The 224135-nt window shown below is 68.1% G+C and carries 215 protein-coding genes (2 of these 215 only partly in view); 116 read left to right on the top strand and 99 right to left on the bottom strand.

Going from position 1 to position 224135, the window contains the following annotated elements; genetic code table 11:
- From FGM06_RS05400 to FGM06_RS05370, 7 genes are all read left to right on the top strand, one after another.
- On the top strand, positions 1–735 hold the 3' portion of the coding sequence (locus FGM06_RS05400) for a tRNA-dihydrouridine synthase (protein ID WP_144798108.1). The gene continues 84 nt to the left of window position 1, outside the view; only the last 735 of its 819 coding nucleotides appear in the window; its start codon lies beyond the left edge, outside the window; its stop codon occupies positions 733–735.
- Positions 732–1709, top strand: coding sequence for a triphosphoribosyl-dephospho-CoA synthase (locus FGM06_RS05395; protein WP_144798107.1), 978 nt, complete (start codon positions 732–734; stop codon positions 1707–1709). The genes FGM06_RS05400 and FGM06_RS05395 overlap by 4 nt, the downstream gene beginning before the upstream one ends.
- Entirely contained in the window at positions 1706–2398 is a 693-nt protein-coding gene (locus tag FGM06_RS05390) for a DUF447 domain-containing protein (protein ID WP_394348609.1), read from the top strand. The genes FGM06_RS05395 and FGM06_RS05390 overlap by 4 nt, the downstream gene beginning before the upstream one ends.
- Before the next feature lie 94 nt (positions 2399–2492).
- Positions 2493–2687 (top strand): 30S ribosomal protein S17e, encoded by a 195-nt coding sequence (locus FGM06_RS05385; protein ID WP_008007028.1) that lies wholly within the window; start codon positions 2493–2495, stop codon positions 2685–2687.
- A gap of 105 nt (positions 2688–2792) precedes the next feature.
- Positions 2793–4028 (top strand): tripartite tricarboxylate transporter permease, encoded by a 1236-nt coding sequence (locus FGM06_RS05380; RefSeq protein ID WP_144798106.1) that lies wholly within the window; start codon positions 2793–2795, stop codon positions 4026–4028.
- Positions 4029–4162: 134 nt separating this feature from the next.
- The gene (locus FGM06_RS05375) at positions 4163–4342 is read left to right on the top strand and encodes an HVO_2753 family zinc finger protein (protein WP_092565370.1); all 180 of its coding nucleotides are present in this window, start codon (positions 4163–4165) and stop codon (positions 4340–4342) included.
- Between the two features lies 1 nt (position 4343).
- Entirely contained in the window at positions 4344–4610 is a 267-nt protein-coding gene (locus FGM06_RS05370; protein ID WP_092565372.1) for an elongation factor 1-beta, read from the top strand.
- Between the two features lie 104 nt (positions 4611–4714).
- Here the strand turns inward: FGM06_RS05370 and FGM06_RS05365 are convergent, their stop codons facing one another.
- The 7 genes from FGM06_RS05365 to FGM06_RS15995 all read right to left on the bottom strand — a co-directional run bounded on the left by FGM06_RS05365 (position 4715) and on the right by FGM06_RS15995 (position 9291).
- The gene (locus FGM06_RS05365; RefSeq protein WP_241662529.1) at positions 4715–5083 is read right to left on the bottom strand and encodes a thioredoxin family protein; all 369 of its coding nucleotides are present in this window, start codon (positions 5081–5083) and stop codon (positions 4715–4717) included.
- An 86-nt stretch (positions 5084–5169) separates the two neighbouring features.
- Complete coding sequence (locus FGM06_RS05360; protein ID WP_144798104.1) at positions 5170–6168, bottom strand: Gfo/Idh/MocA family protein; 999 nt, start codon at positions 6166–6168, stop codon at positions 5170–5172.
- Positions 6169–6266: 98 nt separating this feature from the next.
- Entirely contained in the window at positions 6267–6512 is a 246-nt protein-coding gene (locus FGM06_RS05355; protein ID WP_144798103.1) for a DUF7542 family protein, read from the bottom strand.
- An 81-nt stretch (positions 6513–6593) separates the two neighbouring features.
- Positions 6594–6809 (bottom strand): CbaC protein, encoded by a 216-nt coding sequence (locus tag FGM06_RS05350; RefSeq protein WP_144798102.1) that lies wholly within the window; start codon positions 6807–6809, stop codon positions 6594–6596.
- Complete coding sequence (locus FGM06_RS05345) at positions 6806–8599, bottom strand: b(o/a)3-type cytochrome-c oxidase subunit 1 (RefSeq protein ID WP_144798101.1); 1794 nt, start codon at positions 8597–8599, stop codon at positions 6806–6808. The genes FGM06_RS05350 and FGM06_RS05345 overlap by 4 nt, the downstream gene beginning before the upstream one ends.
- The gene (locus FGM06_RS05340) at positions 8596–9111 is read right to left on the bottom strand and encodes a cytochrome c oxidase subunit II (RefSeq protein ID WP_144798100.1); all 516 of its coding nucleotides are present in this window, start codon (positions 9109–9111) and stop codon (positions 8596–8598) included. The genes FGM06_RS05345 and FGM06_RS05340 overlap by 4 nt, the downstream gene beginning before the upstream one ends.
- Before the next feature lie 6 nt (positions 9112–9117).
- On the bottom strand, positions 9118–9291 hold the full coding sequence (locus tag FGM06_RS15995; RefSeq protein ID WP_186310972.1) for a hypothetical protein: 174 nt from the start codon (positions 9289–9291) through the stop codon (positions 9118–9120).
- Positions 9292–9389: 98 nt separating this feature from the next.
- On the opposite strand from FGM06_RS15995, the gene FGM06_RS05335 reads away from it, so the two are divergent.
- Together FGM06_RS05335 and FGM06_RS05330 are read left to right on the top strand one after the other, a co-directional pair.
- Positions 9390–9602 (top strand): hypothetical protein, encoded by a 213-nt coding sequence (locus FGM06_RS05335; protein WP_144798099.1) that lies wholly within the window; start codon positions 9390–9392, stop codon positions 9600–9602.
- A gap of 30 nt (positions 9603–9632) precedes the next feature.
- Positions 9633–12065, top strand: a complete 2433-nt coding sequence (locus FGM06_RS05330; RefSeq protein WP_144798098.1) for a heavy metal translocating P-type ATPase — start codon at positions 9633–9635, stop codon at positions 12063–12065.
- Positions 12066–12072: 7 nt separating this feature from the next.
- On the opposite strand, the gene FGM06_RS05325 is transcribed toward FGM06_RS05330, so the two are convergent.
- From FGM06_RS05325 to FGM06_RS05305, 5 genes are all read right to left on the bottom strand, one after another.
- Complete coding sequence (locus tag FGM06_RS05325) at positions 12073–12315, bottom strand: SelT/SelW/SelH family protein (RefSeq protein ID WP_144798097.1); 243 nt, start codon at positions 12313–12315, stop codon at positions 12073–12075.
- Positions 12316–12342: 27 nt separating this feature from the next.
- Complete coding sequence (locus FGM06_RS05320) at positions 12343–13476, bottom strand: sensor histidine kinase (protein WP_144798096.1); 1134 nt, start codon at positions 13474–13476, stop codon at positions 12343–12345.
- A 78-nt stretch (positions 13477–13554) separates the two neighbouring features.
- On the bottom strand, positions 13555–14958 hold the full coding sequence (locus FGM06_RS05315; protein WP_144798095.1) for a heme o synthase: 1404 nt from the start codon (positions 14956–14958) through the stop codon (positions 13555–13557).
- Between the two features lie 69 nt (positions 14959–15027).
- Positions 15028–15489 (bottom strand): adenylyltransferase/cytidyltransferase family protein, encoded by a 462-nt coding sequence (locus FGM06_RS05310; RefSeq protein ID WP_144798094.1) that lies wholly within the window; start codon positions 15487–15489, stop codon positions 15028–15030.
- A complete protein-coding gene (locus FGM06_RS05305; protein WP_144798093.1) occupies positions 15486–16007 on the bottom strand; it encodes a Mov34/MPN/PAD-1 family protein in 522 nt (173 codons plus the stop codon). Before FGM06_RS05305 ends, FGM06_RS05310 begins: the two co-directional genes overlap by 4 nt.
- A gap of 153 nt (positions 16008–16160) precedes the next feature.
- Here FGM06_RS05305 and FGM06_RS05300 point away from each other — a divergent pair, with 153 nt between their 5' ends.
- Entirely contained in the window at positions 16161–18107 is a 1947-nt protein-coding gene (locus FGM06_RS05300; protein WP_144798092.1) for a DHH family phosphoesterase, read from the top strand.
- Between the two features lie 27 nt (positions 18108–18134).
- On the opposite strand, the gene FGM06_RS05295 is transcribed toward FGM06_RS05300, so the two are convergent.
- Positions 18135–19916 carry a phospholipase D-like domain-containing protein gene (locus FGM06_RS05295; protein WP_394348608.1) on the bottom strand — a complete coding sequence of 594 codons (1782 nt, stop codon included), beginning with the start codon at positions 19914–19916 and terminating at the stop codon, positions 18135–18137.
- A gap of 54 nt (positions 19917–19970) precedes the next feature.
- Positions 19971–21446: a HEAT repeat domain-containing protein gene (locus tag FGM06_RS05290; protein WP_144798091.1), complete on the bottom strand. Its 1476-nt coding sequence runs from the start codon at positions 21444–21446 to the stop codon at positions 19971–19973.
- Positions 21447–21676: 230 nt separating this feature from the next.
- On the opposite strand from FGM06_RS05290, the gene dpsA reads away from it, so the two are divergent.
- Entirely contained in the window at positions 21677–22225 is a 549-nt protein-coding gene (gene dpsA / locus FGM06_RS05285; RefSeq protein WP_144798090.1) for a DNA starvation/stationary phase protection protein DpsA, read from the top strand.
- Between the two features lie 131 nt (positions 22226–22356).
- Here the strand turns inward: dpsA and FGM06_RS05280 are convergent, their stop codons facing one another.
- Entirely contained in the window at positions 22357–22770 is a 414-nt protein-coding gene (locus FGM06_RS05280) for an Lrp/AsnC family transcriptional regulator (protein ID WP_144798089.1), read from the bottom strand.
- A 96-nt stretch (positions 22771–22866) separates the two neighbouring features.
- Between FGM06_RS05280 and carA the strand changes: the two genes are divergently transcribed.
- Positions 22867–23928 (top strand): glutamine-hydrolyzing carbamoyl-phosphate synthase small subunit, encoded by a 1062-nt coding sequence (gene carA / locus FGM06_RS05275; RefSeq protein ID WP_144798088.1) that lies wholly within the window; start codon positions 22867–22869, stop codon positions 23926–23928.
- A 208-nt stretch (positions 23929–24136) separates the two neighbouring features.
- Entirely contained in the window at positions 24137–25045 is a 909-nt protein-coding gene (gene surE, locus FGM06_RS05270) for a 5'/3'-nucleotidase SurE (RefSeq protein ID WP_144798087.1), read from the top strand.
- Between the two features lie 34 nt (positions 25046–25079).
- On the opposite strand, the gene FGM06_RS05265 is transcribed toward surE, so the two are convergent.
- Positions 25080–25307 carry a hypothetical protein gene (locus tag FGM06_RS05265; RefSeq protein ID WP_144798086.1) on the bottom strand — a complete coding sequence of 76 codons (228 nt, stop codon included), beginning with the start codon at positions 25305–25307 and terminating at the stop codon, positions 25080–25082.
- Between the two features lie 321 nt (positions 25308–25628).
- On the opposite strand from FGM06_RS05265, the gene FGM06_RS05260 reads away from it, so the two are divergent.
- From FGM06_RS05260 to FGM06_RS05230, 7 genes are all read left to right on the top strand, one after another.
- Positions 25629–27389: a glutamate--tRNA ligase gene (locus FGM06_RS05260; RefSeq protein WP_144798085.1), complete on the top strand. Its 1761-nt coding sequence runs from the start codon at positions 25629–25631 to the stop codon at positions 27387–27389.
- Positions 27390–27540: 151 nt separating this feature from the next.
- Positions 27541–27870: a 4Fe-4S dicluster domain-containing protein gene (locus FGM06_RS05255; RefSeq protein ID WP_144798084.1), complete on the top strand. Its 330-nt coding sequence runs from the start codon at positions 27541–27543 to the stop codon at positions 27868–27870.
- Between the two features lie 235 nt (positions 27871–28105).
- Positions 28106–28981, top strand: coding sequence for an electron transfer flavoprotein subunit beta/FixA family protein (locus FGM06_RS05250; protein ID WP_144798083.1), 876 nt, complete (start codon positions 28106–28108; stop codon positions 28979–28981).
- Between the two features lie 2 nt (positions 28982–28983).
- Entirely contained in the window at positions 28984–30627 is a 1644-nt protein-coding gene (locus FGM06_RS05245; RefSeq protein WP_144798082.1) for an electron transfer flavoprotein subunit alpha/FixB family protein, read from the top strand.
- On the top strand, positions 30620–32359 hold the full coding sequence (locus FGM06_RS05240; RefSeq protein ID WP_144798081.1) for an FAD-dependent monooxygenase: 1740 nt from the start codon (positions 30620–30622) through the stop codon (positions 32357–32359). Before FGM06_RS05245 ends, FGM06_RS05240 begins: the two co-directional genes overlap by 8 nt.
- 1 nt (position 32360) lies before the next feature.
- On the top strand, positions 32361–32771 hold the full coding sequence (locus FGM06_RS05235; protein ID WP_144798080.1) for a hypothetical protein: 411 nt from the start codon (positions 32361–32363) through the stop codon (positions 32769–32771).
- A 123-nt stretch (positions 32772–32894) separates the two neighbouring features.
- The gene (locus FGM06_RS05230) at positions 32895–33626 is read left to right on the top strand and encodes a GNAT family N-acetyltransferase (protein ID WP_144798079.1); all 732 of its coding nucleotides are present in this window, start codon (positions 32895–32897) and stop codon (positions 33624–33626) included.
- Positions 33627–33642: 16 nt separating this feature from the next.
- Here the strand turns inward: FGM06_RS05230 and FGM06_RS05225 are convergent, their stop codons facing one another.
- Together FGM06_RS05225 and tmcA are read right to left on the bottom strand one after the other, a co-directional pair.
- Positions 33643–33828: a hypothetical protein gene (locus tag FGM06_RS05225; RefSeq protein WP_144798078.1), complete on the bottom strand. Its 186-nt coding sequence runs from the start codon at positions 33826–33828 to the stop codon at positions 33643–33645.
- Positions 33829–33887: 59 nt separating this feature from the next.
- Positions 33888–36197, bottom strand: coding sequence for a tRNA(Met) cytidine acetyltransferase TmcA (gene tmcA / locus FGM06_RS05220; protein ID WP_144798077.1), 2310 nt, complete (start codon positions 36195–36197; stop codon positions 33888–33890).
- 131 nt (positions 36198–36328) lie between these two features.
- Between tmcA and FGM06_RS05215 the strand changes: the two genes are divergently transcribed.
- Positions 36329–36778: a UPF0179 family protein gene (locus FGM06_RS05215; RefSeq protein WP_144798076.1), complete on the top strand. Its 450-nt coding sequence runs from the start codon at positions 36329–36331 to the stop codon at positions 36776–36778.
- Positions 36779–36795: 17 nt separating this feature from the next.
- On the opposite strand, the gene FGM06_RS05210 is transcribed toward FGM06_RS05215, so the two are convergent.
- Both FGM06_RS05210 and FGM06_RS05205 read right to left on the bottom strand, forming a co-directional pair.
- On the bottom strand, positions 36796–37521 hold the full coding sequence (locus FGM06_RS05210) for a nucleoside phosphorylase (protein ID WP_144798075.1): 726 nt from the start codon (positions 37519–37521) through the stop codon (positions 36796–36798).
- A gap of 333 nt (positions 37522–37854) precedes the next feature.
- On the bottom strand, positions 37855–38115 hold the full coding sequence (locus FGM06_RS05205; protein WP_144798074.1) for a hypothetical protein: 261 nt from the start codon (positions 38113–38115) through the stop codon (positions 37855–37857).
- A 440-nt stretch (positions 38116–38555) separates the two neighbouring features.
- Between FGM06_RS05205 and FGM06_RS05200 the strand changes: the two genes are divergently transcribed.
- Positions 38556–38780 (top strand): hypothetical protein, encoded by a 225-nt coding sequence (locus FGM06_RS05200; RefSeq protein ID WP_144798073.1) that lies wholly within the window; start codon positions 38556–38558, stop codon positions 38778–38780.
- Positions 38781–39158: 378 nt separating this feature from the next.
- Here FGM06_RS05200 and FGM06_RS05195 read toward each other — a convergent pair whose 3' ends face one another.
- Entirely contained in the window at positions 39159–39707 is a 549-nt protein-coding gene (locus FGM06_RS05195) for a hypothetical protein (RefSeq protein WP_144798072.1), read from the bottom strand.
- Positions 39708–39926: 219 nt separating this feature from the next.
- Here FGM06_RS05195 and FGM06_RS05190 point away from each other — a divergent pair, with 219 nt between their 5' ends.
- Together FGM06_RS05190 and FGM06_RS05185 are read left to right on the top strand one after the other, a co-directional pair.
- Positions 39927–40364, top strand: a complete 438-nt coding sequence (locus tag FGM06_RS05190; RefSeq protein WP_144798071.1) for a hypothetical protein — start codon at positions 39927–39929, stop codon at positions 40362–40364.
- Positions 40365–40486: 122 nt separating this feature from the next.
- Positions 40487–40783, top strand: a complete 297-nt coding sequence (locus tag FGM06_RS05185) for a hypothetical protein (protein ID WP_206668669.1) — start codon at positions 40487–40489, stop codon at positions 40781–40783.
- Between the two features lie 130 nt (positions 40784–40913).
- Here FGM06_RS05185 and FGM06_RS05180 read toward each other — a convergent pair whose 3' ends face one another.
- The gene (locus tag FGM06_RS05180; protein WP_144798069.1) at positions 40914–41354 is read right to left on the bottom strand and encodes a hypothetical protein; all 441 of its coding nucleotides are present in this window, start codon (positions 41352–41354) and stop codon (positions 40914–40916) included.
- Positions 41355–41736: 382 nt separating this feature from the next.
- Here FGM06_RS05180 and FGM06_RS05175 point away from each other — a divergent pair, with 382 nt between their 5' ends.
- From FGM06_RS05175 to FGM06_RS05155, 4 genes are all read left to right on the top strand, one after another.
- Complete coding sequence (locus FGM06_RS05175) at positions 41737–42741, top strand: Cdc6/Cdc18 family protein (RefSeq protein WP_144798068.1); 1005 nt, start codon at positions 41737–41739, stop codon at positions 42739–42741.
- 549 nt (positions 42742–43290) lie between these two features.
- Complete coding sequence (locus FGM06_RS05170) at positions 43291–44034, top strand: hypothetical protein (protein ID WP_144798067.1); 744 nt, start codon at positions 43291–43293, stop codon at positions 44032–44034.
- Between the two features lie 163 nt (positions 44035–44197).
- The gene (locus FGM06_RS05165; protein ID WP_144798066.1) at positions 44198–44563 is read left to right on the top strand and encodes a hypothetical protein; all 366 of its coding nucleotides are present in this window, start codon (positions 44198–44200) and stop codon (positions 44561–44563) included.
- Between the two features lie 1134 nt (positions 44564–45697).
- Positions 45698–46690, top strand: a complete 993-nt coding sequence (locus FGM06_RS05155; protein WP_144798065.1) for a transposase — start codon at positions 45698–45700, stop codon at positions 46688–46690.
- Between the two features lie 8 nt (positions 46691–46698).
- Here FGM06_RS05155 and FGM06_RS05150 read toward each other — a convergent pair whose 3' ends face one another.
- Positions 46699–46896: a hypothetical protein gene (locus tag FGM06_RS05150; RefSeq protein WP_144798064.1), complete on the bottom strand. Its 198-nt coding sequence runs from the start codon at positions 46894–46896 to the stop codon at positions 46699–46701.
- A 341-nt stretch (positions 46897–47237) separates the two neighbouring features.
- Here FGM06_RS05150 and FGM06_RS05145 point away from each other — a divergent pair, with 341 nt between their 5' ends.
- On the top strand, positions 47238–47546 hold the full coding sequence (locus FGM06_RS05145) for a hypothetical protein (RefSeq protein ID WP_144798063.1): 309 nt from the start codon (positions 47238–47240) through the stop codon (positions 47544–47546).
- A gap of 1 nt (position 47547) precedes the next feature.
- Here FGM06_RS05145 and FGM06_RS15990 read toward each other — a convergent pair whose 3' ends face one another.
- On the bottom strand, positions 47548–47721 hold the full coding sequence (locus FGM06_RS15990) for a hypothetical protein (RefSeq protein ID WP_186310971.1): 174 nt from the start codon (positions 47719–47721) through the stop codon (positions 47548–47550).
- Between the two features lie 14 nt (positions 47722–47735).
- A complete protein-coding gene (locus FGM06_RS05140; protein ID WP_144798062.1) occupies positions 47736–48539 on the bottom strand; it encodes a winged helix-turn-helix domain-containing protein in 804 nt (267 codons plus the stop codon).
- Between the two features lie 249 nt (positions 48540–48788).
- Here FGM06_RS05140 and FGM06_RS05135 point away from each other — a divergent pair, with 249 nt between their 5' ends.
- The 5 genes from FGM06_RS05135 to FGM06_RS05115 all read left to right on the top strand — a co-directional run bounded on the left by FGM06_RS05135 (position 48789) and on the right by FGM06_RS05115 (position 54499).
- Entirely contained in the window at positions 48789–50561 is a 1773-nt protein-coding gene (locus FGM06_RS05135) for a transposase (protein ID WP_206668668.1), read from the top strand.
- Between the two features lie 322 nt (positions 50562–50883).
- Positions 50884–51066, top strand: a complete 183-nt coding sequence (locus FGM06_RS05130) for a hypothetical protein (RefSeq protein WP_144798061.1) — start codon at positions 50884–50886, stop codon at positions 51064–51066.
- Positions 51067–51148: 82 nt separating this feature from the next.
- Positions 51149–52483 (top strand): hypothetical protein, encoded by a 1335-nt coding sequence (locus FGM06_RS05125; RefSeq protein ID WP_144798060.1) that lies wholly within the window; start codon positions 51149–51151, stop codon positions 52481–52483.
- A gap of 82 nt (positions 52484–52565) precedes the next feature.
- Positions 52566–53909, top strand: coding sequence for a hydroxymethylglutaryl-CoA synthase (gene hmgB, locus FGM06_RS05120; RefSeq protein ID WP_144798059.1), 1344 nt, complete (start codon positions 52566–52568; stop codon positions 53907–53909).
- A 134-nt stretch (positions 53910–54043) separates the two neighbouring features.
- Positions 54044–54499 (top strand): 30S ribosomal protein S19e, encoded by a 456-nt coding sequence (locus FGM06_RS05115; RefSeq protein WP_144798058.1) that lies wholly within the window; start codon positions 54044–54046, stop codon positions 54497–54499.
- A 285-nt stretch (positions 54500–54784) separates the two neighbouring features.
- On the opposite strand, the gene ppc is transcribed toward FGM06_RS05115, so the two are convergent.
- Complete coding sequence (gene ppc / locus FGM06_RS05110) at positions 54785–57487, bottom strand: phosphoenolpyruvate carboxylase (RefSeq protein ID WP_144798057.1); 2703 nt, start codon at positions 57485–57487, stop codon at positions 54785–54787.
- Positions 57488–58369: 882 nt separating this feature from the next.
- On the opposite strand from ppc, the gene FGM06_RS05105 reads away from it, so the two are divergent.
- Positions 58370–59818, top strand: coding sequence for a cytochrome ubiquinol oxidase subunit I (locus tag FGM06_RS05105; protein WP_144798056.1), 1449 nt, complete (start codon positions 58370–58372; stop codon positions 59816–59818).
- Positions 59811–60812 (top strand): cytochrome d ubiquinol oxidase subunit II, encoded by a 1002-nt coding sequence (locus tag FGM06_RS05100; protein ID WP_144798055.1) that lies wholly within the window; start codon positions 59811–59813, stop codon positions 60810–60812. Before FGM06_RS05105 ends, FGM06_RS05100 begins: the two co-directional genes overlap by 8 nt.
- Positions 60813–60837: 25 nt before the next feature.
- Here the strand turns inward: FGM06_RS05100 and FGM06_RS16190 are convergent, their stop codons facing one another.
- Entirely contained in the window at positions 60838–61257 is a 420-nt protein-coding gene (locus FGM06_RS16190; protein WP_206668667.1) for a hypothetical protein, read from the bottom strand.
- Entirely contained in the window at positions 61254–62072 is an 819-nt protein-coding gene (locus FGM06_RS05090) for a M99 family carboxypeptidase catalytic domain-containing protein (protein WP_144798054.1), read from the bottom strand. The genes FGM06_RS16190 and FGM06_RS05090 overlap by 4 nt, the downstream gene beginning before the upstream one ends.
- A gap of 382 nt (positions 62073–62454) precedes the next feature.
- Between FGM06_RS05090 and FGM06_RS05085 the strand changes: the two genes are divergently transcribed.
- Together FGM06_RS05085 and FGM06_RS05080 are read left to right on the top strand one after the other, a co-directional pair.
- Complete coding sequence (locus FGM06_RS05085; protein WP_241662528.1) at positions 62455–63339, top strand: winged helix-turn-helix transcriptional regulator; 885 nt, start codon at positions 62455–62457, stop codon at positions 63337–63339.
- 27 nt (positions 63340–63366) lie between these two features.
- Positions 63367–64488, top strand: a complete 1122-nt coding sequence (locus FGM06_RS05080) for a hybrid sensor histidine kinase/response regulator (protein WP_144798053.1) — start codon at positions 63367–63369, stop codon at positions 64486–64488.
- 206 nt (positions 64489–64694) lie between these two features.
- On the opposite strand, the gene FGM06_RS15985 is transcribed toward FGM06_RS05080, so the two are convergent.
- Positions 64695–65177 carry a hypothetical protein gene (locus tag FGM06_RS15985; protein WP_186310970.1) on the bottom strand — a complete coding sequence of 161 codons (483 nt, stop codon included), beginning with the start codon at positions 65175–65177 and terminating at the stop codon, positions 64695–64697.
- A 975-nt stretch (positions 65178–66152) separates the two neighbouring features.
- Between FGM06_RS15985 and FGM06_RS15980 the strand changes: the two genes are divergently transcribed.
- On the top strand, positions 66153–66812 hold the full coding sequence (locus FGM06_RS15980; protein ID WP_186310969.1) for a DUF7344 domain-containing protein: 660 nt from the start codon (positions 66153–66155) through the stop codon (positions 66810–66812).
- A gap of 172 nt (positions 66813–66984) precedes the next feature.
- Here the strand turns inward: FGM06_RS15980 and FGM06_RS05065 are convergent, their stop codons facing one another.
- A complete protein-coding gene (locus FGM06_RS05065; protein WP_144798052.1) occupies positions 66985–67290 on the bottom strand; it encodes a GYD domain-containing protein in 306 nt (101 codons plus the stop codon).
- Between the two features lie 711 nt (positions 67291–68001).
- Between FGM06_RS05065 and FGM06_RS05060 the strand changes: the two genes are divergently transcribed.
- Complete coding sequence (locus FGM06_RS05060; protein ID WP_144798051.1) at positions 68002–69195, top strand: helix-turn-helix transcriptional regulator; 1194 nt, start codon at positions 68002–68004, stop codon at positions 69193–69195.
- A 166-nt stretch (positions 69196–69361) separates the two neighbouring features.
- Here FGM06_RS05060 and FGM06_RS05055 read toward each other — a convergent pair whose 3' ends face one another.
- A complete protein-coding gene (locus FGM06_RS05055; protein ID WP_144798050.1) occupies positions 69362–69550 on the bottom strand; it encodes a DUF7511 domain-containing protein in 189 nt (62 codons plus the stop codon).
- A gap of 230 nt (positions 69551–69780) precedes the next feature.
- On the opposite strand from FGM06_RS05055, the gene FGM06_RS05050 reads away from it, so the two are divergent.
- Positions 69781–70659 carry a hypothetical protein gene (locus FGM06_RS05050; protein ID WP_144798049.1) on the top strand — a complete coding sequence of 293 codons (879 nt, stop codon included), beginning with the start codon at positions 69781–69783 and terminating at the stop codon, positions 70657–70659.
- A 573-nt stretch (positions 70660–71232) separates the two neighbouring features.
- Here FGM06_RS05050 and FGM06_RS05045 read toward each other — a convergent pair.
- Together FGM06_RS05045 and FGM06_RS05040 are read right to left on the bottom strand one after the other, a co-directional pair.
- Positions 71233–71418, bottom strand: coding sequence for a DUF1328 family protein (locus FGM06_RS05045; RefSeq protein WP_144798048.1), 186 nt, complete (start codon positions 71416–71418; stop codon positions 71233–71235).
- Between the two features lie 412 nt (positions 71419–71830).
- Positions 71831–73033 (bottom strand): alpha-D-ribose 1-methylphosphonate 5-triphosphate diphosphatase, encoded by a 1203-nt coding sequence (locus FGM06_RS05040; protein ID WP_144798047.1) that lies wholly within the window; start codon positions 73031–73033, stop codon positions 71831–71833.
- Positions 73034–74186: 1153 nt separating this feature from the next.
- Between FGM06_RS05040 and FGM06_RS05035 the strand changes: the two genes are divergently transcribed.
- Complete coding sequence (locus FGM06_RS05035; RefSeq protein ID WP_144798046.1) at positions 74187–75029, top strand: ubiquinol-cytochrome c reductase iron-sulfur subunit; 843 nt, start codon at positions 74187–74189, stop codon at positions 75027–75029.
- 116 nt (positions 75030–75145) lie between these two features.
- Entirely contained in the window at positions 75146–75520 is a 375-nt protein-coding gene (locus tag FGM06_RS05030; protein ID WP_241662527.1) for a hypothetical protein, read from the top strand.
- Positions 75521–75557: 37 nt separating this feature from the next.
- Here FGM06_RS05030 and FGM06_RS05025 read toward each other — a convergent pair whose 3' ends face one another.
- The 4 genes from FGM06_RS05025 to FGM06_RS05010 all read right to left on the bottom strand — a co-directional run bounded on the left by FGM06_RS05025 (position 75558) and on the right by FGM06_RS05010 (position 78867).
- Complete coding sequence (locus FGM06_RS05025; protein WP_394348607.1) at positions 75558–76022, bottom strand: hypothetical protein; 465 nt, start codon at positions 76020–76022, stop codon at positions 75558–75560.
- Complete coding sequence (locus FGM06_RS05020) at positions 76019–77032, bottom strand: DUF7490 domain-containing protein (RefSeq protein ID WP_144798045.1); 1014 nt, start codon at positions 77030–77032, stop codon at positions 76019–76021. The genes FGM06_RS05025 and FGM06_RS05020 overlap by 4 nt, the downstream gene beginning before the upstream one ends.
- 84 nt (positions 77033–77116) lie before the next feature.
- Complete coding sequence (locus FGM06_RS05015) at positions 77117–77647, bottom strand: DUF5817 domain-containing protein (protein WP_144798044.1); 531 nt, start codon at positions 77645–77647, stop codon at positions 77117–77119.
- Positions 77648–78069: 422 nt separating this feature from the next.
- Positions 78070–78867: an inositol monophosphatase family protein gene (locus FGM06_RS05010; protein ID WP_144798043.1), complete on the bottom strand. Its 798-nt coding sequence runs from the start codon at positions 78865–78867 to the stop codon at positions 78070–78072.
- A gap of 148 nt (positions 78868–79015) precedes the next feature.
- On the opposite strand from FGM06_RS05010, the gene FGM06_RS05005 reads away from it, so the two are divergent.
- Positions 79016–79273 (top strand): hypothetical protein, encoded by a 258-nt coding sequence (locus FGM06_RS05005; protein WP_144798042.1) that lies wholly within the window; start codon positions 79016–79018, stop codon positions 79271–79273.
- 41 nt (positions 79274–79314) lie between these two features.
- On the opposite strand, the gene FGM06_RS05000 is transcribed toward FGM06_RS05005, so the two are convergent.
- Positions 79315–79950, bottom strand: coding sequence for a DUF1102 domain-containing protein (locus FGM06_RS05000; protein ID WP_144798041.1), 636 nt, complete (start codon positions 79948–79950; stop codon positions 79315–79317).
- Positions 79951–80400: 450 nt separating this feature from the next.
- On the opposite strand from FGM06_RS05000, the gene FGM06_RS04995 reads away from it, so the two are divergent.
- Together FGM06_RS04995 and FGM06_RS04990 are read left to right on the top strand one after the other, a co-directional pair.
- Positions 80401–80988 carry a DUF7344 domain-containing protein gene (locus tag FGM06_RS04995; RefSeq protein ID WP_144798040.1) on the top strand — a complete coding sequence of 196 codons (588 nt, stop codon included), beginning with the start codon at positions 80401–80403 and terminating at the stop codon, positions 80986–80988.
- Complete coding sequence (locus FGM06_RS04990) at positions 80985–81851, top strand: hypothetical protein (protein ID WP_144798039.1); 867 nt, start codon at positions 80985–80987, stop codon at positions 81849–81851. The genes FGM06_RS04995 and FGM06_RS04990 overlap by 4 nt, the downstream gene beginning before the upstream one ends.
- 6 nt (positions 81852–81857) lie before the next feature.
- Here FGM06_RS04990 and FGM06_RS04985 read toward each other — a convergent pair whose 3' ends face one another.
- The 3 genes from FGM06_RS04985 to priS all read right to left on the bottom strand — a co-directional run bounded on the left by FGM06_RS04985 (position 81858) and on the right by priS (position 85348).
- Complete coding sequence (locus tag FGM06_RS04985; RefSeq protein WP_144798038.1) at positions 81858–83102, bottom strand: MBL fold metallo-hydrolase; 1245 nt, start codon at positions 83100–83102, stop codon at positions 81858–81860.
- A gap of 66 nt (positions 83103–83168) precedes the next feature.
- Positions 83169–84188 (bottom strand): DNA replication complex GINS family protein, encoded by a 1020-nt coding sequence (locus FGM06_RS04980; protein WP_144798037.1) that lies wholly within the window; start codon positions 84186–84188, stop codon positions 83169–83171.
- Positions 84185–85348, bottom strand: coding sequence for a DNA primase small subunit PriS (priS, locus tag FGM06_RS04975; protein WP_144798036.1), 1164 nt, complete (start codon positions 85346–85348; stop codon positions 84185–84187). Before priS ends, FGM06_RS04980 begins: the two co-directional genes overlap by 4 nt.
- Positions 85349–85825: 477 nt before the next feature.
- Between priS and FGM06_RS15975 the strand changes: the two genes are divergently transcribed.
- The 3 genes from FGM06_RS15975 (at position 85826) to FGM06_RS04965 (ending at position 88284) form a co-directional block, all read left to right on the top strand.
- Positions 85826–85972, top strand: a complete 147-nt coding sequence (locus FGM06_RS15975) for a hypothetical protein (RefSeq protein ID WP_186310968.1) — start codon at positions 85826–85828, stop codon at positions 85970–85972.
- 566 nt (positions 85973–86538) lie between these two features.
- The gene (locus FGM06_RS04970; protein WP_123113152.1) at positions 86539–86814 is read left to right on the top strand and encodes a PadR family transcriptional regulator; all 276 of its coding nucleotides are present in this window, start codon (positions 86539–86541) and stop codon (positions 86812–86814) included.
- Positions 86815–86943: 129 nt separating this feature from the next.
- Positions 86944–88284 carry an aminotransferase class III-fold pyridoxal phosphate-dependent enzyme gene (locus tag FGM06_RS04965; RefSeq protein ID WP_144798035.1) on the top strand — a complete coding sequence of 447 codons (1341 nt, stop codon included), beginning with the start codon at positions 86944–86946 and terminating at the stop codon, positions 88282–88284.
- A gap of 21 nt (positions 88285–88305) precedes the next feature.
- On the opposite strand, the gene FGM06_RS04960 is transcribed toward FGM06_RS04965, so the two are convergent.
- Positions 88306–88995: a non-canonical purine NTP pyrophosphatase gene (locus tag FGM06_RS04960; RefSeq protein ID WP_144798034.1), complete on the bottom strand. Its 690-nt coding sequence runs from the start codon at positions 88993–88995 to the stop codon at positions 88306–88308.
- Positions 88996–89112: 117 nt separating this feature from the next.
- On the opposite strand from FGM06_RS04960, the gene FGM06_RS04955 reads away from it, so the two are divergent.
- The 3 genes from FGM06_RS04955 to FGM06_RS04945 all read left to right on the top strand — a co-directional run bounded on the left by FGM06_RS04955 (position 89113) and on the right by FGM06_RS04945 (position 92183).
- Positions 89113–89529: an SHOCT domain-containing protein gene (locus tag FGM06_RS04955; RefSeq protein ID WP_144798033.1), complete on the top strand. Its 417-nt coding sequence runs from the start codon at positions 89113–89115 to the stop codon at positions 89527–89529.
- Positions 89530–89643: 114 nt separating this feature from the next.
- Positions 89644–90969: a 5'-deoxyadenosine deaminase gene (locus FGM06_RS04950; RefSeq protein WP_144798032.1), complete on the top strand. Its 1326-nt coding sequence runs from the start codon at positions 89644–89646 to the stop codon at positions 90967–90969.
- Positions 90970–91100: 131 nt separating this feature from the next.
- Positions 91101–92183: a DUF4382 domain-containing protein gene (locus tag FGM06_RS04945; RefSeq protein WP_144798031.1), complete on the top strand. Its 1083-nt coding sequence runs from the start codon at positions 91101–91103 to the stop codon at positions 92181–92183.
- Here the strand turns inward: FGM06_RS04945 and FGM06_RS04940 are convergent, their stop codons facing one another.
- The 4 genes from FGM06_RS04940 to hemC all read right to left on the bottom strand — a co-directional run bounded on the left by FGM06_RS04940 (position 92184) and on the right by hemC (position 95513).
- Positions 92184–92585, bottom strand: a complete 402-nt coding sequence (locus FGM06_RS04940) for a hypothetical protein (RefSeq protein ID WP_144798030.1) — start codon at positions 92583–92585, stop codon at positions 92184–92186. It abuts the gene before it with no gap.
- A gap of 162 nt (positions 92586–92747) precedes the next feature.
- Positions 92748–93533 (bottom strand): uroporphyrinogen-III synthase, encoded by a 786-nt coding sequence (locus FGM06_RS04935; RefSeq protein WP_144798029.1) that lies wholly within the window; start codon positions 93531–93533, stop codon positions 92748–92750.
- Entirely contained in the window at positions 93530–94345 is an 816-nt protein-coding gene (gene cobA, locus FGM06_RS04930) for a uroporphyrinogen-III C-methyltransferase (RefSeq protein ID WP_144798028.1), read from the bottom strand. Before cobA ends, FGM06_RS04935 begins: the two co-directional genes overlap by 4 nt.
- Positions 94338–95513 (bottom strand): hydroxymethylbilane synthase, encoded by a 1176-nt coding sequence (hemC, locus tag FGM06_RS04925; RefSeq protein WP_144798027.1) that lies wholly within the window; start codon positions 95511–95513, stop codon positions 94338–94340. Before hemC ends, cobA begins: the two co-directional genes overlap by 8 nt.
- Positions 95514–96004: 491 nt before the next feature.
- Between hemC and FGM06_RS04920 the strand changes: the two genes are divergently transcribed.
- The 4 genes from FGM06_RS04920 (at position 96005) to FGM06_RS04905 (ending at position 99461) form a co-directional block, all read left to right on the top strand.
- Complete coding sequence (locus FGM06_RS04920; protein WP_144798026.1) at positions 96005–97282, top strand: aminotransferase class V-fold PLP-dependent enzyme; 1278 nt, start codon at positions 96005–96007, stop codon at positions 97280–97282.
- A 411-nt stretch (positions 97283–97693) separates the two neighbouring features.
- Positions 97694–98233 carry a response regulator gene (locus FGM06_RS04915; RefSeq protein WP_144798025.1) on the top strand — a complete coding sequence of 180 codons (540 nt, stop codon included), beginning with the start codon at positions 97694–97696 and terminating at the stop codon, positions 98231–98233.
- Positions 98234–98294: 61 nt separating this feature from the next.
- Positions 98295–98717, top strand: coding sequence for a Fe-S cluster assembly sulfur transfer protein SufU (sufU, locus tag FGM06_RS04910; RefSeq protein ID WP_144798024.1), 423 nt, complete (start codon positions 98295–98297; stop codon positions 98715–98717).
- 105 nt (positions 98718–98822) lie between these two features.
- A complete protein-coding gene (locus FGM06_RS04905) occupies positions 98823–99461 on the top strand; it encodes an Sjogren's syndrome/scleroderma autoantigen 1 family protein (RefSeq protein ID WP_144798023.1) in 639 nt (212 codons plus the stop codon).
- 125 nt (positions 99462–99586) lie between these two features.
- Here FGM06_RS04905 and FGM06_RS04900 read toward each other — a convergent pair whose 3' ends face one another.
- Both FGM06_RS04900 and glmM read right to left on the bottom strand, forming a co-directional pair.
- Complete coding sequence (locus FGM06_RS04900; RefSeq protein WP_144798022.1) at positions 99587–99877, bottom strand: hypothetical protein; 291 nt, start codon at positions 99875–99877, stop codon at positions 99587–99589.
- 199 nt (positions 99878–100076) lie between these two features.
- Entirely contained in the window at positions 100077–101438 is a 1362-nt protein-coding gene (glmM, locus tag FGM06_RS04895) for a phosphoglucosamine mutase (RefSeq protein ID WP_144798021.1), read from the bottom strand.
- Positions 101439–101579: 141 nt separating this feature from the next.
- On the opposite strand from glmM, the gene FGM06_RS04890 reads away from it, so the two are divergent.
- On the top strand, positions 101580–102182 hold the full coding sequence (locus FGM06_RS04890) for a hypothetical protein (RefSeq protein WP_144798020.1): 603 nt from the start codon (positions 101580–101582) through the stop codon (positions 102180–102182).
- Between the two features lie 82 nt (positions 102183–102264).
- Here FGM06_RS04890 and FGM06_RS04885 read toward each other — a convergent pair whose 3' ends face one another.
- From FGM06_RS04885 to FGM06_RS04870, 4 genes are all read right to left on the bottom strand, one after another.
- Entirely contained in the window at positions 102265–102873 is a 609-nt protein-coding gene (locus tag FGM06_RS04885) for a DUF7504 family protein (protein WP_144798019.1), read from the bottom strand.
- Positions 102874–102916: 43 nt separating this feature from the next.
- Entirely contained in the window at positions 102917–103303 is a 387-nt protein-coding gene (locus tag FGM06_RS04880; protein WP_144798018.1) for a hypothetical protein, read from the bottom strand.
- On the bottom strand, positions 103303–103998 hold the full coding sequence (locus FGM06_RS04875) for an RAD55 family ATPase (RefSeq protein WP_144798017.1): 696 nt from the start codon (positions 103996–103998) through the stop codon (positions 103303–103305). Before FGM06_RS04875 ends, FGM06_RS04880 begins: the two co-directional genes overlap by 1 nt.
- Positions 103999–104106: 108 nt before the next feature.
- Positions 104107–104586, bottom strand: coding sequence for a chemotaxis protein CheW (locus tag FGM06_RS04870; RefSeq protein ID WP_144798016.1), 480 nt, complete (start codon positions 104584–104586; stop codon positions 104107–104109).
- 102 nt (positions 104587–104688) lie between these two features.
- Between FGM06_RS04870 and cheB the strand changes: the two genes are divergently transcribed.
- The 9 genes from cheB (at position 104689) to FGM06_RS04825 (ending at position 114697) form a co-directional block, all read left to right on the top strand.
- Positions 104689–105822: a chemotaxis-specific protein-glutamate methyltransferase CheB gene (gene cheB / locus FGM06_RS04865; protein WP_186310967.1), complete on the top strand. Its 1134-nt coding sequence runs from the start codon at positions 104689–104691 to the stop codon at positions 105820–105822.
- Positions 105822–108026, top strand: a complete 2205-nt coding sequence (locus FGM06_RS04860; protein WP_144798014.1) for a chemotaxis protein CheA — start codon at positions 105822–105824, stop codon at positions 108024–108026. The genes cheB and FGM06_RS04860 overlap by 1 nt, the downstream gene beginning before the upstream one ends.
- Entirely contained in the window at positions 108023–108826 is an 804-nt protein-coding gene (locus FGM06_RS04855) for a CheR family methyltransferase (protein WP_144798013.1), read from the top strand. Before FGM06_RS04860 ends, FGM06_RS04855 begins: the two co-directional genes overlap by 4 nt.
- A complete protein-coding gene (locus FGM06_RS04850) occupies positions 108826–110037 on the top strand; it encodes a HEAT repeat domain-containing protein (protein ID WP_144798012.1) in 1212 nt (403 codons plus the stop codon). The genes FGM06_RS04855 and FGM06_RS04850 overlap by 1 nt, the downstream gene beginning before the upstream one ends.
- The gene (locus tag FGM06_RS04845) at positions 110038–110910 is read left to right on the top strand and encodes a CheF family chemotaxis protein (RefSeq protein ID WP_144798011.1); all 873 of its coding nucleotides are present in this window, start codon (positions 110038–110040) and stop codon (positions 110908–110910) included.
- Between the two features lie 203 nt (positions 110911–111113).
- Positions 111114–111827: an HAD family hydrolase gene (locus FGM06_RS04840; protein WP_144798010.1), complete on the top strand. Its 714-nt coding sequence runs from the start codon at positions 111114–111116 to the stop codon at positions 111825–111827.
- Positions 111824–112504 carry a class II aldolase/adducin family protein gene (locus FGM06_RS04835; protein WP_144798009.1) on the top strand — a complete coding sequence of 227 codons (681 nt, stop codon included), beginning with the start codon at positions 111824–111826 and terminating at the stop codon, positions 112502–112504. The genes FGM06_RS04840 and FGM06_RS04835 overlap by 4 nt, the downstream gene beginning before the upstream one ends.
- A 73-nt stretch (positions 112505–112577) precedes the next feature.
- Positions 112578–113549 carry a ribose 1,5-bisphosphate isomerase gene (locus FGM06_RS04830; protein WP_144798008.1) on the top strand — a complete coding sequence of 324 codons (972 nt, stop codon included), beginning with the start codon at positions 112578–112580 and terminating at the stop codon, positions 113547–113549.
- Positions 113546–114697 (top strand): carbohydrate kinase family protein, encoded by a 1152-nt coding sequence (locus FGM06_RS04825; RefSeq protein ID WP_144798007.1) that lies wholly within the window; start codon positions 113546–113548, stop codon positions 114695–114697. The genes FGM06_RS04830 and FGM06_RS04825 overlap by 4 nt, the downstream gene beginning before the upstream one ends.
- Positions 114698–114733: 36 nt before the next feature.
- Here FGM06_RS04825 and FGM06_RS04820 read toward each other — a convergent pair whose 3' ends face one another.
- Complete coding sequence (locus FGM06_RS04820) at positions 114734–115903, bottom strand: hypothetical protein (RefSeq protein ID WP_144798006.1); 1170 nt, start codon at positions 115901–115903, stop codon at positions 114734–114736.
- 59 nt (positions 115904–115962) lie between these two features.
- The gene (locus FGM06_RS04815; RefSeq protein WP_144798005.1) at positions 115963–117060 is read right to left on the bottom strand and encodes an asparaginase; all 1098 of its coding nucleotides are present in this window, start codon (positions 117058–117060) and stop codon (positions 115963–115965) included.
- A 249-nt stretch (positions 117061–117309) separates the two neighbouring features.
- On the opposite strand from FGM06_RS04815, the gene FGM06_RS04810 reads away from it, so the two are divergent.
- From FGM06_RS04810 to FGM06_RS04800, 3 genes are all read left to right on the top strand, one after another.
- A complete protein-coding gene (locus FGM06_RS04810) occupies positions 117310–117531 on the top strand; it encodes a hypothetical protein (RefSeq protein WP_144798004.1) in 222 nt (73 codons plus the stop codon).
- 136 nt (positions 117532–117667) lie between these two features.
- Positions 117668–119326, top strand: a complete 1659-nt coding sequence (locus FGM06_RS04805; protein ID WP_144798003.1) for a DUF255 domain-containing protein — start codon at positions 117668–117670, stop codon at positions 119324–119326.
- A 143-nt stretch (positions 119327–119469) separates the two neighbouring features.
- Positions 119470–120276: a TrmB family transcriptional regulator gene (locus FGM06_RS04800; protein WP_144798002.1), complete on the top strand. Its 807-nt coding sequence runs from the start codon at positions 119470–119472 to the stop codon at positions 120274–120276.
- A gap of 34 nt (positions 120277–120310) precedes the next feature.
- Here the strand turns inward: FGM06_RS04800 and mptA are convergent, their stop codons facing one another.
- Complete coding sequence (gene mptA, locus FGM06_RS04795) at positions 120311–121240, bottom strand: GTP cyclohydrolase MptA (RefSeq protein WP_144798001.1); 930 nt, start codon at positions 121238–121240, stop codon at positions 120311–120313.
- A 244-nt stretch (positions 121241–121484) separates the two neighbouring features.
- On the opposite strand from mptA, the gene FGM06_RS04790 reads away from it, so the two are divergent.
- From FGM06_RS04790 to FGM06_RS04770, 5 genes are all read left to right on the top strand, one after another.
- Positions 121485–121778, top strand: a complete 294-nt coding sequence (locus tag FGM06_RS04790) for a 50S ribosomal protein L21e (RefSeq protein WP_092564854.1) — start codon at positions 121485–121487, stop codon at positions 121776–121778.
- A gap of 1 nt (position 121779) precedes the next feature.
- Positions 121780–122136: an RNA polymerase Rpb4 family protein gene (locus FGM06_RS04785; protein WP_144798000.1), complete on the top strand. Its 357-nt coding sequence runs from the start codon at positions 121780–121782 to the stop codon at positions 122134–122136.
- 574 nt (positions 122137–122710) lie between these two features.
- Positions 122711–123553 (top strand): translation initiation factor eIF-2B, encoded by an 843-nt coding sequence (locus FGM06_RS04780; protein ID WP_144797999.1) that lies wholly within the window; start codon positions 122711–122713, stop codon positions 123551–123553.
- 202 nt (positions 123554–123755) lie between these two features.
- Entirely contained in the window at positions 123756–124709 is a 954-nt protein-coding gene (locus tag FGM06_RS04775) for a DUF7260 family protein (RefSeq protein WP_144797998.1), read from the top strand.
- A gap of 199 nt (positions 124710–124908) precedes the next feature.
- Positions 124909–125154 carry a HalOD1 output domain-containing protein gene (locus tag FGM06_RS04770; RefSeq protein ID WP_144797997.1) on the top strand — a complete coding sequence of 82 codons (246 nt, stop codon included), beginning with the start codon at positions 124909–124911 and terminating at the stop codon, positions 125152–125154.
- A 30-nt stretch (positions 125155–125184) separates the two neighbouring features.
- Here the strand turns inward: FGM06_RS04770 and wecB (FGM06_RS04765) are convergent, their stop codons facing one another.
- Together wecB (FGM06_RS04765) and FGM06_RS04760 are read right to left on the bottom strand one after the other, a co-directional pair.
- On the bottom strand, positions 125185–126288 hold the full coding sequence (gene wecB, locus FGM06_RS04765) for a non-hydrolyzing UDP-N-acetylglucosamine 2-epimerase (RefSeq protein WP_144797996.1): 1104 nt from the start codon (positions 126286–126288) through the stop codon (positions 125185–125187).
- Positions 126285–127394 (bottom strand): glycosyltransferase family 2 protein, encoded by a 1110-nt coding sequence (locus FGM06_RS04760; protein WP_144797995.1) that lies wholly within the window; start codon positions 127392–127394, stop codon positions 126285–126287. The genes wecB (FGM06_RS04765) and FGM06_RS04760 overlap by 4 nt, the downstream gene beginning before the upstream one ends.
- A 603-nt stretch (positions 127395–127997) precedes the next feature.
- Here FGM06_RS04760 and FGM06_RS04755 point away from each other — a divergent pair.
- Positions 127998–128510 (top strand): DUF7344 domain-containing protein, encoded by a 513-nt coding sequence (locus tag FGM06_RS04755; protein ID WP_144797994.1) that lies wholly within the window; start codon positions 127998–128000, stop codon positions 128508–128510.
- 12 nt (positions 128511–128522) lie between these two features.
- Here the strand turns inward: FGM06_RS04755 and FGM06_RS04750 are convergent, their stop codons facing one another.
- From FGM06_RS04750 to FGM06_RS04735, 5 genes are all read right to left on the bottom strand, one after another.
- Complete coding sequence (locus FGM06_RS04750; protein WP_144797993.1) at positions 128523–129143, bottom strand: DUF7344 domain-containing protein; 621 nt, start codon at positions 129141–129143, stop codon at positions 128523–128525.
- Positions 129144–129457: 314 nt separating this feature from the next.
- A complete protein-coding gene (glmS, locus tag FGM06_RS04745; protein WP_144797992.1) occupies positions 129458–131269 on the bottom strand; it encodes a glutamine--fructose-6-phosphate transaminase (isomerizing) in 1812 nt (603 codons plus the stop codon).
- On the bottom strand, positions 131269–132447 hold the full coding sequence (locus FGM06_RS04740) for a sugar phosphate nucleotidyltransferase (RefSeq protein ID WP_144797991.1): 1179 nt from the start codon (positions 132445–132447) through the stop codon (positions 131269–131271). Before FGM06_RS04740 ends, glmS begins: the two co-directional genes overlap by 1 nt.
- A complete protein-coding gene (locus tag FGM06_RS16345) occupies positions 132444–132569 on the bottom strand; it encodes a hypothetical protein (RefSeq protein ID WP_277752398.1) in 126 nt (41 codons plus the stop codon). The genes FGM06_RS04740 and FGM06_RS16345 overlap by 4 nt, the downstream gene beginning before the upstream one ends.
- A 216-nt stretch (positions 132570–132785) precedes the next feature.
- Positions 132786–133079 carry a HalOD1 output domain-containing protein gene (locus tag FGM06_RS04735; protein ID WP_186310966.1) on the bottom strand — a complete coding sequence of 98 codons (294 nt, stop codon included), beginning with the start codon at positions 133077–133079 and terminating at the stop codon, positions 132786–132788.
- 622 nt (positions 133080–133701) lie between these two features.
- Between FGM06_RS04735 and glmU the strand changes: the two genes are divergently transcribed.
- The gene (glmU, locus tag FGM06_RS04730) at positions 133702–134928 is read left to right on the top strand and encodes a bifunctional sugar-1-phosphate nucleotidylyltransferase/acetyltransferase (RefSeq protein WP_144797990.1); all 1227 of its coding nucleotides are present in this window, start codon (positions 133702–133704) and stop codon (positions 134926–134928) included.
- A gap of 54 nt (positions 134929–134982) precedes the next feature.
- Here the strand turns inward: glmU and FGM06_RS16470 are convergent, their stop codons facing one another.
- Positions 134983–135186, bottom strand: coding sequence for a DUF7563 family protein (locus tag FGM06_RS16470; RefSeq protein WP_449405041.1), 204 nt, complete (start codon positions 135184–135186; stop codon positions 134983–134985).
- Positions 135187–135349: 163 nt separating this feature from the next.
- Entirely contained in the window at positions 135350–136528 is a 1179-nt protein-coding gene (locus FGM06_RS04725) for an alpha-D-ribose 1-methylphosphonate 5-triphosphate diphosphatase (RefSeq protein WP_144797989.1), read from the bottom strand.
- A 296-nt stretch (positions 136529–136824) separates the two neighbouring features.
- Here FGM06_RS04725 and FGM06_RS04720 point away from each other — a divergent pair, with 296 nt between their 5' ends.
- Positions 136825–137175, top strand: a complete 351-nt coding sequence (locus tag FGM06_RS04720) for a DUF7344 domain-containing protein (protein ID WP_144797988.1) — start codon at positions 136825–136827, stop codon at positions 137173–137175.
- Positions 137176–137216: 41 nt separating this feature from the next.
- Here the strand turns inward: FGM06_RS04720 and FGM06_RS04715 are convergent, their stop codons facing one another.
- Positions 137217–137441: a DUF7511 domain-containing protein gene (locus tag FGM06_RS04715; protein WP_144797987.1), complete on the bottom strand. Its 225-nt coding sequence runs from the start codon at positions 137439–137441 to the stop codon at positions 137217–137219.
- A gap of 281 nt (positions 137442–137722) precedes the next feature.
- Here FGM06_RS04715 and aglF point away from each other — a divergent pair, with 281 nt between their 5' ends.
- Positions 137723–138487: a UTP--glucose-1-phosphate uridylyltransferase AglF gene (gene aglF, locus FGM06_RS04710; RefSeq protein ID WP_144797986.1), complete on the top strand. Its 765-nt coding sequence runs from the start codon at positions 137723–137725 to the stop codon at positions 138485–138487.
- Positions 138488–138556: 69 nt separating this feature from the next.
- Here the strand turns inward: aglF and FGM06_RS04705 are convergent, their stop codons facing one another.
- Positions 138557–139312, bottom strand: coding sequence for a hypothetical protein (locus FGM06_RS04705; RefSeq protein WP_241662525.1), 756 nt, complete (start codon positions 139310–139312; stop codon positions 138557–138559).
- A 629-nt stretch (positions 139313–139941) separates the two neighbouring features.
- On the opposite strand from FGM06_RS04705, the gene FGM06_RS04700 reads away from it, so the two are divergent.
- Positions 139942–142392, top strand: coding sequence for a bacterio-opsin activator domain-containing protein (locus FGM06_RS04700; protein WP_144797985.1), 2451 nt, complete (start codon positions 139942–139944; stop codon positions 142390–142392).
- Positions 142393–142488: 96 nt separating this feature from the next.
- Here FGM06_RS04700 and FGM06_RS04695 read toward each other — a convergent pair whose 3' ends face one another.
- The 3 genes from FGM06_RS04695 to FGM06_RS04685 form a co-directional block, all read right to left on the bottom strand.
- A complete protein-coding gene (locus FGM06_RS04695) occupies positions 142489–142785 on the bottom strand; it encodes a PadR family transcriptional regulator (RefSeq protein ID WP_144797984.1) in 297 nt (98 codons plus the stop codon).
- 143 nt (positions 142786–142928) lie between these two features.
- Entirely contained in the window at positions 142929–143483 is a 555-nt protein-coding gene (locus tag FGM06_RS04690; protein ID WP_241662524.1) for a DUF7344 domain-containing protein, read from the bottom strand.
- Between the two features lie 150 nt (positions 143484–143633).
- Positions 143634–143879 carry a HalOD1 output domain-containing protein gene (locus tag FGM06_RS04685; protein WP_144797982.1) on the bottom strand — a complete coding sequence of 82 codons (246 nt, stop codon included), beginning with the start codon at positions 143877–143879 and terminating at the stop codon, positions 143634–143636.
- A gap of 266 nt (positions 143880–144145) precedes the next feature.
- Between FGM06_RS04685 and FGM06_RS04680 the strand changes: the two genes are divergently transcribed.
- Entirely contained in the window at positions 144146–145117 is a 972-nt protein-coding gene (locus tag FGM06_RS04680; RefSeq protein ID WP_144797981.1) for a phosphoadenosine phosphosulfate reductase family protein, read from the top strand.
- Between the two features lie 79 nt (positions 145118–145196).
- Here FGM06_RS04680 and FGM06_RS04675 read toward each other — a convergent pair whose 3' ends face one another.
- Positions 145197–146057, bottom strand: coding sequence for a polysaccharide deacetylase family protein (locus FGM06_RS04675; RefSeq protein ID WP_144797980.1), 861 nt, complete (start codon positions 146055–146057; stop codon positions 145197–145199).
- 229 nt (positions 146058–146286) lie between these two features.
- Between FGM06_RS04675 and FGM06_RS04670 the strand changes: the two genes are divergently transcribed.
- Genes FGM06_RS04670 through FGM06_RS04660 form a run of 3 tightly spaced genes read left to right on the top strand, consistent with a single transcriptional unit; the run spans position 146287 to position 150397 of the window.
- A complete protein-coding gene (locus tag FGM06_RS04670; protein WP_186310965.1) occupies positions 146287–147366 on the top strand; it encodes a DUF1616 domain-containing protein in 1080 nt (359 codons plus the stop codon).
- On the top strand, positions 147366–149279 hold the full coding sequence (locus FGM06_RS04665) for a DUF6541 family protein (RefSeq protein WP_144797978.1): 1914 nt from the start codon (positions 147366–147368) through the stop codon (positions 149277–149279). The genes FGM06_RS04670 and FGM06_RS04665 overlap by 1 nt, the downstream gene beginning before the upstream one ends.
- Positions 149276–150397 (top strand): glycosyltransferase family 4 protein, encoded by a 1122-nt coding sequence (locus FGM06_RS04660; protein WP_144797977.1) that lies wholly within the window; start codon positions 149276–149278, stop codon positions 150395–150397. The genes FGM06_RS04665 and FGM06_RS04660 overlap by 4 nt, the downstream gene beginning before the upstream one ends.
- On the opposite strand, the gene FGM06_RS04655 is transcribed toward FGM06_RS04660, so the two are convergent.
- A complete protein-coding gene (locus tag FGM06_RS04655) occupies positions 150382–150603 on the bottom strand; it encodes a CopG family transcriptional regulator (RefSeq protein WP_144797976.1) in 222 nt (73 codons plus the stop codon). The genes FGM06_RS04660 and FGM06_RS04655 overlap by 16 nt on opposite strands.
- A gap of 245 nt (positions 150604–150848) precedes the next feature.
- Between FGM06_RS04655 and FGM06_RS04650 the strand changes: the two genes are divergently transcribed.
- A complete protein-coding gene (locus tag FGM06_RS04650; protein WP_144797975.1) occupies positions 150849–152057 on the top strand; it encodes a sulfatase in 1209 nt (402 codons plus the stop codon).
- 60 nt (positions 152058–152117) lie between these two features.
- On the opposite strand, the gene FGM06_RS04645 is transcribed toward FGM06_RS04650, so the two are convergent.
- Positions 152118–153047 (bottom strand): glycosyltransferase family 2 protein, encoded by a 930-nt coding sequence (locus tag FGM06_RS04645; protein WP_144797974.1) that lies wholly within the window; start codon positions 153045–153047, stop codon positions 152118–152120.
- A 341-nt stretch (positions 153048–153388) separates the two neighbouring features.
- Here FGM06_RS04645 and FGM06_RS04640 point away from each other — a divergent pair, with 341 nt between their 5' ends.
- Both FGM06_RS04640 and FGM06_RS04635 read left to right on the top strand, forming a co-directional pair.
- The gene (locus FGM06_RS04640; RefSeq protein ID WP_144797973.1) at positions 153389–154789 is read left to right on the top strand and encodes a sulfatase; all 1401 of its coding nucleotides are present in this window, start codon (positions 153389–153391) and stop codon (positions 154787–154789) included.
- A gap of 287 nt (positions 154790–155076) precedes the next feature.
- Entirely contained in the window at positions 155077–156723 is a 1647-nt protein-coding gene (locus tag FGM06_RS04635; RefSeq protein ID WP_144797972.1) for an alkaline phosphatase family protein, read from the top strand.
- Positions 156724–156792: 69 nt separating this feature from the next.
- Here the strand turns inward: FGM06_RS04635 and FGM06_RS04630 are convergent, their stop codons facing one another.
- Positions 156793–157539 (bottom strand): glycosyltransferase family 2 protein, encoded by a 747-nt coding sequence (locus FGM06_RS04630; RefSeq protein ID WP_144797971.1) that lies wholly within the window; start codon positions 157537–157539, stop codon positions 156793–156795.
- Positions 157540–157916: 377 nt separating this feature from the next.
- Between FGM06_RS04630 and FGM06_RS04625 the strand changes: the two genes are divergently transcribed.
- Entirely contained in the window at positions 157917–159053 is a 1137-nt protein-coding gene (locus tag FGM06_RS04625; RefSeq protein WP_144797970.1) for a hypothetical protein, read from the top strand.
- 80 nt (positions 159054–159133) lie between these two features.
- On the opposite strand, the gene FGM06_RS04620 is transcribed toward FGM06_RS04625, so the two are convergent.
- Entirely contained in the window at positions 159134–160810 is a 1677-nt protein-coding gene (locus FGM06_RS04620) for a cohesin domain-containing protein (RefSeq protein WP_144797969.1), read from the bottom strand.
- Entirely contained in the window at positions 160807–162696 is a 1890-nt protein-coding gene (locus tag FGM06_RS04615; protein WP_206668666.1) for a DNRLRE domain-containing protein, read from the bottom strand. Before FGM06_RS04615 ends, FGM06_RS04620 begins: the two co-directional genes overlap by 4 nt.
- Before the next feature lie 309 nt (positions 162697–163005).
- Between FGM06_RS04615 and FGM06_RS04610 the strand changes: the two genes are divergently transcribed.
- The 6 genes from FGM06_RS04610 to FGM06_RS04585 all read left to right on the top strand — a co-directional run bounded on the left by FGM06_RS04610 (position 163006) and on the right by FGM06_RS04585 (position 169564).
- Entirely contained in the window at positions 163006–164214 is a 1209-nt protein-coding gene (locus tag FGM06_RS04610; protein WP_321167640.1) for a Gfo/Idh/MocA family protein, read from the top strand.
- A gap of 140 nt (positions 164215–164354) precedes the next feature.
- A complete protein-coding gene (locus FGM06_RS04605; RefSeq protein WP_144797967.1) occupies positions 164355–164990 on the top strand; it encodes an acyltransferase in 636 nt (211 codons plus the stop codon).
- A complete protein-coding gene (locus tag FGM06_RS04600) occupies positions 164987–166066 on the top strand; it encodes a DegT/DnrJ/EryC1/StrS family aminotransferase (protein WP_144797966.1) in 1080 nt (359 codons plus the stop codon). The genes FGM06_RS04605 and FGM06_RS04600 overlap by 4 nt, the downstream gene beginning before the upstream one ends.
- The gene (locus tag FGM06_RS04595; RefSeq protein ID WP_144797965.1) at positions 166063–167076 is read left to right on the top strand and encodes a Gfo/Idh/MocA family protein; all 1014 of its coding nucleotides are present in this window, start codon (positions 166063–166065) and stop codon (positions 167074–167076) included. The genes FGM06_RS04600 and FGM06_RS04595 overlap by 4 nt, the downstream gene beginning before the upstream one ends.
- Entirely contained in the window at positions 167073–168440 is a 1368-nt protein-coding gene (locus FGM06_RS04590; protein ID WP_144797964.1) for a nucleotide sugar dehydrogenase, read from the top strand. The genes FGM06_RS04595 and FGM06_RS04590 overlap by 4 nt, the downstream gene beginning before the upstream one ends.
- Positions 168441–168583: 143 nt before the next feature.
- Entirely contained in the window at positions 168584–169564 is a 981-nt protein-coding gene (locus FGM06_RS04585) for a phosphoribosyltransferase family protein (RefSeq protein WP_144797963.1), read from the top strand.
- Positions 169565–169628: 64 nt separating this feature from the next.
- Here the strand turns inward: FGM06_RS04585 and FGM06_RS04580 are convergent, their stop codons facing one another.
- The gene (locus FGM06_RS04580; RefSeq protein WP_186310964.1) at positions 169629–171044 is read right to left on the bottom strand and encodes a sulfatase; all 1416 of its coding nucleotides are present in this window, start codon (positions 171042–171044) and stop codon (positions 169629–169631) included.
- 231 nt (positions 171045–171275) lie between these two features.
- On the bottom strand, positions 171276–171830 hold the full coding sequence (locus tag FGM06_RS04575; protein WP_144797961.1) for a metal-dependent hydrolase: 555 nt from the start codon (positions 171828–171830) through the stop codon (positions 171276–171278).
- Positions 171831–172114: 284 nt separating this feature from the next.
- Here FGM06_RS04575 and FGM06_RS04570 point away from each other — a divergent pair, with 284 nt between their 5' ends.
- Entirely contained in the window at positions 172115–172363 is a 249-nt protein-coding gene (locus tag FGM06_RS04570) for a hypothetical protein (RefSeq protein WP_144797960.1), read from the top strand.
- 42 nt (positions 172364–172405) lie between these two features.
- Here the strand turns inward: FGM06_RS04570 and FGM06_RS04565 are convergent, their stop codons facing one another.
- Both FGM06_RS04565 and FGM06_RS04560 read right to left on the bottom strand, forming a co-directional pair.
- The gene (locus FGM06_RS04565; protein ID WP_144797959.1) at positions 172406–173494 is read right to left on the bottom strand and encodes an FG-GAP repeat domain-containing protein; all 1089 of its coding nucleotides are present in this window, start codon (positions 173492–173494) and stop codon (positions 172406–172408) included.
- A 174-nt stretch (positions 173495–173668) separates the two neighbouring features.
- The gene (locus tag FGM06_RS04560) at positions 173669–175180 is read right to left on the bottom strand and encodes a lipopolysaccharide biosynthesis protein (RefSeq protein ID WP_144797958.1); all 1512 of its coding nucleotides are present in this window, start codon (positions 175178–175180) and stop codon (positions 173669–173671) included.
- Positions 175181–175614: 434 nt separating this feature from the next.
- Between FGM06_RS04560 and wecB (FGM06_RS04555) the strand changes: the two genes are divergently transcribed.
- Entirely contained in the window at positions 175615–176700 is a 1086-nt protein-coding gene (wecB, locus tag FGM06_RS04555) for a non-hydrolyzing UDP-N-acetylglucosamine 2-epimerase (protein ID WP_144797957.1), read from the top strand.
- Positions 176701–176744: 44 nt separating this feature from the next.
- Here the strand turns inward: wecB (FGM06_RS04555) and FGM06_RS04550 are convergent, their stop codons facing one another.
- From FGM06_RS04550 to FGM06_RS04525, 6 genes are all read right to left on the bottom strand, one after another.
- Positions 176745–177953, bottom strand: a complete 1209-nt coding sequence (locus FGM06_RS04550) for a glycoside hydrolase family protein (RefSeq protein ID WP_144797956.1) — start codon at positions 177951–177953, stop codon at positions 176745–176747.
- Positions 177950–179479, bottom strand: coding sequence for an alkaline phosphatase family protein (locus FGM06_RS04545; protein WP_144797955.1), 1530 nt, complete (start codon positions 179477–179479; stop codon positions 177950–177952). The genes FGM06_RS04550 and FGM06_RS04545 overlap by 4 nt, the downstream gene beginning before the upstream one ends.
- Positions 179480–180496: a GNAT family N-acetyltransferase gene (locus FGM06_RS04540; RefSeq protein WP_144797954.1), complete on the bottom strand. Its 1017-nt coding sequence runs from the start codon at positions 180494–180496 to the stop codon at positions 179480–179482.
- 272 nt (positions 180497–180768) lie between these two features.
- The gene (locus tag FGM06_RS04535) at positions 180769–181689 is read right to left on the bottom strand and encodes a polysaccharide deacetylase family protein (protein WP_144797953.1); all 921 of its coding nucleotides are present in this window, start codon (positions 181687–181689) and stop codon (positions 180769–180771) included.
- Between the two features lie 213 nt (positions 181690–181902).
- Positions 181903–185127, bottom strand: a complete 3225-nt coding sequence (locus FGM06_RS04530; RefSeq protein ID WP_144797952.1) for a hypothetical protein — start codon at positions 185125–185127, stop codon at positions 181903–181905.
- Positions 185128–185437: 310 nt separating this feature from the next.
- Positions 185438–187012: a hypothetical protein gene (locus tag FGM06_RS04525; RefSeq protein WP_144797951.1), complete on the bottom strand. Its 1575-nt coding sequence runs from the start codon at positions 187010–187012 to the stop codon at positions 185438–185440.
- Between the two features lie 233 nt (positions 187013–187245).
- Between FGM06_RS04525 and FGM06_RS04520 the strand changes: the two genes are divergently transcribed.
- The 4 genes from FGM06_RS04520 (at position 187246) to FGM06_RS04505 (ending at position 191579) form a co-directional block, all read left to right on the top strand.
- Complete coding sequence (locus FGM06_RS04520) at positions 187246–188355, top strand: hypothetical protein (protein WP_144797950.1); 1110 nt, start codon at positions 187246–187248, stop codon at positions 188353–188355.
- Positions 188356–188671: 316 nt separating this feature from the next.
- On the top strand, positions 188672–189730 hold the full coding sequence (locus FGM06_RS04515) for a Gfo/Idh/MocA family protein (protein ID WP_144797949.1): 1059 nt from the start codon (positions 188672–188674) through the stop codon (positions 189728–189730).
- The gene (locus FGM06_RS04510) at positions 189727–190596 is read left to right on the top strand and encodes a DUF362 domain-containing protein (protein ID WP_144797948.1); all 870 of its coding nucleotides are present in this window, start codon (positions 189727–189729) and stop codon (positions 190594–190596) included. Before FGM06_RS04515 ends, FGM06_RS04510 begins: the two co-directional genes overlap by 4 nt.
- Positions 190593–191579 carry an NAD-dependent epimerase/dehydratase family protein gene (locus tag FGM06_RS04505; protein WP_144797947.1) on the top strand — a complete coding sequence of 329 codons (987 nt, stop codon included), beginning with the start codon at positions 190593–190595 and terminating at the stop codon, positions 191577–191579. The genes FGM06_RS04510 and FGM06_RS04505 overlap by 4 nt, the downstream gene beginning before the upstream one ends.
- A gap of 46 nt (positions 191580–191625) precedes the next feature.
- Here FGM06_RS04505 and FGM06_RS04500 read toward each other — a convergent pair whose 3' ends face one another.
- The gene (locus tag FGM06_RS04500) at positions 191626–192831 is read right to left on the bottom strand and encodes a GNAT family N-acetyltransferase (protein WP_144797946.1); all 1206 of its coding nucleotides are present in this window, start codon (positions 192829–192831) and stop codon (positions 191626–191628) included.
- Between the two features lie 282 nt (positions 192832–193113).
- Between FGM06_RS04500 and FGM06_RS04495 the strand changes: the two genes are divergently transcribed.
- Positions 193114–194379, top strand: coding sequence for a right-handed parallel beta-helix repeat-containing protein (locus FGM06_RS04495; protein WP_144797945.1), 1266 nt, complete (start codon positions 193114–193116; stop codon positions 194377–194379).
- The gene (locus FGM06_RS04490; protein ID WP_144797944.1) at positions 194376–196343 is read left to right on the top strand and encodes an autotransporter outer membrane beta-barrel domain-containing protein; all 1968 of its coding nucleotides are present in this window, start codon (positions 194376–194378) and stop codon (positions 196341–196343) included. The genes FGM06_RS04495 and FGM06_RS04490 overlap by 4 nt, the downstream gene beginning before the upstream one ends.
- A 284-nt stretch (positions 196344–196627) precedes the next feature.
- Here FGM06_RS04490 and FGM06_RS04485 read toward each other — a convergent pair whose 3' ends face one another.
- Entirely contained in the window at positions 196628–197701 is a 1074-nt protein-coding gene (locus FGM06_RS04485; protein ID WP_144797943.1) for an aldo/keto reductase, read from the bottom strand.
- Positions 197702–197867: 166 nt separating this feature from the next.
- Here FGM06_RS04485 and FGM06_RS04480 point away from each other — a divergent pair, with 166 nt between their 5' ends.
- The 9 genes from FGM06_RS04480 to FGM06_RS04440 all read left to right on the top strand — a co-directional run bounded on the left by FGM06_RS04480 (position 197868) and on the right by FGM06_RS04440 (position 205548).
- Positions 197868–198770 carry an acyltransferase gene (locus FGM06_RS04480; RefSeq protein WP_144797942.1) on the top strand — a complete coding sequence of 301 codons (903 nt, stop codon included), beginning with the start codon at positions 197868–197870 and terminating at the stop codon, positions 198768–198770.
- Between the two features lie 201 nt (positions 198771–198971).
- A complete protein-coding gene (locus FGM06_RS04475) occupies positions 198972–199565 on the top strand; it encodes a DJ-1/PfpI family protein (RefSeq protein ID WP_144797941.1) in 594 nt (197 codons plus the stop codon).
- Between the two features lie 22 nt (positions 199566–199587).
- Positions 199588–200418 (top strand): Nmad3 family putative nucleotide modification protein, encoded by an 831-nt coding sequence (locus FGM06_RS04470; protein ID WP_144797940.1) that lies wholly within the window; start codon positions 199588–199590, stop codon positions 200416–200418.
- A gap of 245 nt (positions 200419–200663) precedes the next feature.
- Positions 200664–201617, top strand: a complete 954-nt coding sequence (locus FGM06_RS04465; protein WP_144797939.1) for an ABC transporter substrate-binding protein — start codon at positions 200664–200666, stop codon at positions 201615–201617.
- A gap of 3 nt (positions 201618–201620) precedes the next feature.
- Entirely contained in the window at positions 201621–202460 is an 840-nt protein-coding gene (locus tag FGM06_RS04460; RefSeq protein WP_144797938.1) for an ABC transporter ATP-binding protein, read from the top strand.
- Positions 202457–203770, top strand: coding sequence for an ABC transporter substrate-binding protein (locus FGM06_RS04455; protein ID WP_144797937.1), 1314 nt, complete (start codon positions 202457–202459; stop codon positions 203768–203770). Before FGM06_RS04460 ends, FGM06_RS04455 begins: the two co-directional genes overlap by 4 nt.
- The gene (locus FGM06_RS04450; protein WP_144797936.1) at positions 203736–204515 is read left to right on the top strand and encodes an ABC transporter permease; all 780 of its coding nucleotides are present in this window, start codon (positions 203736–203738) and stop codon (positions 204513–204515) included. Before FGM06_RS04455 ends, FGM06_RS04450 begins: the two co-directional genes overlap by 35 nt.
- Before the next feature lie 99 nt (positions 204516–204614).
- Entirely contained in the window at positions 204615–205019 is a 405-nt protein-coding gene (locus FGM06_RS04445; protein ID WP_144797935.1) for a DoxX family protein, read from the top strand.
- Positions 205020–205212: 193 nt separating this feature from the next.
- A complete protein-coding gene (locus tag FGM06_RS04440) occupies positions 205213–205548 on the top strand; it encodes a DUF7344 domain-containing protein (RefSeq protein WP_144797934.1) in 336 nt (111 codons plus the stop codon).
- Positions 205549–205652: 104 nt separating this feature from the next.
- On the opposite strand, the gene FGM06_RS04435 is transcribed toward FGM06_RS04440, so the two are convergent.
- The 3 genes from FGM06_RS04435 to FGM06_RS04425 form a co-directional block, all read right to left on the bottom strand.
- Positions 205653–206729, bottom strand: coding sequence for a CNNM domain-containing protein (locus FGM06_RS04435; RefSeq protein ID WP_144797933.1), 1077 nt, complete (start codon positions 206727–206729; stop codon positions 205653–205655).
- Between the two features lie 91 nt (positions 206730–206820).
- Positions 206821–208143 (bottom strand): histidine--tRNA ligase, encoded by a 1323-nt coding sequence (gene hisS, locus FGM06_RS04430; RefSeq protein WP_144797932.1) that lies wholly within the window; start codon positions 208141–208143, stop codon positions 206821–206823.
- Positions 208144–208251: 108 nt separating this feature from the next.
- On the bottom strand, positions 208252–209238 hold the full coding sequence (locus FGM06_RS04425; protein WP_144797931.1) for an NOG1 family protein: 987 nt from the start codon (positions 209236–209238) through the stop codon (positions 208252–208254).
- 204 nt (positions 209239–209442) lie between these two features.
- Here FGM06_RS04425 and arcD point away from each other — a divergent pair, with 204 nt between their 5' ends.
- Positions 209443–210909, top strand: a complete 1467-nt coding sequence (gene arcD / locus FGM06_RS04420; protein WP_144797930.1) for an arginine/ornithine antiporter ArcD — start codon at positions 209443–209445, stop codon at positions 210907–210909.
- Between the two features lie 179 nt (positions 210910–211088).
- Here arcD and FGM06_RS04415 read toward each other — a convergent pair whose 3' ends face one another.
- Both FGM06_RS04415 and FGM06_RS04410 read right to left on the bottom strand, forming a co-directional pair.
- Positions 211089–211460: a rhodanese-like domain-containing protein gene (locus tag FGM06_RS04415; protein WP_206668665.1), complete on the bottom strand. Its 372-nt coding sequence runs from the start codon at positions 211458–211460 to the stop codon at positions 211089–211091.
- Between the two features lie 225 nt (positions 211461–211685).
- Positions 211686–212351: an SdpI family protein gene (locus tag FGM06_RS04410; RefSeq protein WP_144797928.1), complete on the bottom strand. Its 666-nt coding sequence runs from the start codon at positions 212349–212351 to the stop codon at positions 211686–211688.
- 343 nt (positions 212352–212694) lie between these two features.
- Between FGM06_RS04410 and FGM06_RS04405 the strand changes: the two genes are divergently transcribed.
- On the top strand, positions 212695–213411 hold the full coding sequence (locus FGM06_RS04405; RefSeq protein ID WP_144797926.1) for a hypothetical protein: 717 nt from the start codon (positions 212695–212697) through the stop codon (positions 213409–213411).
- A gap of 292 nt (positions 213412–213703) precedes the next feature.
- Here the strand turns inward: FGM06_RS04405 and FGM06_RS04400 are convergent, their stop codons facing one another.
- Positions 213704–214486, bottom strand: a complete 783-nt coding sequence (locus tag FGM06_RS04400) for a class I SAM-dependent methyltransferase (protein WP_144797924.1) — start codon at positions 214484–214486, stop codon at positions 213704–213706.
- Positions 214487–214494: 8 nt separating this feature from the next.
- Positions 214495–215379 carry an aldo/keto reductase gene (locus FGM06_RS04395; RefSeq protein ID WP_144797922.1) on the bottom strand — a complete coding sequence of 295 codons (885 nt, stop codon included), beginning with the start codon at positions 215377–215379 and terminating at the stop codon, positions 214495–214497.
- Between the two features lie 133 nt (positions 215380–215512).
- On the opposite strand from FGM06_RS04395, the gene FGM06_RS04390 reads away from it, so the two are divergent.
- Entirely contained in the window at positions 215513–216028 is a 516-nt protein-coding gene (locus FGM06_RS04390) for a DUF2240 family protein (RefSeq protein WP_144797920.1), read from the top strand.
- On the top strand, positions 216028–216471 hold the full coding sequence (locus FGM06_RS04385; RefSeq protein WP_144797918.1) for a hypothetical protein: 444 nt from the start codon (positions 216028–216030) through the stop codon (positions 216469–216471). Before FGM06_RS04390 ends, FGM06_RS04385 begins: the two co-directional genes overlap by 1 nt.
- A gap of 34 nt (positions 216472–216505) precedes the next feature.
- Here FGM06_RS04385 and FGM06_RS04380 read toward each other — a convergent pair whose 3' ends face one another.
- Positions 216506–218419: a methyl-accepting chemotaxis protein gene (locus FGM06_RS04380; RefSeq protein WP_144797916.1), complete on the bottom strand. Its 1914-nt coding sequence runs from the start codon at positions 218417–218419 to the stop codon at positions 216506–216508.
- 229 nt (positions 218420–218648) lie between these two features.
- Between FGM06_RS04380 and FGM06_RS04375 the strand changes: the two genes are divergently transcribed.
- Positions 218649–218900 (top strand): hypothetical protein, encoded by a 252-nt coding sequence (locus FGM06_RS04375; protein WP_241662523.1) that lies wholly within the window; start codon positions 218649–218651, stop codon positions 218898–218900.
- A gap of 92 nt (positions 218901–218992) precedes the next feature.
- On the top strand, positions 218993–220300 hold the full coding sequence (locus tag FGM06_RS04370; RefSeq protein WP_144797912.1) for a DNA double-strand break repair nuclease NurA: 1308 nt from the start codon (positions 218993–218995) through the stop codon (positions 220298–220300).
- Between the two features lie 350 nt (positions 220301–220650).
- On the opposite strand, the gene FGM06_RS04365 is transcribed toward FGM06_RS04370, so the two are convergent.
- The 4 genes from FGM06_RS04365 to FGM06_RS04350 form a co-directional block, all read right to left on the bottom strand.
- Positions 220651–221379, bottom strand: a complete 729-nt coding sequence (locus FGM06_RS04365; protein WP_144797910.1) for a CPBP family intramembrane glutamic endopeptidase — start codon at positions 221377–221379, stop codon at positions 220651–220653.
- 96 nt (positions 221380–221475) lie between these two features.
- Positions 221476–222765: a glucose-6-phosphate isomerase gene (locus FGM06_RS04360; protein ID WP_144797908.1), complete on the bottom strand. Its 1290-nt coding sequence runs from the start codon at positions 222763–222765 to the stop codon at positions 221476–221478.
- Between the two features lie 81 nt (positions 222766–222846).
- Positions 222847–223947 (bottom strand): DoxX family protein, encoded by a 1101-nt coding sequence (locus FGM06_RS04355; protein ID WP_144797906.1) that lies wholly within the window; start codon positions 223945–223947, stop codon positions 222847–222849.
- A 97-nt stretch (positions 223948–224044) separates the two neighbouring features.
- On the bottom strand, positions 224045–224135 hold the final stretch of the coding sequence (locus tag FGM06_RS04350; RefSeq protein ID WP_144797904.1) for a class I SAM-dependent methyltransferase. 470 nt of this gene lie beyond the right edge of the window; only the last 91 of its 561 coding nucleotides appear in the window; its start codon lies off the right edge, out of view; the stop codon is at positions 224045–224047.

Raw genomic sequence — 224135 nt, 5'->3', positions numbered from 1 at the left:
GCCGCGGCCCCGCACGTCGACGCGGCGATGCTCGGCGGGATCGCCCTCGACCCCGCGAGCCGGGCGGCCGCGCGCGACCTCGTCGCCCGCGGGCGCTCCGAGTTTCTCCCCGACGACCCGCTCGCGTGGATCGACCGGCAGCTCGCCGCGATCGCCGACGCGCCGGTCCGTCCGGGCGTCAACCTCCGGAGCGCGCTCGTCGGGCCGGTGCGCGAGGCGGCCGCCGTCTGCGCCGACCGCGGTGCGGTCTGTGAAATCAACGCTCACTGCCGGCAGCCCGAACTGCGCGCGGTCGGTTGCGGCGAGTCCCTGCTTCGCGATCCCGACCGTCTGGCCGGCTACGTCGCCGCGGCGGCCGAGACCGGCGCGACGACGAGCGTGAAGGTCCGCGCCGAGGTCCCCGGCGTCGACCTCGTCGCCGTCGCGGACGCGGTCGCCGAGGCGGGGGCCGACTGGCTCCACGTCGACGCGATGGACTCGGAGTCGGTCGTCGCCGACCTGACCGCGGACGAGGGGAGACCGCCCCGTGCCGACCTCACCGTGATCGCCAACAACGGCGTCCGGGGGCGGCGGACGGTCGCCGAGTACGCCGCGCACGGGGCCGACGCCGTCAGCGTCGGGCGCCCGACCGAGCGCCCCGACGAGCTCGCGCGCGTCGCCGAGGCCGTGCGCGCGTGGCGCGACGGAGAGCTACCGGGAGACGAGGCGGACTCCCGCCGGGAGGCGTCGCCGTGACGCGTGCCGATCGCGCGGGAGGCGACAGCGACCCGGTCGACGACGCGACCCTCGCGCTCCTGATCGAGGTCGCCGGCACGCCCAAGCCCGGCAACGTCGACCGCCGCCGGGACCTGGAGGGCCTCCGCTTCGAGTCGTTCCTCGGCGGGGCGGTCGGTGCCCGAGAGGGGCTGGAGCTGGCCGCGAACGACGAGGCGTCGGTCGGCGACGCCTTCGAGCGCGCGGTCGCGGGGATGGCCGACCGGGCGGGGACGAACACCCAGTTCGGCTGTCTGCTGCTGCTCGTTCCGCTGCTTCGTGCGACCGTCGCGGGCGGGGACGCGTCCGCGGGCGACCTCGGACCCGACGCCGTCGACCGCGTGACCCGCGACACGACCGTCGCCGACGCGGTCGCGTTCTACCGCGCGTTCGAGCGCGTCGACGTCGCGGTCGCTGACCCGCCCGCGGACGCGACCGGCTTGGACGTGCGTCGCGGGAGCGACGCGGCGCCGACGCTCCGCGACCGTGGGCTGACGCTGCGCGACGTGCTGGCGCTCTCGGCCGCCCCCGACGATCCGGACCGCGTCCCCGACCGCAACGCGCGGGAGTGGGTCGAGGGGTTCCCGCGGACGTTCCGCGCCGCCGAGTGGATCCGGACGGACGAGGGGCCGCTGACCGACCGGGCCGCGCGCGCCTTCCTGGGACTGCTCGCGGCCGAGCCCGACACGCTGGTCGCCGCGACTCACGGGCCCGAGACGGCGCGGGAGGCGAGCGCCCGGGCGGCCGCGCTGCTCGACGGGGCTGACGGGGTCGGCTCGGGCGCCGCCGGCGTCGGCGGTATCGGTGCCGACGCGGTCCACGGCGCCGACCTCGACGCCGCCGAGGGGTTGGCGACGGCGTTCGTCGACGAGGGGATCAACCCCGGAACGACCGCGGACCTCACCTGCGCGGCGCTGTACGTCGCGCTCCGACGGGGTGCGGAGGTGGCGCCGTGAGCGGGGACGACCTCGACGGGAACCGCGGAGCGTCGGCGGAGGGCGACGACGCCGTCACGCCGGCCGGCTGGCCGATCGCGCTCCGCGGCGTCACCGAGTCGGTCGTGACGACGCTCGGCCCGAACGACCGGTGGAACGTCGCGGCGCTCGGGCTCCACGCGCCGGACGACCCCGCCGACCCCGTCACCGCGCGGACCTACGGCCGCACCCGGACGTGGCGGAACTTCGCCGAGCGCGGCGGCGGCGTCGTCCAGTTCACGTCCGACCCGCGGACGTTCGTCGACGCCGCGCTCACCGTCCGCGAGGTCGACGAGCCCGTCCTCGAAACGGCCGACGCCTGGGTCGAGGTGACCGCCGCGGCGGTCGGGAGCGAGACCGAGGGCGACACGACGATCCGGACGTGGGCGCTCGATCCGGTCGAGAGCGCGGTGCTCCAGGAGCGCGTACCGACGGTCAACCGCGGGTTCGGCGCGCTCGTCGACGCGACGGTCGCGGCCTCGCGGCTCGACGTGCCCGGATTCGACACGGCCGAACTGCTCGACCGGCTGGCGTACTTCGCGGACGTGGTCGACCGCTGCGGCGGACCGGCCGAGCGCGAGGCGTTCGCCCGCATCGACGAGGCGACCGGATGGCGGGGGCTCGCCGGAAACGAGCAGGAGTCCGGCGGCGAGCGCGACGGCGACGCGTGAGTGTTCGATCGCGCCACGGACCGCCGTGATACCGCCTCGCGACCGCTCGCGGCGGAACGAACCCTTTTAGTTCGGCCCGGCGGTATCGCTCGGTATGGCCATCAAACCCAAGTACATCAAGCAGCTCGGGAACGTCCTGCTTGAGCGGTACCCCGACTCGTTCAACACGGACTTCGAGACGAACAAGGAGAGCGTCACCGCCCTCACCACCGTCGAGTCGAAGGGCGTCCGCAACCGGATCGCCGGCTACGTCACCCAGAAGAAGGCGCAGGCGGCCCAGAAGGCGTAAGCGGGTTCGAGTTTTCGACCGTTCGCTTCGACTCTCCCGAGCCTCGTTGATCGCTCCGTCGACGGTCCCACCGTTTATCACCGAAGCCGCGGCCACCTCGCCGCGATGGACGCCCTCGTCCGCCCGGTCGTCGATCCGACGTTCGCGGCCGCCGCGCTCGCGTTCCTCTGCGGGGGCGTCGCGCTCGGCACCCTGAGCGGGCTCGTCCCGGGCCTCCACGCGAACAACTTCGCGCTGCTGCTCGCGGGGTTCGCGCCCGCCGTCTCCGCCGACCCGCTGCTCGTCGGGGTCGCGATGCTCGGCGCGGGCGTAGTCCACTCCTTCCTCGACATCGTCCCCGCGCTCGCGCTCGGCGTGCCCGACGCGGCGACGGCGGTCGCGGCGCTGCCAGGCCACAGGCTCGTGATCGCCGGGCGGGGCCGCGAGGCGATCCGGCTCTCGGCGGTCGGTTCCGGGCTCGCGGTCGCGCTCGCGGTGCCCCTCGCCGTGCCGATCACGTGGGCGATGGTCCGCGGCTATCCGGCGGTGCGGGCGCACCTCCCGCTCCTGCTGGCCGGTGTCGTCGCCTTCCTCGTGTTCACCGAGTCGTCGAAGCGGGCCGCGGTCGGCGGGCTCCTCGCGTTCCTCGCGAGCGCCGCGCTCGGGTTCGCGACCCTCGACGTCGACCCCGCCGCGCCGCTCGACGCCGGCGGCGTCCTCGCGCCGCTGTTCGCCGGGCTGTTCGGCGCGCCCGTGCTCGTCGACGCGCTCGGCGGCGAGGGCGTCCCGCCGCAGGCCGACGCGCGGATCACATTGGCGCCCCGCGACCTCGGGGTGAGCGCCGGCGCCGGGTCGCTCGCGGGCGCGGTCGTCGGCTACGTTCCCGGCGTCTCCGCGGCGATCGCCGCCGTCGCCGCCCTGCCCGCGGTCCCACGCTCCGAGAGCGACCGCGGCTTCGTCGTCGCCACCAGCGGCGCCAACACGGCGAACACCATTTTCGCGCTGTTCGCGCTCGTCGCGCTCGGCACGCCGCGAACGGGCGTCACGGTCGCGATCGACCGGGCCGAAGTCCCGTTCGCGCTCCCGGTCCTCCTCGTCGCCGCGGCGACGGCGGCGGCCTGCGGGTTCGCGCTCGCCCTCCTCGTCGGCGACGCCTACCTCCGCGTCGTCGGGAACGCGGACTACACCCGCCTGTCGATCGGTGTTTTGGGACTCCTCACGGTCGTCTCGTTCCTGTTCGCCGGCCCGTTCGGCGTCGGGATCTTCGCCGTCGCCGCCGTCTTGGGACTCGTCCCGCCGCGGGTCGGCGCCCGGAGGGTCCACCTGATGGGCGTGCTGATCGGCCCGCTGATCGTCGGTTGACGGAGGACCGCCGATCGCCCGTGCCGTCGTCGACAGCGCTCGGACCCGCGCGCCGCGGTATCGCGTCTCGAGCCGCGGTCCGCCGCCGACCGCAAAGAACAACGGTTAAAAGTCGCGCGGTGGTGGTTCAGTGTATGAGCGAGAGTGAAACGCAGGGCACCCGTCAGTGTGTCTCCTGTGGTATCCAGGTGGCCGGCATGAACGCCGCGCGGTTCTCCTGCCCCGACTGCGGGGCGACGATCCACCGGTGCGCGAAGTGCCGGAAGCAGAGCAACCTCTACGAGTGCCACGACTGCGGCTTCCGAGGGCCCTAGTATGGGAGACGTCGCCGCCAAGATCAAGGTCATGCCGAACAGCCCCGAGGTCGACCTCGACGACCTGCAGGACCGGCTGGAGGAGTCGCTCCCGCAGGGCGCGAAGATCCGCGGCTTCCAGCGCGACGACGTCGCGTTCGGCCTCGTCGCCCTCCTACCGACCGTCATCGTTCCCGACGGCGCGGGCGGCACCGAGGCGGTCGAGGAGGCGTTCGCGGACGTCGACGGCGTCGAGTCCGTCGCCGTCGAGAACGTCGGCCGGCTGTAGCGCTGACGCTGCCGGGCTCCGCCCGGACCTCGGACGTACTTTTCGTTCCGTTCCGCTTCGCTCGTGTGGCTAGCGGCGAGCGCGTCCCGTGCCGCCGCGACCGGTCACTCGGCGTGCTCGCGGACCCAGTCGGCGAGCTCCTCGCCGGGAATGAACCCCTCCGCGCGGCGGGCGACGGGCTCGCCGTCGACGAACAGCACGAACAGCGGGACGCTCCGCACGTCGAACCGCTCGACGAGCGGGGGATCGTCGCGGGGATTTATCAGGGCGACGTCGACGTCGAGCGCGCGAGCGACGTTCCCGAGGACGGGCTCCATGCTCGCACAGATGCCGCACCCGTCGGTGTAGAACTCGACGAGCGCGGCGTCCGCGTCGTCGACGAAGGCGTCGAGCGCGTCCGCGTCCGCGAGCGACGTCGGGCGGCGGGCGCCCTCGTCGGCGTCCGGCTCGGTATCGGCAGCGGTATTGGTCATTATATACATTATTGGTGTCGCGCGAGTATAAACCCTCGCCCGAAGCGACGAGGCCCGTCAGACGGGTCGGCGCGGGCCCGCTCAGTTCAGGAGACGTCGACCGCGCCGCCCTCGGCGGCGCTCTCGGCGAGCGCGTCGATGACTCGCATGTTCGCGACCGCCTCCGTGCCGTCGGTCAGCGGGTTCGCGCCGTCGGCGACGCGGTCGGCGAAGTGCTCCACCTGCAGCCGGTACTGGTCCACCGGGTCGAACGTCTCGACGCCGCGCCGGCCGTCGACCTCGTAGGTCAGCTCCACCGGCTCGTCGTCGGGCGCGTCGAACGCTCGCTCGACCTCGATCCAGCCGTTCGTCGCGTCGATCCGGTACCGCTGGACGAGCCGCGTGTCGAAGCCGGAGGCGACCTGTGCCGACCGACCGTCCGCGTACTCCAACACGCCCGCGAGCTCCGTGTCGACGCCGGCGTCTCGGGTGTCGTTCGCGTGCGCGTACGCCCGGTCAGGCTCGCCGAGGACCGTCCTGGCGAGCGAGACGGGGTAACAGCCGACGTCCATCAGCGACCCGCCGGCGAGCGCCGGGTCGAGGCGCACGTCGCCCGGTCGGTCGTACAGCGGGAACCGGAACGTCGAGCTCACCGTACGCACGTCGTGGAGCTCCCGGTCGACCAGTTCGAGGACCCGCTCGGTGCGGGGGTGGTACCGGTACATGAATCCCTCCATCAGCGTGACGCCGCGGTCCTCGCAGTGGTCGACCACCTCGCGCGCCTCCGCCGCGTCGGCCGCGAGCGGCTTCTCGCAGAGCACGTGGAGCCCGGCGTCGGCCGCGCGCGTCGTCCACTCGGCGTGGAGCCCGTTCGGGAGCGGGACGTAGACCGCGTCGATCTCGTCGTCTTCGAGCAGCGCCTCGTAGGAGCCGTAGCTCCGCGCGATCGACTGCGACTCGGCGAACGCCGCCGCCCGGTCGCCGTCGCGCGAGGCGACCGCGCCGACCGCGTGATCGCTCGCCGCGATCGCCGGGATCACCGCCTTCCGCGCGATCCCCGCCGTCCCGAGCACGCCGAAGGTGAGCGGACCGTTTCGTGTTGACATACGCGACCACCGACGGTGCGGATTACAAAAGGGTCGGTGACTCCGTCCCGCCTCGCCCGGCGTTCGTCCGTGTCGCGCTACCGATCGGCCGCGTCGAGCTACCGATCGGCCGGCTCGGGATTCACGAGCGGCGAGTCCTCGTTGGCGCACTCGGGACGGCCGCAGACGCCGGCGTCGTCGCCCGCGCGAGAGACTCCCTCGGCGAGCGACTCGATCTCCCACGTCACCTCGTGGCCGGTCGCCGACTCGTGGTCGTCGAGCGCGGTCCGCGCCGCCGGGAGCCCGTCGTACTCCGTCTCGAACGAGCAGTCGACACATCGGACCGCCACGCGCGTCCGTTCCATGGTTGGTATTGGTCAGACGGTACAAAACCCTCGCGGTGCGAGGGTCGCAGGAAGGCGGTCCGACCCGGGCGATCTGCGCCGCTACGCCGGTCCGTCTTCCTCGGGTTCGGTCCGCCACCCGCCGGTCAGCGTGACGACCCACAGGAGCACGCTGGCGAGCACGAAGACTGCCGCCATGTACGGGAGGAGCGGCAGTTCGATCCCGACGAAGTCCAGCACCGTTCGGAACTCGTAGACGATCACGCCGAACACCGCGAACGCGACGAGGAGCCCGCCGCGGGTCACGTCGACGCTCACCCGACCACCTCGACGAGCGAGCCCGCGGCGCCGCCGACGGCACCGAGTATCGGCGTCACCGCTCCCGCGAGCGCGTCGAGCATCGGAGCGACCAGCGCCGGATACGTCCCCACGCCCGGGCCGAGCAGTCCGCCGCGACTGACGATCGCCGCCAGCGGGAGCGCGTACGCGAGGACGACGAGCGTCAGCGCGATCCCCACCCAGAGCCGGAGGTTATCGAGCACTCGCGGGGCGTCGTCGGGGCCGGACAGCGCCGGCGGCAGCGACTCGGCGAGTCCGGACACCTTCGGGTTCCCCATCGTGAGCACGAGGTTCCCGATGAACAGCACCGTCGAGACGAACAGCAGCGTCCCGCCGATGGCGATCTGGACGTTGAGCTCCTCGAACCCGCCGAACATCGTCGGGTAGTCGAAGCCGCTGTACTCGGGCTCCGCGGTGCGTCGCGGCACGCCCATGATCCCCTGCGCGTGCATCGCGTTCGACATCAGCGCCATCCCGATGAACCAGAGGACGACCTGAAATAGCCCGATCGACCGGCTGTATATCGGCTTGTTGGATATCTGCGGCCAGATCCAGTAGGTCGCCGCCATGAACGTGAGCGCGACGGCGGTGCCGACGGTGAGGTGGAAGTGGCCCGGCACCCAGATCGTGTTGTGGATCATGTAGTTGATGTTCATCCCGGCGTTCACCATGCCGGAGAAGCCGCCGGCGGCGAACATCAGGCCGGCGAGCATCATGCCGGTGAACGCGGGGTCGCGCCACGGGAGGTCGGTGAGCCAGCCGAGGAGCCCGGTCCCGCCGCGCTGGCGGGCGCCGTACTCCACGCTCGCGACGACCGTGAACGCGGTGAGCAGGCTCGGCAACAGCAGGAACATCGTGTTCGTCATCGAGATGAACTTGAACCCCTCCGCGATCCCCGGGTCCAAGTACTGGTGGTGGATCCCGACCGGAGTGGAGAGGAGGAGGAACAGCACGAACACGACGCGCGCGAGCGGGTCGCTGAACAGCCGTCCTCCGGCGATCTTCGGGAGGACGGTGTACCACAGCAGGTACGCGGGCATCAGCCAGAAGTACACGACCGGGTGCCCGAAGAACCAGAACAGCGTCCGGGTCAGCGTGGGGTTCACCGAGTCGATGAAGCCGAGCGACCACGGGAGCAGGAAGATGAGCACGGACGCGGCCACGGCGGAGGAGGCGATGTACCACATGGCCATCGTCGTCAGCACCATGAACGTCTGTAGCGGGATCCGCTCGTCGGGGTGCTCGCGCTTCCACGCGAGGAACGTCCGGAACCAGTCGGCGCCGGCGATCCAGGAGCCGACGATGAAGACGGCGAGCCCCGCGTAGAACATGGGGTACGCCTGCAGCGGCGCGTAGAAGGTGAACAGGACGTCCGCGCTCATGTCGAGCGCGGGGACGAAGCCGGCGAGGATGGAGACGCCGGTCATGGTCATGCCGACCGCCATGATCGCGTACCACGTCCACGTGATCCTGATGTCGATCAGCGGCCGGTCGAGGCTTCGAGTCACCGCCCACGTGAAGAGTCCAACGAGGAAGAACGTGGTGAAGCTGATCGCCAGGAACACGCCGTGTGCGGTGAGCGACGTGTAGTAGTCGGTCGAGGAAATGAGTCCCCGGAAGACCCCGGTCCGATGGAGCGTCTGAATGATCCCGAAGATCGCCCCGAGCGCCAGCGCGAGGAAGGAACTGAGCAGCGCGGCGCGGACGACCCGCGCCTCTTGGGGGAACTCGTCGACGAAGGAGCGCTCGGCCTCGATGGCCTCGCTCACGCGTCGTCACCCCCCTCGTTCCGCTCGTCGAACTCCGCTTGACTGACGACGTTGACCTTCCCCTCCATCACGTGATGGCCCGCGCCGCAGTACTCGTTACAGAGGAGGCCGTACTCCTGTGGCCCCTCGACCTCGACGGTGAGCTCCGACACCTCGCCGGGGACGACCATCGTGTTCGCGTTCGTGCCGACGACCTCGAACCCGTGGATCACGTCCCGAGAGGTGACGTAGAACGTCACCGTACTGTTCTCGGGGACGACGATCGGACTGGGTTCGAAGCCGAACTGGTAGGCGACGACGTACGCCGCGTACTCGTTCTCGCCGACCTGCTCGACGCGGGGTTCGGAGAAGCGGTCGTCCTCGTCGAGCGCCTGCGCGTCGATCGGCGGCTCGCTGTCGGACACCATGGCGACGCCGGGTCCGACGGCGCCGTAGGTGACCGAGCCGATGAGCAGCAGTATCAGGAGGATCGACGCCGCGAGCCAGAGCTTCTCGTAGGCGTGAATGTGCATCCGTGATCACCCCACGACGACCAGGTCGCGGCCGAGGAACTCGACGTAGTAGATGTACACCCACGCGAGCAACAGGATGACGAAGTAGATACCGATGAGCGTGAGCGTTCCGATCGGATCGAACTCCTCCTCGCCGCCCGCCTCGTCGGGTCCGCCGCGAGCGGTCTCGGTTTGAGCCATGGGACGCGGTTGTTCACACCCGGATATATACGATCGAATCGTTCTCACGCCGTGAGAATCTTGCCGTTACCTATGACGAGAGCGACCCACCTCGACGCATGGACCTCTCGCTCCAGCGAGCCCTGCTCCTCGTGTTGGGCGGCCTCGTGCCGGCGGCGGTGTTCATCGCCGACCGCGCGGCGATCGTCGTCGGGATCGCGCTGATCAACGTCCTGATCATCTGGGGGAGCCTCCGGATCGCCACCGGCGGCTCTCGCCGGTTCGGTCCCGACGCGAGCGCCCCCGATACGAGCGAGCCCGACGAGGCGTGACGGCGCCGCGCTCGGCGGCCAATCTCACCCATGTCGAACTGTACCCTCTGTGACCTTCCGACGGGAGACGACCCCCACACCGCCCCCGACGTCGACGGCGACTTCTGCTGTCGCGGCTGCCTCGCGGTCGCCCGCTCTCTGGACGACGTCGACGACGTCGACGAGCGCCGCCCCGAGACGGAGCCCGGCGAGGCGTTCGACGGGGAAACGACGTTCCTCCGCGTCGACGGGATGCACTGTGCGACGTGCGAGTCCTTCCTGGAGCTGACGGCCGGCGAGCAGGACGGCGTCGCCGCCGCCGAGGCGAGCTACGCCACCGACACGATCCGCGTCGACTACGACCCCGACGCGGTGAGTGCCGACGAGCTCCCCAAGCGGCTCTCCGTCGCGGGGTACACCGCGAGCGACCGAGCGGACCCGGAGCCGGACCGCGACGACGACGTCGTCCGCTTCCTGATCGGCGGCGGCCTCTTCGGGATGATGGCGATGCTGTGGTACGTCCTCTTCCTCTACCCGACCTACTTCGGGTACGAGCCGATCCTCGACCTCGGCGGCGTCTCGGGCACCTACCTGTTCGCGCAGGTGTGGGTGTTCGCCTCGATCGTCCTCTTTTACACCGGCTACCCGATCCTGCGGGGCGCGTACGTGAGCCTCAGGGCCCGGCAACCGAACATGGACCTCCTCGTGTCGCTCGCGGCGGGGAGTTCGTACGCGTACAGCACGCTCGCGCTACTCGTGGGCCGGACCGACCTCTACTTCGACGTGACGATCGCCGTGATCCTAGTCGTCACCGCCGGAAACCACTACGAGTCGCTCATCAAACGGCGCGCGACCGGCATGCTCTCCGACCTCACGACGGCCGGCGACCGGACGGTCCGCACCGAGTCCGGCGAGACCGTCGCGGCCGAGACGGTCGACCCCGGCGATCGGCTCCTCGTGCGCCCCGGCGAGCGGGTCCCCTTCGACGGGACCGTGGCCGAGGGGACCGCCGCCGTCGACGAGGCGCTCGTCACGGGCGAGTCGCTCCCGGCGACGAAGCGGGAGGGCGACGAGGTCCGCGGCGGGACGGTCGTCACCGACGCGCCGGTCGTCGTCGCGGTCGGCGAGGACGCGACGAGCACCCTCGACACCCTCGTCCGGCTGCTGTGGGAGCTCCAGAGCTCGCGGTCGGGGGTCCAGCGGCTCGTCGACCGGCTCGCGACCGCGTTCGTCCCGCTCGTCGTCGCGGTCGCCGCCCTCGGCGGGGCGGCGACCTTCGCGCTCGGATCGGCGCCCGTGGACGCCGCGCTCGTCGGGCTCACGGTGCTCATCGTCTCCTGTCCGTGCGCGCTCGGGCTCGCGACCCCGCTCGCGGTCGCCGCCGGGATCCGCGACGCAGCCCGCCGCGGCATCGTGATCGTCTCGGACGCTGTCTTCGAGGAGGCGGCGGGCATCGACACCGTCGTGCTGGACAAGACGGGGACGCTCACCGACGGGGAGATGCGGCTGCTCGACACCGTCAGCGACGGCGCGTCGCCGGAGGAGGTTCGTCGCCGGGCCGCGGCGGTCGAGCGCGCCTCGGCTCACCCGGTCGCCGAGGCGATCGTCGACGCGGTCGCGGGCGACGACGGGGGATCCGCGCGCGACGACACGAGCGACGCGTCGGCAGCGGCGACCGACGGCGGCGTGACCGCCGACGACGAGGGTGGGGAGAAGCGACCTGCCGACGACGCCGCCGGCACGTCGACCGCCGCGGTGACCGTCTCGGACCGCGGCGTCACGGGGCGGATCGACGGCGACGAGGTCGTCGTCGGACACCGGTCGCTGTTCGAGGGAACGGAGTGGACCGTGCCGGCGTCGCTCGAATCGGCCGGCGAGGCGGCCCGCGAAGACGGGCGGGTCCCCGTCTTCGTCGGTTGGGAGGGGTCGGTCGTCGGCGTTCTCGTCGTCGGCGACGAAGTCCGCGAGGGGTGGGAAGCGGTCGTCACCGGCCTCGCCGACGGGGGGCGACGCGTCGTGGTGCTCACGGGCGACTCCCCCGAGGCGACCCGGCGGTTCGCGGACCACCCCGCGATCGACGAGACGTTCGCGGAGGTGCCGCCGGAGGCGAAGGCCGAGACCGTGCGGCGGCTCGCGGCGACCGAGCGCGTCGCCGTGGTCGGCGACGGGAGCAACGACGCGCCAGCGCTCGCCGCTGCGGACCTCGGCGTCTCGGTCGCGAGCGGGACGGACCTCGCGGCCGACGCCGCGGACGCCGTCCTCCTGGAGGACCGCCTCTCCGCGGTCCCCGAGCTGTTCGCGGTCACCCGGGGGACGAACCGGCGGCTCAAGCAGAACCTCGGCTGGGCGTTCGTCTACAACGCGGTGGCGATCCCGATGGCGATCGCGGGCGTTCTCAATCCGCTCCTCGCGGCGCTCGCGATGGCGACGAGTAGCCTCCTCGTGGTGACGAACTCCGCGCGCACAGTTTATAACGGGGAGTAACGAGCCCTCACGCCGCCGCGCCGACGTACGGCCTGACGGCGCGCACGATGGCGTCCACGTCGTACTCGTCTTCGGTCTTGTCGAAGACGACCTCGTCGTCCGCGCGGACGACGAACACGCCGCTGTCGCCCGTGACCAGGGCGACCTCGTCGAGCTCCTCGCCGAACTGCTTGAGCAGCGCCTCCGAGACGTCCTGAGCGCGGTTCAAGAACCCGCACGGCACGCAGAACTCGATCTCGACTCGGGTCATACGTCTTCCTTTTCGGGTCGAACGGACTTAACGATGGGGCGCGCGGTCGGCCCCTTCGGCGGCGCTCGCTCGCGTCGCCTCCTCCGACCGCTCGACGCCGCGGATCTCGAACCGCACGCCGCCGTCGTCCCCCTCGGCGATCCGCAGTTCCCACCCGTGGGCGTCGACGATCCGGTCGACGATCGCCAGTCCGAACCCGGTTCCGTCGGCGGACGACGTGAACCCCGTCTCGCGCACCCGATCGACCTGGTCCGCCGGGATTCCGACCCCGTCGTCTTCGACGAAGAAGCCGTCGCCTCCGTCGAGTACCCCCACGCGAACGGTCACGTCGCGGCCGCCGTGTTCCACGCTGTTCCGAAAGAGGTTCTCGAAGACGTGCGACAGCCGGTCGCGGTCGGCCCGTACCGTCGCCGATCCGTCCACGCGGAGCGCCGCGTCCGGCGCGTCCACGCGCGACCAGCACTCGCGCGCGCACTCGGCGAGGTCGACGTCGTCGACGCCGTCCACGCTCTTTCCCTCGCGGGCGAGCGCGAGCGTCTCCCCGATGATCTCGTCCATCCGATCGAGCGCGGGCTCGGCCGCCTCGAGGTGTTCGTCCTCGGGGTGGGCGCGCCTGGCGAGGTCGATGCGGCCGCGGACGACGTTGAGCGGGTTCCGGAGGTCGTGCGAGACGACGCTCGCGAACTCCTCGAGCCGGTCGCGCTCGCTGCGGAGCTCGGCCTGTCGGAGGCGGCTCCGCTCCGCCGCGACCTCGCGTTCGATCGCTCTCGCCTCGAACAGCCCGATGACCAGCCCGACGCCGCCGCCGAAGCCGATCGCCCATCGACCCCAGCCGAACACCTGAAACGCCGTCTCGGTCGGCAGCGTCGCCATGAACCCGACGTTGACGAGGAGGAATCCCGACGCGCCCGCGATCCACCAGCGGTTGAGCCGCGGGTACCGGGCGGGCGAGATGTCCGACCTCGGCATCACGTAGACGGCGTACCCGACCCCGACGACGACCAGTATCGTCGAGGCGTACCCCACCCAGTAGCCGCCGGGAGCGGGAGCGACCCCAACGGAGAGTGCGGCGGCTTCCGCGAGGAGCGAGAGGACGAGCACGGCGCCGAGCCCCCAGACGGGCCACAGCGAGCGGGCGACGGCTCTCGGCGAGGCGTCCATTCGATTGCCGCGACTTTCTCGCGGAGCTATATAAACCACGCCGGTCCGGCCGTCTCCGATACGCCGACGCCGACTCCCTCAGACCACGAGGGCGTCGAACACGACGGCGAATAACAGTAGGCCGAGGTAGGCGTTCGAGGCGTGGAACGCGCGGAACGCCGCCGCCTCCGTCTGCTCGTAGTGGAGCCGGACGACGGCCCACAGGAACACCGCGCCGAGGGCGACGCCGACCGCGGCGTAGAGCGCACCGAGCGGCTCGGCGGCGGCCGCGAGCGCGACGGCGGCCACGAGCGTCGCGCCGAGGTACCAGACGATGTGGCGGCGCGTCGCCGTCTCGCCGCGGACGACGGGCATCATCGGGAAGCCGCCGCGCTCGTAGTCGTCCTTGTACGCCAGCGCGAGGTTGTAGAAGTGCGCGGGCGTCCACAGGAAGATGACGAGCGCGAGCAGCAGCCCGCCGCCGCCGACCTCGCCGGTCACCGCCGCCCAGCCGATGAGCGCCGGGAGCGCGCCGGCCGCGCCGCCGATGACGGTGTTCTGGACCGTGTTCGGCTTCAACACGAGCGTGTAGACGACGCTGTAAAACACGATGGCGACCAGCCCGAGCGCCGCCGTGAGCGGGTTCACCGTCCAGAAGAGGCCGAGGGAGACGGCCGCCAACAGCAGTCCGAACGCGAGCGCGTTGCGCACCGGCACGAGGTCGGTCGCCAGCGGGCGGTCGTTGGTCCGCTGCATCCGCCTGTCGATGTCGCGCTCGAACACGTGGTTGAACGTCCCGGACGCGCCGATCGAGAGCGCGCCGCCGGCCAGCGTCGCGCCGACGACGTACGGGGTGAACCCCGGGCCGCCGGCGAGCGCCATCGCCGCGGCGGCGACGAGGCAGAGCAGCCACATCAGGCGGGGCTTCATCAGCCGGAAGTAGGCGGCCGCGGTCGCCTTCAGCCGGGGGACCGTCGCCGTCGGGATCTCGGGCTCCGGCGCCTCCTCGACCGGCGGGAGGTCGTCGGTCCCGGGCCGGAAGTCGACCGGCGCGTCGTCGGGGGCGCCGGTCTCCGCCTCCAGCCACCACGCGAGCGCGGCGAGGACGGCGCCGAAGATCGTCACGCCCAGCAGCAGGTGGACGGGGGCGAGCGAGGCGGGGAGCCCGCCGACGGCGACGAGCGCGCCGACGCCGGACTGGGCCGGGAACAGCAGGAGCGCGGCCGCGAGCGCCGCGCGGACGCGGCGACTCGCCCCGTCGAGCCACGCGAGCGCGACCGAGAGCGCCACGAGGACGCCGACGACGGCGGCGATCGCGCGGTGACCGAGCGCGATCCAGCCGGCGCGCTCCGTGGGGAGCGCGGCGCCGCCGCCGCAGAGCGGCCAGCCCGAGCAGGCGGCCGCCGCCTCGGTGAGCGAGGTCGTGGCGCCGACGACGAGCAGGAGGTACACGCCCATCGCCGTCGCCGCGAGGACCGCGGGGAATCGGTCGGGTATCGTCACTTGTCCGAGTTTGGGAACGGACCCATATATGTCCCGCGCTTCTGCGGATCCGCGCCGAGCGCGGCTATCTCACCGCCGCCCGCCGTCCTCGGGCCCGCCGGACTCCCCCCGTCGCCGGAGGACGCGATCGACGATGTCGCCGCTGGAGAGGAGTTCGTCCTCGTACCGTGGCTCCCGTCCCGACGCCCGTTCGACCCGGCAGTCGATGTCGCGGGCCGCCAGCGCCTCGGCGATGCCCGCCTCGTCGTGGTGCTGGTCGTAGCCCAACACGATAACGTCGGGATCGAGTCGCTCGATGGGGACGAACACGTCCTCCGGGTCGCCGAGGTGGGCCTCGTCGACCGCGCCGAGGGCGGCGACCATGTCGCGCCGCTGCCGGGCGCAGAGGACCGGCTCGGGCTTGTGGGTGACGTTGGCGCGGCGGGCGACGATGGCGTGGAGCTCGTCGCCGTACGTCGCCGCGTCCTCGAGGTAGTGGACGTGGCCGGGGTGGAGCAGGTCGAAGGTCCCCTGCGCGACGACCCGCGTCATCGGAACCACGAGAGGAAGCCGCCGTCGTCGCGGCGCTCCTCGACGAGCTCGCTGTCGATGTCCTCCTGCGTGAAGTCGAAGAAGTGCTCGTCGGGGACCTCCACGTCGAGCACCTCGAGGGTCGTCTGGTTCCCCTCGTTGTCGAACGCCTTCCAGTCGCCCCATCCGTAGGGGGCGCCGACGATGACGTGCACCTCTCCCTGTCCGAACGTGGCGAGGTCGGCCGCGCTCGGTCGGAGCGCCCCGTTCGGGTGCGAGTGGACCGACCCGACGGCGCGCATGTCGTTCGGCTTCATGTGCGTGCGCACGCTTGCGCTCGTGGGATTCGACTCCGTGCCCGGGATGACGAGCACGTCGGTGATCACCTGTCCGTCTCGGTCGATATCGAGCTTCCGAGCGTCGTCCGCGCGGAGGAACCCCATGTACTCGTTGGGGTGCGTCTCCTCGCTCGCCTCGAGGACGAACTCCATCGTCTCTCGGGCGATCCCGAGGAGCTCGTCCGAGCGGAACAGTCGCATACGCGAGCGAAGGCGCCGTCGCCCCATAGGGGTTCCGGACCGGACGACGGCGGGCTCTCTCCGCCGCCGCGGCCGGCGGCGTCGGCTCGGACGTCGGGAGCGGCGGAGACGCGAGAGAACAGGCTTAACACCGCCCGTTCCCGAAGGCCTTCCATGAGCGAGAACACCGCCGGGGATTCCGGCACGCGGGGCGATTCGAGCCCCGAACCCGACGCCGCCGCGGCGGAGGGGACGGCCGACGACCGGCCGACCGTCTACGACCTGTCGCCCGACTGCACCCTCGAGGACGCCGCGGTCGACGCGCTGTACCACGCCGAGGTCAACGGCGTCGTCGACTACGGCGTCTTCGTCGACGTCTCCGACGCCCTCTCGGGGCTCGTCCACGAGTCGAACCTCGACGGCGACTACGGCGTCGGCGACCGGCTGATCGTCCGGCTGACCGAGGTGAAGGAGAACGGCGACGTCGCGTTCGACGACGAGGACATCGACGACTACCGCACGGAGACGGTCGCCCACGAGCCGACGATCTCCCGCGTCCGCGGGCTCTCCCCGGGCGACGAGGTCACCGTCGAGGGCGAGGTCGTCCAGGCGAAACAGACCGGCGGCCCGACGATCTTCGCCGTCGCCGACGCCTCGGGCGTCGTCTCCTGCGCCGCCTTCGAGGAGGCCGGCGTCCGCGCGTACCCCGAGGTCGCGGTCGGCGACATGGTCCACGTCGGCGGGACGGTCGAGACCCGCGAGAACGCCCTCCAGCTGGAGGTCGACTCCCTGCGGCGGCTCCCCGACGAGCGGGCCGCGGAGGCCCGCGAGCGGTTCGAGGCCGCGCTCGACGAGCGCGCCGAGCCCGCCGACGTCGACCCCCTCGTCGAGTGGGAGGCGTTCGAGCCGATCCACGAGGAGCTCCGCGAGCTGGCCCGGCTCCTCCGCCGGACCGCGCTCTCGGGGCGCCCGCTCCGCGTCCGCCACCACGCCGACGGCGACGGGATGTGCGCGGCGATCCCAGTCCAGCTCGCTTTAGAGAACTTCGTCACCGACGTCCACGAGGACCCCGACGCGGCGCGGCACCTGTTCAAGCGGCTCCCGAGCAAGGCGCCGTACTACGAGATGGAGGACGTCACCCGCGACCTGAACTTCGCGCTGGAGGGGCGCGCCCGCCACGGCCAGAAGCTCCCGTTCCTGCTGATGCTCGACAACGGATCGACCGAGGAGGACGTCCCCGCCTACGAGAACCTCGCGCACTACGACATCCCAATCGCGGTCGTCGACCACCACCACCCCGACCCCGGGGCGGTCGAGCCGCTGCTCGACGCCCACGTCAACCCGTACCTCCACGGCGAGGACTACCGGGTCACCACGGGGATGATGTGCGTCGAGCTCGCGCGGCTGATCGACCCGTCTATTTCGGAGGAGCTCGAACACGTCCCCGCGGTCGCCGGGCTCTCCGACCGCTCGAAGGCGGAGGCGATGGACGACTACGTCGCGCTCGCCGCGGACGCCGGCTACGACGAGTCCGACCTGCTCGACATCGGCGAGGCCCTCGACTACGCCGCCCACTGGCTGCGCTACTCCGAGGGGAAGACCCTCGTCAACGACGCGCTGAACGTCGGGTGCGAGGACGAACAGCGCCACGAGGAGCTGGTCGAGTTCCTCTCCGAGCGCGCCGAGCGCGACGTCGACCGGCAGCTCGACGCGCTCGACGACCACGTCGAACACGAGCGGCTCGCCTCCGGCGCGCACCTCTACCGGATCGACTTAGACGAGTACGCCCACCGGTTCACCTACCCGGCGCCCGGGAAGACGACCGGCGAGCTCCACGACACCCGCGTGCGGGAGACGGGCGACCCCGTCATCACGATCGGCTACGGCCCGGACTTCTGCGTGCTCCGGTCCGACGGGGTCCGCCTGGACATCCCGAACATGGTGACCGAGCTGAACGAGGAGCTCCCGGAGGCTGGCGTCTCCGGCGGCGGCCACCTCGTCGTCGGCTCGATCAAGTTCGTGAAGGGCCGCCGGAGCGCCGTCATCGAGACGCTCGTCGAGAAGATGGCCGAGGCGGAGATCGACGAGGCGCTCTCGTCGACCGCCGCGCTCGACGACTGACTCCCGGCGACCGATTTTCAGCGAGCGTCACGCGAACGTCACCTCCCGGCGTGCGACGGCGCCGGCGCCCGCGACCACGACGCCCAGTCCCCCGACTAGCCCGACCGGCAGGTGAACCCCGCCGCCGCGCCAGTCGGCCGCGTACGCCCGGGCGTAGAAGTCGGCGACCGCCTCGTCCTCGACCGCGAGCAGCACCTCTCTGTTCTCCGTCGCGGCGCCCGCGTTCCAGTTGAGGCTCCCGACGACCGCGGTGTCGTCGATCACGACACCCTTCGCGTGGACCTTCCCGTACCGGCCGCGCGGCTCCGCGACGGCGACCTCGACCGGCTCGTCCGCGAGCGCCTCGACGAGCGCACGGTTCTCCTCCCGGTCGTACCACGCGTTCGACAGCAGCAGGTGGACGTCGACGCCGCGCTCGGCGGCCCGCCGGAGCGCCCGGACGAGGCGGTTATCCAGGCCCCCGGTTCGCGGGACGAGCGCCAGCACCCGGTCGTCCGCGGCGTCGATCCGCTCGACCAACCGGCCGGCACCGTTCCCGGGCGCCGTCAGGAGTTCGACGTCCGCCGCCGTCGGCGCGGGCGCCTCGAACCGCGTCGGGTAGCTTCCGTTCGCCGCGCCGCCCTCGTGGAACTCCGTATCCGCGCGGAACGCCTCCCACGACCGGGCGTCGGGGGCCGCGGCGTCCGCGCGGAACAGGGCGGCGAGGTCGTCCGCGGCCGTCTCGCCGGCGGCCGCCGACCGTGGCGTCCCGGTGACGACGCCCCATCCCCTGTTGGTCCGACCGCCGGTGCCGGACGGCTTCCAGTTCTCCGTGAGGACGACCGCGCGGTCGTCGGCGACGGCGTACTTCGCGTGGTGGAAGCGGAACCGCTCGGGATCGCCGTCGAGGACGCGCACCTCGACGCCGGCGGCGGCGACCCGGTCGAGGAGCCGCGCGCTCCGCGCGGAGAACCCGCCGACCGGCGACCCCTCGACGAGGACGCGCACGTCGACGCCGCGCTCGGCGGCGGCGACGAGCAGGTCGGCGACGCGCTCGGACCCCAGCGTGTAGCCGGCGAGCAGTAGCCGGTCCTCCGCGCCGCGCAGCGGCTCGACCGGCATCCCGGGGGTGTCCGGCAGCACGAACGGCCGCACGGTCGCGTTCGCGGTTCCGGTCGCGGACCGCGCATCGTACCCCCTCGGTCGCCACTCGCCCCAGTCAGCTCGCCAGCGGTGGCCCTCCGGCGCGCTCTCGTAGTCGACCACGGCGACCGCCGTCCCGTTCCGGCGGAGCTCGACCCGATCGCCGGACGCGGCGAGAGGGAAGTGGTCGTCGAGGGCGCGAAGTTCGGGGGTGCCGGCGCCGTCGTCGTGAGCGCCGTGGGCGCCGACCGCGGTCTCGTCGTCGAGCAGGGGGGTCGCGTTCGCGGGGTCCATCGAGAGCGCGACGACGCCGCTCGCGTTCGCCGGGATCGCCGCCTCGTGGTAGCCGTCGGAGAGCGACCAATTCCCGCGCTCGGGGAGCCGGACGACGAGGTACTCGCCGCGGTTCTCCGCCGCCGTCGGGTTCGGGAACAGCTCGAGGATCCGCGGCTGCTCCGCTACGAGCGTCCGGTTCTCCGGCTCGTCGCTCGACTGCGCGACGACGCCGTTCCGGTCAGAGCCGCCGACCGCCGCGCCGGTTCCGGCGTCGCCCGCCGCCGCGACCGGCGCGGCGGCTGCCAAAACGAGCAGTCCGAGCGCGACGGCGGCGACGCTCGCGGCCGAGGCGCGCGCGATCGGTTCGCTCGCGCCCGGGGCGGTCTCGGGACGAGAGGGTGCGGGCGACACGAGGGGTCTGCCCCCGGCATCCGATAAAAGGAGTCGGCCGAACGGCGATCGTCGTCAGGCGGGCGCCGACGCCGCGTCGAGCGAGCGCCGCGCCTTCTCGGCTTCGGTCGAAACGATGAACGAGCGCTCGTCGGCGTACTCGGCGACGGTCTCGAGGGCCTCGCGGGTGCCGATCTGGCGGAGCGCCCAGGCGGCCGCGGCGCGGGTGTCGTCGGTGCCGTCGCCGGCGAGCACGTCGGCGAGCGGGTCGACCGCGCGGGTGTCACCGACGAGTCCGAGCGCGCGCGCCGCGTGCGGGCGGACGAGCTCCTCGGTGTCGTCGTCGACAAGCGCGTCCGCGAGCGGCTGGACCGCCTCGCTCGCGCCGATCTCGCCGAGCGCCTTGAACGTCGCCTTCTGGAGCTGCGGGTTCGACTCCTCCGGGACGTACTCCACGAGGGTCTCCGTCGCCTCGTCGGTGGCCATCTTCCCGAGGATGCGGATCGCGAACTGGTCGCGCTTCTCCGCGCGGCCGAGCAGCTCCTCGACGGCGGCGTCGGTCTTCCCGCGCTTGCCCATGCGCTCGAGCGCCTCGAGGCAGTGGCGCTCCATGAAGTCGGAGGTGAGCGAGTCGAGCGCGAGCAGGATCATGTCCACGTTGCCGCGCGTCTCGTGCTCTTTCAGCGCCGACCACTCGACCGGGTAGTCCTTGTAGTGGCCGAGCACGTCGTAGTACCCCTGCGCGCGGAGCTGCTCGTGGGTCTCGAGGTCGTCCCACTCCTCGGCGTCCTCGAGCCCGGCTTCGAGCGCGTCGGTCGCCTCGACGAGGGCGGCGATCGTCTCCGCGTCGTCGTCGGGGTCGAGGTTCGCGTCCGCGACGCCCGCCGCGACGGCGTCGAGGGCGGCGACGAGGGCGTCGATGCGGTCGTTCTCGTCGGAACCGTCTTCGCCGGTCTCGTCCTCAGCGGTCCCGTCCTCGCCGGTCTCCTCGCCGGCCGGCGCGTCGTCCACGGCGTCCGGATCCGTCTCGATCGCGTCCGCGTCGACCTCGTCGTCGACGGCGTCCGCGGCCGCCTCCACGAAGGCCGTCACCGCGTCGGCGGCGTCGTCGCGGCCGGCGGCGGTCCACTCGGTCTCCTCGAGCGTCGCCTCGGCGCTCTCGATCGCGTCGACGACGTCCTCCGCGTAGGGGCCGCGGGCGTCCTCGACGCCCTCGCGGAGCTCCGCGACGCGGTCCTCGAGGTCGCCGCGCGGGTCGTCGGCGTCCTCGTCGTCCTCGTCGGGCTCGGGGAGGCCGGCCTCCTCGATCCCCACCTCGGCGTCGTCGAGGAGAGCGTCGACGTCGTCGAGGTCCGCCTCGGTCTCGGCGTCGTCGAGGAGCGCCGCGATCTCGTCGAGGTACTCGTTCAGCGAGTCCTCGGTCGCTTCGTCCGGAAGCGTCGGCGCGGCGGCCGCGTCCGTCGACTCGCCGGCGCCCCCCGCCTCCTCCGCGTCGTCCGCGGCGTCGGCCTCCTCGGAGGCGTCGGCCGGGTCGTCGTCGCCGTTGCTCATACACCACGAACTGCGCGCGTAGTCCATTAAGACGTTTCCCTTCGCGGGCGAATCCGAATCGGGCCGAGACGAGCGGGACCCGAGCGCGCCCCTCGGGTGGAGAGCGTCCCGCTGACCCCCACGACTCTGTCGCGGATGTGAATAACCAGAAAAATAATTTTCTATATCTTGAACTCTGATTACATTCGTGAAAACAGTTAAGTGACCCCCGCGCGTACGTAGAGGTAGACATGAGTACCCAGAAAGAGGCCCGTCAACGCTACGGCGACGTTCACGAGAGCGAGGCCCTCCGCGTCCCCGAGGAGAAGGCGGAGCAGCTCGTCGACGCGCTCAACACCGACCTCGCGGCGACGTACGTGCTGTATCACCAGATCAAGAAGCACCACTGGCTCGTCGAGGGCGCCGAGTTCCACGACATCCACGTCTACCTCGGCGAGGTCGCCGCCGACCTCGAGGAGGGCGCCGACGTGATCGCCGAGCGCGCGCAGGCGCTCGGCGGCGTGCCGCTCTCGGGCGGCGCGAACTACGAGGAGCACGCGCCGGTGAGTCCCGAGGACGCCGACGCCTACGACATCCGGACGTCGCTGGAGAACGACCTGGAGATGTTCGGCGACATCATCGAACAGCTCCGCGAGCACATCCAGCTCGCCAACAACCTCGGCGACTACAACACGGAGGAACAGCTCCGCGAGGTCCTCATGGACGTCGAGGAGCACGGCCACCACATCGAGCACTACCTGGAGGACGACACCCTCGTCAGCCAGGGCACGCTCGAATAGACGCGTTTCGTCCGTCGCTTCCAGACGGATTTCGTCGGTCGTTTCCGGCCGACGAGGTGCGAGGCGTCGCTCGTCCGAATTCTCCCGTTTTTCCACCCATCAGTAACGGCTCCGGCGGGCGCTGAGCCGACTCAGCCGAGCCGCTCGTCCAGGATCAGCCGCGTCTTCGTCGACTTCACCTCGTCCATCTCACGGGCCTGCGAGATCAGCTCGTTGACGGCGCGCGTGTCGACGGCGTCGACGACGAGCACGACGTCGTCCTCGCCGGACACCTGCCAGACGAAGTCCACCTCCTCCCACTCGACCATGCGGTCGCCGACGGCGGCGGTGTCGACGTTCATCTCCACCGAGATCTCGATCATCGCCTTCACGTTGCCGGTGCGGGTCGTGACGGTGAACCGCTCGATGATCCCCTCGTCTGTCATGCGGTCGACGCGGTTTCGCACGGTCCCCTCCGAGGTGCCGACTCGGTCGGCGATCTCCGTGTACGGGGTCCGCGCGTCCCGGCGCAGGATCGAGAGGATCCGGCGGTCGAGGTCGTCCATACCCGACCCACTCTCCCCGTCGACTTACTCGTTACGAATATCGTAACGAATCTACGAACGACGCATTTATTACCATCTGCGCGTACGTTTCTCGTAATGTCGGACGCCTACATCGCGCTGGCCGACGGACGCGTGCTCGAAGCGCGCGCCCGTGCGCCGGGGCGCACCCGTGGCGAACTGGTGTTCACGACCGCGTACACCGGCTACGAGGAGTCGCTCACCGACCCCTCCTACGCCGAACAGATCCTCACCTTCTCGTACCCCCTGATCGGGAACTACGGCGTCCGAACCGAGCGGTTCGAGTCCGAGTCGGTCCAGCCCCGCGCGGCGATCGCCCGCGAGCTGACCGAGGACGTCGCCGAGTGGCTCGCCGGCGAGGAGATCCCGGCCGTCGACCACGTCGACACCCGCGAAATCGTCACGACCGTCCGCGAGGAGGGCGCGATGGCCTGCGGGATCGCCGCCGGGCCGGACGCGACCCCCGAGGACGCGGTCGCGGAGATGGAGGCGTGCGAGCCGATGAGCGACCACGTCGACATCGGCGCGCAGGTGTCCGTGACGGAGCCGACCGTCCACGAGGGCGGCGGCGCCGCCACGGTCGCGATGCTCGACTGCGGCGCGAAGGGGTCGATCATCTCCTCGCTCACCGAGCGCGGCGCGGACGTCCACGTCCTCCCGTACGACGCGACCTCCGAGGACGTCGCCGCGGTCGACCCCGACGTCCTCTTCGTCTCGAACGGCCCGGGCGACCCGGAGAACTTCGTCGCCGCCCAGGGGGTCGTCGACGCCTTCGCGGGCGACCTGCCGATGGCCGGTATCTGCCTCGGCCAGCAGGTGATCACGAGCGCGCTCGGCGGCTCCACCGAGAAGATGATGTTCGGCCACCGCGGCGTCAACCAGCCCGTCAAGGACCTCCGCACCGACAAGGTCGTGATGACGACGCAGAACCACGGCTACACGGTCGACGACACCGGCCCGCTGGAGGTGACGCAGGTGAACGTCAACGACGACACCGTCGAGGGGCTCGACAGCGAGGAGCTCGACGTCATCACCCGCCAGTACCACCCCGAGGCGAACCCCGGCCCGCACGACTCGCTCGGCTTCTTCGACGAGGTGCTGGACCTGGCGCAGTCGACGCCGCACGTGGCCGCCGACTGACCGCCGCCGCGCTCGCCGCCTCGGGAGCGCCGACTCCCCCGCCCGCGGAGCCCTTCAGCTGACCACCCCGGAGTACCACCCGCCCGACGCCTGTCGGTTCCCGCGTCGGACACCCTCGTCACCTTTCGCCGCTTCCGCTTCCGTCTCTCGGCCGCCGCGTCCGTCCGCTACCGGCGGCGTTTTGTCTCGGCCCCCCGCAGTGGCCTCCATGACCCGCGAGATCCTCCTCACCAACGACGACGGGATCGACGCCGTCGGGATCCGGGCGCTCTCGGACGCGCTCTCGCGCGAGCACGACGTGACGGTCGTCGCGCCGAAGCGGAACCAGTCCGGGGTCGGCGGCGCCCGGTCCTGGTGGGACACCACCGTGGAGTACACGGAGACGGACGCCGGCTACGCGGTGGAGGGGACCCCCGCCGACTGCGTCGCCGTCGCCGAGGTGGCGCTCGGGCTCGACCCCGACGTCGTCGTCTCGGGCTGCAACCACGGGCCGAACATCGGCGCGCACATCCTCGGGCAGTCCGGGACGGTCGGCGCCGCGATGGAGGCCGCCTTCCTCGGTACACCGGCGATCGCCGTCTCGCTGTACGACCGGGGGAACCTCCCCGTCCCGCCGACGCTCGACGCCGCCGACTTCGCGCTCGCCGCCGAGGCCGTGCTCGACCTGCTCGACCGCGCCGAGGACCGGGGCGGGGAAGGCGCCGGGGACGGGGGATCGGTGGCCCTCCCCTTCGGCGCCGACGTGCTGAACGTCAACGCGCCGGCCGCGGACGACGAGGCCGCCCCGGACCCGACCTACCGGCTGACGGAGCCCGCGCGCGGCTTCGACGTGATCGAGTTCCGACCGGGCGAGGAGGGGCCGGAGGACGAGAACGTCCCCGAGGGGTGGGAGTTCGGCGAGCGGCGCGGCGAGATGGGGATGGAGCTCCGCGACCGCTTCTGGCGGGAGTTCCTCCGCGGCGACGTCGCCGACGACCCGGGATCCGACCGGCTCGCGGCGGTCGAGGGCGAGGTGAGCGTCTCGCCGCTGTCGTCGTCGCGGTCCGTCGCCGGCGACCGCGCGGGGGAGGTCGTCGCCGTCGGCGCCGAACCGTCCCCGCGACCGGACGGGGACTGAGGTCCGACGCGGCCTCGGGGAGACCGGACCGCGCCTACCGGCGCCGCCTCGGTCGCCGCGAGCCGCCGGTGAACTCGTCGGCGAGCCGGCCGAGGTACCACACGAGCAGCGCCCCCAACAGGATCCCGACGCCGAGCGCCGCGAGCAGCTCCAGCGGCGTCGCGTTCCACTGGAGGGCGATGAGCGGCGGCGAGACCGCCACGAGCAGCAGGAAGCCGACCTTGATCTTGCGGTTCCCCGCGTCGCGCTCCGCGTCCGACATGGGTCTTACCACGCCGACCCCTCCGCCGGTCGGAGGGCGCGTCGAGTCGCTCCCGTGTTCATGCCCCACCCAGGGCGCGACGCGATATCAAGCCGGCGAACCGCGGCGATCGGCGGCCGCAGATCGGACACGTAACCCGTCGTTCCTGATAAGCTTCTCGACCGTTCACGGGCGTTTCGGCCGCTCTCATCGGCCTCTCGCCGTGAACGGTCTCGGTCGTTTAAGTCCGTCCGCGCGCTGGTAGCAGGTGCCCCTACCCGCGCTGACTCCTCCCTCCGCGGTTCCGCGGCGCTTTTGAGCCGACCCCGACAACCGACGGGCATGGACGACGAACTCCGCGAGCGCGTCGAGGCGGCCGGCGAGGCCGCCGCGCTGTTCAACGCGCTCAAACACGACAGCGACCCGGACGTGGGCGCCATCATGGGCCCGCTCATGGGCGAGAACCCCGACTTCAGACCGCACGGCGACGAGATCCCCGGGGTCGTCGCGCCGGTCGTGAACCGGGTCGCCGGCATGGACGAGGCCGAGCGCCGCGAGCGGCTGGGCGAGCTCGCGCCGGACAAGCTCGCGGAGCTGGAGGCCGAAGACGAGGAGGACGAGTACGTCCTCCCCGAGCTCCCGAACGCCGAGGACGGCGAGGTCGTGATGCGCGCCGCGCCGAACCCCAACGGCCCGTGGCACGTCGGCCACGCCCGGATGCCCGCCGTGATCGGGACGTACAAGGAGCGGTACGACGGCGAGTTCATCTGCCGGTTCGACGACACCGACCCGGAGACGAAGCGGCCCGACCTCGACGCGTACGACGCCATCCTCGAGGACATCGCGTACCTCGGCTTCGAGGCCGACCGCGTGCTGAAGGCGTCCGACCGGCTGGAGACCTACTACGAGCACGCCCGCGACCTGATCGACGCCGGCGGCGCCTACACCTGCTCGTGTTCCGGCGAGACGTTCTCCGCGCTGAAGAACGACGCCGAGGCGTGCCCGCACCGCGAGAAGGACGCCGAGACGGTCCGCGCGGAGTTCGACGCCATGGTCGACGGCGACTACTCGGCCGGCGAGATGGTGCTCCGCGTGCGGACCGACATCGAGCACAAGAACCCCGCGCTTCGCGACTGGGTCGCGTTCCGGATGATCGACACGCCGCACCCGCGCGAAGAAGCGGCGGAGTACCGCTGCTGGCCCATGCTCGACTTCCAGTCCGGCGTCGACGACCACCTCACGGGCGTCACCCACATCATCCGCGGCATCGACCTCCAGGACTCCGCGAAGCGCCAGCGGTTCGTCTACGACTACTTCGGCTGGGAGTACCCCGAGGTGCTCCACTGGGGCCACGTGCAGGTCGACGAGTACGACGTGACGCTCTCCACGTCGACGATCAAGGCGCTGATCGAGGCGGGCGAGCTGACCGGGTGGGACGACCCGCGCGCGCCGACGATCCGCTCGATGCGCCGCCGCGGCATCCGGGGACAGGCGCTCGTCGACTCGATGACGGAGCTGGGGATGTCCACCTCCGACGTCGATCTCGCGATGTCGTCGGTGTACGCGAACAACCGCGACCTGGTCGACGACGACGCGAACCGGTACTTCCTCGTGCGCGACCGCGACGACGACCCGGCCGTCGCGCTCGACGTGGCCGGCGGTCCCGACGCCGGACACCCGCCGCTGCACCCGGACCACGAGGACCGCGGCACTCGCGCGGTCCCCGCCGGACGCGTGCTGATCGAGGAGTCCGATCTCCCCGCCCGCGGCGACCGCGTCTGGCTCAAGGGGTTCGGCTGCGTCCGGTACACCCGGAACGCGTTCGAGTACGTCGGCGACGACATCGAGGTCGTCCGCGAGGGCGACGTCGACGTGGTCCACTGGGTCCCCGCGGACGAGGGTCTGGAGACGCTCGTGCGTGCGGTCGAGGGCGACGTGCGCGGGGTCGCCGAGCCCGCGGTCGCGGACGCCGCCGTCGACGACCTGGTCCAGTTCGAGCGCGTCGGGTTCGCCCGCATCGACGACTTCGACCCCGAGCCGACCGACGAGGCCGACGGACCGACCGGCGAGGAGGACCTCGTCGCCTACTACGCGCACCCGTGAGCCGCCTCCGGTCCGCCCGCTGAGCGGATCGGCAGTCCGGCCCCCGTCGCGCCGTTCCGCCCGCTCTGATCGAAACCGCTGTCACCCGTTCGCCGGCGTCTCTCCACCTGCCGCCGAATTTATGTACCGAGGGCGGGACGATCACCTACGTATGGCCATCGACCCGAACTTCGAGGAGAACCGCGAACAGGTCGGTGAGGAGAACGGCGTGGCGGTGTGGGGCCCCGTCGAACCGCCCGAGAAGCAGGGGATCCGCGGCACCCACGTCGCCGTCGACTTCGACATCTGTCTGGCCGACGGGGCGTGTCTGGAGGACTGCCCGGTCGACGTGTTCGAGTGGGTGGACACGCCCGGCCACCCCGAAAGCGAGATCAAGGCGAACCCCACCAACGAGGACCAGTGTATCGACTGTATGCTCTGCGTCGACGTGTGTCCGGTCGACGCGATCGACGTCGACCCCGGCCGAACCGGTCGGATCTGAGGGCGGGTCGTACCGCCGTCGCCCTGGGGTCGCCCACCGTCGCCCTGGGGTCGCCCACCGCCGCGGTTCTCCTCCTGTTCCTTTCGACGACTAGCCACGACCGCTCGGGATCGACGCTTTCCGCCGGTCCGATCGTGGCTCCGACGCCGTTCGCCTCGGCTCTCGCCGAAACGTGTCGTTTCACGCAAAAGACTATTAGGAATCGTGACAATCACCGCCCGAGGAAAAGGTAACTATGCACACAGTTGTTCTGACCAAAGGCGTGCCGGACTTCCGCGAGGGGAAGGTGGCGTTCGACGAGGACGGCCACTTGGAGCGCGGGAAGACCCCCACGGTGATGAATCCGAACGACAAGGTCGCGCTGCGGGCGGCGCTTCAGGAGAAGGTGCGCCACGGCGGGACCGTCTCCCTGCTGAGCATGGGGCCGCCGGGGTACGAGGAGGTCCTCCGGGAGGGAATGCGAGAGGTGTACGCCGACGACCTCTATCTCCTCTCCGATCGGGAGATGGCCGCGGCCGACACGTGGGCCACCTCGATCACCGTCGCGACGGGGCTCTCGAAGCTCGATCCCGAGCCGGAGCTGGTCGTCGCGGGCTTCAAGACGGCCGACGGGGAGACGGGCCACACCGGGCCGCAGACGACCTGGTGTCACCACATGAACGACGAGCTGCCCGACCGGTCGCTCGTCACCCACGCGATCGCGATCGACGTCGACCCGGACGCCGGGACGCTCCGCGCGAAGCGGCTGGTCAAAGGCGACGTGGCGGAGATCGAGACCGTCGAGGCCGATCTCCCGGCGATGGTCGTCACCGATCCGGAGTTCGAGCCGAGCTACCGGAAGGCCGCCCATCGGCTCCGGCACAAGGACCTCCGCGAGGAGACGACCGAGCGCGCCGAGGCGTACGAGGACCACCTCACGACGTGGAACCACGCCGACCTCAACCTCGACCCGGACTTCATCGGACTCGACGGCTCGCCGACGATCGTCGCGGGCGTGGACCCGATCCCGAAGGAGCCGTCGGAGCGCGAGGCGACGATGGTCTCCCCGGACGACGCCGACGGGATGGGCGCGGTCGTGGACGAGCTGGCGCCGTTCGCGGGGGGTGACTGACGGTGGTCGACGTCGATCCCACCGACCACGAGATCGCGGACCTCGGCCCGAAGGTCAACGGCGTGGACGACCTCGGCGAGCTGGAGGCGATGCTGGAACTGGAGCGCGAGGGGCCCGACCGCGACCCCGTGAGGACGCTGATCGAGAGCCGGATCGAGAAACTGGAGTCCGAGGCGGAAGGCGGCGACGAGGCAGTCGACCCCGCCGCGGTCGACCCCGGGGAGCTGTCGATCGCGGAGGTCGCCAACATGGTCCGCGGGGTCGACGACCCCGACGTCCTCCGGGACCTGCTCGACCGCGAACGGGACGGCGAGGACCGCGACGGCGCGGTCACGCGGATCGAGAGCCGCATCGAGGCGATCGAGGGGACCGAGAAGGGGGACGACGAGGGCGAGGCCGAGTACGTGCCGCCGGAGGAGAAACACCCGGACCTCGACCACCCGACCGCCGACAAGACGTACGTCGAGGGGGTCTCCGGCGAGACGTACCGCGATATGTGGGTGTACTGCGAGACCCAGCGGGGCGAGCTCGTCGACGCCTCGAAGGAGATCCTCGGCAAGGCCGACGAGCTGATGGACGGCTACGCCGAGCGGTACGGCGACGAGGAGGACGTGATCGCGGTCCTGATCGGGGACGACGTCGCCGACCTCGCCGAGGAGGCGATCGCCTGCGGCGCGGACCGCGCGGTGTACCACGAGGACGACCGGCTCGACCGGTTCCGGCACAAGCCGTACGCGGAGCTGTTCGTGCACATGTGCCGCGACTTCGAGGCCGAGTGGCGCGACTACCACGAGCCCCGCTACAACGTGTTCCCGGCGACGCACAACGGCCGCGACCTCTCCGCGCTCGTCCAGGCCGAGCTCGACTCCGGGCTCGCCTCCGACTGCTCGGACCTGTACATCGAGGAGGCGATGATCTCCAACCCCGCGAAGACGGGGTCGGCGGGGGACAGCGAGGAGTTCGAGCGCGTCCTCCACATGCCCCGCCCGGACTTCTCCGGGTTCGAGTACTCGACGATCCTCTGTATCGACAAGCCGCACCGCGACTTCCACCCGCAGGGCGCCAGCGTCATCCCGGGGACCTTCGACCTCCCCGACCCGGACCCGGAACGCGAGGGCGAGGTCGTCGAACACGACCTCGACCTCCCGGACGACTGGTTCCAGGTCGACGTGCTGGACCACGACCGGCTGGAGGAGGGGGTCGACCTCACCGGCCACGACGTGATCGTCGCGCTCGGTCGGGGGATCGGCGACGACCCCACGGGGGGGATCGAGCTCGGCTTGGACCTCGTCGACGCGTTCGACGACGCCGCCCTCGGGCTCTCGCGGGGCGTCATCACCGCCTCCTACGAGTTCGCGGGCCACGTCGAGGACTACGTGGGCGAGGAGCGGCAGATCGGCGAGTCCGGTCAGGTCGTCGAGCCCGCGGTGTACGTCGCGGCCGGCATCTCCGGCGCGATCCAGCACAAGGTCGGCATGGACGAGTCCGACACGATCGTCGCGGTCAACGAGGACCCCGAGGCCGACATCCGGGAGTTCTCGGACTACTTCGTCGAGGGCGACCTCTTCGAGGTGTTGCCCCGGCTGACGGCGGCGGTCGAGGGCGACGGTTCCGTCGCGACGATGGAGGGGGTGGCCGATGACTGACACCGACGCGGTCGACGCGGTCGACGCCGGCGGCGCGGCCGACCACGAGCACTACGAGGCGGTCGTCGTCGGGGCGGGCCCCGGCGGCGCGGCGACGGCCGCGGCGCTGGCCAAGCAGGGCGTCGAGACGCTCGTCTTAGAGCGGGGCGTCGAGGCCGGCTCGAAGAACGTCTCCGGGGGGCTGATCTACGCCGAGGAGTCCGCGCCCTACACGATCGACGGGCTGTTCCCCGACTTCCGCGAGGCGGCGTCCGAGCGCCCGGTCGACGACTACTACATGCACAACGTCGCCGGCGACCGCGTGAAGACGTTCGACCTCGACCGGGTCCACCACCGCGACACCGACTGGTGCGACGCGGTGTTGCGCCGCCGGATGGACTCGTGGCTCGCGGAGCGCGTCCACGAGCTGACCCGCGAGACCGGCGGCGGACTGCTCACGGAGGTGCGGGTCAACGGCCTGCTCCGCGAGGACGGCGAGATCGTCGGCGTCACCTGCGACGAGATCGACCCGATCCGCGCGGACCTGATCGTCGCCGCCGACGGCGTCAACTCCGAGCTGGCGCGCGACGCCGGGCTCATGGACTGGGACGACCCCGGAGACTGGTTCCAGGGCGTGAAGGCGGTCGTCGACATGGAGCCGGACGTCATCGACGAGCGGTTCGGCGTCGAGCCGGACGGGGGCGCGGCCCACCTGTTCTCGGGCGACCTGTTCGACGGCGTCCGCGGGGGCGGCTTCCTGTACACCAACGAGGACTCGCTGTCGATCGGGACGGTGTTCCACCTCGACTCGCTGACCGCGGAGCGCGCGGAGCCGCACGAGCTGCTCGACGGGCTCCTCACTCACCCGCTGCTCGACCGCTGGTTCCGCGGGGAGTACGAGGAGCGCGAGTACTCGGCGAAGCTCGTCCCCGACTCGAAGAAGGTCGCGCACCCCTCGCCGCACCGCGGTCGGCTCCTGCTCGTCGGCGACGCCGCCGGCCAGATGCAGGCGCAGGGGCCGATCATCAAGGGGATGAACCACGCCGTGACCGCGGGGGGGCTCGCCGCTGAGGCCTTCGTCGAGGCCCGGACGCGCGGGGACGCCTCGAAGGCGGGCGAGCTCTACGAGCGGAAGCTCCGCGACGAGGGCGTGATGGAGAAGCTCCGTCCCCGGCGCTACCGGGCGACGCGAGCCGTCTCCGAGCACGACGCCGTCAACCGGCTCGGGAGCGCCCTGATCGACTCGCCGCTGGGCGCGGCCGGCCTGCGGGCGTTCGACGGGCTCGCGGAGCGCGCGTTCAACTCCCCGCTGCTGCTCGGGATGGTGCCGGACACCCGCTTCTCGTACGTCGACGTGCCGACGCGGATCGCGGAGGTCCTCGGCGAGCCGATCGAGGAGCGCTCGTCCGCCGACTCGGGCGCCGCCGACGCGGACGACGGGACCGGCGTCCGCCCGCCGGACCTCGCGGACCGGATCGGCGACCTCACCTACGACGTCGGCGATCCCCACATCGAGCTCCGCGACGAGAGCTACGAGGCGAGCGGGGCGGCCGTGACCGCCTGCCCGGTGAGCGCCGAGGCGTTCGGCGGCGGCTGCTACCGCGACGAAACGGTCCGAACGAACGGCGAGGAGAAGCGCGTCGTCAGCCTCGACACGCAGCCGTGCGTCGAGTGCGGTACCTGCGCCGTCGTCGCCGACACGGAGTGGAAACACCCCGCCGGCGGCAAGGGCGTCGAGTTCGAGGAGGGGTGACGTGACGGAGACGCGTTCTCGGTACGCCGACCGGATCGCGTCGCTCGCGGCGGACGCCCGCGCCGCGCGCGAGCGGTTTGCGGGGACCGAACTGACCGGGATCGAGCTCGCGGGAACCGAGGTCTCAGACCCCGAGGAGGCGGCGCTCGTCGCGGCGCGAGACGGGCTCGGCCCGGTCGTCGGCGCGTACGTGGAGGCGCGCACGGCCGACGAGCCGGTCCGGCTCTCCGGGCGGGAGCTCGACCGCCTCCACGCGGCGACGAGCGACTGGCTGGCGGTGTACGCCCGGTGTCGGGGGGTCGACGCCGACCCGGACGCGACCGTCCGCGAGGCCGCCGAACTGCTGGTCGACACGCACGACGTCACCGACGTGGCGGCGCTGCTCACGGGGACGCACCGCGACGCTCCGTGAGGCGTGGACTCGCGCGAGCCGCGGTATCACCCGAGCCGCGACGTCACGCGAACGACCCGACGCACCGTCCCTCACGATCGTTCGTGGGGAATGCTTATCTACTGTTACGTGTTACCGCAAGCCATGGAGCTCGCGCAACGCGTTTCGATCGAGAACCGTGACCGAAAGGACATCTACGAGTACGTGGAGCGGCGCGGGTCGATCTCGGCGGAGGCGGTGCGTCGCGAGCTGGGGTTCGACGAGGAGGCGTTCGGGCACCACCTCGCCGTGTTACGACGCGACGGCTACGTGCGAGAGGACGACGGCGACCTGGAGATCGCGTTCGACACCGACACCGGGACCGTCCACGAGCTCGACGACGGCCGATTCACGATCCGGACCGCGCGACAGGCGGACCTCTCGGGGCTCGTCGGCATCATCCGACAGGTGGCGAACGACGGGTCGTACATCGAGGCGGAGACGGTCGCCGACCTGATCGACTACGAGGAGATCCTGTTGCGGAACAACAGCGCCGAGTCCCGGATGTTCTTCGTGGCCACGGTGGAAGACCAGGTTGTCGGCTGGGTCCACCTCGACCTCCCCGAGACCGAGAAGCTCCGCCACACGGCGAAGCTCACGCTCGGCGTCCTCGACGAGTACCGCGGGCGCGGCATCGGCACGACGCTGCTGGAGAAGGGATACGCCTGGGCGCGCGAGAACGACTTCGAGAAGCTGTACAACAGCGTCCCCGCGACCAACGACGAGGCCCGGTCGTTCCTGGAGGCGCACGGGTGGCACACGGAGGCGACCCGCGAGGACCACTACCGGATCGACGGCGACTACGTCGACGAAGTGATGATGGCACGGTCGCTGTAGCCGGGTCGCGACCCGGCTACGGCCACGCGTCCTCGCGACCGGGAAGCGGCTCCGCGACGACGCCGTCCCGCTGGACCAGTCCCCGCGCGCAGGCCGGACAGACGGCCCGATCCGCCTCCCACGGAACGCGCAGGGTGACGGCCGCTCGCCGGTCGCAGTCCGACTCCGCGCAGGTCGGGGGCTCGTCCGCGTCGGCCGTCATACTCGATCCCCCGTCCGCGACCGCCTTCGGTGTTTGCCCCGAGCGCCGCGGCCGCGAGGTCACTCGCCGGTGAATCGCTCCCGCTCCGCGAGCGCGAACGCCGTCCCGTACCGCTCGACGAGCGGCTCGTACGCGTCGCCGAGCGCGCGCATGCAGGCGGCCGTCGAGACGTAGCCGAGCTCGTCGGCGACCGACTCCCACGGGCGGCCCTGTAACACCTTCCGGACGAGGAGCCGTCGCTCGCGGTCGTCGAGGGCGGGGCTCTCGGTGTCTCCCTCCCCCCCGACCAGCGTCGCCATCGCGAGGTCCCGGAACGCGCCGGGCGCGCTGTCGTACATCCCGGGGCCGAACGACGCGCCGACGACGGAGCGCCACTCGGTCTCGGTGAGGTCGAGGGGGACCGGCGCCGGGCAGGCGCAGAGCGCGCCGGCGACGACGTCCGGGTCGACGTCGCGGTGGGCGTCCGAGAGCCCGTCGCGCTCGCGGTCTCGGAAGGCGACGGCGTGGCGGGCGAGCAGGTCGCGGCCGGCCTCGGTCTCCGGCCGCAGCATGATCGCCGAGTGCTCGCCGGAGGCGTCGTTGCGCGAGGTCGAGAGGTGGACGGTCCGGTAGCCCGCCCGCCGCCAGAACCGGAGCAGGCGCGGCGTCGCGCCGTAGCCGACCGAGAAGTAGTCGGTTTTCGCTCCGAACTCGGCGTGGACCTCCTCCAGCAGCCGGGAGCCGAATCCCGAATCTCTGACCGCGTGATGGGTCGCGATCCGGACGGTCCGAACCCCGTGCGGCTCGGCGGCCGCCTCGTCGCGGAGCTGGCTCGTGAGCACGTCCGGCACCATGTTTCCGCGGACGCGCTCGCCCTCGTACATCGCCCGGCGCGTCTCGGCGTCGAGCCCGCCCTCGCGCGCGAGCAGCGCGACGGCGACGACCCGCCCCTCGGCGACGAGCGCGCGCGCCGAGAGGTTCGGGGCGTCGAGCAGCCGCGCGAGGTCGTTCGGCTCGGTGCGGTAGTGGGCGGCGACGAGCAGCCCGAACGCCTCGCCGAGCAGCGCCTCGTCCGCGAGCAGGTCGTCGGGGGCGAGCGCGCGGTACGTCGCCTCCTCGACCGCGGTCCCCGCGACAGCCTCGTCGACGGCCGGCCGCGCGTCGAGCAGGAGCGCCCGCGACGCCCACGCCTCGACCGGGTCGTTCCGCGCGTACCGGATCGGCTCGTCGAGGCGGAGGTCCCGGACCGCGAGGGGGCTATCGAGCAGCCGCTCGCGGAATCGGATCGCGAACCCGCGGCCCGCGCCCTCGTAGCCGTGGACCGTCGTACAGAACGCGACCGACAGCGACTCGTCGAGGAACCCCTCCAACAGCCGTACCGGGAGCGCGGCCGCCTCGTCGACGACGACCGCGTCCGGGTCGTCGGGCAGTTCCGCGGCCTCGGCCGGCGGCAGGTACCGCACGCGCCCGCCGCCCGGCGCGCCGACCCGGCGCGTCCCGTCCCCCGCGGCGGCCTCGCCGCCGTCGACGCCTTCCGACCCGATCAGCTCTCTCGCCCGCGCGAACACCTCCGCGGCGTTGCGGAAGGCGGGCGCCGTGACGAGCACGTCGTCGCCGGCGAGCGCGAGCGCGCCGGCCGCGAGTCCCGCCGCGCTCGACTTCCCCCGCCCTCGGTCGGCCTCGACCACGACCGCGTTACCGGGCGTCGCGAGCGACTCGAACGCCCGAACGGTCCGGGCCTGATCGGCCGTGAGACACGCCTCGTACGCCGCGGCGGGGAACGTCGCGTTCGGCGGGGCGGTCGGCTTTCCTCTCTCGTCTCTCCCCGCCGTCGCTCCCACTCCGCCCCCCCGCTCTCCCGTCAGCCCGTCGCGCTCGACGACGTCGCCCTCGGGCCCCTCCGCGCAGAGCGAGAGGATCGCGATCCCCGGGTGCGCGCGGAGCGTGTCGACGAACCGCTCGCGGAACCGGCCGGTCACGTCGCCGACCTCGTACGGCGGAACCGCCAGCGAGTCGTCGAAGCGGTCGCGAATCGCCGGCCAGTCGTCGAGCGCCGGCGTCAGGAGGACCAGGAGCCCGCCGCCGTCGACCGCGCCGACGCACCGCCCGAGCGCGTTCGGGACGAACCGCTCGTGGCAGTCGAGGACGACGATCTCCCGGGTGCCCCCGAGCAGCTCGTCCGCGTTCCGGGGCCGATGCTCCTCGAACCGGAACCCCTCGCGGGTCGAGACGACGGCGGTCGACGTGCCTTTCCTTCCGCCGTCGACCGCCTCGATCGCGGTGTAGGCCGCGTCGATCCCGCGGTCGCGGTCGCCGGCGAGGACGAGGATGCGCCGCTCGTTCGCCGCCTCGGCCTCCCGTTTCGCGTCCCGCGCGAGTCCCGCGATCATTCGTTCGGTCGTCGTTGCCGGGGACCGGGGATGTGTCTTGCCCTCCGGGTCGTCGCCCGGCGGTGCTTCCGAATCACCGAGCTCCGCTCCGAGGCGGGAGGCTTACGGCGGCGCGGAGCCTCGTGTCCCCCATGACCACGGTCACGCTCATCGGCACGCGGCTCGCGGACACGGGGCGCGAGTTCGTCTACGAGGGGGAGTCGCCCGACTGCGAGGGGTGCCCCTACCGGAGCCAGTGTCTCAACCTCTCGGAGGGGACCCGGTACCGCGTGACGGGGATCCGCGAGAACGCGCAAACGCTCGACTGCGCCGTCCACGACGCCGGCGTCCGGGCGGTCGAGGTCGAGCCCGCACCCGTCCCCGCGAACGTCCCGTCGAAGCAGGCGTACGCCGGCAGCCGCGTCTCGCTCGCCGGCCCCTGTCCGCACACCGAGTGCCCGAGCCACGGCTACTGCGTGCCCGACGGCGCCGGCTTCGACGACGAGCGCGTCATCGACCAGGTGCTCGGCGAGCCGCCGCACGACACCTGTGCGCTCGACCGGGAGCTGACGCTGGTGGAGTTCCGGGCGGAAGACGAGTAGGAACAGCGGCGGGGCCCTTACAGCGCCGTGACCGCGTTCAGCGTGATCCGGATCGCGCGCTCGACGTTGTCCTTGGCCTTCTCCGGCAGCTCGTCGTCCGAGTCCGCGCCCTTCTGCGTGCCCGCGACGAGGTTGCCGTCGACGGTGCAGATCGCGCCGGCTCGAAGCCCCTTCCGGCGCGCCAGCGAGAAGACGGTCGCGGCCTCCATCTCGATCGCGAGCAGGTTCGCGTCGTTCCAGTCGTCGACGTACTCGTCGCTCTCGTTGTAGAACGCGTCGTCGGAGACGATCGGACCGACGTGGACGTCCTCGCCGTTGTCCTCGGCGGCGCCGACGAGTTCGGTGAGCGCGTCGTAGTCCGGAACGGCGGGGTAGTTCGCCGACTCGTAGCGCTTGCTCGTCCCCTCCTCCTTGGCGGCGCCGGTCGCGACGACCATGTCGCCGACCTCCATGTCGGCCTGCAGCGCCCCGCAGGTGCCGCATCGGAGGAACGTCTCGACGCCGACCCGAGAGAGCTCCTCGACGGCGATCGCGGCCGACGGGCAGCCGATCCCGGTCGAGCAGATCGTGAGATCAGTCCCCTCGTAGCTCGCGTTGACGATCTTGTACTCGCGGTTCTGCGCGACGAGCTCGCTGTCGTCACAGAGGTCCGCGATCCGGTCGACGCGGCCCGGGTCGCCCGGGATGACCGCGATCTCGTGCACGTCGCCCTCCTCGACCAGCAGGTGCGGCTGTTTCGCCATACGCGCCGGGACAGCCGCCGCGCGCAAAAACGGACCGGTCGGAAGGCGGGGTGGGAGCCGCGAAGCGCTGTAGTTGCGGATGCCAAGATTGCTGTACGGGATTCAATCTAGACGATCTCCACCGAAACCACCCGTCAGAAAATGTTGGCTATGTTTAAATACTCTTCCTCAGACATACTTACCTCCGAAACAGCCGGTCGCTGAAGAGTGCGTGCTGACCGCACGTCTATCTGGTAGATTCGTATGGTGAACTGCGAGCGTACTAGATACGGGGACCGATTTAGTATCTACCACTCTCGCTTAGACAAAAACCAGCAGTCAGTACAATACGCGTTACTCCACTTTTGGGGAGAATTTCTTGAGTACGCGTTCTGCGACTTTTCCGGCGACTGAGATGCCGATCAAAAAGGCTACTGCCAGCAGGAGTATTTGCCACAACAAAGCAGCACCGAGGTTCAGGTTAAGCAGAATGGCTGTATCTACGAAAAACCAATACATAACATACATCAATGGAAGCCCGACTAGGAGAACAGATCCGAAGTAAGTCAGGCCGGCTATTGCCAACGGACGACGGCTTTGCGTGGAGGTGCTCATCACGTAATATGATGTACCTTCAACATAAAGCCTTTCGGGCGAATAGCCCCAGATATGCTCTCTTACTCATAGAATGACTAGCTGATTACACAAGAAAGTATGAAGCCGACAATAACCGACTGCTGACTACACCATCTGTACTGACCGCAACTGGGTCAAAATATATCACTTGCTGAGGATTTCAACAGAGCCCTTTGAGTTCAATTTTGGATATCACGAGTCATCGGACAATGACCTTGATGTACAGTCTCCATAGTACGCATGGTGGGAGGGAACAAGCTTTGCGACACTACAGATGTCGGGAGAACCGTACTGATTGCGGCGTCTAACCCGAGAGACAAAGCGAGTCCTCCGGTCGTCCGTAACCGGTGTTCCGGCCCCACCGCACAAGTATTATCGGTCCGAGATACTGAACTCGATATCTGCGGTAAGAAATAAACATGGAACGAGCTGATCTCAGCCTTGATGCGACGTCGCTGGTCCGGATCGGTGGAGTCGTGATAGCGGTCACGGCATTTGTGGTCCTCGTGCTGCTCCCCGGTGAGTTTCTCCTCGATCCTGGGCCGCTCACCGGCAGCCCGGCCGCAGTTGCCGGCGTCGTCTCCGGGTTCGTTCTCTCAATCCTCGGTCCCTCTCTTCTCGCACGAATCCGCGGGTCGGAGTAGCTGGGCACGAGGCATAGCATCTCGTTCGGGAAGTGTCTGACCTACTTCCCAGATTTGGGCTCTATTGAAATCCTCTTCTTCAGACAGATTCTCGCCTGAAACAGCTGGTCGATGAGAGCTGCGAACTGAGCGGACTGAGTGATTTAGAAGAGACCAATAATCCATATTAAGGATGAGACGACAAATCCACTAATAAATGCCAACAACAGGAAGATAGCGGCCCATCGTCGTGCGTTATCTGGGAGATACGGTATCTCACTCGGATAAATTGGGGCAAACGTCCCTTTTCATCAGAACCGCTTCCATCTATATAAGATATTAGAAGACCTACACTATCATTACTGCTGCTATAGAGTAAAGACCTAACTTTGAGAGTGATTACTCAGAGTATTCCATTCTATTAGTCACAACATGAGTATCGTCATCTTCAGTGGGGTCGAAATGATTTTCAACTATTTCTACTCTACTTGGAAGACTCGATTCCAATTCTAAAGTAACAAAATATGGCTTATGATCCAAATCATCAGTACATGAACCGGTGAACAATCCTGACTTATTCCCCTCCTCTATCCAACCAACCCCAATATGTAATTCATTCTTTACATCCTCAAAATCAAGATTCCTAATTGTTATCGCATTACATGTACTTGAACCATAAGTTAGAATACCTTCGATATATACTTCGTTTTCTTCACTGTCGAAGTTTATCATGGGTTTCTCAGATGGGGGTATGTTTTCGTCGGTTTTATGTGTGAGAGTCTCACCCCAACCAAACTCCACTGAGTCTATTTCTTCCGGGAGGTTATCTAATGGATCCTGATCTGACCGCAAAAACAACCACCAAGAACCAAATCCGGAAATTGAGGCAGCAACCCCAATTTTCATTAATCTGCGCTTTGTAATTTTTTGATCTTTATTGGTACTCATATTACTAATCGAGGAACACCTCACAAATACGGAGGGCCATATGTACCACCTATGAGTTATTGGATTATAAGCATTTACATGGTTCCATCAGTAGCGCCAAATAATCGGTGTCTCACCTGTACTGAACGATTCGTGAGTCTCCTGCATTGCTCACAGGAGAGAGCGAAGATTCGTAATCTCGCCGAAAGGTTAATGAGAAATGTAATCAAATGACACTATATGGAAGAGAGTCAGAACCGAATTGGAGCGTTCCTCGTCGGTGATGATCTCGGTTTGACTAAACGGTGGGGAGTACTAGCTGCTAGCCTCTTCATCGTCATCTTCACCTTCTATCTGTTCGACTACTACCAGACGGTTTATGCGCTCATTCCGGGGCGAGTGATTGTCTACGGGGCCGTAGGAATACTAGTTCTGTTGTCTGCGTGGCAGGCGTATCAGAATCGTAGCCTCGTAGCGAGTCTCTTGCTATGTATCGCCCCCGTGACTGCGCTCTTCATCCACATTATTGGAGAGGGTCAAACCGTCGATCCGGGGGTTGGTGAAACACTCCTACTCGGCACCGGATGGGGGCTAGCCTTTGGTGTTCCACTTGGTGTTCTTGGCTTCATCCTCGGATACGCAGGTCAGAGATACATCGACTCAGAGATTCCAACATAACCACGCACCTCCGTTTATTATTCTGTTGAAACCCGATTTCGAATCTGTCTTCAGCCTCAAAAAGAAATAACAGTTAGTAATCTATACGTTGACGTACCTTGCCATTCCCGCCCTCACATCTGTTGGTCATTTCCTTCCTTGATATCGGATCACTGCCCCTCATTATCCTGCCATTGTTCGTCGAACTTCTGGTACTTATCCGCGGAGTATACACCCGTGAGCCAACCGACATCGTGCTCGCTACCGTCTCGGTGCCCTGCCTTCTCGTTTCGATGTGGGCCATCATGGAGAGATTGAACTCGTCAGGTGGCGTCTACTGGGGTGAATTGTTCTCGGCAGCCGCCGGTGGGCTTCTGATGTTCCTCGTCGTTATGGATGCCGCCATTGGATTCGCCGTTCAGACACGCTCGACGGAGTGACGATCTTCTGTCGGTACGAAACGTCGACAGAAGTATGTGTACTGATTGTTGGATATATCCTCTCTACTGACCCCAACCGGGTTAAGACGTCTCACCTACTGAGAATTTCAACAGAGCCAGCCAAACCAAACTAATTAGAGATCGAGTTTATTAGTTCCTTAGAAGCAGTTTTGAAGCGTTCTGTTCGTACGATTGTGTGGAGAAAAACTCCGATAGCAAGGAGAATCCCTGCGATAATGGTGAAGAATCCAATGAAGAATACCCCACCAGATTCGACTGCGTACAACGTGTATAAGCTCGCTGCACCGAGTAGGAACGTTAGCCCTCCGAAGATAGCAAGGAAGACTGACGCAATGCTGAATTTCTCTACCAATGCTTCAATTACGACAACGACACCGAGTAGTGCCGGAACGACGAGTTCAGGACTAACTGGTATTGATCCAATGGCTGGCCACGTAGAGTATGGTTGCGGAAGATAATTGAACGTCATTGCGGCAACGAGAAGAACTGCTCCGGCGAACAGTAACTTGGTGGCTTGGAGGGCCGTTCGTGTCGGGGTATTCGCAGGCATACAACCATGTTAATTGTTCACCAGCATATAATTATGGGATTGGTTGAATTATTTAACTTAATAAGAGAAAAGAGACTATCCGGTGAGTAGAGAGCGCGTATTGACCACTAAGATTCCTCCCAGTCCGAAGTGATGTATCGATAGCGGTACAAGATACAGGCCGCAGATACGGTAAGGGATTGCCTGTACTGGGCGATTCGTGAGTCCTCTGTACTGATCGGAACCGGGCAGAAATGTGCTCCCACTAAGAATTTCAACAAAGCCCAGCCGATTCTTCTGCTGAGAGACAGTGAACTCACAGTTTCAGAACGCCAGGACATATTCGGAAGATTCGGAAACACCACACTTCCATTTATTAGCCTCGCCTCTCGTGTCGACAGCCATGATCACGGACGCTCGGGTACTCCAACCGGAGTTCATCCCACGGGAGGTGACGCACCGAGACGCCGAAGTCAACACGCTCTCAAGCGTCCTACAGCCCATTCTTGATGGAAACTCTACTGACCCCGCATTCCTCCACGGCCCATCCGGCGTCGGGAAAACCTGCATCGCACAGTTCACCGTTGAACGACTCCGCGAGAACGTCGTTGACCTCAACCACCAGTACGTCAACTGCTGGGAGGACTACAGCCGCTTCAAAACGCTCTACACTCTCCTAGAGGGCATCAACAAAACAATCGATATTCACCGACAGTCAACCCCGCGAGACCAGCTCCTCGACCGTCTCCGCGACTACGACGGCCCACCCTACGTCGTCATCCTCGATGAAGTAGACCAGCTAGAAGACAAGAGTCTCCTGTACGATCTGTACCGGATTCGCGGCCTCACAATGATCCTCATCGCAAACAATGAACAGGGAGTCTTCGCAGATGTTGATGACCGGATCAATAGTCGTCTCGCCAACGCCACTCGCATCCATTTCAGACAATACCACCACGATGAATTGGTTGCTATCCTCCAAGATCGTGTCCGATGGGGGCTTAATCCCGATGTTATCGACAAAAAGAAACTCGAATCGATTGCGAATAACGCGGCTGGTGATGCTCGCGTAGCAATTGGAATCCTTCGGCAAGCTGCTCGCACTGCTAACGCTCAACAGATGAATGAAATCCCCGATGACGTTATTCGGAAAGTGACTCCGGAAGCGAAATCGGAAATCAAGCAGAAAACCGTTGATCGTCTCACTACCCACCAGGAAGTCCTATACGAGACCATCACCGAGTACGGCGAAATCCCACCGAATGAATTGTACGAGGAGTATTGTAATCGCGTGGGTGATCCGAAGACGCAACGCATGGTCCGGAACTACTTATCGAAGCTTGAGCACTACAATCTAATCGAGGCAGAAGGCAACACACGGGGACGAACCTACCGCACAGTCGAGTAAGTGAGCCCTGTGGACGTCCTCATGTTTAGACAGATTCTTGCCCGAAACAGTTGACCGCTGAAGACTGCGAATTGACCGATTACTTGTTCACCACTCGTTTTTTATAAATAAGATATGCTAACGGACTCATTAGAAGATAAATGAGAGCAGTCATTCCCAAAAATAGCTCGCTAGAATCTATTGCTAAACTGTAAAATAAACCGAGTCCAACAAGAACGTACGCTGCTGCGAGTGCCCAAATTATTGGCCTTGTTGAAATCCTCAGAGAGTGATATATCTGAACTGGGTTCTGTCCGTACAGGTGAAGGACAGATAGCTCAGTACACACCCTCAACGACCAACTGTCTCGGTTTGAAATCCGTTTGAAAGCATAGAACTCCCCACAAGACCTTTTATAATAAGGCGGAACGGGTGAATATGTACCGACGGACTCTCCTTGCTGGTCTCTCGGCCACTTTCGGCGGGCTCGCTGGTTGCAATACGCCGGGAACTGGGTCTACTAATTCAACGAACTCAACTGGGCCAGAATCTGACTCAGAATTCTCTGGTATGTCGATCCCTGACCTTCCCGGTGAGGGTGGCGTTACTTGGTACCACAAAGCTGATGAAACAACACAGGCGTTCGTCCGCCCAAGCACCGAACGAGCGGAATTACCCACTCAAATTGAATTTACGTTTTTCAATCGGTCACAGGAATCCACCAGCTGCGGCGGCTGGGATTTATACAAATTACAGGAAGATCAATGGTTTCACATCGGCCCGTACGCCCACGACGGCATCTGTGAAAACCTCCCGGCGGGTGAAAGTGAATCGTGGACAATAGAGGTAGCGGCTGATGAGATGGATAGCAACCATGAGGATCACTTTCCGTACCTCGGTGGAGGCCACTACGCCGCCGTGGCGGGGTACGGGCACACAACATCAGAGAGTGCCGCTCTCGTCAAGTTCGACGCACCGACGATCTCGGTCGTACCAACGGACGATGTAACAAGCGAGTCAGACGGAGACACAGTGACCGTCACCGTCGAGGAGTGGCAGACAGAGTCCGATGATGGGGATCGAGGCATAGTCACACTTGAACGAGCACAGACGGCCGACCGCAAAATGATCGCTGAACAGGTGATGCAAAATCGCGGATACCGCAACCTGCTCGCGCATATGAGTTCGGACGTTGAACGGGTGGTTCTCCGCACAAACAAACGAACAGCCGACGAGATTGTTGGCTTTGACGCCGAGACACGCCGATTTCAATACGCCAACCAAGCGTACCGCGTTCGGAGAAACGAGCCGTAATTACGTGGATCGAGAGGGCTGAATCTCAGAGCTTGGTTGAATCTCTCAGCAGCTGACCACATCCTGACACAGCTACGGTCAATACAGGAAACTCGCAGATCGCTTAGACCATCTCGGTTTGACCCACAAGGCACATACGTAATGTAGGACAATTTGAATGTATATGATTTTGAACAAGCGAACAAGTGAGATTTTAGCGGCTACAGCCGCCTTTCTCTTTGTTCTTGGGACGTTGACTGGGTTGCGGGTCTGGGACTTGGAGCCCTCGACTTCAGTACAATCGGCTATAGTCTGGGTGGGTGCGCTCCTTATTACCGCCATCGTTGTCTTCCGGGCGTTTCAGGGCGCAGATCTCGTTGGGAATTGGATACTCGCATTCGGCCCATGTTTTGGTTTCACACTCAATCTGTTCATCCCGATCATGGCGGGGCCGGGCGCTTTCATATTCCCAGTTGGAAGCGGAGCAATCATCTCTGGCGTGATTACAGTAGTTGGGTACTTGATCGGACGGGGTTTCAGCGAGGTTTGAGATGAACAGGACGCGTAACCGGATTCAATAAGCACTCTTCGTCGACCGGCTGTTTCAGCCGATAATATGTCTGAAGAATAGGATTTCAACAGAGCCAAATTATTCTTGTCATACATAATGGTGGTTGCCTGACGAAATAATGATTGTGGGCCTTTGGTCTGTACTGAGCGGTTTGTGAGTGATCTGAATTAAAAGAGAAGGACCGGTACAACTCATCATCTGTCTGCATTTTATTGGATTCGGGTTTTATAATAATAGGTTGCAAGTGCTACAATTCCCGGAATGATAAGCAACAGCAGAATAGCAACTGTTAGTGCGACCACAGACGGATATTTGAATCCCTGTTCTCTTGAGTCAAAGAGAATCCAAATTGTAGCGACACCGATAAACGGGACCCATAGAACTGCTGCGAGTGGACCAAGGAGCCCTACCCGCGAGGATACAAGTCCAATCGCCAACCCAGCAACCGCTAGGATTGTTATCTCCCACCGGGAGAGGTCTTGAATTCGCCCGGTGACACGTGCAATCGAATTCATTTTCTTATTTAAATAATTCTTTGGCAATCACTTAGTATTTTGGCAATTATTTCGTATGAGTTCACCAAACTAGCGGCTCAGAAGTCCGGGGGTACAGCAGAGCCGAATAGCGAGTCTCGTACGAAGTAGCGGATCTTTGCCCTGCAGAATCTTTAGGTATGTTCTCTTCTGAAACAGTTGGTTGCTGAAGGGTACGTACTGACAGATCTGTGCGTATCTCACTTGTACTGAGCGATTTGTGAGTCTCCTGTACTGACCGCAACTGGGTCAGAAAATATCACTTGCTGAGGGTTTCAACAGAGTCTTATTAGTCTGTATCAGCCGTAACGGCGTAGAAGTTTACCCGACTATACTTTCAACAGATCGTCAAAGTTCTACGTTATTCTACGGGTGTGATTCTCCTAATTGCCTCTAATGATGTACCTAGAGAAACAGTTAGGGCAAGTACAATCAACCCAATCACTAACTGATCACGTAGCTCCAAGTATTGACCTAACTCCTCAATTCCAAGCGGAGCGATATAACCTGCAATAAGCGCCCCAACGAGGGTGTCATAGAACGAGTAGCACACCAAAGAGCAGGGTGAATGCTGAGGTGGATGAGCTCAGCGACCCTGCAAGATGATCCTTCGATAGATTCGTTCTTCAATGCCGTGGAAACCGAGACGCTAGCGCTGTTTGAGCACCTTTCATTCGAGTTTCTCGAAGAGTTCGATGTGTTCGCCCCGGCGAAGACGGGGCGAACACGAGAACACAACCCACCAGAGCTGATGCGTGGCTTTCTCCACTGCTACTACAAGGACATCTACGGCATTCGTCCCGTTGAACGAGAGCTTCGGAACACGGTCATTTGGCTGAGCTGTGGGTTCGATCGACCGCCGTCGAGAGACGCGGTCGATCGCTTTCTCACCGACCTCGAACACGTCGTTGACGAGGTCTTTGACCGGCTCGTCGAGCAGGCCGCCTGCCGCGGCCTGCTCGACTTGACCTACTGTATCGATTCAACCGATGTGAGGGCGATGCCCGCCGATCAAGACGCGTCGAAGTGCTACGATCCAACCGACGACGAATACTACTACGGCTACGGTTGTACGATCGTCTCGACCGGGCAAAAGATCCCGATTGCAGCCGAGTTCACCGAGAGTAAGCAAGCGCCAGAGGAGACGGCGATGCGCGTCACACGTGACGCGCTCGCCGTCGCCACACCGATCTGGATGGTCGGTGACAGCGCCTACGACACGCTCGACTGGCACGACCACCTGCTGGCCGCAGGGGTCGTGCCAGTCGCTCCATACAACGCTCGAAACACTGACGACCCGAAAGACATCGAGTACAGGGTCGAAGACCGCATCGACCAACACAGCGAGGACGTTCAGCTGAAGCAGTCCACGTTGGACGAGACGTACAACCGCCGTACTGGAGTCGAACGAACCAACGAATCAGTGAAGGACTGCGGCCTCGGGCGAACGCACGCCCGAGGCCGCGTCCACGCACGAGCGCAGGTGTTTCTTGCGCTGTGCCTTCGCCTCGTCATCGCTATCACCAACTACGAACGCGGAGACAATCCGGGAAGTACGATCATTACGGTGTGAGAACTCTTCTATGACACCCTCGCCCCAACAATAGCGATTGTCACCACTACTATTCTCTTATCTTCTGGGACAGGCTTAAAGACAAACCAACCAGCACCGACAGTGGGAATTAATACAATCCCCGCTATAAATGAACCTCCCGTAGCTATCAGGAATAAAACCATTGTGACAGCCGCACACCAAAGGGCTATTTTTCGAAGTTTCATACAAATAAGTTCATAATAGCGCCACTTATACATTTGTGTTACATATTATTCCGACCTCTCTATTATCGAACTGGGTAAATGCTAACTCTTCTGTACTGTAGTGAGCGATTCGTGAGTCCCCTGTATTGACCGTAACGGGAGTAACACGTATCACCTACTGAGGACTTCAATAGAGCTGGCTCTGTTGAAATCCTATTCTTCAGACACAATATTAGGTGAAACAGCCAATCGGTGAGAACTGCGCAGGCCCCAACAAGTTCTAATAGATTCGTTGTCTATCGACGGGATTTGAATTCCAATCAACCGAATATATTTATGTCATACTGAAAATTAATGAACCGATGGTGGACAGCGAATCTCTAAAAAAGTACGTCTTCAACAAGGAGGTGGCAGCAGTTTGGGCATTGGCTTGGCTGTACCCATGGTACAGTCCCATCTTCACTCAAACCAGCAGCCAGAACATCAACCTCGCATTCAGTTACTTGCTTTCACCACTAGAGTTCATCATATACGGTTTGCCAATAACGCTTGGTGGGGGTGTCGTGACTATGATATTCCACATCGCTTTTGCCGTAACCATAGTATTCCTGATCAAACTTGTCGTTGGTAAGATGACTAACCGCTCTCATTCAGAAAACAGAGCCCATTAGGTCACAGTGCTTCGACGATTGCGAGAATTTCAGGCATTCGATAGATCTTCCCGCGTTCCTTTACAGTAATTCCATCGACGATCTCATAGTCGGAGAGCATATCGATAGTGTTGTAAACTGTATTGACCGCAGGGGGACAGAACCTATCATATTTTGAGGATTTCAACAGAGCCATAGAGCTGTAACCCCCTACGAATCAGTGTCGTCCTCTTCGTTCGGCGGATATTTCTCATAGGATACTTCTCCGAGTTTTTCTTGTCCCAATTCCTCTGAGTCTGCTGATTGATCGGAATCGGGAGCACGCTCTGATCCGGAAGCAGACCCACTCGATGCATCATCGGTGGTTCCCCCGCCATCGTCCGTCTCTGTATCGCTGGTTTCTGAATCAGAATCTTGGATTGGTGTCAGATCTACAGGTAACTCCTCTTCAGGTGGGAAGTTTTCTCCCTCACTCGGCCGTTCAGGTGGCTCAGTTTCTGGGTCATCCAAGTTGCTTGTGTACTTGTCAGCGTCAGGTGCTTCCTCACGTTCATTCGGTGATGGGGAAGATTGTGTACTTGTCTCACCGTCTGAATTCCCCTTCATCTCATCTCTGCTGATAACAGTTCCATCGTCAGCAGTCTCAAACTGTAGAAGCTGCGACGGATTCTCTTTCATCCACTGTGTGATGCTTTCTGTCTGCTCGTCCAACACCTGCTGTAGCGTCCGCATTTTTCGATAGTTGCTGAGGATTCCCTCCCGTGCCATCTTGTCCGTCAGGAATTCACCCATATCCGTCAGGGTGTACACTTTCTTCGTCCCGACTTCTCCTCTTCCGAGAGAGACATCTATCAGACCTAGTTTCGCAGCTTCATCACGCCGTGTAACAATCGTCGACGAGGTCACTTCGATTTCCGGTTCAATTTCCGAATACGTCATCGGGCGCTCGTGAAGGAGCGTTAGGATTCCAATTGCGCCTTTCCGCTGTAGAAACTCCTCAAGAGTTACATCCATCAAGTTCGGTTTCAAGACCGAGTCATTTAGAAATACAGTCTAACTCCAATTTGGAATTTTTTGAGATGCCAAGAAATCGGTGAACAGCCGACAATAGGCCTTATACAACCGTTTTTAACCCTCTATTCGGAAACTACACCCGCATACATATGCTCCATATTCGAGTTTCTGTCTCTATGGTTGACGCAATCGCATTCTGTCGTATCCCACGGACGCATTGCGCGCGTTCACGCGTGTACGGGTGGCTTGATGAGTGATCCGTCTACTGTCGATGAGCTCGGTGCAGATCCTGCTTTGAATATGATCTCAAAGCAAGCTGACGAGGTCATAGAGCATGGTACTGATTGGGCGGAGCTCGGTCAGGAACTTGATGTCTCAATGTACCAGCGTGATGACTCGTACCCTGAGTGGCACGCTGAAACAACCGCTTTCGAGCCGATGTTCTTGGCAATGTTGTGGGCAAAAACCGAGGATGAATCCGTTACTGGGCTGTCCGACCGTCTCAAATCGAACCCAGAGATCGCTGAAGCGTTCGGATTCAACGAGGAGGAAATCCCGCACGGAGACACGTTCGCTCGTGCATGGCGAGAACGATTCGAGTCTCTACAGGAGACTATCGAACCGACAGCGAAAACAATCGACGAGATCGCCACGGAACGCGACAGTCCAATCGGCGGACACACCGGGCTAAAAATCGAAGAAACAGATGGGAAATCGAAACGCACAGAGCAACGTCTCCTTCGGAAGAAAACGAAAGAAGTGCTAGACGAAATGGCTGGTGTCGTGTTTCCCGAGCTTGATATCCCTCGTCCTGAGCATGCCATTTACGACCAAGACGATTTTCTAGAGTTGATGGCCGTCATGGGAATGGAGGGTGAAGCCGCGAATGGCGGTGCGGACATCCACGGCGATAAACTCGCGGAGAACAAAGATATTCACCCGACTGAAGACCCGTTCTATGAGGACGGAATGAGAGGAGAAACGCTGTTGAACGCAATTCACCAACTTTCCGTTCAGGGAATCACCGATATGGTGAATAACGCAGCGCGCCGTGCGTTGACCCGCATCAAACCGTACGCTGACTTCCCAGACCCCGTTTTCATGGCGATTGATATCACATACGTCGCGTACTATGGTGAACGCGACGGACTAGAATGGGTGACCGGCACACCCGATCATAAGCAGTACAAGTGGTGTCATAAATTCGCTACTGCAACACTCGTTGGAGACGGCGTCCACATGGTCGTCGGGATGCTGCCGGTCGGCAACCCAGACTTCACCGACAATCAAGCGTACCCAGGTAATAAAGAGAAATCGTACGTAATTGGGGATGTCGTTCGAGAACTCCTCTCCATGACGAAACACTACGTGACACCGCGATGCGTGTACGCTGACCGAGAGTTCGCATCCGCAGATACAATTTCAGCGTTTGAACAGCACAACATGAGGTACTTGATGCCAGCTCCACGGAATGACCGAACAAAACGCTGGCTCAATAGGAACGTGGACATGGAGCGCGGAATCGTGTCCGTCGAGCAAGAATGGGCATTACGTGGCGCGGTGAAACACGGCGTGTCGAACGAGCGCGTCACGACAACGCTCATCGGATTACCCGGTGACCCTGACGACGACCAGTACGGGTACGGTGAGACAGCTGATGAGGGCGAAGAACTCATTCCTGAAGAGGATCAGGCTGCGGTTCCGTTCTATACGAACACGCACGCAGAGGATGAAATCGCGCTTGACCGCAGACAGACGAAGCGGAAGGTCGAGCAGTACAATCGTCGTGGTGGGATTGAAACGGCGTACAAGAAGATCAAGGAGTTCACCGCGTGGACGACGTCGAAGGATTTCAGCGTCCGACTGTTCCATTTCGGATTCGCAGTCCTCCTGTACAACGCCTGGTTGATGGTCGATTTTCTCGTTCAGGCTGGGCTTGACGTGGATTTCCGGTCGAAGCCGCGGATAACTGCACAGCGATTCATTGCGTTTATCGATCGGCAGCTGACCGGGCTGATATAGCCGCTCTCTGACTTTCGCATTCGCCCGTTCGCGTAGAGCCATCAGTACGCTGTTCTTCAAATTTACCGGATTTTGTGTGTAGATGACTTTTTGATAGTTATGTAGCGGGCTTTTCCCCGAGATTAGCAGATGAAGCGTGATTAATTTGCCCAAAAACTGGGAATCCCGTACAGCAAATACCCGGTATTAGCAACTACAGGAAGCGAATTTAGTATCGCGATATATGATTTACAAGCCGACGCGGGCTCGTTCCCGCGTCTCGACCGCCACGCCACGCCTGGCGGATCGGCCGCTTTATCGCCGGGGCGCGGCAGATCCGGGTTTGACCGATTCCATCGCTCCGATTATCGGCTCCGTCGTGATCGCGTTCGCGCTCGTCACGCTGGTCGCGGGGTTCTTCCTCGGAGCCAACTGGACGCAGGCCGTGCTGGTCGGCGGATTCGCGAGCGTCGTGGCCGCCGCATCGGCGTGGTTCACGGAGCGGCGCGGAGCGGGCGAGGACTGAGTCCTCCCGCGCGGTCACGAGGTTATCGCGACTGAGACGGCGGGCGGAGGCTTTTATACGCGTCCGGGTTCGATATCTCGTAATGCGATTCAGTCGCGACCGTCGGGGCCAGTCGGTCGTGATCGGGACCGTGATCCTGTTCGGGTTCCTGATCTTGGCGCTCTCGCTGTATCAGGTGCAGGTGGTCCCGCAGCAGAACGGACAGGTCGAGTTCCAGCATTTCGAGGAGGTCCGGAACGACCTCGTTGAGCTTCGTAACGCGATTTCCTCTGCGGGACAGTCGGAACGGCCACAGTTCGTCGACGTGAGACTCGGGACGAACTATCAGACTAGGTTGTTTGCGATTAATCCGCCTGATCCAGCGGGAACACTACAAACAAGTCAACCGTATAATATTACAATCGATGACGGGACCAACGAACCGGTAAACATCTCGACGCGATTCGTTCGCTATCGACCGGGATACAACGAACTTCACGTAGGGTCGATCTGGTACGATAACTCTGTCCTGTACCTCGACGAACGGGATTCAGGAAGTCGTGCAGTGATCATCGAGGATCAGAACCTCGTGGTTGATAACGACACGCTCAGAATAACTGCTCTCCAGAACGAATTCCAAGCCTCTGGAACGCGTCGCGTCGCACTTGAATTGTACCCAACAGACGACGCGGCCAATCTGTCACAGCTTGAGGGTGAACTCAACGTCTCGATACCTACTAGACTGGACGCAGACGACGGATACTGGAAGGAGTCGATCGAAAACAGTTCTTCGGTCAGGTATGTTGGCATTGACGATAATGAATACCGCTCTTCTGACGATGTTTCTGCGCTACGTCTGGAGGTTGAGAGCTCTGATAACATCATTGTCAACTCGGTCGGAATTCAGTCGGAGCCTTCAGAGGGCGCAGTGAGCAATAGCGGCCAGGAAACGGATAGTGACGATAATAGCGGTAGTAATCCAACTCAAGCATCTGGAATCAATTCAGATGGTGACGCAAACACGTTCTGGGGCTCCAGTGGTGTACAATTTAATATTACGAACAATGGTGACGGGCCTGCGCAAATAGAATCTATTTCGGTTGATTCGACGACATCCGCCGAAGCAGAGGTGCTCAAAGAGAGAAATGGGGGTTCTGGACCAGGGCTAAACGAAATCTTCGTTGAGTCCTCATCAAATAGTGGTTTCTACGAGGCAGGTGATGGGGGATCCAGCAGTTATTCATTTGGACCGCAGGTTGACTTATCGTCGACTGTTAGCATTAATACTGGACGTAGTGCCACAATCACATTGACATTCTTCCAGGGTGGGCCTGGTGGGTCTACCAGCCGCGTAGATATGACTGGTGAAAAAATCAATTTGACTTTCTATCTCGGTGATGGGAGTCAAAAATCGCTTACCATTTCGGTTCCAAATTAACATATTCTCTACACAGTTATTTCCACAATCGACGTAAACACCCATCGACAAAGCCAAATGCCGGCCCAATGAACGACCGTGTATGACCGAAGTCGGCATCGACGCCGTCGAGATCTGGACCGGAAAGCTCAAGCTCGACTTGCCGGGCACGTTCGCGCCGGAGAAGGGCGACGACCCGGAGAAGTACACGAAGGGGCTCGGGCTCAACAACTCCTCGTTCCCGGACGTCTACGAGGACATCGTCACGATGGGCGCGAACGCCGCGAAGGGCTTGATGGACCGCAAGGGGCTCGAACCCGCGGACATCGGCCGGATCGACGTCGCCACCGAGTCGGCGTTCGACCACTCGAAGCCGGTGTCGACGTACATCGCGGGTTGTCTGGAGCAGGTGTACGACGGCGACTTCACCCACGCCAACAAGGGCGAGCGCAAGTTCGCCTGTCTGGCGGGGACGCAGGCGATAGACGACGCGTACAACTGGATCCGCGCCGGCCGGAACCGTGACCGGCCCGCGCTCGTCATCACGACTGACACCGCGCTGTACGCCCGCGGCGACCCCGGCGAGGCGACGCAGGGCGCCGGCGCCGTCGCGATGCTGATCGACGAGGACCCCTCCATCGTCGCGCTCTCGACCGATCAGGGGTACGGATCGAAGGACGAGACGGACTTCCTGAAGCCGAACCAGCAGTTCCCGAGCGTCGACGGGAAACGCTCCGTGCAGGTGTACCTCGCCCGGATGCGGGAGGCGCTGGAAGACTACGAGTCAGTCACCGACGACATCGAGCTCGACGACTTCGCGTACGCCCCGTTCCACACGCCGTTCCCGGGGATGGTCCGGAAGGCGGCCCTGCTCGCGTACCGGCACGTCATCCGCGACACGGAGTACGAGGACGAGCTCGCCGAAGAGATCGGCCGCCAGCCCCGCGAGGGCGACTTCGCGGACCGCGAGGCGTACGAGGAGGCGATCAGCGACTACATGGACGAGCTGAAGACGACGGAGCAGTACCAGACGTGGTACGACACCGCCGTGGAGCCGACGCTGGGGCTCTCCCGGGAGGTCGGCAACTGGTACACGAGCTCGGTCCACATCGCCCGCGTCAGCGCGCTGCGCGACGCCCTGACGCGCGATACGTCGTTCGTCGACGAGACGCTGCTCGTCGCGTCGTACGGCTCCGGCGCGCAGGCGGAGATCCACGCGGAGACGATCCGCGAGGGATGGCGCGAGGAGATCGAGGGGCTCGACATCGACGACCAGCTCGCGGCCCGCTACGACCTCTCGTGGGACGAGTACGAGGACGTCCACGACGTCCACGAGTACGACATGGACGTCGAACGCGAGATCGAGGAGTTCACGCAGCCGGACGGGGAGTTCGTCTTCACCGGCTGGGGCCGGATGAACGAGCGCAAGTACGAGTACGTCGAGTAGCCGTTCGTCCGCGGTCGGCGGCGAGATCAGGCTTCTCGATCCCCTCTCTGTGGCTCCGCTACCCGTGAAAACGGGTCACACGACGCCTCTCGAATACGATGGGTTTAAACGACGTTAGGCTGAAATTCACCTCAATGGTAACCATCTACGACGTGCCGGCGGACGCCCTCATCGAGGAGGTCGCCGCGCGACTCGAGGACCGGATCGACGAGCCCGACTGGGTCGAGTTCGCCAAGAGCGGCTCCGGCAAGGAGCTCCCGCCGGAACAGGAGGACTTCTGGTACGTGCGATCCGCGAGCCTCCTCCGGAAGGTCGCCCAGAACGAGCCGATCGGCATCGAGCGGCTCGCCACCGAGTACGGTTCGAAGAAGCGCGGCTCGAACCGGTACATCGTCCGACCGGGCCGCCACTCCGCCGGCTCCCGCAAGCTGATCCGCTCGTCGCTCCAGGCCCTCGAAGAGGAAGGGCTCGTCACGACCGCCGCCGGCGAGGGCCGCCGCGTCTCCGACGAGGGCGAGGCGTTCCTCTCCGAGGTCGCCGCCGACGTCTTCGAGGACCTCGACCACCCGGAACTCGAACGCTACGCGTAGATCGCCGTTCGCTTTTCTCGTTCCGCCCGTCCGGCGAGCGGCGGCTCTCGCGTACACTCGCCGTTCAGGCCTCTATTTCCGGCCGTAGAGCGCCCGCAACCGCGTGTCGACGCTCGATGCTGTTCTCCGCGCATTCGAGGTGTATATTGAATAACGCTATACGAAATGTCTACCCATCGGCGAGATTATCTTCTCGGAGTCGTCGCGACCTGTTCGCCGAAGCGGCGGCTATCGGACTGAACTGACAAAAAGGGTGGAAAGCTAGTCGGACGCGTCGGCGACGCGCTATCCGGTGTTCTTCATCCCGGCGGCGATGCCGTTGACCGTGAGCCGGAGCGTGCGCTCCTCCTCCTCGGTGCGGTGGGTGCGTCCGAGCAGGTTCGCCTGCAGCAGGTTCAGCGGGTCGACGTAGGGATTCCGTCGGTCGAGGCTCTCTTCGAGCCACTCGCGTCGGAGGAGCCCGTCGCGGCCGCTAATCGAGAGGACGAGTTCGCGGCCGCGCTCGTACTCCCCGATCAGCTCGGGGAAGAAGCGGTCGCGGAGCTCGTCGTCGGCGAGGTCGGCGTACTCGGCGGCGATCTCCGGCTCCGTCCGGGCGAGCGCGAGCCCGGCGTTGTCGAGGGTGGTGCGGAAGAACGGCCACTCCTCGTACATCTCGCGGAGCGTTTCGAGCCCCTCGTCCTCGCCGACCTCGTCGAGGTAAGCGTCGATGCCGGAGGCGAGCGAGTACCAGCCGGGGAGGATGAGCCGCGTCTGAGTCCACGAGAACACCCACGGGATGGCGCGCAGGTCCTCGACGGTGCGCTCGCCGGAGCGGGAGGCGGGCCGCGAGCCGAGGTTGAGGTCCTCGACAACGGAGATGGGCGTCGCCTGCCCGAAGTAGTCGACGAACCCATCGGTGTTCAGGAGGTCGCGGTACGTCTCGCGGGCGGCGGGCGCCATCGTCTCCATCGCGTCGACCCACGCGTCGGGGACGCGCTCGGTGGGCTCCTCGTGGGTCTCGTGGCGGGCGCGGATCTGCGCGTCGAGCATCTGCTCCAGCTCGCGCTCGGCTATCCGGGGGTTGGCGTACTTCTCGGCGATCGCCTCGCCCTGCTCGGTGAACTTCACCTGTCCGGTGACGGTCTCGTTCGGCAGCGCGAGCAGCGCCTCGTTCATCGGGCCGCCGCCGCGCGAGATGGAGCCGCCGCGGCCGTGGAACAGCCGGAGAGTGACGTCCTCCTCGCGGCAGAACCGCGCGATCCGGCGCTGGTTCTCGTAGAGGTCCCAGTTCGCGGCGAGGAAGCCGTTCTCCTTGTTGGAGTCGGAGTAGCCTAACATTACTTCCTGCACGTCGCCGCGCACCGCCAGCGCGGTCGCGTACGCCTCGTTGTCGAACAGCGTCCCGAGGATGCGCTCGGCGCCGTTGAGCGCGGACTCGGTCTCCAGCAGCGGGACGACGTCGAGCCCGCAGTGGTCCGGCAGCGATACCGCGCCGACCTGGTCGGCCAAAAAGAGCACCTCGAGCACGTGGCTCGGCTCCTCGGTCATCGAGATGCAGTAGGTGTCGATCGCCTGCTGGCCGTACTCCTCCTGCCACTCGGCGAGCTCGCTGAACCGCTCCAGCACGCGCTCGGTCGTGTCGGAGACGTCGCCCGGGTCGTCGGCGTCGACGACGGGGTCGTCCTGGAGGATGGCCCGGGTGAGGAACTCCTCGCGCGACTCCTCGTCCATCTCGCGGTAGTCGACGCCCTCGCTCGCGACCGCCTCGGCGACGGCCTCGGTGTGGTTCTCGCGGTGGTCGCGGAGGTCGAGCGACGCGAGCGTGAACCCGAACGTGTCCACCTGTCGGCGGAGCGGTTCGACGAACGACTCGCGGACGGCGTCCTGGCCGTCGGCCCGGAGCGACTCGGCGATCACGTCGAGGTCGGCGAGGAACGCGTCGCCGTCGGGGTACTCGCCGGGGCGCACGTCGTCCACGCGGTCGAGCCGCTCGCGCATCAGCCGGAGCTTCTGACGGTACGGCTCGTCGGGGTAGCGCTCCCGCGCCTCCTCGACGACGGTCGGGAAGCGCTCGGCGTCGGCCGCGAGCGACTCCGTGAGTCGGTCGTCGATCGCGTACCGCTCGCCGTCCTGGCTCAACACGGCCGAGAGCCGCTTACACCGGTCGCGGTACTTCTCGATGGCGACCGCCCGCTGGCGCTCGAGCGTCTCGTCGGTGACCTCGGGCGTGACGAACGGGTTGCCGTCGCGGTCCGACCCGGCCCACGAGCGGAACTCGAACAGCTTCGGGCAGTCGACGTCGTCGTACTCGCCGGAGATGGTCTCCTCGAACTCCTCGTAGGCGTCGCCGACGACGTCGAAGAGGGTGTTCTCTAAGTACCAGCCGACGTTTCGCGCCTCGTCTTCCGGCTCCGGGCGGCGCTGGCGCACCTGTCGGGTGCCCCAGAGGCTCGTCACCTCGGCGGTGACGTCGCGCCAGATCGCGTTGCGCTCGCGCTCGGTTAGGTTGCGCTCGTCGAGCTCCTCCAGGTGGTTGGCGATCGACCGCAGCTTCGCCTTCACCGTCGCCCGGCGGGCCTCGGTCGGGTGGGCGGTGAACGTCGGCTCGATGAGCACGTCCTCCAACAGCTCGCGCAGCTCGTCCGGCCCGACGCCCTGCTCGGCGAACTCCGCGATCGTCGCCTCGAAGGAGTCGTGGAGGGCGCCCTCGTCGTCCGCGTTCCGGATGGCGCGGACGCGCTCGCGCTCCTCGGCGAGGTTGATCAGCTCGAAGTAGGTGGTGAACGCGCGGGCGACGATCTCCTCGCGGTTCGACGAGAGGTCGCCGACGGTCTCCTGGAGCCGGTCGCGGCTCTCCGCGTCGCCGCGGCGGTACCGGATCGCCGCGTTCCGTAGGTCTTCCACCGTCTCGTACGCCTCCGTGGAGGCCTGCGCGGCGAGGACGTCGCCCACGAGCGCGCCGAGCTCCCTGACGTCCGTCCGCACGTCTCGATTGTGCAACTCCATGACACAGTCACACCCGTCGCGGCGGGTTAAAAGCGATGTCCGAACGAATGTTTGCCTCGGTTCCGAGTGAATATCCCGATCGATCGTGCGTCGCGGGAGGCGATCGCTCGTCCGTCTCACCGATCGAGGAGATCGAATCTCCGTTTCGAACGTACTCGCGAAGCGGTACGTTTCTCGTTTTTACCGTTTGATAACACGTTCATCGCCGTTCCGACTTCCGCCCGTTTCGCGTCGGGATCGGAGCCCGTGACGGCGGCGTGGGCCCGTGGCTCCCCATCGCGAGGGAGGTCGCGACGTCCGGCCCCCGTTTCGCGCGGAGCTCGGTGAACCGGTTCCGTGGGAGACAGCGATATCGACGTCAAGAGGCCAGTTGGAGACGGTTCATCGATCACAGATCGACGGGCGCGTCCGGACGATCGCGCCGATCGACGTTCCGACTCGCGGTTTTCTCGGGTACGACGTGATGCGGATCGCTTCCGTCTGCGGGCTGTAGGTCGCCTCTTCGGGCCCGACTACGAGCCGTCGGACGACCGCGTTCAACACCGGATTCGTACTGAGAAGTGACTGTATAAGAAAGTGATACTTGTCGCGCGCGGACGGATACCGGGCCTCGGTAGCCCGTGCGCACGGTCTCCTCTCGCTCCGCGAGGTCCCGCACGACCCTCTCGCTCCGCGGGAGCTCTCGTGACTCAGTCGCAGCCGCCGGCGAGGCTGTCGATTCGAGGCCGGATACGCGGAAATCCCGTCGCCTCGTCGGTCGACCGTAACCCGGACGGTGTCCATTCAGAGCTACGGCTTGACACTGATAAGTTGTTGCAGTGCGGTCCTCGAAACGGGGAGTCGGGTTAATCTTCTTTAGTGCTCCGAGCCAAAAGAGGCGCAATGTCGCCGAGCACGCTATTCAGCGGCGTCGATCCGGGGTGGGTCGCGCTCCTCTCCCCGGAGCTCGCGAGCCGTGCACAGTTCGGTTGGACGATCTCCGTTCACATCCTCTTCGCGTCTCTCTCGATCGGTCTCGCGCCGTTTATCATCTACTTCACCTGGAAGGACGTGCGAACGGACGACGAGCGGTTCGCGCGACTGCGCTCGTTCTGGGTGACGGTGTTCGCCGTCGGCTTCGTCATGGGGACGGTCACCGGGATCCCGATGAGCTTTCAGTTCGGGACGAACTTCCCGCAGTTCTCGGCGGTGGCCGGCGAGCTCATCGGCGGTCCGCTGGCCTTCGAGGCGAAGATGGCCTTCTTCCTCGAGGCCGTCTTCCTCGGCGTGCTGCTGTACGGACGAGAGCGCGTCCGGGATCGAACCTACGTCCTCTCGTCGGTGCTCGTCGGCGTCGGCGCGTGGCTGTCGGGGTTCTGGATCCTGATCGTCAACGCGTGGATGCAGACGCCGAGGGGATACGAGATGGTCGCCCGCGACGGGATGGAGGTCGCCCGGCTCACCGACCCGAGCGCCGCGTTCCTCAGCCCGCGAATGCCCTGGATGTACGTCCACATGATCAACGCGTCGGTGATCGCGGTCGCGCTGTTGGTCGCGGGCGTCTCGGCGTACATCGTCTGGAAGTCCCGCGAGACGGAGGCGTGGAACACCGCGTTGAAGCTCGCCGTGGTGATCCTCCTCGTCACCGCGCCGATGCAGGCCGTCCACGGCGACGCCTACGCCCGCCACGTCCAAGACACCCAGCCGCAGAAGTTCGCGGCCATGGAAGCCCACTACGAGACGGACGAAGCCGACTTACATCTGCTCGCGTTCCCGAGAGACGTCGACGCGCTCAACGATCCCCGCGCCGAGAACCTCGTTACGGTGAGCCTGCCACGAGTCGGGTCGTTCCTCGCCAGCGGGGGCGACTTCGACGCCGAGGTGATCGGGTTGAACGAGTACGAGGAGAACCCGCCCGTCGCCCTCGTGTTCTGGTCGTTCCGCGTGATGGTCGGGCTCGGCTTCCTGTTCATCGCGCTGGCGCTGTGGGGCGGCTATCTCACCTACGACGGGCGGCTCTCCGACAGCGACCGCTATCTGAAAACGATGGTCGCGGCGTCGCCGCTCGGATACGCCGCCCTGCTCACGGGGTGGTACGTCACCGAGATCGGTCGCCAGCCGTGGGTCATTCAGGGGGAGCTCAGAACCAGTGAGGCGGTCTCCCCGACGCTGACCGGGGCGGAGGCGACCCTATCGCTGATCGGGTTCGTCGGGGTCTACGTCGGGCTGGTGGTAACGGCGCTGTACGTCCTGAAATGGTTGGTCCGAGACGAACTCCGGACGCTCGGCGCAGACGAGTCGGTCGACGACAGTTGGCGCGGCCCGCTCCCCGAGGTGAGCGGCGATGACTGAGTCGTTGCTGCCCGTCGACGCCTATCTCGTCTCCTCGCTGCCGGAGATCTGGTTCGGCGCCGTCGTGTTCGCGCTGGGGACGTACGTCGTCCTCGACGGGTTCGACTTCGGGATCGGGATGCTGTACGCGACCCGGACGACCGAACACGAGCGAGAGACGTTCCTGTCGGCGTTCGGTCCGGTCTGGGACGCCAACGAGGTGTGGCTGATCGCCTTCGGGACGATGCTGCTGGCGGCGTTCCCCCGGGTGTACTCCAGCCTGTTTGCGGATCACTACCTGCTCGTGTTTGGGTTCGTGTTCGCGCTGCTGTTCCGCGGGGTCGGTCCGGAGCTCCGCGAACAGCGCGACGACGAGCGGTGGAAGCGGTACTGCGACTACTCCTTCGTCGGCGGCAGCGCACTCGCACCGCTGCTGTTCGGGGTGCTCGCGGGTCGCTGGGCGTTCGACGCGGCGACGCTGTCGCTTCCGGCGCTCCTCACCGGCGTCTGCCTGACCGCGGTCTCGGTCGCCACGGGAGCGGCGTTCCTCGCGGCGAAAAGCGAACCGGACCTGGCGTCGGACCTGCGCCGGTACGGCGTCGCCGCGACGCTGGCGTACCTCGTCGGGACGGTCGCGCTGCTGGCGTCCGCCGTCGCGACCGACGCGGCCGGTGCCGCCGAGACGGTCCTCTCGCTGCCCGCGGCGGCGGTCGTCGCTCTCTCGATCGCCGCGGGGCTGGGAGGGATCGTTCTGGCCAGACGCGGCCGGTACCGCGCCTGGCTGGCGAGCGCGCTGGCGCTCCCCGCGCTGTTGAGCGTGCTGCTCGCGCTCTTGCTGTACCCGACGATCTACCCGCCGACCGGGCTGACCGTCAGGGCGGCAGTCGTTTCGCCGCTGGCGCTGAATCTCGTGACCGTCCTCGGGTTCCCCGTCCTGCTGCTGGTGCTGTGGTATTTCAAGTACCTCTACGGCGTGTTCAGCGGCCCGGTCGACGCCGAGGGGTACGGGGGGTAACCCCGTCGCGTCGCGCACCGCGGTCTCACTCGCGGGCGGCGCCGTGGAGCCGGTCCAAGCCGCGCAGGCAGGCGCGACCGACGCCGGCCCCCGCGACGGCGACCCCGTAACTGCAGAGGAGGAACGGAGGCCAGTAGAGCCGGAACAGGAACTGGGGGACGACGCGCTCCCCGACGACCGTGAGCGCGACGAACAGCGCGTATCCCGGCACGGCGAGCGGTGAGTGCAACCGCGCGTCGAGCGTCCCGAGGACCGGGGGCACCGTGAGCAGTGAAAAGAGGCACACCACGCCGGGTCCCGCGACGGCGACCCACCACGCGTCGCGGTCAGCCATCGTGCCGCCCCGGTCCGCGAACGTGTCGTCACGGTCCGCAATCGCGTCGTCACGGTCCGCTCCCGGCCCTCCGTCGCTCTCGCTCGTCACGTCGTCGCCTGCAGTCGTCATAACGCCGACCCCCGTCGTTCGATACCGTGCCGGGACAGCAACCGCTCGGCGATCAGCTCCGTCCACCGGACCTGCGTGTCGACGTCGAGGTAGAACTCCGTGAGCTCGACGAGCACGCCGGCGGTGTCGAGGTCCGCGCTCACCTTGTGAATCAACATGGGAGACGTCCCCCTCAGCGTGTTACCGCGCCGGAACCGGTGAGCCCACATCGACGCCGGGACCGCCGCCTCGTTCACGCGGTCGGCGACGGCGTCCGCGTCGCTCGTCGCGTCGCCGGCCGCGGTCGGAAACAGCGCCTGCCCGACCCACCGACCGTGCGTCCCGTAGATGCCCCGCGACCGGTGGAGGTCGACGACGACGTCCGGGTCCGCGGCGGCGACGAGTTCCCAGAGGCTCCGCGCGAGCGGCGTCTCGGGCTCCCCGCCGATCGAGAACTGTCGGTTGAGGTCGCCGTCCGGACCTTCGCGCTCGTTCCGGCGAACGGCGACGACGTTCGCCCACGGCACGACGACGACGGACCCGTCCGTCACCTGCCACTCCGCGATCCGTTCCGCGGCCCGGTAGCCGCTCACCTCGTTTCCGTGGACCCCGCCGACGACGACCGCCGTCGGCCCGTCGTCGCCGGAGCCGACCTCGAAGTAGGGGGTCTCCCGTCTCGTCCCCGGGCGCAGCGCTCCCGTCTCGATCGTCGTCTCCGCCGCCGGCGACGGCTGGCGCGGCCCGGGATCGCCGCCGGCCGTCGCGCCGAGCGTCGCGCCGGCCATCACGGAGCCCGCTACCGTCGCGCCCGCGGCGAGGACGGCCCGTCGTTTCATGTCCGGTTCACGATCCACAGACACGTTATTACGGCGATGGTAACCCCGGCGCGGCGGATCCGAACGGCCAGAGGAGGGGATCGACGACGAGTTCGCCGCTCCGAACGCTCACCGGTAGCAGATCGCCGAGCAGGTGAGACGCGTATCCGACCGCGAAGCCGTTTCCCGCCGCGGAGCGGTCCGCGCTCCTCGCGACCGCGACGACGCCGGCGAGGGGCGGAACCGCGAGGAAGACCGAACGCCCGAGCGCGTATCCCGTGGCGAACACGTCGAACCGGTAATCCCGTTCCGAGCGGCGAGGCCGGAGATCCTCCCGGAGAGGGCGGATGGTCGGCCGTTTATCATCCGTATAATAAGACCGGTTACGGGGGAATCACCCGGCGTGACGGGAGACGGAACCGAACGGGACGTCGAGCGGCTCACGGTGGCGATGAACGTCATCTCCAAGAAGTGGCACCCGGTCATCGTCCAGCGGCTGTTCGCCGACGGGCCGTTACGGTTCAGCGAGCTCCAAGAGCGCCTCGACGGGATCTCCTCGAAGGTGCTCACCGAGAGCCTCGAGGAGTTGGTCGACAACGGGCTCCTCGACAGGACCGTCGTGAGCGAATCCCCGAAGCGGGTCGAGTACGCCCTGACCGACGACGGGCGAGATCTGCAGTCGATCCTCTCCTCGCTGGCCGCGTGGGGGGAACGGTACCTCGACCCCGATCCGACCGTCCTCCTCGTCGACGACGACCCGCGTCTCGTGAACATGTACGCCGGCTGGCTCGAGGAGGAGTACGAGGTCGTGCGGGCGTATCACGGAGAGAGCGCCCTCTCGAAGCTGTCCGAAGACGTCGACGTCGTGCTGCTCGACCGACGGATGCCGGGGATGCCCGGGGAGGAGGTCCTCGAACAGATACGCGACTGGGGGTTCGACACGCGGGTGATCATGCTCACCGCGATCATCCCCGACTTGGACATCCTCGACATGCCCTTCGACGCGTACCTCACGAAACCGGGGACGAAAGAACAGCTCACGCAGCTGGTCACGGACGTGTTGACGAGGGACTCCTACGACGACCGGACGCAGGAGTATCTGGTGTTGAACGCGAAGCGCGCGCTGCTCGAAAGCAAGTTCGCGGCGGTAGAGCTGGCGCGCGACGACCGATACGAACAGCTGCTCGCCCGGCTGGCGACGCTCGAGTCGGAGATCGACGATCCGGCCGAGGGGCACGACGGCCCGGACCAGCTGGTCACGGCCCTGGAGCCGGACGGCGACTCATGACGCGGTTTCACCGTCTCACAACAACGTATGACTGACGAAACGGTTATGTCCGTGCTGCTGATCGAGGACAATTCCGCGGACGCGCGGATCCTCCGGGAGCAGTACAAAACGGCGAAGCGGACGGGGCTTTTCGAACGCATACTCGACAGGAGCGGCTTCGAGAGCGTCGAGTTCACCCACGAGGAGACCGTCGACGGGGGAACGGCACGCCTCCGCGAGGGGACGTACGACGTCGTCCTCCTCGACCTCCAGCTTCCCGACAGCGAAGGCGCCGAAACGGTCGACGCCGTCGTCGACGTCGACCCGAACGTTCCGATCGTGGTCTTGACGGGGATGCCCGAACAGCGACTCGGCGGGGAAGCGGTCGCGAGGGGGGCGCAGGATTATCTGGTGAAAGGGGAGCTGACGCCCGAGATGGTGCTTCTGACCGTCCAGTACGCCATCAAACGGAAGAAGACGGAACGGACGCTCAGGAGACGCACGAACCAGCTCGCGATCCTGAACCGTCTCACCCGTCACGACGTTCGAAACGACGTCAGCCTCATCCTCGGTCGGGCTTCGGAGCTGACCGACCACGTCGACCCGCGCGGACAGTCGATCCTCGAGGAGATCAGACAGTCGGGCACCCACGTCCTCGAGCTGACGGACATGATCGGCGAGGCCCTGGACGCGATGGCCGACGATCGGGACTCGCTCGGCGACGTGGACCTCGAGGAGATCCTCAGGGACGAAGTCGAGAAGGCGACCCGCCTGTACGGGGGCGCGGAGGTGACGCTCGGGTCCGTCCCCGAGACGTCCGTCAAGGCGAACAAGCTGCTCTCGTCGGTCGTCGCGAACCTGATCAACAACGGGGTGCTGTACAACGACAAGGAGACGCCGACCGTTCACGTCGACGCGGTGGCCGACGGCGACACCGTCACGATCAGGGTCGCCGACAACGGGACGGGGATCCCGAAACACCATCGCGAGGCCGTCTTCGCCGAAAACACGAAGGGGGCCGAAAGCACCGGGCTCGGCGTGGGGCTGACGCTCGCCCACCGACTCGTCACGCAGTTCGGCGGCGAGATATCCATCGAGGACAACGACCCCGAGGGAACGGTGTTCCTCGTTTCGCTGCGGCGGACCACGGACTCGTCCGGGGCCGTGTGAACGGGCCCGAGGCGTATCGAGGGGCCCGCCGCGATCTGACTCTCCGTCGACGAGGTTGCTCTCCGATCGGTGGCGGCGTGGGGGTATCCGACCCGCTATCGGCGGAGACGTGACGAGGTCGCTGAATTCACATCCGTCTACGAGAAGCGAGCTCGATTCTTCGAAAAATACCGAGGGTTCCAGGCGGGTCCACGCCGTCGCGTCGGTTACCCGCTCGTCTCGCCGTCGGTTTCGTTGCCCGCTTCGCTGTCCGTTTCGTTGCCCGTCTCGCCGTCGGTTTCGTTGCCCGCTTCGCTGTCCGTTTCGTTGCCCGTCTCGCCGTCGGTTCCGTCGGTACCGCCATCTGTTCCGTCATCGGTGCCACCGTCGGTCCCGTCGGTGCCACCGTCAGTTCCGTCCTCGGTACCGCCGTCAGTCCCGTCGGTACCACCGTCAGTTCCGTCATCGGTGCCACCGTCAGTCCCGTCGGTTCCGGTGCCACCGTCAGTCCCGTCGGTTCCGGTGCCACCGTCAGTCCCGTCGGTTCCGGTACCGCCATCTGTTCCGTCGGTTCCGGTGCCGCCATCGGAGCCGCTTCCCGTCCCGTTCGAAGGCCCTTCCGGCTCGTCTGAACAGCCGGCGAGACCGATTATTCCGGCCGCACCGACGATGCTAACGAACTTCCGGCGGTCGAGCTCTTTGCGTACCATGGGTTGTACCCCATCGAACCCTCCGTGCTCCGTCCACATTGCTACGAGCCAGATAAGGGAATAACCGAACTGTTAATCCGAAATGGCGCCGTGAAACCCGGTGTAACTGCGTGATACGACGATTGAAACGGTCGATACTCAGAGAACGACGAGAGAGTCACGGGGCGTCAGTGCTTCCGAACGACGCGTCGCGGGCGTCGCCCCAATTAGCGTTGCCGTACGTCGGCGGCCGGCCGCACGGGCGCTGTTTCCCTCGTCTTACCGCGAGGTAACCGAACGAGTCACACGCGCGTTGTCAGAGATATATATCGGTGGTCGCCTCGGTTCCTCGTACAGATGCGCCACAGCCGGATCCCGTCCGGACGTCCGCAGGCACAGTCCCCCGTCGAGCGCTCGGTCTCCACAGAGCCGTCAGAGGGCCGCTCGGGTCGGTCCACCGGAGGCCGGGCACGCCCGACGGCGAGCCGCGGCCGATCGCGTGTCCGGTCGGTTCGCCGTTCTCAACGGCGACAACGTGTACGACGCCGAGGGCCGGCGGTCTCGGTTCGCTTCGCGACGCGCGCCTCGACGGGGCGAGCGTCGGTTCGCACGGGTCCCGGCGCGCGTGGAGCCCGCACGCGACGCGAGTTCGATCCCGTCCGAGAGTCTATGACCGGTCTCTCACCGGTCCGGGACGCGAGCCGACGCTCGTGCTCTTAGGTCGATCCAAACCGAGCGATCCGCCGTGGGATTACACCGATACTACTGTAATGGCGTCTCCTCTGACTGTCACGGTGAAACCACGAGACGGAGCGGCCTCGTCCGGTCTCACCAACGTCTCTTCGCGTATGCGTTCGCGAGACGAATCAGAGACGCAACCATACCGAGTTGACTGAAACTCGGTGAAAGGGTGAGAAATATGGTGTAATCACCCGAAATTGTATCTCCCATTTATCTATCTGTGGATGGTTGCGTCCACTCGAGGGTGAGCCACAGATGCAAGCAGCATCCAAATCCGAAGGAGACGAACCGACGGGATCGGAACCGGAGGCCGGCGACGTGTCCGCCGAGTCGCTTCCGGGTATCGAGAAGGCTGACTCCGACGCCGAATCGCTCGAACTGGACGACGTGTTCCACGTCTTACAGAACGAGCGACGGCGAAACGTCCTCCGCTACCTGGACGACGTCGACGATGACGTCGTCGAGATGCGCGACATGGCCGTACAGATCGCCGCGTGGGAGAACGACACGACGGTACAGAAGCTGCACTCGGACCAGCGCCAGCGCGTGTACATCGCGCTGTATCAGTCCCACCTGCCGAAGCTGGACAGCTTGGGGCTCATCGACTACAACAAACCGCGCGGCTACGTCGAGCCCCGACCCCGGCTCGATCGGGTCCAGCGGTACTTGAACCTGGAACCGCCCGGAGAGAGTCCACCGGAGGGGGGGTCCGCGTCCGCGGAGGAAAGCGAGCGGCACAAGACGGTCCTCGGGGCCGCGGGCGGCGCCGCGCTCGCGGTGGCCGCCGGCTGGGTCGGCGTGCTGATGACCTTCCCCTCGGGGATCGCCGTCGCGACGGGCGTGCTCGCGATGTTCGTCGCCGCGACGGCGTACACGTACCGCTCCGCACTCGTGCCGTCGCCCGCCGAGAACTGAACGGCGACCGACACCCGCCGAGAACCGAACGGCGACCGACGCCCGTCGAGAACCGAACGGCGACCGACACCCGCCGAGCGACGACGACTCTTTGTTTCGGGAGCGATCTGACACGGAGAGGGTCGAACGGCGGTATCCGATGCGGTAGTCCGGGGCCGGTCGCCGCCCCGACTCAGAGGTCCTCGACGAGCTTGCCGAACGCCTCGGTCGGGACCACCTCCATCGACTGGACGTCGAGGCCGTGCCGCTCCATGATCAGCGAGGCCTTGAAACAGACGTCCCGGCTCGGTGCGTCCAGCAGGACGAGGAAGTCGTGTTCGCCGAGGACCGCGTACGAGTCCGTGACCTCGGCACCGGCCTCCGTACACTCCTTCCGTATCGGTCCCCAGATCGCGGCGAGCTCCTGGGGGTTCTGCACGTCCGCCGTCCGGATGTCCGCGAGGAGCGCGTACTCCGTGAACTCGTTCTGCTGTGGCATCACCCCATCTCGACGGTCCCGAGAGTAAGTTATGAGTTTGTTAATTCGCCGACGGTCGTCCCGACCCGGACGACCGCATCCGCCGCTCTCGCGTCGCGGCCGCGTCCCGGAGCGCCGAGCGCCAGATCGGGGTCCGACGCGTTCGGGCCCCCGATGTCCCGTCCGCGGAACTCCGGGCCGTTACGTCAGACGTAACCGACCGCCGGGCCGCCTCCCGAGTCGCCCACGGCCGCCTGAGGTGAGTCATAATAATACGAACGGGAGACGATTCCCGCCCAGATGGGACGTTCCGAAACGAACGAGGTCCGCGATTCACTCGGAGGCGACGTCGCCTCCGTTCTCGTCTCTGCCCCCCCTCCGGTGTTCCCGGCATCCCGCGTCTCTCCGGGCGCGTTCAGTGACGATCCGCGGACGGCGGTCGGTTCCGTCGTCGGTCGAGCCGTACCGCGACAGCGCGCGACGGCGCCGGGGGAAACATTAATTTAGGCACAACGACCTACTCAGAACGGATCAAAACGTTTGTGGTAGAGCCCGCTCAAACCGATCTCACTGGTCACACGTGAACACGCATCATCCCCGAACACGCAGCATCCCCGCTCTGTCCCGCACTCGGGTTGCTTTCCGGCGCCCCGTGGCAAAGAGCACCTCTCATCGGTCGAGCGCGCGAGAACCGACGTCGATCGTCCGCCGCGTGCCGCGAGGTCTGAGACCATGAGCGGGGCCCGTGAACTCGGGCGATCCGCCGTCGTTTCCCTCCTTCTCGTCGCGGTCGTGTGTTCCGGCGCGGCGGCCGGCATCGGGCAGGCGTCGCTGGCGGGAGGCGCGACCTCGGGAACTGCCCAGGACGTGACTTCGGGGACCGCCCAGGTCGACTCGGGCGGCGCCGCGATCCAGAACGTGACGCTCGAGGGCCCCGGTTACAACGAGTCGCAGTACGAGATGATCGACGACCACCCCGGCCCCGCGTTCGTCTGGCAGGAGGAGGAGCTCCGCTTGAACGTCACCGTCGCGTCTCACAACGACAGCGGGTCGTACGACCTCTGTGGACGGGGCTTCAGCGAGAGCCAGAACTCGTCGGTCTCGTTCGACTGCGAGGCTGTCGAGCTCTCCGCCGACTCCACCCGGACCGTCGTCCTCTCTACCGGTTCCTGGCCGGACAACGCGACCGGGAACCACACCGTCCTCCTGGAGCTGTCCGACCCGGGCCTCAGCGACGACCAAGTCGTCGACCAAACGACCTTTCAGGTGAGAGTGATCGAGAAGGAGGGCGATCTCACCGGAGACGGGCTCACGAACGCGGAGGAGTTCGAGCACGGAACGGACATCACGACACCCGACACGGACGGTGACGGACTGACCGACTGGGAGGAGGTGAAAACGTACGGAACGAACCCGCTGGTGCGCGACACGACGGGCGACGGCGTCAACGACGCGACGCTCGTTCGGTTGGGACTCGATCCGACCGAGCCGTACCTCCTCCACCGATACGTGGCCGCGGCGCTCCTCGCCCTGATCGCGATCGCCTGGGCGGGCGTGCTGACGGTCCGCAGATACAGGGGCGAGGAGGCGAGCGCGGGATCCGACGCGCCGGACGCCGACGGCGCCGACGGCGCCGGGGCGGATCAGCCCTCGACCGACGGGGAGGCCGGGGAGGAGCGGCCGCCGATCGACGAGTCGATCCTGACGAACGAGGAGGTCGTCTGCCGGCTGCTCGACCGAAACGAGGGGCGAATGCGACAGAGCGAGATAATCGAGTCGACGGAGTGGTCGAAGGCGAAGGTGAGCCGCGTGCTGTCGGACCTGGAGGAAGAGGGGGTCGTCAGCCGAGTCCGGATCGGTCGCGAAAACGTCGTGGACCTGCAATCCGAAGACGACGACGTCGAGCTCTCGAACCGCCGGGAGTAGCGAGCAAACCGGCATCGACGAACCGGACGACCGCCGGAACGGACACCCGACGGAACGGTCGCCGATTCGGACACCGCGACCCCGCGAATCGGTGGGCGACCTCGCCGAACTCGGCCGGCGGGCGGTCGCGCCCGCACCGAGCGGTCGCGCCGCGGTCTGCGCCGGGTCACCGCACCTCGTCGAGCGGGACGAACCAGTCGCCCCGAGCGGAGACCCACGCCGTTCCCTCGTCCCCGTCCGCCTCAGAGCGGGGACGGAAGATGATGCACTCGTCCGGCTCGTCGTCGTGCTCCAGGATCTCGGCGACGGTATCGGTCGCCGCGTACTCCGTCGTCGGACTCGGTCGGTGGACCATCACGTCCCGACGATCGGCTCGGGAGCCATTAACTATCGACGGGCTATCCGCGACGAAACAGTACTAAGCGTCAACATAAAACACGGGATATCTCAGGCGCGTCGTGTCGGCGGGGACCGACGGCTCTCTCACCGTGCGTCCGCCCGCTTAATCGGCGGTAATCGCCCCGGTTACTGTCCTGTTAGTGATTGCTTTTGTAGTCGGGGGGCGTCCGTCGATGCGAGAACACGATGGCGGACCAACCCTACCCCGAAGGCGAGACGGAGAGTCGGTCGCGGCGGTCGGCGCTCCGCTCTCTCGGGGGCGTCGGCGCGGCCCTGATCGGCGGCGTCGGGAGCGCGGTCGCCGGCGGCGTCGGAACGTACCGACGCGACCGGTCGTCCGAGAACGGCGGCGGCGACGGGATCCCGGACGAGCTGAAGCGGTCGGAGGCGTTTCACGACCGGCTCGTCGACCGCTTCGGTGCCGACTCGTTCGAGGGGCTGGAGGTCGGCCGGGCGGACTTCCTCGTCGACGCGAGATACGTCGGGAACGCGACGGTGGACGAGTCCGTCAAGCGGCGTCTGGAGACGCTGTTCCGCGACAACGGCATCCACATGCAGTGGCTCGACCACCCGAACCGGATCGACGAAGGGCGTTTCCTCGAGACGTACGGGAACGACGTGCACAGCATTCTCTGGGCCAGGGAGAGCTTCTACGCCCGCGAGGTCGAGGCCGATCTGAAAAACGTCGCCTTCCAGCTCGTCGTCGTTCCGGGGCGGCGCGAACCGCCGCACGTGGGCCGCGTCTACTGCCACCTCTCCGACGGTTTGCGCGATCGGTGGAACAACGGGTGGGTCAACGGGATGAACGCCGGGAACAGGGCCGTCGTCGGTCACCGCGAGTCGCCCCGCGAACAGGCGCGGCTCGCCCTCCACGAGATCGCTCACCTCGTTCTCTGCCACGACGACGACCCGGCGAACACCGGGGAGATGGGAACTCAGCGGCGGCTCGACCTCACCGACGACGAGTGGGCGGCGCTGCGGAACGGTCTCGACGCGGTCCGGGACACCACGGGCTACGACGTCGCCTTCCGCCGGTGCTCGTGGACGGAGTACGCGCCCGCGTAGCCGCCGACGCGCTTCCGATTGTCCGCCGTTGGACCCCGCCGCCGCGACTCTCGTTTCGGGTCGCCGGCGGGGACCGCGGTCGAAGGCGCGAGACGATAGGGTATCGGACGCGTGGAGTCGACGGGATTTTCGAGCAAAAAGCAGGAGGGTGGCGGTGGCGGCGGTTTGCGCGGATCCTGTGACTCTTCCCCCCTTTCGGAGCGGCAGGGTACTCAACTCCGATCGGCCGTGCCGGAAGTGTCGTCCACTTCGGCATCAAACGCTACGCCCGTCACCAGTATTATTATCGGTGTGGTAAACGCCGGAGCCACGGGCTCCGCTCCGGGAGTCGGGAGCTCGCGACCGAAGCCGCGGGGTTCCGCCCGCGAGTCGGCGAACGCGCGGCTCACCGGTGACAGCGCGGACCGGCCTGAGCGGCGAGTCGAGGGCACGCGCGAGTCGGACGCGACCGAGTCGGGCCGGTCGTCCGCTCGCGGCGACGACCGTCACTGCACGACAGCCGTGTGGTCTCGTGGGAACCGGTCCCTCGACCACTCGAGTGAAGAAGGGGTTCGCGCGGCCGCGAGGGGGATATCAGAGGAGCAGCGAAACGACGAAGAGAACGAGGAACACCAGCACGAGGATCTTCGCGATGCGCATCGATACCCCCGCCACGCCTCGCAGTCCGACCACCGCGGCCAGGACGGCGAGAACGAAGAAGACCAGCGCGATCTCGAGGAACCCGCCCGTCTGTAACGTCACGAGGTCGGCGTAGCGCATCAGCGGACCGACCTCCGCGTTCGATCGACGCTCGGATCCCTCGGTTCGCTCTCCGTCAGTGGTTGGCGCATGGCTCCGAATTGCGCCGGTGACCCTTGTTTATCAGTCAGGTAATCCGCCCCGCGTTGCGGGACGCTCCGCCGGACGACTTCGCTCCCGGTCTGCCGGAGCTCCTGGCGCACGCGGTTCGGACCGGAACCGAACGGCGGACGGTGGTCTCGGAGGACCCCTCGTCGCGATCGGTCACGGTCCGTCCGATCGACGAGGACCGGTACCTGCTGTTCGAAGAGCCCCACGAACCCGACGTCGAGCCTCGGTTCGGTCATGGGGTCACTGGCGTTCAGAGGCGGATATTATCGGGAGGGTAAACGGACCCGCCCTCCCTCCGCGGCTCGCGCGCCGGAAACTCCTCTCAGGCGGTCGGGACGCGCTCGCGGGCGGTGTCGGGGCGGGTCGTTCGCATCGCCTCCCGCCCGGCGACGTACACGCGTTCGACGGTGGGAGTCGGGTCGGGGTCGACGACGAGCACGTCGGCGCGGGCGCCCTTCCGGAGGCGACCGCGGTCGTAGAGCCCGACGGCCTCCGCGGGATTGACCGTGACTCGGGCGACTCGCTCCGCCAGCGGTTCGCCGGTGTCGACAAAGGGGGCCTTCAGCAGCGACCGCGGGTGGTAGTCCGTACAGAGGGCGTCGACGACGCCGGCGTCGACGGCGTCCCGGGCACTCAGGTTGTCCCAGAGGCTCCCGCCGCGCACGAGGTTCGGGGCGCCCATCGTCGTCGCGATCCCGTGTTCCGACGCGGCTCGCTCCGCGGCCGCCAGCGTCACCGGGAACTCGCTGATCGACGCGCCCATCGCGGCCATTCTGTCGACCGCTTCGGGCGAGTCGTCGTCGTGGGACGCGAGCGGCACGCTCCGATCGCGGGCGATGGCCGCCACCCGATCGGCGTACGCGGCGCGCTGCCGCGTCGACGTGTTCCGGCGCCGGACCGCGAGCGCCGCGGCCGCCTCCCGCGTGCAGTCCCGCTGTTCGACGTAGTGATCGCTGAACTCCTCCTCGTCGAACTGCGCGCCGTCCGGGACGTGATGCATCACGGAGACGAGGTCGACGGGGACCTCTTCGAGGAGCGATTCGACGGCCCCGACGCTCTCCTCCGAGAGCTCGCACCGCGCGTGGATCCGGTTGTCGCCCAGCGTCTCCCCCGCGTCGGCGAGCGCCCGACACAGGGCGGTCGCGTCGGCGATCGAGCGGTCCTCCGACGGCGTCTCCTCGAACGCGATCGCGTGGAACTTCGTCGTGATCCCGGCCGAGACGTTCCCGCGGTCGGCGGCGATCACGGCCTCTCGCGCGTCGACGCGCGCGCCAGAACGCGGATACAGTTCGTCCTCGACGTCGTCTCCGTGGAGGTCGATGAGCCCGGGCATCACCACGTTCCCGTCGGCGTCGACCGTCGTCGCGTTCCCGTCGGCGTCGACCGTCGTCGCCCCGGAGACCGGTTCCGTCCCGGCGCGGCCCACCTCGGCGATGCGACGGTCCGCGAGGACGACGCGCCCGCCCTCGACGACGCCGTGCGGGGTCACGATCCGGCCGTTCCGGATCTCGACGAGTTCGGTCATCGGCTCCCCCCGGCCGTCGGCGCGTCAGCCCGGTTCGTTCGTCGGTACATATCCCGACCTTGGATCGGCACTCTCTTTATTAATCACTCACTCAGCCGCGTGAAAGTTGGCGCAATTCAGCGATCGGAGCGACTAAGACGCGGTTCACGCGGTCGTAACTGAACCCTCCGAGAGAAATCCACGGTCGCTTCGGTCCGCACATCCGATTCGCTCGGTGCGGTTTACGCGCGTCGAAACTCCCGAATCCGACGGAAACGCGTCGTCTACACGCGACCTGTTCGTCGAACGGTTCGCGGCCGGCGGGCCGCTCGACCGGTTAGGATTGCGATACACTCGCACGGATCAGCTGGCAACCCCTCTCGAACTCGCCGCCGCCGACGGCGTCGTCGTTCGGACCGGTCGATGATCGACGGGACGGTCGTTCGGACCGGCCGATGATCGACGAGTCGGTCGATCGGAACCGCGCTTCGACGGTTGCCGGATCGCCGCCTTAGAACTATTTTATATCTGTCATTTCATACTTTTTAGTTTTTTATATACATATCTGACGGCGAGGCCGTCTCCGGCTATCCGGTGTCGGAAGCGAGTTCCGTGACGGTGACCCGTCGCGTGGCGTCACGGAGCCTCACGGACGGAGGGGAGCGTCTCGTCTATCCACCGTTTTCAGGGAGTCCATACGAAACGCCTCAAAGAGAGCCGTTCTTCGACGCGTACCTCGGCCGGGATCGATTAGCGGCGTACCGACGGCGGCGCACTGACGGTGGCGCACTGACGGCGGTGCCGATCGTCGATCTGGATCGCAGCGTCATCGACCGCGACGTTATCCGGACGCCGTCCGCCTGTGGGCTGGCGGCCGACGTCCCGAAGTCGCCTGTGAACGGTCGATCGATCCGGTTGGGCGCCGTACGTATCGAAAATAATCATTATAACAAAAATTGATATTTCTGTCGCGCAGAGACGGGTTCCGCGCTTCGTCGACCCGCGCGGCGTCTCCTCGCTCCGTGACTCCGACCGCGTTCGATCCCCGTCTCCGCGGGCGGCTGACTTCGGGGTCGGCGTTCGGAGGCCCCGCCGTCTCGTTTTTCGATCCCCACCCGGACAGCGGCGTGGGCGGTTCGTCACCCTTTTTACCGATCCATCCCGAACCACGCGTATGAGTAAGTCCGACAAGTATCCGGCCGAGTCCGGTCGGCGGCGCTTCGTCAAGGGCGTCGTCGGGGGCGCGGCCCTCGCGGGCGTCGGGGCAATGGGGTCGGCGACCGTGAACACGCTGACGACCGCCGGTGGGGTCGGCGGCGGGGCGACGGTCGCGACGACGATCGCGCAGACCGGCGGTCCGGCGCCGCGCGGGCTCCCGCAGATCCCCTTGCAGGTGACGGACGACGGCTACATCGAGGGCATCTGGCCCGAGACGACGACGGTCACGCAGGAGGGACAGGAGATCCAGGTCGCACAGCAGGACCTCGGCGGGAAGACGTACTCCGGCGAGTGGTTCCAGTACTGCGGCGTCGAGTCGCAGGCGAACATCGCGCCCGACTTCGAGTCGGACAACCTGTTCCGCGCCGCGCCCGGGAAGTACGACTGGCAGGACGAGACGTACGACGCGGGCGAACGGATCCACGTCGACGACTTCTCGAACTACGACACGTGGGGGAACGGGATCGGCGACGAGGGCGTCGGGAAGCCGGCCTCGGTCACGTGGCGGTCCGAGGACGCCGACACCAACCTGAACGCGATCGTCATCCGCTCGCCGCGGATCGAGGAGGCCGTCGCGAACTCGAACGACGAGTGGCTCGAAGCGTCCACCGACCAGGGGTTCATCGCGTACCTCAACGTCTGTACGCACTTCTGCTGTATCCCCGACTACAAGGTGTTAGAGGAGTCCGCCCGCTACGACGCCGAGAACGGGACCTACTGCGTCTGCCACCAGTCGACGTACGACCCGTTCACGCTCGAGGAGGCGCTGTTCATCGCCCGCCCGCGCCCGAGCGAGTAACCCGCCGTTCGACCGCCGATCGCTCCGCGGCTTCGTCGGTTCCCGCGTTGCGGTTCTCCCCTTCTGTCGTCCGAGCGAACGCCGCGCTTTTGACTCGGCTCCGCGTACGGTCGTTCATGAGCGACGACGACGGGACGGCCGCCGACGAATCTCCTTCCAACGACGGCGAGTCCATCGCCGGCGAGACCCCCGACGAGGGGGCGTTCGCCGTCAAACTCGCCCGCGCCCGAGACCTGCTCGATAGCGACGATATCGAGGCGGTGCACGTCGGCATCATCCGCGACGGTGAGGTCGACACGACGTTCGCACAGCGGGCGGAAGACGAGCCCGAGGGCGAGGGGCTCCGTGCGATCGCACTGCTCGCGGCGCACGTCCGGCTGGTCTCGAACGTGGCCGGCGTCGAGCCTTCCACGGTCGCCGGCGACGCGGCGACGCTCGCCGGGGAGGTGGAGCGGATCCCCGCCAGCACGGACGACCTCCCGGAGGAGTGAGGCGTCGCGGCGGCGCGCATTCGACCCGCCGTCCCGACTACTCGTTCGCCCGGATGCGCGAGAGCTGGTGGGCGACGCCGGCGAGCGCGACGAAGAGGATCGCGAGGTTGAACGCCGCGAGCGCGATCGGCTGGTAGGCCGGATCGAGCCACGTCCGGATCGCGGCGCCGGTCTGGCTGTAGAACCCCCACCCGGCGATCAGCGCGAGCAGGACCAGCGCCGCGAGGCCGACCCTGTCGAGGATCCCGCGCAGTCGGTCGGTCGGAAGTCGGCCGATCCCGCCGTCGGCCGATCGGTCAGGGCGGGTCGACCGATCGGTCCCCTCCGGGGCGGGTCGGTCGTCGTCCGTCGGTTCGGCGGCCGCTCCGGCGGCCGCGGTCGGTTCGCCCGTCTCGGTCGCGTCGTCGTCGGTGTCGGTCATGGGTTGGGTCGCGGATCGGTCGTCGTCGCGGTCGGTGTTCGGTCCCGTCTCGTCCGGCGCGGGTCGGTCCTCGCCCGTCACGGTCGCCTCCGAGCGTACAGCGCCGCGGCGAGGAGCGCGGCGAGCGCGACGACCGGGCCGAAGCCGGGCGTGCCGTCGTCGGTGCTCCCGTCGTCGCGGGGCCTCTCGCCGTCGGCCCCGTCGGCACCGTCGCCACCGCCGCCCGCGAAGTCCTCGACGGAGAACTCCACCTCCTCGACGCTCTCGTCGGCGGAGATCGTCTCGCGGGGGTTCAGGTTGGCGACGCCCTGCGTCTCGTCGATGAGGACGTCGTCGCTCCACAGCGCCGCGTCGACGTAGTAGTTGTAGTTCGCGGGCACCTCGACGGTCACCGTCACCGTGTCGGTCCGGCCAGGCCGGACCGACCCGACGGTCTCGCGGGCCTCGTCGGCGATCACGTTGGACTCGGCCTGTCGCATCAGCAGGCGGAGGTCGAGGGGGTCCGAGGCCGTGTCACCGCGGTTGGTCACGGAGACCGAGACCGACAGCGTCGCGGTCGCGTTGTCGGCCTCCCGCACGCTCACCGCGACCGTCGGCCAGACGTTCCCCTCGGTGAAGCCGACTCGCGTGTCGGCGTAGTCGGGCGTGAGCGCCGCCACACCGCCGACGCGGGTCGTCCGCGTTTCGACGCGCTCGCCGTCGACGAAGACGGCGGTCTCGATCCGGTAGCCGCCCGCGCGCTCCACGTCGACGGAGCCGTTGATCGTCCGCTCGCCGCCGCCGTCGACGTCGCCGACGTCGACCGTCGTCTCGTCGACGAGCAGCCCCGAGTCGGCGCCGATCGCCCGGTGGCGCACGGTGACGTTCTCGACGGTCGACCCCCGATGCCGGAGGTCGACTCCGAGCCGAAGCTCGGCCGTCTCGCCGCGCACCTCGCCCGGCGACACGACGATGCCGGCGATACGGATGTCGCCGGGACGCTCGAGCTCTTCGCGGGGGTCGTCGAACGCGTCCGGCGCGGCGACGACCCCGACCGCGCTCACGACGAGCACCGCGGCCGCGGCCGCCAGGAGGGCAGTTCGCGTGTCCATACGTCGCACGTCAAACCGGCGATATAAGTGCTTTGTCGAGTTCGGGGTCGCCGGACGGCGACGCCGAACGCCCCCGCGGCCGGCTCACAGCACCCTGTACCGCCCCCGCGACTCGGAGAGCTCGCCCCGCCGCGTCAGCCTCGTCAGGATCTCGCGGGCCTTCTCGGCGGGGACGCCGCGCTCGCTCGCGTGCGCGACGACGTTCCCCTCGGTCGGCTCCTCGACCGCCTCGACCGCGTCGCGGACGATCTCGGTCCGGGTCCGCGAGGCCGACCCGCCGCCCTCGGCGCGGGCGCCGGCCTCGTCGACGGCGTCGGCGTCGATCCCGCTCGCCTCGAGGTACTCCCGGTCGTCGACCCCGGCGTCGTCGACGGCGCGTTCGAGCTCCGAGACGTGGTCGATCTCGGCGAACGCCGCGCTCTCGTCGCGCTTCTTCGCGAGCAGCGCGGCCCGGGCCTCACGGGCAGCCGCCCGGTCCTCGGACTCGTAAAAGCGCTTGAGCTTCGCCGTCCGATGCGTCTTCCCGCAGCGCGGGCAGGTCGCGCTGTCGCTGGTCCGGGGGTCCGAGAGGAGCCACATGGCCGCGCACTCGTTGCAGCCGACGACCGCGTACATGTCTCCGGGTTCGTCGGGACCGGATTTGAACCCTCGGCTGTACTCGTGTGTTACCGTTTTTCACGGCGGTTCGGATGCTTTCGGCGTCGACGTCGGCTACTTATAACTGAGATTCGTTACGGAAGGAGCGACGGTGAACACCTCCAAAGCCCCAACCACGCTCGGCTCCCACAGCTCGCTGCGGTCCTCAGTCGCTCACTTCGTTCGCTCCCTGCGGTCCTTGCGTCGCTGGGGTTCGCCGAGCGCGGTTGCCCCTTTGAGTCCCACCCGGCAGCACCGCAACCGCACCTCACACCTCCCCAGCCTCGTCGCTGGCGGCGGCAGCTACCGCCGCCAGCGACTCCCTCGCACGCGCTCCTCGCGGGCCATCGGCCCGCTCGGAGGCGCGCGCCACCGCTTCGATTGTTTATAAGCAACCGGCTTCAGTCCAAATCCTCAATCTCACGCGCGGCGGCGAGCACCTCGTCGTGGAGGGTCCCGTTCGAGGCGACGAGCCCGGTCGAGTCGTGTCGCCAGCGGTTCCCCTCCAGGTCGGTGACGCGCCCGCCGGCCTGTCGGATCATGAAAACGCCGCCGACGGAGTCCCACGGGTTCGCCCGCAGGTTCGAGACGACGCCTTCGAGGCCGCCCGCGGCGACGGTGGGGAGGACGACCTGCGCGGCGCCGAACCGGCGCATGTCGCTGAACCGCCGGACGATCGCCTCGCAGGCGGCGGCGTACTCGTCGCGGGCGTCGAACCCCCACCACAGCGTCGGGTCGACGGCGGCCCGGTGCGGGTCCGAGACGTCGTTGACCGCGATCGGGTCGCCGTTGCGGTACGCCCCGTCGCCGTCGGCGGTGTACACGTCGCCGAGCGCGGGGCAGACCGTGGCGGCCGCGACCGGTTCGCCGTCGACGACCGCCGCGACCGCGGTGCCCCACACGCGGATGTCCCGGACGTAGTTGTGGGTGCCGTCGATCGGGTCGATCACCCACGCCGCGCCATCCTCGGGGACCGTCTTCCGCTCGTCCTCCTCCTCGCCGACGATCGCGTCGTCCGGGAACGACTCGCGGATCGACTCGATCACGGTGCGCTGGGCGGCCCGGTCGGCCTCCGTCACCACGTCGTCCTCGCCCTTGCTCTCGACGGCGATGTCGCTCCGGAAGTGGTCGTGCGCCACGCGGCCGCCCGCCCGCGCCGCGCGCTCGGCGACGGCCGCGCGCTCGTCTGCGTCGGTCATGGGCGTTGTGCGCCGTCCCGACGCGTATAAACGTCGATCCGGCTCCGGATTCCGCGGCTCTCCCCCGCGGAAGCGCGACCGTCGCGAGAGTATTAACTCAATTCCGAATCCGAGTACACTTAAGTACGACGGACGCGATCACCCGTGTATGGAACCAGCAGAAGCGGTTCGTCAGCTTGAGTACGCGATCGACGCCTCCCTCGACGAGACGGGACAGCGCGCGGCCGCCGGCTACCGGCCGACGTTCGAGCGCGTCGCCGAGCGCGCCGACGGCTCCGCGGTGTACGCGCTCGCGAGCGAACTCGCCGACGAGGTCGTCGCCGGCGACCGTCCCAACCCGGCCGAGGCGAACGCGACCGCCGAGCGCGTGCTCGACGACTGGGCGTACACCGACGGCGGCGAATAATTTTTCAGATTTAAAATAAGTATAACTCAGCGTATATCTACTTACAACCCGTTACCCTGCTCTTCGGCAACGACTTGGAAGCTTTCATCAACGTCGTCGCCACTCAGATCGCTTTGATCGATCTTGACACCGACCCCAACTGCCTGACCGGGACTCAGCTGTTTCGCATTTGCTTTATTCAGTCTCGTTCTATTTCCGGGAGAACTACCGGTGTAAAAAGTAACTCCATCTATGCTCTCATTGATCCACACATCAACTTCACCAACGCCACTTCCGGAGTTGTTCGACAGGTTCATGATGTCAAACGTCCCGTCGAACCAGTACGTTGAATCCGGATTGACACCATCGCCCCCGAGCGAGTTCCCTTGTTCGGGATCTCCACTACGCGCACTTGTGGGGTTATCGCTGGTGAAATCGAGAGTCAGCTTATCACCGTCGTACTCAACGAAATTCCCGTTTCGCGTGTCTCCATTATCACTGAGGCCCCCATTAGGATCCTCATCTCCGGTATCAATTGAGGGCCGCTGCAGGGCGATGTATGCGGAGGCGTCACCAACTGTCTCAATTTCAATTGCTCGATCGCCTGAATTAAATTGAGACATTGCCCCCGTACCCGTCGCGGCTGCTGCTCCCGAAGCCAATGCACCCAGACCGATCACGAATTTGCGTCGTTCCATGTCGTATCTCACCTGTGTTCACGCACCCCCGCAACCCGGACGTCCGGGCCGGGAGCGCTCGGATAACCCATACGGGGGATGGTACTTCGTTATGATATTCTCGACATGTTCGCGTGCGCTCCTCGTTGCGTGACGTGCGCGCCTCGATACGCCGCGGGATCTCCTCGTCGCCCGCATCGTGGCAACCCTGAGACACCGATAAAGAGCCCCTAATTCGCTTCAGGGAGTGGTTTAGGTGTTCAACGACTCCCTGAAGATCCGGTCGGAGATACGTACCGGATTCGGTTTTCTCTCGCCTGACCGACGATCTGCCCCTGTTCGTGACAGGAAAATTTCATTGATAGGTTAACTATCCTACCTATTTATGGTAGTGTCACTCACACGCTACAAGCGAAAGCCGCCGGTTCGAGGAGGGGGATCCGCCGGCGTCGAACGAGGGTGTTCACATCGATGCTATCTACCGCTGCCACGACGAACGGATCGAGCCGAAACGGGGGTGAACTGTCCGAGGACGAGATATTCGAAGTGCTGTCGAACAGGCGGCGTCGCTTCGTCATCCACGCGCTCAAGCACACCGAGGAGCCGCTCCACGTCTCCGAGCTCTCCACGCACGTCACCGCGTGGGAGCGCGACGTCGACCCGGAGGAGGTCCGGTACGAGGACCGCCGGAACGTGTACAGCACGCTCCGGCGCACGCACCTCCCGAAGTTAGAGGAGAAGAACGTGGTGACGGTCGACGAGGAGGAGAACCTCGTCGAGCCGACGTCCGAGCTGGAGGCGCTCGACATCTACGTCGAGGTGCTTCGCAGCAGGGAGATCCCGTGGAGCCTCTACTACGTCGGGCTCGCGGGCGTCGCCGTCTCGCTCCTGATCGCCGTCGCCGCGGGGGCGCCTGGGTTCGCCGGGCTCGAAACGCTCGACGTGGGGGCGTTCACCGCGACCGCCTTCGGTATCTCCGCCGCCGCCCACCACGTCGTCGGCCGCCGAGCGCGCCTCGGCGACACGGAGAAACCGCCCGAGCTCCGCACCCGAGAATGAGCACTGCCAGTCTGTCACCGACGCGACGCGTGAGCGCCCTCCGCACGCTGAGCCTCGTGCTCGCGTTCACCGCGGCGGTCGGGCTCGTCTTCGGCACCGCGGGGTTCACCGCGATGGAGGCCGACCGCGGGCTCGCGGTCAACGTGACCGACGACGCGAGCGCGTACCTCGGCTACGCACCGCTCGCCGACGAGGTCAGCGACGGGGAACCCGCTCCCGTCGTCGAGTACCGCAACCGGTTCGGCACCGACCTCGACGAGTTCGACGTCGACGTCTCGATCGCGGACCCCGGAGCGACGGACGCGACGATCGAGTCGGTCGACCCGCCCTCGTCTCTCGATCGGGGGAGCGCGGCCGCGGTCGACGTCACGCTGCGCTGCTCCGATCGAGAGACCGTCCCGCTGGCGTTCGAGGTCGACGGGAGCGGCGGCGGCGTCGGCGTCTCGCTGAACCGCACCCACGCCGTGACCTGCGTGCCGACGGGGCCGACGGTGGCGGGTGTCACGTACAGCGGCGTGGGGAACGCACACGTCGAGACGAACGGAACGGACGGGACCGTCGAGGCGATCGTGTGGCTCACGGCGGCGAATCCGGGGAACGGCGGCCCCGAGGGAGCGATCCGCTCCGTGACGGTCGAGAACCTGAACACCTCGAACCCCGTGCGGCCGCAGCTCCCCGACGTATCGAACGAGCGCGTGGCGGCCGTCGAGTTCCGGGATCGGGGCGTCGCCTACTTCCACCCCGGGTGGGACGGGGGGAAACACGCCGCTCCGAGCGCGGGCGCCGGGGTCGAATTCACTGGGGGTCCCCTGGACGCCGAGACCGTGTCGAACGCCTCCGTCGTCGACGAGGGTGACGACTGAACGCTTCTACAGTTCGACCCGCTCTCCGATCGCGGGCGCGCTCGCGTCGACCCCGTCCGCGCGGAGGTCTCCGGCGAACGCCTCGCAGCGGTCGCCGTGGTTCACCAGCACCCGCGCGTCGCGGTACGAGTCGAGGAACGATTCCAACCCCTCGCGGTCGGCGTGCGCGGAGAAGTCGTACGACTCCACCCGGGCGCTGACCGGGCGCACCTGACCGTTTATCGCCAGCCGCCCGCGCTCTTGGAGCTCGCGGCCCGGCGTCCCCTCGACCTGATACCCCGTCAGCGTCACGAGATTCGTCGGGCTCCCCCGGATCTCCGGGAGGTACGAGTGGACCGGACCGCCCGCGAGCATCCCCGAGGTGGTGATTATCAGCTCGTTGTCGGCGGCGATCCGCTCGCGCTGGCCGTCGCGGCCGGTGACGAAGCGCGCGGCGCCCGCCGCCCGGCGGAGCGCCTCGGCGTCGCGCAGGAACTCGGGGTGCCGGCGGACGATCCGCGTCACCTCGGTCCCCATCCCGTCGACGTAGGGGGTGAGGTCGTTCGCCTCGGCGACGAGCATCAGCTCTTGGGTCCGCCCGATCGCGAACGCGGGCGCGACGACGGTCCCGCCCTCCCAGATCGTCGTCCGCACGCTCTCGGCCCAGCGGTCCTCCACCGCGCGGCGGTCCTCGTGGGTCACGTCCGCGTACGTCGACTCGCAGATCACGGCGTCGGCGTCGGGCCGCGCCGTCGTCCCCGACACGAGCCGCTGGTCGTCGGTGTGGAAGTCGCCGGTGTACAGCAGGCGGGTGTGCCCGTCGTCGACGAGGACGTGCGCAGACCCCGGGATGTGCCCGGCATCGAACAGCGTCACCTCGTACTCGGTCCCGCCGGCCTCGACGACGAACGGCTCCCGGTAGCCGTGTCGATCCTCGACCTCGCCGAGCCGCGCGACGTGCTCCTCCGAGAAAGGACAGAGCGGGCTGTTGCCGTGCAGCTTGAGTGTGTCGCGCGCGAGCGTCCGCGTCAAGTCGGCGGTCGGCGGCGTCCAGTGGACCGCGGGCCGACGGTCGCCCTTCAGCAGCGCCGGCACCGCGCCCGCGTGGTCGAGGTGGCCGTGCGAGACGACGACCGCGTCGGGCTCGGGGTTGCGGACCGGGTACCGCGGCGGGTCCGCGGTCAACAGGCCGTAGTCCAAGAGCAGCGCGTCGTCGACGAGGACCGCGCTCCGACCGACCTCGCGGGCGCCGCCGAGGAACTCGACCTCCATTGCCGACCGCTAACCGCCCGCGGCGTTAGTGTTCGTCGGTCGCGGCGTCGGCGTCCGTCGACGGGCTCAGTCGAGCCGCTCCGCGGCGTCCCGCTGGACGAGGGGCTCCGCGTTCTCGACGGGGAGGGTCACGACGTCCTCGCTCGCGAGGTCGTACTCCCGCTCGTCGACGCCGAAGATGGCGCCGACGTCGCGGGTGATCCGGACGGTCGCGCGGTCGTCGACGGTCGGGTCGGTTTCGGAGGAGGCGCCGGCGACGCCGTCAGTCGAGTCTGACGAGTCGGCCTCGCCCGCGTCCCCCGGGTCGTCGACCCCCGGTGCGCCGGGCGGTGCGGGCTCGGGCGGGACCACGGTCGGGCCGCCGTCGGTGGTGGCGCCCTCGGATGCGGCGTCGACGGCGCCGTCGCTCGCGCTGTGCTCCGGCGCGTCGGTCGGCGGCGGTTCGGACGCCCCTCCCGTCTCGCCGGGGGTCGCGTCGAGGGCGTCCGCGACCTCGTCGTCCGCGCCGCCCATGGCGCCGGCGAGCGCGTCGGCGACCTCGTCGTCCGCGCCGCTGTCGGTCGAGTCCGTCCGCCCGGTCGGATCCGCCGGATCCGGAGAATCGGGGTCCGGCGCGGGTACGGACTCGGGATCGGACGCGGAAGCGGACGCCGACGCGGAAGCGGCCGTCGACCCGGACGCTGACTCGTCTACCGACACCTCGCCGGAGAGCACGTCGAGCACGCTGGACTTGTTCGCCTCGATCCGCTCGACGAGGTCGTCGAACAGCTCCCGCTCCTCGGTCGTCATGCCGTCGGCGTCGACCGGCATGTCGGCCGCCGCGAACGACGCGAGCTTGACGACCTTGCCGACGCGGCGCTCGTACAGCGCCTCGGCGACCTCCTCTGCCGTCTCCACCTCGTCCGAGAGGCGCCGGACGTCGTCGTCGGAGAACGGCTTGTCGACCTGCTCGGCGCGGCGGTCGCGGGCCGCGCGCAGGTCGGCGACGTAGGCGGCCACGTCGTCGTAGAAGGAGTCCCGCAGGTGCTGGAGGCTGTCCTTGCGGCGTTCCTTCGCCTGGGCCGATCTGAGCTCGTCGAGGTTCATTGTTCGGATGCCTTCCGCGCCTCGCCGCGGGCCATGAGGAAGACCCCGGCGAACTCGGGCACGGTGTTTCTACCAGGTTCAACTCTGACGCGCTCACCGTTTAATTCTACCGTCCGATCGGCGTCGGTCTCGATCCGGATCTCGCGGCCGACGAACCGGTCCGGCACCGCGTCCCGCAGCGGGTCGAAGTCGGCGAGGTCGCCGCGGTCGATCGGCGTGACGACGAGCCCGGAGCCGCCGTGAAGCGTGCCCGGAAGCCGGATGAGCCGCCGCGTGTCGGTGGTCACCGGCTCGTCGATCGGCGCGGTGTCGGTCGCGGCCACGCGCGCGGCGAGCGCGGAGACCAGCCGGCGGACGCCCGGGCCGCCAGCCTCCACGTTGCCCTCGCGGACCGCGGTCGGGTTCCGGTCGAACGCGCCGAGGATCGTCTCCGCGCGCCCCTCGCCGATCCCGTCCAGCTCCATCAGGCGCTCGCGGGCCGCGTCCTCGTCCATGTCGCGGAGGTCGTCGGCGTACGCGACGAGGGCCTCGTGGACGCGGGCGCCCCAGCCGCCCTCGGTCCGGAGCACGCGCTTCGTCGTGCCGCGCTCGGAGACGGTGCGGATCAGCCCCTCGGTGTCGAGGTCGATCGCGCGCACGTAGTCGACGATCTCCCGGCGCGCCTCGCTGTCTAGCCCCCGCACGCTCTCGTCGCGGACGTGGACGTGGTAGCCGCGCCCGCCGGAGAAGACGACGGTGAGGTCCTCGAAGGCGAAATCGTCGTCGAGGAAGTCCAGCAGCCGCAGGAGCGCCGCCTTGCACTCCGCGAGCATCTCAGGGTACGAGGTGGTCTCGGGGTCGACGCCGGGGAGGTGGTCGGCGTCGAGGTCGAAGATGAGGTCGGCGGAGCGCCACCCTTTCTTCGACATCGTCGAGGCGCCGGGGTCGTCGTAGCGCGCGGCCGAGAAGTAGGCGTGCCGGGGCGCGTTGTCCGCGAAGAACGTGTCGACGTCGCCCAGGTCGAACAGCGACTGGTGGCGGACCATCGTCGTCCCGGAGCCGGGCGTCCACGGGATGTGGCCCCACTCGCGGAGGTTCGCGTCCGGCGGGAGCGACGGCGAGGCGCGGCGGTAGTAGTCGCCGAACCGCCCCTTCAGGTACTCGCGCGTCCGGTCGTCCATCGTCTCACCGAGTACCGGCGGTCGACGTATCAACGTATCGTTCGCGCGGCGACCGACGGCGACCATTTATAAATGGAACTGCAGTGGCTGCGTCGGCGCGCGCCTGCGAGCGGCCGCCCCGCGGCCGCGAGTCAGCGCGTGCGAGGGAGTCGCTGGCGCCGGCGGCGCCAGCGACGAGGCTGGGGAGGCGTGAGGTGCTGTGCTGTCGCGGTGCGGGCGGGACTCAAAGGGGCAGCCGTGAGGTGCGCGGAGGCGACGCAAGCACCGCAGGAACGAGCGGAGCGAGTGACGAGGAGCGCAGCGAGCGTGCGCGCACCTCACGGCTGGGGCTTTGGATGTGTTCGCTGTCGATCCACAGTCGATCATCTATGCACGAGCGACTGGGACTTTGGAGGTGTTCGCCGTCGACCCGCGTCGCAACTCGTGCACGTCGTCTTCGGCCACAACACTATCCGGTCACGAACCGTAGCCGCGCCCATGCGCTCCGAAGACGAAGTTCGCGAGCAGTACGAGTTCCTTCGCGAGCAGCTCGACGACGAGGAGATGTCGCACCGCGGCGTCGAGCAGCTGTTCACCCACTACAAGCGCGCGCTCGGCTGGGTGCTAGAGGAGGAGCACATGTGACCCGGGCCGCCCGGCGCGGACCCGCCCACCCGTCTCGACCTCGGTAACGTGTTACGGAGGCTACACCAACAGCGGGCCCTCGTTAGCTTTATCAATTCGAACCCTGTATCATCTGGTGACGCTTCGTCTGGAGGGCCGAAGCGTCAGCGGGGACCAATCGGCCGCTCGACGCGGCTTTTTTCCGCGTCGGGCGCGCCGGCTTTCTGCGTACTCGGACACCGCCACGCTGAGAGCGGTGCGACTGCCGCCTTCCGAGTCCAGCGCCCGCCGACCACCGAATCCAGCGCCCGCCGACCACCGAATCCAGCGCCCGCCGACCACCGAATCCAGCGCCCGCCGACCCCGGATCCCAGCGACCGTCCCGATCTCCCGTCGTTCCGGGCCGATCTATCATCTCCCGTGCATTCGATCGAGGGCGCAGTTCGGCCCCGGACCGGCGCACCGTAGTTGCTCGACTGACACGACGGAACCGCAGGTATCGAGTGACTCCGCGGGTCGGAGCGCGGATCGACGTTGTTTATAACGGTATGTTTATTTATTTGGAATAGGAATGTACTGACAGTTGCATGTACGATCTCACGGGTTTTCAGCGTGACTTGCTCTACGTGATCGCCGGTCTGGACGAGCCACACGGACTCGCGATCAAAGAGGAGCTCGAGGACTACTACGAGAAGGAGATCCACCACGGCCGGCTCTACCCCAACCTCGACACGCTCGTCGAGAAGGGTCTCGTCGAGAAGGGCCAGCGGGACCGGCGCACGAACTACTACACGCTGACCCGCCGCGGGCGCCGCGAGATCGAGGCCCGGACCGAGTGGGAGACGCAGTACGTCGACCACTGACCGGTCGGGTTCGGCCACGCGGACCCTTCTCTCGTCCGTGTCACTCAGCTTCGGGAGCCGCGGTTGGACGTTTCTCCAACGCCAGCCGGATCGCCCCGCATTTATTCCGCCCGCGTGCGTCGCGTCACCATGGATCGCCACACGGCCACCCCTGACGTCACGGACCTCCCGGGCGAGCATGCGCGGGAGTGGGTCGACTACCACCACGAGTCGGCCGCGCCGAGCACGTACGTCTACGAGTTCGTCTGGGACCGCACCGCCCCGGCCGAGGGCCCGTTCTGCACCGACGTCGACGGCAACGTCCTCATGGACTTCACGAGCCACGTCGCCGCCGCGCCGCTCGGGTACAACAACCCGAAGATCATGGAGCCGCTCGCGGAGTTCGACCTGGTCGACCCGCTGAAGGTCGCGGGCCAGGACTTCTACGTCGCCGGCGGCGAGTCGCCCGGTGACGGGCTTCCCGGCTCCTCCGGGCTGATGGAGCGACTCACCGAGGTCACCGCCCACTACGACATGGACACCGTCTTCCTCTCGAACTCCGGGGCGGAGGCGGTCGAGAACGCGATCAAGATCGCGTACGACGGCTCCGGCGGCGCCAAGCACGCGATCACGTTCGACGGCGCGTTCCACGGGCGGACGCTCGGCGCGCTCTCGCTCAACCGCTCCAAGGCCGTCTACCGCCGGGAGTTCCCGGAGATCAGCGGCGTCCACGACGCCCCGTTCTGCGACGACCGCAACTGCACCCCTGAGACCTGCTCGTGCGGCTTCTTCGCCGGCGGCGTCTCCCGGCTCCGCGAGAAGCTCGACCCCGATCGCGGGCACGTCGACCCCGACGACGTGGCGTACCTCATCCTGGAGCCGATCCAGGGCGAGGGCGGCTACCGGTTCCCCTCCGAGGCGTTCACCGACGAAGTCGCCGCCCTCGTCGACGAGCACGACATCACGCTGATCGCCGACGAGATCCAGTCCGGCGTCGGGCGGACCGGCGAGCTGTGGGGATCGGACCACTACGCGCTCGAACCGGACGTGATCTCCAGCGCGAAGGGGCTCCGCGTCGGCGCGACGATCTCGCGGGCGGACGTGTTCCCCGAGGAGAAGGGCCGGCTCTCGTCGACGTGGGGCGCCGGCGACGTGATCGCCTCCGCGCAGGGCGCGCTCACGCTCGACGCGATCCGCGAGCACGACCTGATGGACAACGCAACGGTTCGGGGCCGACAGTTCAAAGAGACGATGCGCGACGCCGACCTCTCGGGCGTCGTCGACGTCCGCGGGAAGGGCCTCATGCTCGCCCTGCAGTTCGACTCCAAGGAGCGCCGCGACGCGGTCCTAGAGAACGCGTTCTCCCGCGGCCTGCTCACGCTGGCGTGCGGCCACGACGTGCTCCGGGTCCTCCCGCCGCTCGACGTCACCGAGCGCGAGATCGAACTCGGCTGCGACCTGCTGACCGCCGCTATCGCCGAGGCCGCCTGAGGCGCCGCCCGAGCGGCCGTCTCACCGGTCCGCGTACCACTCCGCGAACTTCTCTAAGGCGCGGCCGCGGTGCGACACCGCGTTCTTCCGGTCAGTGTCCATCTCGGCGAACGTCTCGCCGTCGTGTTCGAAGATCGGGTCGTAGCCGAAGCCGCCGTCGCCGCGCGGCGCCACGATCCGTCCGGGAACGTACCCCTCGAACAGCTTGACCGGGAGCGCGTCGGCCGCGCCGTCGCCGTCTCCCGCGCCGTCACCGTCTCCCGCATCACCGTCCTGTTCTCCGCCGTCCGGCCCCTCGCCGTCCGGTCCGGCAGCGGCGGCCGCGTCTCGGTCCCCCCGATCGACGGGATCTGGGCTCGCGGCGAATCCCTCGCCGTCGCAGTAGCCGAGGGTGCAGCGGAACGCGGCCCGGCCGTCGTCGAGGCCGGCGGCGATCTCGTGGACGCGCTCGATTCCGAGCGTCTCCTCCACGTACGAGGAGTACGGGCCCGGGAACCCGTCGAGTCCCTCGACGAACAGGCCGGCGTCGTCGACGAGCACCGGCCCGTCGGCGTGACGGTACGCCTCGCGCGCGCCGCGGGCGGCGATCGGCCCCAGCTCGTCGGCCTGGATCTCCGTGTAGTCGAAGTCGAGCCGCTCCACCGAGCCGTCCGGGAGGTAGCGCTCCGCCTCGCGCACCTTCCCGGGATTCGTCGTCACGTATCTGAGCACGGATCCGGCTGGGGGCGGCCGGAACGAATAGCCGTCGGTCGCGGTCGCCGCCGCGGTCGACCCGCCCGACGGACCGGCGGCAGTACGTTTTTGTTGATTCGTCGAAACCTCCCGCGTATGTCCCTCCCGACGTTCGAGAAGAAGCGGCTGATCGGGCTTCTCGCGATCCTGTCGTTCGGGTTCACGTCGCTGTTCGCCGTCCTCCTCCCGGAGGTGCTGTCGGCGCTGATTCCCGCCACGTTCATCCTCGGCTTCTTCGTGCTCATCCCGTTGGTGCTGGTGCTCGGCGAGGACTTCCCGCTCGTCGAGTCCGAGGGGGCCGACGGGGAGTCGGGGTCGACGACCGCGACGACCGACGATCCGCTGGCGACGCTCCGCGAGCGGTACGCGACCGGGGAGATCGGCGAGGCAGAGTTCGAGCGCCGGCTCGACCGGCTGCTGGAGACCGAGGAGTTGGAAGGCCGGATCGACGCAGACGCGGCGGAGCGGCGCGAGCCCAGCACGCGTCGCGAGCGCGAGACGGAACCGGAGTAGCGGGCGGTGGAGCGGGTCGCATCGGCGTCCGCGTCGGGCGCCGTCGATCCGCAACGACGCCACCGACCCGCGAGGAACACGCTCTTAAGAGACGACCGTCAGGAACGGACGGACATGCTGATCGCCGGAACCGTCATCGCCGACCCCGAGACCGTTATCGCCGACGGCGCGGTCGTCGTCGAGGGCGCGACGATCGCCGCGGTCGGCGACGCCGCCGCCCTCCGCGAGGAGTACCCCGACCATGAGCGCCGCGAGGTCGACATCGTCGCGCCCGGGCTGATCGGGGGTCACGTGCACTCGGTCCAGTCGCTCGGTCGGGGGATAGCCGACGACGACGCCCTCCTCGACTGGCTGTTCGACGCCGTGCTCCCGATGGAGGCCGCCATGGACGCCGAGGCGACCCGCGCCGCCGCCGAGCTGGGGTACCTCGAGTGCCTCGAGAGCGGGACGACGACCGTCGTCGACCACCTCTCCGTCAACCACGCGGAGCAGGCGTTCGAGGCCGCGATCGACACGGGGATCCGCGCCCGGCTCGGGAAGGTGCTGATGGACCGGGACTCCCCCGACGGCCTGCTGGAGGACACCGACGCCGCGCTCGCCGAGAGCGAGGCCCTGATCGAGGAGTACCACGGCGCCGCCGACGGCCGGGTCCGGTACGCGGTCACCCCCCGGTTCGCCGTCACCTGCAGCGAGGCGTGCCTGCGGGGCTGCCGCGAGCTCGCCGACCGCCACGACGGCGTGACGATCCACACCCACGCCAGCGAGAACGAAGAGGAGATCGCGACCGTGGAGGCCGACACGGGGAAGCGGAACGTCCTGTGGCTCGACGAGGTCGGGCTCACGGGGTCGGACGTGACCCTCGCGCACTGCGTGCACACGGACGAGCGCGAGCGCGAGGTCCTCGCCGAGACCGACACGGTCGTCACTCACTGCCCCTCCTCGAACATGAAGCTCGCCTCCGGGGTCGCCCCGGTCCACGACTACCTCGACCGGGGGATCTCGGTCGCGCTCGGCAACGACGGCCCGCCCTGCAACAACACGCTCGACCCCTTCACCGAGATGCGCCAGGCGAGCCTCCTCGGGAAGGTCGACGCCCGCGACCCGACGCGGCTCCCGGCCGAGACCGTGGTGGAGATGGCGACGACGAACGGCGCGCGCGCCGCCGGCTTCGACCGGCTCGGCACGCTCCGCGAGGGCCGGCGCGCCGACGTGATCGGGCTCACCACCGATCGCACGCGCGCCACTCCGGTTCACGACCCGCTCTCGCACCTGGTGTACGCCGCCCACGGCGACGACGTGGTGTTCGCGATGGTCGACGGTGAGGTCCGGTACGCCGACGGCGAGCACGTCGGGACCGACGCCGACGCGGTCCGCGAGCGCGCCGCCCGGGAGGCGAAGCGCGTGGTCGAGGAGGCCGGAATCGAAACGGCCGCGCCGTAACCCGTCGTTCAGGCGGCCGTCATCGGGGTCTTCCCGGGAGTTCCCGACCGATGAAAACGGGTTTGATCCGTATTAATTCGGACTGAGGATCTCCGTTATATACCCGTCCGGGGCCCGTTGATCGACTCACCATGACGGACCGACCGCAGACGACTGGCGGCGACAGCTCGCAGGACACCCCGACCGACGGCTTCCGGCGCCGGGAGTTCGTGGCGCTCGGCGCGGGCGCGAGCGCGACGCTGCTCGCCGGCTGTGCCGGCGACGGTGCGCTCCCCTCGTCGGGCGGGTCGGACGGGTCGGACGGGTCGGACGGGTCGGACGGCTCCGACGGATCGGAGACGCTCACCGGCAACTTCCGACTCCTCATCAGCGACGCGCCGGCCGACATCGCCGACTTCGACCGACTGGACGTCACGCTCAGCGAGGCTCGTATCTTCGAGGCGAGCGAGGGAGGGGACGAAGACGACGGAGACGAGGACGGCGAGGACGACGCGGAGGAGTCCGACGACGAAGGCGACGAGACGAACCAGACCGGCAACGAAACCGAGTCCGAGACCGATTCCCCGAACGGAACCGCCGAGGAGGAGGGCGGAGAGGAGGAAGACGGCGGAGACGACGAGAGCGAGGAGGGCGCCGACGAAGACGACGATGACGGGGACGGGGACGACGAGAGCGAGGAAGACCGCGGCTTCACCGTCGTCGACCTCGACGGCGCGACGGTCGACCTCACGCGGGTGATCGAGGAGGACGCGACGGCCGTGTTCGACGGCGAGATCCCGGCGGGGAGCTACGAGAAGATCGAGCTCTCCGTCTCCGCCGTCGAGGGGATCGTCGACGGCGAAGCGGTCGACGTGAAGCTCCCGAGCGAGAAGCTCCAGATCACGAACGGGTTCGAGGTCACCCCGGACGAGGCCGTCAGCTTCGTCTTCGACATCAACGTCGTCAAGCGCGGTCCGAACAATGGCTACATCCTCAAGCCCGTGATCTCGGGGAGCGGGGTCGCGGGCCGGGACGTCGACGTCAACGAGATCGACGACGAAGACGACGATGGCGGGGACGATGACGGGGACGACGAGGACGACGAGGGCGAAAACGGAGATGAAGCCGACGGATCGGACGGCGAAGACGGCGGAGCCGCCGGAAACGAGACCGACGACGGCGAAAACGAAACCGACGACGCCGAAAACGGGACCGCGGCCGGAGACGACAGCTAGCTACGACGACGTCTCGACGGAGGGGACGGTCGCCGACTGACGCTTCGCCCAGCGTAGCGCCGGGGCGGTGTCGTTGAACGCCTCGGTGTCGACCCCTTCGACGTCGATGGTCCGTTTGAGGTACCGGCGCTTCGAGCGCTCGCCGACGACCGCGAACCGGTCCACGCCGCGGGCGACGGCGATCTGCGCGGACTCGCGCAGCGCGCGCCGGCCGGCGTCCGAGCAGGGTCGGCTCGTCCGCACCACGAGGACGACGGCGTCGACCACGCGGTCGGCGGTGACGCTCCGCCACCGGTCGAGCAGCGCCTCGCCGTCGGCGGGGCTGAGTCCCGTCCCGTGCGGGAACTCGACGACTAACACCTCGTCGTCGGTCCGCAGCGCCCAGCGCTCGCTCGGTTGCATGTCACTAATCCGTACCTGTCGGATGATAAATGCACGGACCTAGTTATCTCGTCTGATAAATCGGTTGCCAGTACGGTCGGCTCGAAACGCCGCGAGGGGTCTCGAAACACCTCTCGAAGATCGGATACCGTTCTGTCAGGAGTCGACTCTCGTCGCTGAGAACTAACGGCTCGATGAGGTGTCGTCGGTCGTCTCGGCGTCCGTGGTCCCCTGGCCGTCCGTCGCCGCCTCGACCACCGCCTCGGCGAGGGCCGCGAAGTCGGCGTCGTCCGGGACGACGTCGACGTCGATCCCGTGCTCCGCTGCCGTCTCCGCCGTCGGCGGGCCGATCGCGCCCACGACCGCGTCGGCGAGGCCCGCGATCGCCCCGCCGCGGACGCCCCGCTCTTCGGCGGCGTCGAGGAAGTGCGTCACCGTGAGCGACGAGGTGAACGCGGCGGCGTCGAGGTCGCCCGCGGCGGCGAGCGCGGCGGACTCGCCCGCCGCCTCCGGCCGGGTCAGATGGTACAGCACCGTCTCGTTCACCGTCGCGCCGGCCGCGCGGAGGCCCTCCAAGAGCACGTCGCTGCCGTGGTCCGAGCGCGCCACCTCGACGCGTTCGCCGTCGACGCGGTCGGCGAGCGCCTCGACGAGCCCCGCCGAGGTGTACTCGTCCGGGACCACGTCGACGGCCCAGCCGGCCTCGCGCGCCGCGGCGGCTGTCGCGGGGCCGATGGCGGCGAGCGTCGCGTCGCCCGGCGCCCAGCCCGCCTCGGCCGCGAGCTCGACGCCGGTCTTGCTCGTGAGTACGACCCAGGGGGCCGCGGCGGGAACCGCGCCGGTCGGCTCGACCGCGAGCATCGGGTCGGCGACCGGATCGGCGCCGAGCGACTCCAACAGCGCCGCGGCGTCGTCGATCCGCTCGTCGGCCGGGCGGAAGACGGCGACGCGGGGGGCGTCGTCGCTCACGCGTCGCTCCCCCGCTCGCGGTCGTTCCGGAGGAACTCGACGACGCGCTCCCGGGTCGCGGCCACGTCGCCGATGACGGTGACCGCGGGCGGCTCGATCCCCGCCTCGTCGCGGACGTCGACGATGGTGTCGAGGGTGCCGGTCGCGACGCGCATGTCGGGCCACGTCGCGCGCTCGACCAGCGCGACCGGGGTGTCGCCGGCGAGCCCGGCGTCGCGGAGCTCGGCGGCGTACGCGGGCAGCTTGCCGACGCCCATCAGCACGACGATCGTCCCGCCGGTCGCGGCGAGCGCGTCCCAGTCGACCGCCGACTCCGCCTTCGTCGGGTCCTCGTGGCCCGTGACGAAGGAGACGGAGGAGGCGTGGTCGCGGTGCGTCACCGGGATCCCGGCGACCGCGGGGCCCGCGATCGCCGAGGTGACGCCGGGGACGACCTCGAAAGGGACTCCTGCGTCGGCGAGGTGTTCGGCCTCCTCGCCGCCCCGGCCGAAGACGAACGGGTCGCCGCCCTTGAGCCGGACGACCGACTTCCCCTCGCGCGCCAGTTCGACGAGGCGCCGGTTCGTGTACTCCTGCGGGGTCCACTCGCCGCCGGCGCGCTTGCCGACGTCCTCGCGCTTCTCCGCCGGGATCTCTCCGAGGATCTCCGGGCCGGGGAGCTTGTCGTGGAGGACCACGTCGGCCGACTCGATCAGCCGGGCGGCCTTCACGGTCATGAGGTCCGGGTCGCCCGGGCCGGAGCCGACGAGGTGGACGGTGCCGAGGTCGTCGCCGGCCCGCTCCTCGGTCGGCGTCGCCGCCTCCTCACTCATCGTCCGCCTCCTGTCGGGTCCCCTCGTCGACCTCGGCCTCCTCGCGGGCGGCCGCGATCAGGTCGTCGGCGCCCCGGTCCGCCAGGTCCGCCGCGAACGACTCGGCCGCCTTCGCGTGCGACCGGATCGGGAGGTCGCGCGTGTCGGCCACCTCCTCGGTGCCGTCCGTCGAGAGCACGCGGACGCGCGTGTGGACGTGTTCGCCCTGCACGAGCGCCGAGACGCCGATCGGGGCGACGCAGCCCCCGTTGAGCTCGCCGAGGATCGTCCGCTCGACGGTGACCGCCACCCGGGTCCGAGGGTGGTCGACGGCGGAGCGCACGTCCTCGATCACGTCGGGGTCGGTCGCGGTCACCGCGATGGCGCCCTGGCCCGCCGCGGGGACGAACTCCTCGCGCGGGAGCCGGGTCGTCGGAACTTCGCGGTACAGGTCGGAGCGCCGGAGGCCGGCCTCCGCGAGGACGATCGCGTCGTACTCCGTCTCGACCTTCCGCTCCATCGCCGAGCGCTCCAGGTCGGAGAGGGAGTCGAACCACTCCTCGACGGTGCGGTCGAACTCCTCGTCGACCTCGGGATCGTCGCCTTCGGCGTCCACAGAGCCGTTTTCGGATCCCGCCCCGCCCTCCTCGGCGGTCATCGCGCTCGCCTCGCCCGAGGCGATCAGCCGGCGCTCGTGTTCCGCCTGCAGGCCGGGCGCGAGCAGCTTCTCGATCCGGGTGTCGACGTTGCCGCGCAGCGGCTCGACGACGAGGTCCGGCCGCGTGGCCTTGATCTGGGCGGTCCGCCGGAGCGAGCCGGTGCCGACCACCGCGCCGGAGGGGAGGTCCTCGATGCCGAGCCCGTCCGGGTGAACGAGCACGTCGCCGGAGGGGGCGCGCTCGGGGACGCCGGCGATCACCACGTCGTCCATCCCCTCGGTCGGCACGTCCTTCAGCGAGTGGACGGCGAGGTCGGCGTCGCCGGCGAGCACCTCCTCGTCGAGCGAGCGGACGAAGGCGCCGGTCTTCCCGAGCCGGTGGATCAGCTCGTCGGGGATCTGGTCGCCGCGGGTCTCGACGCGGCGGATCTCCACGTCGCGTCGGCGGCTCGACAGGGCGTCGCGGACGGTCCCGGCCTGCCGGAGGGCCAGGTCCGACCCGCGCGTGGCGAGCCTGAGGGTCTCGGTCATACCCGACCGGAGGGTCCCCGCGTTCAAAAGGGCATTAGTTCGGCCGTCGCGCCGGAACGCGGAGAAGGAGGTACCTCGACGCGACCGTTTATAAATAAAGCCGGCGTGCGCCGGTGAGCGGCCCGCAGGGCCGCGAACCGCACGCGCGAGGGAGTCGCTCGCCCGCGGCGAGCGACGAGGCTGGGGAGGCGTGAGGCTGCGGTTCCGTGCGGCCGGGTGGAACTCAAAGGAGCACAACGAGGCCCCCGAGCCGTCGCGGCTGGGGCTTTGGAGGTGTTGACGATGACGTAATCGCTCACGTATCGCCGAGTGGCTGGGGCTTTGGAGGTGTTGACCGCACCGTCAGCAGCGACAGTATATAAGCAGGTAGACGGGATCGTTGAACGATTCACCGGGAACGTAACGAGAAACGGGTACTCATTTCGCTCCGAGCTATCAGCAACACCTACCGAACCGAAGACGTGTTAGTCCTCGGGGCCCAACTCGGCATAATGGGAGTTCAGGAGCAGTACCCGTTCGACGTGGAGGCGCTCCGGGCCGACTTCCCCGTCCTCGACCGGAAGGTCGGCGGGGACCCGGAGTCGCCGGGGGAGGGACCGGGCGACGACACGCCGCTCGTCTACCTCGACAACGCGGCGACGTCGCACACGCCCGACCCGGTCGTCGACGCGATTTCCGACTACTACCGGAGCTACAACTCCAACGTCCACCGCGGGATCCACCAGCTGAGCCAGGAGGCGTCGGTCGCCTACGAGGAGGCCCACGACACGGTCGCCGACTTCGTCGGCGCCGCGGGCCGCGAGGAGATCGTCTTCACGAAGAACACGACCGAGGCGATGAACCTCGTCGCGTACGCGTGGGGCCTCGAGGAGCTCGGCCCCGGCGACAACGTCGTCCTCACCGAGATGGAGCACCACGCCTCGCTCGTCACCTGGCAGCAGATCGGCAAGCGGACCGGCGCCGACGTGCGGTTCATCGACGTGACCGACGAGGGCCGGCTCGACATGGACGACGCCCGGGAGCTCGTCGACGACGACACGGAGATGGTGTCGGCCGTCCACGTCTCGAACACGCTCGGCACGATCAACCCGATCGCCGACCTCGCGGACCTCGCGCACGATAACGACGCGTACGTCTTCGCCGACGGCGCGCAGTCGGTGCCGAACCGCGCGGTCGACGTGAAAGAGCTCGGCGTCGACTTCTTCGCCTTCTCCGCGCACAAGATGTGCGGCCCGACCGGGATCGGCGCGCTGTACGGCCGCGAGGAGCTCCTCGATTCCATGCAGCCGTACCTCTACGGCGGCGACATGATCCGGCGGGTCTCCTTCGAGGACTCCACGTGGGAGGACCTGCCGTGGAAGTTCGAGGCCGGGACGCCCTCGATCGCGCAGGGGATCGGCTTCGCGGCCGCGATCGAGTACTTAGAGGAGATCGGCATGGACCGGGTCGAGGCCCACGAGGACCTGCTCGCGGAGTACGCCTACGACGAGCTGACCGACCTCGGCGGCGTGGAGATCTACGGCCCGGCGGGCGACGACCGCGGCGGGCTCGTCGCGTTCAACGTCGAGGGCGTCCACGCGCACGACCTCTCCAGCATCCTCAACGACTACGGGATCGCGATCCGCGCCGGCGACCACTGCACGCAGCCGCTCCACGACGAGATGGGCGTCGCCGCCACGGCGCGCGCCTCCTTCTACCTTTACAACACCGTGGAGGAGATCGACGCCCTCGTCGAGGCCGTCGGCGAGGCGCGCGACCTGTTCGCCTGACGCCGGCCTCGCGCGCCGGAGATCGAAGTCCGCGCCGCGTGTTCCCCGCTCCACGTCTCCAGAGCCATCGCGCCGAAACCGTCTGTCCGGAGCGCGTTCGACCGTCCGCCACCCCGTCGCCGGAATGATCGCGGGAGCGGTCGGTGACCGGTTATAAACGAACGCGACACGCGACGATAAAACGGGATTAATCCGGGACAATCCGGACTGAGCGTCTTCCGGTTATACGTGTACGGGGCGCGTTCGCCGAGTCACCATGGCGGACCGAACGCGGGCGACGGGAGACGACCGCTCTCGGGACGCCCTCGCCGACGGCTTCCGACGTCGGGGGTTCGCGGCGCTCGCCGAGGGCCCGGCCGCGACGAGGTCCGTCACGAACGGCCGACCACGTCTCGTCGATATGTCCTACTCATGACAGATTCCACACGATCTCCGACGGCGTCCGACGCCCGGACAGACACGCACACCACCAACGGCGGCGACCCGTCCGAAGGCGGGGGCCCCGTCGTCCTGCTTCACGTCGAACCGGACGCGCACTCCGCGGAGCTGCTGGCGGCGTTCGCGGAGCGGTTCGCCGACGGGTTCGCGGTCCGGTCGGTCGAGGGGATGGGGGCGGCGCTGGAAGCGCTCGACGCGGCCGACTGCGTCGTGACCGAGCAGCGGCTCCCGGACGGCTCCGGCGTCGAACTGGTCGAGCGGCTCCGGGAGCGGGACGGCGGCGTGCCGGTCGCGTTTCACACCACCTGCCGCGAGAGCGAGACGGAAGCGCGGGCGCTCGGGGCCGGCGCGGACGCCTACTTCTCGAAGCGGTCGGAACGCGGCCAGTACGACCGCCTCCTCGAGCGACTCCGCGGACTCGTCGGCGGCGACGCCCGGAGCCCCCGCACGGCGACGACGGTCTCACCGGACGGACCAGGGGCGGCCGCAGGAGCGCCTCCCTCGGAGGAGTAGCCGGTCGTTCGTCGCGACCGACGGAACCCTTTTGACCCGCACCGGCCTACCACAGACCGATATGGGACTGGGCTCGGACATGTATCGGCAGCAGATCCTCGACCACTACAAGAACCCGCGAAACTACGGGGAGCTCGAGGAGCCGGACTTCACGCACGTCGGCGAGAACCCCTCCTGCGGCGACACGATCCGGATGGACGTCGACCTCGACGAGGCGGGCGAGACGATCGAGGCGGTGCGCTTCACCGGCGACGGCTGCGCCATCTCAATGGCCTCCGCGAGCATGCTCTCGGAGCGGCTCCACGGGATGGCGGTCGAGGAGCTCCACGAGATGGACACCGACGACGTCACCGAGATGCTCGGCGTCGACATCTCCCCGATGCGGGTGAAGTGCGCGGTGCTCGGCCGGCAGGTCGCGCAGGACGGCTCGAAGATCCACCGCGGCGAGCTCGACCCCGACGACCGCACGATCACCGAGGAGTAGCCGTCGCGCCGCGACGGGACCGCAACGCCGCGGCGGCGGTCGTCGCCCGGCCGCGGCCGTCCCGAGCCCACCGGACTTTTGCTCGTCAACCACGTTCGTCCGCGTATGAGCGACGGGTTCGACAAGGAGGCCGAACGGGAGAAGCTCCGCGAGAAGCTCGCGGACGACGAGGAGAAGCGCGAGCACACCCAGCGGATGTCGGAGCTCCTCCTGCAGGGAGCGACGATGACGAACCGCCACTGCGACGACTGCGGCGACCCGATCTTCCGAAAGGACGGACAGGAGTTCTGTCCGACCTGCCACACGGTCGACGCCGCGGACGTCGAGGGAGACGACTCGGCCGCGGGCAACTCGGCCGCAAACAACTCGACCGAGAGCGCGTCCGGGGACGCCCGCGCGAACGCGGTCGACCGATCGCCGACACCGCCGACGGACGGAGCGCAGTCCCCGGCGACCGGCGCGAACGGGGCGGCCGAGCCGCGGCGGCCCGACCGGGAGTCGGCCGGGACGCCCCCGGAGCCGTCGACCGAGGCGTCCGCTCCGACCGCCGGCGCGTCCGAGGGGGCTTCCGCGGCGACGACGGCCGCCGGGTCCGGGAGCGTCGCCGACGCGCGCGAGTCGCTGACGCGGACGCTCTACCGGTTCGCCGCTGCGGCCGAGGAGACGGACGACCCCCGACGGGCGCGCGATCACCTGCAGGCGGCCCGCGAGGCGGCCGAGGCGCTCGCGGCGCTCGACCGGTAGCGGACGACGCGAGAGAACGGCGCGGTCCGACCGAACGGACGAGAGAAAACGGGCGAAAAAGCGGACGAGAAAAGCCGCCGAGAGATCCGCAAGACCGCAGATAACCGATTATCTCGGGCTCGGAGTCAGGCGCCCGTCGCCCGCCCGGCCGGCTCCATCTCCTCCCAGCTCGGGCGCCGGTCGCTCAACAGGGACCGGACGATCCGGACGACGGCGTCGGTCCCGCCGCAGCAGTCGACCTCGCCGCGCTCGACGCTCCGGACGAACCGGTCCAGGTCCTCCAGCGTTACCGCTCCGGACGCGACGGCGCCGGTGATCGTCTCCGTTTCGCTCTCCATCGTCCGCACCAGATCGGTCGGTACGGTCGAACCGTGTTGGTCGACGCGCGATGCGACAACGGACTTCTTTGCGGCCATGTCGATTATTACTACAGGACGAGTTAATATATTACTACCGGTAGCTACCGTATTTCTGTCATGTCGAATATCTAGGTTATCAGTCGTCGCACCGCTCACCGGATTTCGGTCGCATCGCTCCTCGGACTCCTTACGCATCGCTTCCCGGGCTCCTGATGCGTCGCTCATCGTGCTTCCGGCGTGGCGCCCCCGTCGCCGACTACCGCCCGCTCTCGACGGCCACCAGCATGTCGGCCGCGAGCTGCTCGGCGCGGTCCGCGTCGGCGGACTCGGCGTAGACGCGGATCTTCGGCTCCGTCCCGGAGGGGCGCACGAGCACCCACGCGTCGCCGTAGTCGAGGCGGTAGCCGTCCGTGGTGTTCGGCTTCGCGTCGGCGGTCTCGACGTACGCCCGCGCCGCGGAGAGCATCTCGTCGCGCTCGTCGGCGTCGGCGTACTCCACGTTCCGGCGCACGAAGCGGTAGTCGGCGTAGGGGGCGACGACCTCGCTGGCGGGGTCGCCCGCGTCCGCGAGCAGTTCGAGGAAGCGGGCGCCGATGTACGCGCCGTCCCGCGAGAGCCGGTACGGCGGAAAGAACAGCCCGCCGTTCCCCTCCCCGGCGACGGGGACGTACCGCCCCTCCTCGCGGAGCTCGCGCGTCCGAGTGATGATGTTCGTCGCGCCGATGGGCGTCAGCTCCAGGTCGGCGTCGTTCGCGTCGCAGACGTCGACGAGCCGCTGGGAGACGTTGACGGCGCTGACGACGGTGTCGCCGGGGTCCAGACAGGCGTCGGCCAGCGCCGCGAAGGAGGTGTCGCCGTCGACGAAGCCGCCGTCCTCGTCGACGAAGACGGCGCGGTCCGCGTCGCCGTCGTGGGCGATCCCCACGTCGGCGTCGGAGGTCGCGACGAGCCGGGAGAGCGCCTCCAGGTTCTCCGGGACCGGCTCCGAGTCGCGGCCGGGGAAGTGGCCGTCCGGCGTCGCGTTCACCGTCAGCACCTCACACCCCAGCTCGCGGTAGATCCGCGGCGACGACACCGACGCCGCCCCGTGGCCGGGATCGACCGCGACCGTCAGGCCGGCGTCGGCGATCGCCTCGCGGTCGACCGCGTCGAGCAGCTGGTCGACGTAGTCGTCGACCGCGCCCTCGACGGCGGTCGTCGCGCCGGCGTCCCGCCAGTCGGCGAGATCGTACTCGTCGTCGAGGACGCGGCGCTCGACCCGTTCGAGCACGTCGACCGAGAGCTCGACGCCATCGTCGCCGACGAGCTTGATCCCGTTGAACTCCGGCGGGTTGTGCGAGGCCGTGACGAGCACCGCCGGGATCCCGGCCGACTCGCAGTAGCTGCCGACCGCGGGCGTCGGCACGACGCCGAGCCGGTCGACGTCGCAGCCGACCGCGGCCAGTCCGCTCGCGGCGGCGTTGGCGAACAGCTCGCCGGTGGTGCGGGTGTCGCGGGCGACGGCGACCCGGTCGGCGTCCCACACCGATCCGGCCGCCTTCGCGATGTCGAGGACGAGCTCCGGCGTGAGGTACCGCAGCGCGACCCCGCGGATGCCGCTGGATCCGAACAGCTCCATGGGCGGTCATGCGCCGGCCGACGGGAAAGCGGTTCCGAACCCCGGACGCGCCGAGCCGGTACGGCCGGTCCGGGGGAGAGTCGGTCGGCGTCGGCCGCCCGAACGCGTGCCCTTGAAACCGGTCCCGCCCCTACGGTTCGTATGGAGCGCACGCGACGCGACCTGTTGGCGCGGACCGCGGGGACGCTGGCCGCCGCGGGGGCGGCCGGCGTCGCCGGCTGCCTCGATTTCGCCGCCGGTGACGGGCCGCAGGGGCCGGCGGGGACCCCGGAGACGCTGACCTGCGAAGACGACGAGTTCGTCCGGCTCGCGCAGCCGTTCGAGGGCGCGGTCGAGGGGACGCTCGTCGAGGCGGGCGAGACGACGGTCGAGCTCTCTGCCGAGGGGAACTCGGAGACGTACGGCCAGTCGCTCCGGTTGGTGCTGCGGAACACGGGGGACGAGCCCGCGACCGCGCTCGGGAAACACGCCTACTCGATCCAACGGGAGACCGCGTCGGGCTGGCTCGACGTCCGCGGTTCGACGACCGGTGAGGCCGTCGAACTCCCCCGCTCCGAGGAGACGTTCGGCTCGACCGGGGCGTACAGCTGGTCGATCGACCTCGACGAGGAGGCGATCGCCTCGGCGGTTCCCGACCTCGATCTGGCCGTCTGCCCGCCGCTCGGTCCCGGAACGTACCGGTTCGTCTACTGGGGGATCGTCGACGCGCCGCCGCTCGGGGCGCAGTTCGAGCTGATCGGGTAGGAGAGCGTCCGCGTCGTCGCGTCGGTTCGGTCGGGCTGCCGTCGTCGCGTCCGTCCGGTCGCCCGGGCGCCGTCGCCTCCGGCTAGAACCCGGTCCAGTCGGAGGGACCGCCGACCCGCCCGCGGACGCGGAACTCGCGGTCGTCGCCCTCGACGCGCGTCTCGACGACGACCTCGAACGGCTCGTGGAGCGTGTGGACCACCTGCTCGTCGTGCGCCGTCGACCCGACGACGCCGACGAACGGCCACCCCTCGCCCGAGGTCTGGGAGGTCATGACGCGGGTGAACCGGTAGATCCGCTCGGGGTCCCAGTACATCAGCAGCTGGGAGAGCGAGTAGACGCCGACCGCGCGGTCGCGGCCGGCCGACGACTCGACGACGTCTGTGAACTTGATCCCGATGTCGGTGAGGTTCCCGGCGCTGCCGACGTACTTGGTCGTCGGCGTGTCCTCGCGCTTGTCGCCCTGCTCGTGGGTGACGCAGTCGATGACGGTCACGTCGGCGCCGTCCCGCCCCGTGATCGTCTCGTAGTCGTCGCGCACCTTCTCCGCGGTGCGGCCGGTCGAGATGACGACCGGCTCGTCGGTCCACTCGGCGAGCAGCCGGTTGAACAGGTCGTACTTCCCGCTCATCGGGGGGCCGCTGACGAGCACGCTGTCGGCGCCGCGGACAGCGTCGGGAAGCACGGTCATGTGTCTGGATTGAGGGGGTATCGCGTAAAACCCTTCCGAGGGATCACTTCCGCAGCATCGAGGGGAAATTAAGTGACGACGGGGGGCCCTCTCGAGGGGGTTCCGTCAGTGTCAGATCCGTTATCGCTCCGGGGAGCGCGGCCCGCACGGGCTGCTCGCGGGGCGTCCCGGCGCCGTCGACGAGCGCGTCCCAGACCTCCTTCGGGTCGTCCGCGTCGTCCGCGGCGACGAGCGCCTTGGTCCGCCCCTCGTCGTACGCCAGCTCGACGAGGCTCCGGTCGTACGCGCTCGGGAACGCCTCCATCACGCGGTCGAGCTCGGCCGGTCGCCTGTTCCCGACGCCCTCGGCGACGCCGAGGGCGAACGCCCGCCGGACCGCCTCCTCGCGGGTGAGCTCGTCCCACTCCGTGCCGAAGGTCCGGTCGTACATCAGTGGGTCACCGTCGCGGCGGCGCCGACGCGGAGCCCGCCGTCCGTGAACTCGACGCCCTGGATGTCGGTGTCCACGTCGGTCCCGCGCATCTTCAGCACCTGGACCCCGCGCTGCATTCCGTCGTCTTCGAGGTAGTTGTGCATGAAGACGACGCCGTGCGCGAGGTAGTGCTCCTCCGAGTAGGCGCTCGGGTCGGTCATCTCGGAGATGAGCAGCGTCGTCGCGTCCGTCCGCTTCAGCGAGGAGAGCAGCTGGATCATCGTGTCCTCGTCGTCGTCGAGGAGGAACCGCAACAGCATGGTGGAGTCGAAGACGACGCGGTCGATGTCGCGGGAGTTGATGAAGCCGGTGAGCCGGTTCGTCACGCCGGAGTGGTCCCGGCGCTCGCCGGGGAGCCCGAAGAACCGGCGGCCGTCCGAGGAGAAGGAGTCGAGGAAGGTGACTCGGTCCGTGTCGAGCGCGCGGTCGAACCCGAACTCGTACCCGCTCATGTCGCGGCGAATCCCCTCCTTGGTCTCGTGCATGCTGATGTACAGCACGTCCTCGCCGTTGCGGGCCCCCTGCGCGGCGAACTGCGAGCAGAACGTCGTTTTCCCGCTGCCGGGAGGGCCGCTGACAACGTATAAGCGATTCTCCGGGAAGCCGCCGTCGACGAGGTCGTCGAACCCGGGAACGCCGCTTGTGGCGCGCATACGAAGCCACTCGTCGGTCGGCGCATAAGGGTTGGCTCCCGTTTCTCAGGGGTGAGAACGGTCGCGGGCGCGTCGCCGCCGCTTTTCGGCCGCCCGCTCAGGCCCTCGCTACGGCTCGGACTCCTCGGAGACGACGTCGGCGGCGTCGATATCGGTGATCTCCTCCACGTCCGGCGAGACCCACACGACGAAGCGGTCGTCCGACTTGACGATCCCGCGGATCCCCTCGTCGTCCACGGTCGTCCCCCGGTCGACGTCGCCGGGAGCGACGTCGCGGACCTGGAACACCTCGTCGACCATCCAGCCGACGGTGCCGCCCTCGTCGATCTCGTCGTCGTCGAACACGACGATGCGCTCGCGGGGGCCCTCTGCCTCGATGTCGAACAGCGTCTTCGGGTCGACGATCGTCGTCGTCCGCCCGCGGAGGTCCATCACGCCCTCGACGTGGTCCGGCGAGTTGGGGATGCGCGTCAGCTCGCCGGCGTCGACGATCTCGTCGATGACGCCGATGTCCAGACAGTACGTCCCGTCGCCCAGCCCGAACTCCAACACCTTCGTGGGTTCGGCCTCCGTCTCGGTGGCTGCCATGGGCGGACCTGCGGCGAAGCGACCAATAACCGTGTCCCCTGAATTATCAGGGGTGATTACTGGGTCCGTGGGTTTATGCCGATTCTGGCTCCGCTTCCGCACATGAGTAGGACGACGGATCGGCGGGGCGGTCGCGACGACTCCTTGCGGGTGGTTGTCGTCGACGACTCGCCGTTCATGCGGGGGCTGATCGCCGATCTCCTGACGGATGCCGGGGTGGCGGTGGTCGGCGAGGCCGGCGACGGCGCGGAGGCGCTGTCGGTGGTCGCCGAGACGCGTCCGGACGTGGTGACGATGGACGTCGAGATGCCGGGGATGGGCGGATTGGAGGCCGTCGAGCGGCTGATGGACGAGACGCCGACGCCCGTCCTGATGCTGTCCGCGCACACCGCGGCGGGCGCGGAGGTCACCTTCGAGGCGCTCGAACGCGGCGCGGTCGACTTCTTTTCGAAGCCGGGCGGCGAGGTGTCCACCGGCGTCTCCCGCGAGTCGGACCGGCTCGTCGAGGCGGTCAGGTCGGTCGCGGACGCCGACCTCGACGCGGCGACGCGCGACCGGCGCGAGCGCGACCTCGCCGGCGGCGGACCGGGCGGCTCGGCGACCGGTTCGACGGGCCCGACCGGCGCGAGCACGGGCATCTCGCCGACCGCGACGGCTGTCGACCTCGACGCGCCGCTGACGGTCGTGATCGGCGCGTCGACCGGCGGGCCGAACGCGGTCGAGCGCGTGCTGTCGGCGCTGCCGATGGCGGACTGCCGGGTCGTCGTCGTCCAGCACATGCCGGAGGCGTTCACCTCGCGGTTCGCCGACCGGCTCGACGAGGCCTCCGCGTACGACGTGCGCGAGGCGAGCGACGGGGCCCGGATCGGGGCCGGCGAGGCGGTCGTCGCCCGCGGCGGGAGCCACACGCGGATCGACGGCTACCGCGCCGGGCGGCTCCGCGTCAAGCTCGACGAGGACGACTCGCAGTCGGTGACGCCGGCCGCCGACGTGACGATGCGCTCGGCGGCCGCGGTCGTCGACGACCCGCTCGTCGGCGTCGTGCTGACCGGGATGGGGTCGGACGCCGCGGAGGGGATCCGCGCGATGGCCGACGCCGGCGCCCGCACGATCGCCCAGAGCGAGGACACCTGCGTCATCTACGGGATGCCCAAGCGCGCGGTGCAGACGGGGGGTGTCGACGAGATCCACGACCTCGACGACGTCGCCGGCGCGATCGTGGGAGGTGCGGCCTGATGGACTCCCACCGCGCCGCGTTCGTCGCCGAGGCGGAGGACGGGATCACCGACCTCAACAACGCCCTGCTCGCGCTGGAGGCCGACCCCGAGGACGCCGAGGCGATGGACGACGTGTTCCGCGTCGCCCACACGCTGAAGGGGAACGCCGCGGCGATGGGGTACGACGGCGTCTCCGACTTCGGACACGCCCTCGAGGACCTCCTGGACGCGGTCCGGCAGGGCGAGCGCGAGGTGACGCCCGAGCTGATGGACCTCCTCTTCGAGGGGGTCGACGCCGTCGAGGCGATGGTCGCGGAGATCGCCGATTCGGGCGAGGTGTCGACGGATCCCTCCGACCTGGAGCGCCGCCTCCGCGAGATGGAGGAGCGTGGAACCGTCGGCGGCGATTCGGCCGACGACGGCGACTCGGCGGGCGACGCCGATCGCAGTGCGGAAGGCGACGCGACGAGAGACGACGCCGCTGCCGACGGCGACACCGCCGACGGCGACGACGCCTCCGAGGTCTCCGTCCCGAAGCTCCCCGCGGCCGCCGCGGCGCTCGACGCCCCGGTCGTGTACGCCGACGTGACGGTCGGCGAGACGGCGATGGCCGGGGTCGACGCCGCGCTCGTTCTGCAGGCGCTCGACGGGCAGTTCGACGGCCACGTCACCGTACCGGACCCGGACGCGCTGGAGGACGGCGAGTACGACGAGGGGTTCGACGCGTTCGTCTCCGGCGCCGATCCCGACGTGGTCGCCGAGGGGCTCGACGCGCTCACGCAGGTCGAGTCGGTCGCGACGGCGCTCGTCGACGGGGCGGCCGATGCCGCCGACGGCGACGGCGACGAGTGGGAGCCGGCCGAACCGGAGGCGCCCTCCGCGGACGAGGTGCCGGAAGCGGGCTCCGCGGACGGCACCGATCCGGGGGACGTCGGTGCCGACGAGCGCCCGGACTCCGCGTCCGGAAAGGCCGACCGCGACGAGATCAAGTCGATCCGCGTCGACGTCGACCAGGTCGACGAGCTGTACGGGCTCGTCGAGCAGCTGGTGACGAGCCGGATCAAGCTCCGGCGCGAGCTGGAGGCGGCGGACGCCGAGTCGGACACGTTAGACGAGCTCGACAAGCTCGCCTCCAGCCTGCAGGACACCGCGATGGACATGCGGCTCATCCCGTTCTCGCAGGTGTCGGACTCGTTCCCGCGGCTCGTCCGAGACGTCTCGCGGGACCTCGACAAGCGGATCGACTTCGAGATCGAGGGCGACGACGTCGAGCTCGACCGGACGATCCTCACGGAGATGCGCGACCCGCTCGTCCACGTCCTGCGGAACGCGGTCGACCACGGGATCGAGCCCCCGGAGGAGCGCGAGGCCGCCGGGAAGGACCCGACCGGGCACGTGCGGCTCACGGCCGAGCGGGAGCGCGACCACGTGATCATCGAGGTCGCCGACGACGGCGGCGGGCTCGACCCGGACCAGCTCCGCGAGAAGGCGGTCGACGAGGGCGTCAAGAGCCGCGAGGCGGTCGAGGCGATGGCGGACGACGAGGTCTACGACCTCGTCTTCCACCCCGGCTTCTCCACCGCGGAGGAGGTCACGGACGTCTCCGGGCGCGGCGTCGGGATGGACGTCGTCCGGACCACCGCCCGCGACCTCGACGGCTCCGTCGCGGTCGAGAGCGACCCCGGCGAGGGGACTACGGTCCGCTTCCGACTCCCGGTCACCGTCGCCATCGTGAAGGTGATGTTCGTCGACGTCGGCGGCACGGAGTACGGCATCCCGATCAAGTCGATCGCGGAGGTCGCCCGTGCGGACGACGTGGAGGAGGTCCACGGTGACGAGATCGTCCGCCACGAGGACGACCTCTACCCCGTGATCCGGCTGAACGAGCGCCTCGCGGAGAGCGGCGCCGCGGCCGCCGGGTCGGGGGTGGGCGGCGGTCCCGGCGGTGGCGGTCCCGGCGGCGACGACCTCGCGGACGGCGACGCTACGGGCGGCGATCCCGGGACTGCGACGACCGACGGCGGCGTCGCCGACGAGGGGATGCTCGTGCGGATCCGCGAGGAGACGCGCCAGGTCGCGCTCCACTGCGACGGCGTGCTCGATCAGGAGGAAGTGGTGGTGAAACCGCTCGACGGCCCGCTGTCGGGGACGCCGGGGCTCAGCGGTACGGCGGTCCTCGGCGACGGCGACGTCGTGGCCGTCCTCGACGTGGTGAGCCTATGACCGGCGAGACCGCCTTCGAGGGCGTCCTCCGCCAGATCGACGACACCGTCCCGTTCGAGCCCGGCTACTACAACGAGTCGTACCTCGACCGGCGGATCACGGCGCGGATGCGTCGCCGCGACACGGAGTCGCACGCGGAGTACGAGCGCCTGCTCCGCGAGGACGACGACGAGCGGGAGGCGCTGATGGACGCGCTCACGATCAACGTGACGGAGTTCTTCCGCAACCCCGATATGTGGGACGTGCTCCGCGGCGTGCTCCGCGAGCGGACGAGCGAGCAGCGGCGGGTCCGCGTCTGGTCGGCCCCCTCGGCGGACGGCCGGGAGCCGTACTCGGTCGCGATGCTGGCCTGCGACGACTCCGAGATCGACGAATCGCGGATCGAGGTGCTCGGCTCCGACATCAGCGAGGAGGCGCTCGACAACGCCCGCGAGGGCATCTATCACACGACCCGGACGACGGACATCGCGGAGGAGCTGGCACCGCTCTCGGACCCCGACAGCTACGTCGAGCGCGACGGCGACACCTTCCGGGTCCGACCGGCGGTCAGGCGGCTCGTCGACTTCGAGACGCACGACCTGATCCGCGACGGCGCGCGCGACCCCTTCGACGTCGTGTTGTGCCGTAACCTGCTGATCTATATCGACGTCGACCACAAGGGGGCGCTGTTCGACACGCTGGAGGCGTCGCTCGCCGACGACGGCGTGCTCGTGCTCGGAATGACCGAGAGCGTCCCGCCGGACCGGTCCGACAGGTACGAGCCGGTCGACAAGCGCCGACGGGTGTTCGGGAGGGTCTGATGTCGCTGTACCAGTACGCTCGAGACGGGAACGCGGAGCGGCTCAGGGACGCGCTGAGCAGCGACAGCGCCGCGGTCCGGCGGCGGGCGGCCGAGTTCCTCGGCGAGGTCGGCGACGTCGACGACCAGGCATCGGTCGACGGGCTCCTCCGCGCGGCGACGAGCGACGAGGACGCGGAGGTCCGCGGGGCCGCCGTCGACGCGCTCGACGAGCTCGGACAGGCGGCGCTCGAACAGCTGCTCGAAGAGCTCACCGGCATCGGCGGCTCCGAGGCGGAGTGGGTCACCGCCCGCAAGTTCGCGCGCGCGCTCAAGGCCGACCGCCCGGAGCTCCGGATGGCGGCCGCGAACGCGCTCGGCGGACTCGACGACGCGAGCGGGCTCCGACACCTCGTCGAGGCCCTCGACGACGAGGACTCGCGGGTCAGGCTGCGCGCCTGTCAGGCCTGCGGGACGTTCGCGGACCCGCGGTCGGTCCCGGCGCTGACCAAGCGCCTGGACGACGGCGATCCGCGGGTCAGGCGGGCCGCGGCGAACGCGCTCGGAAACGTCGGGACGGACCGGGCGCTCTCGCCGCTGCTCGACCTCCTCGACGACGGCGACGAGTCGCTCCGACGGATCGCGGCCGGCGCGCTCGGGAAGGCGAACAACCCCGAGCCAGTGGAGCCGCTGGCGCGGGCGCTCGGCGACGAGAGCGCGGTCGTCCGCAACGCCGCGGTGTACTCGGTCATCGAGCTGCTGTCGAACGTGCCGACCCAGCAGAGCCACGCGGTGCGGGACCGCGTCGTCTCCGAGCTGAAGTCGGCGGACGACGCCACGGTCGTCGAGCCGCTCGTCGAGATCCTCACGGACGGCCAGCAGGACCGCCAGCGGCGGAACGCGGCGTGGATCCTCGGCCGCGTCGCGGAGCCGGAGTCGGCGGACGCGGTCGAGGCGCTCGCGGGCGCGCTCGCCGACGAGGACCCGCAGACCGCTCAGTTCGCGGCCACGAGCCTCAAGAGCCTCGGCGGGCCGATCGTCGAGGACCGGCTGCTCGACAGACTCGGCACCGAGCACCCGGAGGACGCCCGAGCAAAGGCGGTGTTCGTGCTCGGGCAGGTCGGCGGGCAGGAGACGCTGAACCGGCTCGAAGAGCTAACCGACGACGAGAGCTCCGCGGTCCGGCAGCGGGTGTTCTCCGCGGTGTCCAAGCTCCGGGCGGGGGGTCCATAAATGTCCGACGGCGGCGGCGAGTACAAGGTGACGGACACCCAGGGGCGCTTCGCGGTCGCCGTCCGCGAGGGACGGAAGGTGAGCGACGTCTCGTGGACGCCGGGGCGAGTGCTCCTCTCGAACCGGCGGCTGATCTTGGCCGGCAACGACGGGAAGCGAACGATCCCCCTCTCGGAGCTCCGGGGGCTGGGCGGGCGCCACGACGCCAACCAGTCGGTCGCGCGCGTCTCCAACTACGTGAGCTTCGACCTCGGCGACCAGGTGCTGTTGGTCGCCGCGTCGGACCACGAGTCGTTCGAGCGCGACGTCTACCGGGCCCTGCTCGACCAGCGAACGGTGACCGCCAAACACCCCGCGATCGAGGGCGGCGTCGTCCAGGAGACCGAGTGGGAGCAGGCCCGCGTGAAGATCGACGAGAACGGGCTCAACGCCGCCTTGGAAAGCGGCGCGTTCGTGGAGTTCGACCTCGACGACATCAGCGGCCTCGACGCCGCCAAACGCACGGTCAACGGCGAGAAGAAGCCCGTCATCGAGGTGTCCCACACCGACGACGAGGGCACCAGCATCGAGACGCACGTCGCCGGCGATCCCAACCGGATGCGGTTCGTCGAGGCGTGGCTCCGGAAGGGCGAGGAGCGCAGTTCGACGAACGTCGACCTCTCCAGCCGCGACCGGGAGGTGTTGATGGCGCTGTACTCCGGCGTCTCGCCGTTCGAGATCCCCTCGTTCCTCGGGATGGACGTCGACGCGGTCGAGGAGACGTTCGAACGGCTCGTCGACCTCGACGTGGTCGAGGAGGTGCGGGTGCGCCGCGAGGTGGCGCTCAACTCCCGCGGCCGGAACATCGCCAGCGAGGCGATGAACGAGCAGTAGGCGGGCCGTCGCGGTCGCCCGCGGCTGCGGAGCGTGGCGAACAGCCGGCGCGATCGCAATCCCGCGGCGGTGCGCCGGGCTCCCGCCTCGGCCGCCGCGGACGGTCGGTCAGTTCACGGGCCCGATGGCCGCGGTATCGGTTATAAAACGACGGAGCGCCCGCGCCGAACCACGCTTAAGTCGCCGCCGGGTCGAGTGAGGGCATGAGCTACGAGGCGGTGTGTTTCGACCTCGACGACACCCTCTACCCGTACCCCCCCTGCAACGAGGCCGGCAAGCGGGCGGCGCTCGCGGCGTTCCGCGAGCGCGGGTACGACATGGACCGCGGGACGTTCGACGAGCTGTACGCGACCGCGCGGCGGGCGGCGAAGCGCGAGACCGCCGGCACCGCCGCCTCCCACGACCGGCACATCTACTTCAAGCGCGCGCTCCGGCGCCACGCGGGCGAGCGAGACGCCGCGACCGCGCTCGCGCTCGGCGACGCCTACTGGGAGGGGTACGCGACCGAGATGGAGCTGTGCGACGGCGTCGAGTCGGTCTTCGACGCGCTCGCGGCGGCGGGGGTCGACGTCGCCGTCGTGACCAACCTCACCACTCGGGTCCAGCTGCAGAAGCTCGCGCGGCTCGGGATCGACGACCGGATCGACCGGCTCGTCACCTCCGAGGAGGTGGGCCGCGAGAAGCCGAGCGCGCTCCCCTTCACGACCGCGCTCGCGGGGTTCGACTGCCGGCCGAGCGAGGCGCTGATGGTCGGCGACAACGTCGAGGCCGACGTCGTCGGCGCGAACGCGGTCGGGATGGACACGGCGCTGTTCGTCGCCGGCGGCGACGCGCCGAGCGACGACGAACTCCGGGGACCGCGGCGTCCGGACCACCGCCTCGACGTCTTCGCCGACCTGACGGAGGTGGCGCTGTGAGTTGGGACGCGACCGATCCCGACCCGGATCTGCTCCGCGACGCCCGGGAGTCGGTCGTCGAGTACGCGCCGGCGCTCGCCGAGCTGACGCCCGGCCGGACCGGGAACCTCAGCGTCCGCGACGGCGACGCGGTCGCGGTGACACCGACGGGCGTTCCGTACGACTCCTTCGACGCCGACGACGTGCCGGTGGTCTCGCTCGACGGGGAGCGGCTGGCGGGCCGGATGGCGCCGTCGAGCGAGGTGCCGATGCACACGGGAATCTACAAACACGACCGCCCGGGCGCGATCGTCCACACCCACTCGCCGTGGGCGACGACGATGGCGACGCTCGGCCGGAAGCTGCCGCCGGTCCACTACATGATCGTCTCGGTGGGCCGGGAGGTGCCGCTCGCCGACTACGCGCCGTACGGGACCGAGGAGTTGGCCGCGAACGCCGTCGCCGCGATGGCCGAGGCCGGCTCCGACGCGGCGATCCTCGCGAACCACGGCCTCGTGGTGACCGGGCCGGACATCGAGACCGCCGTGGAGAACACGCACCACGTCGAGGACCTCTGCCGGCTCTACCTCCGGGCGTCGGCGGTCGGCGAGCCCACCGTCCTCACCGACGACCAGCTGGCGACCGTCGAGGAGCGGTTCGAGAGCTACGGGCAGCAGCCGGCCGCGGACGGGGAGTAGCCGCGGCCGCCCGCCTCGCCGGTCGCTCCGGTCGCCCGGTTATATAAATATCCGGACGGGCTACCGGATCGGTATGACCGAGCACGAGCCGGCGGCCGCGGTGCGCGAGACCGCCGAGGCGATCGCGACGATGGAGATCCGCGGGGCGGCGACCATCGCCTCGGCCGCGGCGGAGGCGCTCGCCGAGCAGGCGCGCGCGGCCGCGGCGAGCGGGCCGACCGCGAGCGACCCGGCGGCGTTCCGCGCGTCGATGCGTTCCGCGGCCCGGACCCTCCGCGAGACGCGCCCCACGGCCGTCTCGCTGCCGAACGCCCTCCGATACGTCCTCCAGCGGATGGAGGGCGACGACGTCGATCGGCTCCGCCGGAGCGTGGTCGACGCGAGCGAGGCGTTCGTCGACCAGCTCGACCGCGCGCAGGAGGACCTCGGGCGGGTGGGCGCGAACCGCCTCGCCGACGGCGACACGGTGATGACCCACTGCCACTCGACGGACGCGCTCGCGTGCATCGAGGCCGCCGTCGAACAGGGGAAGTCGATCTCGGCGGTCGTCAAGGAGACGCGCCCGCGCCAGCAGGGCCACATCACCGCGGAACAGCTCCGCGACGCCGGCGTCCCGGTGACCCTCATCGTCGACTCCGCGGCCCGGCGCTACCTCGACGAGGTCGACCACGTCGTCGTCGGGGCCGACTCGATCGCGGCCGACGGCGGCGTGATCAACAAGATCGGCACGTCGGGGCTCGCGGTCAACGCCCGCGAGCGCGGTGTCCCGATCATGACCGCGGCCCAGACGATCAAGCTCCACCCGGAGACGCTGACGGGCCACACCGTCGAGATCGAGATGCGCGACGAGGCGGAGGTGATCGACCCCGCGGCCCGCGAGGAGATCGGCGAGATCGACGTCGAGAACCCCGCCTTCGACGTGACGCCGCCGCGGTACATGGACGCGATCGTCACCGAGCAGGGGCAGTTCCCGCCCGAGAGCATCGTGACGCTGATGCGGGAGCTGTTCGGCGAGGGCGCCGCGGAGCCGTGGGCGGAGCCATGAGCGGGGACGGGAGGGACAGAGACCGGGAGACGGACGGGGACGGAGCAACGATCGGGGACGGGACCGAGGACTGGGAGGAGGAGGTCGCGGAGTGGGACGAGGAGGTGTCCGAGTGGGAGTCGGCGGATACCGAATCCGCCGACGCCTCCGAGCCCGTCGACGAGGACCCCGACCTCTCGCCCGAGGAGTCGAGCCGCGCGCCGAAGGTGGTCACCGCGGGCCACATCAACTGGGACGTGACGATCCACGTCGACCGGCTGCCGGAGCCCGACGGCGAGACGCGGATCGAGCGGCTCGAGCAGTCCGGCGGCGGCAGCGCCGCGAACGTCGCGGTCGGCCTCGTCGACCTCGGCGGCCAGTCCGTCGTCTACGGGAGCGTCGGCGGCGACGAGTCGGGCGCGCTCGCGCTCCGCGAGCTCGCGAGCGCCGGTGTCGACCCCGGGCAGGTGCTCGTCGACGCCGACGAGCCCACCTCGGTGAAGTACGTCATCGTCGACGGCGGCGGCGAGCTCCTGATGTTGGCGAACGACGGCGCCAACGAGTCGTTCACCGCGGCCGGCCTCGACCGCGACACCCTCGCGGCGGCCGATCACCTCCACCTCACGGGCCAGCAGCCGGCGACCGCGGCCGCGCTGGCGACCGCCGCGGGCGAGGCGGGCGCGACCCGCAGCTTCGACCCCGGCCGGCGCGTCGGGGACCGGGAGTTCGAGGCCGCGCTCCACGCGGCCGACGTGCTCTTCTTAAACGCCCGCGAGGCCGACGCGCTGGCCGACTCGACCGACATCGACCCGTGGGAGCCGGACGACCGCGTCGTCGCGATCAAGCTCGGGGACGAGGGCGCGACGATTCGGACTCCCCACGGTGACGTCTCTCACCCCGGCTTCGACGTCGACCCGGTCGACACGGCCGGCGCGGGCGACGCCTTCGCGGCCGGGTTCCTCGGCGCGGCCCTCCGCGAGCCCGAGGTCGTCGACGGCGGGTTCTCGCACGACCCGCGCGACTACCAGGTGCCGCTGCTCGTCGGCAACGCCTGCGGCGCCATCGCGGCCGAGACGGTGACCGCCCGCGCGAACCTCTCGTGGGACCGGGTGCGCGAGGCGATGGGCGAGTCGCCCGAGTCGGACCTCCTGATAGAAGTGCGCGTCTAGACGGTCGCGGGCGCTCGCGAGCGCGGCGACGCCGAACTACCCCACGTAGTCGAACGCGACCGCGAGGTCGTCGGCGCCGAAGAAGACGAACCGGTAGCGACCCGGTACCAGATCGGGACAGACGTGGAGGTCGTCGGCGTGGGGGCCACCCTCGACGAGTCCCTCCTCGGTCATCTCGAACTCCCACGCGAGCGTCTCGCCCGGCCGGACCGCGATCGCCTCGTCGGTGTATTCGAAGGTAGCGTCCTCGTCGCCGCCGCGGATCTCGGTCCACCCGGCCTCGGTCAGTATTTCGAGGTTGTACTTCCCCCGATTGCCGACGTGGACCTCGCGTCCCGAGACGTTCGTCAGCTCGATCCGGAAGGCGGTCCCGCGGCCGACCGACAGCGGCTCCGAGGCGGGGTCGTCGTCGCCGGGTATCACGGCTCGGAGCGCGAGCGGCCCCCTGTCACCGGTCCCGGTATCTCCGCCGTCGTCCCCGCCGACGCCACCGCCGCCGCCCCAGTCGACCTCGCCGTCGTACGCCTGCGGGTGGCGCTCGAACCCCTCGCGCTCGCACTCGAACGACGCGGGGAGCGCCTCGGGGTCCCCGTCGGGGCGCACGCCGCCGGGCAGCGCCTCGGGGTCGCGGACCCCGTCCTCGCCCGTCACCTCGCTCGTCTCGCCCCAGCCGTCCGTGACCGACACCCGGATCGACTCGGGACGGGAGTCGGTCGTGACCCGAAGGAAGGCGCCGGAGAAGGTGATCGCCTGCCCGCAGGCGACGGTCTCGTCGCCGGGCCCCTCGACTTTTGCGCTCGCGACGAGCGTCCCGTCCTCGACCGCGACGTCGGCGAACGAGACGGCGTCGTGACAGGTCGTCGGCCCGACCGACTCGACGTACGCGAGCACCGACTCGTCGAAGTCGGTCGCCTCGACGAACGCGACCGTCTCCGCGGGCGCCTCTCGGAGCAGCCACGCCGCGTCGCTCTCCTCGGTGATCAGCGCGCAGAGGCCGCGGCGCTCCTCGCGTCTCCACGCCGGGCCGGAGAGCGGTCCGCCGACCTGATGGACCGCGGTCTCGGGGTCGGGATCGCTGTTGTCGCCGTCGCCACCGTCGCTCCCGCCGCCGGTTCCGGGATCGCCCTCGCTCGTGCAGCCGGCGAGCGCGGCGACGCCCCCGGCACCGAGGCCGCACAGGACCGCCCGCCGCGTGCGTCGGATCATGGCCGCGGCTACGCGGGGCGCGCATAAGGGCTTCCCGTAGGCGCAAACGGCTCCCTGTGTTATCTCGGGCTCTCAATCCCTCCCGGAGCCCGGAACAGGGCGGCGAGGGCGTCGCCCTCGGCGTCTCCCTCGTCGCGGTCGAGGCCGGCAGCGAGCCCGAGCGCGAGCGCGACCCGCGCCTTCGACGCCGGGAGCGGGCCGGCGAACGTCGCCCCGTGCTCCGCCAGCGTGACCGCGCCGCCGGGCGTGCCGTACACCGGCTCGGTCGGGCCCGCCGGGGGCCGTCCGGCGACGACGACGGGCGTTTCCGGGAGGGCGTCGGCCACCGCGTCGCCGATCGCGGCGGTCGCGTTGCCGAGGCCGGTCCCCTCGATCACGAGTCCGCCGACGCCGGCGTCCACGGCGCGCTCGACCGCGCCCGCGCCGACGCCGGTCCCGGAGTGGACCACGGGCACCTCCGGGACCCGCTCCGCGCCCTCGATCGCGTCCGCGAGCGGGTCGACGTCGACCCCGCGCCGCGGCTCGCGGACGAGCCGCGACCCGGCGCGGGTGAACGTCGCGACCGGGCCGGTCCCCGGCGAGGCCATCGTCGAGAGCGCGTTGCTGTGGCCCTTGACGGCGTCGCGGGCGGCGTGGAGCTCGTCGTCGAACGCGACGTGGACCCCCGGCGCGAACCGGTCGTCCGCGGCGGCCCGGACCGCGAGCGTCAGGTTCGCCGGCGCGTCGCTGGAGGCCTCGTCGAGCCGGCGCTGGGCCCCCGTGACGACGACCGGCGCGTCGAGATCGGTGAGCAGATCGAGTGCGAACGCGGTGTCGGCCAGCGTGTCGGTGCCGTGGGTGACGACGACGCCGTCGGCCCCCTCGGCGACCGCGTCGCGCGCCGCGGCGGCGGTCGCGAGCACGTCGCGCCACCGCACGTCGAACCCGGGCTGCGAGCAGACCTCGCGGGCGCTCACGGTCGCGTACCGCTCGACGCCCGGGACCGCCGCGACGAGGTCGTCGCCGGTCTTCGCCGGCGCCGCGCCGCCGTCGTCCGGCTCGGACGCGATGGTACCGCCGCAGGCGACGACGGCGACGCGCGGTTTCGCCCCGCCGTCGGTCGCGGTCCGTTTCCCGTCGCGCGCCCCGCGCTCCGTCGTCGGCTCGGTGTTCGTCATACCCCTCGGTACTCCCGGAGGACCAAAGCGGTTGGTCCCGCGGCAGCCGCGTCCCCGCCGCACCGGCGGGGTGGCCTCGGCGACCGGGTCGACTGCCGATCACGGCCGAAAAAGGATGAGAGCGGGCTATAAACAATTAAAACGTTTCTGAGGGCGTATTAAAACGTCGCTACCCCCCGAGAAACGTGGTGAAATTCCCCGAACCCTCTGTTGGATATATGAGGTCCCCGAACATACACGAAACTGTCAATGTCAATCCCCGCTCCCACGCGCCTCGCCTCCGGCCGACAGGTCGCCGGGCTGATGACCGGGACCCTGAAGGCGGCCGCCTTCTGGGCCGCGATCGCCATCCCGGCGACGTACCCCGTCCTGCTGTACATGGGCCTCGACGGCGGCACCGGGCAGCTGTTCGTCGCATTGCTGTTCGCGAACGCGCTGGCGCTCGCGCTCGGCCACGACTACAAGCGCTGACCGCGGACCCGAGGCGCCGCCCTCCGGACGCACCGCACCGTTCGAACACGACCCTCCCGGTCCTCTCGCCCTCCGGTCTTCTCTCCTTCCCGCCCCGTCTCGAAGCGCTTACCCACGGCCCGGTCCGACTTCCGGTATGACCGACGAGACGCACGTCGAGTGGCGCGACTGGGGGCCCGAGGCGTTCGCCGAGGCCGACGAGCGGGAGTGCCCGGTGCTCCTCTCTCTGTCCGCCACGTGGTGCGAGGGCTGTCACGAGATGGACGCCGTCACGTACGCCGAGCCCCGGATCGCCGCCAACGTCAACGAGGGGTTCGTCCCGGTCCGCGTCGACGTCGACCGCCGCCCGCGCGTGCGGGAACGGTACAACATGGGCGGGTTCCCGACCACGGCGTTCCTCACGCCCGACGGCGAGCTGCTCACCGGCGCGGGCTACCTCGACGTCGACGGGATGCGACAGGTGCTCGAGTCCGTCCGCCAGATGTGGGCCGACAAGGGGCGCTCGGCCGGGCGGGTCCCCCGCGCGCTCGACGCGGACCTCCCGCCGCGCGGGGAGCTGACCGACGCGATCGAGAGCCATCTCGCCGGGCAGATCGAGGTCAAGTACGACGAGGAGCACGCCGGCTGGGGGAATGACGCGAAGTTCCCGCTCCCCCGCACCGTCGAGTTCGCGCTGAAGCGCGACCGCGACCGCGCACTCCGGACGCTCGACGCGGTGCGCGACCACCTCGCCGACGACGTCGCCGGCGGCTTCTTCCGGTTCGCGGGGACCCGCGACTGGGGCGACGTCGCCTACGAGAAGCCGATCGACACGAACGCGGCGGTCACCCGCGCGTTCGCGAACGCCTACCTCTACACCGGCGACGAGGCGTACCTGACGCCCGCGACCGACGCGGTCGCGTTCCTCACCGACGACCTCTGGACCGGATACGGCGTCGGCGGCAGCCTCGGCCCCGGACTGGGACGGGCCTACTACGCCGCGCCCGCCGACGACCGCGCGGAGCTCGACCCGCCCCGCCGCGACCTCACCGTCTTCGCGGGCGGGAACGCGCTCGCGGCCGACGCGCTGCTCGCGGTCGCCGCCTACACCGACGACGAGCGCGCCCGCGAGTACGCCGACCGGATCCTCGACGGCCTCGAACGCGACCTGATCGACGCCGACTCCGGCGAGGTGACTCGCTACCGCGGCAGCGACGAGGTCGGCGAGTCGGACCTGCTCGACGACGTCGCCCGCGTCGTGAGCGCGTACGTGCGGGCCGCCGGCGTCCTCGGCGAGGGCGCCGAGATCGCCCGCGCGGTCGCGGACCGGGCGATCGACCGGCTCCACGTCGACGGCTCCTTCGTGGACGGGCCGCGATCGGGGTCGGGACTGCTCGACCGCCCGTTCCGCCCGCTCGACGGCAACGTCGAGATGGCGACGGCGCTGCTCGACCTGGCGGCGCTGACCGGCGAGGACCGCTACCGCGAGGTCGCCCGCGAGACCGCGGCGTCGTTCGCGGGCGCCACGGAGCGGCTCGGCGTGCAGGTCGCCGGCTACGGGAGCCTCGTCGGGCGGCTCCTCCGCGGCACCACCGTCGTCGCGGTCGGCGACGAGCTGGGCAGCGACCTCCACCGCGCGGCGTGGCGGGTCGCGGACCATGAAAAGGTCGTCGCCCCGAACGCCCATGCGGAGGGGTCGCCGGCGCCGCGGTCGGTCCCCGCCGGGTCGGCGGTCGTGATCGCCGGCGACGCGGTCTCCGAGCCCGCGGAAACGCCGGACGAGTTGATGCGGCGGGTCGCCGAGACCGCGGAGTAGAGCGCCGCGTCCGGCACGGTCGTCCGTCACCGGTCGTCTGCGGCGGTTCGGTCGGTCCTCCTTCGGCGGGGATCCGCCTCTCACCACTGCACCCGCGTGTAAACGGGCGACGTGTTTATGCCGATGCCGCGCGATCGACGCGTATGGCATCTCTCCGGGACCTGGGGCTCTCCGAGTACGAGGCGCGCGCCTACCGCGCGCTGCTGCGCACCGGGCCGACGACGGCGAAGGACCTCTCGCGAGCCAGCGAGGTCCCCATGGGACGGGTGTACGACGTGCTCAACAGCTTGGAGCAGCACAACCTCGTCCGGAGCCAGGCCGCCAGCCGGCCGAAGAAGTACGCGGCGGTCGAGCCCGACGCCGCGCTCGACCGCCTGCTCGACGAGAAGAAGCGGGAGCTGGAGACGCAGGCGGAGCAGTACGAGGAGGTGGTCGCCGACCTCTCGACGGAGCTCGACGCGGGGGAGCCGGTGGACGGTCAGTTCTGGACCGCGGCGGTCGGCGCGGAGGAGGCGACGGACCTCCTCTTGGAGCGGATCGCGGCCGCCGAGCGCCGGATGGTCGTCGTCGTCGGCGCGCCCGCCACCGGCTTCGACCTCGGCACGATCGGCGAACAGGTGGCCGCCGAGCTGGAGTCGGCGCTGGAGCGCGGCGTCGAGATCCGGGTGTTGCTGTCGCCGGAGACGGTCGACGCGCTGCCGCGGAGCGTCGGCCGGCGCTACACCGCGGAGCTGTCGAACATGGAGGGGTTCGAGGTCCGAACGACCGCGGGCGTCGACGGGACGTTCAACGTGTTCGACGGGATCGAGGTGTGCATCGAGGTGCCGCACCCGCTCTCCGGCGACGAGCCGTTCGCGATGATCGACGTGAAGGACGCGGAGTTCGCGACGAGCGTGAGCGAGGAGTTCGAGCCGCGGTGGGACGAGGCGGAGCCGCTGTCGTTCGGGTGAGGTCGCGGCAAGGAGGGCCGGCGGCGGGGCCGGTCTACCGCGCGTTCAGCTCCGCCCGCAGGTCGCCCATCGTGACTTCCCGCTCGGCGTGGGCGTTGTGCTGGTGGATCGACTCGTCGTTCGACTGCTTCATGTGGATCACGGCGTCTTCCGGCAGGTGGTCGAACTCCTCGACCGTGCCCTCGGCGAGCGCGCGGACGCAGTCCTCGACGAACTTCGCGTCGGCGTGGGCCTCGTAGGTCATGTGGTCCTCGTCCGGTCGCTTCGCCATGTTGTAGATTCGGGCGCTCATCGAGTCGCGGGCGACGTCGATGAGGTCGCGCAGGTCGAGGTCGGGGTGGCCGTCGGTGGTGACGGTGAGCGTCGCGTGGCCGCGCTGGGAGTGCCCCGGCTGCGGGACGGCGTCGAGGAACTCCTCGGTCGTCTCCTCGTCGACGCCGAGGTCGGCGAGCTTCTCGCGCGCGCGGGACTCGCTCATCCCCTGCGAGCAGGGGCAGACGGTCATCCCGGTGACCTCCGCGCCGATCTCCTCGCGGGTGCCCTCCTCGGTCGCGGTCGCGCTGGCGATGATCGTCGACGTGCTCTGCGTCTCGATCCCGGACGCCGGCGTGTCCTCGCGGGTGACCAGCTCCGCGGTCATCGACACCTCGGCGGTGGTGGTGTAGTCGTGCTTCTCTAAGAGCCGCTCGGCTGCGTCCCCGCAGACCTCCTCGACGCGGTACGCCTCCTCGCGGGTGATCTCCTCTAAGATCTCGTCGATCGTCGCGAGGTTCCGCGACATGTCGATCCCCTTGCGACCGCTCGGGAGGTCGACGAACACCTCGAACTCGGCCATGAGGACGATGGGGCGCTTGTCCCCGCGGGCGAGCTTGACGAGCTTCTCCACGCCGGTGACGCCGACCTGCGAGAGGCCGACGGTGACGTCGGGCGCCGACGCCTGTACGTCCGGCAGCTGATGGCTCATTACGAACACGGTAGGGAACTGCCGGGATTAGCACTTTCGATAGGGGGTCTCCCATAGGGTAGTTCTCGCGCCCGTCGCGAGGGGTTTCGAGCCGTGCTTGGCCGCGTGATCGAGGGTCGCCGCCGCGCGCTCCCCGACTCGCGGCGACGCGTCTACGGTGGTGTCCCGCGGTGTGGTACCCGCTCTCGGGCGACGCCCGTAACGCACCATTTATACCTGCGGCAGCGGAACGTAGCCCAAGACCATGCCGAGTTCCAATGGGCCCCAGAAGGCGACCCGCGACAAGCTCTCGAACAAACCGCGCGACCGCGGCACGTCGCCGCCGCAGCGAGCCATCCAGGAGTTCGAGGCGGGCTCGCAGGTCCACCTCAAGATCGACCCCAGCGTGCAGGAGGGTCGCTTCCACCCCCGCTTCGACGGCCGGACCGGCACCGTCGTCGGCAAGCAGGGCGCCGCGTTCAAAGTCGAGATTCCGGACGGCGGGAAGACGAAGACGCTCATCGTCCGCGCCGCCCACATGAGCGCCCAGCAGAACTGAGATGACGATCTTCAAAGAGAAGGTCGACGAGGAGTACGTCACCATCTCCGAGGCGAAGGAGATCCTCGTGGACATCGAGGCGGAGCGCGCCGAGGACGAGGACCGCGACCTCCGCTACGAGCTCGCCCGCGCGATCGAGCACGTCAACCGGTTCGCCCGACTCGACGCCGATGAGTCCCGCGAGCTCGTCGAGGAGCTGACGGAGTTAGAGCAGATCGACGTCCCCACCGCGGTGAAGATCGCCGACCTGCTCCCCGAGGACCGCACGGAGCTGCGCTCGGTGTTCGCCCAAGAGCGGTACTCGCTCGACGGCGACGAGCTCGACGACGTGCTCGACATCGTCGCGAAGTACGCCTGATACCTCACGGAGCGCGTCTTTTCGGCTGCGACTCTCTTCGATCGTCGGAACTTCTTCGAAGCTTCAGCCGTTCGCTTATAAGTGGCCGTCGGTACTCCGACTCTGAACGCCTCCGAAGCCCCAGTCGCGACGACTCGCGCGGCTCGCTGCGGTCCTCAGTCACTCGCTCCGCTCGTTCCCTGTGGTCCTTGCATCGTCATCAGAACGCGAAGCGTTCTGATTGGCTCACGAGAGCGAAGCTCTCGTGAACGCCGTGCTTCGTCCTCGCGACTGCCCCTTCGAGTCCCCCCCGACCGCTCCGCACGCACCTCACTCCTCCCCAGCCTCGTCGGTCGCCCGGAGCGAAGCGGAGGGCGACCGACTCCAGCGAGGGACCGGAGGTCCCTCTGGCAGCCGGCGCTACGCGCCGGCGACCTCGCGCGTGCTGACTCGGCGCCCTTCCGGGCGCTCGCAGGCACGCGCCACCGCGTCGCACGAGGGAGCACGCCGATCCCGCCGTCGATCGGATCCGCTCGCTCGGATCGACCGACGAAACCCCGGAACCCCTTTGAACGGCGGCGACGACGGTATCGGTATGATCGACGAGACCGTCGCCGAGATCCGGGCGATGCGGACCCACAGCACGTCGGCGGTGGCCGTGAAGGCGACGCGCGCGCTCGCGGAGCTGCTCGACCGCGAGTACGTGGCGGTCGACGAGTTCGAGCGCGACCTCGAACACAACGCGGGCGTGCTGCGCCGGTCGAACCCCTCGCACGCCGCGCTTCACAACGCGATGCGCGACGTCGAGCGCTCCATCATCGGCGAGCCGACGAGCGTCGAGGACGCCAAACAGCTGCTGCAGGAGACCATCGACCGCGTCGCCGACGACATCGAGACGGCGAAGGGGGAGGCCGCCGCCAACGCGGCCGAGCGCATCGAAGACGGCGACACGCTGCTGGTCCACGACTACTCCACGACGGTGCTGGAGTCCATTGAGACCGCCGCCCGCGACGGCGCGCACCTGACCGTCTACGTCACGGAGGCGCGCCCGCGCACCCTGGGCCGGAAGACGGCGCGCGTGCTCGCCGGGATGTCCCGCGTCGACACTCGGATGGTCGTCGACAGCGCGATGGGGTACGCCCTGCGCGACTGCGACCGCGTCCTCCTCGGGATCACCTGCATCACCGGCGGCACCTACTACAACCGGGTCGGGACCTTCCCGGTCGTCGTCACCGCTCGCGAGCTCGGCGTCCCGGTGACCGCGGTCGGCTCGGGCGCGAAGACGATCGAGGAGTTCCGCTTCGAGAACGAGTTTCGCGACGCCGTCGAGGTGATGCGCGAGCCGGTCGAGGACGTCGAGATCGAGAACCCGAGCTACGACGCCACCCCGATCGGCATGGTCGACACCGTGATCACCGACGACGGCGTCGTCGAGTAGCCGGGCCGTCCGCTTCTTCGACCCGACTGCCGGCCGATCTCACCCGCTACGTGAGGCCGATCAGCAGCGGCGCGAACTGCGCCGTCCCGACCGCCGTCGCTCCGACCGTCGCGGAGCCGCTCTCACCGCGGTGCGAGGAATCTTTCTTTACGCCGGAAAACGGACGTAAATGCTTTGTGTGTGCACCGTGTTAACGGATACAATGAGTGTGTATTCGGGCTCCGCCAACGCCTTTCGGATCCCCGGTTCGGACCCGGCGGCGATGGAGGAGTGTACGAGCTTCTCGTGTGAGGTCGGCGCGGCGGCGAGCGAGCCGACCGTCGTCGTCGCGGCGGTCGTCGTCGGGCTCGCGGCGTTCCTCGCGTTCGCGTACGTCCGCGAGGCGGTCGACGCCGGCCAGCACGAGCGGCGGCGCGTCCTCGCCGAGCGCGACGCGTTCGAGGAGTTCGCGGACCGCATCGACGCGCTCGATCCGGCGCCGGCCGAGTCGACGGCGTCGAGGTTCGACGGGCCGATGGCGACGGTCCGCACGGTCGACCGCACCGGCGGCGACGTCAGGCTCAGGCGCGTGTTGGCGGCGTACCGCGACACGGTGATGTCGGTGCCGCACTACAGGGAGGAGTACGACGAGACGGTCCCGGAGAGCCTCGCCGCGGAGCTGGGTCCCGACACGGCGACCGCGCTGGCGTCGAACGGCACCCTGTCCGACGCGGCGCAGTCGGCGCTCGTCGGTCGGAGCCGACGGGCGGCCGAGGCGCGCTCCTCGCTCGCCGAGGCGATCGGCGAGGAGATCGACGCGCTGCGAGCGTTCGAGGACGACCTCTCCTGCGTCGACCGTCGTCGTCGTCGGCTCCTCGAACACCTCGACGGCGTCTCCGGGGCCGGGACCGACGCGGCGATCGACGTCTGGGAGCGGCTCGAGGACCTCGAACGCGAGTGCGACGGGATCGCCGCCGAGCGACAGGAGGCGATCACCGACCCGCCGATGACGCCGGACTCCGCGGTCGACGTCGACGGGGACCACGCCTTCTACGAGTACCTGTACGGGCCGACCGACGGGCCCCTCTACCCCGTGTTGGCGCAGGTCTCCGAACTCGCGGAGCGGATACGCACGGACCGTGACGGCGTCGCGAGCCGGTTGGCGGGCGGTCAGTAGTCCGAGCGGGGCGGACGGTACGCGGGGCCGACTGGGGGTACGCCAGGCCGACGGAAGGTACGCCGTGACCGACGGTCGTCTCTCCGACGCCGCGCAACCGCCTGACGTGATACTACGTGTGTAGTGCCCGCTCGATTGACATGCCATACACGTCGTCACAACCGAGATGCCCCCGTAGCCGTTGGATACATCCACGCACATGACACCGGACCTCGCCGACACTCTCTGCTGGGACGTCGTCACGGCCGTCGCGGACGAACGCGGGATCGAACCCGACCGGATCGACGACCGACTCTACGACGTGGTCGACGTCGAATCGCTGGCGCGCCTCGTCGAACAGGCCCAACGCGCCGACTCGATGGAGCTCTCTGTCTCGTTTCGGATGGCCGGCTGCTTCGTCACCGTGACCGGGGACCGGACCGTCCGAGCGAGCGCTCCGAACTAGCCCCCGACCGGAACCGAACGCGGACCGTCCTCACCGCACCACCTCCTCGCGCTCCGCGCTCACCGGGAGCGCGTCGAGGATCCGATCCGCGGCCCCGCCGGTCCCGTAGGGGTTCCGCCACTCCCCGTCCGCGTCGAGCGCCTCGGTCACCGAACGGCAGACGCCGTCGGGATCGCACGGACTGAGTCGGTTCGCGCCGACCTCGGTCGTCTCCGACCGCTCGGTTTCGCTCCGCACGGTCACGCAGGGGGTCCCGAGGATGCACGCCTCCTCCTGCACGCGGCTCGAGTCGGTGACGACGGCTGCCGAAGCCGACAGGAGCCGCACGAACGTCGCGTACTCCCGCGAGTCGACGGTCCGAACCGGAACCGGTCCGTCGGGACCCGGCCCCTCCGAGCGGTCGCGAGCGCCCGGACCGACCGGACGGACGACCTCCAGGCCGCGTGCGCTCCCGGCGCGGGCGGCGCCCTCCAGAAGCGAGCGGAAGCGCTCCGGGTCGTCGACGCTCTCCCGTCGGTGGACGTCCACGAGGAGGAATCCGCCCGCTCGGAGGCCGAACTCGCCGAGCACCTCGCTCTCCGGGGGCGAACGGTCACGGACGCTCTCGAGGGCGTCGACCGCCGTGCTCCCGGTGACGGTGATCCGCAGCTCCGTGATCCCCTCGCGGACGAGATACCACCGGGCCTTCTCCGTCGTGGCGAACAGGTGATCGACGACGTGATCAACGACCACTCTGTTCGTCTCTTCCGGCGCCGACCGGTCGAAGCTCCTGATCCCGGCCTCGAGGTGAACGACCTCCGGGCGCATCTTGCTCGCCGCGACCGCGCCGGCGAGGGCGCTGTTCGTCCCTCCGTGTACGACCGCGACCGCCGGGTCGGTCTCCGCGAGCGCCCGCTCGACCCCGGCCAACATCATCCCCGTCTGCTTCCCGTGGGACCCCGGGCCGACGTCGAGGGTGATGTCGGGGGCCGACAGGTCGAACCGGTCGAACGCCGCCCGCTCGAGCGTTTCCGCGCGGTGTTCTCCCGTGTGTATCACCGCGTGGCCCACGCCGCGCCGCTCGCACGCCCGGATCACGGGCGCGAGCCTGACCGCCTCGGCCTCGGTGCCGAGCACGAACGCGACCTCCGTCATCGACCGTCCGCCTCCGGGTCGTCGCCGGTCGTTCCGCCGTCGTGAGCCATGTCCAGTCCCCAGTCGTCGTAGACGGCTCCGACGCGAGCGCTCCCGTCGATTCCGAGCGGGCCGATGTCGTGAACCAGCCCCTCGTTCTCCACGACGTCGAGCCACGTCCCGAACAGCATCAGCAGGAGTCCGAGCGTCGCGACGACGAACGACGTCATGCCGCCGAGGAACGTGTCGACGCCGGCGCTCCACAGCGAGTAGCCGCCGGCGGCGACGCCGGCGAGCAGGACGACGCCGCCGAGCGCGTAACACGCCGCCAGCGGGTGGAACCGCCGGAGCACGTACGACCGGCCGATCCGTTTGAGGAAGTTCCGCGCGATCAGCGCCGAGAGCCGCGGCACGAACGTCGAGTACCGGATGGTGCTCCGCTCGTCGCCGTACCGCGCCGGGTGGGCGACGTCGGCGATCGGCTGTCGGTTCACGTTCAGCGCGAACAGGAGGTCGTTGAGGAACCCGTACCGGTCGTACAGCCGGTCGAAGCGGACGATCTGGAGCCCCTCGTTGGAGATCGCCGTGAACCCGTTCTGCGGGTCGGACAGCTCCCAGTAACCGCTCGAGACGCGCGTCAGCATGGTGAGGAGGAGGTTCCCGAACAGGCGCCAGCGCGACATCGTGGCGTAGTCGCGACTGGACCGGAGCCGGTTCCCCTTCGCGTACGTCACCTCGCCGGCCGCGACCGGCTCGATGACCCGTTCGAGGTGTGCGGGATCCATCTGGCCGTCGCCGTCCATGACGGCGACCACGTCGATTCCGTCGTCGAGCGCGCGGGCGTAGCCCGTCTTCACCGCCGCGCCCGCCCCGCGGTTTCGCTCGTGTCTGATCGGCACCACGCTGGCCGTCTCCCCCGCCGTTCCGCCGGCTCCGTTCCGAGCCGTCGTCCGTTCGTTCCGACGCCGCGCGTGTTCGCGTATCTCCGGCCACGTCTCGTCGGTCGACGCGTCGTCGACCGCGTATATCCGGTCGACGTAGGAGGGAATCGTCTCGATCACCTCGCCGACGTGACCGGCCTCGTTGTACGCCGGGACGACGACGCCGACGGTCTCGCCGTCGTACATCGTCAGTACCGGTCCCCGCCGCGGACCCCGCGTCCGTCCGTTTCGAGTCGGGGAGGCAGGGGCCGTCGGTTCCGCTTCGTTCGGCGCGTGCTAGTGGTCATGTCGGAGGCTCCGTGTTGGTCCCCCCGGGCCGAGTCCGCGCTCGGACCCGCCCGGCGGAGCATACTACGACAACGCATTGACACGGCTTTTGTTATACACTGCCTCACCCGTTGACATCGTTCGATCTCCGCTTCGTCCCGGGGGCGAAACCGGCCCTCGCGACCCCTGCAGACGGTCGGCGACCGTTCGCCTCGCTCCCGTCGCGGTCGTCGAATATCCGTGCGAACCCGCGCCGCGAGCGGACCCGTCGCGCACGGCGTCCGCCGGGCGGGCGCTCGACTCGCTCCGTCGCTCGCCCGTCACCGTCTCGCGTCGTTCCGGAGCCGGGGACGCCCGCATCGACCGATCGCCGTCCCGGTCCGGACGCGGGCAATCAGGGAGTGAATAGCGCCGATATGGGGGTGATAACAAACTGAGTATGGGTTGATCGGGTACCCGTTCACCCAAGTCGACCGCAGGAACGGTGGCCGTCGTCTGCGCGCGAAGCGGAGATCTGAACCCATGGAGGAAATCACGAAAGACGAGGTGTTCGAGGTGCTGAGTAGTTCGCGGCGACGGCTGATCCTGTACCATCTCCACCGACGCGGTGGCAGGGCGGTGTTACGGGATCTCGCAAAGGACACGGCGAAGGCCGAGAGCGACGGCGAGGTCGACGACGACATCGTCAAGCGGTTCTACATCTCGCTGTACCAGACCCACGTTCCGAAGCTGGAGGAGGTCGGTCTGGTCCGGTACGACAGCGACACGAAGGCGGTGTCGCTGACGGACCGGATCGAGGAGGTCGAAGCGATCTTGGAGTCCGAATCGGAGCCGCGCCGCCGATGGCCGGTGTACTACGGAGCCCTCGCGGTCGTCGGCAGCGCGCTCGCCGTCGTCCAGCTTATCGGGCTCGCTCCGCCGGTGACGAGCGTCGCGTTCGCCGCCGCGCTGCTGTCTCTCGCGGCGTTTCAGTACTACGAGACGGAGCTCAAGCAGCGGGAGTACCACTTCCTCGAGCAGCTCGTCAGCGACTGAGCCCCTTCGCGGTCAGGTCGCCGACTGCAGGGCGACGATCACGAAGATGCCGACGACGCTGAGGAGCGTCCACGTGACCGCGGGCACCGCGGCGAGCGGGCCGAGGCCGAGGGCGCCGGCCGTGACGACGGCGACGACGCCGCCCGCGACGGCGGGGATCGCCCACGCCCTCTCGGTCCCCTCCACCGTCTCCCCGTCGTCCTCGTCGAGGTCCATGTACTCCAGCAGCTGCGCGACGGACGCCTGCAGCTCGATCGTCCCGCGGTTCTTGTCGTAATCGATCACCCCGAGCGAGTCCATCTTCGGGAGGTGACACTGGTAGAGCCCGATGTAGACGCGTTTCCGCTGGTCGGAGGAGAGCTGTCGGACGGTGGTGTCGTTCTCCTTCGCGGCGATGTGCTCCGCGAGGTCGTTCAGCACCGCCTCTCCGTCGTTCTCCCGTAAGTACCGAATAACCGTCCGCCGCCGCTTGTTCTTCAGCAGATCGAATATTTCCCCCTTGGTTAACTCCGCGCCGCCCGAGCGTGACGTCTTACCGATGTCCTCCAAGTTAGCGACGTCCGTCCCCGACGATTCGGCGACTGTACTCCCTGTCGATTGCCCGCTAGGTGACCCCGATTTTCCCGCTGACATTGACCTGCGTTACACGTACTCCTACCTTAGATATACGGAAATTAACTCTCGTTGACCTTACTCGTCGGCGTTATCTCGCAGTGAGAACGTCGATCGCGACCGAACCCGAGCCGCTCCGCTGCCGGCGCTCCGAGCCTTGAAACCGTATAATGCGTTGTTAATATGACGTTTCTCCGACCCGTTCTCGGTCATCGGGGGCGTCCGTCCGGTTCCCCCGGTTCCGGCCGATTCCGGTTCTCCGCCGGGATCGCGCGTTCGTACGGCGTGACCGCGCGTTGGCACCGAGGGGCCGCGATTCGTCCCCGGCCGCCGCCTCACTCGACGGTGACGCTCTTCGCGAGGTTCCGCGGCTTGTCGATCGCGCGCGAGAGCTCGTCCGCGGCCATATACGACACCAGCTGGAGCTGGACGTTCGCGAGGATGCCGGCGACGTCCTGGTGCGTGTCCGGGATCCGAAGCACGTGGTCCGCGTAGTCGTCGATCCTCGCGTCGTTGTCGGCGCTCACGGCGATGATGGGCGCGTCGCGCGCGCTCACCTCCTTGGCGTTGTGCAGCGTCTTGGTGTCGTTCCGTCCGGTGAAGACGGCGAACACCGGCGTGTTCTCGGTGACGAGCGCGAGGGGGCCGTGTTTGAGCTCGGCGGCCGAGAACCCCTCCGCGTGGTCGTACGTGATCTCCTTGAACTTCAGCGCCCCCTCGAGCGCCACCGGATGGGCGACGCCCCGGCCGATGAAGAAGTACGAGTCGGCGTCCCGATACGCGGCGGCGACGGACTCCGCGGCCGGCTCGTCGAGGATCTGCTGGACGTCGTCCGGCAGCGCCGCGAGCGAGCTGAGCAGCTCGCTCGACTCGCGGGGGCTCGCGCCGTTCGTGTCGTAGCTCAGCCGCTCGCTGAGCAGGATCAGCGCCGCCACCTGCGAGGAGAACGACTTCGTCGCGGCGACGCCGATCTCCGGTCCCGCGCGGATGCACACGGTGTGCTCGCACTCCCGCGTGATCGTGGACCCGACCACGTTCGTCAGGGCGAGCGTGCGGGCGCCCGTCCCCTGGACGCTCCGTATCGCCGAGAGCGTGTCGGCGGTCTCGCCGCTCTGGGTGACGGCGATGACGAGCGTGCCGTCGTCGACGGGTGGCGGGTTCGAGCCGTACTCCCCCGACAGGAACGCCTGCGCCGGGATCCCGCGGTCCGCGAGCAGGGTCGTCGCGTACACCGCCGCGTGGTAGGAGGTGCCCATGGCGACGAGGTGTACCGACTCGACCCCGTCGAACGCGTCCTCGGGGAGCTCCTCGAACTCGACGCGGCCCTCGAGGGGGTCCATGCGACCCCGAATGGTCTGTCGCAGCGCGGCCGGCTGCTCGTGGATCTCCTTGAGCATGTAGTGGTCGTACCCCCCCTTCCCGGCGTCGTTCGGGTCCCAGTCGACCGTCTCGAACGAGCGCTCCACGGGCTCGCCGTCCGTGTCGGTGATCGAGTACCCGTCCGGACGCATCGCGACCACGTCGCCGTCGCGGAGGTAGACCACCTCGTTGGTGTACTCCAGGAACGCCGGCACGTCGCTCGCGAGGTAGTACGCGTCGTCCGCGCGGCCGAGCACGAGCGGCGACCCGCTCCGGGTGCCGAAGACGGTGTCGGAGCCCTCGAACACCGCGGCGATGGCGTAGCTCCCCGAGAGGCGATCGACCGTTCGCCTGAACGCCGCCTCCGGTCCGTAGCCGGCCGAGAGGAACTCCTCTAAGAGGTGCGGGACGACCTCGGTGTCCGTGTCGCTCGTGAACTCGTGTGCGGTCAGCTCTTTCTTCAGATCGGTGTAGTTCTCGATGATCCCGTTGTGGACGACCGCGACCCGGCCGAGGCAGTCGGTGTGCGGGTGCGCGTTCGCGTCGGTCGGCGGGCCGTGCGTGGACCACCTCGTGTGTCCGATCCCGGTCGCCCCGCGGACGGACGACTGGTCGACGGCGTCACAGAGGACGTCGATCTCGCCCTCGTGTTTCACGACCTCGATCCCGTCGGGCGTCACGGTGGCGACCCCCGCGGAGTCGTAGCCGCGGTACTCCAGGTTGCGGAGCCCGGTGAGGAGCTCCGCGATCGCGGGTCCCTTTCCGACGCGGGCGGTGATCCCGCACATTACGCCACCACCTCCGCGTTCTCGGGGACGTCGCGACGGAGCGCGATCCCCGGCGCCACCGTCCCCCGCGGCCCGATCCGACAGCCCGGCGTGATCGTGACGTTGGCGCCGACGGTGGCGCGGTCGGCGACGACGCCCCCGAGCCGGCGGTCCGCGTACTCGACGCCGTCGACGACGAGCGTCGCCGACCGGCCCGGCGAGACCGTCCCGTCGCCGATCGTCGCCCCGCCGCCGACGATGGTGTCTCGGAGCAGCGCGTTCGCGCCGATCCGCGAGTCGGGCCCGACGATCGACCCCTCGATCACCGCGTTCTCGCCGACGATGGTACTGGAGAGGAGACAGGTTCCCCCCTTTACCACGGCGCCGGCCGACACCTTGCAGTCGGGGCCGATCAGCACGTTCTCGCCGATCACGGCCGACTCGTGGACCCGCGCCGACGCCTTCACCCGCTCGGTAACGTCGGCGAGCGTCGGGTGTGCGTAGAGGATCCGCTCGTTCGTTCGGAGGAGGTCCCACGGGTAGGAGGGATCGAACCAGACGCCGTTCGGCGTCGCGGCGATCACGGGACCGTCCAGCCCGGCGATCGCTCCGGTCAGGGGTCGTTCCCCGTCCTCGAACTCGGTCCGCTTGAGCGCGTCGAACACCGACTCGTCGAACGCGTACACGCCGGCGTTGATCCGCGCCGACACGCCGTCGCCGTGCTCGTCGATCCGGTCGACGAGCCCGTCTTTGACGCCCACCGTGCCGTACTCGTCGGTCCGGTCCGACGTGGCGACCGCGAGACAGGCGGCGGCGTCCGACTCGGCGTACCGCTCGGCGGTGACGCGCACCATCGTCTCGTCGATGACGTTGTCCCCGTTCACCACGAGGAACTCCCCGTCGACGTGGTCGGCCGCGGCCTGCAACGCGTGGCCGCTTCCCAGCTGCGTCGACTGCGTGACGTAGGTGAGGTCGACCCCGCGGTAGGAGTTCTCGAACCGGTTCTGGATCCGGTTCCGCCCGTGGCCGACCACGAGGACGACGTGGTCGACGCCGGTCTCGACCACCGCGTCGAGCGGGTACTCCAGTATCGGTCGTCCGGCGACCCGGAGCATCGGCTTCGGCTGGTAGCGAGTGAGCGGCCTGACGCGCCGGCCCTCGCCGGCCGCGAGGACGACCGCCTGATCCAGGGCGCTCATCTCTCGACCCCGGCGTCGCGCGCCGCGACCTCGCCCGCCGACGCCCCGCTGACGAGCACGCTCGCACCGCTAACGCGCACGTTCGCCTGCGTTTCCCTGCCGTGGAGGACGTATCGATCCATGCCATCTCTTGCCGTACGGGTGAGCATTGTAATGCGGAACCTTTCGGAACCCGCCGAGCGGGAGGTCGAACGACCGAAACGCAGAACGTCCGTTATGTCCGTCCTACCGCGGCTGTCGTTCCGACACGAGTTTCGACGGACGGAGGGGAGACGGCCAAAAAAGCGGCATCGACGGCGGCGAAAATTGAGAGGGCGTCGGCGACCGCGATCCCGTCGCTACCGGCGGAGCGTCACCAGGTCGTCGGTGATCTCGACCACGTAGCCGCAGTAATCGAAGGAGAGCCGCACGCCGGACCGTCCGACGGCGGGGTCCGAGTCGAAGATCCCCTCGATCGCTTCGGGGTCGATGACGTCGGCCAGAACCGGCAGCTCGCCCGGGTTGACGGACTCGGCTTCGGCTACCGCCCGGACTATCGTAACCGTCGTCGACGTGTCGGCCTCGGTCGGGGCGCGCTCGACGATGGTCGTGTCGGTTCCGGCGAGTGTACGGTGGTTATTGGCGTGGGACATCGTGTGCTTTGAGCCCTTGAACGTGACACGTCGTCGATTCTATAAATAGTGTCGATCCCGTATCGGACGCCCCGACAGCGCCGGATCTGCGTGATCGCTCGCCCGTCGGTTCGCGTCGCTCTCGATAGTTCGGCCGTCGGTTCGCGTCACCCCCGATCGATCGTCGCTTCGTGCGCACAACCCCGTCCGAGCGGTCGTTTTGTTCGTGTTAAACGCTGACATTTTCGCGGTGTACGTCACGGTCGTTTTTGATAATTAGAGCGTACTCCGAGTATGGCGCGTATAGTAAATATCCGGCGGGGAGACGTCTCGACCGTACCGTGGCTGAGGTAGACTGTCCCATGACCCCGGACACCCGCGTCAGTTGCGGTACGGCCCCCGCCTCCGTTTCTTCGTGACGCCGACTCCACCGGCAGACGCCTCGGAGACGGCTTCGTCGCCGCTCGTCGCGACCGCGTGCAGCTCGGTCGCCGGAGTCGTTCGTCTCGGCGGGCCGAGTCGCGTTGACGTTGAGCCAGAATCTCATCTGGGAGTCGAACGCGACGTGACGTAGCGACGGCGAGCGCGGCGGTCTCCGATAGCGGGCGCATACTAAACTCCCGTTCCGCGGTATCGGCGGCCCATGCAAGCAGTCATTCTCGCCGCGGGACGGGGAACGCGGATGGGCCCGTTGACGGAGACGACGCCGAAGCCGATGCTACCGGTGGCCGACGCCCCGCTCGTCGAACACGTCGCCGACGCGGCCGTCGAGGCCGGCGCCGACGAGCTCGTGGTGACCGTCGGCTACGGGGCCGACCGGCTCCGGGAGCACCTCGGTGACGCCCATCGTGGGGTTCCGATTCGGTACGCGGTACAGGAGTCACAGCGCGGGACCGCGGACGCGCTGGCGGCGGCGGCCGACCACGTCGACGGCGCGTTCGCCGTGCTGAACGGGGACTCGCTGTACCGCGGCGCGGACCTCGCCCGCCTGTTCGAGTCGCCGCCGCGGATCGGCGCGTTCCGCGTCGACGACCCCTCCCAGTACGGCGTGTTGACCGTCGACGGCGACGCGGTGACCGAGGTCCGCGAGAAGCCGTCCGATCCGGCGACGGACCTCGTCAACGCCGGCGCGTACTCCTTCTCCGCCGAGACGGTCGACCTGCTCGACGTGTCGGAGAGCGAGCGGGGGGAGCGGGAGCTCACCGACGTGCTGGCCCGAGTGATGGCCCGCGAGGAGCTCGGCTACGCGGTCTTAGAGGAGTGGATGGACGTCGGCCGGCCATGGGAGCTGCTGGAGGCCAACGAGCGGCGGCTTCCCGGGAGCGACTCGGGGACGCGCGGCGGCGACGACGGGGGTCACGTCCGCCCGGACCCGACGATACGCGGTGACGTCCATTCGAACGCGACGATACGCGGCGACGTGGTCGTCGAGGAGGGCGCGACGGTCGGTCCCGGCGTCGTCGTCGAGGGGCCGGCCCTGCTCCGGTCCGGCTGCTCCGTCGGGCCGAACGCGTACGTCCGCGGCGCGACGCTGATCGGTGAGGGAGCGCGCGTCGGCCACGCGGTGGAGATCAAAAACAGCGTCCTGATGGCGGACGCGACGGTCGGACACCTCTCGTACGTCGGGGACAGCCTCCTCGGCCCGTCGGTGAACCTCGGCGCCGGGACGAACGTCGCGAACCTGCGGCACGACGGGGAGCCGGTCGCCGCGACCGTGAAGGGAGAGCGCGTCTCGACCGGGCGCAGGAAGTTCGGCGCGGTGCTCGGCCCCGGCGTGAAGACCGGCATTCAGTCGGGGATCAACGCCGGGGTGACGCTCTCCGCTGGCGCGCGGACGGAGCCCGGCGAGATCGTCCGCCGCGACCGGTGACCCGGCGAGGTCGTCCGGGGGCGTCCGGGACGCCGACGGCGCTCGGTTGGGCCGTTACGGAGCTCGGAGGGATCGCTCTCGGTCCGCGTCGTCTCGCCGCGCCGCTTCGCCGTTCGAGAGCCGGTTCCGCGGGAGACAGTCGAGGCAGCCGTGAACCGTGTCTCCCATCCCGAACACGCGAACGAATCTCCGACTCACGGCCGACCCGCATCGACCACAGCGACGGTTGACGTCCGTCGCGGTCTCGGGCTCTGTCATACCTCTCGGAGGGAAAGGAGATTATTTTACTATACGCCGGATAGCGGGACCGGTCGAACCCGAACGCGGATTTGTCCCTCGTTAACTCGACACGTTCGCCCGCCGACCGGCACGCGCTCTCTCCCAGCGGGGTCCGGTCGGCGTCTGCCCCCGGCCGAGGCGGTCAGCGCCCGACCGGCCGGGGAGCGGATCTGGTGGCCGTCGCGTCGCCGGTTCGAATCGCCTCCGCCCCCGCGACGAGCGCCCGCTCGACGGTCGGGGTCGGCGACGGGTCGACGACGACGAGGTCCGCGCGGGCGCCCACCTCGATCCGTCCCCTGTCCGGGAGGCCGGCGACGTCGGCCGGGTTCCGCGTGACCCGATTGACGCGAGTGGACAGCGGCTCCCCGGTGTCGACGAACGGCGCCGCGAGCAGCGACGCCGGGTGATAGTCCGAACAGAGGACGTCGAGAACGCCCGCCTCGATCGCCTCGGCGGCGCTCAGGTTGTCCCAGAGGCTCCCGCCGCGCACGAGGTTCGGCGCGCCCATCACGGTCGCGAGGCCGAGGGCCTTCGCGCGCCGGGCCGCGTCGAGCGTGATCGGGTACTCGCTGATCGCCGCCCCGTGGTCCGCCATCGTCTCGACGTCCGCTCGGCACTCGTCGTCGTGGGACGCGAGCGGGGCGTCGACGCGCCGAGCGAGCTCGGCGACCCGGTCGATCCGCCGATTCCGGCTCGCGTCGTCCATCCCGCCCCGCTCTTCCGCGGCGGCCTCGGCGGCGTCGACCGGCCAGTTCCGGTCCTCGACGTAGTGCCGCTCGAACGACTCGGCGTCGTACTGGCCGTCGCCCGGGGTGTGGTGCATCACCGACACGAGGTCGACGTCGACCTCCGCCGTCAGCTCCTCGACCGCGGCGGCGCTCGCGTCCGCGAGCTCGCAGCGCGCGTGCACGCGGTTGTCTCCGAGCGTGTCCGCCCCGCGCTCGACGGCCCGGGCGAGGCGGGCCGCGTTCTCGAGGCACCGACCGTCGTCGGGCGCCTCCTCGAACGCGAGGGCGTGGAACTTCGTCGTCACGCCGTGGAGGACGTTCATCCGATCGGTCGTGGCGAGCGCGGTCGTCGGGTCGGTCTCGGCGCCGGACCGCGGCGCGAACTGCCCCTCGATGTCGTCCCCGTGGAGGTCGATCAGCCCCGGCATGACGACGCGGCCGTCGGCGTCGATGACGGTGCCTCCGCCCGCCGCGACGCCGTCGGCCCGATCGATCCGGACGATGCGCTCGCCGGCCACGACGACGCGACCGTTCTCGACGACGCCCGACGGCGTGACGACCCGCCCGTTCCTGATCTCGGTGAACTCCGTCACGACGGCCACCTCCTCGAACGATCCCGTTCCGGCGGTGCAGTCGCCGGCCCGTCTCTCCGTTCGATCGCGGGGAACCTCGCGCTCATGATCTCTCAGGTAGGGGGAGTAGCGATATTGTTAAGCAGTCACAACCGCCGCTCGCCGGTCCCGTTCCGACGCGATACGCGGCGGTTACTAATGAGCGCAGATCCCGTCCCGTCGAACATGAACACTCGCATTTCGCGGAGAATAACGGGCGTCCGTGCCGTCGGAGCGCCCCTCTCGGCGGGCCGAGCCCGCGGAGGGGGTGAACGCCGGTGACCGACGCGCGAGACGCCGGCGAGGGGCTGTCGGCCGACGTCTGCCTGACGCTCCTCTCGAACGCGCACCGACGGGCGGCGCTGCTGTCGATTTACGACCGCCCGGCCGACGGGGGACCGATCCCCGTCGAGGAGGCGGTCCCCTGTTCGACCGCCGAGCCCGTGGCGGTGACGCTGAACCACAACCACCTGCCGAAGCTTCAGGAGCACGGCGTCATCCGGTGGGACCGCGAGGCCGAAACCGTCGCCGAGGGGCCGGCGTTCGGCGGGATCGAGCCGTTCGTCGACCTGCTCGACGACGACCGCGCGCGGCTCCCGGACGACTGGCGTTCCGGTTCCGAACGCTGAGCGCCCTCGGACGGTCGGACCGACTCAGCGGCCCCGACCGCTCACCGCCACGCGACCGCGGAGACGTAACTCCCCTCTTTGGCGGTGATCCACGCGGTCGTGCACTCCCGCTCCGTCGGCTCCGACGGGTGGAGGGTGCACTCGTCCGGCTTGTCCTCGTACCTCACGACGGTCCCCTCGAGCATCGGGCGCCGGTCGGGAACATCCGCGCCCGGTCGCGCCACCCCTCCGTCGGTTCGCCGGTCGTCGTTCGCTCCTCCGCTCATACTGATAACTACGCTGATATCCCTCATCGTTATTCGTCTCATACTCGCCCTTTCACCGACGCCAACGGCGGATTACCGCGTCGAAGGTTCGGCGCTCCACGTCTCCGGCCGGATGCGGCCGGCCTCCCCCCCCACTCCGGCCGGATTCCGCCGGCCCCTTTCCCGACTCCGGCCGTCGCGGTCGCGCCGGGCGAGGATCCGCCGGATCGCTCGGGACCCGCGCAGGCCGTTCGCCGGTTATCCGGCGTATACTCTTGGCCGAACGATCAGACGGGGGAGGTATGCAAGCAGTCGTGCTCGCCGCCGGCAAGGGGACGCGTCTCCGCCCGCTCACGGAGGACAAGCCGAAGGTGCTCGTGGAGGTCGACGGGACGCCGCTCGTCGAGGACGTCTTCGACAACCTCATCGCCTGCGGCGCGACCGAGTTCGTCGTCGTCGTCGGCTACAAGAAAGAGCAGATCATCGACCGCTACGGCGACGCGTACGAGGGCGTCCCGATCACGTACGCTCACCAGCGCGAGCAGCTGGGCCTCGCGCACGCCATCCTCCAGGCGGAGCCCCACGTCGACGACGACTTCATGCTGATGCTCGGCGACAACGTCTTCCGGGGCAACCTCGCCGACGTGGTCAACAGACAGCGGGAGGAGCGCGCGGACGCCGCCTTCCTCGTCGAGGAGGTCCCGTACGAGGAGGCGTCCCGCTACGGCGTTTTGGACACCAACGAGTACGGCGAGGTCGTCGAGGTGGTCGAGAAGCCCGACGACCCGCCAAGCAACCTCGTCATGACCGGCTTCTACACGTTCACCGACGCGATCTTCCACGCCTGTCACCTCGTCCAGCCCTCCGACCGCGGCGAGTACGAGCTCCCCGACGCGATCGACCTCCTCATCCAGTCGGGCCGCACCATCGACGCGATCCGACTCGACGGGTGGCGCATCGACGTGGGCTACCCCGAGGACCGCGACCGGGCCGCCGAACGGCTCTCGGAGTCGACGGACGCCGACGCCGCGGCGGACGCGGACGCCGAACGGGTCGCGGAGAACTGAACGGGTCGCGGAGAACTGAACGGGTCGCAGAGAATTGAACGGGTCTCCCGGCCGAGCCGACCGTCGCGGTTACTTGTACCCCTCGCTGGCGAGGTGATGGTTCATCACCGCCTCGATGCCGTCGACGATCTTCTCCGCGTCGACGCTCTCCACCTCGGCGGTCCGCTTGCGGACCGTCCGGTCGCGGAGGTCCCACTCGCGGGTGAACTCCGATTCGATACCGTTAGACCGAATCCGGTCGACCAGTCGTTCGACGTCGCACTCGTCGGCCTCGACGATCTCCTCGTAGTCGACCACGCCGCGCCGGAGCGCGCAGACGACGACGCCGGAGCTGATGTCCCCCTCGCCGAGCTCGCGCTCCCAGGTGGTGACCCAGTTCCCGATCCGCGCCATCTGTTGGAGGTCACAGAGGATGCTTCGAAGCGCTCCGAGTTCGGCCCGGTCGAACGAGGGCGAGTGCATGAGATCGATGCAGGCGTACGGGAACATCGTCATGTTGTACGCGTCGTGGCGCTCGGTCTCGGCGCGGTTCGCCATCGTCGGGTTGTCGTTCACGAGCCCGGAGTACTCCATCGCGTTGAACGTCTGTCGGAGGTCGTACTCGAAGACGTCGACGAACTCCCCGTGTCGCGGCGCGTCCCTGACCGCCGCGTCGATCTCGTTCCACAGATCCGCGAGGTATTCGAGGACGTCGTAGTCGATCCCGTCGGCCGTCGCGTCCACGTTCCTGGTCGCGTCGGCGCCGAACGGGACGCGGCGGCCGGCGGTGAACGTCCCCTGATCGCCCTCGCTTTCCGCCAAGTCGTCGAGCACCGTCACGAACATCGTCAACAGCGTCTTGTGTTCGTAGACGGCGGAGCGTTCCCGGCTCGGGACCGACGTTAAGGTAAACTTATCAAAGAGGTTGTGTATCCATTTCCAGAGGAACCGATCCCGGTCTCCGACGACGCGAGCGTAGCGATCCGCGAATTCCCGTGCCGTTGGGGGTAGCGTAACCTCGTTTACACGTCGCGTGTACTCTCCCGGTTCCTGTCTCCCCCATCCGTCGTTCGCCATCGTGCTGCGAGCCTTATTTGCCATACACGTAAACATTATCATAACCAAGTTAAGGCTTTTGTTCCTTTTCTATATCATGATAATAACCGTGTACTCGTGAAAATCACAATATTTTGTATGAATATCTGAGAACATACTCACGACTCGGACTCTTTATTCACACCTATTTTACTTCATTTTTTGTCTCAGGATGTATCTCGAACTTGTGTCACTGGGAAATATAGTGTTCCGTGAAAGTGACGGGAGATTTATATGTGTCTGGAGGCTCGTGTCGCTGTGTTCAGACCGCGCCGAGGTGAAGACCGATTCGTAACAGCGAGACGACGGATCTGACGGACGCCGACCACCGGGCGGCAGTCGGGCAGTTCCTCGCCTCGGCGGGGGTCGGCTTTCTGTACGTGAACGGTTCCCACGCGGTTGCCGACACGAACGCGACGGTCGACGACCTGCTCGGCGTCGACGGTTCGCCGGTCGGTATCGACCTGCGTGAGGCGGACCCGAGCTTCGGTCCGGAGCTGCGGGACGCCGTCGAGTCGGCCGACCGGAGCGGCCGGACCGCCGAGGCGGAGGTCGCGCTCGACGACGGGACGACGCTCCGCTTCCGAGCGGTCCCGAGCCGCGGCGGCGTCGGCGTGCTCGTCCGCGACGTCACCCGGAACTCCGAGATGCGACGCGACCTCCGCCGGTCGAACCGCGTCCTCGAGACGCTGGAGGACGGCGTGTACACGCTGAACGAGGCGTTCGTCATCACGTCGGTCAACGAGGCGGTCACGGAGATGACCGGCTACGACCGCGCGGAGCTCGTCGGGTCGCACGCGTCGATGCTCGCGGGGAGCGAGACGCTCGAGAAAGCCGAGGAGATCCTCGCCATGCTCCGCGGCGACGGCTCCGACATCGGCATGATCGAGTCGTCGATCAGGACGGCGTCCGGGGAGTCGCTGCCGATCGAGACGCAGTTCTCCTCGGTCGAGTTCGACGACGGCCGTCACGGGCGCGTCGGCGTCGTCAGGGACGTGACCGACAGACGCCGCAACGAGAGCGCCCTCCGCGAGCTGAGCCGCTCCGCTCGGCGGCTCCTCCGCGCCGACGACGCGGCGTCGGTCTTCGAAACCGTCGTCGACGTGACCGCCTCGGTCTGGCCCGAGGCCACCGTCGTGGCGTACTCGTTCGACCGGACCGAAGCGAGGCTGGTTCCGGCGGCCGCGTCCGACGGCGACCACGACGAACGCGGACCGGGAAGCCTGCTCTGGGAGGTGTTCACCGCCGGCTCCGACGCCGCCGAGACGACGGTCGACCCGGCGCGCTCGATCGAAACGGACGGAGACGGTTCCCCGCCGCTCCGGCGAGTCCCCGGTTCCGCGGGGACGGAGCCGCCGGACGACGCGGACGCGGTCCCGCCGACTGGGCGCGTGGTCGAGCGGTCGGGCGACTCGGACGACTCGGACGATCCGGACGACTCGTCCGGTCGCACTCTGTACGCGACGCTCGACGGCCACGGTCTGTTCCGCGTCGAGTTCGACTCGGCGGAGCCGGCGGGGAACCTCGAGGAGCCGGTCGGGCTGCTGGCCGCGAACGCCGTCGCGGCTCTCGACAGCGTCGAACGCGAGACCGAACTCTCCCGGAATCGAGAGCGACTGGAGCGCCTCCACGGGCTCAACGACCTCCTCAGACGGATCAACGGCGAGCTCGTCGACGCGGACACGCTCGACGAGATCGCGGCGGCCGTCTGCGATACGCTCGTCGAGGCCGACTCCGTCGAGTTCGTCTGGGTCGGGGAGACGTACCGAACCGGCGGCGATCCGACCCCGATCGCGCAGGCGGGGGAGTCGGACGGGTTCCTCGACTCCCTTCGGCGGGAGGGCGCCCCGTCTCCGGCGGGCGAGGGGGCCGCCAGCACGGCCGATACCGCCCGACTCCCCGGCGTCCGCGCCGTCGAGGCGCGCGATCCCGTCCGCGTTTCCGACGTGTCGGACGGGCTGCGGGAGGAGCGGTGGCGGGAGCGCGCCCTCGCGCGCGGGTACCGATCGGTCGTCAGCGTCCCGCTCTCGTACGGCGACCTGTGTTACGGCGTCCTGTCGGTGTACGCCGACCAGCGGTCGGTGTTCGACGGCGAGTTCGGCGACCTGCTCGTCGAGCTCGGGGACAACGTCGCGAACGCGATCAGCAACCTGGAAACCAGGCGGTCGCTCCGGACCGGCTCCCTCGTGGAGCTGGAGCTGCGTCTCGACGACCCCGACGCGCTCCTGTCGCGGACCGCGTCCGCCTTCGGGGCCCCGCTCCACGTCGAGGGGACCGTCCCGCAGGGAGCCGGTCGGTCGCTGGTGTACTTCACCACCGACGGGGACGGGTCCGGCTTGACGGAGTCGGTGGCCGCCCTGGAGTCGCTCCGCGAGACGGGCGGCGGACGGACCGGGCGATTCGAGGCGTCGGTGACCGACGAGACCGTGGCCGACAGGGTGAGCGCACACGGGGGAAGCATCGAGCGGATGGTCGCCGACGCCGACGGCGCGGACCTGACGATCACCTTCCCGCGACCCGTGGACGTGCGGCGGATCGTCGAACACCTCGAGGAGCGGTACGACCGCGTCGACCTCCGCTCTCGTCGGGACCGATCGGGAGGCGGCGGTTCCGGTACTCGCCCCGGCTTCTCGGACGAACTCACCGACAGACAGCGGGAAGCGGTCGAGACGGCGTATCTCGGCGGCTACTTCGAGTGGCCGCGAGCGAGCACCGGCGAGGAGATCGCGACGGCGATGGACATCACCCAACCGACGTTCAATCGGCACCTCCGGACGGCCGAGCGGAAGCTCCTCGGAGGCGTGCTCGGCGACATCGACGCCGACGGCTGATCGCTTTGGCCCCCGTTCGACCGCTGCGCCGCGCCGCGAACGAGAGCCTGCTCCGCCGGCGGGACGGTCGATCGGCCCACGGCGGCGTCGACGGCGTCAGCCGTTCGTCGACAGGTCGACGTACCTGTCCTCCCACTCGCGCCGATCGCGGAGCCCCCTCAGTCCCTTCTCCGTCAGCTCGTAGAAGTTGGTTCGGCGGTCGCTCTCGCCCTTGTCGACGTACTCCCGCTCGACCAACGTATCGAGGTTCGGATACAGCCGGCCGTGAGTGATTTTCTCCATCGACGCCTGTAGCTCCGTTTTGATCTCCTGTCCCGACGGCCTCTCGGCGCCCGCGATCACGTAGAGGAGATCCCGTTGGAAGCTCGTGAGCTCGAAAAGGGGATCGGGCATGGCCGGGGGTTCGGCGGTTCGTCGCTTTGTTATGAAGATTCAAACCCGGTTTCACCGCTGCGCGCGCACCCGAGTGGCGCCGCCGCTCACCCACCACGCGTCCGTCGCCTCGGTCGAGGCGGTCGCCGATCCGGCGTGCTCGTTTAGCCCCGCCACTGTCGCCCGGCGATCCCGACGAGAGTGAGGACGCTCACCGCCGTCCATCCGGCAGGCGGGATCGCGGAGAGCGCTCCGAGGCCGAGCGTCCCCGCCGTGACGAGCGCCGCGATGCCGACGGCGATCACGAACGTGGTCCGCTCCGAGGCGGCGTCTCTCCGGCCGGTTTCGGGGTCCAACTCCAGGTACACCCGCACCTGCGACGCGGCGTCTCGAAGGGAGACGGTCCCGCGGTTCCTGTCGAACTCGATCACCCCGATCGCGTCCATCCGCGGGAGGTGACACTGATAGAGGGCGATGCGAACGCGCTTCCGCTCCTGCGAGGTGAGCCGTCGAACGGAGGTTTCGTTCTCGCGCGCGGCGACGTGTTCGGCGAGGTCGGAGAGCTCCGCGGAGCCGCCGTGCTCGTGGAGGTACCGGATGACCGCCCGTCGCCGTTCGTTCTTGAGAACGTCGAACACGTCGGTCGTCGTCAACCGACCGTCGTCTCCGGTGGCGGCCCGCTCCCCGAGCCGTCCTCTCTCGACCCCCGTGATCATCATTGTACCCCAATGATACTCCAGCATAATAGTCATTCGGGGATCATTTAAAGCTGACATTACGGCTAGGGAGGCCGGCGCCGGTCACCGCGGCTCCGCGTTCGGGCGCAGTCGATCGGCGCCGGGCGGGTTCGGGGCCGTGTGAATACTCGGCTACAGTTCGACTTCGAGCCATCCGGACGACGAGATCGACACGTCGTACCCGTGGTACCGGAGGGAGATGACGACTCCCTCCGGGTCCGCCGTCGCGGTTCCGCGAAGCAGCTCGTCGAGCGCGTCGACGTCCACGGCGTAGCCCAACGGGGGTAGGGATTCGACCGCGGCGTCGTCGACGTCGGCGACCGTTTCCACGACCGCGACGCTCGGCGGCAACTCCGACCAGTCGTACTGTCTTGTCATCGAGCGATCCGACATCCTACGAGCGGATCCTCTCCGGGCGACACTCCGCGAATTGAGGTGAGAGACGCACCTGTCACTGTTGATTTCTCCGTGGCCTCGTCTTATTCACGGCGATACATTTATGTACCGATATCGGACCGCTGAAACGACGAACACTGACGCCCCGACGGGATGATCGTCGCGGCGCGCGTCGAGCGCGGTGACGGTCTCCAGGGCGAATATCGTGGGATTAACTTTGCCCGGTCGGTCGAGAGATGCCGCCGTACATGGACGCAAGCTTTCCGGACTCCGTGGCGGTCGATTACACCGACGGCGAGGGCGAGGATCCGGCGGACTACCCGTCGTTACAGCACAAGCTCGAGAAGGCGATCGAGGTCACCAAGACGGGGCTCGAAGAGTACGAGAACCCGGCGGTGATGTGGACTGGGGGGAAGGACTCGACGCTGACGCTGTACTTCATCAATCAGGTGGCCGAGCAGTACGGGTACGAGAAGCCCACCGCGGTGTTCATCGACCACTTCCAGCATTTCGAGTCGATCATGGAGTTCGTGGAGCACTGGGCTGCCGAGTGGGAGATCGACGTCGTGTACGCCCGCAACGAGGACGTGGGCGCGTACGTCGAGGAACACGGGCTCGAACCGGGCGACGACATCTCCGTCGACGCGCTCTCCGAGCACAACCAACACCACGTGCGGAACATCCTCGAATACGAGGAGGACACGTTCCCGTTCCTCTTGGACACGTACGTGGGCAACCACCTGCTGAAGACGGTCGCGCTCAACGACGCCCTCGAGAAGTATGACATCGACGGGGTGATCTCGGGCGTGCGGTGGGACGAACAGGAGGCGCGCGCGGACGAGACGTTCTTCTCGCCGCGGCACGACCCGGATCTGTTCCCGCCGCACGACCGCATCCAGCCCATCCTCCAGTTCGCCGAAGCCGACGTGTGGGAGGCGTTCTGGAACTACGTCGTCCCCGACACGGTCGACGCCTTCCCCGACGAGGGGTACGTCCCCGACTCGGCCGAGGACCTCCCCGAGGGCGTGAGCCAGGAAGACGTCCCCATCTCGCCGAAGTACTTCGCGGGGTTCCGCTCGCTCGGCAGCGAAGTCAGCACGGACAAGACGACCGAGGAACCCGCGTGGCTCCAGGACCTCGAAGGGACGACGGAGCGCGCCGGCCGCGCCCAGGACAAAGAGGACCTCATGGAGCGGCTCCGCGACCTCGGCTACATGTGAGGCCGGTCGCCGCGACGGCCCCCTCCCGAGTTCCCCCTTCCGTTGAACCCGGGCGAAGCTGACCTCTCCGCGTTCGTCGCTACGCTTCGAGGTCCGCGGCCGCGCGCTCGGAGCGGCCCTCTATCGAGTCGAGGTACCGCTCGGTCGTCGTGAACTCGAAGTCGTTCAGCAGCCGCTGGAACTTCCGCGCCGCTCCGCCGAGGCGGTGGTAGTAAAACCAGGCGTACTCGTCGACGCGCGGGATCGTCGGATCGAGCTCCCACGGGTGGATGTAACAGACCGCCGGGTGTCCGGCCGCGACCCGGCGTTCGAGCGCGTGCCTGAGGAAGCGATACGGGAGCGCTCGGAGGTAGAACCCGCCGGCGACGGGCACGTTGACGTCGAGACCGGGGACCCGATACGCGCTGAGCGGCACCTCCCACAGCCCGTCTCCGCGGTGGCGCGTCAGGTCGTCGGCGCCGATCTTGTACGGCTCTCTCGGCGCGTCAGGCACGCCGTACAGCGGGGTCTTCACGGGGAAGATACTCGAGTCGTACCGGAATCCCCGGTCTTCGAGGACGTCGATCGCCCACGCCGTGGACTCGTTGAGGGAGAATTTCGGCGCTCGGAACCCCTCGACACCGTCGACGCCGGCGTCGCGGAGCGCGTCCACGGAGCGCTCGATCTCGGAGTCGAGTTCCGCCGGGGACAGCTCGGAGAGAAGCCGATGCGAGACCCCATGCGAGCCGATCTCGTGGCCGGCGTCGCGGATGCGTCCGATCAGGTCTGGGTGGTTCCTCGCGACGTCCTCGAGCACGAAGAACGTCGCCTCGTTGTCCGTCCGCGCGAGCATCGCCAGGATCCTGTCGACGTTCTCGACCACCCGGTCGGTACGCGCGTCCCACCGCTCTCTCGGGAGGTCGCAGTACCACGGTTCGACGTCGACCTGTAACACGTTCATCGGACGTTTCTACCGGAGAGGATCCGGTTCGGACGGCATAGTTATGCGGCGACAAGCGTGACGCTCCCGATCTCGGAGCTCGCACGGGAAAACCGATAATCGAGAGTACACGCCGTCAACGGGCCATTAGACGAGGTATAACTATGCCACGCTGACGCGGAGGTGTGGACAATTAATGACGGCTCGTCAAGCCTCTCGATCCGCGCTCAACCTCGGATTTTTATGGCCGGTGCCGGCCGTTCTCCTGAGCTGCCTCCTCGTGATCGGACTGCCCGAGGGGTCCGCGCTCCGGCTGGTGACGGCCGGCGTCGCGTTGCTGTTCCTCCCCGGATACGCGCTCACGCTCGCGGTCTTCCCGGAGAGCCGAACCGAAGGGAACGAGGCTCAGACGCCGCTGAACCGCGGCTACTCCGAGTCGACGATGTCGGCGCTCGATCCGTTCGAGCGGCTCGCGCTGGCGTTCGGATTCGGCGTCTGTCTGATGCCGGTGTACGGCTACGCCGTCGGCGTGGCGGGGGCCGGATACGAACCGCAAACCGTGATCGTTCTCGTGTCGGCCGCGACGACGCTGTTTACGGCTCTCGCGGCCATCAGATACCGGATATCTTCGACCGACCTCGACGCCCCGTCGCCGTTCGTCTCTCTGGCTGGAACCGTCACCGACGGGGTCTCCGCCCCCACGTCGGGGAAGCGGGCGCTGAACGTCGCGGTGGTCGTGATGCTCGTCCTCGCCGCTGCGAACCTGACGGCCGCGATGGCGTCCCCGGCCCAGAGCCCCGAGTACACCACTGCCGTGCTGCTGACCGAAAACGAGGAGGGCGAGCTCGTCGCCGACGGATACCCGGACCAGCTCCGGGCCGGTGAGACCGCGGACCTCGTCTTGCGCGTCGAGAACCGCGAGTCGCAGGCGGTAGACTACGAGGTCGTCGTCCAGCTCCAGCGCGTGAGCGCCGACGGCACCGTCACCGAGGCCTCCGTCCGAGACCGGTTCGAGCAGACCGTCGACGCCGGCTCGGCGTGGGAGCGAGACCATCGTGTCGCCTCCGACATGTCGGGAGAGCGGATCAGAATCGCGTATCTCATCTATAAAGGCGAGGCCCCCGCGGAGCCGACCCTCGAAAACTCGTATCGGAACCTCACCCTCTGGGTCGGGTCGGAGGGGTCGGACGTCGAGGAGGGGGTGGTGGGCGAACCAGCGACTCCGTCGCTTTCGGCGGCGAGTGCGGACCGTCCCGGTCCCGAACCGCTCTCCGGTGACCGCCGAGCGATCGACGTAACTCGGGCGGGAACGGTCGCGGAGGCGCCCTGATGTCTCGCGGGCTCTCGGCGACCGACGAGGACCGAAGCGCCGTGTCGATAGCGCTGTTGGTCGGGTCTATCTCGCTCTTCGCGGCCGTCTCCGTCGCGGAGGCGAACCCCGCGGCCGGCTACGAGGTGTCGATATACGCCAGCACGCCGCTCCTCTTCTGGGCCGGGATCGGTGTGGCGCTGTCGGCGGGCGTCGCCGGGCTAATACTTGGTACGTCGTGGATACAGTGGGCTGGCGGACTCGCCTTGACCGGTCTCTCATTGCTGTCGGTCCCCGCGCTGCCGCTCATCCGAGGATACTTCTTTTACGGCCTCGGCGACGGGCTCCGGCACTTGGGACTGGCTCGGCAGCTCTTCACCGGTGATATGAGCTTCTTTGCGGAGGTGTATCCGGGAGCGTACAGCTTCAGTGGGTTCCTGAGCGCCTTCTCGGGAGTTCCGCTGGAGCAGTCGATGTTGTTCGTCGCCTTCACCGCGTTGGTCCTCTACGCCGTCTTCATCGTTCTCTGCGTGCGGACGATACTGCCGCGCAGACGGGCGGTCGCCATCGCGGCCGTCTCGGCGCTCATGCTCCTACCGCTGAACCACATCAGCTTCCATCCGCACTTCCACACGTTCTCGATGACGACGTTCCTGACGCCTATCCTCCTCTACGTCGTGATCAAACACATCACGGACCGCGGTACGGACGAGACGATCCCCGGCCGTCTCTCGTCGACAGACCTCGGATTCGCCGTGGCCGCGGTCGCGGTCGTCTTCTACCACCCGCAGACCGCGCTGAACGTCATCATCGTTCTGGGTGCGGTAGTGGCGATACAGCGGCTCAGCGGCCGGTACCTCTCGGACACCGTGCTGGCAAGATCACCGCCGGCTTACGGGCAGTTACTGTTTCTGGCGGCCGTTTTCGTGCTGTGGAACTTCCAGCACGACGCGGTATTCAACATGTCCGCGAACCTCCTCGCCTCGCTGAACGGGTGGATACTCGGCACCGAGCAGGGCGGACAGATCGTGACCGAGCGGGTCGACTCCGCGCAGTCGGTCGGGCTCAGCGTCGGCGAGCTGTTCGTCAAGCTGTTCATCGTACCGGCGTTCTACGTTCTCGTCGCGGGGGCGGTCGTGGTGACGAACCTGTTCTCCGAAGCGCTCGACGGGGGAAGTCGAACGGTAACGACGACGTTCTCGTTCGCGGGCATCGCGCTCGGCGTCTACTCGGTGGCGCACTTCGTGGGCGAGATGTCCGGCTACTTCTTCCGGCACATCGGGTTCGGGATGGTCCTCGTCACGATTCTCGCCGTGATCGGTCTGACGATGGTCGGCGACCGCGTCGACGAGCTGCGCCCCTCTCCTTCGAGGCTGGTGAGAATGGTCGCCGTCGCCGGGCTCGCGATCGCGTTGGTGCTGTCGATACTCGTCGTGTTCCCGTCGCCGTACCTGAGCCAGCCCACACAGCACGTCTCCGAACAGATGTACACGGGTCACGAGACCGCGATGGAGTACCGGGCGGAGGGCGCGGCGCTGGCGTCGACTCGGAGCGCCCCGCGTCAGTATTCGAAGGCGATGGGGCTGTATCTCGACCCGAGGCTCGCCTGGGGCGTTCCGCCCGAGGCGCTCCCTTCGGATCTTCGACGATTCCGAGGCGACGATTTCCCGACGCAGGAGTTCTACTACTACCTCCAGGTCGACCAAGACGAGGAACAAGAGGTGATCGCGTACGGGGAGCTTCGGTACGACGAGTCGGACTTCACGGGAGTCGGCGAGACGGTCGGCGTGAGTCGCGTCATGACGAACGGCCGGGTCGACGTCTACCACGTCAAGTACGGCGATGGACCGGTCATTGGGGAACCGCGCGTCGCGGGCCCTGAACCGCCGCTTGACCGGCCGGCGGGCGCCCCGCAAGGGGAGGTGGTGACGTGAACACACCGGCCGACGACGAGGTCGAGGTGCTCATCATCGGGCCGTCCCGTTCGGGCGCAGGCGGGGTGAACCGATATATCACTGGACAGTGCCGGTATCTGCCGGAACGCATTCGAACGCGCGTGTACAGCGTCGCTGTCCCGCCGGGGACCGGACTCGCACGATTCGCTCTCGCGGTTCTCATCGCCCTCAAACAGATGCTTCTGTTCCCGTTCCGCCGCCCTCCGGACGTCGTTCACATCCACTCGGCCCAGTGGAATTCGTTTTACCAGTCGTCGTGGTACGTGCTCTTCGTGGCGCTCGTGTGGCGCTGCCCGGTCGTCCTCCACGTTCACGGGTCGTCGTTCGATGAATTCTTGGAGGTTGACTCGCTGCCCGTTCGGTCGTTACAGTCCGTCGTGTTCGACGCGAGCGACGTCGTGGTGGCGCTCTCGGACAGCTGGGCCGAGGTGCTCGAGAGCCACGTAGACCCTCGGAAGGTGGTCGTCCTCCACAACGCGGTCGACGTCTCCGAGTACGACCCGTCGTTCTCGACCTCGCCGGTACGGATGTCGTACGTGTCGAGACACATCGAGCGCAAGGGGACCAGAGAGCTCGTCGAAGCCATCGATCAGCTCGCCGAAGAGGTGCCGATCGATATCACAATCGCGAGCCAGGGTCCGCTGTCGCACCTCGTCGAGGACCTCGCGGACTCCCGCTCGGGGGTAGAGTATGTCGGGTACGTCTCCGAAGAGCGGAAACGCAAGATACTCGACGAGTCGATGGTGTACGTCCTTCCCACGTACGCCGAGGGAGTGCCGATCGCGATCCTTGAGGCGATGGCCGGCGGCAACGCCATCGTCTCGACCGGCGTGGGCGGGATTCCGAGCGTCGTCGACGAAGACAACGGTGTGCTCGTCGAGCCCGGCGACGCGGACGAGCTCGCGGACGCTCTCCGGACGCTCCTCGCGGACCCGGACCGGATCCGGGCGATGGCCAGAGCGAGCCGACGCCGCGTCGAAGCGGCGCACTCGTGGGAGACGGTGACCGCCGATCTGGTGGAGCTGTACGACTCGCTCGCGCCGTCGTCGCGGGAAACCGCAGACGCTCCTCCCGAGGAGTCCTACGCGTCCAAGTAGCCCAGCGAGCGCAGCCGCGCCTGGACGTCGTCGTCGTCGACGTCCTCGTACGCCGCGTCGGCCTCGTCGCTGGCCAAGACCTCCTCGAGGACGAACGTCACGTACTCGTCCACCGACTCGAAGTTCGTATTCGCGATACGCCGTTCGACGCGCTCGTAGAGGTGACCCTCTATCGTCACGGTCCGGCTGTCGGCCTCGGTGCTCATTCTGAATCTCCCTCACCGTTGCTACCGGGAAGACGGACTTCAGTAACTCCCTGCTAACCGAGGTATCGGCCGGGTCAGGCCGCGGGTGTCGTCGCTGCCGATGCACGCGTGCGACTTCTCGAACTCGCCGTCCCGGAGGTCGTACTCCCGCCGTTTTCGGGCTGTGACCTCGCCGTCTCGGCGATCGAACGGGCCGTCGCAGTAAGTCGCCTATAACAATACTCGCACCGCGGAATCCCCCGGTAATGGCTGATCCACGGAACGTCGTGCTCGTCACGGTCGACAGTCTCCGCGCCGACCGTTGCGGTCACCTCGGGTACGACAGTACCCTCATGCCGACCATCGACGAACTCGCGGAGGGGGGGCTCCAGTTCGACAACGCGATCGCCCCTGCCGGCTCGACTCGCGGCTCCTCGACTTCCTTTATCACCGGCGGCTATCCCTTCTCGCGTCCGGAGGCCGACCGTCGGGACTCGATCCGCGGTCAGGTCCGCGCCCGCGACACCCTCGCCGAACGGTTCAAACGGAAGGGGTACGAGACGGCCGCGTTCACCGCGAACCCGTGGACGTCCCGGTCGTTCGGCTTCGACAAGGGGTTCGACCGCTTCGAGGACTTCATGGAGGAGACGACGTCGAACCGGTTCCGCGACGGCGACGGCGACGACGCGGGCCCTCTCAGGGAGACGGCGACGCGGCTCGCGGACTGGTGGGCGGGACAGGAGATGTTCATGTCGTGGGAGTCGTTCTACGGCGACATCGAGCGGTGGCGACGGTCCGCCGACGAGCCGTACTTCCTCTGGGTGTTCCTCGTCGACGTCCACATGCCGTACATTCCGCCGAGGGAGTACCTCTCCTTCTGGCCGCTGACCTACGCGGCGAACGCCTGGCTCTTCGGCGGCGCGGACGAGCGACTGAGCCCGCTGTTCCGCGACCGACTCCTCGCGGCGTACGACAGGACGGTCGAGTACACCGACGAGTTCGTCGCTACTCTCCTCGACGACGTCGGCGACGACTCTATCGTCTGCGTCCACGCGGACCACGGGGAGCTGTTCGGTGAGGAGGATCGGTACGGCCACGGCTACCTCCACGAGTCGGTCATCAACGTTCCCCTCGTCGTCGGAAACGTCCCCACCGAGCGCGTCGAAGACCCGGTCTCGCTCGAATCGATTCCGGAGCTGCTCACCGGCCTCGCGACCGGAGACCGGCCGACGGTCGAACGCCCGTACGTGACCACTCGGAACAACGACGGGATGCGCGTCGTCCGCGGCCGCGACTGGCGGTATCAACGGACGACGGACGGGGAGACCGTCGCCGTTCGGACCGACGGCTCGTGGGAGCGACAGGACGACGACCACTCGCTCTACGACGTCGGGCGCTCGGTCGTCGAACGGGAACAGGCGACGGAGACGGAGCGGCGGCACGTGGTGTCGAAAGTAGGAGACATCGAAGCCTAGCCGATCGTGGCCGGCTTCCGTGAGCGCCTCGTACCGGGATCGCTCCCCGCCGAGACGCCGTCACCGGGCGGCGCCGAACCGCTTCACCCTCCGGGCGAGCCGATAAGTTACCGGTCCCCCGACCGCGACCGCGATCGTCGTCCAGGCGGGCCCGTACGTCGGTCGGTGCCGGAGCGAGACGAGCGCGTGGCGCACCGCGTCGGCGTAGCGGCCGCTCTGCAGGGCGGAGCCGGCGAGCGACCGAGTCAGGTAGGCCAGAAACTCGTCCTCACAGCCGTACTCCCTGGCAAGCCCGCGGTGTTTCTCCAGCATCAGCGGGTACGACACGTCGCGTTTCGTCTCGTAGTCGCCGCTGATCTGCTCGTGTCCCATCCGCCTGACGACGAGGGGCTCCGGGACCGCGGCGAACTCGCAGTGCGTCGACAGCCGGAAGTACCACTCGCGGTCCTGCCAGCTGGGGAACCGCACGTCGAGCGGCCCGGCCGCCTCGACGACGGCCGCGTCCACCAGCATACAGGAGAACGGGTTGAGCGACGCGCCCTTCAGGATCGCCGCGGTGACGTCGCCGCTGGTGGTCGGCGCCCTCACGTTGGTCGTCTCGCCGTCAGTGACGAAGCGCTGGCCGGTGTACACGGCGCCGACGTCGGGACCGAACGACTCCATGACCTCGACCTGGCGTTCGAGTTTCGTCTCCAGCCAGACGTCGTCGTCGTCGATGAACGCGACGAACTCCCCGCCGGCCTCGTCGATGCCCGTGTTCCGGGCGGCACAGGCCCCGCGGTTCTCCGCGTGCCGGACGAGCGTGACGTCGATACCCGCGGTGTCGACTCCGTCGAGCAGGGGCGCCACCGGCTCGGGGGAGCAGTCGTCGACGACGACCAGCTCCACCGCTGGGTACGTCTGACTCGCGACGCTGTCGACCGCCTCCTCGAAGTACTCCGGGCGGCCGTACGTCGGAAGCACGACGCTCACCGTGCGCTCGTCGCTCATTCCGTCTCGGTAAACCGACTCGGTACTTCGTTATCGACTCGATACCGCCGCCGGCATCGGATCGGTGTCCCCCAGCCGGACCGCGGCGTTCGCCTCGGGGTCGGGGTCGGAAACGACGCGCTCGCGGAGTGCGACGAAGCGCTCGCGGAGCGCCTCGAGCGGTTAATCCGGTCGTAAGCCGGTCCGTAGTCGCTCCGGTTTGCTGGCGTTCTGGCCCCCTCGATCGCTGCGATACCCGATCGAAATCGACGTCTCGACGACGGCGTTCCCGGCCGGTTCGCTCGGGAACGGGCCGGTTAGCGAGTCATGAATTAAACGCGCCTGCGACCTGGTGTGTCCCAATGCCCGACCGGGACATCGTGTGGCTCACGCTCGAGAGCGTCCGGTACGACCGGACGTCCGTCGGCGGCCACGAGCGCGACACGACGCCGTTCCTCGACCGGCTCGCGAGCGAGGACGACAGCGCTGCGTTCGAGAACTGCACCACTCACGCCGTCTGGACCCGGCCGTCGTCGACGTCGATCCTGACCGGCCGCGCCCCCTCGAATCACCGGACGTGGTCGACTGAGCTCGCGCTCTCGGACGACATCCCGACGATCCCGGAGGGGCTTCGCGACGCGGGCTACCGGACGGTCGGCGTCTCCCCGATCGCACAGGTGAGCGCCGCGACCGGTCTCGACCGCGGGTTCGAGCGCTTCCACTACCTCGGCAAAGACCAGCTCCTCGAACAGGTCGGTCCGCGTATCCTCGCGAAGTACTTCCTGAACCTCCGGCGCCACTCGGCCGGCTGGACGACCGACACGAGGAAACACAGCACGGGCTACATGATCGACGCGCTGGCGAGCCGCCACGTCCGCCGGGCGTCCGGCGGCGACGACCCGCTCTTCCTCTACGCGCACCTCGGCGACAGCCACCACCCGTACTACCCGCCGAAGGGCTGGCGCGACCGGTTCGAGGACGACCTCGACGCGTCGATGGATCGGGCCCTCGCCGCGTCGCTCGACATGTCCGATCGGATCCACGAACACATCGCTAACGGGCTCCCGTTCGACGCGGAGACGTGGAACGCGATCGACGTGATGTACGACACGTCGCTGGCGTACGTCGACGCCGTCGCCGAGTCCATCGTCGAGACGGCCCGGACCGAGCTCGACGACCCGATAATCGTCGTCACCGCCGACCACGGCGAGTTCTTCGGCGAGGAGGGGCTGCTCGCGCACATGCTGTCGACGCATACGGCGGTCACGAACGTCCCGCTCGTCGTCGCGGGGCTGGACGGCCTCTCCGGCGATCATTCGGGCGTCGTCCAACACGCCGACGTGATGCGGACGATCGTCGCGGAGCTCGGACTGGACGTGCCGGTCCCGATCGGACGGGACATCCGGACCGACCCCAGAGCGGTCGCGTTCACCCAGCGCGGCGAACCGCGAAGCGCGACGAAGATCGAGGAGCTCCGCCGGCATAACCCGTCGTTCGACGCGAGTCGGTTCCTCACCGGAGTCGTCACCAGCGCCCGGACGACGGAGCACCGGTACCAGCGCGGCGACGATCGCGCGGACCTCTTTCGGCTGCCCGACGAGTCCGCCGACGTCTCCGAGTCGGCGCCCGACGTCGCCGAGCGCCTGGCCGGCGAGACCGACTCGTGGCTCGCGACGCACGGCGCGCCGGGCGACTCCCGGGAACGGACCGCCGATTTCAGCCCGGAGATGGCGAAACAGCTGGAGGACTTGGGGTACCTCTGAGTCTCTCCCCGTCTGCGGCCGGCCGCTCTCTCCGCCGGCCGCTGGCCCTCTTGCTCCGTCGGCCGCGCGCCCGGTTCCGTCCGATAGGTCGGGAGTAACAATGTGGTCGAAGGCGGTAGGGACGTGACAGCTATGGACCCACTCGGCGCAGGGCGGAGCGAGCGCGCCCGCGAGAGACGTGACGGCTATCGGCCCCCGCGACCGACGCCCGACTATCGGAGTCCCCGTTCGACGCCCGCCGATCGACGCCGCACGACGGCGACGCGTTCCCCCGGAGCGGTGCAGCGATGACCGCGTCCGAGCCGGAACGGGCGTTCGTCCTCGGACTGGACGGCGTCCCGTGGTCGCTGGTCGAGAAGTGGATGGACGAGGGGGACCTCCCGACGTTCGAGCGGCTCCGGCGGGAGGGCGCCGCGGGACCGTTCGCGAGTACGGTTCCGGCCAACACGCCGGTCGCGTGGCCGTCGATAGCGACCGGCTGTGACCCCGCCGGCCACGGGCTGTTCGAGTTCATGAAGCTGAACCGCCGGTACGGGCAGCGCCCGAACACGGGCGCGGACCGGAGCCGACCGGCGATCTGGGACATCGTCTCGCCGGCCGTCGTCGGCAACGTCCCGATGACGTTCCCCGCTCGGGAGTTCGACGGCGAGATGGCCACCGGGATGATGACGCCGGAGGACGCCTCGGCGTTCACGTACCCCCCGGAGCTCGGGGCGGCGATCGACCGTCGGATCCCCGACTACGAGATCGGGCTGGACTGGAAGGAGTACTTCGGCCGGCGGGAGGCGTTCCTCGACGCGCTCGACGGTATGCTGTCGGACCGTCGAGAGCTCATGCGGGTCCTCCTCGAACGGACCGACTGGACGCTCTCCTTTTTCGTGTACACCGCGCCCGATCGACTCCAACATCTCATCTGGGACGAGGCGGTGCTCAAGGCGCACTACGAGGAGCTCGACGACCTGCTGGCCGAAGTCGTCGAGCGGTGCGAGGAGGCCGGCGCCGTCCTCTTCGTCGTCTCGGACCACGGTTTCGGCCCCGTCTCCCGCCAGGTGAACGTCAACGAGATCCTCCGTCGAGAGGGGCTCATCGCGCGGCAGGAGCAGGGGGGAGTGCGGGGCGTCATGTCTACCGTCGGCTTCGATAAAGACGACGTGCTCGCGGCGTTGAAGCGGGTCGGCGTCGACGAGGGGACGCTGGTTCGATACCTCCCCGAGGGACTGATCAGCCAGGCGGCGACCCGTATTCCCGGCGACCACGCGCTGTACGACGCCGACTTCTCGCACACCGAGGCGTTCCTCCACGGGCTCGGGAGCGTCTACGTCAACGACACCGAACGGTTCGCGTCGGGGACCGTTCCCCCCTCGGAGGTCCCGGCGGTCAAACGCCGGGTGACGGAACTCCTCGAGAACGTCCGGGACCCGGAGACGGGCGACCGGCCGCTCGTCGTGGTTGACCCCGACCGCGGGAGGGCCGGTGCAGACGGAACCGGCGACGAAAAGCCCGACGCGGACGGTCCCGGTCACGAAGCGTCCGCCGACGGCGACACGCTCGAACCGGACCTCCTGATCGAGTCGATCGAGGGCTACACGGTCAACTGGCAGTTCGCCGACGAGCCGTTCACCGTCCCGCAGAAGGCCGCGGACCACGAATCGGAGGGGATCTTCTTCGCGCACGGCCCCGGTATCGAGGCGGAGTCGCGGCCGGCGGACGCCTCGGCCGTCGACCTCGTCCCGACTCTCCTGCACCTGCTCGATCGCCCGGTGCCGTCGCACGCCGACGGCGGCGTGATCGAGGAGATACTCGCGGCCGGATCGCCCGCCGCGGAGAGGCCCGTCCGGACCGCGGAGTACGACGCCGGAGAGCCGCAAGGGGAGGTCGACGGCGACTTCGACGAGGTCGAGGACCGGCTGCGGGGATTGGGGTACATGGAGTAGCCCGACCGGAATGAGGACGTTCTCGCCGCGGCGCGCCGGTAGGCGGTCGCCTCTCGGGACGCGATGGCGTTACTCCTCGGCGCCCGACCGCCGGGCTATCCCGACCGCGCGGCCCGCGAACCGCATCAGGTTCCCGCCCGACCGAACGAGCGTGTGCTTCGGCGAGAACCCCACGTAGTTCATCGGGTTCACCACCGTTTGCAGCGTCCGGAAGTACTGACGAGACGAGGGGACGCCGTCCTGCTCCCAGAGGTACGGCGTCTGTAGCTCCAGCTTGTACTGCTTGCGCCAGTAGTCGACCACTGAGTCGGCGTAGACGTGATACACGAGCAGTTCGGGGTCGTAGTAGATCGGGTAGTGGTTCAGTATCCGCTCGGCGAGTTCTTTCTCCTCGTGGCCCCACGTAATCGCCTCGTTCCACATCCCGGCGTCGTCGAACACCTCCTTTCTGCAGGCCGCGTTGCAGCCCCAAAACCGAGTGACGTAGCGGGGCTTCGATCCCATGTCGTAGTGGCTCGTGAACCGCTCGATGACGTCGTTGTGCGGGTGAATTATCTTCCCCGTCACGACGGCTTCGCGCTCTAACAGGTCGGAGACCCGTTCGAGGTACCCCTCGACTGGCAGCGAGTCGTCGTCGAGGAACACGAGCTTCTCCGCGCTCGCCCGCCGGATCCCCTCGTTTCTGGCCTTCGTCGCCGAATTCTCGTCCTGGACGAGCACCTCGTAGTCGGTGAACTCGTGTCGTTCGAGCCTCGCGACGGACTCGATCTCGTCTCTCGGCTTGAGGGTGGGGACGATTACGCTGAGTTCAGGCATGGGTCCAATTTCCCGCGATCGGTCGATCTGTCTCTCGAGTGGATGGTGGTGACCACGACTGACGGGGTGATTGTTATTCCGTACCTATCCGGCCGACGAGCGCGAGCGGAGCGCGCGGGCGAGCGTGCGGGAACGCGACGCTCTCCCTCAGTACCGATCTCGAACGGATGACTGACGGCCACGGCCGCGTTTTCGACGATCACGGCTTAATACGCTGCTATGGCTTGATCCGATTCCACCCGAGCGGTATAGACGCTATATAACAAACTCGGTAGAATACGGTCTGGTTCGTGTCAGATGTTTCGAAGAATACGATTCGGCGAACAGTCGCACGTGACGTTGCCTCGACCCAGCTACCTGATCGGAGCGCCGTAGTGATGAGACGACACTACTACGACTTCTTCGGATCGGTGCTGCTAGAGGTTCGCGGAGATGGCGGGCGCTCCACTCAGCAGTTCTACACGATGTTCGACCACTTCGAGGTCGAAGACCCGGGACGCGAGCCGGACGTCGTGGTCGAGCGGACGACGGAGGAGCCGGAGCTCGACGCGGTCCTCGGCGACCCCTCCGACCACTACGGCTGGACCGGCGATCGGTTCGTCGTTCGGAGCGGCTCGAACTTCATGGCGGTCGAACCGGGGTGGGACCACATCTACGTGTCGCCGAACTGGGAGCCGTTCAAGGCGACGTATCCCGTCGAGTTCCGGATCAGACAGGAGCTCGCGAAGGAGGGGCGGGCGCTCGTTCACGCGTCCGGAATCGAGCTGAACGGGGAGACGACGCTGTTCCCCGCCTGGCGCGGCGGCGGGAAGACGAACACCCTCCTCTCGCTGTTGCGGGAGGGAGCGGGGTACCTCTCCGACGATCGCCTGTGGGTCGGCACGGACGGAACCGCTCTCGGCTACCCGCTGTCGGTGAATCTCCAGCCGTACAACATCCGATCGTTCCCCGAGATCGAGGTCGAACACGACGACGTCCAGGACAAGATCCGCGACGAGGTGAGCCAGTTCATCGAGGTGAACGTGAACGCGGGCGACAGCGTCGTTCATAAGGGTATCAGCTTCCTCAGCGAGAGGTTCCTCGCAGAGCAGGGCCGGGAGTTCACGGACGTCTCGGAGATATTTCCGCGCTCGGAACACGTCCCGGAGTCGACGGTGGACAACGTCGTCGCTCTCAGGGCGGCGCCGAACGAGGACCACGTCTCGGTCGAGGAACTGTCGGCCGAGCGGATGGTGACGGAGGTCAACGCGATCAGCTACTACGAGTGGAACGAGCTCCTCGAGGAGTACTTCCTGGCGTACGACGCGCTCTGTCCCGGACCCTCCTTCGCCGACCAGCTGGAGGAGGTGGTCGAGGCCGAGGAGGACGCGTTCCGGCAGCTGTTCGAGGAGGTCGACACCTATCAGGCGTGGATTCCGCGCACCGCGGACTGGAACGCGGAGGGGATCGACCGCGAGATCGTCGAGCGTATCGAATCCCTCCCCGATCGGAAGCAGGCCCACACCGCCGACTGACGGACTCGAACGGAACTGACGAGGGATCTCGTCTCGCCGCGGCCGTCGTCTCGGACGACCGAACGCCTCCCGAGCCGCGGCTATCGCGTCCGGCGTCCGAAACGGAGGAACCCGTACAGCAGCGCGCCGGCGGCGAGGACGCTCGTCACGCCGAATCCCGGCACCTCCGACTGGGTGACGCCGGGACCCTCGGTAGACGAGTCGCTCGTCGCTCCGGAGTCGCCCGCTGTCGTGCCAGAGTCGCCCGTCGTTCCGTCGGAGCTGTCCGCCGCCCCGTTCTTTCCGTCGGCGTCGCCAACCGTCCCGTTCGTCGCGTCGGAGCCCTCGGCCGTGCCGTCCGCATCTCCGTCCGATCCGGCCGAGGTACCGTTCGCGGGGTCGGCCGCGGCGTCCGTCCGGGACGAATTCCCCGCCGAAACGACGACCCAGCCGAGGCGTGACGGAGCGGCGGTGAGCGTCACGGTCGCCTCGTCCGAACCGTCGACCGCCGCGTCGACCCCTACCCACTGTCCGGTCGCCTCGTCGTAGCGCTCGATCCGCAGGCCGTCGACGCTCTGATCGGACGCGTCGACCGCGCTCCGATTGAGCGCGAGGACCAGCTCCGCCGGCGCGTCCTCGGACCCGTCCGGCGCGCCGAACTCGATCACGGTGAGGACGTCGTCGGCGTCGCCCCTGGAGTCTGCGAGGTCGGTCGGAAGCCGTTCGAACTCCGTCGTGACGTACTCGCCGGAGACGGCCGCCTCGAACAGGAGTTCGACGCGCTCGATCGTCGGGCTGATCCCGTCGAACGTCGTCACGATAGACGCCTCGCCGTTCATCGATGCGGTGTGAGCGGCGACGCGCGGGGGACCTTCGGGCGCCTCGTCGTTCTCATCGGCACCGGCGCTTCCCCCGCTCGTCCCCCCACCGCTCGCTCCGCCGCCCGGACTCCCGCCGCCGTTGCCTCCGTCGTCATCGCCGCCGTCGTTATCGCCATCGTTTCCTGACCCGCCGTCGCCGCCGTCGCCACCGTCGCTGCCGTCGCCACCGTCGCTGCCGTCGCCACCGTCGCTACCGTCACTACCATCGTCACCGCCGTCACCGCCGTCGCCACCGTCGCTACCGTCACTACCATCGTCACCGCCGTCACCACCATCGCTGCCGCCGCTACCATCGTCACCGCCGTCACCACCATCGCCGCCGTCACTACCGTCGCCACCGTCGCTCCCCTCTCCGCCGTCACCGCTCGAATCGGATTCGACGATGACGGTCAGATCGCCGTACCCGTCGATGCCCAGCTCCCGGGCCGCGTCGTCTGCGAGTTTCGTATCGGACTCCGCGAACGCGAGCGTCGTCTCGTTCCCGGCGCCGCCGACGAGTTCTAGCGTCACCGTCGCGAGCCGCGGATCGGTGGCGTTCGAGGACCGGTACTGGTTGAACGCGACCCAGCCGCTCTCGTTGTCGACGTTGGCGACGGGGTCGTCGAAGTCGTCGGTCCCCGACACCGACACGATCCGCACGACGTCGGGGTCGAAGGTGAGATTGGCCTGGTAGGCGCTCACGTTCGACGCGTTCGCGCCGACCGTCACCGCGACCGTCTCGCCGGGGGCGGCTTCGACCGCGCTCCCGCCCGATCCGTCGGTGACCGCGACCGACGACCCGTCCGCGTCGACGACGCCGACGGTGGCGCCCGAGAGGGCCGCTCCGAGGAGCAGCGCCGTCGTCACGACGACGACGGTCGCGTGGCGCAGACCGCCGACGCCGATTCGTCGGGTCATCGTCCTCCCGTCTCGTCGACTATCTCGACGACGTCCGTGATGTCGATCTCACCGTCGTCGTCCATGTCCGCGGCCTCGCGGTCGATGTCGACGTCCTCGTTTGCGACGTGTCGCTGGGCGAGATCGACATCGGCATCGTCTACGTCGCCGTCGCCGTCCGCGTCGCCGGGGAGTGGTTCGTTCGGTTCGTCCCCGCCGTCTCCGCCGTCGCCGGTGCCGTCACCGCCATCGCTGCCGTCGCCGGTGCCGTCCTCGCTATCGTCATCGCCGCCGTCGCCGGGTTCAAACGTCACGGTTAGCTGCGGCGGCGCGTCGCCCTCGGCGGTCGAGAAGTCCCACCCATCGTCGCCGAGGGGAAGGATCGCCCACCCGTGGTTGGGCTCGCCGCCGACCCACTCCCGGACGCTGGCCGTGACGTCGATTTCTGTCGGCCCCTCCGAGACGGCCTCCGCCTTCGCTTCGGGGTCCGCGGTCGCGTCGGAGCCGTCGGCGCTGACGCCGCCGCCGAACGATTCCCAGGTGTCGCTCTCGCTCCACTCTCTGAGCAGTCGGTGTACCGCACCGCCGCTCCCCTCGTCTACGGTCTCGACGGTCAGCGTGGCCGAGTTCACGGTCGCGTTCGGCGGGACCTGTCCGTCCCCATCGCCGATCACGCCGTCGAACCGGACGAGCGCCTGCGCGCGATTATCCGAGTCCTGCGGTTCCTTGGTGTCGACCGTCACGGTCGAGGCGTCGCCGTATCCGGTCTGGGGGTTCGCTTCGCGGAGGTTAGTGTCGCTCGTCCCTTCGTAGCCGTCGGCGCCCTGCTCGAAGGAGAAGCGCTCGGTGGGATCCGTCGACGACTCCTGTGCGAACCGCTCGTCGAAGTCGAGATCGAAGGCGAACTCGCTGTTGTCGTCGGTCTCGTACTCGTCTTTATACGTATTGTACGTGCTGACGCTGATCCGATCCGGGTCACCGCTCCCCGGCTCGAACGAGATCCGCCTGAGTAAACTGAACCCCGATCCGTCCCTCTTTTGGTAGTTCGCGAGCATCTCGTAGACGTCCTCTCCGGCGTCGTTCTCGGACACCTGGTGGTACTCGCCGCTCGTCTGCGGATCCGCGTCCTGATTCAAGTTCTCGTGGAAGTGGCCGCTGAGAACCATGAACACCTGGGAGTTCGGGGCGACGAGCCTCCGCCACACCTGTTCGCCCGAGTTCCCGTCCCCGTTCTCCTCCTCGATGAACCGCGCTCGTCCCGGATTCGACTCGTCGCCGCCCTCCCTGTCGCCGTCGGTCAGGTACGCGTGAGTCGTGAGAACGGCCGGTCGCTCGGGGAACCGGTCGAGCACGTCTCGTGCCCACTCGAGCGTCTCGTCGCGCGGCTCCCACTCTAACGCGAGGTGGAGGAAGTCGTACCCGCCCGCCGAGAACAGCTGGTAGGAGTTCGCCTCCTCGTCACTGGGGCCGGTCCCGCCGAACCAGTCATACCCATCGAACCGCGACGCGCCGAAGTAGTCGACGTAGTTGTCGAGCCCGGAGCTTCGATTCCGCGTGTCGGCGTAGTCGTGGTTGCCCGGCAGCGTGCTGTACGGGACCACGCCGTCCAGCGTCGCCATCGCGTCGTCCATTCGGTCCCACTGCTCCGTCTGGTCGCCCTCGTGGACGACGTCGCCCTCGTGGCTGACGAAGGCGATGTTCTCGGCGTCGGCGTTCTCGGCGATCCAGTCGGTCTGGTCGACGGCGAACCGGTACCGGCGCTCGTTGTTCGCGTAGTACTGCGTGTCCGGGAGCGCGACTATCGTCCACGAATCGGACGCGGCGCTCGACGCTCTGCTCGACGCGCCTGCGAGGAGCGGTGCTGCCGCCCCCGCACCGACGGCCCTGAGAACCGAGCGCCTGGACACGCTCGCGAACTCCGTGGGACCCGTGGGAGCCGCCTCGACCGGCTCTGGGTCGTGATCGGAAGACATTGAACTGAAACCTTGGAGGAGGAACGCGGTTCGCTTGTAAAATTATAGACCGATTTATATGTATATGCGAGATTATTACGATGTTAGCACCGCCCCTCCGACCGCGAGTCCCGTCGTCGGTTGGCAGCGGGTCCGTCTCCTCCGAGCGACGCCAGGTCTCATCTCGTCCCCGTCGCCGAGATCGGCACGTCCACCTCGTTAACAGCCACATACTATTGGCTGGTTCCTCAGTACGACGTTCCAATGGCAATGAGAGCCGCGGTCATCGGTACCGGCGCGGACACCGACGAACCCGACCGCACCGGCTACGCGATGGCGTATCGGCACGCGCCGGGGTACCAGCGACTCGACGGGGTCGAGCTGGTGGCGTGCGCGGACATCGTCCGAGAGAACGCCGAGTCGTTCGCCCAGTCGTTCGGCATCCGGCCCGAGCATGTGTACGAGGACTACGAGGCGATGCTCGCCGGCGCGGAGCCCGACCTCGTGAGCGTCTGCGTCCCTCCCGCGCTCCACGCGCAGATCGTCGTCGACTGCGCCGAGAGCGGCGTCCCGCTCGCGATCCACTGCGAGAAGCCGATGGCGACGACGTGGGGGGACTGCCGCCGGATGGTGGAGGTGTGCGACCGCGAGGGCGTGCAGCTCTCGATCAACCACCAGCGTCGCTTCGGGGCCCCGTTCACGCGGGCGAAGTCGCTGCTCGACGACGGGACCGTCGGCGACCTCGAGCGGATCGAGTTCGGCGAGGTGAATCTCTTCGACGCCGGCACCCACCAGTTCGATCTCGCCGGCTACTTCGCCGACTGGTCGCCCGTCGAGTGGGTGTTGGCTGGCGCCGACTTCAGCGAGGAGAACGAGTGGTTCGGAACGCGGAACGAGAGCCAGGGGCTCGCGCAGTGGTACACCGAAAGCGGCGTCCGCGGCATCGCCTCGACGGGCGAGGGACCGGGCATGGGTCCCGAGTTCACCGGGTGTTACATGCGACTGATCGGCGAGGACGGCGCGATCGAGCTCGGCGTCGAGGGCGGGCCCCCGCTCAGATACCGAACAGACGGCGGGTGGAACGCGGTCGACACCGATGAGAGCATTCACCGCCCGCAGCCCGGGAAACTCCGCGTGGGGCTCGGGAAAGTCGCCGAACGGAGCCCGTTCGGTGACAAGCGTGCGTTCCTCCCCACCTCGTTCGTCGAACGGGCCATCGAGGACGTCGTCGACGCGCTCCGAGAGGACCGGGAACCGGCGACTAGCGGCGATCGGTCGCTGTACGCGGCGGAGCTGCCGTTCGCGTCCTGGGAGTCGGTCAGGCGGCGCGGTCGCGTGGCGCTCCCGCTGGAGATCGACGGCAACCCCCTCGAGGCGCTCGTCGAATCTCAGGAACGAGACGGCGAGGGTGACGGCGGCGAGACCACCGGGGCGGAAACCGACGACCAGACCGCGACGTCGGCGAACGAGTGAGGTCGTCGGATCGGCCCCGACCCGCTCCGTCCGTTAGCTCGCTGCTACCGCTCCGTTTTTACGCAGCATAACAAAACGTCACTGTCCTAACGTTCCAACGAGATGTACAGCCACGCAGGCGACGAGATCGGGGTCACGACATGAGCTCGTCGGACGACGACGGGAACGGTACGGCGGACGGCGACGTCGGGTCGGGCGGCAACGGGGACGTCGCGTCGAACGCGACGCTCGGAACCGGGGACGGAGCCGAGCCGGTCATCGGGACCGACGCGACGATTCGTTCGGACTCGGTGATCTACGACGACGTGGTCGTCGGCGACGGGTTCCAAACCGGACACGGCGTGCTCGTCCGCGAGGAGACCGAGATCGGCGACGACGTGCTCGTCGGGACGCAGACGGTCATCGACGGGTACTCCACCGTCGGATCCGGCGTCAGCCTCCAGAGCCAGGTGTACGTGCCGTCGAACACGACGATCGGCGACGACGTCTTCGTCGGTCCGGGCGCCGTGTTGACGAACGATCCGTTTCCGGTCCGTCAGGACGTGGAGCTGACCGGGCCGACGATCGAGGACCACGCCTCTATCGGCGCGAACGCGACCGTGCTTCCCGGGGTCACCGTCGGCCGCGGCGCGTTCGTCGCCGCGGGCGCGGTCGTCACGAAGGACGTCCCGCCGGAGACGCTCGCCGTCGGCTGTCCTGCGACGATCGAGCCCCTCCCCGACGAACTGAGCGGGGACAACCGGATCCGGGACGAACCGGGGTCCGATAGCCGATGATACCCAGCGCGAATCCGTCGCTCGGCGCCGAGGAGAAACGCCGCGTCGAGGCGGTGATCGACTCCGGGATGTTGGCGGAGGGCGAGGTCGTCGAGGAGTTCCAGTCGGAGTTCGCCGACTACTGCGGCGCCGACCGCGGAATCGCGACCGCGAACGGGACCGCGGCCCTCCACGCCGGGCTCGTTGGCCTCGGCGTCGGGGAGGGGGACCGGGTGCTCACGACGCCGTTCAGCTTCGTCGCGACGGCCAACGCGGCGCGGCTGGCCGGGGCCGAGGTGGACTTCGTCGACGTCGACCCGCGGACGTACAACATCGATCCGGACGCGCTCGAAGCGCGGCTCCGGGACGGCGAGCCGGTCGACGCCGTCATCGCGGTCCACCTGTACGGGCTCCCCGCGGACGTCGGTAGGCTCGGCGAGCTCGCCGACGAGTACGACTTCCGGCTCCTCGAGGACGCGGCGCAGGCGCACGGCGCGCGCTACGAGGGCGAGCGCGTCGGGAGCTTCGGGGACGCGGCCTGCTTCTCGTTTTACCCGACGAAGAACATGACGACCGGGGAGGGCGGGATGATCCTCACCGACGATGAGGCGGTCGCCGAGCGGGCGCGCCGGTTCGTCGACCACGGTCGAACGACCGGATACGAACACGCGTCGGTCGGTCACAACTTCCGGATGACGAACCTCGCGGCGGCGATCGGCCGCGCCCAGCTCGACCGCCTGCCGGAGTTCACTCGGGCGAGGCGGGAGAACGCGGCCGGACTGACCGACCGGCTCGCCGACGTCCCCGGCGTCGTCACGCCGCTCGAACCGGACGGGTACGAGCACGTGTACCACCAGTACACGGTTCGGGTTCCGGACCGCGACGCGCTCCGGGATCACCTCGAGAGCCGCGACGTCGGGTCGGGTGTGTACTACCCGATCCCGATCCACGAACAGCCGGCGTACGAGGGCGTCTCGGGGTCGTATCCGGTCGCGGAGAGCTGTGCGGAGGAGGTGCTGTCGCTCCCCGTTCACCCCGAGCTCGACGAGGCGGACCTCGACAGGATCGCCGAGGCGACCGCGGGGGCGATCGTATGACGGCCGACGACGGTGGCGACGTCGATGTCGGCGTCATCGGCGTCGGCGCGATGGGCCGGAACCACGCGCGAGTGTACGCTGAGCTCCCCGGCGCGCACCTCGTCGGGATCGCCGACGCGGACGCCGACCGCGCCGCCGACGTCGCGGCCGAGATCGGCACGACGTCGCACGCGACAGGCGCGCTGCTCGACCGGGTCGACGCGGTGTCGATCGCCGTCCCGACGGAGTATCACGCGGACCTCGCCCGCGACTGCATCGACGCGGGGGTCCACGCGCTCGTCGAGAAGCCGTTCGTGACCTCGGTCGCGGAGGGACGGGACCTGATCGAGCGGGCGGAGGCGGCGGACGTGCTCGTCCAGGCCGGCCACATCGAGCGGTTCAACCCGGCGGTGGCGGAGCTGACTCGGATCGTCGACGGCGTGTCGCCGATCGCCGTCGACGCCCGCCGCCTCGGGCCGCCGAGCGACGACGGGCGGTCGCTGGACGAGAACGTCGTCCACGACCTGATGATACACGACCTCGACATCGTCCGGTCGCTCGTCTCCGGGGACGTCGCCCGGATAAACGCCCTCCGGACCGACGACGGGCAGCACGCGACCGCGCAGCTCCGGTTCGGCGACGGCACCATCGCCACGCTCACCGCCAGCCGCGTGACCCAGCAGAAGGTCCGCGACATCACGATCACGGCCGAGGAGTGTTACATCGAGCTCGACTACCTCACGCAGACGATCGAGATCCACCGCCAGTCCCGCCCGGAGTACATGGAGATCGGGGGGAACATCCGCTACCACCATGAGGGGATCACGGAGCGCCCGATGGTCCAGTCGGGCGAGCCGCTGCGATACGAACTCGAGTCGTTCGTCGAGTCGGTCGCGGAGCACGCGACGCCGCGGATCACGGCCGAGGACGGGCTCCGCGCGGTGGAGCTCGCCGACGCCGTCCTCGAGCGCGCGGACGCGACCGAGGGGCCTCGAACCGACGCCAGACACGCGGTTCCGTCGGACCGATGACCCGGCCGCCGACGAAGCCGGAGCCGCTGTACGACGCCGCCCGCAGCGACGAGGAACTGCGCGCGCTCGTCGACGGGCGGGGCGCGTCAGTCGCGGTGTACGGGCTCGGAAAGATGGGGCTCCCGCTGGCGACCGCGTTCGCCGATCGGGTCGGCGACGTGGTCGGCGTCGACGTCGACGAGTCGGTCGTCGAGTCGGTCAACCGCGGCGACTGTCACATCGACGGGGAGCCGGAGCTACCCGACCTGGTGGCCGAAACCGTCGGGGACGGCGCGCTCCGCGCGACGACCGACGCCCGGGCGGCGGCGGAACGGGCGACCGCCCACGTCGTCATCGTTCCGACGCCCATCACTGAGGCGAACGAACCGGACCTCTCCATCTTCGATACGGTCGTCGACTCGGTTGCCTCCGGGCTCTCGCCCGGCGACGCGGTGTTCGTCGAGTGCACCGTTCCCCCGGGGACGTGCCGCGACCGGCTCGTCCCGACGCTCGTCGAGCGGAGCGGGCTCGCCCCCGACGAGTTCGGCGCCGCGTTCTGCCCGGAGCGCACGTCGAGCGGCCGGGCGCTCGAGGACATCACCGGCGCGTACCCGAAGATCGTCGGCGGCGTCGACGCGGAGAGCGCCCGCGTGGCCGAGGCCGTCTACGAGCGCGTCACCGACAACGACGTCATCCGCGTCTCCGACGCGACGACGGCCGAGGCGGTCAAGCTGTTCGAGGGGCTCTACCGCGACGTCAACATCGCCCTCGCGAACGAGCTCGGGACCCTGGCGGACGACCTCGGGGTCGACGTGCGGGAGTCGGCTGACGCGGCCAACACGCAGCCGTTCTGTCACATCCACAGCCCCGGCCCCGGCGTCGGCGGCCACTGCATCCCGTGGTACCCGTACTTCGTGATGAGCCGGGTGGACACGCCGACGCCACTGCTCCGGACCGCGAGGGAAGTGAACGACTCGATGCCGGCGTTCACCGCGGGGATCGTTGAGCGCGAGCTCGCCGAGCGAGGGAAACCGATCGACGGATCGCGGGTGCTGGTCCTCGGCGTCACGTACCGTCCGGGCGTCAAGGAGACGCGCGCGACGCCCGCCGGACCGCTCGTCGCCGACCTGAAGCGGCGCGGCGCGGACACGTTCGCGACGGATCCCATGCTCGACGACGAGACGATCGCCTCGTTCGGCGCGGAACCGGTCGCGCTGGCCGAGGTCGGCCGCTCCGACCCGGACGCCGTCGTCGTCGTCACCCCCCACGAGGCCTTCGACGCGGTCGAGTGGGACGGCTTCGAGGACGTCGTCGTGGTCGACGGCCGGGATGCGCTCGGCGACGTCGGCCACCCGACGTACACCATCGGATCCGGGCGGACCTGATCTGTGAGCGCCGAAACGATCGCGGTGTCGACGGAGCCGCGTCGCGTCTAACGCCGCGGACCGACCTCGTCACCGAACGAGAGGGCGTGCCGCGTTTCCGTAGGCCTTCCATAACTTTGCCGTCTGCACGTCGTTGGAGCGATATGAACTACAGGAGCGTCGCGGACCTCAATGCCGACACGCGTCGGCTCGCGCGCGCGAGCGCGACCGACGCCGACCTGATCGTCGGAATCCCGAGAAGCGGTCTGCTGGTTGCGAACCTGTTGTGTCTCTACCTCGACGTTCCGATGACGGACGTCGACGGGCTCTGTGAGGGCGATCTCATTGACACGGGAGACCGGTACGATGGGGACCGTACGATCCGCGACGTCGACTCCGTGCTCGTCGTGGACGACTCCGTGAGATCGGGCGGACAGATGACGGAAACGCGGGAGCGACTCGAAGCGCACGATTTCCCGTTCGACGTCTCGTACGGCGCCATCTACGTCTCTCCGTGGGGACACGAGTACGTCGATCACTGGGTCGAGGTCGTTCCCACCCCTCGCGTCTTCGAGTGGAACGTGATGCATCATCCGATGTTGCAGTACTCGTGCGTGGATATCGACGGCGTGCTCTGTCGAGACCCGACTCCCGAGGAGAACGACGACGGGGAACGGTATCGCGAGTTCCTCGCCGACGTCGAGCCGAACGTCGTCCCGAACCAACGGATCGGACACCTCGTCACGAGCAGACTGGAACAGTACCGGCCCGAAACCGAGCGCTGGTTGGACGAACACGGGATCCGGTACGACTCGCTCGTGATGATGGACCTGCCGAGCAAACGAGCCAGGCAGGAGCGGGGAAACCACGCGCGGCACAAGGCGGACGCGTACGACTCGACCGACGCGCCGCTCTTCATCGAGAGCGACCCCCGGCAGGCCGCTGCGATCAGCCGGCGGACCGGCAAGCCGGTGTTCTGTTACGAGACTCAGGAGATGGTCCGACCCGGTCACGCGAAACGCACGTACCGAACGGCCGAGAGAGCCGTTTCGAAGTTCAAAGAGGACCCGGTGGCGTTCCCGGTGAGTGCCGGTAAGTTCCTCTACTATCGCGGCTACCACTTGGTCTCGAAGCTGCTTCCGTAGGGCGAGATTCCTCGACGGCACCGTCTCGCTCCACGCACTTCGGTCGAAGGGCGGCTCGCCGCTCTCAGAGATAGCCGAGGTCGGTGAGCTGCTGTTCCATCGCGGCGGAGTACGTCGCCTCGGCTTCCCCCGCTTCCGGCGTGGTCATGTCCAGAAGCCGTGCCTCTAGGCGCTCGTCGAGCTCGTCGCGGACCGCCGGATACTCGTCGCCCACCTCCGTCTCCTCGTCCGGAAGTCTGAACAGCTCCGCCTTCTCGGACCCCTTCACGTATTTGAACTCGTCCGTGCGGAACGCCGTCATCGGCGTCTCGTGGTACCGGGAGGTGTCGAACTCCGGGTCTGCCTCCAGGTACTCGTCGAAGTGCGGGATCCCCCGCTGGCTGATCGCGCCGTCGGGGGTGGCGTCTCGTAGATCGACACCGCTGAACTGGTCGTGAGAGACCCCGAGCCGCTCCGCGAGGGTCCGCGTGACGTCGATGTGCTGGACGACCTTGTCTCGCGCGTGCTCCAGTCCCCCGATCCCGGAGACGACCATCGGCACGTTCGTCAAATGGTCGTCGAGGACGAGGTTGTGGCCGAGCACGCCCTGCTCGCCGAACAGGTCGCCGTGGTCGCCGGTGACGACGAAGACGGTCTCACCGTCGGTCAGCTCTTGTACGTGATCGTACAGCGCCCCGACGAACTCGTCCGCGTACGCTATCTCGGCGTCGTACATCGCTTCGAGCGCCTCCCACTCGTCCTCGGAGAAGGGGCACCCGTCGACGATGCGCTGGATCATCCGGTCCCGGCTCGCGTACGTCTCCAGCGACAGCTCCAGCGCCTCGCTCGTCGAGAAATCGATCTCGTCGGTGAACCGATCGATCCACTTCCGCGGCGGCGCGTACGGGAGGTGCGGGTTCGGACAGTGCGTGTAGAGGAAGAAGGGGTCGTCGTCGGCCGCGAACTCGTCGAGCCATCCCTTCAGGACCTCGCGCATGATGTACGTCTGGTTGTGCCGCCGCACGTTGAGCGAGAATCCGGGGCCGTACTCCCAGGCGCGCAAGAGGTACTTTAACGCCGCCGTCCGCGTTTCCGGTTCGTGAAACGCGCGACGGAGCAAGGCGTGGTGATATCTCTCAAACCCCCGATCGAGCCCCGTCGCCTCGCTGAGATAGGCGTTCGGCGTGAAACACGCGGTCTGGTACCCCCGATCTCGTAGCAGTTCGGGAAGGGTGGCTATCTCCGGCGGGAGCGGCTCCTTCGCCTTCCCGTCGTACCCGACTCGGTGTTCGAACAGATACGTCCCCGTGAGGATGGAGGCGCTCGACGCCGGTGTCCACATCGACTGCGAGAAGCAGTGCTGAAACGCTGTCCCATCGGGCTCTGACGCGATCCGCTCAAGGTTCGGGGTCGTCTCGCGGTCGTACCCACATACCGACGAGTTCGCCGCTCTGACGCTCTCGAGGGTTATCCAGACGACGTTAACCCGATCTGCACTCATGAGGTGTACTCGCTCGAACAGCGGCATAACTATCCACAGAATAACGCTGGATACCCCGCAGCGCCTCCTTCACCGAACCGGTCGATGTCCGCTCGTTCGTTGGACGAAATCCGCGGCCGTCCCGCGATTCGAACGGACTCGCGGGATCTCAGATCGGCCCCGACTGGTGCGTGTCCGCAGCGCCGCTCGTTCTCGACCGTCGGCGGCCCGTGCGCGGCGAACGGGTCGGGGCTACTTCCCCGCGGTGACGGATCGCCGGCGAAGCACCTGCCACACGGGTCTGACGCCGGGCGCGCCGTCGACGAGCCACCAGACGAAGACGGCGCTCGCCAGGCCGAGGTCGACCAACACCGTCCCCTCGAGCTGCGCGTTCAGCAGGTACTGAACGATCCCGATCGACGGCCCGGACCCAGTCTCCACCTCGAAGAACGGCCACAGGAGGAACGCGAGGTCGTGGAACCGGCCGTCGATCAGAGGCCGGATCGAATCGCCGAGGAGATGCGAGTAGTAGCCGAGGGCGAACGGCCACCCCCGCAGATCGTATCGCCTGCAGAGCGCGACCGCGGCGACGACGATGAGCGTGCCGACGAGGACCGAGTGGCCGAGCGATCGACCGCTCGGGAGGATGTTAAGCGTCCACGCGAGCGGCTTGTCGATGAGGTCCGGCACCTGCGAGCCGAGCGCCACGAGTGCGACGCCGGGCCACGCCGGACGTCGGCGATACCAGAGGTGCACGACCGACGAGTGAAGCAGGTACGCGAACGCGAGGTGTCCCCAGGGCCACACGACTCCTTATCGGACCCTCCGTCGTATTTATTTGTCGGTTTTGAAACTGGTGATGAGGGTGGTTAAACACCGTATAACTGATTCGAACGGTTCGAAAACGAGATCGCTCCGATATTTATGTGATAACGCCGATATAACTATGCAGCCCGATTGCTCGGGTGAGGGTGCACGGCAGCACCGTCGCCTCGGAGAGTGTCGAACCGCGCAGACGGCCACCTCTTTCGCACCCCGCTCCCGGCGAATCCGAGGCGACTACTCAAATGCCCGGCCCGCCATGGACGCGTATGAGTAGCGATCCGGAGTCCGAAGCCCCGGCGAAAGGAGACGAGTACGCCCTCCCGAACGGGTCCACGGAGATCGTGTTCCACGTCGAGGGTGGCCACGTCCTCACGGTTCGCGAGTACGAGAGCGTCGACGCGTTCGAGGAGAGCGTCTCTCGCGGGCGATACATGGGAACGCGAGAGGACGTCCTCTCGATCCCGGATCCCGAGGAGTTCGCCGATCCCGAGTCGACGCCCGGCGGCGAGGAGTAGCGGCGGAGGCGAGGCGGGGAGAGAACGCGACGAGATCGGTGCTCAGGCCTGGTGCCACACGTCGACGGTGCGGTGCGCGTACCCCTTGCCGACGACGTCGAGCCGTCCGTCGCCGTCGAGGTCGACCAGTTTCGCCTCGTGCGTCGGCACGCCGCTCGCGACCACCTCCGAGTCGAACGTTCCGTCGCCTCGGTTCCAGAAGACGAACTGCCTCGGCTCGTGTCCCTCCTCTAACCCCATTTCGGCGACGAAGATGTCGAGGTCGCCGTCTTCGTTCAGGTCCGCCACTTGGAGCGAGTGCGGGTTCGACATGTCGTCGTGCAGTACCGTCAGCTCCCAGTCCGGCGGGTCGAAGACCCCGAGTCGCGCGCGGCGGTCGCCCTGATACGGGAGGTCTCCCTCCGTCACGACGAGCTCCTTCTCGCCGTCGCCGTCGACGTCGGCGGCGACGATCCGGGTCCACTCCCACCCCTCGGCGACGACCTCGCGGTCCCACGTGCCGTCGTCGCGCCGGTGGAACACGTTCGTACCGGCGACGATCTCCGTGCGTCCGTCGCCGTCGATGTCGAGGACCTGCACGCCCTCGACGTCCAGGTTCTCGGCGACGAGGTGGCGGTTGGTGACGGGCCACGGCTCCAAGGTCGGATCGTCGGGAACGTCGTAGTAGAAGACGGTCTCGCTCTCCTGTGAGAGCGCGAGCACCTCGAGCTCTCCGTCGTCGTCCACGTCGGCGACGGCCACGTCGTGGTACTTCTCGAAGTCGTCGGTGATGAGCCGGCGCGTCCACCGACTGCGCGGGTCCGCCCCCTGTTCGAACCAGTAGAGCTCGTGTTCGTTGAGGTTCTGCCCGGTGACGAGCTCGACGCGGCCGTCGCCGTCGACGTCGCCGAGCGCGGCGCCGACCGACAGCTCCGGCGACTTCGCGACCTCGTGTCGCTCCCAGCCGGGGTTCTCGTACCAGAAGACGTTCCACTCGAGTCGGTTGATGATCTCGCGGGTGCCGACGAGCTTCCCGAGGAAGATTCGTTTGTCGATTATCGGAATGGTGACGGGGGCTTTCCTCCCGACCGCACCGACGATGACGTCTGGGCGACCGTTTCCCGTGAGGTCGGAAGTGAGACAGAAACTCATTCGAGCGGTCGGCGGACTGTCGTCGATACACTCGTGTTCGAGCCGTAACCGTCGCTCGTCCTGCAGTGACATACCCGACCGGTGCGTCGGTGCGGGTATTGTAACGCAGTTGTTAATGGTTCACGGTCGGTTCCGGCGTGCGTTCCACACCACCTTACCGACGTTTGCGGGCGGCTACGACGCCAGTTTGCGGAAGATCATCTCGAAGTTGTCGGTGACCGTCCACTTGGTCGCGAACTCGAGCGCCAGCACCAGCGCGCCGTAAATGACGGCCCCGGTGGGAATGAGGAGGACGAGGTTCACGAGGGAGCCGAACGGCGAGACCCCTGCGAGATACCAGACGGCGACTCCCATCGGAACGCTCGCGACCAGGGGGTAGACGAACTCGTAGTATATCTCGCGCATCGGCATGTCAATCATGTCTGACATGATGTACATGTCGAGCGGGAGCATCGGGAAGACGAATATCCCCGTGACCGTGAGGGCCGTTCCCACGATGCCGAACGCGTTGGTCATCGGGTAGATGAAGACGGCGATCAGCGCGACGCGGAGCGCGGACAGCTTCGTGATGAGGTCCGGACGGCCGAGGGCGTGCCAGACCGGTCCGACCGTCTTGGCGAGCGCGCGCATGAGCCCGTAGAACGCGAGGACCTGCATGGCCGGAACCGCGGGCATCCAGTCCTCGCCGAACACCGTCATGACGAAATCGGGCGCTATCGCGGCGATACCGATCGCCGCTGGGAACGAGACGAGCGCGGTGAACCGGAGCGTCTTGGAGAACGCGCTCCGAAGCTCCTCCGCGTCCGACTGCAGCTTCGAGTAGGCGGGGAACATCACGCTCGTGAGCACCTGCGACAGCTCCGTCGCCGGGGCGTTCGAGAACCGGTAGGTGTACTGGTAGTACGCCAGCGCCGTGGGGGTCAGGAGCCAGCCGACGAAGGCGTCGTCGCCCTGGCTGTACAGAAAGTACAGTATCGACGATCCCGTGAGCCACTTCCCGTAGTCGACGAGTTCCTTGGCGACGTCGAGGTCGAACGACGGGAACGGACGGTAGTCGTGCATCGCGTACGAGACGACGAGTTTGGTGACGTCGGCCGCGAGGAACCCGACCACGAACGCCCACGCGGTCGGCTCGATCAACGCGTACCCGACGCCCGCGACGAACTGAGCGGTGTCTCCACCGATCTTGTAGGCGAACTGCTTGTGGAAGTCGAGGTTCTTCTGGAAGTAGACGATACCGGGGTTCCGGAACCCGAGGAGGAGCGGCGAGAGACCGATGGCCTGTATCAGCCGCACCGCTCGCGGCTCTTCGAAGAACCACCCGCCGACGAAGGGGGCGATCGCGAAGAGGATCGCGGCGATGAGGATCCCCCTCCCGATCTCCAGCATCCACGTCGTGTTGAGGTGGCTGTCGACGTTCTCCTCCGCCTTCTGGATCAGCGCCTTGTTCAGTCCGATGGTGGTGAAGTTCTGAGTCGCGCTCAGCGTCAGCATCGCGATCCCCACGAGCCCGAGTTCGGCCGGGCCGACGAGCCGAGCGAGAACCGCGAGCAGTCCCAGCTGGAGCGCTCGGCCGACGACGTTCTGACTCATCAGCCAGGCCGCGCTCTTAACGGTGCGTTCGGCGGTTCCGCCGCCCGGCTTCATCCGCCTGATCAGCGCGAGCAGTCGGTCGAGCGGACTCATCGGTGACGTTCGAAGACAGGAGCCGTCCCGGCCGATAATAGTATATTATTTGATAGACGCGTCTGTCTCATCGGACCGTATTGAACGGTCATCGGCACAATGTAATGGCTTTCCTAACGGCGATGCGGCGATAAGGATCCCTCAACCCCGATCCTCGATCGGACGCTTTCCCCCGACACCGAGCGTTGGGCCGTCCGGACTGCCGGCCGGGACTCTCCACGGCCTCCGGCCGAAGCCCGCCGGCGTCGGTTAAGAGCCGATGAACTATCCGCCCGCTAGCCGACCGCTCGGGTAATGCGAAACGAACGCGGCGTCACGTCGACCGTTCGATCGATTCGGCGCCGAACGGCCGCCGTCCGCGTCGGTTCGGGGACTTCCGGTGTCGACGCGGCCCTCACCGGCGTCGGTCGGCGCGCTTCGAGGCGGATCGAGCGATGAGCGGCGCGACCGTCCTCTCGGTCGTCGGCGCTCGTCCGCAGTTCATCAAGGCGTTCCCGGTCTCGAGGCTCCTCCGCGAGCGTCTCTCCGAGGTGCTCGTTCACACGGGTCAACACTACGACTTCGGCATGTCAGACGTGTTCTTCGAGGAGCTCGACATCCCCGAACCCGACTACAACCTCGGCGTCGGCTCCGCGAACCACGCGACCCAGACGGCCGAGATGCTCCGCCGGATCGACGAGGTGGTCGAGACGGAGCGGCCGGACCTCCTCCTCGTCTACGGCGACACGAACTCGACGCTGGCCGGGGCCCTGGTCGCGGCGAAGCGGAACGTTCCGGTGGCCCACGTCGAGGCGGGCCTGCGGAGCGACAACTGGGCGATGCCCGAGGAGGTGAACCGCGTCCTCACCGACCGGTGTTCCGACCTGCTGTTCGTCCCGTCCGCTCGGGCGGCCGAGACGCTGGCAGCGGAGGGGATCACCGACGGCGTCGCCGTCACCGGAGACGTGATGTACGACGCGATCACCCGGGTCCGCGATCGCGCGCCGCCGGCAGCTTCGGTCCTCGACGACCTCGGGTACGGCGACGGCGAGTACGCCCTCGCGACGGTTCACCGGCAGGCGAACACGGACGACCCGACGCGGCTGGCGTCGGTCGTGGAGGGGTTGGCGTCGTCGCCGCGTCCGGTCGTCGTTCCCCTCCATCCCCGGACCGAGGACGCGCTCAAGCGACACGACCTCTGGGAGCGGGCGACGGGGGAGTTGGACGTGATCGAGCCGGTCGGCTACCTGGAGTTCGTCGGGCTCCTCGACGGGGCGGAACGCGTGGCGACCGACTCCGGCGGCGTGCAGAAGGAGGCGTTCTACCTCGACACCCGGTGCGTGACGCTCCGCGACGAGACGGAGTGGGTCGAGACCGTCGAGGCCGGTTGGAACGAGCTCGTCGGGGCGGACGCGGAGGCGATCCGGGCGGCGCTCCGTCGGACCGACGACCTCTCGGAGAAGCCCTCGCTGTACGGCGACGGGCGAGCGGCGGAGCGGGTCGTCGACGAGGTCGTCGGGCGTCTCCGGACGCGCCCTTAGGCGGTCCGCCGGCGTCGCCGGTCTTTTTTTCCGGCTCCGACGAGTCACTCCAGCGCGGACGTGAGGTAGCGCGAGATGCCGTGCGCCATCCACGCCTGGCACCACCGCATGAACGTGGTTCGTTTCGTGTAGTGCCTGTGCTGTTCGTGGTAGAACGCCCCCTTCTGGTTCGAGAGGTTCCTCACGGCCCACTCGATCAGTCGCCGGGCGAACTCCCTGTCGCCGAGCATGGTGAACACGACGGCGCCCTGCGCCGACGAGTGGACGTCGCGCGGGTACTCGTTCGACTCGTCGAACCACGGCGCGCCGTCGTCTGTGAACAGCCCGCGGTAGAACCGCACGGCGTCGGAGAGCGTCTCCGCGTACCGGGTGGTCCCGCTGATCTCTTGGAACCTGAGGAGCGACTCGATGACGAACCCGTTGTGGAAGTTGTCGAGCGAGAGGTGAGAGCTCTCCGGCGGATCGCGGTACATCCAGCCGCCCTCCTCCGTCTGCTGGGCCGCCACGTAGTCGAGTATGTTCCGGGCGCCCTCTCGGAACCGCGGCTCGCCGGCCACGTCGTAGAGATTCATCAGCAGCCGCGCCCCGAGCGCGTTCGCGTTCAGCGTGTAGTGATCGCCGTTGTCGACGGGGTTGTACTTGATCCGCGCGCCGGCGGGGTGGCTCGAGTATTCGAGGTCCTCGAAGACGAAGTCGGCGGCGGTGAGCGCCACGTCGCGGTACGACGGGTCGATGTACTCCCCGGCGGCCAGCAGCGCCTTCACCGCGTACGTCGTTCCGACGATCCCCGGATCGTTCGGGTACTTCCGCTTCGAGAGCCTCTGTAGCGGGTGTTTGTGCCCGCCGCAGAAGCCGTGATACCCCTCGCTCTGGTTCTCGATGAGCCAGTCGACGAGCTCGCGGGCGTCCTCGCGGAACCGCTCTTGACCGGTCAGCTCGTACGCCCGAAGGTTCGCGACGGCGAACAGCGCGATCCCCATGAAGTTCCGGCGCTGTTCGACGAGGAGGAGCGGGCGAATGTTCACCGGTGACCGGCGGACGGTCTGTTGGAAGACGAGGTTCACCCACTTGTTGTTCATCGGCATGGCCCTGAGAACGCGGCTGCTCTCGCCGTCGTAGAGGTCCCAGCCGCGGTACTCCCGCTCGCGGGCGTAATCGAGCGCCGCGACGAGATGATGTCTCGCCCACGGGTCGGCGTCGGTCTTCGACCGGTCGCCGCCGGCTTTCGGGAGGGCGGGAACGTTGCGGCTCATTCGAGGTAACCGAGGTCTTCGAGGCGGCTTTCGAGCTCCTCGTCCTGCACGGCGTCCCGCCCCGCTCCCCCCGCGATCGGCTCCCTCGTCCGGCGTTCCGGGAGCCCGTCGCGGAAGGGTTCGCCGAACGATTCGCCGTTCATGTCGGTCGGGACCGGCGCGTCGAGGTATCGGAGCACCGTCGGCGCGATATCGAGTATCGACCGCGTCTGAAGTTCTCCGGCGGTCACGTCGGCGCCGTGGACGAGGAGCACCCCGATCGGGTGGTTGCCGGACGTCCACGAGGTGGCCTGCCGCTCGATCACGGAGGGAGTGACGCCGCCGTACACCTCCCACTCGTCGGCCGCGACGAGCAGCAGGTCGGGCGCCTCGTCCAGGTGATCTCCGCTGTACACGTCCTCCGCGTACGCGACCGAGTCGAAGGGGGATTCCCCCTCGATAGACACCGACTCCAGCTCCGCCTTCAGATCGTCTCTGAACCGCTCGTAATCGTCGCCGAGCCGGTCGCGGTTGACGTATATCGGTCCCTGACTCAGCGCCACGGCGTCGGACTCCTCCCAGTTCACTCGGTTCGCAAGCTCGAAGGTGGGTATCGGGTATCCAGACTGGACGAGCCGCTCGTAGAGCCCCTCGGGAAGCACTCGCCGGGCGAGCGCGCCCGCCGTCCGCGGCGAGATCCCGACCCGCTTGAGCGCGGTGTAGATGCCGCCGGTCACCTCGTCGCCGGCCTGGCTCTCGATCGAGAGGTACCCGTTGTCGATGAGGTACTTGTTGATGACGAACGTCCGCTCTATGTGCGAGTGGCCGTGATCGGAGTAGACGACCTTCGTCAGGTCGTCCGGGAGCTTCCCGAGGTACTCGTCGATGAGTTCCCACCCGCGCTCCGTCTCCGGCCCGTCGCCGAAGTGGTGTTGGAGGACGTTGATGTAGAACACGGTGAGGTGGACGTAGTCGAACTCCCCGTCTTCGAGGGTGTCGAGCAGCAGCTCGAACCGCGATCGGATCAGGTCGAGCGCCTCCTCGACGCCGCCGGGGTCGTTCACGTCGTCGATGCCGACCTGCCAGTCGTACTCCTCCTCTAACCGGTCCTGCAGCTCCGGCGGGTGCGTTATCGAATCCGCGTCGAGGTCGATCTCGAACGGCGCGCCGAACCCCGACACCATGACGCCGTCGAGCTCCGACGGAGGGTACGTCATCGGGACGTTCAACACCGCGCAGCGCCTCCCCTCCTCGGAGAGGTAGTCCCAGACGTCGGCCGTGTCGAACGAGTCGGCGGTCGGCGAGGTGATCCGACCGGTCGGTCGGTCCAGGTTGAGCCACCAGAACACCCCGACCTGTCCGGGGTTCTTTCCGGACGTGGAGCAGCGCCACGCCGGACAGGTCACCGGGGGAAGCACGGTTTCGAGCGGCGCCCTCGTCCCGTCCTCGACCATCCGTTCGAGGTTCGGGAGCTTCCCGTCGGCCATCATCCGGTCGAGTTTGTGCCACGCGGCGCCGTCGAGTCCGAGTGAGAGCAATTTTGTCATTTATTGAAACTTTTTGTATATGTCCGCGACTACGTTCATGAGTCGTGTCCCTCGCTCGACAGCGTAGTAAGACACGAGATCGGGGTTGTACTTCGATTTGAAGTCCGTGATCCGCTCCGTGTTCGCGCCGACGAGATCGCAGGTTTTGACGCCCCGTTCGGACGCGTCGTGGAGTATCCAGAGGTGAACGAGGTCGGTCAGGGGTAGGTCGCTGTCCGGCTTCCCGGCACCGAACCACCACTGGACGACGCCGTCGTGCTCGAGCGTTACGACGCCCGTCTTCCACTCGCCGTCGACAGCGGCGACGTAAGATCTGACGACGCCGTCGGGAAGCCGTTCGTACATCGTCAGCACGTAGTCGACGTCGACGTCGAACGTCTTCCCCTGGGCCTCGTATCGCTCTGCGATCTTCTTGAGGACGAACTCGATACCCTCTTGATCGGACTCGAATACCTCGTAGTCCGCGTCGACGTGCCGGAGGATGTCCTTTCTCCGGCTCCGCTTGAACCGCTGGAGTATCTCCGTTCGAGTATCGCCGATAGGGAGGTGGTAGGTGTACCGCGGCCGAACGTCGAACTCCCGCCAGGCGTACGGACGGGCGTCCTCGTACTCGGGAACGGTCTCGAACCGAACGAACTTGGGATCGATGACCGACTCGGCCCACTCCATCACCTCCTCGACGAATCCGCTGTGCATGTGCTCGAACGAGTGTTGTTTCATCTTCTCGTAGTTGGCGAGTATCGGTCCGAGGTTCGGAATCGCCATCCCCGGTGGTGGAGAAAAGAGGACGCTGAATGGGCCCTTCCGCATCTCGAACAGCGGAAAGAGGCCGATGACTTCGTCGCCCTTCGAACCCACCAGTCGGTGCAGCTTCGCGTCGGTGTGTTCCGCGACGATGTCGAGCACTTCCCAACGGTGAAAGAGCGTCCCCATCGGAGAGCGCCGGACATGGTCGTTCCACGTCCCGTCAAGGCCGTCGATCGACTCCGTACGGACCGGTTCGACCGTGACACTCATACGGGCGTACGGCGCGTTCCGACTCCTCGGTTGTTCGTCTCGGCGCACATCTGTGTATCAGGTGAATTATACAGCGAACGGTCTCCATATCGTTATACGCCGGATACCGCTGACGCGGCGTTCGGTCCGCAAGACGATCGCACGAGGCGGACGCGACGACGGTCGAACACCCCGTTCAGCGTGCGGCTAACACCGAGGAAAACCCAGTCGTATCGGCGGATTCTCTCTGCACCACGTACGGCCTCGACGTGTAGCGCCCGTCCGTCCGAAATCTATGCCGGCTTCGGGAGCGATTCCCGCGTCTCCCGGTCCAGCAGATCGCCCGGCGGACCGACCCACCCCCCTCGCTCTAGCGCGTGTTCGACGAGCCGCCGGTAGAGCCGTCGGTACCCCGGGAACTCACGCTCGTTGAAGTACCGTGGATGCCACAGCACGGTCATCACCGCGTCGTTGGCGACGGCCTCGTCGATCAGGTCCTCGCAGGCGGCCCAGGCGGACTCGAAGTCCTCGCCGGGATCCGGCAGCGCGACCTCCATGGCGGTGAGCGGGAAGACGACGAACTCGTCGTCGAACGGTCGGACGGGGTCGTACCCGTGAACGAAGCCGACGGACGAGCTCGACCCGAGACTCGCGTCGTACTCCAGGCCGAGATCGCGGTGGTACTCCCACGTTTCGTCGCCGAGTTTGAGGTGGTGTTGCCGTCCGCCGCGCACCTCGTGTCCGAGGACCGACTCCAGCACTCGCTTCTCCTCGGCGAGCCGTTCTCGGTCGGTCGCGGAGTGAAACGAGCCGTGGAGCCCGACCTCCCATCCGTTCTCGTCGAGCCGTCGGAGGACGGACGCGATGGCGTCGTCGGTCGGATCGTATCTCCCGGCGTGTTCGAGGAGGCTCTCCGGACGGAGCCACTCCCCCGGCTCCCGGTTCTTGAACAGGTTCGGCTCGTTCAGCACGTAGAAGGCCGAGCGCACGCCGAGATCCGATTCGATTTCGGCGATCTCCTCGAACTGCCAGTACGGATTGACCCCCGGTCGCAGCGAGGAGAGGTGGTACAGCGGCTCCTCGGTGAGCGCGTAAAACAACCCCTGATACGTCTTGTACGGTCTGTCGACGTCGTGAGTCAGACAGAGCGCGAACTCGTACCCCTCCGGAACCCCGTTCTGCGACCGATCGACGTCGTCGGAATCACGATACATGAGTGTTCGAACGCAGCGTCACTGGAAGCGACGTTCATTTCGCGATTGCTTCTCTTCGAACATAGTTACGCGCTCACATCTCCTCGGGTTGAGAAAAATAAACGGCGTCTAAACGCCCCGCCGAGATCGCCGGCGGGAATTAGTTCGTCGGGCGCGGGCGACCGATTCCACCGCGGTGTGGCGAAGAGCGACCGCCTCCGGCGGATGCGACGCTTACTCGACGGTCTCGAACGTCGCGACGGCCGACCCGCGGAGTTCGAGCTCCTCGATGTAGCCGGAGAACCAGTACGCGTCCTTCCCCTTGTGAACGAGCCCCACGGCAGAGTCGGTCTCGATCTTCGATTCGAGCGCGTCCCACTCGCCGTCCGCCGCGACCGTGTGTTCCGGGCTCGACTCGACCGAACCCGACACGGCGAACTTGTACGAGCTGACCTCGTCGTCGTTCGACCCGTCGAAGACGATGAGGTGACGGTCCGAGGAATCGCCGTCGATCGGCTCGCCGTCGAGGTACACCTCGACGTCTCCCGTGACCGTGAGGTCGGTCAGTTCGCCGGAGAAGTCGTACACGTGCGTCCCGGTCTCGATCGCCCCCTCGGCGCTCGAGCTGGAGATGTTGTCGGCGATGTCGTCGTTCGGGCTGCTCTCTGCCTCGATCTCCCCCGACACGGTGAAGCGGTAGCTCGTGGCGCTACCGGTGCCGACGAGGCTGAGCGTGTGGGGAAGCTCCTCGCCTCCGATTGTGGAGAGGTCGTCGACGACGGTGCCGTTGACGGTGACGGTGACGGTCTCGGGGTCGGTGACGGCGACGTCGTCGACCGAGCCGGTGAAGTGGAAGGCGGCGAGGTCGGTCGTCGAACCGTTGACGGTGCCGTCGGTGACGGTGGCGCCGTCGCCGGTCGCGCCGGGTTCCACGTCGCCCGACGCGGTGAACTCGAACCCGCTGGCCCGGCCGTCATCGGATTCGACGGTGAGGACGTTTTCGCCGAGCACGGCGGGGTCGACCTCGCGGAGGTCCTCGGGGTTCTGGAGGACGTAGTTGTCGACGTCGACGTCGACGCCGTCGTCAGCGAAGTAGACGTTCGCGTAGTCGAAGCTGCCACCGCTGAAGGCGGTGACGTAGCCGTCGAGGTAGAAGTCGTCGACACCGCGGAGGCTGCCGACGCGACCACTTACTGTGTTGCCGTTGGGTTCCTCGCCGGCATACTCGCCGCTGGTGAGTCCGCCGCTCGCGGTCAGATCGTATCTGACGACCTCGCCTTCGCGCACCTGTGCGACCACGATCCGGTTCTCGCCCGCGTCGGATTCGCTCGCGGAGTCTCCGATCGTGGAGAGGTCGGCGCCGTCGACGGCGGTGCCGTTGACGGTGACGGTCGCGGTCTCGGGGTCGGTAACGGCGACGTCGTCAACCGAGCCGGTGAAGTGGAAGGCGGCGAGGTCGGTCGTCGAACCGTTGACGGTGCCGTCGGTGACGGTGGCGCCGTCGCCGGTCGCGCCGGGTTCCACGTCGCCCGACGCGGTGAACTCGAACTCCGTCGCCTGATCGCCGTCGGATTCGACGGTGAGGACGTTTTCGCCGAGCACGGCGGGGTCGACCTCGCGGAGGTCCTCGGGGTTCTGGAGGACGTAGTTGTCGACGTCGACGTCGACGCCGTCGTCAGCGAAGTAGACGTTCGCGTAGTCGAAGCTGCCACCGCTGAAGGCGGTGACGTAGCCGTCGAGGTAGAAGTCGTCGACACCGCGGAGGCTGCCGGTGCGGCCGGACACCGTGTTGCCGTCGGGTTCCTCGCCGGCGTACTCGCCGCTGGTGAGTCCGCCGCTCGCGGTCAGATCGTATCTGACGACCTCGCCTTCGCGCACCTGTGCGACCACGATCCGGTTCCCGCTCGTCATGGGGTCCGTCGTCGTGTCCTCGTTTCCCGACCCGTCGCCGCTGGTACCGTCGGTCGAACCGTCGTCCGTTGAACCGTCGTTGTCCGAACTCGAATCTCCGTTCCGCCAGGAGTCGGGCTGCGGGGCGGGACAGCTGTCGCTGGACGTGAGGTTCGTCGTCGTGACGTCCGCGTTTTCGAAGACCGTCGCCCGCCCGCCGACGTTCACGTTCGTGTCCTCTATCGTCGCGTCAGACGTGCCCTCGAACTTGATCCCGTCGGTGTTCGGCATCTGGATACAGCTGTTCTTGATCGTTGTCCCGTTGCGATCCTGGACCTCGATAGCGGGCTTTCCGCTCCCCGGACCCGTGATCGACACGCCGTCCAGTACCGCTTCGTACGGTTTCCCCGCTTTGCTCGTCGATTCGTCTTGAATGAGGATCGGACGGATGTCGTCTTGGTTACACTCGATCCGGGTGTTGCGAAGCTCCATCCCACCGGTGTCGCCGTGGTTGAGGATCCCGGCAATTCCGTCGCCGGCGTTGTTGATGATGATCTCGCAGTCCTCGATGAGCGGTCCGCCGCGCTCGACGTCGTTGCTCTGGGTCCAGATCCCTCGGTTCAGCTCGATCCCCTCCGGATCGACCGTCATCGCGTCCGGGTGGAGGTCGTCGATGTCCATCACGACGGTCGTGTTCTTGACCCAGGAGTCATTCCCCGTCACGCGGACTGCCGAGTGCGCGCAGTTCTTGAAGTAACTGTCTTCGACGCGCGTGGCCCCCCTGGCCTTCCCGGCGTAGAGTCCGGACTCCGTGGCGTTGTGGATCTCGAGGTTCCGGTACGTGATGTCCCCCGTGGTTCCCCGTCCGTTGAAGATGGTGATGGTCGTGCCCGGGTACGCGGGGAACTGACTCGGTCCCCGACGAGTCACGCCGTCCACGAGCGCGGAGCCGCTCGAGTCGACGATGTTGAAGATGAGCAGCTGTTCGCCGCCGTCGGGCGCCCACCCGTTGACGAGGAGGTCGGTTACGTACACCTTATCGGAGAAGTTCCCCCGCATGAGCGTCAGCGAGCTGTCCCACTCGTCGCGGCGGTCGAGCGTGACGGACCCCACGTAGAACCCCGAGGGATCGTCCCTGGGACGGAACATCGTGGGATCGGTCCCGGACACGGGCTTGAACACGACGTCCTCGCGGTTTCCGGTCGTGCTTTCGATCCCGAAGTTGTCCGCGCGGACGCTCATCGAGCTCCGGACGAGGTACTCCCCCGGCGGGAACTGGACGAGCGTGCCGTCCTCGTTCGCCGCGTCACCGAGCGCGCTGTCCACTCGGTCGCCGTCGTCGATTCCGAGGTCGGTGGTCGCGTTGACGACCCGATCGAAGGTGATCCCGTTGCGTTCCGCGGCCCCCGAGGAAGCGGCGGCCGTCGCGCCGGAGCCGACCCCGACGGCGCCGACCGCCGCCGCGCTGAGACTGAGGTACTTGCGTCGATTGAGAAGCCCGTTCTCCGAGCAGCCCGTGTGCTGCTCCGTTTCATTTTTGCACTCGTTATGGTGTGCTTTCGAATCCATCGCGACTGTTAATCAGGAATTACCACTAATAACTGTTTCTTATCTTATATATTTAGAGTTACGTGAATGTCTCCGAAGTTCATTAATACTGGAATGATATTCATCGTTGTATGGATGTTTTGGCAGGTACAGAAATAGCGGTTTCTGGGGCTGTTAATGGATAATTAACGTCTGAGACGGGTCGAAAAACGTCTCAGGGGCCGGGGAAAAGTCAGACAGAAATCAAATAAACTGAGAGCGGTAGTTCGGCGTTCAGTTTAATAAGCCGACAATAACGGACTGCGATCCGCGCGCGCCAGACCCGCCTCGGTTACTCGCGCACCTGGCGGAAACTGAGTCGGTCGTCCTCCACCCCGGTAACGAGGAGCGCGCTCACGTCCTCGCCGGCGTCTCGGAACGGGAACACGGTCCGGTCTCCGCCGATCGGCAGGTCGAGCGACCCGTCGAGACCGAAGTTTCGACGCATGTTGAACTCGTTGGTGCCCCTGAACTCGACGGAGTAGTCGTCGACCGGTATCGACGGCCGTTCGATCCTGAGCGGGATCCCGTTCGTATCGATCGTCACGTCCTCGAAGACGGTCCCCTCGCTGTCGACGACGGTGATCCCGTGACGGAGACCGAACTCCCGGGGCGTTTCGACGGTCACGTCTCGAAGGACCGAGTTCGGTCGGCTGTCTATCTTGAGCGCCGATCCGAACCCCCCGTGCTCCTCGATCCGGACGTTCTCCAACGTGACGCCCCACGGTTCGTCGACGTACTCGGAGGGTGCGATCGCCCGGAACGAGAAGTGGTCCGTCCAGTTCTTCAGCTCGGAGTCGCGCAGCACCATCCCGCCCTGGTTGTGCGCGATGTGTACCAACGACTGCGTCCGGAAGGTCGAGCGAAGCTCCAAGGTGGTGTCCTCGATGACGCCACCGGTCAGCCCCTTATTGCCGGACTGCATCCGGATCCCGCGCATGTTTCCTTCCACGCCTCGGTTCTGCGGGTGGAAGTCGTCGGAGTCGATGACGACGGTCGCGCCGCTGATGTACGACCCGTCTCCGGAGATGCGGACGCCGTCGTTTCGGTTGTTCTTGTAGAATCCGCCTTCGACGTGGACGTCTCCGGGACACTTCGACGCGTAGACCCCGTTCTCTCCGGCGTTGCGGATGTCGAGGTTTCGGTACGTGACCGTCCCCCGGTGGCTCCGTCCGGAGAAGACGCAGAGTTCGTTCCGCGGATAGGGGAGGAACTCCTGCGGCCCCGTTCGCACGAGGGTGTCCACGACGGCGGACCCGTTCGGGTCGGTGACGTTCAAGGCGAGCGCGCTGACGCCGGTCGGGTTCTCCGTCGGATTCGCACCGGCTTTTTCGACGTTGCGGATGCGGAGGTTGTCCTCGACGAAGAACGTCATCCCCATCGAGCGGTCGAACCGGTCGCCCTGGTCGAACGCGAAGTTCTCGAGGAGCACGTCGCTCGCGGCCAGCAGCTTGAAATCCACTCGAGAACCCTCGTTGGTCGTGAACCGCACGTCCGTTCGATCCTCGCCGACTCCGCGGACCCCCCAGTTGGACACGCCCTCGCCCTCTATCGGCTCCAGGATCTTGTACTCTCCCGGCGGCACCTCGACGAGGACGTCCCGTTCGAAACTCTCGACCAGGGAGTCGTCGATGGGGAACAACCCGTTCGGGTCCCATTCGAGGTCGTCGACGGCGTCCACTCGCTCTTCGAAACCGAACCGCTCCCGCAGCGTCTCCCATTCCGTCTGTTCCTCGCTCGGCTCCGCGTCCGACCGGTCTCTCGACGGCTCCCTCGACGTATCGATAGAGTCGTCTCGGCCGCCGCAGCCGGCGAGAGAAGCGCCACAGCCGATCGCGAGGGATCCGAGGAGGGCCCGTCGCTTCATTGCTAGGGGACAACCGCTCGGCGGCTTTTGTTATGTCTGTCCTACCGGACGGCGGACGGTCCGTCAGCGACCGTCTCCCGGCGATCGAACCGGTCGCGCGCGAGACGGATATCCAGTCGCAGGGCTCCTCGATCGCCGGCTTCCGCTTCAGCGGTGGCGGTGCCAACGCCTATTCGACCGGCGGTAGATTCTTCGTAACTATACCCGAAAGCGCCGTAGGCACCCTAACCAGCATGCGAGTCGGCATATTCACCAACACCCCCGCGCACGTCCACCTGTACCGTAACGCGATAGGGGAACTGGAAGAGCGGGGCCACGAGACAGTCGTGTTCGCTCGCGACGACGGGTGCGCGCTGGACCTCCTAGAGTACTTCGGCATCAACCACTACCGGTACGCCACCCGCGACGAAACGAAGCGAAACCTGTTCCTCCAGCTTCCGAGCCACCTGCGAAACATCTACCGAATTCTCCAGAAAGAGGACCTCGATCTCGTCTTCGGGATGGGTCTCTACTCGGCGTTTGCCGGCGCGGTCTCGCGGACGCCCGCGGTCTCGGTGACCGACTCGGAGCCGATGGCGTGGCGTCACGTCGCCATGTCCCCGTTCGTGGAGGCGTTCCTCACTCCCGACGCGTTCACGCGGAACCTCGGACCGAAACACTACGCGTTCACCGGTCTGAAGGAGACGGCGTACCTCCACCCGGACGTCTACGCGAGCACGGGGACGGTCCGAGAGGAGCTCGGCGTCGGCGACGACCCGTTCGTTCTCGTCCGGTTCAACGCGTTCAACGGCCACCACGACGTCGGTCGGCGGGGATTCACGCCGGCCCAGAAAGAGGAGCTGATTGCCCGGCTCTCCGAGCACGCGAGGGTGTTCGTCTCCGACGAGACGGGCGCGCTCGACGTCGGCGAGAGCGCGGCGGAGCCGTACGACGCGCATCCGGCCCTGATGCACGAGGCGCTCGCGGAGGCCGAGCTGCTCATCGCCGACACGCAGACGATGATCACCGAGGCCGCGCTCCTCGGCACGCCCGGGATCCGCTCGAACTCCTTCGTCGGCGACGACGACATGGGGAACTTCAAGGAGCTGGAACGGGCCGGGCTCGTCTACAACTTCTCCGAGTTCGACTCGGTCGTCTCGACCGCCGAGGAGCTGCTCACGAGGGACGACACGGCGGCGGAGTGGGAGCGCAAGCGGCGCGAGTTCCTCGCTGACAAGTGTAACCTGACGGCGCTCATCGTCGACATCGTCGAACGGGCCGACGTCACCGGCTCGGTCGACGCGGCGGTCCGAGAGAACGAGGATCTGTTCCGCCGTCGCGGCTCGGTCTTCTCCTCGCCGTGAGTCTCTCACCGGCGACTCCCGACGCGCCTCCGAAGGTCGATCGCGCGGAGTTAGCAGCGATATAACGGGACTGTCGACCGATCGCCGCCTCACAGGCACTGCATACCAAATACGGTCCGATCGCTACTCCACGACAGATGAACCCGAACAGGCCACGCGGCGAAGCGGACGGTCCGCGCGCCGACCCGAGCGGTCCACACCCCGGTCCGGGCGGACGACCCAGCACAGTTCGCGGAGCCACGGAGCGGAGCGCCCCCTCGGGTGACCGGAACCGGAGCGACGGACCGCCGCCGAAGCCGGCGTCGTCCGACGGCCGATGACCGACGCCGTCGACGTGGGCGTCTTCGGCGTCGGGAACATCGGGACCGTCCACCTGCAGACGCTGTTGGCGTGCGACGACGTGGACCGCGTCGCCGTCGCCGACGTCGTCGACGAGAATCGGGAGCGGGCGCTCGCGCTCGGCGCGACGAACGCGTACGAGGAGTACGAGGAGCTGCTCGCGACCGCCGACCCGGACGTCGTCGTCGTCGCGCTCCCCCCGTTCCTGCACGCGGAGGCGACGATCGCAGCCGTCGAAGCCGGCTGTCACGCCTTCGTCGAGAAGCCGTTCGCGCGGAACCCCGACGAGGCCGAGGAGATGCTCCGAGCGGCCGACCGCGCGGGCGTCTCCCTTGGCGTCGACCACACCAGCCGGTACCGCCCCGAGGTCCGCCGGGTCAAAGAGCGGTACGACGAGGGGTCGATCGGTCACGTGCCGACCTGCTCGATCTGGCGGTTCAACAACGGCCCGTTCTCGAGTCCCCCCGCGAGGGAGACGCCGGCGGGCTGGCAGCTCGACCCGGAGGCGACGGGCGGTGGCGCGCTCCTCGATCTCGGCGTCCACCTGCTCGACGTCCTTGCGTGGTTCTTCGGCGACCTAACCGTCGAGCACGCGAGCCTCGACCGGACGCTGACGCTCCCGTACGAGGACGCCGCGACCCTCGTCGTCTCGGCCGAGTCGGGAACGACCGCGACGCTGTCCTGCGGCTTCTTCCAGTGGGAGGACCCGCCGAACGTCACCGGTGGGATGCGCCTCGACGGGATCGCGGACTCGCTGTCGAGCGAGGAGTTCATGCCGTCGAACTTCGTGGGCCACGCGGCCCGGTCCGCGCTGGAGAACGTCGGGAACCGGGTCCGCGGCCGCAAGCCGGAGATATTCAAGCCGACGTACTTCTACCAGGCGCACTACCACGCGCTGACGGAGTTCGTCTCGGCGGTGAAGGAGGGACGCGAGCCGCCCGTCACGGGCGCCGACGGCGCGCGAGCCGTCGAGCTCGTGACGGAGGCGTACCGGATGGCCGAGGGGGTCGAGGAACCGATCGAGGTGACGCGATGACGATCGTTCACGGCGCGCGGCTCCCGGACTGCGAGCCCGACGCGATCGCCGAGGGCGTCGCCGAGGTGCTCGGTAACGCCGACGTCGAGTTCGAGGGTCGGGTCGTGCTCGTCCCGGACCTCCACTACCCCTACCACCCGAGCACGGGGACGGTGACGAATCCGGACACCGTCTCGGCCCTCGTCGACCGCCTGCTCGCGGCCGAGGCCGTCGACGGGGTCGAGATCGCCCGCGCCGCGACCGCGTGGTCCGACGACGCGTCCTGCGCGACGTATCTCGGCTACGACCGGCTCGTCGAGCGGTCCGGCGTCGAGTACTTCGACCCCGACGCCGGGCCGCAGGCGAGTCGGACGGTCTCCGTCGACGACCAGGAGACGGTCGTGACTGCGCCCGAACGGCTGTTGGACGACGCGCTCGTCGTGCCCGCGCTCCGCCGCCGGGAGGATCCGACGCTCGCCGGCTGTTTCGACCGTCTCGCGGCGGCCGCGTTGAGCCGGGAACCGACCGCTTTCGAGGTTGACTCCTTCGCCGCGGCGGCCGACCCGATCGGTGCGGTGTTGGACGCGACCTACTCGTACGTCGGCGCGCCGCGGCGGACGCGGGCGCTGCTCGCGAGCGCCGACCCGTTCGAGGTCGAACGGGTCACGGCGTATCTGCTGGGTCTGGACCGAGACGCGCTCCCGAGGGGGGCCGCGCGCGACGACCGACCCGCTCGGGTTCGCGGCCTCGACGCCCGCGCGCTGGCCGACGAGCTCCCGGACGAGTCGGTCAGCGAGGGGTCGCCGTCGAGGCTGATGACGTCGGGGTACCGGCTGTACGCTCGCGTCACGGGGGATCAGCTGCCGCCGCAGCTGATGGACCGATGACCGGAGCCGCCGACGCGCTCGTCACGGGCGCGAGCGGGTTCCTCGGTTCGTACCTCCTGGAACGGCTCGCGGACGAGGAAGGGGACGAGAACGGGACCGTCACCGCCACCCGACACAGCTCGTCGGCGCCCGACGAGTCCGACGACGCCGTCCGGTGGGAGCGGTTGGACGTGTTCGACGAAGCGGCCGTGCGAGCGGTCGTCGACGGTCACGACGAGGTGTACCACCTCGCCGGGACCGGGTTACAGAGCGCCGACGAGCGGACCGTCCGGGCGGTCAACGAGATCGGGACGCGAAATGTCGTCGAGGCGTGCCTCGACGCCGGGGTCGAGCGCCTCGTGTTCACGAGCACGGCCGGAACGCGGCGGGCCGACGGCGTCGCTGACGAGACGGACGTGGCGCCCCCGATCGGCGCCTACCAGCAGTCGAAGGCGGCGGCAGAGCGGATCGTGGACGCGGCGACCAGTCGCGGCCTTGACGCGGTCACCGTGCACCCGACGTCGATCTTCGGCCCGGGAGACGAGGGGTTCACCGCACGGTTCTTCGCGCTCGCGAGCGACCCGAAGCTGTTCGCGCATCCCCCCGGCGGCGCGAGCTTCGTCGGCGTCGAGGACGTCGCGGCCGGGATCGTACGGGCGATGGAACAGGGAGAGCCGGGCGAACACTACGTCCTCGGGGGCGAGAACCTGCGGTACCGGGAGGCCCTCGAGGTGATCGCCGAGGAGATCGGCGGGTCGGCTCCCCGGATCACGGTCCCGGCGGCCGCGATCAGAGCGGCCGGGCCCGCCGTGGGCGTCGTGAACCGCCGGACCGGTCGACGGATCTTCCCGTTCAACGCCGAGATGGCGGAGCTGGCGACGGACACGCACTTCTACGACAGCGCCAAGGCGCGCGAGGAGCTCGGCTACGACTACCGCCCGTTCAGGGAGACGGTGCTGCCGGCGTGGGGGTGGTTCCGCGCCATGGCCGAGGCGTCGCGGTAGTCGCCGGAGCGTCGATCCCCGAACCGGCTCCGCGCGGGGGACGGCGTCACACGACGTCGTAGAGCCCCATGAACAGCGAGTCAGTTTCGAGCGATCGCGTGTCGGCGCCGTACGACGTCCACATCAGCACCTGTCTATCGATCTGGGCCCACGCCGTCCCGGGGTCCGCGTCCGAGAGCAGCAGCGCCATGTCCGCGTCCCGCTCGATCGCGGCCTCCTCGATCCCCGCAACCAGCGCGTCGCGGACGTCGCCGTCGGCGGCGACGAGGTCGAGCACCCACGCCTCGAGCGTGTCTTCCGTCTCGGTGAGCGCGACCGGCGCCGCGCCGACGACGGTCCCGTCCCGCCTCGCCGTGACGACGCCGAGCAGCCGCGGGTGGGCGAGCAGGTGACGGAGGTCGTCGGCCTCGCGCCGAAAGGCGAGGTCGTACTCGGCCGTCGCCTCGACGTAGAGCGTCGCCAGCGATTCCAGGAGGTCATCTCCGACCGATCGCTCGACGCTCACCTCGACGTCGGCGGCGCTCGCGGAACGATCGGTCGTCCCGGGCCGACCGATCGGCGTCCGGCGCTTCAGGCTCTCGCGGAGCGAGTCGGTTCCCGCCGCCTCGACCGCGGCCGTGGTCGCCCACTCGGGGAAGGGGACCGGAACGGACCACCCCGACTCGGTCTTCGACTCGCCGAGCAGGCGGTCGAGCCGGAGCGACTCGCCGCCCGACCTGAGCGTGACTCTCCCGCCGAGGCGGTCGAGGAGGTCGGCCGCAGTCCCGTCCTCGTCGAGGACGAGCCGCGCGTAGTGCGGTATCACGTTCCCGGGCGAGAGCACCCGGAGGTACAGTGGAAGCGTGCGATACTTCCACCCACGGTCGAGCCCGACCTCGAACGGGATGTGGCCCTTCCGGGTGAAGATCCCGCAGAAGTCGCTCCCGCTCCGTTCGATGTCGGACTCCGTCGCGTCACGGATCCGCGAGTAGAGCCCCTCGCCGCGGTGGGCCTCGGCGACGCAGGCGTCGCCGCAGACGTGGCAGTCGTAGCCGCCGCCCGGCCCCTCGATGGTGCGCTCGAACATGCCGCGGAACGCCGCGAGCTCGCCGTTTCGAACGACGTGGTACCCCGTCGCCGGCTCGACGCCGGGCCGGTCGTACTTCCACCGCAGGAACGCCTCGTCTCCCCAGTTTCCGAAGGCCTCGCACAACAGACCGAGGAGCTCCTCCTCGTCGGGGAGCCCGCGAACGACCTCGTACTCGTCCGTCATCGCCCCCGCGAGCTCGTCGGCGTCCGCCGTTCGAGAATCGTTCGTATCATGCTCCTCGTCTCTCCGGGATCCCGCTCCGGCGCCGAGAGTCACCACGGTGTCGCGCGTCGCCGAGACGCGGCGTCGCGTTCCGGTTCGGCCCTCCGAGATATTGTTATAGACTCTGTTATTTCTGGAAGCAAGCTAATAACAATTCGGTCTATCCCCCGATACTCTCTCATGACCGACGGTGGACCAGACGAGAAGATATCGCGCCGAACAGCACTTCAGAAAGGCGGTCTCGTGGTAGCGGGGACGGTCGTCGGGCTCTCCTCGATCTCCACGACGGCCGCCGCGCCGACGGAGGTCGACCGATGCGCGTCGCTGACCGAACCGGGAGAGTACGTTCTCACCGCCGATCTCGACGCGGAGGGCGACTGTCTCACCCTCGGTCCGGGCGTCACGCTGGACGGGAACGGGCACGCGATCTCCGGCGACGGCTCGGGGATCGGCCTCTCGTTCGACCTCGGTCGCGACGAGAGCGCCGCCGTCCGCGATCTGCGGATAACGAACTTCGGCGCGGGAACCTCCGTCGGTTCCCCGGGCGGCGAGATCGCGCTCGAAGCCGTCTCGGTCACCGACAGCTCCGTCGGGATCCGCGGCGGGCCGAAGGGGCGTATCGCGGTCCGCGATTCCGTCGTCAGCGACAACGGCGTGGGCGTCGGTCCCGGGGAGGGCACCCGGCTGTCGATAACCGAGAGCACGCTGAGCGGGAACAGCGACGCGGCGGTGTCCACCGACCTGGGACACGTCACGGAGCTGAGACGCAGCACCGTGCGGGAGAACGGCGCCGGCGTCGCCACCGGCGAGGGGACGTTCGTCGACAACACCGTCGCCGACAACGACGGGTTCGGCCTCCGACTGATCGGGCTCGTCGCGCCGACCGACCTGGGGTCCGCCACGGTCGTCGGGAATGACATCCGGAACAACGCCGGGCCGGGGATCGAGTTCGCCTCCAGCGGCGGAGACGTCCGCGGAAACGCGATCGTCGGCAACCGGACCGGGATCCTGCTGTCGGGCGTCGCGGACGGCTTCGGCGATTCCGTCCCCGAGTACGCGTTCACCGGGAACGACATCGCGGGCAACGACGAGTTCGGGGTCCGGAACGCGTCGGAGCAGACCGCGGTCGCGTCCTGTAACTACTGGGGCGATCCGACCGGCCCCGCCGCGGAGGAGACCCCGGCAGAGGCCCCGAAGGGCGACGAGGTCGACGGCGGCGTCGAATTCGTCCCGTGGTCCGTCGAGCCGGTCCGCGGCGGCGACCCCGTCTGTTTCGGTGGACAGGCGATAGGCGACTTCGAGAGTCAGCCGACCGACCCGGACGGGGACGGTCGCTACGAGGACGTCGACGGCGACGGCGACGTCGACGCCGACGACGTGGAGGCCATGTTCGCGAACCGGGACGACGAGCTGGTCCGGAGCCACCCGGACGCGTTCGACTTCAACGGCGACGGTGACGTGGACGCCCTCGACGTCCGGGCGCTGTTCAACGAGGTGTTGGACCGATGAACCTCGGCGCACTCTCCGCGACGCTGAACGCGAAGGGCGTCGCCGTCCTCGTGGCGATCGCGGTGGTCGGCATCGGCGGCATCGGCGGGGCGGTCGCGGGCGTCGGCCCCACCGGCGGTCTCGACCTCCCGTTCGCACAGCAGGAGGACCCGGCCCCGGCCCCCGAGACCGCGGTCCATCTCGGACCGAGCGACGCGACTGTCCGCGTCGGCGAGACCGCGACCCACGACGTGGTCGTCGCGAACGCGTCCGGCGGCGTCGGCGCCCTCGCCGCCGTCGTCAGCGTCGGCGATCCGAGCGTGGCCACGATAACGGACGTCTCACTGCGGGGGAACCAGTCGGACGAGGCGGCCGGGGTCTCGATCGCCGCCGACGGCTCGTCGGCGAACCTGACGGCCGCGCCGACGGACGCGGCCGGCGGCGGCAGCGTCGCCGTCGCGACCGTCACGGTCCGCGGCGACGCCCCCGGCACCACCGATCTCGGACTGCGCGTCGACGGGCTCGGCACCGACGCCGGCGACGCGTACGACGTCACCGCCGCGACCGGCGCCGCGATCGCCGTCGAGCCGAATCCGGACCCGGCGGCGTTCCGGGTGTCGAACCTGAACGCGTCCCGCGACGTGACGCGGGGAGAGCCGTTCAACGTCTCCGTCTCGGTCACCAACGACGGCGATCTGGAGGCGACCCGGACGGTCCGGTACGGAGTCGACGTCGACGGCGACGGGGCCCTCGACGCCGACGAGACGGCGGCCTCGCGGGAGGTGACGCTCGCGGGACACGACCGCGAGACCGTCGCGTTCGGCGGCGTGAACGTGACCGGGGTCGACCACGGATCGCACGTCCACGGCGTCTTCACCGGGAACGACTCCGCGACCGGGATCGTCGACGTCGAGGGGGCGGCGGGATCGGCTCCGATCCCCGAGACCGCGGTGCTGCTCCGCCCGAGCGGCGAGGCGGGTGAGCCGAACGGCACCGGCGATCCGAGTGACGCCGACGTGACGGTCGACGCCGGCGACGAGACGACCTACGACGTGGTCGTCGCGAACGCGTCCGGCGGCGTCGGCGCTTACGACTTCCGCGTCGAGTCGAAGGACGTCACTCACGCCACGGTGACGGACGTCTCCGCGGGAGGCGGCGCGTCCGACGCGACGACGGCGATCACCGTCATCGAGGACGGGAAGGCGGTGAACGTCACGGCCGCGCCGACGGACACCGCGGACAACGGCAGCGTCGCGATCGCGACCGTCACGATCAGCGGCCACGCGGTCGGCGCGACCGACATCGGCCTGCGCGTCGACGTCCTCGGCACCGAAGCCGGAACCGCCTACAACGTCACGGGGACGAGCGGCGCCTCGGTCACGGTCGAGAGCGACTACGACGGGGGGTCGACGTCGTCGGACGGCTCGGACGGTTCCGGGGACGACGCCGCTGACGCCGACGAGGGGTTCACTCGCAACGAGATCACCCGGGCGAAGTACAGCGTCGACTTCGCCGACCTCGGAAGCGAGACGGTCGGCGAGGTGCAGGCGATCTACAACCGGCAGCCGTTCGCCGGCAACGCGGTTCCCGCCGACGTCGAGACCCGCGACGAGATAAGCGGCGACCGGTACGACGCGCCGTTCTCCGAGCTGGACCGCGACGCCGCGATCGAGGTTCAAAACGAGTACGACGCGCAGTTCGGGCCGCTCCCGTCGGATCCGGCTCACAGCCGGGACAACATCAGTCGGGCGAAGTACGACGCCGACTTCGCGGACCTCGACGCCGAGCGGGCGTGGGAGGTGCAGGCGATCTACAACCGGCAGCCGTTCCCCGACGACGTGGCTCCCGGCGAGATCAGGACCCGCGACGAGATCACCCAGGACCGATACGGAATAGAGTTCGACTACGACGACATCAGCCGCGGGACGAAGATAGAGATCCAGAACGACTACGACGCGCAGTTCGGCGACGGCGAGAACGAGTAGGTCCGCGGCCACCGTTTTCCGTGCGAACCCCCGAACCGGCTCGCGGTCGTCGGCGTCGCGGGGAGTTTATACGATCCAGCGAGTAAGGACCGACCGTGGTGGCCGTGACGACGTGTTACCCCCACTGAGCCCCTTGTGACGAGGGTTTCCCACCGAGCCACCACGTTCGACGCGCCGAGCGGCGGCGCCGTCACGGCCGCTTCCGTCGCGCAGTGAAAGTGGTCGTACGCGGGCGCGACCGCTCGCTGTCCTGCGGTCTCGACGCGAAAGCGGTGGGTTCGGTCTCAGTACGACGCGGCGCGCTTGTCGAGGCCGGCGGCCTCGATGTCCTCGCCATCGACGGAGGTCCGGAGGACGTCCATCCCGTCGTCGCGGTCGATATCGAAGTTCCGCGCGTACAGCTCGTCGACGCGCTCGTACTCGGCCTCGGAGAGCGGCGGCACGTCGCTCGCGGCGCTCCACTCCGCGATGTCGTCCGCGTCGCGGAAGGTGGGCGTCACGGAGGCGACCTCGTCGTGCGCGAGCAGCCAGCGGATCGCCGCCTGCGCCATCGTCCGAGTGCCCTCCGCGTGGTCCGGCTCCTCGAGGAAGCGGATCGCCTCGACCTTCTCCCAGCCGGTCTCGTACCACTCTTTCGGGCGGTGCGAGCGGTGGTCCCCGTCTTCGAGGACGGTGTCGGGCGTCACCTGCTCGTTGAGCAGGCCCGAGGAGTGCGGGACGCGGGCGATGACCGACGTGTCCGAGCCCGTCTCGCGGATAGACTCGACGAAGTGGCGGCCGGGCTCCTGCTCGAAGAGATTGAAGACGGTCTGGACCGCGTCGAACTCCTCGTACTCGACCGCGGCGTCGCCCTCGGCGAGCCAGCCGATCGAGGGGCCGAGCGCCCAGCCGAGCGCGCGGACGCGGCCGTCCGCCTTCCACTCGGCGAGGAGGTCGCGCACCTCGGGGGTGACGTCGTCGACGTTGGCGTTGTGAAGCTGGAGCAGGTCGACGTGGTCGGTGTCGAGCCGGTCGAGCGAGCGCTCGAACGCGGTCTCGAGGTAGTCGCGGTCGAGCTCCTTCGGGAGCTCGCCGTGGCCCGCCTGCGGGTTGTTGTAGAAGTCGTAGCCGATCTTCGTCGCGAGCGTCACCTCGTCGCGGCGCCCGTCGATCGCCCGCCCGACGATCTCCTCGCTGTCGCCGTGGCCGTACACGTCGCCCGTGTCGACGTAGGTGACGCCGGCGTCGAGCGCCGCCTCGACCATCTCGACCGCCTGTTCGTCCGAGCGGTCGCCCCACCAGTCGGTGCCGACGACCCACGCGCCGAAACCGATCTCAGAGACCTCGACGCCGGAGTTCCCGAGTTCGCGGTGCTGCATACCCCGAATTGGGGATCGGGACACTTAGCGAGTGCGGTCTCCTTCACGCAGCGGGACCGCGGCGCCGGTTTATAAATGCCCGCCGTCGGGATCGTTCCGCGACGCGCGCTCGGTCGAGACGTCGCACAACCGAATCCCTTTGAGGGACGGCGACGAAGAGGACCCGATGACAAAGCGACACGTGTCCCTCCCCGACGGCGCAGAGGCAGGGGTCCGGGGGTTAATCGACGAGGTGGACGAGCGGCTCTCCTCGGACGAGGACACCTGCGACGTCGTTCGCGACGTCCTGATCGACCTCCACGGCGACCGCGAGCGGTGGGAGGCGTGGCGGGACGGGGAGTCGGTGTCGCGAGCCGAGCGCGTCCGCCTCCAGGGGTACGACCCGTGCAACGCCACGCTGGAGTCGGAGTACTACGCCGAGAAGGACGAGGACCGCTTCCAGCGCTCGAAACACCTCCAGTGGCTCTGGCGCCAGTTCGACGCGACGCCGATGGCCGACAACGTCGAGTTCGCCCTCCGCTTCCGGCAGATGCTCGGCAACCACCTCTTCGCCGAGTGCGGGGAGAACTGCCGCTTCTTCAAGGGGATATCCGTCACCTACGGCCACAACATCGAGGTCGGCGACAACGTCGTGATCCACGACGACGTCCACCTCGACGACCGCGGGAAGCTGACGATCGGCGACCGCGCGTCGGTCTCCGACGGCGTCCACCTCTACAGCCACGACCACGACCTCGTCGACCAGACCGAGGTCCGCAACTTCCACACGATCGTCGAGGACGACGCGCGCGTCACCTACGACGCGATGGTGCGGGCTGGCTGCCGAGTCGGCGAGAACAGCGTCGTCGGCGCGCGCTCGGTCGTGCAGGGCGACGTGCCCGACCACCACGTCGTCGTCGGCTCCCCCGCCCGGAGCGTCCGCGTGAAGCCCGGCTGGGAGGAGGTCGCCGCCGACCTGGAGGACGGTCGGCTCCCCGACAACCAGGACGAGCGCGAGATCGAGTACGAGCTCCCCGAGGACCTCGACCAGTTCGACGAGTTCCAGCGAGACCTGCAGCCGCCGAAGTAGGATCGACCGTCGGTGAGTCGCGGTTCGAAAACTCCGGTCGATCACTCGTAAATAACTGATCGAAGTCCGGTATACATCGTTGCTGTCGGAGGGATCACGAACATCTCCAAAGCCCCGGCCGCGAACTACTGTCGTGGTATGTCATCGCTCGCCAGTACCGTTATTGGATAGCAGTGCGTAGATCGGCGTGGTGTTATCTACATGACAGGACAGCGGATTCTGATGATCGTCGGCGACTTCGGCGAGGACTACGAGATCATGGTCCCGTTCCAGGCGCTGCAGGCGGTGGGCCACGAGGTCCACGCCGTCTGCCCGGAGCGGGAGGGCGGGGAGTCGGTCAAGACCGCGGTCCACGACTTCCGCGGCGACCAGACGTACCTGGAGACCCGCGGGCACGACTTCGAACTCACCCACGGGTTCGACGAGATCGACCCGGCGGAGTACGACGCGCTCGTCGTGCCCGGCGGGCGCGCGCCCGAGTACCTGCGCGGCTACGATGAGGTGCTCGACGCGGTGCGCCACTTCTTCGAGACCGACAAGCCCGTTGCGTCCATCTGCCACGGCCCGCAGATCCTCGCGGCCGCGGGCGTGCTCGACGGCTACGAGATCACTGCCTACCCGGCGGTCCGGCCCGAGGTCGAGGCCGCCGGCTGCTCGTGGGTCGACGGCGTGACGACCGACGGCAACCTCGTCACCGGGCAGGCGTGGCCGGACCACCCGGAGTGGATCGCGGGGTTCCTCGACCTGCTCGGCACCGAGATCGACCACGACGCGCCCGCCGCCGCGGCGGAGTGACCCGCCCGAACTTCCCTTTTTGATGGCCGACCCCCGCGCCGTCGCCGTCAACGTCGCCGCCAACACGAACCAGCCCGGCTTCCGCGGCCCTGTCTACCCGGACGGGTGGTTCGCGTACGTGCCGATTCCCGAATCGGCGGCGACGCTCCCGCGCGAGCGGTTCCCGGTCGACGAGCCGCTCCCGACGTACGCCGACCTCGACCTCCCCTTCGCGGTGCCGGCCGACCTGCGGGAGACGCCGGTCCACCTCGACCCGGAGTTCCCCGGCGTCCACGGGCGCGACCGCGCGACGTACGGCGACCCCCACGGCGTGAAGGCCGGGCGGATCGCCGGCCTCGATCCGGGCGACTGGCTGCTGTTCTACGCGACGCTGTCGCTGCGCCCGCACGGCTGGGCGGGGCCGGGAGAGAGCGCTTCCGCGGGCGAGACCGAACGGGCGGCGCTCGCCGACCGCGACGACGACCTCGCGCCCGACTGGGGCGCGTACCTCTTCGCGGGAATCCGCGTCGAGCGGGTGCTCGCGGTCGGTGACGGCGGGACGGGGGACGACGCGTCCGGCGGTGAGGACGCGCCCCGCACCGTCGACCGCGCCGCGGCGGCCGCGCTCGCGCCGACCAACGCCCACCTGAAGCGCGACCCGTTCGACGCTCGGGTCGTCGTCGCCGGCGACGCGTCGGCCTCGGGCCCCTTCGAGCGCGTCGTCCCCCTCAGCACCCCCGAAGCGGGCGCGGACGCGAACCGCCTCGTCACGGCGCTGTCCAGCGACTCGGGGAGGGGGCCGTGGTGGCGCCGGCCGATGGCGTTCGACGCCGACGCGACGGAGATCCTGCTGAAACGCATCGAGCGGGCCTGAAACGCCGGGATGGCGACGGCGACGGAGGAACGAACAAATATTGTGGGTATCTCGGTTGCGAACTGTTCTCACTATCGACCGAGAACCTCCCTTAGACGGGATCTCGCACCGACCTGCGGCCGTTTTCCAACCGGACAGACGACCGAACCCGTTCGCCCGTCGCAATATTTGCGTGAAAACGGTTGCACCGCTCATCCTTGTCGGTTTCCGGAGCTATACCTTACAATAAAACCAAGAAGCATTCGATGTCAGATCTCAATGTCTCCCACGAATACTTCACGTGGAGACTGGTGCAGGACGTCGCGGAGGAGAACGGGTACTTCGAGGACGAGGGCGTCGACGCCGACCTCTCGTACTTCGCGCCCGGAACGCAGGACTTCGAGGGCGAGAACGCCTTCGACGCCGACTGGTGGGACGACATGGACGAGGACGGCGGCACCCACGGCGTCTGCGAGTGGAACGCGGTCCAGGAGGTCTCCGAGACCGACCGCGACATCGTCGGCTCCTACAGCGAGTGGGACCGCGTCGTCTTCGTCGACGCCGACGACGACGCCGAGACCATCGACGACCTGCGCGGTCGCAGCGTCGGGATCAACAAGTACGCCACCTCCTTCTACTCGATGCGCGAGATGCTCGAGAACGAGGGGTTCGAGGACGACGACATCGTTCTGGAGCACGTCGGCGAGGCGGAGGACCGCTTCGACGCCGTGAAGAACGGCGAGGTCGACTCCATCGCGGTGCTGGAGCCGTTCGTCACGCTCGGCCGCTACGACGAGGAGCTGAAGGAGGTGTTCGACGGCCCGTGCCGCGCCGCCATCACCACGCGCGAGCAGCCCGAGCCGGAGAAGCTGGAGGGGTTCCTCGCGGCGCTGAACCGCGCGGTCGCCGACATCAACGACGACCTCGAGGGGTACACCGACCGCTACGTCGAGTTGCTCGAAGAGGAGGCGGCCGACAAGCCCGCCTTCGACGACGTGAACTTCGAGCGGCTCCGCGAGGAGTTCGAGCTCCGCGAGTTCCTCCCCGTGCGCGCCCCCGACGAGAAGCGGATCGACGCGACCACGGACTGGATGCGCGAGAAGGGATTCGTCCCGGACGACGCCGACATCGGGACCGCCGAGGAGCTCGATAACGAGGGCGTGCTCCCGGACGACGAGGCCGAGTCCGAGGAGGACGAGCCCGAGGCGACAGCGGACTGATCGATGTCCCTCGAGTCCCGTCTGAAGACGGCCGACGACGGCGAGGAGTCCGACTCCGCGTCCGCGGTCGGGTCAGACGCCGGCAGCGCCGGCCGTCGCGCGACCGACGCGGCGCCGGTCGTCGCCAGCGACCTCACGAAGCGGTACGACGAGACCCTCGTCTTCGACGGGCTCGATCTCGCGGTCGACCCCGGCGAGGTCTGCTGTCTGCTCGGGCCGTCCGGCTGCGGCAAGACGACACTGCTGCACCTGCTCGCGGGGCTCGAAGATCCGACCGGCGGCCGCGTCGAGATCGACGGCGAACGGGTGACGGGCCCCGACTACCGGTGGGGCGTCGTCTTCCAGGACCCCCTCCTCTACCCGTGGCTCTCGGTGCGCGAGAACGTCGAGATCGGCCCGCGGCTCCGCGGCGAGGCGCCTGACCCCGACCACGTCGACGAGCTGCTCGAGCTGGTCGGCCTCGACGGTGTCGCCGACGCCGACACGTCCGACCTGTCGGGCGGGATGGCGCAGCGCGCGTCGCTCGCGCGCACGCTCGCGAATGAGCCCGAAGTGCTGCTGCTCGACGAGCCGTTCTCGGCGCTCGACCAGCTGACGAAGATGGAGCTGCAGGACGAGCTGTTGCGGATCGTCGACGAGCTCGGCGTCACCGCCGTGTTCGTCACGCACGACATCGACGAGGCGGTGTACCTCGGCGACCGCGTCGCCGTCATGGGGCCGGTCCCCGATGGCATCGAACACGTCGAGCGGATCGACAGCGAGACGCGCTCGCGCGACGACGAGGCGTTCCTCGCGGAGCGGGCGGCGGTCTTCGAACGCCTCGAAGCGGTGGGACTCGAATGACGCACGAACATCACACGAACCACGACGACGCCGACCCCGACGTCGCCGCGAGCGCGCGCGAGCTCGTCGGCGGCGCCGGCTGGCGGAACCCCTCCGAGACGGCCCGTACGAGCGGGCTCTCTCGACGCGAGTTCATGAAGGAATCGGGGCTGGCGTCCCTGGCGGCGGCCGGCGTCGGCGCGACGGCCGGCTGTCTCGGCGGTGGCGGGGGCGGCGGCGACGGCCCGCCGACCGCCGAGATCGGTTACCTCCCGATCACGGACGCAGCGCCCCTGCTGACGGGGTACGCCAACGACCACTTCGCCGACCACGGCGTCGACGCCGCGGAGCCGAAACTGTTCCGCGGCTGGTCGGACCTCGCGGAGGCGTTCCTCTCGGGCGAGGTCAACGTCGCGCACTTCCTGATGCCGATGACGGTGTGGATGCGCTACGGCGACGAGCTGGACGCGAACGTGCAGGTCGTCGCGTGGGACCACACGGACGGCTCCGCGCTGACGGTCCAGCAGGACGTCGACGAGTGGGCGGACCTCGGCGGCGGCACCGTCGCCGTCCCGTTCTGGTACTCGATCCACAACGTCATCCTCCAGATGGGGCTCCGCGAGCACGGGCTCACGCCACGGACGGACTCCTCGGCCGACGAGGTGGCCGACGACGAGGTCAACCTCGTCGTCACGCCGCCGCCGGACATGCCCGCGGCGCTCGAGAACGGCTCCATCCAGGGGTACATCGTCGCCGAGCCGTTCAACGCGATCGGCGAGCTCGACGCCGGCGGGAAGATATTGCGTTTCACCGGCGACGTCTGGCGCGAACACGCCTGCTGCGTCGTCGTGATGCGCGAGGAGCTGGTGGAGTCGCGGCCGGAGTGGACCACCGACGTGATGAGCGGGATCGTCGACGCGCAGCAGTACCTCCGCGAGAACCGGTCGGAGGCGGCGCAGCTGCTCTCCTCCGAGGGGAGCGGCCTGCTGCCGCAGGGGCCCGAGCCGATCGACCGCGCGCTCACCCACTACGACGAGCACGAGCCGTACCTCGAATCGGGCGCGATCCGGAACGAGGAGTGGGACATCGACCGGATCGGCTTCTACCCGTATCCGTACCCGTCGTACACGGAGGAGCTGATCCGCCGCATGCGCGAGACCCGCGTGGAGGGCGAGGACGTCTTCCTCGACGAGTTGGATCCGACCGAGGTCGCCGACGACCTCGTCGCGTACGACCCCGTTCGCACAGCGCTGGAAGAGGCCGGCGGCCCGCCGGCGTTCAACGTACCCGAGGACGATGGCTACGAGAGACAGGAGACGATACGGTTCTGAGCTGCTCGGGGAGAGCGGCCGCCTGCTGCCGGCGGTCGGACTCCTCGGCGGCCTCGCCGTCTGGTGGGCGGTGACGGCGCTCGGGAGCGGCATCATCACGAACTTCGCGCCGGCGGCGACGTTCGCCGTCCTCGCCGAGCTCGTCGTCTCGCCCGCGTTCTACGACCACGTGCTCGTCAGCGTCTACCGGTTCGGGATCGCGCTCGGCCTCTGCCTGACGGTCGGGCTCCCGATCGGGATCGTGGTCGGCTACTTCGAGGCGGCCGAGCGGGCGACCACGGTGCTGTTCCAGTTCATGCGCATGATCTCGCCGCTGGCGTGGTTCCCGATCGCGATCATCCTCTTCGGCGTGGGAACCCAGTCGGCGGTGTTCGTGATGTTCATGGCCGGCCTCTGGCCGATCGTGTTGAACACCGCCCACGGGATCGCGACGATCGACGACGACTGGATCACGGTCGGGGAGTCGCTCGGCGGCGACACGCGCGCCCTGCTCCGCCGGGTGGTCGTCCCCGCGGTCATCCCGGACATGCTCACGGGGATCCGCCTGTCGATCGGTATCCTCTGGATCATCCTCGTCCCCGCGGAGATGCTCGGGGTCAACACCGGGCTGGGCTACCTCATCTTAGACGCCCGCGACCGGTTCTCCTACGCGGAGATCCCCGCGATCATGCTGGTGATCGGTTTCATCGGCTTCTGGCTCGACCTCTCCGTCCGCCGGCTTCACGCTCGGTGGAACTGGGGATAGCGGCCGCCGTTTCGGCGCTGCCGGCCCGGTGCAGCTTCCGTGCTGGCCGTCGCGTCGCCCGCACGTCGATTTATGTGTCATGCTACCGTACGTACGTCCATGAGAGACGACACCGACGCGATCGAGACGTCGACCGACCGCGGCGCGCCCTCGCGGCTCGGTCGTGTCCTGCTCGGGATCGGCCTCGCGGCGCAGGCCTCCGAGGACTTCCGCGACATGGACGAGACGATCGAGTACGCGGAGTCGGCGGGCGTCCCCGCCCCCGATCTGGCCGCCCCGTTCGCCTCGGGGATGATGCTCGTCTCGGGGATCGGAATCGCACTCTGGCGGGCGCCTCGACTCACGACCGGTGCGGCCGTCACCTTCCTCACGGTCGTGACCGCGACGATGCACGACTTCTGGAACGCCGACGAGGACGACAGGAGCGGCGAGCGGCTCGCCTTCTTCGGCAACCTCGCGATGTTGGGCGGGGCGCTCGTGTTCCTGCGAGAGGCGTTCGACTGAACGCGGGACGCGAAGTCAACGCGGTCGGGAATCCGGAGAAATGAGTGCCTCGTCAGTGACTCACGATTGAAGTCGGGGACTTCCGCCTTGCCGGCCTGTGAGATGCTATCGGCTTAATTTGACTTAATCGGGTGAAAGTCGACCTCACGATTACATTGTTATAAACCAACACGACTCGTGACCGCGTGGTGAGATGCCGAACGACCTCAGTACGTCCGACGTTCTTACGCTACTTGCCAAACGACGACGGCGGCTACTACTACAACTGTTGCGGGACGCTGGCACACCGCTACCGACGACCGAGTTGGCCGAACGCATCCGAGACAGCGAGTGCGACGAGCCCGCGTCAAGCGATTTGGTGTCGATTCGGCTGAGGCTCCGCCACGCCCACCTTCCCAAGCTCGAAGAAGCCGCCGTCGTGGAGTACGACGAGAGTGAGGGGACGGTCTGCCCCGAGCGAAACTTCGGGACACTCGTCAATTTCTTAGAGAAAGTGGGTGAAGAAGGATCACCCTGTTCCGACCGCTGAGCGATTTCGCGTGATTCCGTTGTGGCGGTCTCGCTGGCCCGCTGTCGGCCGAACAACGAACGCGAACGACCGCCGAACGAGAACGACCGACGCGACCAACTTCGTTATAGCTCGCCCGCGTCGAGCGGGTCCTCGAGCTGTCCCATCACCGATTCCAGCGCGTCGGTCGCGGTGACGAGCCCGACGACCTCGCCGTCCTCGATGACTAGGGCGAGCTCCTGGCCCTCCGCCTGGAACTGGTCGAAGGCGTCGCTGACGCTCGTGTCCGTCGAGAGCGTCATCGGCGGGGCCGCGATCTCCTCGAAGGTCGTCTCGCCCGCCCGGAGCTCCTCGTAGCGGCTCACAATCGACGGGGCGTACACGACCCCCTCGAACTCGTTCGGTCCGTCGCCCACGAGCGGGAACCGGGTGTGCGGCGTGTCGCGGATCCGGTCGAGGTTCGTCTCGACCGACGCCTCGGTCGACAGCGACACGACCTCGTCGGCCGGGGTCATCACGTTCGCCACGGCGCGCTCGCCGACGGCGAGCGCGTTCAGGACCTCTTCCCGGCGCTCCTCGGGGAGTTCGACCTCCTCCATCATCGACCCGAGTCGGTTCCGGAGCTGCGCGCGCGACTCGATGACCTCCTCTTCCGCCTCGGTCCAGGCGCCGGTCATCTCGACACCGAACAGTCCGAGCGTCGCCTTCGCGACCCAGTCGCCGACCTTGATCAGCGGCGAGATGAGCCACGCGAACCAGTACAGCGGGCGCGCGCCGTACTCGGCGACCTGCTTGGAGCGCTCGACGCCGAGGTAGGTCGGCGTCTGCTCGCCGTGCGTCAGGTGCACCATGTTGATGATGAAAAAGCCCAGGAGCGAGCCGGCGCCGGCGGACGCGAGCGCCGTGTTCTCGAACAGCGGCGCGAACAGCGCCGCGAGCCCCGGCTCGGCGACGATACCGAGCGCGATGCTCGTCCCGGAGATCCACACCTGACAGGTGGTGAGGTAGAACTCCAAGTCGTCCGTCATCTCCCACGCGCGCCGCAGTCCGGGGGTGTCGATCTCCGACTCCGGATACTGCCTGAGGCGGGTCAGGGCGAACTCGACGGCGACGAAGTACGCGTTGATCAGGATGAGGGCGACGCCGGCCGCCACGCGAAGACCGATCTCGCCGGGAGTCATCGCTGTCGCGAGCGGGATCATCGTCCCCACGGTCCCGGCGCGACGCAAAAAAGCGTTCAGGGATCGCGACACCCCGCGTTCGTCCGGACGTCGCGTCGCCTCGTCCGGTCCGCTATTCGTAGTCCTCGTACGTCGGGAGCCCCTCCTCGGGCGGGAACTCCTCGACCGGGACGGTCGTCTCGTCGCCGCTTTCCATGTCCTTCACCGTGTACTCCCCGTTCTCCAAGTCGCGCTCGCCGACGACCACGACCGTCTCGGCGTTGATCGAGTCGGCGTAGCCGAGCTGCGCGCCGAACGAGCGGTCGGAGACGTCCTGTTCGACGACCACGTCGTCGCCGAGCGCGCGGAGGTCGCTCGCCAGCGCGGCGGCCTTCGCGCGCGTGTCGCCCACACTCAGCACGTAGTAGTCGGTCGAGAGCTGCTCGTCGGGCCAGACGCCGGCGCGCTGACAGAGGAGCTTGAGGGTGGCGTGACCGGGGGCGACACCGACCGCGGGGGTCGGCTGGCCGCCGAAGCTCTCGATGAGGTCGTCGTAGCGACCGCCGCCGAAGACGGAGCGGGACACCTCGCCGGTGGAGTCGAAGCACTCGAAGACGACGCCGGTGTAGTAGTCGAGCCCGCGGGCGGTCGTCAGCGACACTTCGCAGAACTCGCCCGCGCCGAAGTCGTCGGCCGCGGCGAGCACGTTCCGCAGGTTCTCGACCGCCGCCTCGACCTCCTCGCCGCCGGCCTCGGCGACCGCGTCGAGGTCGTCGGGGGCGTCGACATCGCTGATCAGGTCGTCGAACTCGCGGGCGGTCGCGCGGTCGAGCCCGGCGTCCGAGAGGAGCCCGAGGTACTCGCCGTCGTCGACCTTCGCGCGCTTGTCGACGGCGCGGATCGCGGCCGCCGCGTCGACCGCGTCGGGGTCGTCGGCGAGCGCTCGGACGAGCCCGCCGAGGATGTCGCGGTGCGAGACGCGGAACTCGAAGTCGTCGCCGGTGAGGCCAAGATCCGTGAGGGCGTCGGCCGCGACCGCGAGCACCTCGGCGTCGGCCTCGGGCGCCGACGAGCCGAACACGTCGATGTTCGTCTGGTAGAACTCCCGGAAGCGGCCCTGCTGGACCTGCTCGTAGCGCCAGAACGGCCGGGTCGAGACCCACTTGATCGGCTTCGACAGCTCCTGTCCCTTCGCGACGACCATCCGGGCGACGGTCGGGGTGAGCTCGGGCGTCATGGAGACGCCGCGGCCGCCTTTATCGTCGAAGGCGTACAGCTCCTCGACGATCTCCTCGCCGGACTTGTCGACGTACATTTCCGTCCGCTCCAAGGCGGGGGTGGCGATCTCGCGGAAGCCGTACCGGCTCGCGGCGTCCTCGATCGCGTCGGTCACCTCTCGGCGGGCTGACTGCTCGCCGGGGTAGAAGTCGCGGAATCCCTTGAGACCGTCGTACATACGCGTCGGTTCGGCGACCGCCCGCTTGAAAGCATCCTTTCGGGGCCGCCGGGCGGTCCGGCGGCTCGCTCGCCACGCCGGCCGACTCCTCCGTCCCGACCGCTTCCCCTACTCCCCGCCGTCGCGCGTCGGGAGGTCGGGCTCGAACGCGGCCGCCTCGACGGCCATGTCGAGGACGTCCTCGACGTTCTCGTCCTCGGTGACGCTCATCGTCGCGTCGACGGACTCAGCCTGCACCGCCTCGAAGCGGTCGTGTTTGTTCGCCACGGTGAGGAACGGGACCGCGTCGCCGAACAGCTCGCGGACCTCCTCGCGCAGCTCCAGCTGGACGTCGAGGGGGTAGCCGCAGTCGCCGGAGGGGTCGAGCACGAACACGACGACGTCCGCGAGGTGTTCGAGGGCGCTGACCGCCTGCCGCTCGATGTCGTTGCGCTCCGCCTCGGGACGGTCGAGCAGCCCGGGGGTGTCGACGATCTGGTACCGGACGTGATCCCGCTCGAAGTGACCGATCTGAACGCCGCGGGTGGTGAACGGGTACTCCGCGATCTCGTTGGAGGCGCGGGTGACGCGGTTGACGAACGACGACTTCCCGACGTTCGGGTAGCCGGCGATGACGATGGCGGGCTCGTCGGGGCGGATGTCGGGGAGCACCTTCAGCTGGTCCCGCGAGTCGCCGATGTACCGCAGGTCGTCCTCGATCTGATCCATGATGTCGGCCATGCGCGCGAACGCCTGCTTCCGGTGTTTGCGCGCGGTGTCGACGTCGGAGTTGCGGATCTTCGTGGTGTACTCGTCGCGCAGGTCTTCGATCTGCCGGCTGGCCCACATCACCTGCGAGAGCGCCTGACGGAGGCGGTCGACGTCGACGATGGCGTCGGCGAGCTCGTAGTAGAACGGGTCGACGTCGAAGCCGAAGTCCGGCCACGAGACGACGACGTTCTCCAAGTTGTCCGAGAGCACGTTGCCCGCGGTGCGCAGCATCGACTCCTGCGCCTCGTGGCCGCGCTTCGCGCGTCCCGCGCGGGCCGCCCGCGAGAACGCCTTGTCGACGAGTTCCTCCGATCGGGGGGTCGTCGGGAGGCCCTCAAATATCATGTTGACGGCTCTAGCCCACCGACGCGTATAAGACCGTCCGTTCGGGGATCCGCGCGACACGGCGGCACACGGTCGTTCACGGAGGGACGTGGGCGGCACCGACGATCCCTCGCCGACGAAGCTCCGCAGACGCCGATGAACGATCGTTATCTTTCTCGCGCATATTTCGAGCCATATTTATGCTTCAGGGGAATACACCCGTTCATGGCACGCTCGTTCACGCCCACGACGTACGAGGACATCGACCCGGACCGCCGCCCGAGCCTCGCGGCGGCGCTGGTCCCGGTCCTCGCGGTCGTGGCGTTCCTCGGCGTCGGCTCGGCCGTCCTCGGCCTCGACCCGCACGCCCCGCTCCTCTGGAGTATCGCCTTCGTCGGCGCCTTCGGCCTCCGGCTCGGCTACGACTGGGACGACCTGTTCGACGGGATCGCGAACGGCCTCGTGATGGGGCTCCAGGCGCTGCTCATCATCTTCACCATCTACGGGCTCATCGCGACGTGGGTGAGCGCCGGGACGATCCCGGGGCTCATGTACTTCGGGCTGGAGACGCTCACGCCCGCGACGTTCCTCCCCGCCGCCGCGGTCGTCGCCGCGGTCGTCGCCTTCGCGATCGGCTCCTCGTGGACCACCGTCGGCACGCTCGGCGTCGCCTTCGTCGGCATCGGCGCGGGGCTCGGCGTCCCGGACCCGATGACGGTCGGCGCCGTCCTCTCGGGCGCGTACGCCGGCGACAAGCAGTCGCCGCTCTCGGACACGACGAACCTCGCCGCCGGGGTGGCGAACACGGACCTGTACGCGCACATCCGCCGAATGCGGACCGGCACCCTGATCGCGTTCGGGCTCGCGGTGCTCGGCTTCCTCGCGCTCGGGCTCCGCGCCAGCGGCGCCATCCCCGCGGGACGGATCGCCGAGATCCAGGGCGCGCTCGCTGGGACCTACGCGATCACGCTGCTCGCGTTCGTCCCGCTCGCCGTCACCTTCGGGCTGGCGCTGCGCGGGTACGCCCCGCTCCCGACGCTCGTCGCCGGCGTCTTCGCCGGCGTGCTCACGACCGTGTTCGTGCAGGGCGCCGGCTTCGTCGCCGCGTGGGACACGTTCATGTACGGGACCGCGCCCGAGTCCGGCTCCGAGCTGGTGAACGAGCTGCTCGCGACCGGCGGCCTCACCGGCTCCGCGTGGACGATCACGGTCGTCGTCGCGGCCCTCTCGCTCGGCGGCATCCTCGAGCGGACCGGCGTGCTGGCCGTGATCGCCCACGCGTTCACCTCGTCCGTGAAGAGCCCGGGCGCGCTGGTCGCCGGGACCGGCGTCTCGGCGATCGTCATCAACGCGCTCACCGCCCAGCAGTACATGAGCATCGTCCTCCCGAGCGTCACGCTCCGGAACACCTACGAGGAGTTCGGGATGGACACCGACCAGCTCTCGCGCGCCGTCGAGGCCGCGGGGACGCCGACCGGCGCGCTGTTCCCGTGGCACGCGGGCGCCGTCTACATGGCGGGCGTCACCGGCGTGCCGACGCTGGAGTACGCGCCGTACTACCTGTTCGCGTTCCTCTCGCCGCTCGTGCTGTTCGCTATGGCCGCGACCGGCTACAGCCTGAACGCGACGCCGACCGACGCGGGCGGCGTCGGTGCGGCGGCGACGACGACCGCCGCCACCGACGACGACTGACGAGCCGACGGCGACGCCCGACCACTGTCTCGTCGAAGCGATCAGACGGCGCGTTCCGGCTGTTTCGACTCCGTGGATCTGTTCGCCCAGTGGTGTCTCTCAGAAGCCGCGCTGAACACAGGGCGCAACGTCAGCAGATGCGTCGAACGACGACGGCTTGCGGCGACGAAGGTCGTGTGTCACATCGTCGGGCGGGGCCCGTCGATAGCGCCACCGGCCTCTCTCCAAGCGTTGAACCCACCCTCGACGTTCGCAACCCGGTCGAGTCCCATCTCCTTGGCGCGCTGTGCGGCGAGTAATGACCGACTCCCGATTGCGCAAACGAAGACGAACTCGGAGTCGTCACCGAACTCGCTGATGAAGTAGGGACTCTCGGGATCGATGTGGAATTCGAGCATCCCTCTCGGTGCGTGCACCGCGCCCGGTATCTCGCCGTGTTCGAGCGATTCAGACGTGTCGCGGACGTCGACGAACGTAACGCCGTCCTCACCGAACCGCTCGATAGCGTCCGTCGTTGAGTACGTATTGACCTCCTCGGCCGCTTCGCTCATAAGTTGCTTGTAACCCCTGGTGATCCCGGCCGTTCCATCCTTTTTATTCATAATTAATCATTATGGTTTGGCGCCGCAAGGGGATAAACCGTATCGGTACGTCCACTCCTCGTTCTATCGACGAGATCTAGTTCGTTGTGAATTCCATACCGACTCACTCTGGACCCGCGTCTATTCGAACGACTCGTGACCGCACGTACTGAATCTCCTGTGTGACTCGGTTACTTACCGGTCGGACTCCGCGTCTGCGCCGCGCTCGATCCGTTCGTACAGGTAGTACGAATAGACCACGGTGACGCCCGCTGTCAGAAGCGCCGGGACGAGGAGGAAGTAGACTGCGTACTCACCGAAGAGGAGGCCGATGAGCGCGAGAACCGCAGTGAGTTTGAACAGCCTGCCCCCGAGCCGGTGGGTTCGATCCCACACCTCGTCACTCGAGAGCGTCCACGGCGTCCGGATGCCGACGAACCAGTTGCGTTCCGTGTGGGTGAGTAACACTCCCACGTAGTAGAAGAGGCCCGCGACGGCGGCGAGGACGAGGAGCGTGAAGTCGAATTCGTAGCCGAGGTTGAACACGAGGATCCCGCCGTGAATCACCGTCATGAACACCGCGAACACGACGACGAACCAGTCGTACACGGGACGGAATCCGGCGATGTTCTCTCGGAGCGGCCCGACGCGCGGAATGACTGCGAAGAGAACGAGAAGCGCGGCGGAGATCCCCGGAAGGAGGGCGAGGGCAACGGGCTTCGACATCGTTCCGTCCGGTTGCCCAGCGGCGTTCCAGTGTGTCGCCATCTGAGCCGGGAGGTCCGGCGCGGCGAGCACACTCGCCACGCCTGAACTGACGATGACGACCGCCGCGATGAGAAACCGGTGACGCGAACTCATGACCGGTGGTAGACGCTCATCGCGGATGAAGAGTTGGTTCGGTTGCTCTGTTGAAATCCTACTTTTCAGACATACCCTTCTCGGTAATAGATGTTCGCTGAAGACTGTGAATCAGCCGTTAATATTTCTACCAGTTTAGAGAGACCTTCTGATAGCCGTGCAAGATGTATCGCGCGTATCTTGCACAGAGCCCCCGAGCAGGATCGACTGTTCAGATCGGTTTATACAGGGAGGCTACATACCGAGAGACGACACTTGATCATGGTTTGTCTCGGGAGTTTCATAAAGATCAAAAACTGTAAGCCGGCGATACGGTTATGCCCTCAGAAAGCTTAGTATAAGAATGAGTTCACAAACGACGAGATCGCGGAACACGGCCCCCAAAGAACAGGAACGACCCTCACTTCGACCGTTCGAGGGGTTCGTTTCCCCGGGAATCGCTTTCGAGAGCGGCCACACAGTCTGGTTATTAAAATTCGACGAGACGCCGACACCGGTGGGTGCGTACTCGGAAATTTGGATTGAATCACCGGCGGGTGACGTGACGATGTACGTAGATCCGACGACTGCGGGCGAGTACGTCAAAGCCTATCACGACTTCGACTACATCGTGGGCGCGTCTATCAACTGGCGTGTCGCCGATCTCGATCGTATCGAAGTTCAGCTAGAGGCCGACGACGGGACGACTCTCGAACTCAGCGCCGTCCTCGCTCGCCCGATCAGTACGCGGCTCATGGAAGGGCTGGCTGGCGGCGTTCCCGGAACCATCCAGCGGTCGGCGATGGGGGCCGCGGTCAGCAGTTTCACGCTGGACCGCCTCATGGGAGCTAACGGTCTAGCATTGCGTGGGAGAACCGAAACGGGAACCCGCTACTGGGGCGAAGCCGACCACCTGCGTACCGTCAGCGACGCGTCTGCGACACTCGATGGCGTCGATCTTGGCCGGAAAGTGTCTGGGACATCGATCCATGACTTCGGCGACATCAAAACCGCACGAGAACCGTACGTCGTCTTCGGTGCCCTTCACTTAGAGTACCCTGCACCGGGGCAGCCACTCTGACGACTCGTACGTCTTTTTGAGAGCGAGCCGCGCTAGCGGCAAGTGAGTGAGGTAGTTCACAGCAATCGACTGGGCAGTACGCACTTCGAGTAGCACAGGCGATCCGGTAGATCAGAGACGGAATGAACACGGTCACCGTGCTGCATGGAACCTCTATATCTCGCAGGGCGTTTCTGACAGAAATAGGATATAGATAGACCGACTCTGGTCTGTAAGTCCTCTGTACTGACCACGAGGGCTCAAAATGCGTCAGCTGTTGAGGGTTTCAATAGCGCCGCTACTTGCGACGTGTTCAGTCCGGAAGCCGGAACGCGAGGCCGTACATCCGACCCGTCGATTCCGATCCGATCTCGCTCGCGAGGCGCCGGGCCTCCGCCGCCAGCGCGTCGCCCGTCTCCTCGGGACCCTCCGCGGCCATCGAGACCGCCCGGTCGGCGTGTGCGGAGACGTGGCTCTCGGTCCAGGGCACCGGCTCCAGAAGCGTCCGCTCCCGCTCGAACTCCCAGCCGTGCCCCGCGAAGAACCGCCGCAGGAACGCCGCCGGGTAGAAGGTGAGCGCCGGGCGACCGAGTGAAAGCTCCGACGCGGCGTTCTCGACGGCGAACAGCCCGCGGACGGCGGCGCCGTCGGGCAGCGGGTCGTAGTCGTCGACGACGAGGTGCGCACCGGGAGCGGCGACCCGCGCGAACTCCTCGGCGATCGCCGACAGCGTCGCGGGTTCGAGGACGTTACAGAGCCCGTGGGCGGTGATCAGGTCGACGGAGTAGTCGGCGAGCGGGACGGACCGAAGGTCGGCTTCCAGCACCGCCAGTCGGTCGCCGACGGCCCCGTTGTCGCCGTCGCTGTCGCCGTTCCCGTCGCCGTCGGTGTCGCCTCCGCCGTCCCCGCCGTCCCCGACGCGTCGGCGCGTCGTCCGCGCGTGCTCCCGGTCGGTCGTCACGGCGTACACCCGTTCGGCGCCGTTCGCGAGCAGCCCGGCGGTCGCGTTCCCGGCGCCCGCGCCGGCCTCTAGACAGCGCTTCCCGGCCACCGGTCGGTCGCCGAGCGCGGTCGCGACCGTCTTCGGGACGTCCATCGGCCGCCTCAGTGGTGCAGCTGTTCGGGGACCGGGCTGTCGTCGTGGCGCACTCGCTCGATCAGCGACCGCTGGGCGGCCTCCTCCATCCCGTCGTACTCCGCGGCGGCCTCTAAGATCATGGTGACGAGCTTCGGGTCGCCGGCGCTGATCACGCTGGTGAGTCCCCGCGCGGCGGCGAAGTCGAACCGCTCGCGGATCTCGTCGGGCGCGGTGACCGGACGGTACCAGTTCGCGAACGGTCGGTCCGCCTCGGGGAGCTCGTCGGTCGGGGGCCACGAGCCGCCGGCGAACGCCTTGATCCCGAGCGTGCCCACGTCCTTCTCCTCGGCGCGGGCGAGGACCGCCTCGTAGTCGTACTCGTCGCCGTCCTTGCCGGCGACGACGGGGTTCAGCGGGAACATCACCGAGTTGAGGTCGTCGACACGGTCGAGCGCGTCGAGGATGAGGCCGGGGTCGCCGTGGCTCGTCAGTCCGATGTGATCGATCAGCCCCTGCTCTTTCGCCTCGCGGAACGCCGCGAGCGCGCCGTCGTCGCCCGTGATCGAGTCGAGCTCCTCGTCGTACTCGAGCCCGTGGACCTGATACAGATCGATTTTGTCGACGCCGAGGCGGTTCAGCGATCGCTCGAGCTTGCGCCACGCGCCCTCGTACGTTCGCTCCTGGGTCTTACAGCCGAGGAAGATCTCCTCGCGGTGCTGTCGGAGCTTCGGGCCGAGCTTCAGCTCCGCGTCGCCGTACTCCGGCGCCACGTCGAAGTGGTTGACGCCGTAGTCGAGGACGTGTTCGACCAGCTGGTTCGCGCCCTCCTGTTCGAGCCAGTTGAGCGCGATGGCGCCGAACGTCATGACGGTGCTTTCGTGGCCGGTGTCGCCGAGCGGGCGGGTCTCCATGCGTTCGGCATCACGCCCGCGTGGCATAACGGTTGGCGGGGCTCGATCGGCCGAGGCCGGACGATGTCGACACCTCCCGAGTCCGGCTCGCAGTCCGGTAGGTTTACCGCCGTCGACCCCCCGCCGTTCGAACATGAGCCTGGAGGTCGCCGTCGCCGTCCCGTTCAAACACCGCGCGAAGGAACGGCTGGGCGAGGGCGAGTTCGTCGTCGCGCTGTCGCTCGACCGCGACTGGTTCTCGCCGGATCAGGCGAAGCGGCTCGTCGACGTCGCCGTCGGCCGCGGGCTGGTGGACGAGGAGGACGGCGACCTCGTCGCGCGCTTCGACCCCGACGAGGTGCTCGTCCCCGAGGGGTTCACGCCCGACGAGTCGATCCTCCGCGAGCAGTCCACCTTCGAGACCGCCCTCGACGCCATCGTCGCGGCGGGCGTGGAGAAGCAGCGCGCCGTCGCCGCGATCAATGAGCGCCAGCGCGCGCTCGCGGTCACCATCGAGGCGGCCGCGGTCCTCGTCGCGAAGGAGCACGGCGCCGCGGTCGACCACCTCGCGGCCGACGTGCGCGAGGAGCTCGCGGCCGCCGGAGAGCCGGCCAGCGACGGCAACGAGGTGGCCGACGACGCGGCGGCCGACGCCCCGGGTGACGCCTGATGGTCGCGGACCGCCTGACCGACGGCGTCCGGATCGCACAGCTGCTCGCCTCGGAGGTCTCCGGGAACGAAGGGAGACTGCGCGACCTCGCGCTCGTCGACGCCGACCCCGACGCGGAGCCGACGCCCGACGGCGCGCTCGCGTACCGGATCGTTCGCGAGGACGAGGGCGACGTAGAGGCCGTCCTCGTCGCCGAGGTGTACCTCCAGTCCGACCGCGTCCGGATCGAGTTCGTCGGTGACGACGCGGGCGGCGGTGCGGACGCGGTCGACGAGGGCGACGGGTCCGCCCTCCCAGAGGTCGTCGCCGACGCGGCCGACGGGGCGGGGCTCCGCGTCAGACCGAAGGCGGTGCGACCGCCCCGGACGCTGGTCTTCGTCGAGGACGGCGCGCAGGTGAAGCGCGCGCTGCCGGTGCTGGCGGACGCGGTCGACGCGATTTGAAAAGAGTAGCCGCCGAAGCGTCGCGGCCGCCGTCTCAGTCCGACTGCCCGCCGTCGCCCATCGCGACGGTACGCGCGCCCGACGCCGACGGGTCGTCGGGCGACTCCCCGCCGACCTCGAACTTCCGGAGCAGCGCGCGGAGCCGCTCGGCCTGGTCGGCGAGCGAGCCGGCCTCGTCGGTCGCCTGCGACATCGCGGCGAGCTGCTCGTCGGCCGCCTCGCCCACCTCGTCGGCCTCGTCGGCGGTCGACTTGCTGATCCCCGCCACCTCCTCCGCCATCGACACCGTCTCCTCGGTGCTCGCGGCCTGATCGTCGGTCGCCTTGCTGATCTCGCGGATCCCGTCGTCTGTCTCCGCGGCGTTGTCCGCCACCTCGGCGAACGCGTCGGCGGCGTCGCTGACCGCCTCGGCGCTGGCCTCCATATGCTCTTCCGCGGTCCGGACCTCCTCGACGGTCGCCTGCGTCTGCGCCTGCGTGCCGGCGATGAGCTCCTCGATCTCCTGGGCCGCCTCCTGGGTCTCCTCGGCGAGCTGTTTCACCTCGTCGGCGACGACCGCGAACCCGTCGCTCCCGCCGCTTCCCCCGCCCGCCCGCGCGGCCTCGATGTTGGCGTTCAACGCGAGCAGGTTCGTCTGCTCCGCGATGTCGCTTATCAGGTCGACGATCTCGCCGATGTCCTCCATCCGCTCGTCGAGGACCCTGACCTTCTCCGCCGTCTCGCCGATCGACTCCCGCGAATCCCGGACGCTGTCTATCGCCTCGCCCGCGGTGTCCTGCCCCTCGTCGGCGATCGACGCCGTCTGCTGGGCCGCGTCCGCGACCGTCTCCGTCGAGGAGGCGACCTCCTCGATCGTCGCCGAGAGGTTGTTCATCTCGCCGGAGACCTGTTCGAGCATCTCGCGCTGGTCGTCCGCGCCCTCGGCGATCTCCTCGATCGACCGGCGCACGTCCTCGCTGCGGGCCTCGGCGGTGTCGACGCCTTCGACCGTCTTCTCGCTGGCCGCGGACACCTCGCCGGCGAACGACTGGACGTCCCGCATCGTCGCCTCGATCTCCTCCATCATCTCGTTGAACGCGGCGCCGATCTGCTCCATCGCCTCGCTCTCGCTGTCGGCGTCCAGCCGGACCGTGAGGTCGCCGTCGGCCGCGCGGGCCATCGTCGCGCTGTAGTCGTCGGCCTTCGCCTCGAGGTGCTGGTTCAGCCACTCGACCTCCTCGCGGCGCTGCTCCACCTCCGCCTTCGCCTCCTCGACGTCCTGTATCTCCGACTTCTGCTGGGCGACGAGGTCGAGCTGGCGCTGCGCCTCCTCGCGCGACTTCTCGATGGAGTACCAGTTCACCATCAGCGCCGTCGCAAGCGCCATTATAAAGACGGCGTGGATCCCGCCCCAGACGATCGGGTTGGCGATCGCGGCCGGGTGGTTGTAGACGAGGCTGGAGTCGATGAGGCTGAACGCGCCGTGGCCGATCGCGACGTACAGCATGCCGACGGCGAACGGGAGCCAGTCCTCGTACAGCGCGAGCACCGCGATGAACACGAAGAAGTGGAAGTGCGCCTCGATGTAGCCGCCGGAGAGCTTCACGAGCGCCATCGACACCGTCATCGCGCTGAACGCCGCGAGCACCGTCCGCTGGCGGCGGCCGAGTCGCGACCAGTTCGCCAGCGCCGCCGTGCCGAGGATGAGGGCGGTGAACCCGCCGAGCATCCACGCGGGCACCGCGGGGATCTCCGCGCCGGTGAACGACTCGGTCCCCGAGTACAGTCCCAGCGCGATCAGAAGCGGCACCTGCACCGCAATTCCGAGCAGGATGTTCCGGTGGCGGCCGCTCCACATCTCCTCCGGTATCGTCGTACCGTCCGGAATGTATCTGATAATCTCGCGGATTTTCGCCACTCCGGACGCTCCCGACGCGTCCGCCGCTGCACCGGTCGCTGATTCGGTCATGGTCGGTCATCGTCGTATCGGTTAAAAATTCACGTCCTCCGAATATTACGACTGATACTCTCGTTCGCCGCCCGAACCGACCTCCGAACGGGGTCGCGGCCGCGAGATACCGATTGTCGAAACCCGGACAATCACAATATAAGTACATTCTCAATATTGTGAAAATAATTTATGTGCCATCACCGAGTAGTCGGGTTAAGGTGATGATACGACCATCATGTCGCTGAGAGTGATACGGGACACCGATAAAGATCTGCTTAACCAGCTCACCGGCCTCACGGGGCTCGGGTGGACGGCGTCGGTACTGGGGTATCTGAGCACCGTGATCGGCTACGGGAACGGACTGATAAGTCGGCTCGTCGCCGAGCCGCAGTCGCTCCTCTACGTCGGCGGGAGCTTCTTCGTTCTCACGCTCGGGCTCGACCGATTGCATAACAGGGCCGTGACCCGACGGGCGAGCGAGGAGAGAGGGGGAGAGTAGCGCTCCGCGCTCGGCCCTCCGAGGTCTCGGGACGGCGCGGCTCGCCCGCCGGAGCCGACGCGCTTTATATCCCTCCGGACGGCGGTACGGCCGTGACGCTCGATCCGATCCACGTCGAGAACATCGCGCGGCTCGCGTACGGGATCGCGAGCGACGTGGACACGACCGACCACGACGACCTCGCGGGGCGGGTGTGGCGCGACTGGCTCCCCGAGCTCCGCCGCGACGGCCGCGTCGTGATCGAGCCCGTCGGCGAGCACGAACGCCGACTGGCCCCCATCGACGACGCCGCCCTCGCCGAGCGCCCGTTCGAGACGGTTCACGGGCTCGACTCCGGCACGATCAACCCGACCACGTTCAAGAACGGGCTCGTCGTCGACGTGGCGCACGCCGCGATGGCGAGCGATCCGACGGACCTGGAGCTCCACCGCGACCGAACGATCGTGGCGACGGTTCACGCCGGCGACTCCACCGCCGACTTCGACGACGACTGGCGGAAGCGCGACGACGGCCACACCCGCCAGCGCGTGCTCCACGCGCCGCGGGTGAACCGGTACGCCGAGGGCGTGGTCCACGCGCTCGCCCTCTACCTCGCCGAGGGATCCCACGCGCTCGACCACGCCGACGAGGTCGACGACCTGCTCGTCCTCGACGGGCCCATCTATCCGAAGGAGCTGTTCACGTGGGACGACCGCAACCCCGAGCTCGGCGCGCTCGCCCGCGAGGCGAAGCCCCGCGCGGTCGTCGAGAAGTACGTCCGGCTGGTCGAGCGGTTCGTCGAGCGCGACGTGCCCCTCGCCGGCTTCGTGAAGAACCCCTCCAGCGGGACGATCGTCCGCGCGCTGGCGCGGAAGGGCGTCGAGCCGCCGTGGCCCGACGACACCGCCCTGTTCACCCGACTGCTGGAGCGGCGGGCGGACCCCGATCAACCGGCCGACGAGGCGTTCGGTCGGGGCAGCGCGAGTCGGGGCGGCGAGAGCCGCCGCGGCGACCGCCTCGACGACGCGCTCACGTTCACCACGTGGTTCCGCAGCCGCGGGGGCGCCGACGCGACGATGGCCGCCGAGGGCGACGCGCTCGGGATCGACCGCGAGCTGGACCCCGAGCTGTACGAGCCGACGTTCATGATCGCCTACGACCCCCGGACCGACGTGACGTACAAGCTGGAGGCGCCGTACGCGTTCGCCCGCGACGCCGAGACCCGCGACCGGCTCACCCGACAGGTCCTCGCCGAGGTGGCGACGACGCGGGGGCCGCCCGAGGCGATCGCGAAGGCCGACGAGCTGGCGCGGATCGCCGCCACGGAGAAGGCCGCGCTCCGCCGGAAGTTCGAGGAGCGGTTCGACAGCGACCAGCAGGCGACGTACGACGACCTGCGGTGGGGGAAGGCGCAGTTCTAACTCCTCGTAAACGCGGCCGGCGCGTGCCTCCGAGCGCCCACAGGGCGCGAGGAGCACGCGCGAGGGACGCGGCGAACGCGAGCGGCGAAGCCGCGAAGCGTGAGCCGCGAGGCTGGGGAGGCGTGAGGTGCGGTGCTGTGCGGGGCGGGACTCAAAGGGGCAGTCGCGAGGTGGGCACAGGCGACGCAAGCACCGCAGGGAGCGAACGAAGTGAGCGACTGAGGAGCGCAGCGAGCGTGCGCCCACCTCGCGGCTGGGGCTTTGGAGGTGGTCACCGCGGAGTCGTCGTTCACGTACAGCCGAGCGGCTGGGGCTTTGGAGGTGGTCACCGCTGATCCGCGATCAACTATTTACAGCGACTGCGCGAGCAACACCACGTAGATGACGGCGTTGTACACGCCGTGCGCGAGCCCGGGCACGATCACGTTCTCCGTGTGCTCGTAGAGCAGTCCGAGCACCGAGCCGAGCACGAGGACGACGGCGACGTACGCCCATCGCTGGCCGGGGCTCCCCGAGACCGAGGGGAGGTGGACCAGCCCGAACGCGAGGCTCGCGAGCAGGATCGCCGGGGCCGCGCCGAACGCGCGCCGAAGGCCGCCCTGGACGACCCCGCGGAACAGCGCCTCCTCGACCGGACCGACGACGAACAGCGACACGGCGACCATGACGAGGTAGTACGTCACCGGGTCGCCGTCGGGCACGACCGCCCGGTTCTGTCCGGTCGTGAGCCCGATCTCCCCCAGCACGAACAGCGCGCCGTACTGGAACGCGAACAGGGCCACCCCGCCGCCGAGGACGAGCCCGGCGTCCCGGAGCGTCGGTCGGGAGACGCCGACGAGCCCCCACTGGTCGGTGATCGCGAGGTAGCCGACGACCGCGGCCAGGAACCCGGCGAACTGGAGCAGGGTCCGAAGCACCTGCAGGCCGGTCGTCCCCTGGCCCACCAGCCCGAGCGAGACGGCGAACTCGGAGAGGGGCGCGGTCACCGCGCTGGCGACGAACAGCGCGAGGAGGACGGCGAACGCCGCGCTGGCGACGCGGAGGACACGGTTCATCGGCTCGGGCGGCGTCTCGCTCATCGGCGGTCGTACGACTCGCGGCGGTTTATCGGCACCGGAAGGCGACGGGACTCGCGCCGGGGATCGCGCACGGATCGCGCACGGCTCGCCGACGGCTCACCGCTCGATCCGCAGTTCGCGCTTGTCGGCGACGGCGTCGGCCTCGGGGAAGTCGCCGCCGCCGAGCAGCCCGCGGGCCGCCTTCTTCCCCCACTCGACCGCGGGTTGCGTGAACGTCGAGACGCTCGCCAGTTCCCCGTACAGCACGCAGGCGGCCTCCATTCCGTAGAGGAGCTCGCCGAGGCTCCGCTCGTCGACGCGGTCGATCTCGACGCGCAGGTTCGGCACGCCCGCGGCCGCGAGGCTCGCCTCGGTCGCCTCGAACTCGGCGTCCAACAGCTCGCCGAGCGACGAGCCGCCGAGGTAGGCGAGCCCGTCGAGGTCGGTCTCCGGAATCCCGGTCTCGACGCGCTCGGTCGGACGGATCAGGGAGACGAGCTTGTCCGGCGGGCCGGCGCGGTATAACTGGAGCTGCGAGTGCTGGTCGGTCGCGCCGAGCGCCCGTGCCGGGGTCTGACCGAGTCCGTCCTTGCCGAGGCTCTCGGCCCACAGCTGCGCGAACCACTCCGCGAACGTCTCCAGCGACTCCGCGTACGGCATCACGGCGTTCGTGAGCGCGCCGCGCTCCGCGAGCGCGTACGTCGCCGCGCCGTAGGCGTACGCGGGCGTCTCGAACAGCGAGCCCGAGAGGCTCTCCATCCCGTCGCGTCCGCCCGCCAGCACGGCCTCGATGTCGTGGCCCTGCAGCGCGGGCACCGCGAGCCCGACGGTCGAGAGCGCGGTGAAGCGCCCCGGCACCCCGTCCGGCACGTCGAGCGCGGGGAGGTCGTGGTCGTCGGCGAGCGCGCGGAGGTTCCCCTCCTCGCCGGTCGTCACGAGGGTGCGCTCGGTCCAGTCGACGCCCGCGTCGTCCATCGCCTCGCGTACGACGAGGAAGTTGGCGAGCGTCTCCGCGGTCGTCCCGGACTTCGAGACGACGTTGACGACGGTGTCGGCGAGGGGCAGCTCCCCGAGCAGGGCGCCGACCGCGTCGGGGTCGACGTTGTCGAGGAAGTAGGCGTCCACGTCGCTGTCGAGGGCGTTCGCGATCGTCGCCGCGCCGAGCGCGCTCCCGCCGATCCCGACCGTCAGGACGGCCTCGGGGCGGTCGAAGCGGTCGGTCGCCGCGCGGATCGCCTCCGGATCGGCCGTCTCCGGGAGGGTCAAGGCGGCGTAGCCGAACTCGTCTCCGTCCATCCCGGCGGCGATCCGGTCGTGCGCGTCCGCCACGCGCTCGTCGAGGCGTTCCAGCGTCTCCCGGGTGAGTCCGGGCGTCGTCTCCAACGCGTTGCCGAGGTCCACGTTCATACCCCACCACGCGGGCGAGCGCGGCTTAAAACCGGTCGGTGTGGCGGCCGCACTCGGTCGACCCGGGTCGCGATCCCACCGTCAGTCGGCCGGAATGACCGACTCGTCGCCGTCGAGTGCGGGGCGACCGACCCACCGGTCGAACGCGAGCGGACCGGAGCCGAGCGTGAAGACGGCCGACGCCATGCCGAACAGCGCCACGTGGGCGAGGACGGGATCGTCGGGGAGCCCGAACAGCGTCGTCGTGAACAGCACGAACGAGAGCGCGGCCGCGCCGCGGGTGAAGAAGCCGGCGATGAGCGCCAGCCCCACCGCGATCTCGGTCATCCCGGCGCCGACGACCCACAGCCCGGGGTCGACCGGGACGACCGACGTGAGGTCGTACTTCTCGACGACCTGCAGCGCGCTGCCGGGGTCTGCCAGCTTCTGGATCAGGCCGAGGTAGACGAACGTGACTCCCATTCCGACCCGCAGCACCGTCGGGACGTACCGCCGCAGGGGCGCCGTCGACCCGTCCAGAAACGCCTTCAGGTGGTGGACGGGGTCGATCCGACCGTAGTACGATCCGGGCGTGCTCGCGACCTCAAGCAGCATGTCGTCGGCGCTCGGGCGCCCGCCGCCGAGGACCGCCAGCGCGACCAGCACCGGAACGTACTCCATCGCGATGACGACGCCGGGGTCGACGGCGACGAGGACCCACGCGTACGTCAACAGCCCGGCCGCCGAGGCGATCCGCGTCGCGAGCCCGAAGAGGAGACAGAAGCCGAGCCCGATGAAGAGCACCCGGAGGAGCGGGCTCGCGCCGGTGTCGAAGGTGAGCGTCGGCGCGAACAGGTACCCCTGGAAGCCGGCGCCGACGAGGGGGAGGCCGACGGCGAGCCGCAGCATCCACGGCACGAGGTCGCCGTAGCCGACGAGCTTCTCGCGGAGGACCACGACGTCGACGATCGTCGGACGCACCCACAGATACGCGGCGATCCCGGCGACCGCGACGAGGCCGGAGCCCGCGAACAGCGCCGCGTTGAAGGGATCGGAGAGCACCTCGGCGGTGAACGCGACCGCGTCGAGCGGGTCGCCCGAGTCCTCGGTGACGTAGTCGACGTGGGCCACCGCCGGCCGCGCGAGGAGCGTCGCGAACAGGGCGAGCGCGGCGAGCGCGACCGATCGGGAGCGAGCGGACATAACCGCGTCTAGGGTCCGAACGCACCTAACGGTATTTCTTCACGGACGTTCGAAAGCGACCGCGAGACGGCGATTTCGTGGCTGCGACGACCGCCGCCTACGGCGCCCGGGCGACGACGGCGAACGTCTCCGTGCGCGTCGACTCGGAGACGACCTCGAACCCGGCCGCCTCCAGCGCCGCGACCGCG

The sequence above is a fragment of the Halorubrum depositum genome, from assembly GCF_007671725.1.
In the GTDB taxonomy this organism is placed as follows: domain Archaea; phylum Halobacteriota; class Halobacteria; order Halobacteriales; family Haloferacaceae; genus Halorubrum; species Halorubrum depositum.
Note: the sequence above shows the minus strand (reverse complement) of the source record. Positions and strands in the feature narration are given on the sequence as shown.

Coding starts and splice junctions, on each gene's coding strand:
- FGM06_RS04365 (WP_144797910.1), bottom strand. CDS start 221,379: ATGAGCGAGACGCCGCCCGAGCCGATGAACCGTGTCCTCCGCGTCGCC.
- FGM06_RS04890 (WP_144798020.1), top strand. CDS start 101,580: ATGGAGCGCACGCGACGCGACCTGTTGGCGCGGACCGCGGGGACGCTG.
- FGM06_RS04580 (WP_186310964.1), bottom strand. CDS start 171,044: ATGAGTGCAGATCGGGTTAACGTCGTCTGGATAACCCTCGAGAGCGTC.
- FGM06_RS04605 (WP_144797967.1), top strand. CDS start 164,355: ATGAGCTCGTCGGACGACGACGGGAACGGTACGGCGGACGGCGACGTC.
- FGM06_RS05310 (WP_144798094.1), bottom strand. CDS start 15,489: ATGACGCGGGTCGTCGCGCAGGGGACCTTCGACCTGCTCCACCCCGGC.
- FGM06_RS04450 (WP_144797936.1), top strand. CDS start 203,736: ATGGCTACGAGAGACAGGAGACGATACGGTTCTGAGCTGCTCGGGGAG.
- FGM06_RS04780 (WP_144797999.1), top strand. CDS start 122,711: ATGATCGACGAGACCGTCGCCGAGATCCGGGCGATGCGGACCCACAGC.
- FGM06_RS04405 (WP_144797926.1), top strand. CDS start 212,695: ATGAGTTCACAAACGACGAGATCGCGGAACACGGCCCCCAAAGAACAG.
- FGM06_RS05355 (WP_144798103.1), bottom strand. CDS start 6,512: ATGGAACGGACGCGCGTGGCGGTCCGATGTGTCGACTGCTCGTTCGAG.
- FGM06_RS04565 (WP_144797959.1), bottom strand. CDS start 173,494: ATGAGTTTCTGTCTCACTTCCGACCTCACGGGAAACGGTCGCCCAGAC.
- FGM06_RS05335 (WP_144798099.1), top strand. CDS start 9,390: ATGGACCTCTCGCTCCAGCGAGCCCTGCTCCTCGTGTTGGGCGGCCTC.
- mptA (WP_144798001.1), bottom strand. CDS start 121,240: ATGAGCCATCAGCTGCCGGACGTACAGGCGTCGGCGCCCGACGTCACC.
- FGM06_RS05140 (WP_144798062.1), bottom strand. CDS start 48,539: ATGGATGTAACTCTTGAGGAGTTTCTACAGCGGAAAGGCGCAATTGGA.
- FGM06_RS16345 (WP_277752398.1), bottom strand. CDS start 132,569: ATGGATCGATACGTCCTCCACGGCAGGGAAACGCAGGCGAACGTGCGC.
- FGM06_RS04945 (WP_144798031.1), top strand. CDS start 91,101: ATGACGGACCGACCGCAGACGACTGGCGGCGACAGCTCGCAGGACACC.
- FGM06_RS05030 (WP_241662527.1), top strand. CDS start 75,146: ATGAGCGACGACGACGGGACGGCCGCCGACGAATCTCCTTCCAACGAC.
- FGM06_RS05105 (WP_144798056.1), top strand. CDS start 58,370: ATGTCGCCGAGCACGCTATTCAGCGGCGTCGATCCGGGGTGGGTCGCG.
- FGM06_RS04520 (WP_144797950.1), top strand. CDS start 187,246: ATGCGAGTCGGCATATTCACCAACACCCCCGCGCACGTCCACCTGTAC.
- FGM06_RS05165 (WP_144798066.1), top strand. CDS start 44,198: ATGATTTTGAACAAGCGAACAAGTGAGATTTTAGCGGCTACAGCCGCC.
- FGM06_RS05180 (WP_144798069.1), bottom strand. CDS start 41,354: ATGCCTGCGAATACCCCGACACGAACGGCCCTCCAAGCCACCAAGTTA.
- FGM06_RS05150 (WP_144798064.1), bottom strand. CDS start 46,896: ATGAAACTTCGAAAAATAGCCCTTTGGTGTGCGGCTGTCACAATGGTT.
- tmcA (WP_144798077.1), bottom strand. CDS start 36,197: ATGATCGCGGGACTCGCGCGGGACGCGAAACGGGAGGCCGAGGCGGCG.
- FGM06_RS04705 (WP_241662525.1), bottom strand. CDS start 139,312: ATGTTCGTGACGGTGCTCGACGACTTGGCGGAAAGCGAGGGCGATCAG.
- hemC (WP_144798027.1), bottom strand. CDS start 95,513: ATGACCGAGACCCTCAGGCTCGCCACGCGCGGGTCGGACCTGGCCCTC.
- FGM06_RS04525 (WP_144797951.1), bottom strand. CDS start 187,012: ATGAAGCGACGGGCCCTCCTCGGATCCCTCGCGATCGGCTGTGGCGCT.
- FGM06_RS04630 (WP_144797971.1), bottom strand. CDS start 157,539: ATGCCTGAACTCAGCGTAATCGTCCCCACCCTCAAGCCGAGAGACGAG.
- wecB (WP_144797957.1), top strand. CDS start 175,615: ATGAGCGGCGCGACCGTCCTCTCGGTCGTCGGCGCTCGTCCGCAGTTC.
- FGM06_RS05040 (WP_144798047.1), bottom strand. CDS start 73,033: ATGACCGAACTCGTCGAGATCCGGAACGGCCGGATCGTGACCCCGCAC.
- FGM06_RS05195 (WP_144798072.1), bottom strand. CDS start 39,707: ATGAGTACCAATAAAGATCAAAAAATTACAAAGCGCAGATTAATGAAA.
- FGM06_RS05240 (WP_144798081.1), top strand. CDS start 30,620: ATGACTGACACCGACGCGGTCGACGCGGTCGACGCCGGCGGCGCGGCC.
- FGM06_RS05215 (WP_144798076.1), top strand. CDS start 36,329: ATGACCACGGTCACGCTCATCGGCACGCGGCTCGCGGACACGGGGCGC.
- FGM06_RS04515 (WP_144797949.1), top strand. CDS start 188,672: ATGACCGACGCCGTCGACGTGGGCGTCTTCGGCGTCGGGAACATCGGG.
- FGM06_RS04585 (WP_144797963.1), top strand. CDS start 168,584: ATGAACTACAGGAGCGTCGCGGACCTCAATGCCGACACGCGTCGGCTC.
- FGM06_RS04435 (WP_144797933.1), bottom strand. CDS start 206,729: ATGATCCCGCTCGCGACAGCGATGACTCCCGGCGAGATCGGTCTTCGC.
- FGM06_RS04655 (WP_144797976.1), bottom strand. CDS start 150,603: ATGAGCACCGAGGCCGACAGCCGGACCGTGACGATAGAGGGTCACCTC.
- FGM06_RS05035 (WP_144798046.1), top strand. CDS start 74,187: ATGAGTAAGTCCGACAAGTATCCGGCCGAGTCCGGTCGGCGGCGCTTC.
- FGM06_RS15985 (WP_186310970.1), bottom strand. CDS start 65,177: ATGGTACGCAAAGAGCTCGACCGCCGGAAGTTCGTTAGCATCGTCGGT.
- aglF (WP_144797986.1), top strand. CDS start 137,723: ATGCAAGCAGTCGTGCTCGCCGCCGGCAAGGGGACGCGTCTCCGCCCG.
- FGM06_RS05155 (WP_144798065.1), top strand. CDS start 45,698: ATGAGCTCAGCGACCCTGCAAGATGATCCTTCGATAGATTCGTTCTTC.
- FGM06_RS05100 (WP_144798055.1), top strand. CDS start 59,811: ATGACTGAGTCGTTGCTGCCCGTCGACGCCTATCTCGTCTCCTCGCTG.
- FGM06_RS04490 (WP_144797944.1), top strand. CDS start 194,376: ATGAACCTCGGCGCACTCTCCGCGACGCTGAACGCGAAGGGCGTCGCC.
- FGM06_RS04775 (WP_144797998.1), top strand. CDS start 123,756: ATGAGTGTGTATTCGGGCTCCGCCAACGCCTTTCGGATCCCCGGTTCG.
- FGM06_RS04570 (WP_144797960.1), top strand. CDS start 172,115: ATGAGTAGCGATCCGGAGTCCGAAGCCCCGGCGAAAGGAGACGAGTAC.
- FGM06_RS04815 (WP_144798005.1), bottom strand. CDS start 117,060: ATGACGAACACCGAGCCGACGACGGAGCGCGGGGCGCGCGACGGGAAA.
- FGM06_RS04640 (WP_144797973.1), top strand. CDS start 153,389: ATGCCCGACCGGGACATCGTGTGGCTCACGCTCGAGAGCGTCCGGTAC.
- FGM06_RS04530 (WP_144797952.1), bottom strand. CDS start 185,127: ATGGATTCGAAAGCACACCATAACGAGTGCAAAAATGAAACGGAGCAG.
- FGM06_RS04645 (WP_144797974.1), bottom strand. CDS start 153,047: ATGAGCGACGAGCGCACGGTGAGCGTCGTGCTTCCGACGTACGGCCGC.
- FGM06_RS05320 (WP_144798096.1), bottom strand. CDS start 13,476: ATGGACGCCTCGCCGAGAGCCGTCGCCCGCTCGCTGTGGCCCGTCTGG.
- FGM06_RS05370 (WP_092565372.1), top strand. CDS start 4,344: ATGGGAGACGTCGCCGCCAAGATCAAGGTCATGCCGAACAGCCCCGAG.
- FGM06_RS04800 (WP_144798002.1), top strand. CDS start 119,470: ATGGCATCTCTCCGGGACCTGGGGCTCTCCGAGTACGAGGCGCGCGCC.
- FGM06_RS04465 (WP_144797939.1), top strand. CDS start 200,664: ATGTCAGATCTCAATGTCTCCCACGAATACTTCACGTGGAGACTGGTG.
- FGM06_RS05050 (WP_144798049.1), top strand. CDS start 69,781: ATGGCGGACCAACCCTACCCCGAAGGCGAGACGGAGAGTCGGTCGCGG.
- FGM06_RS04970 (WP_123113152.1), top strand. CDS start 86,539: ATGTACGATCTCACGGGTTTTCAGCGTGACTTGCTCTACGTGATCGCC.
- FGM06_RS05080 (WP_144798053.1), top strand. CDS start 63,367: ATGACTGACGAAACGGTTATGTCCGTGCTGCTGATCGAGGACAATTCC.
- FGM06_RS05145 (WP_144798063.1), top strand. CDS start 47,238: ATGGTGGACAGCGAATCTCTAAAAAAGTACGTCTTCAACAAGGAGGTG.
- FGM06_RS04560 (WP_144797958.1), bottom strand. CDS start 175,180: ATGAGTCCGCTCGACCGACTGCTCGCGCTGATCAGGCGGATGAAGCCG.
- FGM06_RS04825 (WP_144798007.1), top strand. CDS start 113,546: ATGAGCGGGGACGGGAGGGACAGAGACCGGGAGACGGACGGGGACGGA.
- FGM06_RS04380 (WP_144797916.1), bottom strand. CDS start 218,419: ATGACCGAATCAGCGACCGGTGCAGCGGCGGACGCGTCGGGAGCGTCC.
- FGM06_RS05225 (WP_144798078.1), bottom strand. CDS start 33,828: ATGACGGCCGACGCGGACGAGCCCCCGACCTGCGCGGAGTCGGACTGC.
- FGM06_RS04785 (WP_144798000.1), top strand. CDS start 121,780: ATGACGATCTTCAAAGAGAAGGTCGACGAGGAGTACGTCACCATCTCC.
- FGM06_RS04545 (WP_144797955.1), bottom strand. CDS start 179,479: ATGACAAAATTGCTCTCACTCGGACTCGACGGCGCCGCGTGGCACAAA.
- FGM06_RS16190 (WP_206668667.1), bottom strand. CDS start 61,257: ATGACGACTGCAGGCGACGACGTGACGAGCGAGAGCGACGGAGGGCCG.
- FGM06_RS04610 (WP_321167640.1), top strand. CDS start 163,006: ATGGCAATGAGAGCCGCGGTCATCGGTACCGGCGCGGACACCGACGAA.
- FGM06_RS05385 (WP_008007028.1), top strand. CDS start 2,493: ATGGCCATCAAACCCAAGTACATCAAGCAGCTCGGGAACGTCCTGCTT.
- FGM06_RS04850 (WP_144798012.1), top strand. CDS start 108,826: ATGTCGCTGTACCAGTACGCTCGAGACGGGAACGCGGAGCGGCTCAGG.
- cheB (WP_186310967.1), top strand. CDS start 104,689: ATGAGTAGGACGACGGATCGGCGGGGCGGTCGCGACGACTCCTTGCGG.
- FGM06_RS04510 (WP_144797948.1), top strand. CDS start 189,727: ATGACGATCGTTCACGGCGCGCGGCTCCCGGACTGCGAGCCCGACGCG.
- FGM06_RS05055 (WP_144798050.1), bottom strand. CDS start 69,550: ATGGTCCACCGACCGAGTCCGACGACGGAGTACGCGGCGACCGATACC.
- FGM06_RS04425 (WP_144797931.1), bottom strand. CDS start 209,238: ATGATATTTGAGGGCCTCCCGACGACCCCCCGATCGGAGGAACTCGTC.
- FGM06_RS15975 (WP_186310968.1), top strand. CDS start 85,826: ATGCGCTCCGAAGACGAAGTTCGCGAGCAGTACGAGTTCCTTCGCGAG.
- FGM06_RS04755 (WP_144797994.1), top strand. CDS start 127,998: ATGGAGGAAATCACGAAAGACGAGGTGTTCGAGGTGCTGAGTAGTTCG.
- hmgB (WP_144798059.1), top strand. CDS start 52,566: ATGACCGAAGTCGGCATCGACGCCGTCGAGATCTGGACCGGAAAGCTC.
- FGM06_RS05255 (WP_144798084.1), top strand. CDS start 27,541: ATGGCCATCGACCCGAACTTCGAGGAGAACCGCGAACAGGTCGGTGAG.
- FGM06_RS04990 (WP_144798039.1), top strand. CDS start 80,985: ATGAGCACTGCCAGTCTGTCACCGACGCGACGCGTGAGCGCCCTCCGC.
- dpsA (WP_144798090.1), top strand. CDS start 21,677: ATGAGTACCCAGAAAGAGGCCCGTCAACGCTACGGCGACGTTCACGAG.
- FGM06_RS05200 (WP_144798073.1), top strand. CDS start 38,556: ATGGAACGAGCTGATCTCAGCCTTGATGCGACGTCGCTGGTCCGGATC.
- FGM06_RS05290 (WP_144798091.1), bottom strand. CDS start 21,446: ATGAGCAACGGCGACGACGACCCGGCCGACGCCTCCGAGGAGGCCGAC.
- FGM06_RS04360 (WP_144797908.1), bottom strand. CDS start 222,765: ATGAACGTGGACCTCGGCAACGCGTTGGAGACGACGCCCGGACTCACC.
- FGM06_RS05210 (WP_144798075.1), bottom strand. CDS start 37,521: ATGGCGAAACAGCCGCACCTGCTGGTCGAGGAGGGCGACGTGCACGAG.
- FGM06_RS04855 (WP_144798013.1), top strand. CDS start 108,023: ATGACCGGCGAGACCGCCTTCGAGGGCGTCCTCCGCCAGATCGACGAC.
- FGM06_RS04820 (WP_144798006.1), bottom strand. CDS start 115,903: ATGATCCGACGCACGCGGCGGGCGGTCCTGTGCGGCCTCGGTGCCGGG.
- surE (WP_144798087.1), top strand. CDS start 24,137: ATGACCCGCGAGATCCTCCTCACCAACGACGACGGGATCGACGCCGTC.
- FGM06_RS05170 (WP_144798067.1), top strand. CDS start 43,291: ATGTCGATCCCTGACCTTCCCGGTGAGGGTGGCGTTACTTGGTACCAC.
- FGM06_RS04440 (WP_144797934.1), top strand. CDS start 205,213: ATGCCGAACGACCTCAGTACGTCCGACGTTCTTACGCTACTTGCCAAA.
- FGM06_RS04905 (WP_144798023.1), top strand. CDS start 98,823: ATGAGCGACGGGTTCGACAAGGAGGCCGAACGGGAGAAGCTCCGCGAG.
- FGM06_RS04830 (WP_144798008.1), top strand. CDS start 112,578: ATGACCGAGCACGAGCCGGCGGCCGCGGTGCGCGAGACCGCCGAGGCG.
- FGM06_RS04965 (WP_144798035.1), top strand. CDS start 86,944: ATGGATCGCCACACGGCCACCCCTGACGTCACGGACCTCCCGGGCGAG.
- FGM06_RS04995 (WP_144798040.1), top strand. CDS start 80,401: ATGCTATCTACCGCTGCCACGACGAACGGATCGAGCCGAAACGGGGGT.
- FGM06_RS04900 (WP_144798022.1), bottom strand. CDS start 99,877: ATGGCCGCAAAGAAGTCCGTTGTCGCATCGCGCGTCGACCAACACGGT.
- ppc (WP_144798057.1), bottom strand. CDS start 57,487: ATGGAGTTGCACAATCGAGACGTGCGGACGGACGTCAGGGAGCTCGGC.
- FGM06_RS04650 (WP_144797975.1), top strand. CDS start 150,849: ATGGCTGATCCACGGAACGTCGTGCTCGTCACGGTCGACAGTCTCCGC.
- FGM06_RS04875 (WP_144798017.1), bottom strand. CDS start 103,998: ATGCGCGCCACAAGCGGCGTTCCCGGGTTCGACGACCTCGTCGACGGC.
- FGM06_RS05380 (WP_144798106.1), top strand. CDS start 2,793: ATGGACGCCCTCGTCCGCCCGGTCGTCGATCCGACGTTCGCGGCCGCC.
- FGM06_RS04920 (WP_144798026.1), top strand. CDS start 96,005: ATGGGAGTTCAGGAGCAGTACCCGTTCGACGTGGAGGCGCTCCGGGCC.
- FGM06_RS05060 (WP_144798051.1), top strand. CDS start 68,002: ATGAGCGGGGCCCGTGAACTCGGGCGATCCGCCGTCGTTTCCCTCCTT.
- FGM06_RS05065 (WP_144798052.1), bottom strand. CDS start 67,290: ATGCCACAGCAGAACGAGTTCACGGAGTACGCGCTCCTCGCGGACATC.
- FGM06_RS04750 (WP_144797993.1), bottom strand. CDS start 129,143: ATGTCAGCGGGAAAATCGGGGTCACCTAGCGGGCAATCGACAGGGAGT.
- FGM06_RS05015 (WP_144798044.1), bottom strand. CDS start 77,647: ATGTACGCGGTCGTCGGCTGCAACGAGTGCGCGGCCATGTGGCTCCTC.
- FGM06_RS04740 (WP_144797991.1), bottom strand. CDS start 132,447: ATGAGCGCCCTGGATCAGGCGGTCGTCCTCGCGGCCGGCGAGGGCCGG.
- FGM06_RS04955 (WP_144798033.1), top strand. CDS start 89,113: ATGTCCCTCCCGACGTTCGAGAAGAAGCGGCTGATCGGGCTTCTCGCG.
- FGM06_RS04460 (WP_144797938.1), top strand. CDS start 201,621: ATGTCCCTCGAGTCCCGTCTGAAGACGGCCGACGACGGCGAGGAGTCC.
- FGM06_RS05305 (WP_144798093.1), bottom strand. CDS start 16,007: ATGCGACTGTTCCGCTCGGACGAGCTCCTCGGGATCGCCCGAGAGACG.
- carA (WP_144798088.1), top strand. CDS start 22,867: ATGTCGGACGCCTACATCGCGCTGGCCGACGGACGCGTGCTCGAAGCG.
- FGM06_RS05000 (WP_144798041.1), bottom strand. CDS start 79,950: ATGGAACGACGCAAATTCGTGATCGGTCTGGGTGCATTGGCTTCGGGA.
- glmU (WP_144797990.1), top strand. CDS start 133,702: ATGCAAGCAGTCATTCTCGCCGCGGGACGGGGAACGCGGATGGGCCCG.
- FGM06_RS04470 (WP_144797940.1), top strand. CDS start 199,588: ATGGCCGACCCCCGCGCCGTCGCCGTCAACGTCGCCGCCAACACGAAC.
- FGM06_RS04770 (WP_144797997.1), top strand. CDS start 124,909: ATGACACCGGACCTCGCCGACACTCTCTGCTGGGACGTCGTCACGGCC.
- FGM06_RS05375 (WP_092565370.1), top strand. CDS start 4,163: ATGAGCGAGAGTGAAACGCAGGGCACCCGTCAGTGTGTCTCCTGTGGT.
- FGM06_RS04665 (WP_144797978.1), top strand. CDS start 147,366: ATGTCTCGCGGGCTCTCGGCGACCGACGAGGACCGAAGCGCCGTGTCG.
- FGM06_RS04885 (WP_144798019.1), bottom strand. CDS start 102,873: ATGACCGTGCTTCCCGACGCTGTCCGCGGCGCCGACAGCGTGCTCGTC.
- FGM06_RS04980 (WP_144798037.1), bottom strand. CDS start 84,188: ATGAACCTCGACGAGCTCAGATCGGCCCAGGCGAAGGAACGCCGCAAG.
- cobA (WP_144798028.1), bottom strand. CDS start 94,345: ATGAGTGAGGAGGCGGCGACGCCGACCGAGGAGCGGGCCGGCGACGAC.
- FGM06_RS05020 (WP_144798045.1), bottom strand. CDS start 77,032: ATGGACACGCGAACTGCCCTCCTGGCGGCCGCGGCCGCGGTGCTCGTC.
- FGM06_RS04695 (WP_144797984.1), bottom strand. CDS start 142,785: ATGCCCGATCCCCTTTTCGAGCTCACGAGCTTCCAACGGGATCTCCTC.
- FGM06_RS15980 (WP_186310969.1), top strand. CDS start 66,153: ATGCAAGCAGCATCCAAATCCGAAGGAGACGAACCGACGGGATCGGAA.
- arcD (WP_144797930.1), top strand. CDS start 209,443: ATGGCACGCTCGTTCACGCCCACGACGTACGAGGACATCGACCCGGAC.
- FGM06_RS04690 (WP_241662524.1), bottom strand. CDS start 143,483: ATGATGATCACGGGGGTCGAGAGAGGACGGCTCGGGGAGCGGGCCGCC.
- FGM06_RS04505 (WP_144797947.1), top strand. CDS start 190,593: ATGACCGGAGCCGCCGACGCGCTCGTCACGGGCGCGAGCGGGTTCCTC.
- FGM06_RS04535 (WP_144797953.1), bottom strand. CDS start 181,689: ATGTATCGTGATTCCGACGACGTCGATCGGTCGCAGAACGGGGTTCCG.
- FGM06_RS04410 (WP_144797928.1), bottom strand. CDS start 212,351: ATGAGTTCGCGTCACCGGTTTCTCATCGCGGCGGTCGTCATCGTCAGT.
- FGM06_RS04685 (WP_144797982.1), bottom strand. CDS start 143,879: ATGACAAGACAGTACGACTGGTCGGAGTTGCCGCCGAGCGTCGCGGTC.
- FGM06_RS04400 (WP_144797924.1), bottom strand. CDS start 214,486: ATGGACGTCCCGAAGACGGTCGCGACCGCGCTCGGCGACCGACCGGTG.
- FGM06_RS04395 (WP_144797922.1), bottom strand. CDS start 215,379: ATGGAGACCCGCCCGCTCGGCGACACCGGCCACGAAAGCACCGTCATG.
- FGM06_RS05115 (WP_144798058.1), top strand. CDS start 54,044: ATGGTAACCATCTACGACGTGCCGGCGGACGCCCTCATCGAGGAGGTC.
- FGM06_RS04355 (WP_144797906.1), bottom strand. CDS start 223,947: ATGTCCGCTCGCTCCCGATCGGTCGCGCTCGCCGCGCTCGCCCTGTTC.
- FGM06_RS04735 (WP_186310966.1), bottom strand. CDS start 133,079: ATGTCCCACGCCAATAACCACCGTACACTCGCCGGAACCGACACGACC.
- FGM06_RS04445 (WP_144797935.1), top strand. CDS start 204,615: ATGAGAGACGACACCGACGCGATCGAGACGTCGACCGACCGCGGCGCG.
- FGM06_RS15990 (WP_186310971.1), bottom strand. CDS start 47,721: ATGGCTCTGTTGAAATCCTCAAAATATGATAGGTTCTGTCCCCCTGCG.
- FGM06_RS04595 (WP_144797965.1), top strand. CDS start 166,063: ATGACGGCCGACGACGGTGGCGACGTCGATGTCGGCGTCATCGGCGTC.
- FGM06_RS04915 (WP_144798025.1), top strand. CDS start 97,694: ATGACAGATTCCACACGATCTCCGACGGCGTCCGACGCCCGGACAGAC.
- glmS (WP_144797992.1), bottom strand. CDS start 131,269: ATGTGCGGGATCACCGCCCGCGTCGGAAAGGGACCCGCGATCGCGGAG.
- FGM06_RS16470 (WP_449405041.1), bottom strand. CDS start 135,186: ATGACAGAGCCCGAGACCGCGACGGACGTCAACCGTCGCTGTGGTCGA.
- FGM06_RS05250 (WP_144798083.1), top strand. CDS start 28,106: ATGCACACAGTTGTTCTGACCAAAGGCGTGCCGGACTTCCGCGAGGGG.
- FGM06_RS04805 (WP_144798003.1), top strand. CDS start 117,668: ATGACCGACGAGACGCACGTCGAGTGGCGCGACTGGGGGCCCGAGGCG.
- FGM06_RS04385 (WP_144797918.1), top strand. CDS start 216,028: ATGGTCGCGGACCGCCTGACCGACGGCGTCCGGATCGCACAGCTGCTC.
- FGM06_RS05010 (WP_144798043.1), bottom strand. CDS start 78,867: ATGACCGACGCAGACGAGCGCGCGGCCGTCGCCGAGCGCGCGGCGCGG.
- FGM06_RS05045 (WP_144798048.1), bottom strand. CDS start 71,418: ATGCGCTACGCCGACCTCGTGACGTTACAGACGGGCGGGTTCCTCGAG.
- FGM06_RS04940 (WP_144798030.1), bottom strand. CDS start 92,585: ATGCAACCGAGCGAGCGCTGGGCGCTGCGGACCGACGACGAGGTGTTA.
- FGM06_RS04415 (WP_206668665.1), bottom strand. CDS start 211,460: ATGAGCGAAGCGGCCGAGGAGGTCAATACGTACTCAACGACGGACGCT.
- FGM06_RS04455 (WP_144797937.1), top strand. CDS start 202,457: ATGACGCACGAACATCACACGAACCACGACGACGCCGACCCCGACGTC.
- priS (WP_144798036.1), bottom strand. CDS start 85,348: ATGGACGACCGGACGCGCGAGTACCTGAAGGGGCGGTTCGGCGACTAC.
- FGM06_RS05325 (WP_144798097.1), bottom strand. CDS start 12,315: ATGACCCGAGTCGAGATCGAGTTCTGCGTGCCGTGCGGGTTCTTGAAC.
- FGM06_RS05330 (WP_144798098.1), top strand. CDS start 9,633: ATGTCGAACTGTACCCTCTGTGACCTTCCGACGGGAGACGACCCCCAC.
- glmM (WP_144798021.1), bottom strand. CDS start 101,438: ATGGAGCTGTTCGGATCCAGCGGCATCCGCGGGGTCGCGCTGCGGTAC.
- FGM06_RS04500 (WP_144797946.1), bottom strand. CDS start 192,831: ATGACGGACGAGTACGAGGTCGTTCGCGGGCTCCCCGACGAGGAGGAG.
- FGM06_RS04860 (WP_144798014.1), top strand. CDS start 105,822: ATGGACTCCCACCGCGCCGCGTTCGTCGCCGAGGCGGAGGACGGGATC.
- FGM06_RS05230 (WP_144798079.1), top strand. CDS start 32,895: ATGGAGCTCGCGCAACGCGTTTCGATCGAGAACCGTGACCGAAAGGAC.
- wecB (WP_144797996.1), bottom strand. CDS start 126,288: ATGACGGAGGTCGCGTTCGTGCTCGGCACCGAGGCCGAGGCGGTCAGG.
- FGM06_RS04810 (WP_144798004.1), top strand. CDS start 117,310: ATGTCAATCCCCGCTCCCACGCGCCTCGCCTCCGGCCGACAGGTCGCC.
- FGM06_RS05260 (WP_144798085.1), top strand. CDS start 25,629: ATGGACGACGAACTCCGCGAGCGCGTCGAGGCGGCCGGCGAGGCCGCC.
- FGM06_RS05190 (WP_144798071.1), top strand. CDS start 39,927: ATGGAAGAGAGTCAGAACCGAATTGGAGCGTTCCTCGTCGGTGATGAT.
- FGM06_RS05125 (WP_144798060.1), top strand. CDS start 51,149: ATGCGATTCAGTCGCGACCGTCGGGGCCAGTCGGTCGTGATCGGGACC.
- FGM06_RS04600 (WP_144797966.1), top strand. CDS start 164,987: ATGATACCCAGCGCGAATCCGTCGCTCGGCGCCGAGGAGAAACGCCGC.
- FGM06_RS05280 (WP_144798089.1), bottom strand. CDS start 22,770: ATGGACGACCTCGACCGCCGGATCCTCTCGATCCTGCGCCGGGACGCG.
- FGM06_RS04550 (WP_144797956.1), bottom strand. CDS start 177,953: ATGAGCCGCAACGTTCCCGCCCTCCCGAAAGCCGGCGGCGACCGGTCG.
- FGM06_RS15995 (WP_186310972.1), bottom strand. CDS start 9,291: ATGGCTCAAACCGAGACCGCTCGCGGCGGACCCGACGAGGCGGGCGGC.
- FGM06_RS05175 (WP_144798068.1), top strand. CDS start 41,737: ATGATCACGGACGCTCGGGTACTCCAACCGGAGTTCATCCCACGGGAG.
- FGM06_RS04760 (WP_144797995.1), bottom strand. CDS start 127,394: ATGTACGACGGCGAGACCGTCGGCGTCGTCGTCCCGGCGTACAACGAG.
- FGM06_RS04590 (WP_144797964.1), top strand. CDS start 167,073: ATGACCCGGCCGCCGACGAAGCCGGAGCCGCTGTACGACGCCGCCCGC.
- FGM06_RS04680 (WP_144797981.1), top strand. CDS start 144,146: ATGGACGCAAGCTTTCCGGACTCCGTGGCGGTCGATTACACCGACGGC.
- FGM06_RS04870 (WP_144798016.1), bottom strand. CDS start 104,586: ATGGCAGCCACCGAGACGGAGGCCGAACCCACGAAGGTGTTGGAGTTC.
- FGM06_RS04985 (WP_144798038.1), bottom strand. CDS start 83,102: ATGGAGGTCGAGTTCCTCGGCGGCGCCCGCGAGGTCGGTCGGAGCGCG.
- hisS (WP_144797932.1), bottom strand. CDS start 208,143: ATGTACGACGGTCTCAAGGGATTCCGCGACTTCTACCCCGGCGAGCAG.
- FGM06_RS04475 (WP_144797941.1), top strand. CDS start 198,972: ATGACAGGACAGCGGATTCTGATGATCGTCGGCGACTTCGGCGAGGAC.
- FGM06_RS04840 (WP_144798010.1), top strand. CDS start 111,114: ATGAGCTACGAGGCGGTGTGTTTCGACCTCGACGACACCCTCTACCCG.
- FGM06_RS04635 (WP_144797972.1), top strand. CDS start 155,077: ATGACCGCGTCCGAGCCGGAACGGGCGTTCGTCCTCGGACTGGACGGC.
- FGM06_RS04480 (WP_144797942.1), top strand. CDS start 197,868: ATGACAAAGCGACACGTGTCCCTCCCCGACGGCGCAGAGGCAGGGGTC.
- FGM06_RS05360 (WP_144798104.1), bottom strand. CDS start 6,168: ATGTCAACACGAAACGGTCCGCTCACCTTCGGCGTGCTCGGGACGGCG.
- FGM06_RS04715 (WP_144797987.1), bottom strand. CDS start 137,441: ATGAGCGGAGGAGCGAACGACGACCGGCGAACCGACGGAGGGGTGGCG.
- FGM06_RS05300 (WP_144798092.1), top strand. CDS start 16,161: ATGAGCGAGAACACCGCCGGGGATTCCGGCACGCGGGGCGATTCGAGC.
- sufU (WP_144798024.1), top strand. CDS start 98,295: ATGGGACTGGGCTCGGACATGTATCGGCAGCAGATCCTCGACCACTAC.
- FGM06_RS04540 (WP_144797954.1), bottom strand. CDS start 180,496: ATGAGTGTCACGGTCGAACCGGTCCGTACGGAGTCGATCGACGGCCTT.
- FGM06_RS04485 (WP_144797943.1), bottom strand. CDS start 197,701: ATGCAGCACCGCGAACTCGGGAACTCCGGCGTCGAGGTCTCTGAGATC.
- FGM06_RS05005 (WP_144798042.1), top strand. CDS start 79,016: ATGGAACCAGCAGAAGCGGTTCGTCAGCTTGAGTACGCGATCGACGCC.
- FGM06_RS04790 (WP_092564854.1), top strand. CDS start 121,485: ATGCCGAGTTCCAATGGGCCCCAGAAGGCGACCCGCGACAAGCTCTCG.
- FGM06_RS04625 (WP_144797970.1), top strand. CDS start 157,917: ATGAGACGACACTACTACGACTTCTTCGGATCGGTGCTGCTAGAGGTT.
- FGM06_RS05090 (WP_144798054.1), bottom strand. CDS start 62,072: ATGAAACGACGGGCCGTCCTCGCCGCGGGCGCGACGGTAGCGGGCTCC.
- FGM06_RS04390 (WP_144797920.1), top strand. CDS start 215,513: ATGAGCCTGGAGGTCGCCGTCGCCGTCCCGTTCAAACACCGCGCGAAG.
- FGM06_RS05135 (WP_206668668.1), top strand. CDS start 48,789: ATGAGTGATCCGTCTACTGTCGATGAGCTCGGTGCAGATCCTGCTTTG.
- FGM06_RS04620 (WP_144797969.1), bottom strand. CDS start 160,810: ATGACCCGACGAATCGGCGTCGGCGGTCTGCGCCACGCGACCGTCGTC.
- FGM06_RS04880 (WP_144798018.1), bottom strand. CDS start 103,303: ATGTACGACCGGACCTTCGGCACGGAGTGGGACGAGCTCACCCGCGAG.
- FGM06_RS04675 (WP_144797980.1), bottom strand. CDS start 146,057: ATGAACGTGTTACAGGTCGACGTCGAACCGTGGTACTGCGACCTCCCG.
- FGM06_RS05205 (WP_144798074.1), bottom strand. CDS start 38,115: ATGAGCACCTCCACGCAAAGCCGTCGTCCGTTGGCAATAGCCGGCCTG.
- FGM06_RS04950 (WP_144798032.1), top strand. CDS start 89,644: ATGCTGATCGCCGGAACCGTCATCGCCGACCCCGAGACCGTTATCGCC.
- FGM06_RS04845 (WP_144798011.1), top strand. CDS start 110,038: ATGTCCGACGGCGGCGGCGAGTACAAGGTGACGGACACCCAGGGGCGC.
- FGM06_RS05365 (WP_241662529.1), bottom strand. CDS start 5,083: ATGACCAATACCGCTGCCGATACCGAGCCGGACGCCGACGAGGGCGCC.
- FGM06_RS05265 (WP_144798086.1), bottom strand. CDS start 25,307: ATGTCGGACGCGGAGCGCGACGCGGGGAACCGCAAGATCAAGGTCGGC.
- FGM06_RS05340 (WP_144798100.1), bottom strand. CDS start 9,111: ATGCACATTCACGCCTACGAGAAGCTCTGGCTCGCGGCGTCGATCCTC.